Origin of the sequence: Paraburkholderia sp. 40 (assembly GCF_050434105.1) — a bacterium.
GTDB classification, from domain to species: domain Bacteria; phylum Pseudomonadota; class Gammaproteobacteria; order Burkholderiales; family Burkholderiaceae; genus Paraburkholderia; species Paraburkholderia tuberum.
The window spans coordinates 3662780-3892714 of sequence record NZ_JBNPVY010000004.1; the positions used below are offsets into that span (position 1 = coordinate 3662780).

At 63.3% G+C, this 229935-nt stretch carries 198 protein-coding genes, 1 tRNA gene and 11 pseudogenes (2 of these 210 only partly in view); 99 read left to right on the forward strand and 111 right to left on the reverse strand.

Features of this window, described 5'->3' with window-relative positions; genetic code table 11:
* A pseudogene (locus tag OKW28_RS38925) lies at positions 1-8 on the forward strand (2-isopropylmalate synthase); its annotated part reaches 979 nt to the left of the window's first position; the annotation flags it as partial.
* A gap of 197 nt (positions 9-205) precedes the next feature.
* On the opposite strand, the gene OKW28_RS38930 reads toward OKW28_RS38925, so the two are convergent.
* A complete protein-coding gene (locus tag OKW28_RS38930; RefSeq protein ID WP_429453327.1) occupies positions 206-589 on the reverse strand; it encodes a nuclear transport factor 2 family protein in 384 nt (127 codons plus the stop codon).
* Positions 590-630: 41 nt separating this feature from the next.
* On the reverse strand, positions 631-1212 hold the full coding sequence (locus OKW28_RS38935; RefSeq protein WP_429453328.1) for an acyloxyacyl hydrolase: 582 nt from the start codon (positions 1210-1212) through the stop codon (positions 631-633).
* A gap of 354 nt (positions 1213-1566) precedes the next feature.
* On the opposite strand from OKW28_RS38935, the gene rpoH reads away from it, so the two are divergent.
* From rpoH to cydX, 5 genes and pseudogenes are all read left to right on the forward strand, one after another.
* On the forward strand, positions 1567-2502 hold the full coding sequence (rpoH, locus tag OKW28_RS38940) for an RNA polymerase sigma factor RpoH (protein WP_429453330.1): 936 nt from the start codon (positions 1567-1569) through the stop codon (positions 2500-2502).
* 408 nt (positions 2503-2910) lie between these two features.
* The gene (cydP, locus tag OKW28_RS38945) at positions 2911-3171 is read left to right on the forward strand and encodes a cytochrome oxidase putative small subunit CydP (protein ID WP_018419327.1); all 261 of its coding nucleotides are present in this window, start codon (positions 2911-2913) and stop codon (positions 3169-3171) included.
* Positions 3161-4753 (forward strand): cytochrome ubiquinol oxidase subunit I, encoded by a 1593-nt coding sequence (locus OKW28_RS38950; RefSeq protein WP_429453332.1) that lies wholly within the window; start codon positions 3161-3163, stop codon positions 4751-4753. Before cydP ends, OKW28_RS38950 begins: the two co-directional genes overlap by 11 nt.
* Positions 4754-4787: 34 nt before the next feature.
* Positions 4788-5924, forward strand: a complete 1137-nt coding sequence (gene cydB, locus OKW28_RS38955) for a cytochrome d ubiquinol oxidase subunit II (RefSeq protein WP_429453334.1) — start codon at positions 4788-4790, stop codon at positions 5922-5924.
* Positions 5925-5965: 41 nt separating this feature from the next.
* Positions 5966-6076 (forward strand): annotated as a pseudogene (gene cydX / locus OKW28_RS38960) (cytochrome bd-I oxidase subunit CydX); the annotation flags it as partial.
* A 114-nt stretch (positions 6077-6190) separates the two neighbouring features.
* Here cydX and nagE read toward each other — a convergent pair.
* From nagE to OKW28_RS38985, 5 genes are all read right to left on the reverse strand, one after another.
* Positions 6191-8005, reverse strand: coding sequence for an N-acetylglucosamine-specific PTS transporter subunit IIBC (nagE, locus tag OKW28_RS38965; protein WP_429453335.1), 1815 nt, complete (start codon positions 8003-8005; stop codon positions 6191-6193).
* A gap of 132 nt (positions 8006-8137) precedes the next feature.
* A complete protein-coding gene (gene ptsP / locus OKW28_RS38970) occupies positions 8138-10744 on the reverse strand; it encodes a phosphoenolpyruvate--protein phosphotransferase (RefSeq protein WP_429453337.1) in 2607 nt (868 codons plus the stop codon).
* A gap of 11 nt (positions 10745-10755) precedes the next feature.
* Complete coding sequence (locus OKW28_RS38975) at positions 10756-11772, reverse strand: SIS domain-containing protein (protein ID WP_187612619.1); 1017 nt, start codon at positions 11770-11772, stop codon at positions 10756-10758.
* The gene (gene nagA / locus OKW28_RS38980; RefSeq protein ID WP_429453339.1) at positions 11756-12859 is read right to left on the reverse strand and encodes an N-acetylglucosamine-6-phosphate deacetylase; all 1104 of its coding nucleotides are present in this window, start codon (positions 12857-12859) and stop codon (positions 11756-11758) included. The genes OKW28_RS38975 and nagA overlap by 17 nt, the downstream gene beginning before the upstream one ends.
* Positions 12860-12933: 74 nt before the next feature.
* A complete protein-coding gene (locus OKW28_RS38985) occupies positions 12934-13668 on the reverse strand; it encodes a GntR family transcriptional regulator (RefSeq protein ID WP_429453341.1) in 735 nt (244 codons plus the stop codon).
* A 367-nt stretch (positions 13669-14035) separates the two neighbouring features.
* On the opposite strand from OKW28_RS38985, the gene OKW28_RS38990 reads away from it, so the two are divergent.
* Positions 14036-14962 (forward strand): bifunctional helix-turn-helix transcriptional regulator/GNAT family N-acetyltransferase, encoded by a 927-nt coding sequence (locus tag OKW28_RS38990; protein WP_429453343.1) that lies wholly within the window; start codon positions 14036-14038, stop codon positions 14960-14962.
* Positions 14963-15039: 77 nt separating this feature from the next.
* On the opposite strand, the gene OKW28_RS38995 is transcribed toward OKW28_RS38990, so the two are convergent.
* Entirely contained in the window at positions 15040-15852 is an 813-nt protein-coding gene (locus tag OKW28_RS38995; RefSeq protein WP_429453345.1) for a MetQ/NlpA family ABC transporter substrate-binding protein, read from the reverse strand.
* Between the two features lie 270 nt (positions 15853-16122).
* On the opposite strand from OKW28_RS38995, the gene OKW28_RS39000 reads away from it, so the two are divergent.
* Positions 16123-16413: a YciI family protein gene (locus OKW28_RS39000; protein ID WP_018419317.1), complete on the forward strand. Its 291-nt coding sequence runs from the start codon at positions 16123-16125 to the stop codon at positions 16411-16413.
* 75 nt (positions 16414-16488) lie between these two features.
* Here the strand turns inward: OKW28_RS39000 and OKW28_RS39005 are convergent, their stop codons facing one another.
* Genes OKW28_RS39005 through OKW28_RS39025 form a run of 5 tightly spaced genes read right to left on the reverse strand, consistent with a single transcriptional unit; the run spans position 16489 to position 20608 of the window.
* Entirely contained in the window at positions 16489-17118 is a 630-nt protein-coding gene (locus OKW28_RS39005; protein WP_184062526.1) for an SCO family protein, read from the reverse strand.
* A gap of 4 nt (positions 17119-17122) precedes the next feature.
* Positions 17123-18028, reverse strand: coding sequence for a heme o synthase (gene cyoE, locus OKW28_RS39010; RefSeq protein ID WP_429453347.1), 906 nt, complete (start codon positions 18026-18028; stop codon positions 17123-17125).
* Positions 18029-18033: 5 nt separating this feature from the next.
* Positions 18034-19143, reverse strand: coding sequence for a COX15/CtaA family protein (locus OKW28_RS39015; RefSeq protein ID WP_429453349.1), 1110 nt, complete (start codon positions 19141-19143; stop codon positions 18034-18036).
* A 22-nt stretch (positions 19144-19165) separates the two neighbouring features.
* A complete protein-coding gene (locus tag OKW28_RS39020; protein ID WP_429453351.1) occupies positions 19166-19840 on the reverse strand; it encodes an SCO family protein in 675 nt (224 codons plus the stop codon).
* A 51-nt stretch (positions 19841-19891) separates the two neighbouring features.
* On the reverse strand, positions 19892-20608 hold the full coding sequence (locus tag OKW28_RS39025; protein ID WP_429453353.1) for an SURF1 family protein: 717 nt from the start codon (positions 20606-20608) through the stop codon (positions 19892-19894).
* A gap of 111 nt (positions 20609-20719) precedes the next feature.
* Here OKW28_RS39025 and OKW28_RS39030 point away from each other — a divergent pair, with 111 nt between their 5' ends.
* Positions 20720-20929 (forward strand): twin transmembrane helix small protein, encoded by a 210-nt coding sequence (locus OKW28_RS39030; RefSeq protein WP_008921867.1) that lies wholly within the window; start codon positions 20720-20722, stop codon positions 20927-20929.
* Positions 20930-21089: 160 nt separating this feature from the next.
* On the opposite strand, the gene OKW28_RS39035 is transcribed toward OKW28_RS39030, so the two are convergent.
* The 8 genes from OKW28_RS39035 to OKW28_RS39070 form a co-directional block, all read right to left on the reverse strand.
* Positions 21090-21947 (reverse strand): cytochrome c oxidase subunit 3, encoded by an 858-nt coding sequence (locus OKW28_RS39035; RefSeq protein ID WP_184026608.1) that lies wholly within the window; start codon positions 21945-21947, stop codon positions 21090-21092.
* Between the two features lie 125 nt (positions 21948-22072).
* Positions 22073-22282, reverse strand: coding sequence for a DUF2970 domain-containing protein (locus OKW28_RS39040; RefSeq protein WP_018419310.1), 210 nt, complete (start codon positions 22280-22282; stop codon positions 22073-22075).
* Positions 22283-22332: 50 nt separating this feature from the next.
* Positions 22333-22971: a cytochrome c oxidase assembly protein gene (locus OKW28_RS39045; RefSeq protein WP_429453355.1), complete on the reverse strand. Its 639-nt coding sequence runs from the start codon at positions 22969-22971 to the stop codon at positions 22333-22335.
* 42 nt (positions 22972-23013) lie between these two features.
* On the reverse strand, positions 23014-23148 hold the full coding sequence (locus OKW28_RS39050; protein ID WP_018419308.1) for a cytochrome oxidase small assembly protein: 135 nt from the start codon (positions 23146-23148) through the stop codon (positions 23014-23016).
* Positions 23149-23257: 109 nt separating this feature from the next.
* Positions 23258-24871 (reverse strand): cytochrome c oxidase subunit I, encoded by a 1614-nt coding sequence (gene ctaD, locus OKW28_RS39055; protein WP_184002596.1) that lies wholly within the window; start codon positions 24869-24871, stop codon positions 23258-23260.
* 44 nt (positions 24872-24915) lie between these two features.
* The gene (coxB, locus tag OKW28_RS39060; RefSeq protein ID WP_429453357.1) at positions 24916-26568 is read right to left on the reverse strand and encodes a cytochrome c oxidase subunit II; all 1653 of its coding nucleotides are present in this window, start codon (positions 26566-26568) and stop codon (positions 24916-24918) included.
* Between the two features lie 64 nt (positions 26569-26632).
* Positions 26633-27109 (reverse strand): DUF2244 domain-containing protein, encoded by a 477-nt coding sequence (locus OKW28_RS39065; RefSeq protein WP_429453359.1) that lies wholly within the window; start codon positions 27107-27109, stop codon positions 26633-26635.
* A gap of 395 nt (positions 27110-27504) precedes the next feature.
* Complete coding sequence (locus tag OKW28_RS39070; RefSeq protein ID WP_429453361.1) at positions 27505-28470, reverse strand: methyltransferase domain-containing protein; 966 nt, start codon at positions 28468-28470, stop codon at positions 27505-27507.
* Between the two features lie 122 nt (positions 28471-28592).
* On the opposite strand from OKW28_RS39070, the gene OKW28_RS39075 reads away from it, so the two are divergent.
* Entirely contained in the window at positions 28593-29339 is a 747-nt protein-coding gene (locus OKW28_RS39075) for a phosphoribosyltransferase family protein (RefSeq protein WP_429453363.1), read from the forward strand.
* An 18-nt stretch (positions 29340-29357) separates the two neighbouring features.
* On the forward strand, positions 29358-29828 hold the full coding sequence (gene trmL, locus OKW28_RS39080) for a tRNA (uridine(34)/cytosine(34)/5-carboxymethylaminomethyluridine(34)-2'-O)-methyltransferase TrmL (RefSeq protein ID WP_090802877.1): 471 nt from the start codon (positions 29358-29360) through the stop codon (positions 29826-29828).
* On the opposite strand, the gene OKW28_RS39085 is transcribed toward trmL, so the two are convergent.
* The 5 genes from OKW28_RS39085 to OKW28_RS39105 form a co-directional block, all read right to left on the reverse strand.
* Positions 29801-30361 carry an O-acetyl-ADP-ribose deacetylase gene (locus OKW28_RS39085; RefSeq protein ID WP_429453365.1) on the reverse strand — a complete coding sequence of 187 codons (561 nt, stop codon included), beginning with the start codon at positions 30359-30361 and terminating at the stop codon, positions 29801-29803. The genes trmL and OKW28_RS39085 overlap by 28 nt on opposite strands.
* 97 nt (positions 30362-30458) lie before the next feature.
* The gene (locus tag OKW28_RS39090) at positions 30459-31457 is read right to left on the reverse strand and encodes an NAD(P)H-dependent glycerol-3-phosphate dehydrogenase (protein WP_429453367.1); all 999 of its coding nucleotides are present in this window, start codon (positions 31455-31457) and stop codon (positions 30459-30461) included.
* Positions 31458-31479: 22 nt separating this feature from the next.
* Positions 31480-31956 carry a protein-export chaperone SecB gene (gene secB, locus OKW28_RS39095; protein WP_429453369.1) on the reverse strand — a complete coding sequence of 159 codons (477 nt, stop codon included), beginning with the start codon at positions 31954-31956 and terminating at the stop codon, positions 31480-31482.
* A 147-nt stretch (positions 31957-32103) separates the two neighbouring features.
* A complete protein-coding gene (gene grxC / locus OKW28_RS39100; protein WP_090802871.1) occupies positions 32104-32364 on the reverse strand; it encodes a glutaredoxin 3 in 261 nt (86 codons plus the stop codon).
* Positions 32361-32786: a rhodanese-like domain-containing protein gene (locus tag OKW28_RS39105; protein WP_429454602.1), complete on the reverse strand. Its 426-nt coding sequence runs from the start codon at positions 32784-32786 to the stop codon at positions 32361-32363. Before OKW28_RS39105 ends, grxC begins: the two co-directional genes overlap by 4 nt.
* Positions 32787-32923: 137 nt before the next feature.
* Here OKW28_RS39105 and gpmA point away from each other — a divergent pair, with 137 nt between their 5' ends.
* The 3 genes from gpmA (at position 32924) to OKW28_RS39120 (ending at position 36605) form a co-directional block, all read left to right on the forward strand.
* Positions 32924-33670 carry a 2,3-diphosphoglycerate-dependent phosphoglycerate mutase gene (gene gpmA, locus OKW28_RS39110; RefSeq protein ID WP_429453370.1) on the forward strand — a complete coding sequence of 249 codons (747 nt, stop codon included), beginning with the start codon at positions 32924-32926 and terminating at the stop codon, positions 33668-33670.
* Positions 33671-34026: 356 nt separating this feature from the next.
* Complete coding sequence (locus OKW28_RS39115; RefSeq protein ID WP_429453372.1) at positions 34027-35604, forward strand: S41 family peptidase; 1578 nt, start codon at positions 34027-34029, stop codon at positions 35602-35604.
* A gap of 242 nt (positions 35605-35846) precedes the next feature.
* Positions 35847-36605: a HesA/MoeB/ThiF family protein gene (locus tag OKW28_RS39120; protein ID WP_429453374.1), complete on the forward strand. Its 759-nt coding sequence runs from the start codon at positions 35847-35849 to the stop codon at positions 36603-36605.
* 99 nt (positions 36606-36704) lie between these two features.
* Here OKW28_RS39120 and ptsP (OKW28_RS39125) read toward each other — a convergent pair whose 3' ends face one another.
* The 7 genes from ptsP (OKW28_RS39125) to OKW28_RS39155 form a co-directional block, all read right to left on the reverse strand.
* Positions 36705-38447 carry a phosphoenolpyruvate--protein phosphotransferase gene (gene ptsP, locus OKW28_RS39125; RefSeq protein WP_090805570.1) on the reverse strand — a complete coding sequence of 581 codons (1743 nt, stop codon included), beginning with the start codon at positions 38445-38447 and terminating at the stop codon, positions 36705-36707.
* A gap of 369 nt (positions 38448-38816) precedes the next feature.
* The gene (locus OKW28_RS39130) at positions 38817-39086 is read right to left on the reverse strand and encodes an HPr family phosphocarrier protein (protein ID WP_018419292.1); all 270 of its coding nucleotides are present in this window, start codon (positions 39084-39086) and stop codon (positions 38817-38819) included.
* Positions 39087-39210: 124 nt separating this feature from the next.
* Positions 39211-39738, reverse strand: coding sequence for a PTS sugar transporter subunit IIA (locus OKW28_RS39135; RefSeq protein ID WP_184026555.1), 528 nt, complete (start codon positions 39736-39738; stop codon positions 39211-39213).
* A gap of 246 nt (positions 39739-39984) precedes the next feature.
* Complete coding sequence (gene gshB, locus OKW28_RS39140; protein WP_429453376.1) at positions 39985-40941, reverse strand: glutathione synthase; 957 nt, start codon at positions 40939-40941, stop codon at positions 39985-39987.
* A gap of 104 nt (positions 40942-41045) precedes the next feature.
* Entirely contained in the window at positions 41046-42335 is a 1290-nt protein-coding gene (gshA, locus tag OKW28_RS39145) for a glutamate--cysteine ligase (protein WP_018434736.1), read from the reverse strand.
* Positions 42336-42587: 252 nt separating this feature from the next.
* On the reverse strand, positions 42588-44090 hold the full coding sequence (locus OKW28_RS39150; protein WP_429453378.1) for an ammonium transporter: 1503 nt from the start codon (positions 44088-44090) through the stop codon (positions 42588-42590).
* A 46-nt stretch (positions 44091-44136) separates the two neighbouring features.
* A complete protein-coding gene (locus tag OKW28_RS39155) occupies positions 44137-44475 on the reverse strand; it encodes a P-II family nitrogen regulator (protein ID WP_013088261.1) in 339 nt (112 codons plus the stop codon).
* A 386-nt stretch (positions 44476-44861) separates the two neighbouring features.
* Between OKW28_RS39155 and OKW28_RS39160 the strand changes: the two genes are divergently transcribed.
* A complete protein-coding gene (locus OKW28_RS39160; protein WP_026228952.1) occupies positions 44862-45116 on the forward strand; it encodes an accessory factor UbiK family protein in 255 nt (84 codons plus the stop codon).
* 120 nt (positions 45117-45236) lie between these two features.
* A complete protein-coding gene (locus OKW28_RS39165; protein WP_429453380.1) occupies positions 45237-46847 on the forward strand; it encodes a YifB family Mg chelatase-like AAA ATPase in 1611 nt (536 codons plus the stop codon).
* A gap of 332 nt (positions 46848-47179) precedes the next feature.
* Here the strand turns inward: OKW28_RS39165 and OKW28_RS39170 are convergent, their stop codons facing one another.
* Positions 47180-47863: a hypothetical protein gene (locus OKW28_RS39170; RefSeq protein WP_429454604.1), complete on the reverse strand. Its 684-nt coding sequence runs from the start codon at positions 47861-47863 to the stop codon at positions 47180-47182.
* Positions 47864-48046: 183 nt separating this feature from the next.
* Here OKW28_RS39170 and OKW28_RS39175 point away from each other — a divergent pair, with 183 nt between their 5' ends.
* Complete coding sequence (locus OKW28_RS39175; RefSeq protein WP_184026536.1) at positions 48047-48583, forward strand: TlpA disulfide reductase family protein; 537 nt, start codon at positions 48047-48049, stop codon at positions 48581-48583.
* 53 nt (positions 48584-48636) lie between these two features.
* On the opposite strand, the pseudogene OKW28_RS39180 reads toward OKW28_RS39175, so the two are convergent.
* The 7 genes and pseudogenes from OKW28_RS39180 to OKW28_RS39210 all read right to left on the reverse strand — a co-directional run bounded on the left by OKW28_RS39180 (position 48637) and on the right by OKW28_RS39210 (position 56848).
* Positions 48637-49987, reverse strand: a pseudogene (locus OKW28_RS39180) (sigma-54-dependent transcriptional regulator).
* Between the two features lie 31 nt (positions 49988-50018).
* Positions 50019-52085 carry a sensor histidine kinase gene (locus OKW28_RS39185; protein ID WP_429453382.1) on the reverse strand — a complete coding sequence of 689 codons (2067 nt, stop codon included), beginning with the start codon at positions 52083-52085 and terminating at the stop codon, positions 50019-50021.
* A 49-nt stretch (positions 52086-52134) separates the two neighbouring features.
* Complete coding sequence (locus OKW28_RS39190) at positions 52135-53415, reverse strand: dicarboxylate/amino acid:cation symporter (RefSeq protein ID WP_429453384.1); 1281 nt, start codon at positions 53413-53415, stop codon at positions 52135-52137.
* A gap of 376 nt (positions 53416-53791) precedes the next feature.
* Positions 53792-54544, reverse strand: a complete 753-nt coding sequence (ugpQ, locus tag OKW28_RS39195) for a glycerophosphodiester phosphodiesterase (protein WP_429453385.1) — start codon at positions 54542-54544, stop codon at positions 53792-53794.
* Positions 54545-54655: 111 nt separating this feature from the next.
* A complete protein-coding gene (lipA, locus tag OKW28_RS39200; protein ID WP_429453387.1) occupies positions 54656-55663 on the reverse strand; it encodes a lipoyl synthase in 1008 nt (335 codons plus the stop codon).
* 13 nt (positions 55664-55676) lie between these two features.
* Positions 55677-56402: a lipoyl(octanoyl) transferase LipB gene (gene lipB / locus OKW28_RS39205; RefSeq protein WP_429453389.1), complete on the reverse strand. Its 726-nt coding sequence runs from the start codon at positions 56400-56402 to the stop codon at positions 55677-55679.
* Positions 56403-56521: 119 nt separating this feature from the next.
* Positions 56522-56848 (reverse strand): DUF2917 domain-containing protein, encoded by a 327-nt coding sequence (locus tag OKW28_RS39210; protein ID WP_184002639.1) that lies wholly within the window; start codon positions 56846-56848, stop codon positions 56522-56524.
* 98 nt (positions 56849-56946) lie between these two features.
* On the opposite strand from OKW28_RS39210, the gene OKW28_RS39215 reads away from it, so the two are divergent.
* Positions 56947-57930 carry a transcriptional regulator GcvA gene (locus OKW28_RS39215; protein WP_429453391.1) on the forward strand — a complete coding sequence of 328 codons (984 nt, stop codon included), beginning with the start codon at positions 56947-56949 and terminating at the stop codon, positions 57928-57930.
* 19 nt (positions 57931-57949) lie between these two features.
* Here OKW28_RS39215 and OKW28_RS39220 read toward each other — a convergent pair whose 3' ends face one another.
* The 10 genes from OKW28_RS39220 to OKW28_RS39265 all read right to left on the reverse strand — a co-directional run bounded on the left by OKW28_RS39220 (position 57950) and on the right by OKW28_RS39265 (position 66683).
* Entirely contained in the window at positions 57950-58219 is a 270-nt protein-coding gene (locus tag OKW28_RS39220) for a DUF493 family protein (RefSeq protein ID WP_018419275.1), read from the reverse strand.
* Complete coding sequence (locus tag OKW28_RS39225) at positions 58191-59150, reverse strand: D-amino acid aminotransferase (RefSeq protein ID WP_429453393.1); 960 nt, start codon at positions 59148-59150, stop codon at positions 58191-58193. Before OKW28_RS39225 ends, OKW28_RS39220 begins: the two co-directional genes overlap by 29 nt.
* A gap of 13 nt (positions 59151-59163) precedes the next feature.
* Complete coding sequence (locus OKW28_RS39230) at positions 59164-60393, reverse strand: D-alanyl-D-alanine carboxypeptidase family protein (protein WP_429453395.1); 1230 nt, start codon at positions 60391-60393, stop codon at positions 59164-59166.
* A gap of 321 nt (positions 60394-60714) precedes the next feature.
* A complete protein-coding gene (locus tag OKW28_RS39235) occupies positions 60715-61359 on the reverse strand; it encodes an alpha/beta hydrolase (protein WP_090802833.1) in 645 nt (214 codons plus the stop codon).
* 26 nt (positions 61360-61385) lie between these two features.
* Positions 61386-61709 carry a (2Fe-2S) ferredoxin domain-containing protein gene (locus OKW28_RS39240; RefSeq protein ID WP_018419271.1) on the reverse strand — a complete coding sequence of 108 codons (324 nt, stop codon included), beginning with the start codon at positions 61707-61709 and terminating at the stop codon, positions 61386-61388.
* Between the two features lie 104 nt (positions 61710-61813).
* The gene (locus OKW28_RS39245; protein WP_429453396.1) at positions 61814-62971 is read right to left on the reverse strand and encodes a VanZ family protein; all 1158 of its coding nucleotides are present in this window, start codon (positions 62969-62971) and stop codon (positions 61814-61816) included.
* 31 nt (positions 62972-63002) lie between these two features.
* Positions 63003-63629: an ABC-type transport auxiliary lipoprotein family protein gene (locus OKW28_RS39250; protein ID WP_429453398.1), complete on the reverse strand. Its 627-nt coding sequence runs from the start codon at positions 63627-63629 to the stop codon at positions 63003-63005.
* Between the two features lie 30 nt (positions 63630-63659).
* Positions 63660-64628, reverse strand: coding sequence for an MlaD family protein (locus OKW28_RS39255; RefSeq protein WP_429453400.1), 969 nt, complete (start codon positions 64626-64628; stop codon positions 63660-63662).
* Positions 64629-64674: 46 nt separating this feature from the next.
* Positions 64675-65553: an ABC transporter ATP-binding protein gene (locus OKW28_RS39260; RefSeq protein WP_018419267.1), complete on the reverse strand. Its 879-nt coding sequence runs from the start codon at positions 65551-65553 to the stop codon at positions 64675-64677.
* Positions 65550-66683, reverse strand: a complete 1134-nt coding sequence (locus tag OKW28_RS39265; protein ID WP_429453401.1) for an MlaE family ABC transporter permease — start codon at positions 66681-66683, stop codon at positions 65550-65552. The genes OKW28_RS39260 and OKW28_RS39265 overlap by 4 nt, the downstream gene beginning before the upstream one ends.
* Positions 66684-66829: 146 nt before the next feature.
* Between OKW28_RS39265 and OKW28_RS39270 the strand changes: the two genes are divergently transcribed.
* The 3 genes from OKW28_RS39270 (at position 66830) to OKW28_RS39280 (ending at position 68997) form a co-directional block, all read left to right on the forward strand.
* The gene (locus OKW28_RS39270) at positions 66830-67768 is read left to right on the forward strand and encodes a biotin--[acetyl-CoA-carboxylase] ligase (protein ID WP_429453403.1); all 939 of its coding nucleotides are present in this window, start codon (positions 66830-66832) and stop codon (positions 67766-67768) included.
* A complete protein-coding gene (locus OKW28_RS39275) occupies positions 67765-68604 on the forward strand; it encodes a type III pantothenate kinase (protein ID WP_429453405.1) in 840 nt (279 codons plus the stop codon). The genes OKW28_RS39270 and OKW28_RS39275 overlap by 4 nt, the downstream gene beginning before the upstream one ends.
* A gap of 153 nt (positions 68605-68757) precedes the next feature.
* Complete coding sequence (locus OKW28_RS39280) at positions 68758-68997, forward strand: hypothetical protein (protein WP_090802818.1); 240 nt, start codon at positions 68758-68760, stop codon at positions 68995-68997.
* Between the two features lie 67 nt (positions 68998-69064).
* On the opposite strand, the gene rfaE2 is transcribed toward OKW28_RS39280, so the two are convergent.
* The 6 genes from rfaE2 to OKW28_RS39310 all read right to left on the reverse strand — a co-directional run bounded on the left by rfaE2 (position 69065) and on the right by OKW28_RS39310 (position 75281).
* Positions 69065-69547: a D-glycero-beta-D-manno-heptose 1-phosphate adenylyltransferase gene (gene rfaE2, locus OKW28_RS39285; RefSeq protein ID WP_429453407.1), complete on the reverse strand. Its 483-nt coding sequence runs from the start codon at positions 69545-69547 to the stop codon at positions 69065-69067.
* A gap of 161 nt (positions 69548-69708) precedes the next feature.
* The gene (locus OKW28_RS39290) at positions 69709-70587 is read right to left on the reverse strand and encodes a ferritin-like domain-containing protein (RefSeq protein ID WP_184026492.1); all 879 of its coding nucleotides are present in this window, start codon (positions 70585-70587) and stop codon (positions 69709-69711) included.
* Between the two features lie 538 nt (positions 70588-71125).
* Positions 71126-71917: a PhaM family polyhydroxyalkanoate granule multifunctional regulatory protein gene (locus OKW28_RS39295; protein ID WP_429453410.1), complete on the reverse strand. Its 792-nt coding sequence runs from the start codon at positions 71915-71917 to the stop codon at positions 71126-71128.
* 82 nt (positions 71918-71999) lie between these two features.
* On the reverse strand, positions 72000-72857 hold the full coding sequence (locus tag OKW28_RS39300; RefSeq protein WP_090802811.1) for an enoyl-CoA hydratase/isomerase family protein: 858 nt from the start codon (positions 72855-72857) through the stop codon (positions 72000-72002).
* A gap of 54 nt (positions 72858-72911) precedes the next feature.
* On the reverse strand, positions 72912-74165 hold the full coding sequence (locus OKW28_RS39305) for an ABC transporter substrate-binding protein (protein WP_429453411.1): 1254 nt from the start codon (positions 74163-74165) through the stop codon (positions 72912-72914).
* Positions 74166-74297: 132 nt separating this feature from the next.
* Positions 74298-75281, reverse strand: a complete 984-nt coding sequence (locus tag OKW28_RS39310) for a fumarylacetoacetate hydrolase family protein (RefSeq protein WP_429453413.1) — start codon at positions 75279-75281, stop codon at positions 74298-74300.
* Between the two features lie 147 nt (positions 75282-75428).
* On the opposite strand from OKW28_RS39310, the gene OKW28_RS39315 reads away from it, so the two are divergent.
* From OKW28_RS39315 to OKW28_RS39345, 7 genes and pseudogenes are all read left to right on the forward strand, one after another.
* On the forward strand, positions 75429-76355 hold the full coding sequence (locus tag OKW28_RS39315; protein WP_429453415.1) for an IclR family transcriptional regulator: 927 nt from the start codon (positions 75429-75431) through the stop codon (positions 76353-76355).
* Positions 76356-76396: 41 nt separating this feature from the next.
* Positions 76397-77716: a DUF3108 domain-containing protein gene (locus OKW28_RS39320; RefSeq protein ID WP_429453417.1), complete on the forward strand. Its 1320-nt coding sequence runs from the start codon at positions 76397-76399 to the stop codon at positions 77714-77716.
* Between the two features lie 150 nt (positions 77717-77866).
* Complete coding sequence (locus OKW28_RS39325; RefSeq protein ID WP_184026471.1) at positions 77867-78655, forward strand: alpha/beta fold hydrolase; 789 nt, start codon at positions 77867-77869, stop codon at positions 78653-78655.
* Between the two features lie 118 nt (positions 78656-78773).
* The gene (locus tag OKW28_RS39330; protein WP_062125693.1) at positions 78774-79031 is read left to right on the forward strand and encodes a BTH_I0359 family protein; all 258 of its coding nucleotides are present in this window, start codon (positions 78774-78776) and stop codon (positions 79029-79031) included.
* A gap of 293 nt (positions 79032-79324) precedes the next feature.
* Positions 79325-80395 carry a homocysteine S-methyltransferase family protein gene (locus OKW28_RS39335; protein ID WP_429453419.1) on the forward strand — a complete coding sequence of 357 codons (1071 nt, stop codon included), beginning with the start codon at positions 79325-79327 and terminating at the stop codon, positions 80393-80395.
* Positions 80396-80454: 59 nt separating this feature from the next.
* Positions 80455-83184, forward strand: a pseudogene (gene metH, locus OKW28_RS39340) (methionine synthase); the annotation flags it as partial.
* 194 nt (positions 83185-83378) lie between these two features.
* Entirely contained in the window at positions 83379-83576 is a 198-nt protein-coding gene (locus OKW28_RS39345) for an acid-shock protein (protein WP_429453422.1), read from the forward strand.
* 131 nt (positions 83577-83707) lie between these two features.
* On the opposite strand, the gene OKW28_RS39350 is transcribed toward OKW28_RS39345, so the two are convergent.
* Complete coding sequence (locus tag OKW28_RS39350) at positions 83708-84034, reverse strand: DUF1840 domain-containing protein (protein ID WP_018419249.1); 327 nt, start codon at positions 84032-84034, stop codon at positions 83708-83710.
* A gap of 458 nt (positions 84035-84492) precedes the next feature.
* On the opposite strand from OKW28_RS39350, the gene argS reads away from it, so the two are divergent.
* The 8 genes and pseudogenes from argS (at position 84493) to OKW28_RS39390 (ending at position 92867) form a co-directional block, all read left to right on the forward strand.
* Positions 84493-86283 carry an arginine--tRNA ligase gene (gene argS, locus OKW28_RS39355; RefSeq protein ID WP_429453424.1) on the forward strand — a complete coding sequence of 597 codons (1791 nt, stop codon included), beginning with the start codon at positions 84493-84495 and terminating at the stop codon, positions 86281-86283.
* A 79-nt stretch (positions 86284-86362) separates the two neighbouring features.
* Positions 86363-87167 (forward strand): annotated as a pseudogene (locus OKW28_RS39360) (SPOR domain-containing protein).
* Positions 87168-87343: 176 nt separating this feature from the next.
* Positions 87344-87982: a thiol:disulfide interchange protein DsbA/DsbL gene (locus OKW28_RS39365; protein ID WP_429453425.1), complete on the forward strand. Its 639-nt coding sequence runs from the start codon at positions 87344-87346 to the stop codon at positions 87980-87982.
* A 15-nt stretch (positions 87983-87997) separates the two neighbouring features.
* The gene (locus OKW28_RS39370; RefSeq protein WP_429453427.1) at positions 87998-88771 is read left to right on the forward strand and encodes an SDR family oxidoreductase; all 774 of its coding nucleotides are present in this window, start codon (positions 87998-88000) and stop codon (positions 88769-88771) included.
* 3 nt (positions 88772-88774) lie between these two features.
* Positions 88775-89593 (forward strand): helical backbone metal receptor, encoded by an 819-nt coding sequence (locus tag OKW28_RS39375; protein WP_429453429.1) that lies wholly within the window; start codon positions 88775-88777, stop codon positions 89591-89593.
* Positions 89594-89879: 286 nt separating this feature from the next.
* Positions 89880-91466, forward strand: a complete 1587-nt coding sequence (locus OKW28_RS39380) for an ABC transporter substrate-binding protein (RefSeq protein ID WP_429453431.1) — start codon at positions 89880-89882, stop codon at positions 91464-91466.
* Between the two features lie 229 nt (positions 91467-91695).
* Complete coding sequence (locus OKW28_RS39385; protein ID WP_429454606.1) at positions 91696-92436, forward strand: LysM peptidoglycan-binding domain-containing protein; 741 nt, start codon at positions 91696-91698, stop codon at positions 92434-92436.
* Complete coding sequence (locus OKW28_RS39390) at positions 92424-92867, forward strand: lysozyme inhibitor LprI family protein (protein ID WP_429453433.1); 444 nt, start codon at positions 92424-92426, stop codon at positions 92865-92867. Before OKW28_RS39385 ends, OKW28_RS39390 begins: the two co-directional genes overlap by 13 nt.
* Before the next feature lie 100 nt (positions 92868-92967).
* On the opposite strand, the gene OKW28_RS39395 is transcribed toward OKW28_RS39390, so the two are convergent.
* Positions 92968-94041 carry an MBL fold metallo-hydrolase gene (locus tag OKW28_RS39395; RefSeq protein ID WP_429453435.1) on the reverse strand — a complete coding sequence of 358 codons (1074 nt, stop codon included), beginning with the start codon at positions 94039-94041 and terminating at the stop codon, positions 92968-92970.
* A gap of 159 nt (positions 94042-94200) precedes the next feature.
* Between OKW28_RS39395 and OKW28_RS39400 the strand changes: the two genes are divergently transcribed.
* From OKW28_RS39400 to bioB, 11 genes are all read left to right on the forward strand, one after another.
* Positions 94201-94605, forward strand: coding sequence for a MerR family transcriptional regulator (locus tag OKW28_RS39400; RefSeq protein WP_429453437.1), 405 nt, complete (start codon positions 94201-94203; stop codon positions 94603-94605).
* A gap of 39 nt (positions 94606-94644) precedes the next feature.
* A complete protein-coding gene (gene aceK, locus OKW28_RS39405) occupies positions 94645-96462 on the forward strand; it encodes a bifunctional isocitrate dehydrogenase kinase/phosphatase (protein WP_429453439.1) in 1818 nt (605 codons plus the stop codon).
* Positions 96463-96534: 72 nt separating this feature from the next.
* Complete coding sequence (locus OKW28_RS39410) at positions 96535-97743, forward strand: acetyl-CoA C-acetyltransferase (protein WP_429453440.1); 1209 nt, start codon at positions 96535-96537, stop codon at positions 97741-97743.
* Positions 97744-97771: 28 nt separating this feature from the next.
* A complete protein-coding gene (locus OKW28_RS39415) occupies positions 97772-98449 on the forward strand; it encodes an SDR family oxidoreductase (protein ID WP_187628338.1) in 678 nt (225 codons plus the stop codon).
* A gap of 33 nt (positions 98450-98482) precedes the next feature.
* Positions 98483-99613, forward strand: coding sequence for an acyl-CoA dehydrogenase family protein (locus tag OKW28_RS39420; RefSeq protein ID WP_429453443.1), 1131 nt, complete (start codon positions 98483-98485; stop codon positions 99611-99613).
* A 7-nt stretch (positions 99614-99620) separates the two neighbouring features.
* Positions 99621-100076, forward strand: coding sequence for a YchJ family protein (locus OKW28_RS39425; RefSeq protein WP_429453445.1), 456 nt, complete (start codon positions 99621-99623; stop codon positions 100074-100076).
* Between the two features lie 617 nt (positions 100077-100693).
* Positions 100694-102001 carry a dienelactone hydrolase family protein gene (locus tag OKW28_RS39430; RefSeq protein WP_429453447.1) on the forward strand — a complete coding sequence of 436 codons (1308 nt, stop codon included), beginning with the start codon at positions 100694-100696 and terminating at the stop codon, positions 101999-102001.
* A 341-nt stretch (positions 102002-102342) separates the two neighbouring features.
* Positions 102343-103704, forward strand: coding sequence for an adenosylmethionine--8-amino-7-oxononanoate transaminase (bioA, locus tag OKW28_RS39435; protein ID WP_429453448.1), 1362 nt, complete (start codon positions 102343-102345; stop codon positions 103702-103704).
* A complete protein-coding gene (gene bioF / locus OKW28_RS39440) occupies positions 103704-104888 on the forward strand; it encodes an 8-amino-7-oxononanoate synthase (protein ID WP_429453450.1) in 1185 nt (394 codons plus the stop codon). The genes bioA and bioF overlap by 1 nt, the downstream gene beginning before the upstream one ends.
* Positions 104885-105625, forward strand: a complete 741-nt coding sequence (gene bioD, locus OKW28_RS39445) for a dethiobiotin synthase (RefSeq protein ID WP_429453452.1) — start codon at positions 104885-104887, stop codon at positions 105623-105625. The genes bioF and bioD overlap by 4 nt, the downstream gene beginning before the upstream one ends.
* Before the next feature lie 52 nt (positions 105626-105677).
* A complete protein-coding gene (bioB, locus tag OKW28_RS39450; RefSeq protein ID WP_429453454.1) occupies positions 105678-106778 on the forward strand; it encodes a biotin synthase BioB in 1101 nt (366 codons plus the stop codon).
* Between the two features lie 107 nt (positions 106779-106885).
* Here the strand turns inward: bioB and OKW28_RS39455 are convergent.
* Positions 106886-107158 (reverse strand): annotated as a pseudogene (locus OKW28_RS39455) (sulfate ABC transporter substrate-binding protein); the annotation flags it as partial.
* 3 nt (positions 107159-107161) lie between these two features.
* Positions 107162-107764: an RBBP9/YdeN family alpha/beta hydrolase gene (locus OKW28_RS39460; RefSeq protein ID WP_429453456.1), complete on the reverse strand. Its 603-nt coding sequence runs from the start codon at positions 107762-107764 to the stop codon at positions 107162-107164.
* A 315-nt stretch (positions 107765-108079) separates the two neighbouring features.
* Here OKW28_RS39460 and OKW28_RS39465 point away from each other — a divergent pair, with 315 nt between their 5' ends.
* The 6 genes from OKW28_RS39465 to OKW28_RS39490 all read left to right on the forward strand — a co-directional run bounded on the left by OKW28_RS39465 (position 108080) and on the right by OKW28_RS39490 (position 112255).
* Complete coding sequence (locus OKW28_RS39465; RefSeq protein WP_429335652.1) at positions 108080-109021, forward strand: 2-hydroxyacid dehydrogenase; 942 nt, start codon at positions 108080-108082, stop codon at positions 109019-109021.
* A gap of 116 nt (positions 109022-109137) precedes the next feature.
* Positions 109138-110064: a hydroxymethylglutaryl-CoA lyase gene (locus OKW28_RS39470; RefSeq protein WP_429453458.1), complete on the forward strand. Its 927-nt coding sequence runs from the start codon at positions 109138-109140 to the stop codon at positions 110062-110064.
* A 34-nt stretch (positions 110065-110098) separates the two neighbouring features.
* A complete protein-coding gene (locus tag OKW28_RS39475; protein WP_429453460.1) occupies positions 110099-110620 on the forward strand; it encodes a YbaK/EbsC family protein in 522 nt (173 codons plus the stop codon).
* 5 nt (positions 110621-110625) lie between these two features.
* Complete coding sequence (locus OKW28_RS39480; RefSeq protein ID WP_090802758.1) at positions 110626-110871, forward strand: DUF1289 domain-containing protein; 246 nt, start codon at positions 110626-110628, stop codon at positions 110869-110871.
* Positions 110868-111341 carry a MaoC family dehydratase gene (locus tag OKW28_RS39485; RefSeq protein WP_429453462.1) on the forward strand — a complete coding sequence of 158 codons (474 nt, stop codon included), beginning with the start codon at positions 110868-110870 and terminating at the stop codon, positions 111339-111341. The genes OKW28_RS39480 and OKW28_RS39485 overlap by 4 nt, the downstream gene beginning before the upstream one ends.
* A complete protein-coding gene (locus OKW28_RS39490) occupies positions 111338-112255 on the forward strand; it encodes an MBL fold metallo-hydrolase (RefSeq protein WP_429453464.1) in 918 nt (305 codons plus the stop codon). Before OKW28_RS39485 ends, OKW28_RS39490 begins: the two co-directional genes overlap by 4 nt.
* A gap of 298 nt (positions 112256-112553) precedes the next feature.
* Here the strand turns inward: OKW28_RS39490 and OKW28_RS39495 are convergent, their stop codons facing one another.
* Entirely contained in the window at positions 112554-113492 is a 939-nt protein-coding gene (locus OKW28_RS39495; RefSeq protein ID WP_429453466.1) for a DMT family transporter, read from the reverse strand.
* Positions 113493-113604: 112 nt separating this feature from the next.
* Between OKW28_RS39495 and OKW28_RS39500 the strand changes: the two genes are divergently transcribed.
* On the forward strand, positions 113605-114075 hold the full coding sequence (locus tag OKW28_RS39500) for an Lrp/AsnC family transcriptional regulator (RefSeq protein ID WP_429453468.1): 471 nt from the start codon (positions 113605-113607) through the stop codon (positions 114073-114075).
* A gap of 49 nt (positions 114076-114124) precedes the next feature.
* On the opposite strand, the gene OKW28_RS39505 is transcribed toward OKW28_RS39500, so the two are convergent.
* Positions 114125-115015 carry an alpha/beta fold hydrolase gene (locus OKW28_RS39505; protein ID WP_429453470.1) on the reverse strand — a complete coding sequence of 297 codons (891 nt, stop codon included), beginning with the start codon at positions 115013-115015 and terminating at the stop codon, positions 114125-114127.
* Between the two features lie 362 nt (positions 115016-115377).
* Between OKW28_RS39505 and OKW28_RS39510 the strand changes: the two genes are divergently transcribed.
* Entirely contained in the window at positions 115378-116337 is a 960-nt protein-coding gene (locus OKW28_RS39510) for an NAD(P)H-dependent flavin oxidoreductase (protein WP_429453472.1), read from the forward strand.
* A gap of 38 nt (positions 116338-116375) precedes the next feature.
* Here the strand turns inward: OKW28_RS39510 and icmF are convergent, their stop codons facing one another.
* The 5 genes from icmF to OKW28_RS39535 form a co-directional block, all read right to left on the reverse strand.
* Positions 116376-119753, reverse strand: a complete 3378-nt coding sequence (gene icmF, locus OKW28_RS39515; protein ID WP_429453474.1) for a fused isobutyryl-CoA mutase/GTPase IcmF — start codon at positions 119751-119753, stop codon at positions 116376-116378.
* Between the two features lie 118 nt (positions 119754-119871).
* Positions 119872-120804 carry a LysR family transcriptional regulator gene (locus OKW28_RS39520; protein WP_184026292.1) on the reverse strand — a complete coding sequence of 311 codons (933 nt, stop codon included), beginning with the start codon at positions 120802-120804 and terminating at the stop codon, positions 119872-119874.
* 177 nt (positions 120805-120981) lie between these two features.
* The gene (gene ltrA / locus OKW28_RS39525; RefSeq protein ID WP_429453476.1) at positions 120982-122349 is read right to left on the reverse strand and encodes a group II intron reverse transcriptase/maturase; all 1368 of its coding nucleotides are present in this window, start codon (positions 122347-122349) and stop codon (positions 120982-120984) included.
* A 459-nt stretch (positions 122350-122808) separates the two neighbouring features.
* A complete protein-coding gene (locus OKW28_RS39530) occupies positions 122809-123894 on the reverse strand; it encodes a porin (protein WP_429453478.1) in 1086 nt (361 codons plus the stop codon).
* A 494-nt stretch (positions 123895-124388) separates the two neighbouring features.
* Complete coding sequence (locus OKW28_RS39535; protein WP_429453480.1) at positions 124389-124925, reverse strand: hypothetical protein; 537 nt, start codon at positions 124923-124925, stop codon at positions 124389-124391.
* A 553-nt stretch (positions 124926-125478) separates the two neighbouring features.
* On the opposite strand from OKW28_RS39535, the gene OKW28_RS39540 reads away from it, so the two are divergent.
* From OKW28_RS39540 to OKW28_RS39575, 8 genes are all read left to right on the forward strand, one after another.
* The gene (locus OKW28_RS39540) at positions 125479-126504 is read left to right on the forward strand and encodes a bile acid:sodium symporter family protein (RefSeq protein WP_429453482.1); all 1026 of its coding nucleotides are present in this window, start codon (positions 125479-125481) and stop codon (positions 126502-126504) included.
* Positions 126505-126874: 370 nt separating this feature from the next.
* Positions 126875-127861 carry a LacI family DNA-binding transcriptional regulator gene (locus OKW28_RS39545; protein WP_429453484.1) on the forward strand — a complete coding sequence of 329 codons (987 nt, stop codon included), beginning with the start codon at positions 126875-126877 and terminating at the stop codon, positions 127859-127861.
* Positions 127858-129159, forward strand: a complete 1302-nt coding sequence (locus OKW28_RS39550; RefSeq protein WP_429453486.1) for an AGE family epimerase/isomerase — start codon at positions 127858-127860, stop codon at positions 129157-129159. Before OKW28_RS39545 ends, OKW28_RS39550 begins: the two co-directional genes overlap by 4 nt.
* Positions 129156-130064, forward strand: coding sequence for a carbohydrate kinase family protein (locus OKW28_RS39555; RefSeq protein WP_429453488.1), 909 nt, complete (start codon positions 129156-129158; stop codon positions 130062-130064). Before OKW28_RS39550 ends, OKW28_RS39555 begins: the two co-directional genes overlap by 4 nt.
* A 154-nt stretch (positions 130065-130218) precedes the next feature.
* Positions 130219-130449, forward strand: a complete 231-nt coding sequence (locus tag OKW28_RS39560; protein WP_018419210.1) for a hypothetical protein — start codon at positions 130219-130221, stop codon at positions 130447-130449.
* A 76-nt stretch (positions 130450-130525) separates the two neighbouring features.
* Positions 130526-130771, forward strand: coding sequence for a hypothetical protein (locus OKW28_RS39565; RefSeq protein WP_090802738.1), 246 nt, complete (start codon positions 130526-130528; stop codon positions 130769-130771).
* Positions 130772-131006: 235 nt separating this feature from the next.
* The gene (locus OKW28_RS39570; protein WP_429453490.1) at positions 131007-131984 is read left to right on the forward strand and encodes an ion channel; all 978 of its coding nucleotides are present in this window, start codon (positions 131007-131009) and stop codon (positions 131982-131984) included.
* 243 nt (positions 131985-132227) lie between these two features.
* Positions 132228-135815 carry an indolepyruvate ferredoxin oxidoreductase family protein gene (locus tag OKW28_RS39575; RefSeq protein WP_429453492.1) on the forward strand — a complete coding sequence of 1196 codons (3588 nt, stop codon included), beginning with the start codon at positions 132228-132230 and terminating at the stop codon, positions 135813-135815.
* A 17-nt stretch (positions 135816-135832) separates the two neighbouring features.
* Here OKW28_RS39575 and OKW28_RS39580 read toward each other — a convergent pair whose 3' ends face one another.
* Positions 135833-136549: a copper homeostasis protein CutC gene (locus OKW28_RS39580; protein ID WP_429453494.1), complete on the reverse strand. Its 717-nt coding sequence runs from the start codon at positions 136547-136549 to the stop codon at positions 135833-135835.
* Between the two features lie 35 nt (positions 136550-136584).
* Complete coding sequence (locus OKW28_RS39585; protein WP_429453496.1) at positions 136585-137871, reverse strand: EAL domain-containing protein; 1287 nt, start codon at positions 137869-137871, stop codon at positions 136585-136587.
* Positions 137872-138184: 313 nt separating this feature from the next.
* On the opposite strand from OKW28_RS39585, the gene OKW28_RS39590 reads away from it, so the two are divergent.
* Positions 138185-139840: a Na+/H+ antiporter gene (locus OKW28_RS39590; protein ID WP_429453498.1), complete on the forward strand. Its 1656-nt coding sequence runs from the start codon at positions 138185-138187 to the stop codon at positions 139838-139840.
* Positions 139841-139902: 62 nt separating this feature from the next.
* On the opposite strand, the pseudogene OKW28_RS39595 reads toward OKW28_RS39590, so the two are convergent.
* Positions 139903-141212: pseudogene (locus OKW28_RS39595) on the reverse strand (solute carrier family 23 protein).
* Between the two features lie 149 nt (positions 141213-141361).
* Positions 141362-142894 (reverse strand): sensor domain-containing diguanylate cyclase, encoded by a 1533-nt coding sequence (locus OKW28_RS39600; RefSeq protein ID WP_429453500.1) that lies wholly within the window; start codon positions 142892-142894, stop codon positions 141362-141364.
* A 333-nt stretch (positions 142895-143227) separates the two neighbouring features.
* Here OKW28_RS39600 and antA point away from each other — a divergent pair, with 333 nt between their 5' ends.
* Genes antA through antC form a run of 3 tightly spaced genes read left to right on the forward strand, consistent with a single transcriptional unit; the run spans position 143228 to position 146148 of the window.
* Positions 143228-144619 (forward strand): anthranilate 1,2-dioxygenase large subunit, encoded by a 1392-nt coding sequence (gene antA, locus OKW28_RS39605; protein ID WP_429453502.1) that lies wholly within the window; start codon positions 143228-143230, stop codon positions 144617-144619.
* Positions 144616-145104: an anthranilate 1,2-dioxygenase small subunit gene (gene antB, locus OKW28_RS39610; RefSeq protein WP_090802720.1), complete on the forward strand. Its 489-nt coding sequence runs from the start codon at positions 144616-144618 to the stop codon at positions 145102-145104. The genes antA and antB overlap by 4 nt, the downstream gene beginning before the upstream one ends.
* A gap of 15 nt (positions 145105-145119) precedes the next feature.
* Complete coding sequence (gene antC / locus OKW28_RS39615) at positions 145120-146148, forward strand: anthranilate 1,2-dioxygenase electron transfer component AntC (protein WP_429453504.1); 1029 nt, start codon at positions 145120-145122, stop codon at positions 146146-146148.
* A gap of 6 nt (positions 146149-146154) precedes the next feature.
* Here antC and OKW28_RS39620 read toward each other — a convergent pair whose 3' ends face one another.
* A complete protein-coding gene (locus OKW28_RS39620) occupies positions 146155-147150 on the reverse strand; it encodes an AraC family transcriptional regulator (protein WP_429453506.1) in 996 nt (331 codons plus the stop codon).
* Between the two features lie 114 nt (positions 147151-147264).
* On the opposite strand from OKW28_RS39620, the pseudogene OKW28_RS39625 reads away from it, so the two are divergent.
* A pseudogene (locus OKW28_RS39625) lies at positions 147265-147613 on the forward strand (methyl-accepting chemotaxis protein); the annotation flags it as partial.
* Between the two features lie 665 nt (positions 147614-148278).
* On the opposite strand, the gene OKW28_RS39630 reads toward OKW28_RS39625, so the two are convergent.
* Complete coding sequence (locus OKW28_RS39630; protein ID WP_429453508.1) at positions 148279-148818, reverse strand: hypothetical protein; 540 nt, start codon at positions 148816-148818, stop codon at positions 148279-148281.
* A 283-nt stretch (positions 148819-149101) separates the two neighbouring features.
* Here OKW28_RS39630 and OKW28_RS39635 point away from each other — a divergent pair, with 283 nt between their 5' ends.
* The 3 genes from OKW28_RS39635 to OKW28_RS39645 are packed head-to-tail and all read left to right on the forward strand — an operon-like array spanning position 149102 to position 151758.
* The gene (locus tag OKW28_RS39635) at positions 149102-150046 is read left to right on the forward strand and encodes an abortive infection family protein (protein WP_429453510.1); all 945 of its coding nucleotides are present in this window, start codon (positions 149102-149104) and stop codon (positions 150044-150046) included.
* A 3-nt stretch (positions 150047-150049) separates the two neighbouring features.
* Entirely contained in the window at positions 150050-150997 is a 948-nt protein-coding gene (locus OKW28_RS39640) for a hypothetical protein (RefSeq protein WP_429453512.1), read from the forward strand.
* An 8-nt stretch (positions 150998-151005) separates the two neighbouring features.
* Positions 151006-151758: a DUF7662 domain-containing protein gene (locus tag OKW28_RS39645; protein WP_429453514.1), complete on the forward strand. Its 753-nt coding sequence runs from the start codon at positions 151006-151008 to the stop codon at positions 151756-151758.
* Between the two features lie 143 nt (positions 151759-151901).
* On the opposite strand, the gene OKW28_RS39650 is transcribed toward OKW28_RS39645, so the two are convergent.
* From OKW28_RS39650 to OKW28_RS39730, 17 genes are all read right to left on the reverse strand, one after another.
* Complete coding sequence (locus OKW28_RS39650; RefSeq protein ID WP_429453516.1) at positions 151902-152267, reverse strand: 6-carboxytetrahydropterin synthase; 366 nt, start codon at positions 152265-152267, stop codon at positions 151902-151904.
* Between the two features lie 54 nt (positions 152268-152321).
* Complete coding sequence (gene queC / locus OKW28_RS39655; RefSeq protein ID WP_429454608.1) at positions 152322-153044, reverse strand: 7-cyano-7-deazaguanine synthase QueC; 723 nt, start codon at positions 153042-153044, stop codon at positions 152322-152324.
* Positions 153037-154113: a DGQHR domain-containing protein DpdB gene (gene dbpB / locus OKW28_RS39660; RefSeq protein ID WP_429453518.1), complete on the reverse strand. Its 1077-nt coding sequence runs from the start codon at positions 154111-154113 to the stop codon at positions 153037-153039. Before dbpB (OKW28_RS39660) ends, queC begins: the two co-directional genes overlap by 8 nt.
* Positions 154110-155405 carry a tRNA-guanine transglycosylase DpdA gene (gene dpdA / locus OKW28_RS39665; RefSeq protein WP_429453520.1) on the reverse strand — a complete coding sequence of 432 codons (1296 nt, stop codon included), beginning with the start codon at positions 155403-155405 and terminating at the stop codon, positions 154110-154112. The genes dbpB (OKW28_RS39660) and dpdA overlap by 4 nt, the downstream gene beginning before the upstream one ends.
* Positions 155402-156523 (reverse strand): DGQHR domain-containing protein DpdB, encoded by a 1122-nt coding sequence (gene dbpB / locus OKW28_RS39670; protein WP_429453522.1) that lies wholly within the window; start codon positions 156521-156523, stop codon positions 155402-155404. The genes dpdA and dbpB (OKW28_RS39670) overlap by 4 nt, the downstream gene beginning before the upstream one ends.
* Positions 156524-156693: 170 nt before the next feature.
* Positions 156694-157479, reverse strand: a complete 786-nt coding sequence (locus OKW28_RS39675; protein WP_429453524.1) for a hypothetical protein — start codon at positions 157477-157479, stop codon at positions 156694-156696.
* A gap of 653 nt (positions 157480-158132) precedes the next feature.
* The gene (dpdD, locus tag OKW28_RS39680; protein WP_429453526.1) at positions 158133-160415 is read right to left on the reverse strand and encodes a protein DpdD; all 2283 of its coding nucleotides are present in this window, start codon (positions 160413-160415) and stop codon (positions 158133-158135) included.
* An 8-nt stretch (positions 160416-160423) separates the two neighbouring features.
* Entirely contained in the window at positions 160424-160951 is a 528-nt protein-coding gene (dpdK, locus tag OKW28_RS39685) for a phospholipase D-like domain-containing protein DpdK (RefSeq protein ID WP_429453528.1), read from the reverse strand.
* Positions 160951-165465 carry a protein DpdJ gene (gene dpdJ, locus OKW28_RS39690; protein ID WP_429453530.1) on the reverse strand — a complete coding sequence of 1505 codons (4515 nt, stop codon included), beginning with the start codon at positions 165463-165465 and terminating at the stop codon, positions 160951-160953. The genes dpdK and dpdJ overlap by 1 nt, the downstream gene beginning before the upstream one ends.
* Positions 165466-165468: 3 nt before the next feature.
* Positions 165469-166191 (reverse strand): hypothetical protein, encoded by a 723-nt coding sequence (locus OKW28_RS39695; protein WP_429453532.1) that lies wholly within the window; start codon positions 166189-166191, stop codon positions 165469-165471.
* Positions 166188-169355, reverse strand: coding sequence for a protein DpdH (dpdH, locus tag OKW28_RS39700; RefSeq protein ID WP_429453534.1), 3168 nt, complete (start codon positions 169353-169355; stop codon positions 166188-166190). Before dpdH ends, OKW28_RS39695 begins: the two co-directional genes overlap by 4 nt.
* Positions 169352-170239, reverse strand: a complete 888-nt coding sequence (gene dpdG / locus OKW28_RS39705; RefSeq protein ID WP_429453536.1) for a protein DpdG — start codon at positions 170237-170239, stop codon at positions 169352-169354. Before dpdG ends, dpdH begins: the two co-directional genes overlap by 4 nt.
* A gap of 93 nt (positions 170240-170332) precedes the next feature.
* Positions 170333-172906: a protein DpdF gene (dpdF, locus tag OKW28_RS39710; RefSeq protein WP_429453538.1), complete on the reverse strand. Its 2574-nt coding sequence runs from the start codon at positions 172904-172906 to the stop codon at positions 170333-170335.
* Positions 172903-176217 carry a protein DpdE gene (gene dpdE / locus OKW28_RS39715; RefSeq protein ID WP_429453540.1) on the reverse strand — a complete coding sequence of 1105 codons (3315 nt, stop codon included), beginning with the start codon at positions 176215-176217 and terminating at the stop codon, positions 172903-172905. The genes dpdF and dpdE overlap by 4 nt, the downstream gene beginning before the upstream one ends.
* A gap of 690 nt (positions 176218-176907) precedes the next feature.
* Positions 176908-177699, reverse strand: coding sequence for a hypothetical protein (locus OKW28_RS39720; protein WP_429453542.1), 792 nt, complete (start codon positions 177697-177699; stop codon positions 176908-176910).
* Positions 177700-179514 (reverse strand): hypothetical protein, encoded by a 1815-nt coding sequence (locus tag OKW28_RS39725; RefSeq protein ID WP_429453544.1) that lies wholly within the window; start codon positions 179512-179514, stop codon positions 177700-177702.
* A gap of 1500 nt (positions 179515-181014) precedes the next feature.
* Entirely contained in the window at positions 181015-182118 is a 1104-nt protein-coding gene (locus OKW28_RS39730; protein WP_429453545.1) for an IS5 family transposase, read from the reverse strand.
* 1031 nt (positions 182119-183149) lie between these two features.
* Between OKW28_RS39730 and OKW28_RS39735 the strand changes: the two genes are divergently transcribed.
* Positions 183150-183608, forward strand: coding sequence for a hypothetical protein (locus tag OKW28_RS39735; RefSeq protein ID WP_429453547.1), 459 nt, complete (start codon positions 183150-183152; stop codon positions 183606-183608).
* Between the two features lie 219 nt (positions 183609-183827).
* Here the strand turns inward: OKW28_RS39735 and OKW28_RS39740 are convergent, their stop codons facing one another.
* The 6 genes from OKW28_RS39740 to OKW28_RS39765 all read right to left on the reverse strand — a co-directional run bounded on the left by OKW28_RS39740 (position 183828) and on the right by OKW28_RS39765 (position 187695).
* Positions 183828-185042 carry a tyrosine-type recombinase/integrase gene (locus OKW28_RS39740; RefSeq protein WP_429453548.1) on the reverse strand — a complete coding sequence of 405 codons (1215 nt, stop codon included), beginning with the start codon at positions 185040-185042 and terminating at the stop codon, positions 183828-183830.
* A 191-nt stretch (positions 185043-185233) separates the two neighbouring features.
* Positions 185234-185309: transfer RNA gene (locus OKW28_RS39745), tRNA-Ala, on the reverse strand.
* Positions 185310-185371: 62 nt separating this feature from the next.
* Positions 185372-185725 (reverse strand): c-type cytochrome, encoded by a 354-nt coding sequence (locus tag OKW28_RS39750; RefSeq protein ID WP_429453550.1) that lies wholly within the window; start codon positions 185723-185725, stop codon positions 185372-185374.
* Positions 185725-186516 (reverse strand): BON domain-containing protein, encoded by a 792-nt coding sequence (locus OKW28_RS39755; protein WP_429453552.1) that lies wholly within the window; start codon positions 186514-186516, stop codon positions 185725-185727. The genes OKW28_RS39750 and OKW28_RS39755 overlap by 1 nt, the downstream gene beginning before the upstream one ends.
* A 26-nt stretch (positions 186517-186542) precedes the next feature.
* The gene (locus tag OKW28_RS39760) at positions 186543-187130 is read right to left on the reverse strand and encodes a phosphoheptose isomerase (protein WP_062125567.1); all 588 of its coding nucleotides are present in this window, start codon (positions 187128-187130) and stop codon (positions 186543-186545) included.
* A 142-nt stretch (positions 187131-187272) separates the two neighbouring features.
* Entirely contained in the window at positions 187273-187695 is a 423-nt protein-coding gene (locus OKW28_RS39765) for a YraN family protein (protein ID WP_429453554.1), read from the reverse strand.
* Between the two features lie 88 nt (positions 187696-187783).
* On the opposite strand from OKW28_RS39765, the gene rsmI reads away from it, so the two are divergent.
* On the forward strand, positions 187784-188668 hold the full coding sequence (gene rsmI, locus OKW28_RS39770; RefSeq protein WP_429453556.1) for a 16S rRNA (cytidine(1402)-2'-O)-methyltransferase: 885 nt from the start codon (positions 187784-187786) through the stop codon (positions 188666-188668).
* A gap of 120 nt (positions 188669-188788) precedes the next feature.
* Here the strand turns inward: rsmI and OKW28_RS39775 are convergent, their stop codons facing one another.
* A complete protein-coding gene (locus tag OKW28_RS39775) occupies positions 188789-189394 on the reverse strand; it encodes a septal ring lytic transglycosylase RlpA family protein (RefSeq protein WP_429453558.1) in 606 nt (201 codons plus the stop codon).
* Between the two features lie 648 nt (positions 189395-190042).
* Between OKW28_RS39775 and OKW28_RS39780 the strand changes: the two genes are divergently transcribed.
* The 3 genes from OKW28_RS39780 (at position 190043) to OKW28_RS39790 (ending at position 191865) form a co-directional block, all read left to right on the forward strand.
* A complete protein-coding gene (locus OKW28_RS39780; RefSeq protein ID WP_429453560.1) occupies positions 190043-190687 on the forward strand; it encodes an MBL fold metallo-hydrolase in 645 nt (214 codons plus the stop codon).
* On the forward strand, positions 190684-191316 hold the full coding sequence (locus OKW28_RS39785; protein WP_429453562.1) for an exonuclease: 633 nt from the start codon (positions 190684-190686) through the stop codon (positions 191314-191316). Before OKW28_RS39780 ends, OKW28_RS39785 begins: the two co-directional genes overlap by 4 nt.
* A gap of 90 nt (positions 191317-191406) precedes the next feature.
* Positions 191407-191865 carry an Lrp/AsnC family transcriptional regulator gene (locus OKW28_RS39790; protein WP_012431468.1) on the forward strand — a complete coding sequence of 153 codons (459 nt, stop codon included), beginning with the start codon at positions 191407-191409 and terminating at the stop codon, positions 191863-191865.
* A 63-nt stretch (positions 191866-191928) separates the two neighbouring features.
* On the opposite strand, the gene OKW28_RS39795 is transcribed toward OKW28_RS39790, so the two are convergent.
* On the reverse strand, positions 191929-193122 hold the full coding sequence (locus OKW28_RS39795; RefSeq protein WP_429453564.1) for a cation diffusion facilitator family transporter: 1194 nt from the start codon (positions 193120-193122) through the stop codon (positions 191929-191931).
* Between OKW28_RS39795 and OKW28_RS39800 the strand changes: the two genes are divergently transcribed.
* A complete protein-coding gene (locus OKW28_RS39800) occupies positions 193111-193314 on the forward strand; it encodes a hypothetical protein (RefSeq protein ID WP_429453565.1) in 204 nt (67 codons plus the stop codon). The genes OKW28_RS39795 and OKW28_RS39800 overlap by 12 nt on opposite strands.
* Positions 193315-193498: 184 nt before the next feature.
* Here the strand turns inward: OKW28_RS39800 and OKW28_RS39805 are convergent, their stop codons facing one another.
* Together OKW28_RS39805 and OKW28_RS39810 are read right to left on the reverse strand one after the other, a co-directional pair.
* The gene (locus OKW28_RS39805; protein ID WP_429453567.1) at positions 193499-193801 is read right to left on the reverse strand and encodes an H-NS family nucleoid-associated regulatory protein; all 303 of its coding nucleotides are present in this window, start codon (positions 193799-193801) and stop codon (positions 193499-193501) included.
* A 389-nt stretch (positions 193802-194190) separates the two neighbouring features.
* Positions 194191-194853, reverse strand: a complete 663-nt coding sequence (locus OKW28_RS39810; protein ID WP_429453569.1) for a HugZ family protein — start codon at positions 194851-194853, stop codon at positions 194191-194193.
* Positions 194854-195104: 251 nt separating this feature from the next.
* On the opposite strand from OKW28_RS39810, the gene OKW28_RS39815 reads away from it, so the two are divergent.
* The gene (locus OKW28_RS39815; protein ID WP_429453571.1) at positions 195105-196319 is read left to right on the forward strand and encodes an MFS transporter; all 1215 of its coding nucleotides are present in this window, start codon (positions 195105-195107) and stop codon (positions 196317-196319) included.
* A gap of 106 nt (positions 196320-196425) precedes the next feature.
* On the opposite strand, the gene OKW28_RS39820 is transcribed toward OKW28_RS39815, so the two are convergent.
* Both OKW28_RS39820 and OKW28_RS39825 read right to left on the reverse strand, forming a co-directional pair.
* Positions 196426-197571 carry a branched-chain amino acid ABC transporter substrate-binding protein gene (locus OKW28_RS39820; RefSeq protein ID WP_429453573.1) on the reverse strand — a complete coding sequence of 382 codons (1146 nt, stop codon included), beginning with the start codon at positions 197569-197571 and terminating at the stop codon, positions 196426-196428.
* A 450-nt stretch (positions 197572-198021) separates the two neighbouring features.
* Complete coding sequence (locus OKW28_RS39825; protein ID WP_429453575.1) at positions 198022-199125, reverse strand: NAD(P)H-dependent flavin oxidoreductase; 1104 nt, start codon at positions 199123-199125, stop codon at positions 198022-198024.
* A 321-nt stretch (positions 199126-199446) separates the two neighbouring features.
* Here OKW28_RS39825 and OKW28_RS39830 point away from each other — a divergent pair, with 321 nt between their 5' ends.
* Positions 199447-200145, forward strand: coding sequence for a dienelactone hydrolase family protein (locus OKW28_RS39830; protein WP_429453577.1), 699 nt, complete (start codon positions 199447-199449; stop codon positions 200143-200145).
* A 242-nt stretch (positions 200146-200387) separates the two neighbouring features.
* Positions 200388-201944: an amidase gene (locus tag OKW28_RS39835; RefSeq protein WP_429453579.1), complete on the forward strand. Its 1557-nt coding sequence runs from the start codon at positions 200388-200390 to the stop codon at positions 201942-201944.
* Positions 201945-202112: 168 nt separating this feature from the next.
* Here OKW28_RS39835 and OKW28_RS39840 read toward each other — a convergent pair whose 3' ends face one another.
* The 3 genes from OKW28_RS39840 to OKW28_RS39850 form a co-directional block, all read right to left on the reverse strand.
* Entirely contained in the window at positions 202113-202424 is a 312-nt protein-coding gene (locus OKW28_RS39840) for a high-potential iron-sulfur protein (protein ID WP_429453581.1), read from the reverse strand.
* A gap of 132 nt (positions 202425-202556) precedes the next feature.
* Positions 202557-203663 carry an NAD(P)/FAD-dependent oxidoreductase gene (locus OKW28_RS39845; RefSeq protein WP_429453583.1) on the reverse strand — a complete coding sequence of 369 codons (1107 nt, stop codon included), beginning with the start codon at positions 203661-203663 and terminating at the stop codon, positions 202557-202559.
* A gap of 355 nt (positions 203664-204018) precedes the next feature.
* Positions 204019-204996 carry an AAA family ATPase gene (locus OKW28_RS39850; protein WP_184060843.1) on the reverse strand — a complete coding sequence of 326 codons (978 nt, stop codon included), beginning with the start codon at positions 204994-204996 and terminating at the stop codon, positions 204019-204021.
* 270 nt (positions 204997-205266) lie between these two features.
* On the opposite strand from OKW28_RS39850, the gene OKW28_RS39855 reads away from it, so the two are divergent.
* Positions 205267-205827, forward strand: a complete 561-nt coding sequence (locus tag OKW28_RS39855; RefSeq protein WP_429453584.1) for a hypothetical protein — start codon at positions 205267-205269, stop codon at positions 205825-205827.
* Positions 205828-205881: 54 nt separating this feature from the next.
* Positions 205882-206679, forward strand: coding sequence for an endonuclease/exonuclease/phosphatase family protein (locus OKW28_RS39860; RefSeq protein ID WP_184060845.1), 798 nt, complete (start codon positions 205882-205884; stop codon positions 206677-206679).
* 46 nt (positions 206680-206725) lie between these two features.
* Here the strand turns inward: OKW28_RS39860 and OKW28_RS39865 are convergent, their stop codons facing one another.
* Positions 206726-207730, reverse strand: a complete 1005-nt coding sequence (locus tag OKW28_RS39865) for an aldose 1-epimerase (protein WP_429453585.1) — start codon at positions 207728-207730, stop codon at positions 206726-206728.
* Between the two features lie 339 nt (positions 207731-208069).
* On the opposite strand from OKW28_RS39865, the gene OKW28_RS39870 reads away from it, so the two are divergent.
* From OKW28_RS39870 to OKW28_RS39885, 4 genes and pseudogenes are all read left to right on the forward strand, one after another.
* Positions 208070-209122, forward strand: coding sequence for a LacI family DNA-binding transcriptional regulator (locus tag OKW28_RS39870; protein ID WP_429453586.1), 1053 nt, complete (start codon positions 208070-208072; stop codon positions 209120-209122).
* 176 nt (positions 209123-209298) lie between these two features.
* On the forward strand, positions 209299-210318 hold the full coding sequence (locus OKW28_RS39875; RefSeq protein WP_429453589.1) for an ABC transporter substrate-binding protein: 1020 nt from the start codon (positions 209299-209301) through the stop codon (positions 210316-210318).
* A 327-nt stretch (positions 210319-210645) separates the two neighbouring features.
* Complete coding sequence (locus tag OKW28_RS39880; RefSeq protein ID WP_429454609.1) at positions 210646-211446, forward strand: ATP-binding cassette domain-containing protein; 801 nt, start codon at positions 210646-210648, stop codon at positions 211444-211446.
* Positions 211388-211720 (forward strand): annotated as a pseudogene (locus OKW28_RS39885) (ABC transporter permease subunit); the annotation flags it as partial. The gene OKW28_RS39880 and the pseudogene OKW28_RS39885, both read left to right, overlap by 59 nt.
* Before the next feature lie 187 nt (positions 211721-211907).
* Here OKW28_RS39885 and OKW28_RS39890 read toward each other — a convergent pair.
* Positions 211908-213062: a hypothetical protein gene (locus OKW28_RS39890; protein WP_429454611.1), complete on the reverse strand. Its 1155-nt coding sequence runs from the start codon at positions 213060-213062 to the stop codon at positions 211908-211910.
* Between the two features lie 587 nt (positions 213063-213649).
* Between OKW28_RS39890 and OKW28_RS39895 the strand changes: the two genes are divergently transcribed.
* The 12 genes and pseudogenes from OKW28_RS39895 to OKW28_RS39950 all read left to right on the forward strand — a co-directional run bounded on the left by OKW28_RS39895 (position 213650) and on the right by OKW28_RS39950 (position 227048).
* Positions 213650-214420, forward strand: a complete 771-nt coding sequence (locus OKW28_RS39895; protein ID WP_018419136.1) for a ferredoxin--NADP reductase — start codon at positions 213650-213652, stop codon at positions 214418-214420.
* 404 nt (positions 214421-214824) lie between these two features.
* Positions 214825-215712, forward strand: a complete 888-nt coding sequence (locus OKW28_RS39900) for a sensor histidine kinase (RefSeq protein ID WP_429453591.1) — start codon at positions 214825-214827, stop codon at positions 215710-215712.
* 10 nt (positions 215713-215722) lie between these two features.
* Positions 215723-216379 (forward strand): response regulator transcription factor RqpR, encoded by a 657-nt coding sequence (rqpR, locus tag OKW28_RS39905; protein WP_429453593.1) that lies wholly within the window; start codon positions 215723-215725, stop codon positions 216377-216379.
* Positions 216380-216553: 174 nt separating this feature from the next.
* Complete coding sequence (locus OKW28_RS39910) at positions 216554-217945, forward strand: amino acid permease (RefSeq protein WP_429453595.1); 1392 nt, start codon at positions 216554-216556, stop codon at positions 217943-217945.
* 473 nt (positions 217946-218418) lie between these two features.
* A complete protein-coding gene (locus tag OKW28_RS39915; protein ID WP_018419132.1) occupies positions 218419-218940 on the forward strand; it encodes a (2Fe-2S)-binding protein in 522 nt (173 codons plus the stop codon).
* Between the two features lie 10 nt (positions 218941-218950).
* A pseudogene (locus OKW28_RS39920) lies at positions 218951-221333 on the forward strand (xanthine dehydrogenase family protein molybdopterin-binding subunit).
* A 28-nt stretch (positions 221334-221361) separates the two neighbouring features.
* The gene (locus tag OKW28_RS39925; protein ID WP_429453597.1) at positions 221362-222159 is read left to right on the forward strand and encodes an FAD binding domain-containing protein; all 798 of its coding nucleotides are present in this window, start codon (positions 221362-221364) and stop codon (positions 222157-222159) included.
* Between the two features lie 168 nt (positions 222160-222327).
* The gene (locus OKW28_RS39930) at positions 222328-223209 is read left to right on the forward strand and encodes an AAA family ATPase (protein ID WP_429453599.1); all 882 of its coding nucleotides are present in this window, start codon (positions 222328-222330) and stop codon (positions 223207-223209) included.
* Positions 223210-223219: 10 nt separating this feature from the next.
* Positions 223220-224486, forward strand: a pseudogene (locus OKW28_RS39935) (vWA domain-containing protein).
* On the forward strand, positions 224477-225085 hold the full coding sequence (locus OKW28_RS39940) for a CoxG family protein (protein WP_429453601.1): 609 nt from the start codon (positions 224477-224479) through the stop codon (positions 225083-225085). Before OKW28_RS39935 ends, OKW28_RS39940 begins: the two are co-directional and overlap by 10 nt.
* Positions 225058-226080, forward strand: coding sequence for an XdhC family protein (locus tag OKW28_RS39945; RefSeq protein ID WP_429453603.1), 1023 nt, complete (start codon positions 225058-225060; stop codon positions 226078-226080). Before OKW28_RS39940 ends, OKW28_RS39945 begins: the two co-directional genes overlap by 28 nt.
* On the forward strand, positions 226068-227048 hold the full coding sequence (locus OKW28_RS39950) for a hypothetical protein (RefSeq protein ID WP_429453605.1): 981 nt from the start codon (positions 226068-226070) through the stop codon (positions 227046-227048). Before OKW28_RS39945 ends, OKW28_RS39950 begins: the two co-directional genes overlap by 13 nt.
* An 11-nt stretch (positions 227049-227059) precedes the next feature.
* Here the strand turns inward: OKW28_RS39950 and OKW28_RS39955 are convergent, their stop codons facing one another.
* From OKW28_RS39955 to OKW28_RS39965, 3 genes are all read right to left on the reverse strand, one after another.
* On the reverse strand, positions 227060-228106 hold the full coding sequence (locus OKW28_RS39955; protein ID WP_429453607.1) for a serine/threonine protein kinase: 1047 nt from the start codon (positions 228104-228106) through the stop codon (positions 227060-227062).
* Positions 228107-228315: 209 nt separating this feature from the next.
* The gene (locus OKW28_RS39960; RefSeq protein ID WP_187628392.1) at positions 228316-228528 is read right to left on the reverse strand and encodes a hypothetical protein; all 213 of its coding nucleotides are present in this window, start codon (positions 228526-228528) and stop codon (positions 228316-228318) included.
* Positions 228529-228762: 234 nt separating this feature from the next.
* Positions 228763-228927 (reverse strand): hypothetical protein, encoded by a 165-nt coding sequence (locus OKW28_RS39965; RefSeq protein ID WP_429453609.1) that lies wholly within the window; start codon positions 228925-228927, stop codon positions 228763-228765.
* A 20-nt stretch (positions 228928-228947) separates the two neighbouring features.
* Here OKW28_RS39965 and OKW28_RS39970 point away from each other — a divergent pair, with 20 nt between their 5' ends.
* A protein-coding gene (locus OKW28_RS39970) for an efflux RND transporter permease subunit (RefSeq protein WP_429453611.1) crosses the window boundary here: on the forward strand, positions 228948-229935 show its 5' portion. It continues 2195 nt past the right edge of the window; the window shows 988 of its 3183 coding nt (coding positions 1-988); the start codon lies at positions 228948-228950; its stop codon lies beyond the right edge, outside the window.

Consider the following 229935-nt stretch of genomic DNA (forward strand, 5'->3'; position numbering starts at 1 on the left):
GAGAGGTAGCGATGCGCGGCACGCGCGAGGCGCGCGACGCGGATGCCGATGTAGACGAGCACGGCGCAAACAGCCGCGACAAAGCTGGCGAATGCGCGACCGCGTGAATTCGCGTTGGGCCTCGAGCCTGCTGCAGCGGAGTGCACACCCGCATTCCGCTGCCGCTGGAGACGCGCTCACGAGGCGCGCCCGCCCGATGAGAATCTCACTCGAGCGCGCAACGGGTCGCCTGCCACGCGATCAGTCGCCACTGCCCGTCTTCGTGCGTGTGAATCGCGGTATAGGCAATCGGAAACAGGAGCGCGCCGTTGTTCGCCTCAATCTCGATCAGCGCGCGGCCCGTGACGACGTAGGTCTCGCGCCCGGCCGGCAAGACATCCTGCGACTGCACCTCGATTTGCCGATAACGACGGCGCCCCGCGGTGATCCCGTCGATGAACTGCCGCTTCGTCTCGCGCTTGCCATTCGTATGGACGTAGCTCACGTTGTCCGCGAGCAGCGTGTCGAGCGACTGCCCATCGCCATCGACCATCGCGCGAAAACGCTCTCGCTCGAGCCCGCGGATCGCTTCGATCATCTTTGCCGCCATTGCAGAGCCCCTCGAACACCGCGAGCCGCAGGCGGCCACGGTCAGAAGTGATATTGCAAATATAGCTGGCTGAAATTTATACCAGGATTCGGCTCTTTGATACCGCCATTGGAGACATGCTGGAAGCGGTAGCCGGCGACATACTGCTCACGAGCGCCGAACTGCAACCCGACGCCCGCCATCTCGGCGAACTGGAACGAGGTGCCCAACGTGAAGTCGGAAGAAATGCGCGGGCTGGTCAGCAGCCGGACGCCGGCACCCACCTCGATGAATGGCCGCACCGAACCCGACGACCTGATGAAGCGGATCACCGGCGTCACGCCGAACTCGCCGATGTTGTCGTGAACGTTTCCTTCATTGGTGTGCCACCACGCGACATGCGCCTCGCCGAGCAGCGCGAAATGCCAGTCGCCGATCTGCCACCAGGTCAGGTTCGGATCCCAAACCACGCCGAAATCGAGCGTCCTGACGTGATGGTCGCCGACGCCGGCGGCCACCTGCACGCCGAACTGCTCAGCTTGGGACGCGCCCGCCGCACCCAACAGCAGAACGAGCAAAACGGCAAACGTGCCTTTTAGAGTAAGTAGAGTAAGCCCACGCACCACAAGATTCTGCCTGTTCATCCGTCCCCCATACTGCCGAGTATTAAGCGAGCGCCCCCTTTATTCCAGGCACGAATTCAGGAGCAAGTATTTCCCAGAGAATGCCCATGGCCAGCAATTATTCTCTTTAAAACGGGACGATGTCAGTCAAACATGAGCGTGCAACTACTCCGGGCGGTACTTTGTACAGGTCTAACGCGCAAGGCAAATAGAGTGTATGATGGCTATCAGAAGTCAAAACTCAATAGGATTTTCGGGAACTCGGATACCCCTGCGACCTCTAAGTATTAGCACTCGGCAGATCTGAGTGCTAACATCCATCGCTGGAGTCGTTTACTGAGTACGCTATTGTCTGATTCCAAAGGAGCTTCACACGTGAGCCATGCAATGACCCTTCCGAGTACTTTGAGCCCGTCGTCGGCTAAGGCCGCTCCGGCAGGTGCACTGGCGCTCTCGCATTCCTCGCTGCTGTCCGGTCACCTGGGCAACATCGACGCCTACATTCAGGCGGTCAACCGGATTCCGATGCTGACGCCGGCGGAGGAACGCCAGTTCGCCACCGAATTGCGCGAACACGACAATCTGGGGGCTGCGCGCCGCCTGGTGCTGTCGCACTTGCGACTCGTCGTGTCCATCGCGCGTAACTACCTCGGTTACGGGTTGCCGCACGCCGACCTGATCCAGGAAGGCAACATCGGCCTGATGAAAGCGGTCAAGCGCTTCGATCCCGAACAAAACGTGCGCCTCGTGTCATACGCGATGCACTGGATCAAGGCCGAGATCCACGAGTACATCCTGCGCAACTGGCGTATGGTGAAGGTCGCCACCACCAAGGCGCAGCGTAAGCTGTTCTTCAACCTGCGCAGCCACAAACAGGGGCTTGGCGCGTTCACGCCGGACGAGATCGACGGTCTCGCGAAGGAGCTGAACGTGAAGCGCGAAGAGGTCGCGGAGATGGAGACGCGTCTGTCGGGCGGCGATATCGCGCTCGAAGGTCAGGTCGAAGACGGCGAGGAGTCGTACGCGCCAATCGCCTATCTGGCCGACTCGCATAGTGAGCCGACTGCCGTGCTGGCTTCGCGTCAGCGCGACCGGCTGCAAAGCGACGGCATCGCAAGCGCGCTCGACGCGCTCGATCCGCGCAGCCGCCGCATCATCGAAGCGCGCTGGCTGAAGGTGGCCGACGATGGCTCGGGCGGCTCCACGTTGCACGAGCTGGCCGACGAGTTCGGTGTGTCGGCCGAACGTATCCGCCAGATCGAAGCCAGCGCGATGAAGAAAATGCGCGGCGCGCTGACCGAATACGCGTAAAGCGTCGAAGCCATGCGCGCGTCAATTGTGTCCCGCCCATGACATAGGTAAAAACGACACGCGTTAATCGGTCGCGCCATTTAGCGACCATCGCGCTCAAGCCCCGCCCTCGCAAGACGGCGGGGCTTTTTCATTCTTTTCGCCCTTTCTTGCGTCCCCGCGGCCGCGCTTCGCGTCGGCCTACCCGCAAGCCGGCCTGTCGAGGCCGGTAAGCCTTTCTTGACGTATCGCAAGTCCGGTAGCAATACTGCACAGACGCGGCAAGTTTCGCGACGTGTTGCCGCATGGCTAAACCTGAGCGCGCGAGGTTCACCTCCTACAATCGGCATGCATTCGCCAGACTGCCTGACGGCCAGGGCGGTCTGGATCCAGCCGGACTCACCGGCGTGAAGTCGTCTTCGACCGATCATGACCATAGCCCTCAATCGCAGCAGCACTGTCCGGTCGCGCTTGCGCGGCCGGTTCACCAGGTGGGTGCGCGGTCCAACGCTGGCGCGCGATATCGCCATCATCCTCGCCATCAAGTTCGTCCTACTGATGGCGCTCAAGTACACATTCTTCAATCATCCACAGGCGCAGCACATGATGCTGCCGCCTGAGCAGGTCGCGCAGGCGCTGCTGTCGGTGCCCGCCCCGCATCCGTCTCGAGGTGATCAACATGCCCGTTAGCGAAGTCGTAGAACTGTCGCGGTTCCAGTTCGCCATCACGGCGCTTTATCACTTTCTGTTCGTGCCGCTCACGCTCGGTCTCGCCTGGTTGCTCGTCATCATGGAATCGGTCTACGTGATGACCGGCAAGCAGATCTACAAGGACATGACGCAGTTCTGGGGCAAGCTGTTCGGCATCAACTTTGCAATGGGCGTCGCGACCGGCCTCACGCTCGAGTTTCAGTTCGGCACCAACTGGGCTTATTACTCGCATTACGTCGGCGACATTTTCGGCGTGCCGCTCGCCGTCGAAGGGCTGATGGCGTTCTTCCTCGAATCGACGTTCGTCGGTCTGTTCTTTTTCGGCTGGAACAGATTGTCAAAAATCCAGCATCTGATCGTCACGTTCTGTGTCGCGCTCGGTTCGAACCTGTCGGCGCTGTGGATTCTGATTGCCAACGGCTGGATGAACAATCCGGTCGGCGCGAAGTTCAACTATCAGACGATGCGCATGGAGCTCGACAGCATCGGCTCGGTGATCTTCAACCCGGTTGCACAGGTCAAGTTCGTGCACACGGTATCAGCTGGATACGTGACCGCGGCGATGTTCGTACTCGGCGTGTCGTCGTGGTATCTGTTGAAGCGCCGCGACACCGAGTTCGCGCTGCGCTCGTTCGCGATCGCCGCCGGCTTCGGCCTCGCGTCGGCGCTGTGCGTGATCGTGCTGGGCGACGAATCCGGCTATCGCACCGGTGAAGTCCAGCAGATCAAGCTCGCCGCGATCGAATCCGAATGGGAGACCGCGCCCGCGCCAGCACCGTTCACGATATTTGGCATCCCCAATCAGAAAGAGCAACGCACCGACTATGCGATCCGTGTGCCGTACGCGCTCGGCATTATCGCGACCCGCTCGCTCGACGAACCCGTGGTCGGCCTGCGCGACCTGATCGCCGAAAACGAAGGTCGCATCAAGGACGGCATGCTCGCCTATTCGGCGTTGCAGCGGTTAAAGGGCGGCGACTCCAGCGACGAGGCGCATGCGGATTTCGACAAGTACAAGGACGATCTCGGCTACGCCCTGCTGCTCAAGCGGTTCACGCCGAACGTCATCGACGCGACGCCAGACCAGATCGCCGCGGCGGCAAGAAGCACGGTTCCGCCGGTGTTGCCACTGTTCTTCTCGTTCCGCACGATGGTCGGCCTTGGCCTGCTGTTCCTCGCCACCTTCGTGCTCGCCTTCTGGTTCTGCGCGCAGCGCACGTTGCTGCTCGAAAAGCGCCGCTGGTTTCTGCGCTGGGCGGTCATCGCGATTCCGCTGCCGTGGCTCGCCGCCGAGCTCGGCTGGATCGTCGCGGAAATGGGCCGCCAGCCGTGGAGCATCGCGGGCATTCTGCCGACCAACCTGGCCGCGTCGACGCTGACGCCGCGCGATCTGTATCTGAGCATCGGCGGCTTCGTGCTGTTCTACACGGGGCTGTTCGTCATCGAGATCATGCTGATGTTCAAGTACGCGCGGCTCGGCCCTTCGTCGCTGCATACGGGCCGCTATCACCACGAGATCGGACAGCCGGTGACGCAGCCACTGTCGAACACGACCGCATGACGCACCGCTGCACCGCCCCGGAGGAGAAACTCATATGGACTACGCAGTTCTCAGACTGATCTGGTGGGTATTGATAGGTGTACTGCTGATCGCCTTCGCGCTCACCGACGGCTTCGACATGGGCGCGGCGATCCTGCTGCCGTTCATCGCCAACACCGACTCCGAGCGCCGCATCGTCGTGAACACGGTCGGCGCGACGTGGGAAGGCAATCAGGTCTGGTTCGTGACCGCAGCCGCCGCGATGTTCGCCGCGTGGCCGCTCGCCTACGCGGCATCCTTCTCGGGATTCTACTTCGCGATGCTGCTCGTGCTGTTCGCGCTGTTCTTCCGCCCGGTCGGCTTCGACTATCGCGGCAAGCGCGAGGATCCGCGCTGGCGCAACGCGTGGGACTGGGGCCTCTTTATCGGCGGCTTCGTGCCGGCGCTGGTGTTCGGTGTCGCGTTCGGCAATCTGCTGCAAGGCGTACCGTTCTCGTTCGATACCGATCTGCGCGTCACCTATCACGGCAGCTTCTTCGGCCTGCTCAATCCGTTTGCTCTGCTGACGGGACTCGTCAGCGTGTCGATGCTGGCCGCGCACGGCGCCGCGTTCGTCAAGTGGAAGACCGATGGCGTGGTTCACGAGCGCGCATCGAAGGCGCTGCGGCTCGCGGCGCTGTGCACGGTGGTGCTGTTTCTCGTCTCGGGTGCGTTCGTCGCGACGATGATCGGCGGCTATCAGATCGTCGATGCGCCGCCGCTCGACGCCGTCTCCAATCCGTTGATGAAGACCGTGATCGGCGCGCCGGGTTTGTGGCTGAACAACTACGCGCTCTACCCGTGGATGGCGATTGCGCCGCTCGCGGGTCTCGTCGGCGGGGTGCTCGCGGTGCTGCTCGCGCGTTCGCGCTTCGAGGCGACGGCGTTTCTGTCGACGTCGTTGATGATCGTCGGCTTGATCTTGACCGCGGGCTTTTCGATGTTCCCGTTCATCATGCCTTCGTCGCTCGACGGCCGCAGCAGCCTGACCATGTGGGATTCCACATCGAGCCGCATGACGCTCGAGATCATGCTGTTCGCCGTCATCGTGTTCCTGCCGATCATCCTGCTCTATACGGGCTGGGTGTATCGCGTGATGCGCGGCAAGGTGACCGCCGCGGCGATCAAGGAAAACCACCATTCGATGTATTGACCGGCACGACGCTTCAACAGAAAACAGGAGTGGTGATGTGATATTTCAGCTGGATTCTCGGCGTTGGCGTCGCGCTGGCGTTTGGTGTCATCAATGTGATGTGGCTCGAATCGCGCGAGGTGGCGCGCTCGGCAAAGCGGGGGACTCGCTAGGCGCCACGCTCTGGTCGTAAACGCGAAAGCGGCACCTTGTCCCAAGGTGCCGCTTTTTTATTGGCGTGCTGCGATCGCCGTGCAACTCAACAGCGCTCGACAGCCATCAACCGATCATGCCGGCACCGGCGCCGCGCCCGCGCCGCCGCCTTGCGACGACAGGCGCTCGGCCAGCTTCTGCGCATAGCGCTGCGCGGCCTCGCCGACGACGATATGGAACGTGTCGGTCGACACCCACGCGGTATCGAGCGTCGCGAGGCGCTGACGATCGACCGCCGACGGATCGCGCACGACCACGCGCAGACGCGTCGCCGCGACCGCATCGAGCGACACTACGTTGCCCGCGCCGCCGAGCACGGCGAGCCAGCGCAGCGGATCGGGATCGAGCGGACCGCCTTGCGCGTCATCGGCGTGCCCAGCGTTTCGCGCGACCGGCGCGGCAGCGGTAGCCGCCGCGGCAGCAGCCGGCGCCGACACAGCAGCACCCGTCACCTTCACCGCGTCGCCCCGACCCTGCGCGATCGCCGTACGCATCTCATCGGCGATGATGTCCGCCTCCGGTCCGATGATCACCTGCACGTTGTTCGTGCCGCGCTTGAGCACACCGCGCGCACCGATCGACTTCAGTTCGCTTTCGGAGACCTTGTCCGTATCGACGACAGACAGACGCAGACGCGTCGTGCACGCATCCACGACCGACAGATTCGCCGCGCCACCGAGCGCCGCGATATAGCGCTGCGCACGCGGCACGGCCGCACCAGCCGCCGGCGCGACGAATCCACCCGCCGCGAACGACTCGACCTGCTCGTCGGCAGCAGCGGGCTCACGGCTCGGCGTCGCCATGTTGAACTTACGGATGAAGAAGCGGAACAGACCGTAGTACACGACCGAGTACACGATGCCGAGCGGAATCGCCCACCAGCCCTTCGTCGACAGACCGAAGTTCAGCACGTAGTCGATGAAGCCCGCCGAGAACGTGAAGCCGAGGTGAATCCCGAGCGCCGAGCAGATCGCGAGCGACAGACCTGTCAGCAGCGCGTGGATTGCATACAGCACCGGCGCGAGGAACATGAAGCTGAACTCGATCGGCTCGGTCACACCGGTCAGGAACGACGTGAGCGCCATCGAGAACAGCAGGCCGAACACCATCGCGCGACGCTCTTTCGGCGCCTCGTGATACATCGCCAGACATGCGGCCGGCAGGCCGAACATCATCACCGGGAAGAAGCCGGTCATGAAGGTGCCCGCGGTCGGATCGCCAGCGAAGAAGCGATGCAGGTCGCCCGTGACGGGCGCACCGCCCGCCGGCGTGAAGGTACCGAACACGAACCACGTCAGCGAGTTGAGGATGTGATGCAAGCCCGTGACGAGCAGCAGCCGGTTCAGCACGCCGAACACGAAGGCGCCGAGCGCGCCGGCCGTCGTGAGCCAGTGGCCGGCCACGTCGATCGCGTTCTGCACCGGCTCCCACACATGCCCGAATACGATGCCTAGTACCACGCAGACCACCCCTGTCACGATCGGCACGAAGCGTTTGCCGCCGAAGAACGCCAGGTAGTCGGGCAGCTTGATGTCCTTGTAGCGGTTGTACAGCAGCCCCGCGACGATCCCCGCGATGATCCCCGACAGCACGCCCATGTTGAGCTTGTCGTTAATGTCCTTCATCACCGCGATCTGCACCAGATAGCCGATCGCGCCAGCCAGACCCGCGACGCCGTTGTTGTCTTTCGCGAAGCCGACCGCCACGCCGATCGCGAACAGGAGCGGCAGGTTGTCGAAGATCGCGCCGCCCGCATCGGCGATCATCTTGATGTTGAACACGTCGGGCTGGCCGAGCCGCAGCAACAGGCCGGCCACCGGTAGCACCGCGATCGGCAGCATCAGCGCGCGTCCCAGGCGCTGAATCTTCAGCAACGGATTTCCATCCATCGGTATCTCCAATTTTGTCTCGTAGGGGTACGTCTTGGTTGAGTGGTGCAGCTATACGGAGAATCGCGCCGCGCGTGAAGGCAGACGTGCTGCCGGGCGCACGGCGTGCGGGTTCTCAAATTCGTTAGTGTTTCAATCGAGGGGCCACGTGGCGCGGCTTGCGGCTCTGACCGCCTGCGCCGAGTCGAGCGCTTGCGCTTCGCGGGCGCGCTGGCGACACAGCTGATAGTCGAGCCTGCGCACGCGTGCCTTGATGCCTGGCACGGAGACCGGATCGACCGACAGCTCGGTCACACCGAGGCCCACCAGCAGCGGCATCGCGAGCGGGTCGCCGGCGAGCGCGCCGCACACGCCGACCCATTTGCCGTGCTTCGCGGCACCTTCGACGGTCGCCGCGATCAGGCGCAGCACCGCCGGATGCAGGCCGTCCGCCTGCGCCGCGAGATCGGGCTGGCAGCGGTCCATCGCGAGCGTGTATTGGGTCAGGTCGTTGGTGCCGATCGACAGGAAATCGGCGTGCTGCGCGAGCTGATCGGCGAGCAATGCAGCCGACGGCACTTCGATCATCACGCCAACTTCGACCGGCTCCGATCTACCCGCTTCGCGTGCAAGCTCGTCGATACGCTTGCGGATGCGGATCAGTTCGCCCGCATCGGTGACCATCGGCAGCAGGATGCGTACGGCGCCGACCGGACGCACCGCGAGCAGGCCACGCAGCTGGTCGTCGAGCAGATCGGGGCGCACCTGCGCGAGGCGCACGCCGCGCAGGCCGAGCGCGGGGTTCGGCTCGGGCGGCAGCGTCAGATAATCGACTTCCTTGTCCGCGCCGACGTCGAGCGTGCGGATGATCGCGGCGCGGCCGCGTAACGCATCGACGATCGCCTGATAGCTGTGGCGATGCTCGTCCGCGCTCGGCGCGACCGGGCGGTGGATGAACAGCAGCTCGGTGCGCAGCAGGCCGACCGCGTCCGCGCCGTTGTCGACCGCGGCGTTCGCGTCGTCGAGTGTGGCGATGTTGGCGGCCACTTCGATCGCGCGACCATCGGAGGTCGCCGCTGCCTGCTGCGAGGTGCGGCGATTCGCTTCGCGCACGTCGGCGAGGCGGCTGCGTTCGCGTCGCGCGCGTTCGACGTCGAGTTCGGTCGGCGCGAATTCGAGCCGGCCGGTGCTCGCGTTCACCACCACCTGAGTGCCCTCGGGTATCGCATGCAACGCGTCGCCGACCGCGACCAGCGCCGGAATGCCCGCCTGACGCGCGAGAATCGCCGCGTGCGAGGTCGCGCCGCCGCGTGCCATCACGAGCGCGGTCACGCGCGTGCGATCGAGCGACGACAGATCCGACGGCGTGAATTCGTCGGCCGCGAGCACCGCCTCGTCCGGCAGCGTGCGAGCCGCGCTGCTCGTGTAGCCGAGCGCGCGCTGCACGCGCTTTTCGATGTCGCGCAGATCGGCGGCCCGCTCGGCGAGCAGTGCGTCCTCCACATTACTCAGAATGCCTGCTTGCGCGCGGATCGCTTCACGCCACGCAAAACCGGCGCTCTTGCCGAGGCTGATCAGATCGCGCGCGGCGTCGAGCAGTGTCGGATCTTCGAGCAGCACGCGATGCACCGCGAAAATCCCCGCCTCGCCGACCGAGCCGCGTTGCGACGCATCGCGCACGATCATGTCGAGATCGGCGTCGACAGTCGCGATCGCCTTGTCGAGCAGACGGCTTTCCGCCGCCGACGTGCCGCTCGCCTGCTCCGGCGGCTCGAGATCCGCGTCGTCCCAGCGCACCAGCTTGCCGAGCGCGATGCCCGGCGCGGCGCACACGCCCGCGAGCGTGTTCAGCGCGGGCGGCTCGCCCGCGGCGGGCGCCGCAACGACTGCCGCCGGTGCGGCCGCTGGCCGCGCCGCTTTCTGTTCGCGCTTCGGTTCGACCTCGCCGTGCGCTTCGCGCGTCAGTTCGTCAGCGATTGCATCGACCGCCGCCTGCGCGTGCGGACCGACGCCGAGCAACTCGACGCTTGCGCCTTCGCCGGCACCGAGTCCCAGCAGACCCACCACGCTTTCGATCGGCGCCTTGCGCCCGTCGTAGCGCACCTCGACCCGTGCGTCGAAGCCGCGCGCCGCTTCGCGCGCCCGCGCCGCGGGCCGCGCATGCAGGCCGCCCGCATGCGTCAGCGTGATCTGCCGGCGCGCTTCGTCCATCACATGCGCGGCGCTCGCCTCGCGCACCGCGTCGTGGCTGACGCCCTCGCGCGCCCGCAGCACCAGCAGCGTCGTTTCGCCGGCCTTGACATGCCCGTTCGGCGCCCGCTCGATGATCTCGAACGCATCCGAATTCGCAATCGCGATCACCGAGACGAGGCTCGGCGCATTCAGCACGATCTGATCCTGATCGAACTCGATCAGCACGTCGCCGGCGTGCACGTGCGCGCCCTGCCCGACCATCGGCGCAAAACCCTTGCCGTTCAGCCCGACGGTGTCGATACCGATATGCAGCAGAATCTGCGCGCCCTCGGCGCTCTCGAGCGTTACCGCGTGGCCGGTGCGCGCGAGATGCGTGACGACACCGTCGCATGGCGCGACGAGCCGACCCTCGAGCGGATCGACGCCGATGCCGTCGCCGAACATGCCGCCCGAAAACACCGGGTCCGGCACCTTCGCGAGCGGCACGACCGGGCCGGTCAGCGGTGCAAGCAAAACAATGTGATTCTCGGAATGGCTCATCAGTTTGGATTTCTCGACACGTCGCATCGCCATTCTCGTCAGTGAGTTTCGGTGACTTTGTTGAGATGGCGAGGCGCGTCGGGATTGCGCCCGCGCGCGGCGGCAAGATCCGCGGCCATCACGTAAAAGGACAGGATGGCGGCGATCGGATCGAGCGCCGCGTGTGCGGTGGCGACGAGCGGCAGCGAGGCTTGCGTGACGTCATCGGGCGCCGCGAGCAGCACGCGCGCGCCGCGCGCGCTCATGTCGTGCGCGAGTTGCAGCAGACCCGCCTGCTCCGGGCCACGCGGCGCGAACACGAGCAGCGGATAGTCGCGGTCGATCAGCTCCATCGGACCATGACGCACTTCCGCGCTCGAAAACGCTTCGGCCTGGATGCCGGAAGTTTCCTTCAGCTTCAGCGCGGCTTCCTGCGCGATCGCGAGGCCAAGACCGCGGCCAATCACGATCATCCGTTCGATACCGCGCAACTCGTTCACGGCCATCGACCAGTCGAGCCGGCCCGCGCGTTCCAGCGCGTCGGGCAGCGTATTCAGTCCATCGAGCAACTCGGCGTCGTTCTGCCAATGCGCAACCAGCTGCGCGGAGATCGACAGCATGGCGATATAGCTCTTGGTCGCCGCGACGCTCAGCTCGGGACCGGCTACGAGCGGCAGATGCCATTCGCACGCGTCGGCGAGCGGCGAGCTCGGTGCGTTCACTGCGGCGACCGTCAATGCGCCGGCCGCGCGCAACGCGTTCATCGTGCCGACGAGGTCGGGGCTCTTGCCCGATTGCGAAAATGCGAGCGCAAGCTGGTCGCGCACCTGCAGCGGCGCCTGCTGCAGCGTCGCGACCGACATCGGCAGCGACGCAACCGGCACGCCGAGGCGGCTCATCGTCAGGGATGCAAAGTAGCTGGCGGCATGGTCCGAGCTGCCGCGCGCGACGGTCAGCGCGACATGGCGCGGCTGTTGCGCGAGCTTCGCGGCGAGCGCCGCGACGCGCGAGGTGTCCTTGAGCTGCTCGGCTACCGTTGCGGCGGACGCGAGCGCTTCCTTAAGCATATTCGACAATGGCTTCTCCTTCGACATAGGTCGCGCTCAGCGCCAGCTCGCGGTCGAATACGACCACGTCGGCCCACGCGCCGCGCACGATGCGGCCGCGGTCCTCGATGCCGAGATAGTCGGCGGCGTAGCGTGACAAACGGTGGGATACATCGGCGATCGGCAGGCCGATCGAGACGAGATTGCGCAGGGCCTGATCCATCGTCAGCGTGCTGCCCGCGAGCGTGCCGTCGGCCAGACGTACGCCGCCGAGGCACTTGGTTACGTGCTGGCTGCCGAGGCGGTATTCGCCGTCGGGCATGCCGGTAGCCGACGTGCTGTCCGTCACCACATACAGGCGCGGAATCGCGCGCAGCGCGGTGCGGATCGCCCCCGGATGCACGTGCAGCAGGTCGGGAATAATTTCGGCGTATTCGGCGTGCGCAAGCGCGGCGCCGACGAGGCCAGGGTTGCGGTGATGCAGCGGCGACATCGCGTTGAACAGATGCGTGAAGCCGCACGCGCCGTGCTTGAGCGCGGCGACCGCGTCGTCGTAGGTGCCGAGCGAATGGCCGAGCTGCACGCGTACGCCGCGCGCCGCCATCTCGGAGATGATCTCCATGTGGCCGGCGATCTCGGGCGCCAGCGTAACGACGCGGATCGGCGCGATCGACAGATACCTGAGCACCTCGTCCAACACCGCCGATACCGCCGCGTCGGGCTGCGCGCCGAGCTTGCCGGGGTTGATGTACGGTCCTTCCAGATGCACGCCGAGCACGCGCGCGCAACCCGGCGTGCGCACCCGCGTGACGTTGCCGAGCCCGGCGACGACGTTCATCAGCTCGTCGCGCGGCGCGGTCATGGTCGTTGCGAGCAGGCTCGTGGTGCCGTAGCGCGCATGCGTGCGGGTGATCGTTTCGATCGCGTCGCCAGCTTCCATCACGTCGGCGCCGCCGCCGCCATGCACGTGCAGATCGATGAAGCCGGGCAGGATGTACGGTGCGTCGTTCGTCGACGGATCGACGCGCTCGCCGGACAGGGTCGTGATGCGGCCGTTTTCGTATTCGAGCGTGCCGTGGATCCACCCTTCGGTGGTGAGTATGTTTCCGGTCAGCATGAGTCTCTCTGGTGCGTGATACGTATGCGGCAAATGGCATCCGCCGGACTTGCGGCCTGCGAGGGCCGCGCAGCTCAGCTGCGCAATTCAGCGACGAAGTCGTAGTAGTCGTCGCGGCAATAGGTGTCGGTCAGCTCGATCGCGCGTTGATCCGCGCTGTAGCCGATCCGGGTGATGACCAGCAGCGCGGTGCGCGGTTCGATGTCCATCAGCGCGGAGATTTCGCTCGACGCGTTGACCGCGCGGAAGTGCTGCAACGCGCGCACGACCGCCGCGCCGCGCTGCTCGAGATAGCTGTACAGCGAGTCGCCGATCACGAGCGGATCAGGCACGATCGCGACCGGCAGCGCCGAATGTTCTACCGCCATCACGATGCCGTCCGCGCGCCGCAGCCGCCGCAGGCTCGTGACGGCCGCGCCGGGCGACAAGCCGAGGTGCAGCAGTTCGTCGCGATTGGCGGCGCGCACGTCGCGTTCGAGCCAGACCGAATCGGGCCGGAAACCGCGCTGCTGCATCTTTTTCGTGAAGCCGGTGAGACGCGACAGCGGATCTTCGACGCGCGGCGTGATGAAGCTGCCCGCGCCGCGCGAGCGCCGGATCAGCCCCTGCTCGACCAATAGCTCGATCGCCTTGCGCGCGGTGATGCGCGACACGCCGATCGCGTCGGACAGCGTGCGCTCGGAGGGCAGCGCCTCGCCGGCCGACCAGACGCCGCAATGGATCGCCGTCGCCAGGTTGCGCGCGAGCTGCAGGTAGAGCGGCGTGACGTTGCGCACGTCAGGCATCAATGCGGACCAGCGAGTTTCCATGGGGCTCCAAGGACGCCGTGAGCAGTACGGCCCGGAAAATTGAGAGCCCATTATATAACCAACATAATACCAGTCAACGGACTGGTTCCATGCCGACCCGGATCCCCGGAAAACCTTGCTGCGTGGGGATCACAGCGGGATTCAAAGGCTCCGTCGGAGGAAATTGCAGACCAGGACTTTCCCGCATCGCACGTATTTGACGATACCAGCGAGTCGTTATCGGCTTCTAGTGGTATCAAAACCGCCCAAACGATCAATACCTGTTTAATACCAGTTGGCGTCTCGCTGCAATGGAGCGGCTTTGTAAATAAGGGTCGTGCCGATATAGTGCGCTGTACCGACCATAAAAAGTCCCCGGGAGCCGCCCTTGACAGATTCCGAGGCGCTGCGGCGCGCTCAGGCCGTCCGCCATTTCAATCGCTTCTATACCCAATGCATCGGCGCCCTGCACGAGCATCTGGCTCGAAGCGAGTTCTCGCTGACGGAAGTGCGCGTGTTGCACGAGCTATCGCGCGCCCGCGCGCAGACCGCGTCGGTGCTCGGGCGCGCGCTCGGGCTCGATAGCGGCTATCTGAGCCGCCTGCTGACCAGTTTCGAGCGACGCGAGCTGATCACGCGCCGTCCATCCGACACCGACGCGCGCCAGTCGCTGATCGCGCTCACCGAGCACGGCCACGCGATCTACGCGCCGCTCGACGCCGCCGCCATCCACGAAGCACTCGGCATGCTCGACAGACTCAGCGCGCTATCGCAGGAGCAGTTGATCGCCGCGATGAAGCTGATCGAGCGCCTGCTCGGCGACAAGCCGAACCACGAGCTCGTGGTGCTGCGTCAGCCGCGCGCCGGCGAATGTGGCTGGCTCGTGCATCGTCAGGCGCAGTGGTTCGCCGCGCAGTACGGCTGGGATCACACGTTCGAGGGCTTGCTCGCGCGCGTCGTCGCCGAGTACGCGCAGCGCAACGATCCGCTGCGCGAGAAGTGCTGGATCGCCGAACAGGAGGGTCTGGTGGTCGGCTCGGTTTGCCTCGTCGGGGTCTCGACGACGGTCGCGGGCGTGCGCCTGCTGTGGGTCGAACCGGACGTGCGGAGGCTCGGCATCGGCACGCAGTTGCTCAGCGAATGCGTGCGCTTCGCGCGGCGCGCGGGCTACACGAAGCTCACGCTGACCACCGCGAGCGCATTGGCGGAGCCACGGCGGCTTTGCGAGCGCGCTGGGTTCGAGTTGGCCGGCAGCGCGGCGCAGCGCCGCTTCGGCCAGGATCTGACGATCGAAAGATGGGAGCTGGAGCTATAAAAAAAGCACGCGCCTGTACGGCGCGTGCTTTTCCTGATGCCATGCGGCTGCGCTTGCGATCGCGCTGAACGCGTCGCTTAGAACGACGGCACCATCGAACCCTTGAACTGCGTCTTGATGAACTGGCGCACGTCTTCCGACTGATACGCCGCGACCAGCTTCTTCACCCATGACTGATCCTTGTCCTTCGCGCGCACGGCGATCAGGTTCGCGTACGGGCTGTGGATGTCTTCGAGCGCGATCGCGTCCTTGGTCGGCTGCAGGCCAGCGGCCAGCGCGAAGTTCGTATTGATGACGGCGGCGTCGACGTCGGCGAGCGAACGCGGCAGTTGCGCGGCGTCGAGCTCGACGAACTTGATCTTCTTCGGATTGTCGACGACATCGAGCGGCGTCGCGTTGTTGCCGCCCGTGGCCGCGCCGTCCTTCAGCTTGATCAGCCCTTGCGCCTGCAGCAACAGCAGTGCGCGATTTTCGTTCGACGGATCGTTCGGCACCGCGACCTTCGCGCCCTGCGGCAGGTCCTTCAACGACTTCAGCTTCTTCGAGTACGCGCCGAGCGGCGAGATGTACGTGAGGCCCGCGTTGACGAGCTTGTAGCCGCGCTGCTTGATCTGGCTATCGAGGTACGGCTGGTGCTGGAAGCTGTTGGCGTCGAGGTCGCCCGCGTCGAGCGCGGCGTTCGGCTGAATGTAGTCGTTGAACTCGACGACCTTCACGTTCAGGCCTTCGCGCTTCGCGACCTTGGTGACGACTTCCCAGATCTGCGCGTCCGGGCCGCCGATCGTGCCGACCTTGATGACCTTGTCGTCGGCGTGTGCGCCGAAGCTGGTCAGGATCGCCGCACCGGCGACGACTGCGGTGAGGGCTTTGAGGATATTTCTGCGCTGCATGTAATTCTCGCTGTTGCGGTTCGACGTTTGAGTCGATGGCTCCGATCGATGTCGGAGTCGGATGAAATGGGCGGCGCTCCGGTTCGTGCTGGCGCGCCGTCGGCCAAGCCCAAAATTGTTTCATATGGGCGGCAAGTTGGGAAATACCCTTACCGCATATGGTTATGCGGAGCGCAAGCGCAATGGCTAGCGCAACGCAAAACCCGCGGCTGACCGACAATCCAGAGCCGTAGCCGCGCACGGCCTACTCACCCGCCTCTGAGAACGACCATGTACGTGATCAACCTGATCTACACCGCCCCCCTCGATCGTATCGACGACGCGCTCGACGCGCATCGCGCGTTTCTCGCGGAGCAGTTCGACGCGGGCATCTTCGTCGCGGCCGGGCCGAAAGTGCCGCGCGACGGCGGCATCATCCTCGCGGTTCGTATTGAGCGCGACAGGCTGGATCGCATTCTCGCGAGCGATCCGTTCGCACTGCAACAGCTCGCGCGTTACGAGGTGACGGAGTTCAAGACGACGCGTCTCGCGCCGGGGCTGAATTTGCCGATTCCGGTCTGAGTGCGAGTTGCGAAGAGGGGATGGATGCGGGGAGGCGTGAGCGGCGCCGCTTTAAAAAACCGCCTGCGATGCGCGTCAATCAAGCAGCAGCTTGATGTCATGCACCCATGGTGTCGCGCCTTGGCCATCGCGCGCGAACAGACGCAGCTTGCCGTCCGTGTCGAACACATAGCTCGCGGCCGTGTGGTCCATCGTGTAGCTGTCGGGCGTCTTGCCCGGGACCTTCGCGTAGTACACGCGGAAGTCTTTCGCGACCTTCGCGAGCTGTTCTTCGCTGGCGGGACGCAAGCCCACGAAGCTCGGATTGAACGCCGGCACGTATTGCGCGAGCAACTGCGGCGTATCGCGCTCGGGGTCGACGGTGACGAACAGCACCTGCACGCGCTTCGCGTCCTCAGGACCGAGTTGCTGCAACGCCTGTGACAGCTCGGCCATCGTAGTCGGGCAGACGTCCGGGCAATGCGTATAGCCGAAGAACAGCACGACGACCTTGCCTTTGTAGTCGGCAAGCGTGCGGATCTTGCCGGACGTGTCGGGCAACGAGAAATCGCTGGCGAATTGCGTATTGCCGGTGATGTCGAGATTCGTAAAAGCCGGCGGCTGCTTGCCGCAACCCGTCATCAGCAGTGTGCCGCCCAGCGTCGCGCCGAGCGCGCAAGCCATCACAGCGGCGCGCGCAATGCGCGCAAAGCGATTGTTGAGCATGGTGTTACGCGCCTATCACGACGCGCGCGTAGTGGTCGATCAGCAGCGCGGCGAACAGCAGCGACAGATAGACGATCGAATAACGGAAGGTTTTGCGCGCGAGCTCGTCCGAATACTCCCGGAAGATCTTCCACGCATAAGCGAGAAACACGGCGCCGAGCAGCACCGCCGACGCGAGATACACGACGCCGCTCATGCCGGAGATGAACGGCATCAGCGTGACCGCGAACAGGATGACCGTGTAGAGAAGGATATGCAGGCGCGTGTACTTTTCGCCGTGCGTGTTCGGCAGCATCGGCAGGCCGGCGTTTTCGTAGTCCTTGCGGCGATACAGCGCGAGCGCCCAGAAATGCGGCGGGGTCCACACGAAGATGATCAGCACGAGGATCCACGCGTCGCCGGGCACGTGGCCCGTTACCGCGGCCCAGCCGAGCGCGGGCGGCATCGCGCCCGACGCGCCGCCGATCACGATGTTCTGCGGCGTGGCTGGCTTCAGCAGCAGCGTATAGATGACCGCATAACCGACGAACGTGGCGAGCGTGAGCCACATGGTCAGCGGATTGGCGAACATGTACAGCGTCCACATGCCGAGGCCGCCGAGCACGGCCGAGAACAGCAGGATCTGCGGGGTGGTGATTTCGCCGCGCGCGGACGGACGCCACGACGTGCGGCGCATTTTGGCGTCGATCTGCTGCTCGACGAGGCAGTTGATCGCGAACGCGGCGCCGGCCAGCAGCCAGATGCCGACCGTGCCGCCGATCAGTACGGTCCATGGCACCATGCCCGGCGTCGACAGGAACATGCCGATGACCGCGCAGAACACCGCAAGCTGCGTAACACGCGGCTTGGTCAGTGCGAGATATTGGGAGACCCGGCTGCCGGGCGTTTGGGAGAGTGTTGTGCTGTCCATGTGAGTCACGCTGGCGCGGCTTCGCGCGCAGGGAGCGCGGCGCGGCCGGGACGGCTATAAGCGATCCGAAAGTTTAACATAACGAGCAGCAGCAGCAGGATCGCGGCCCCGCCGTTATGGGCGACCGCAATCGGTAACGGCCATTGCAGCACGATGTTCGACAAGCCCGTGACGAACTGGATCAGCACCACCAGCAGCACGCCGTTGGCGGGTCGCCGCAGTGACTCGAAGCGGCGCATCTTCAACGCGAACCACACCAGATAGGCGATCACAGCGAACGCGAACGTGCGATGCGTCCAGTGAATCGCGACCAGCGCATCCTGCGTGATCACGTCGCCGTCGCCGGTCATGCCGAGCGCGCGCCACAGGTGGAAGCCGTGCGCGAAGTTCATCGGCGGAATCCATTGGCCGTTGCAGGTCGGGAAGTCGGTGCACGCGAGCACCGCGTAGTTCGTGCTGACCCAGCCACCGAGCGCGATTTGCAGCACCAGTAGCGCGAGACCCGCGAGCGCGGCCACGCGCCGGCGCGCGGCCTCGGGCTCGTAGGCCGGCAGCGGCGTCAAGCGCGCCGCAAGCCAGCCGAGCGTGCCGAGCAGCGCCAGGCCGAGCAGCAGATGCGTGGTTACGATGATCGGCTGCAGCCTCATGGTCACGGTCCACGCGCCGAACACGCCCTGCACGACGATCAGCAGCAGCAGCGAGGTCGGCCACCACGGTGACACATGCAGCGGACGACGCTTGATACGCGCCGTCCAGGCAATGATCGTCTGCGCGATGATCAGCACGCCGATCGCCATCGCGAAGTAGCGATGGATCATTTCGATCCACGCCTTCGTCATGCTGACGGGGCCGCTCGGCATCGCCTGATAGGCCGCGGAGATCGCCGCGTGCGCGATGAACGGCGACGACGTGCCGTAGCAGCCGGGCCAATCCGGGCAGCCGAGGCCCGAATCGGTGAGGCGCGTAAAGCCGCCGAACATCACGAGATCGAGCGTCAGGAAGGTGGTGAGCCAGACCAGTTTGCGGAATTTGTTGTCGTCGGCCTTGACCCACACATAGGACAACGGCAGCAACGCGATACACAACCCGATCAGGCCCAGTTGCAATACGAACATCTCATTTACCCAGGTTGGGACGTCAGCCGATGGTCGACCATTTGAGCAGCTTGGTCAGGTCGCCTTTGATCTTGCTCGGGTTCGCGTCTTTCGGAAAACGCATCATCAGATTGCCGCTCGGATCGACCAGGTAGATGTGGTCGGTGATCCGCGTGGCGGTGTCGGCGGGCAGCCACGCGGCGACCTGCGCCGGATCGGCGATCAGCATGTCGGTGTTGGGGTAGGCGGTTTGTATCACGTCCGCGACCTTGTCTGCATCGGTGCGCAGCCACACTTCCATGACGCGCTCGCGTTCCGGGCCCTGAGCTGCGCGGATTTGCCGCATGAAGTAGAGCTTGGTCACGCAGGCTTGGTCGCACGCGCTGTTGTCCACCGAGATCATGAGCCAGCGGCCATGCAGCGAGGCGAGCTTCAGCGGTTTGCCGTCCGCGCCGGTGACCATGAGCGAGTCCGGGATCGGCCGTTGCGGCTCGATCAGCGCGCCGTAGTTCGTGCTGCCGCCGGTCGGCTTCACGACGTAGTACATGAAGTACGAGATCGCGATCGGCGCCGCGCAGATCACCGCGAGCAGCAGCAGCACCCAGCGGCCGCGCCGCCACGAGCCCGGGCCGTTCGGTTGGCCGGGCATCGCTTTGGCCGCGGCGGGTTTGCCGCTGGATTTGCCAGCTTCCGGCGAACGGGGAGTTTGAGTCGACACTACAGAACCTCTTTCAATGTTTGGACGGCGGCGAGCCGTGCCTTGCGTTCCTCACGCGCCCGGCGCGTGCTCTTTTTTGCCCGCGCGGCGCGCCGCATACAGACCGAAGGCGAGCGCGGCGGCGGCCATGCCCCACCACTGCAGCATGTAGCCGTAGTTGCGCTCGACGCCGGTGGTCGGCGCGGGCCAGTCGCGCACCAGGCCATCGCCGGCATCGCCGGTCTGCTGGATCACGAACGATTGCAGCGGCAGCCCGGTCTCCGCGGCGTACGAGCCGACATCGAGATTCTGCCGGATCAGGCGATGCGCGGCCGATCCGCCCTCGCCGAGCTCGAACGCGCGCGACGCGTCGGCACGCGCAATCCCTTCGATCTCGACCTCGCCCGACGGCGTCGTGTACGGCGCGATGGTCTCGCGATTGCTCAGGTTGCGCGGCAGCCAGCCGCGATTGATGAGCACGTAGCCGCCGTCGGCGAGTTTAAAAGGCATCACGACGTAAAAGCCCGGCTGATCGTTATACGGACGATTATCGAGGTACACGACCTTGTCCGTGACGAAACTGCCGCGCGCTTTCACGCGATGAAACTCGACGTTCTTCAGCGCGAGCGGCGCCGCGCCGACCGGCAACGCAGGCGCGTTCTCGAACTGCGTGATGTGCGCCTCGAGCGCTTCCTTCTGATGCGCGCGATCGCGCTGCCAGAAACCGAGCCGCATCGTCACGACGACGACCAGCAGGATCAGCAGCGCGGGAATCAGGCGAAACTTCATTGCAGGCGCTCCGGCATCGCGCTCAGGGCCGCGGGGAACCTGCGGCAGACGCCCGCTCGCGGTGCGATAATGAATGTCTTGCCACTGCGCTTTCCGGTTTCAGTTGGTTCCATGCACATTATCGTTCCCATCGCCTTTGCTCTCATCATCGCCAGCATGGTGTCGGCGCTGTATTTCATGATGCACGACAAAGGCAAGACCAAGCGGATGGTCTGGTCACTCGCCACGCGGGTGGGCCTGTCGATCTCGCTGTTCCTGTTCATCCTGTTCGCACACTGGATGGGCTGGATTCAGTCGACCGGGATTCCGTACGGGCGCTGACGCTCGCGGATAGGTCGCCGCCGCATCCCCGTCAGCGGCAAATTTTCCTCGCCGCCAAACAAAACGCCGCCCTGAGAGGTCGAGGGCGGCGCTGCATTCAGCCTTGCATACTGCTCGTGCGCGCCGCCTGAACGGCGTTGCGCGCACGGATCTGGCCGCATTACAGCCAGTACACGACGACGTACAGACCGAGCCACACGACGTCGACGAAGTGCCAGTACCAGGCCGCGCCTTCGAACGCGAAGTGATGTTCCGGCGTGAAGTGGCCGCGGATCAGGCGCACCAGCACGACGGCGAGCATCGTGCCGCCGAGGAACACGTGAAAGCCGTGGAAGCCGGTCAGCAGGAAGAACGTCGAACCGTAGATGCCCGAAGCCAGCGTGAGGTTCAGCTCGTTGTATGCATGGAAGTATTCGAAGCCCTGCAGGAACAGAAAGCTCACGCCCAGCACGAGGGTCGCCGCGAGCCACGCAATCGCCTTCTTGCGATGGTTGTCGCGCAGCGCGTGGTGCGACACCGTCAGCGTCGCACCCGACGACAGCAGCAGCGCCGTGTTGATGGTCGGCACCGGCCACGGCTGCATCGACTTGTAGGTGCCCACGAGTTCGGCCGGGCCGTTGTTCGGCCACACCGCCGTGAAATCCGGCCAGATCAGTTTGTAGTCGAGGCTGCCGAGTTGATGCAGCGCGATTTCGCGGGCATAGAACAGCGCGCCGAAGAATGCACCGAAGAACATCACTTCGGAGAATATGAACCAGCTCATGCTCCAGCGGTACGACCGGTCGACGTTCTTGCCGTACATGCCGCCTTCCGACTCGGCGATCGCGTCGCCGAACCAATGCCACAGCGTAAAGAGCAGCCACAGCAGACCGATGAGCACGCCAAGCGGCGCCCAGGTATGGTCGTTGATCCAGGCCGCAAGCGATCCGAGCATGACCAGCAACCCCGTAGCGGCGCTGATCGGATGCCGCGACGGATGCGGTACGAAATAGTACGGGCTCTCGTTTTGACCGCTCATTCTTGATTCTCCACTTCAGTCCAGTTGTTCCGGAATCTCCGGCTGTATCTTCGGCGGCGCGTCGATACCGCACCGCTTCTCTCTAATTCGTGGGCTCTTCTCTGCTGCTGTGCCCTGCTACTGCCTCAACCGACCACGAGGCGCACGACCAGAATCAGCACCCCGATCAGAACCGCCGCGCCGATCAGCGCCGCCACGATCACATGCAGCGGGTTCAGTTGCGTCGCGTCCGCCTCGAGATCGCGGCGCTTGCGCACGCCGAAAAACGACCAGAACACCGCGCGCATCGATTGACCGAAACTGCTCTTGCGCGGACTGCCGCCGTTATCGTTCATGTCGCTTCGTCTTCCTTCGTTCGTCCGCGGCTCGCGCCGTCAAATCTGCTTCAGGCCGGCTTCGCGGGAGTGGCTGCCGCGCTGGTCACTGCATCGTTCACTGCATTCGCCTTCGGCGCCGCATCATCCGCGCTAGCTGCCGCCGGCGTGTTCAACTCGAAAAACGTGTACGACAGCGTGATCGTCTTCACGTCCTTCGGCAACTTCGGGTCGACGACGAACACCACCGGCATCCGCTTCGTCTCGTTCGCGTTCAACGTCTGCTGCGTGAAGCAGAAACACTCGATCTTCCTGAAGTACTCGGTCGCCTGCTTCGGCGCGTAGCTCGGAATGGCCTGCGCACGGATCGTGCGCGACTGCTCGTTGCTGACGTCGTACATGACCGTCGTTACTTCGCCCGGATGCACGTCGAGACTGCGCTGCTCCGGCTTGAAACCCAACAGGCCCCGCGCGTTCGCATCGAATTCGATCGAAATCGTGCGGCTCATGTCGACCTGCGTATTCTTCGCCTCGCGCGCTGAAACGTCGCGCTGCACGAGGTTGTTCACGCCGGTGATCTGGCAGATCGCACGATACATCGGTACCAGCGCGAAACCGAAACCGAACATCATCAAAGCGACGACGAACAGCTTGATCAGCATCGAACGGTTGAAAGAGCGGTCGGCCTCGGCCGACGGTTGCGTCGACATCTGAATCCTCAACAAACCTGCATACGGACTGCAAATGCGGCGTTAGCTGAACCAGCACTGCTTCAGAATGGCGCTCGCGAAAAACACCGCGGCGATCGCGAACATCACCAACCCTATCCGCCTGTTGCCCGCGCGAATCTGCTCCGGCGTACGTCTTTCCTGTGGATTGCGCGTCATGCTCGACTTTCTGAGTACGGTTCTTGACTGGCGAGGCCGCCGCGCGAAGCGCCCGAGTCCGGTGGCGGCATGTCGCGCCGCCGGAACCCGACACCTCGCCGGGATAGGCTTACTCGACGGTCGGCGGATGCTCGAACGTGTGGAACGGAGCCGGGCTCGGCACGGTCCACTCGAGGCCCGTTGCGCCGTCCCACGGCTTGTCGCCCGCTTCTACGTGCTCGCCACCACCACGGTAGGCGGGCAGCGCCACCGCGAACAGAAAGTACACCTGTGACAGACCAAAGCCGAACGCGCCGATCGAGATCACCTGGTTCCAGTCGGTGAACTGCGCCGGGTAGTCGGCATAACGACGCGGCATGCCCGCGAGACCGACGAAGTGCATCGGCAAGAACGCGAGGTTGAAGAAGAACATCGACGCCCAGAAGTGGATCTTGCCGCGCGTTTCGTTGTACATCCAGCCGGTCCACTTCGGCGACCAGTAGTACCAGCCGGCGAACAGCGCGAACAGCGACCCCGCCACCAGCACGTAGTGGAAGTGCGCGACCACGAAATAAGTGCCGTGATACTGGATGTCGAGCGGCGCCATGGCGAGCATCAGACCCGACAGGCCACCGAACGTGAACACGATCAGGAAGCCCACCGCGAACAGCATCGGCGTTTCGAAGGACAGCGAACCGCGCCACATCGTCGCAACCCAGTTGAACACCTTCACGCCGGTCGGCACCGCGATCAGCATCGTCGCGTACATGAAGAACAACTGCCCCGTGACCGGCATGCCGGTCACGAACATGTGGTGCGCCCACACCATGAACGACAGGATCGCGATCGATGCCGTTGCGTACACCATCGAGCTATAGCCGAACAGCGGCTTGCGCGAGAACGCCGGGATCACCTGCGAGACGATCCCGAACGCCGGCAAGATCATGATGTACACCTCGGGGTGCCCGAAGAACCAGAAGATGTGCTGGTACATGACCGGGTCGCCGCCGCCTGCCGCATTGAAGAACGACGTGCCGAAGTGACGGTCGAACAGCACCATCGTGATCGCGCCCGCCAGAACTGGCATCACGGCGATCAGCAGGTACGCGGTGATCAGCCAGGTCCAGACGAACATCGGCATCTTCATCAGCGTGAGGCCGGGTGCACGCATGTTCAGGATCGTCACGACGATGTTGATACCGCCCATGATCGACGACGCACCCATCAGGTGGATCGCGAAAATCGCGAAGTCCATGCCCGGGCCCATCTGCGTGGAAAGCGGCGCGTACAGCGTCCAGCCCGCGGCGGTCGCGCCGCCCGGTGCGAAGAACGAGCCGACCAGCAGCACAGCGGCGACCGGCAGCAGCCAGAAGCTGAAGTTGTTCATCCGCGCGAAAGCCATGTCCGATGCGCCGATCTGCAGCGGCACCATCCAGTTCGCGAAGCCGACGAACGCCGGCATGATCGCGCCGAACACCATGATCAGCCCGTGCATGGTGGTCAACTGGTTGAAGAACTCGGGACGCATGATTTGCAGACCCGGCTCGAACAGTTCGGCACGGATCATCAGCGCCATCACGCCCCCGGACAGGAACATGGTGAACGAGAAGATCAGGTACAGCGTACCGATGTCCTTATGGTTGGTTGCGAACAGCCAACGGCGCCAGCCGTGCGGCGTTTCGTGGGCATGGTCGCCGTGCACGTGCTCGTGGCCCGCGACTACATCGTGTCCGATGCTAGACATGACAATCTCCTAAAGCGAATTCTGCGGTGCTGACCATGAACACGTCAGGCTGCCGGGCTGATCTGAACGCGCCGGGCTTCCTTCGCGTCGGTGCCGCCGGTGATCGTTTCCGGCTTCTTCAAAATAATATGATCGTCGGCAATGCCGGCTGCTTTCAGCGCGTCGCGAACGGCTTCGGCACGACTCTTCGCGAGCTTCGCGTTGACGTCGGCGGAGCCGGTTGCGTCGGTGAAGCCCGACAGCGTGAATTTCGCGTCCGGATGCGCCTTCGCGTAGGCCGCGGCCGCGTCGACCGCCGCTTTCGCGTCGGCCGGCAGCGTGCTCTTGCCGGTCTCGAAGTAGATGCTCGCCGGCAGCGCGGCCTCTGCGTTGTTCGAAGCAGCCGCGCCAGCCTCGTTGCCCGATGCGGCCGGTGCGGACGCCGCTTCTGCGCCCGACGCTGCTTCCGCGCCCGATGCCGCAACGGCGCCGCTCGCGGCAGCACCGGCGCTGGCCAGATGATCGCCGCCTTCCGGCAGCTTGCCGTTGCGCGCGTCGGCGACCTGCTTCGGCTGCAGGATGTCGCCCGTGTGGTTGCCCCACGAGTTACGTTCGTACGTGATCACCGAGGCGATTTCGACGTCGTTCAGCGTCGGCGCCCACGAAGGCATCGCGTTCTTGCCCTTCAACACGAGGCTCACGTGCTGCCCGATCGGACCGTTGGCGATCTGGCTGCCATCGAGCGCCGGGAATGCGCCCGCGCCCTTGCCGGTCGGCTGGTGGCAGACCGCGCAGTTCGACGTGTAGACCTTGCCGCCGCGTTCCATCAGCTCGGCCATCGTGTAGGTCTTGTTCGGATCGTCCTGGCCGGCGGCCATTTTCTTCTTCTGCTCGTCGACCCACTTCGCGTAGTCGTCGGCAGACAGCACCTCGACGACGACCGGCATGAACGCGTGTTCCTTGCCGCACAGTTCGGTACAGAAGCCGCGGAACGTGCCGGTGCGGTTGGCCTTGAACCACGTGTCGCGCACGAAGCCGGGAATCGCGTCCTGCTTGACGCCGAAGGCCGGCACGTACCAGGAGTGGACCACGTCGTTCGCGGTGGTGATGATGCGGATTTTCTTGTCGACCGGCACCACGAGCGGGTTGTCGACTTCCTGCAGATACAGCGTGGAGATCGGCTCGCGGCCCTCGGTTTGCGCGCGCGGCGTGGCGAGCGTGGACAGGAAGCCGATGCCCTCGCCCGGACCCTTCACGTAGTCGTAGCCCCACTTCCATTGGTAGCCGGTGACCTTGATCGTGAGGTCGGCGTTCGAAGTGTCCTTCATCGCGACGACGGCCTTGGTGGCGGGCAGCGCCATCAGCACGACGATGATGAACGGCACGATCGTCCAGATGATTTCGACGGTGGTGCTTTCGTGGAAATTGGCTGCGTTGTGGCCTTTCGATTTGCGGTGCGCGAAGATTGAATAGAACATTACGCCGAACACACCGATGAAGATCACGGTGCAAAGTCCCAGCATGAACATGTGGAGGCTGAACAGTTCCTCAGCGATTCTCGTTGCAGGCGGCTGGAGATTGATCGCGTTGACGGCGGGGCCGCCCGGAGCATCGCCCACTGCCAGGGCGGCACCGGCGAAAAGCAGTCCGCTCGTCGCCAGCACGCTCATGAGCGCTCGCTTGATTGTTTTCATAGCTTCCTTACCCAAATTTTCCATTCAAACCCCTCGACCCCGCTGGCAGCGTGTCGCGCCCCCTTGAACGCCGCGCGTCCGGCACCATCTAACAACGTGCCAGCCACATACGCAGTTCGCCTGCGAACTGCGCGCGCCGATTCTGCGCGAGATGTTGCCCGATCATGATCGTCTGCCCGCGCGAGACCAGCTTGATCTGATCGCGCTGAGTTGCGCCCGGCTCTATCCGCACCCAGCGCGGATTGAATTCGAACTGCGTAATCTGCTCGGCGCTGACCTGCTCGATCACGAGCCGGTTCGGAAACAACCGGATGCGCTCGTAATCGACAGCATGACGCGCATATATTGCAAAGGCGATACCTACGGCCAGCAATTCGATTCCGGTGAACGGCAACACCAGCCAGGCGCCGACCAGAACCAGCATGAATGCAATTGCCAACGAGAACAACGCAAGCGACACGTACAGACAGACGAACTGCCGCGGCGATATCGAACAGTTGCGCTTCATGGTCCAGTCCCTGAGGACAGGTTCTGAATCCGCCAGCAGATGATCTGATGCGCCCATCGCTGCCTCCTGCGAATCGTCGCGTCCGGCCTGCCTTCTTTTACTTCCGGATGCATCTCGCGGTCGCCGTTCGTGCCACTGTTTCCAGCATCACTCGCGACCGCGCCAACCCCTACCGCATCACTTCATTTTGCAGCCCCGCGTCTCGGGCTTGCCACCCCAAATGTGGGAACCTCGGGTGACAAACTGACGCATTATAGGCGCGATCCATAGCATCGACAAGCAAGCCCCGATCGGCCCACAAGCCAGGCGCGACAAGCCTTCGCGCCATTTTGCCCGGCATTTTGCGGCTCTTTTGGAGGGCAAATCCCAGGCATAACGGATGTCCTCTTTACCGCTTTTGCAACACGTCAACCGCACCGTCGGCAAGCAGTTGATGACAGCGCCGCAATCTGCTATCCACGCTTGCCCGGACCTCGTCCGATGTCCTCGAGCCGCACGATGCCATATCCTTCCGCCGTGGTGCGCGGCACGGCTTTCCATGCATGTCCGTAGATCACCTCGAAGGTCAGCGCGATCGTGCCGTCGGCGCGCCGACGCGCTTCGAGCGCGGCGAGCAGGGCTTTGTGCAACCGACGCGCGAGCACGCCGTCATGCGCATCGCGCTCGAACGGGTACGCGCCCCAGCGACGCACGTCCGCGAGCAGCGACTCGGGCGACTTGTAGGTGATCGTCAGCGTCTCCTGGTCCATCACCGGAATCTCGAAGCCCGCCTCGACGAGCATGTCGCCGAGATCGTGCATGTCGACGAAGTCGATCACATGCTTGCGAGACGCGACGCCGCGCGCGGCCTCGATCTCGGCGTAGGCACCGCGCAACTCCTTCAGCGTATCGGGGCCGAGCGTGCTGAACATTAGCAGGCCGTTGACCTTCAGCACGCGCTGCCATTCGGGAAAGACCAGATCGGGCCGCGAGTGCCAGTGCAGCGCGAGGTTAGACCAGATGAATTCGAATGCGCCGGACGTGAACGGCAGCGCGGAGAAATCGGTTTGCGCGAAGCGCGGGCCACGCGCGCCGAGCGCCTTGCCGAGTGAGGCGGGAAGAAAGCGCCGCCAACTGGTGTCGCCGGCATCGTGACGCAGCGCGCGGCGGAGCATGCCGTGCGACAGATCAGCGCCGAACACCGGCGCCTCGGGAAAGCGTTCGCGCAATGCGGGGAGGTCTTCGCCCGCGCCGCAACCGGCGTCGAGCACGCTCGAGGGCGCCACCTTGATGTAATCGAGACGCTCGCGCATGCGCTGCGCAATCTCGCGCGGCAGGAACGCAACCTCGTCGAAGGTAGCGGCACGACGGTCGAAAATACGCCTGAGGCGCCGTGAATCGTAGGCCGGACGGCCAGATTGAGCGGATGTTGGGGACATGTGTGTCGTGCTGGCGTGAGCTCGAAGTATACTCGTTCGTTCCCCTCCATTCAGCGAGAACGGCTTTCTACCGGCGCTCAGTCGTGCGATTTCAGTCATTTTCTTCGTCGTGTCGAAATCAGGTGGCGCGTTTTGCGCGCGGTCTGCATTCGGCATGGCCGCGGGCCTTGAACGCCGCGCTGCCGAACCTGTGCGCGTTGTGCGGCAATTTGTCGCATAAGACGTTGTGCGACGGTTGCGACGCGGCCTACTGGAACGAGAGCCGGCTGCGCTGCACCGTTTGCGCGGTGCCGTTGCCGGCGTCACGCTGGGTCGCTCAGGCGCGGTATCGCTGCGCGGATTGCGTGGCCGAGCCGCCGCCGTTCGACGCGAGCTTCGCGCTCGCCGACTATCGCGCGCCGCTCGATACGCTCGCGGTCGGCCTGAAGTTCCGCGCCCGGCTGATGCTCGCGCGAGACTTCGCGCAACGCCTCGCGCGGCTCGCGGAAGCCAATTGGCACGACGCGGCCGAGCGGCCCGACGTGATCGCGCCAGTGCCGCTCGCCGGTCGCCGTCTGGTCGAGCGCGGCTACAACCAGGCCTGGCAGATCGCGCGGCCGCTCGCCCGGGCGCTCGGCGTGCGCGGCGACGCCACGCTGCTCGAACGAACGCTCGACACCGCGCCGCAATCGCGCCTCGATCTCGATTCGCGCCGGCAGAACGTCGGCCGCGCGTTTCGCGTCGCGCGCCCAGTGCGCGGCCTGCACGTCGGCATCGTCGACGATGTGATGACGAGCGGCGCGACGCTCGAAGCGCTCGCGCATACGCTGAAGGCCGCCGGCGCGCGGCGGGTTACGAACTTCGTCGCGCTGCGCACTCCGAAAAACTAGCTTTTACGTGGTCTTCTTATGTTCAACGTCGTTCTCGTAGAACCCGAAATTCCGCCCAACACCGGCAACGTGATTCGCCTGTGCGCGAACACCGGCGCCCGGCTGCACCTGATCGAGCCGCTCGGCTTCCCTCTCGACGACACCAAGATGCGGCGCGCCGGCCTCGACTATCACGAGTACGCGGAAATGAACGTGCATGCCGATTGGGACGCGTTCATCGCGAAAGAAACGCCCGACGCGTCGCGAATGTTCGCATTCACGACGCGCGGTTCGGGGCGCTTTCACGACCACGCGTTTCAACCGGGCGACTGGTTCGTGTTCGGCGCCGAAACGCGCGGCCTGCCCGGCACGGTGCTCGAGCGCTTTGCAAACGAACAGCGCGTGCGTCTGCCGATGCGTCCCGGCAATCGCAGTCTGAATCTGTCGAATACGGTGGCGATCGTGGTGTTCGAAGCGTGGCGTCAGGCCGGCTTCGAAGGCGGCGCCTGACGGTGTTCGAGCTCGGCCTCGTAGCGTGCGAACATCGCGTCGTCGAAGCACGCGAACGTCACGTGCTTCATGTGTGGCGTGCGCGGCAACGTGTCGAGTACGGTCGCGACCGCGATGCTGACCGCATCGTCGGCGGGGAAACGGTAGATACCGCAGCTGATCGCTGGAAACGCGATGCTCGTGCACTGAGTTTCGCGCGCGACTTCAAGTGAGCGCTGATAGCACGATGCGAGCAGGTCGGCTTCGCCATGCGCGCCGCCACGCCACACTGGACCGACCGCATGAATCACATGCTTCGCGGGCAGACGATAGCCGGCGGTGATTTTGGCGTCGCCGGTCGCGCAGCCGCCGAGCGTTTCGCATTCGCGCAGCAACTCCTTGCCGGCCGCGCGATGAATCGCGCCATCCACACCGCCGCCACCGAGCAGCGAAGTATTCGCGGCATTGACGATCGCATCGACGGCGAGCGTCGTGATATCGACCACGCGCGCTTCGAGCGTGCACGTGCCTCGACTGAGATTGAAGGTTGGCATGGGAACCTCGCTGACCCGAGTCTCGTTAACGAAGTGGACAACCGGGCGAGACAGCCGTTCAACGCGAATTTCCGCTAACCGGCTGAGAGAAAACGCTTTATTCCGCCTTCGAATCGCGCCGCAGTAGCGCGCTAACCGCATCGCGCGGCGCCACGCCGTCGAACAGCACCGCGCAGACCGCCTGCGTGATCGGCATTTCGATTGCATGAGCACGTGCGATCGAGAGTACCGCCCGCGCGCAGCGCACGCCTTCGGCCACGTGACCGAGACCGCCGAGGATGTCGTCGAGCGTGCGGCCCGTGGCGAGTTGCAGGCCCACGGTGCGGTTGCGCGACAGATCGCCGGTAGCAGTCAGAATCAGATCACCGAGGCCGGTCAACCCGGTAAAGGTTTCCGCGCGCCCACCGAGCGTCACGCCAAGGCGCGACATTTCGGCGAGGCCGCGGGTGATCAGCGCCGCGCGTGCATTGAGACCGAGGCCGAGGCCATCGGCGATGCCCGTGGCGATGGCGAGCACGTTTTTCACCGCGCCGCCCACTTCGACGCCGACGACGTCGTCGCCGGTATAGATGCGCATCGCGCCGTGATGGAACGCCGCGACCGTGCGTTCGCGGCACGCTGCCGACGGGCTCGCGATCGTCAACGCAACCGGCAGCCCCTGCCCGACTTCGCGCGCGAAGCTCGGTCCGGACAACACGCCGTTGCTCGCATGCTCGGGCAATTCCGCCGCGACCGCCTGATGCGGCAACAACTGCGAATCCGCTTCGAACCCCTTGCACAGCCACACGATATGCGCGGGCACCTTGCCCGCATCGCGCATCGCGCGCAACAGGCCGCGCAGGCCAGCCACGGGCGTCGCGACCACGCACAGCGCATCGTCGTCGAGCGCGTGATCGAGCGCCACTCCGAGATCCGCTTCGTAGCGAAGCGCGGGCGGCAATGTGACGCCCGCCAGATAGCGGGCGTTTTCATGCGAAGTGGAAAGCTCGGCGATGAGCGCGGACTCGCGCGCCCACAACACCGTGTGGTGCCTTAAGGCCAGATGGCCGGCGAGGGCGGTGCCCCAGGCGCCAGCGCCGAGAACGGCGACTTTCATAGCCGGCACTGCGCGCGGCGCCTTAATGCGTGACGCCTTTTTGCGCCGCGCCGTCCTGCTGGGCCGCGCCCATCTGAGCGAGACGCTGCTCGTACAGCGCCTGGAAGTTGATCTCGGCGAGGTGGATCGGCGGGAAGCCGGCGCGGGTGATCGCATCGGCGATGTTCGAGCGCAGGTACGGGAACAGGATGGTCGGGCAGGCAATGCCGACGAGCGGATCGATCTGCTCGGCAGGAATGTTGCGAATGTCAAAAATGCCGGCCTGTTTCGCTTCGATCAGGAACGCGACCTTGTCCGACACCTTGGCCGTGACTGTGCCCGTCACGAGAATTTCGAACACGGATTCGGCGAGGCGCTCGGCCTTCACGTCGACTTCGACTTCGACCGACGGCATTTCCTGCTCGAGGAAGATACCCGGCGAATTCGGCTGCTCGAGCGACATGTCCTTCAGATAGATGCGCTGGATGTTGAAGAACGGCTGGTTATTCTCGTCGGACATGATGGTGATTCCTGATAGGTGTGCGTGGCGGCGGCCGATGCACGCATGGGCCGCCAGATTATTGCGCCGGCTCGCCGGCTCCACGAGGAGCGCGTGCGCCGGCTTATCGAGCGGTCCGCCCGCTCGCGCGGCGCGAAACGCGCGAACTCAGGCTGCTTCGAGCAGCGGCGTCAGACCGCCCGCGCGATCGAGCGCGGAAAGGTCATCATAGCCGCCCACATGCGTCTCGCCGATGAACACCTGCGGCACCGTGCGACGACCGGTCCGGGTCATCATCTCCTCACGACGGCCCGGGTCCTTGTCGATCAGTACTTTCTCAACGTGCTCGACGCCGCGCGACTTTAAAAGACGTTCGGCCATCTGGCAATACGGGCACACCTGGGTGCTGTACATGATCACTTTGTTCACTTGGCTGCTCCTTGTTTCACAACCGGCATACCGGCTTTCTGCCAGGCGTCGACGCCGCCCTCGAGAACATGGACTTCCGCGTATCCCGCTTCCTGCACGATACGCGCGGCCTTGTTCGACTGCTGGCCGGTCTGGCACACCAGCAGCACCGGGTTGCTCTTGTTCTTCGCGAGTTGCGTGACTTTCGCCTGCAACTCTGCGAATTCGAAATGCCGTGCCGAGGGCAGGTGCCCCTTGGCGTAATCGGCGGACGGCCGCAGATCGATGACCGCCGCGTTGCGCCGGTTGATCAGTTGGGTGGCTTCAGCGGCCGACAGGCCGCCACGTCCACGCCGACTGATGGTCGGCCACAGCAGCAACCCACCAGAGATAAGGACGACTGCGATCAGGACAAGGTTTGTGTATTCGGTGAAAAACTTCACGGAAGATCCGCCGGAAAGAGAGAAATCGAAAAGGTCAACCCGAGCATTATAAAATAACCGTTCGACGCGATGGCGATGCGCCGCCCGAGGCGCCGCACGGCGCGAGACCGCTTCCTCACTACCGACCGGCAACTCTCATGTACAAACTCGTTCTCATCCGCCACGGCGAATCGACTTGGAACAAGGAAAACCGCTTCACCGGCTGGGTCGACGTCGACCTCACCGAGCAGGGCAACCTCGAGGCGCAGCAGGCGGGCGTGCTGCTCAAGGAATCCGGCTATACGTTCGACATCGCCTACACGTCGGTGCTCAAGCGCGCGATCCGCACGCTGTGGCATGTGCAGGACCGGATGGATCTGATGTACCTGCCCGTCGTGCATTCGTGGCGCCTGAACGAACGCCACTACGGCGCGCTGTCGGGTCTGAACAAGGCCGAAACCGCCGCGAAGTTCGGCGACGAGCAGGTGCTGGTCTGGCGCCGCAGCTACGACACGCCGCCGCCCGCGCTCGAGCCCACCGACGAACGCGCGCCGTACACCGATCCGCGCTACGCCAAGGTGCCGCGCGAGCAACTGCCGCTGACCGAGTGCCTGAAAGACACGGTCGCGCGCGTGTTGCCGCTGTGGAACGAGTCGATTGCGCCGGCCATCAAGTCGGGGCGCAGCATCCTGATCTCCGCGCACGGCAACTCGATCCGCGCGCTGGTCAAGTACCTCGACAACATCTCGGACAGCGACATCGTCGGCCTCAACATCCCGAACGGCGTGCCGCTCGTCTATGAACTCGACGACAACCTGAAGCCGATCAAGCACTACTATCTCGGCGACCAGGACGCGATCGCCAAGGCGCAAGCCGCGGTCGCGAGCCAGGGCAAGGCGGGCTGATCCGGCATTTCCGGGCGCGGCCCCACGCCACGAAAACGCGCGGGGCCGCACGCAGACAACCGGGCCGGCAAGAAATTCTGTATTGCGCCCGGCGGTCAGATTCAGAGGCCCGCTGCAGGGTTCACCGTAGCGGCGTCCGCATCCGCTGGCCTTGCGCGGCATCTGTCAGTTTCGACCCGCCGAGTGCCATGTCATAGGGCTCGCCATCCGCGGGCCGGATCGCAAGAAACCAGGGCCTTCCCGTACTGTCGAAGCACGATTGCCTGCACCGCGCCCTGAGCAGGCGGGTGTGCAGTTATACTTGTCCGTCCAATCTTTATCGACGCTGCCACGCGCTTCCGACCGCAACAGACTCTATGCGAAAGAACCTGAAAAATATCGGCCTGATTGCCGCGGGCCTTGCTACCGGTGTCTTTGCCACACTGCAATACTCCGCCTCGGCCCAGCAACCCGCTAGCGCCGCGGTCGCCCCGCTGCCGCTAGACCAGCTCAGGCTTTTCGCCGAAGTGTTCGGGCAGATCAAGCACGAATACGTCGAACCGGTCGACGACAAGAAGCTCCTCACCGCCGCGATCAAGGGCATGGTGTCGAGCCTCGACCCGCACTCGTCGTACCTCGACAAGACCGACTACGAAGAGCTGCAGGAGCAGACCAAGGGCCGCTTCGCGGGCCTCGGCATCGAAATTTCGTCGGAAGACGGCCTGATCAAGGTGATTTCGCCAATCGAAGACACGCCCGCGTTCCGCGCCGGCATCCGTCCGGGCGACCTGATCACGCGCATCAACGACAAGCCCGTGCGCGGCATGACGCTCGACCAGGCGGTCAAGCAGATGCGCGGCGACCCGGGCACCAAGGTCACACTGACCATCTTCCGCAAGACCGACGACCGCACGTTCCCGCTCACCGTCACGCGCGCGATCATCAAGGTGCAGTCGGTGAAGGGCAAGATCGTCGCGCCGGGCTTCGCGTACGTGCGCATCACGAGCTTCCAGGAACGCACCACGCCCGACCTCGCGGCCAAGCTGCAGGATCTCGCGCGCCAGGAGCCGAACCTGAAGGGCCTCATCCTCGACCTGCGCAACAACGGCGGCGGTCTGCTGCAAAGCGCGGTCGGCGTGGCGGGCGCGTTCCTGCCGCCGAATTCGGTGGTGGTGTCGACCAACGGTCAGATTCCGGATTCGAAGCAGATCTATCGCGACACCTACGATAACTACCGTCTGCAATCGTTCGACAGCGATCCGCTCAAGGACGTCCCGGCCATCTTCAAGACCGTGCCGATGGTCGTACTGACCAACGCGTACTCGGCGTCGGCGTCGGAAATCGTCGCGGGCGCGCTGCAGGATCAGCACCGCGCGCTGATTCTCGGCAAGACCACGTTCGGCAAGGGGTCGGTACAAACCGTGCGCCCCATGACGGCCGACACCGCACTGCGCCTCACCACCGCGTATTACTACACGCCGAGCGGCCGTTCGATCCAGAACAAGGGCATCCGCCCCGACCTTCCTGTCGACCAATACGCGGACGGCGATCCGGACGACGCGCTCGTGACCCGCGAAGTCGACTACTCGAATCACCTCGCGAACACGCAGGACCCGAACGAGAAGAAGGAAGCGGAGCAGCGCGAGCAGGAGCGCATGGAGCAACTGCGTCAGCTCGAAGAGCAGAACGACAAGAAGACGCCGGAACAGCGCCAGAAGGAGCGCGAACGCAAGCCGGTCGAGTTCGGTTCGGCTGACGACTTCATGCTGCAACAGGCAGTCGGCAAACTCGAAGGCAAGCCGGTTCAGGAATCGAAGTCGTTGATGGAACGCCGTCTCGCGCAGAACAAGCCGGGCACGTCGGCCTCCGCGCCGGTCGCGGTGAAGCCGACGCAACCGGTGCCGGGCGCATCGGGACCGGCGCCGGCTTCGGCACCGGCTCCCGCTGGCAAGTAAGCTGGCCGCTGGCCAACAGGCAGCGAACCCCGCGCGTGTCTTCGCAGCACGATAGTCTGCGAAGACACGCCGCAACAGTTTCAGCAAAAGCCGCCGCCTAACCGGTGACGCATCACGGCAAGCCGCAACCGCCACCCTCCCCGCGCGATTAAAATAACAGCCACGAATGCGCGCCGCGGCCCCTCGGCCTGCCTCTCCTTGCGCGACACAGCGACATAGCGACACACCCCACGCGCCCCGCCATGAATGACGATCAACTCCTTCGCTACTCCCGCCACATCCTCGTCGATGAAATCGGCATCGAGGCGCAGCAGCGTTTTATCGACGCCCACGCGATCATCGTCGGCGCGGGCGGGCTCGGTTCGCCAGCCGCGCTGTATCTCGCGGCGGCGGGCGTCGGCCGTCTGACGCTCGTCGATGCCGATACCGTCGACCTGACTAATCTACAACGACAGATCCTGCACGTGAGCGCGTCGGTTGGACGTAGGAAGGTCGAGTCCGGGCGCGACATGCTCGCGCGGATCAATCCCGAGGTCGTCGTTAACGCGGTGGCCGAGCGCGTCGACGATGCGTGGCTCGACCGCGAGGTGCCGCACGCGAGTGTCGTGCTCGATTGCACCGACAACTTCGCGACGCGTCACGCGATCAACCGCGCGTGCGTCAAGCATCGCGTGCCGCTCGTGTCGGGCGCGGCGCTGCGCTTCGACGGCCAGATCAGCACTTTCGATTTCCGCGATGAAGCGTCGCCGTGCTACGCGTGCGTGTTTCCCGAAGACCAGCCGTTCGAAGAAGTCGCATGCTCGACGATGGGCGTGTTCGCGCCGACGGTCGGCATCATCGGTTCGATGCAGGCTGCCGAAGCGCTGAAGGTGATCGGCGCAATCGGCATGCCGCTCGTGGGCCGCCTGACGATGCTCGATTCGCTGCGGATGGAATGGAACACGATGCGCATCGGACGTCAGCTGGATTGTCCGGTGTGCGGCCACGCGCACGGGTCTTGAGGCGGTTCTGCACTGCCCGTTCGCGTGACGCCGAAATAGCGGAACGCCGCACATGTGCGGCGTTTTTCGTTCAACGAGGCACGACGATGCGCGTCAGATTCAAACCAGCGCGACCCGCTTGAGCGCCGCTTGCACCTCCTCCGGCTCGAACGAAGCCAGCACGTCGGCAACGGGCTTTTCGAGCGTCTTCAGATGCGAGCGCAGCACCTCCTGCTTGACCTCGAGGAGTTGGCTCGGATGCATCGAAAACTCGGTCAGACCCATGCCGAGCAGCAGACGCGTCAACGCCGGATCGCCCGCCATCTCACCGCACACCGACACGGGCACGCCCGCGCGTTTCGCCTCGCGCAGCGTGAACGCGATCAGATGCAGCACGGCCGGATGCAGCGGGTCGTACAGATGCGCGACCGCGTTGTCCGCGCGATCGATCGCGAGCGTGTACTGAATCAGATCGTTAGTGCCGATCGACAGGAAATCGAGCCGCTTCAGAAACAACGGCAACGCGATCGCGGCGGCCGGGATCTCGATCATCGCGCCCACCTGCACGTTCGGATCGTAAGCGATACCCGCGTCGTCGAGTTGACGCTTCGCTTCGCGGATCAGATCGAGCGTCTGGTCGATTTCCTGCGCGTGCGCGAGCATCGGGATCAGGATCTTCACCCTGCCGAACGCCGACGCGCGCAGGATCGCGCGCAACTGCGTGAGGAACATCTGCGGCTCGGACAGACTCCAGCGAATCGCGCGCAAACCGAGCGCCGGATTCGCGGCAGTCTCGTAGCCGTCGCCGCCCATCGAATCGAGCGGCTTGTCGGCGCCGACGTCGATCGTGCGGATCGTGACCGGCAAGCCGTTCATCAGTTCGACCGCGCGACGATACGCGCTGAACTGCGCCTCCTCTTCGGGCATCCGGTGCTTGTGATTCATGAACAGAAACTCGGTGCGGAACAGACCCACGCCGGTCGCGCCCGATTCGACCGCCGCGCGCGCGTCGTCCGGCAACTCGATGTTCGCGCACAGTTCGATGCGCGTGCCGCACAGCGTTTGCGTGGGCGAGAACTTGAGCCGTTGCAGCTTGCGCTGCTCGAGCTCCTTCTCGCTTTGCCGGTACGAGTATTCCTCGAGCACGATCGGCGCGGGATCGACGATCACGATGCCGTGGTCGCCATCGACGATGATCAGATCGTCCTGGCGGATCAGCGCGCTCGCATGCTGCACGCCGACCGCGGCCGGAATGCCGAGGCTGCGCGCGACGATCGCGGTATGCGACGTGCGCCCGCCGAGATCGGTGACGAAGCCCTGGAACGTCTGTGTCTTGAACTGCATCATGTCGGCCGGCGCGATGTCGTGCGCGACCACGATCATCTCGTCGCACGCGCCATGCACGTTGCCGACGATGCCCGGCGCGCCCGCGAGCGCCTTCAGCACGCGCTCGACGACCTGCTCGATATCGGCCTTGCGCTCGCGCAGGTATTCGTCTTCAATAGTGTCGAAATGGCGCGACAGTCTTTCGAGCTGTTCGGTCAGCGCCCATTCCACGTTGTAGCGGCGCGTGCGGATCAGGTCGATGGTTTCCTGAACGAGCATGACGTCGTTCAGGATCATCGTGTGAACGTCGATGAACGCGCCCATTTCGCTCGGGGCATCCGCGGCGAGATCGGCGCGCAATACGTTGAGTTCTTCATGCACGCGTTGCTGAGCCGCGCGAAAACGCCCCACCTCCCCTTCGATCTGGGGCGGTTCGATCAGATAGTGGTCTACGTCGAGTGCTGCCGGGGCGATCAGATAGGCCCGCCCGATGGCGATACCGCGTGACACGGGAATTCCATGCAGCGTGAATGACACGCGCACCTCCTCTAGTTGTGTAATGCCGCGGCAAACCGCTGCAATGCTCTCAGACTGTACTGGGCATTATAAATTCCGCGCCTTTTTGAAGTGTGTCGGCGGTGTGTGCAGCGCAGCACGGATTATCGCGATGAGGTGCCCTCGTACCCGGCGAAGCTTCGCTTTATACGCGTCGCACAAATCATATGGTTTAAACATTGAAAACGCATGTCGTCTTACGCACTCTTCCCGATGGCTTTCGCGCCGCTTCTAGATCCCTTTAATGTCGATTAACAGCGCGCCTCTTCTGATATTCAGATGTCGGCGGCGAAAAAAACCGCGGACTAAGCCGCGGCATTTTCGGGTTTGTCGAACGCAGAGCGCGCGACTTTATTGACCTTCGCCAAATTTATCGGCGATCAGTTTCAAGAGCGCGTCCATCGCGTCCTGTTCGTCGGTGCCTTCCGTTTCGATCAGCACGGTACTGCCGATGCCCGCGGCCAGCATCATCACGCCCATGATGCTCTTCGCGTTGATACGACGGCCATTGCGGCTCATCCAGATTTCCGCCTGGTAGTTGCCTGCGAGTTGCGTCAACTTGGCCGACGCGCGCGCGTGCAGCCCCAGCTTGTTCACAATTGTCGTTTCCTGTTGCAGCATGTGATGGTCCGAAGCGCGGGTGAATGAAATGGTGAAAAGTGTTACTGCAAAGCGGCTTCAATGCGATCGGCACCGATGCGAAACCGGTTGAATCCGTCGAAGCTTGCCTGGTAACCAGCCCGGCTTACAGGCCGGGCGCGTCCGTCTTTTGCGTCAGATCGGCATCGGCCGGCAAAGCGGGAACACAGTCGGCGGCCGCCGCGTCAGGCGGCAGCGCCGGCAGGCACTCGGCAGCGCACACTGGCGGCGTGACCGGTGTCGGCATCGCCGGTCCGATCGCGTGCACGCCCTTGGTCGCGCCGGCGAGCGCCTTGTCGACGAGCGTGTCGAGCGGCGTCGCGCGATAGCAGACCGCGCGCACCAGCATCGGCAGATTGACGCCGCACAGTACACGCACGTCCGGCACGGTGGCGAGCCGGCCCGCGATGTTGGCCGGCGTCGCGCCGAACATGTCGGTCAGCACAAGCGCGCCGTTCTCTTCCTTCAACCGCACGACTTCCGAATTCGCGAACGCGACGACCTGCGCAGGATCGCAATCCGGCGACACGTCGATCACGCCGATACGCGCCGGCAAACCGCCATAGATGTGGGAAATGCAATCGCGCAACGCGGTGGCGAATGGAGCGTGCGCAATGATCAGAATGCCTGCCATATCAGCCTTACTGCAAAAGAACGGCCCCAAACCGTGGACCGGGACTCGAGCCCGGTTCGCCATCGCCGCGGACCGGCCGTGGGTCGCGAGGGCGGGAATGCATCGCCGGGCGAGCGGGCATTGTAGCAGCCTCATTTTCGCGCCAATCCCGACGCCACGCCTGATGCGGATTTACTACACAGATTGGGGGTGCAGCCGGGCAATCAAGGCCACTGCGTCGGCGCGCCACGCGAGCGCCACCACGCGTCAGCCGACCCCGCGCTCCAGCGCGTCGACGAACATCGCGGCGACGTCGAAGCCGGTCTGGTCCATGATCTCGCGGAAACACGTCGGGCTCGTGACGTTGACTTCGGTGAGCCAGTCGCCGATCGCATCGAGTCCGACCAGCAGCAGGCCGCGCGCCGCCAGCACCGGCGCGAGCGTATCGGCGATCTTGCGATCCTGCTCGCTGAGCGGCCGCGCGACGCCCAGTCCGCCGGCCGCCAGATTGCCGCGCACCTCATTACCCTGAGGAATGCGAGCGAGCGAGTAAGGCACCACTTCGCCGCCGATCAGCAGGATGCGCTTGTCACCTTCCTTGATCTCGGGGATGAATTTCTGCGCCATCACCGAGCGCGCGCCGTCGTGGCTCAGCATTTCGACGATCGAGCCGAGGTTCATGCCGTCCGCCTTCACGCGGAATACGCCCATGCCGCCCATGCCGTCGAGCGGCTTCAGGATCACGTCGCCGTGCTGTTCGTGGAACGCGCGCAGACGCGCCGGGTCGCGAGTGACCAGCGTCGGCGCGACGAACTGCGCGAACTCGCCGATTGCGAGCTTCTCCGAATGATCGCGGATCGCCTGCGGTTTGTTGAAGATGCGCGCGCCGCCACGCTCGGCCAGTTCGAGAAGCCACGTCGACGTCACGTATTCCATGTCGAACGGCGGGTCCTTGCGCATCACGACCGCGCCGAAGCTCGCGAGCGCGCGCGGCGTGGCGGCATCGGCGGCGAACCAGACATCACGATGCAGATCCGTGGTATCGCCGACGATCGCAATGCGCTGCACGTTCGCCTCGACATCGCCGCCCGTCCACGCCAGATGCTTCGGCTCGCAGGTGTACACCGTGTGACCGCGCCGCGCCGCTTCGGCCATCATCGCGTAGGTCGTGTCTTTGTAGATCTTGAAATGGCTGAGCGGATCGGCGATGAAAAGAATGTCCATGAAAGTCCCGGTGCGCCCTGAGGGGCGTGACATTGTTCGTCAATATAGTCTTTGAAGACGGCGATGGCGGCACGCATGCCGCCATCCTGCCCGCGCGCGGTGGCCTAGACCTGGATCGCTTCAGGATCGGTCTTTTCGAGTTCGACCGATGCGGCCAGCAACCCGAGCCGCGCCACGACGCCATACATATAGAAGCGGTTCGGCGGTGCCGCGCCGGGCTTCGCGTGCGCATCGGGCAGCGCCGTGTGTTCGAAGCCGAGCGGCACGAAGTGCATGCCCGGCGCGTTCAGGTTCTGGTCGCGCTCGCGGCTGCCGTGCACGCGATAGAAGCCGCCCACCACATAGCGGTCGATCATGTAGACGACCGGCTCGGCGACTTCCTCGCCGATGCGCTCGAACGTGTAGACGCCTTCCTGCACGATCACGTCGTGCACTTCGAGGCCGTCTTTGGTCGCGGCCATGCGCGTGCGTTCGCGCTTCGTCAGCGCGGCGACTTCCGACGCGTCGTGCACGGTCATCACGCCCATGCCGTAGGTGCCCGCATCGGACTTGATCACGACATACGGTTTTTCGGAGATGCCGTACTCGCGATACTTGCGCGCGATCTTCTTCAGCACGCCGTCGATCGCATCGGCAAGGGCTTCCTCGCCTGTGCGCTGCTGGAAGTCGACGCCCTCGACGTGCGCGAAATACGGATTGATCATCCACGGATCGATCTCGACCATCTTCGCGAACTTCTTCGCGACGTCGTCATAGCACGAGAAATGCGTCGACTTGCGACGCACCGCCCAGCCCGCATGCAGCGGCGGCAGCAGGTACTGCTCGTGCAGGTTTTCGAGCACGGGCGGAATACCGCCGGACAGATCGTTGTTCAGCAGGATCGAGCACGGGTCGAAGTTCTTCAGACCAAGGCGCCGCTGCGAGCGCTCGAGCGGTTCGAGCACCAGCTTCTGGCCGTCCGACAGCGCAATCGTGACCGGGCCGTTGATGGTTTCGTCGAGCGTGCCGAAGCGTACGTTCAGACCCGCCTGGCGCATGATCGACGCAAGCCGGGCGACGTTTTCGAGGTAGAACGCGTTGCGGGTGTGACGCTCGGGAATGACGAGCAGATTCTTCGCGTCCGGGCAGATCTTTTCGATCGAGGCCATCGCGGCCTGCACCGCGAGCGGCAGCACTTCCTGCGGCAGATTGTTGAACGCGCCGGGAAACAGATTGGTGTCGACCGGCGCGAGCTTGAAGCCCGCGTTACGCAGATCGACGGAACAGTAGAACGGTGGCGTGTGCTCCTGCCATTCGAGCCGGAACCAGCGTTCGATAGCGGGCGTGGCGTCGAGGATCTTCCGCTCGAGGTCGAGCAGCGGGCCGTTTAACGCCGTAACTAGGTGCGGAACCATTGATCACTCGCAGACTGGAGAAAAAAGATTGTAGAGCAAATGCTTTGTCCATTTGGGGACGGTTTCTCCATTCGCAAGCAGACTCGAATGCATTCTCCCTATCTCGATGATAGGCGCGGAAAATCGCCGTTCGCAACCCGATCAGCAAGAAAAAAGCCCGCCATGAAGGCGGGCGAAATTGCTGCGCTTGCTTAACCATTTTTTCTTACTGACGGGCCCGCGAGCGCGGGCGGAACCGGGACAGGTTCTCCGTTATTCGACTTTCTCGCCGTGCAGGCTCACGTCGAGGCCTTCGCGCTCCTGCTCTTCGGTCACCCGGAGGCCTATCACCATGTCGATGATCTTCAGCAGCACGAAGCTCACCACGCCGCTGTAGATCAGCGTCGTCAGCACGCCCTTCGCCTGCAGGATCACGCTGCCGTCCGAGCCGCCGATGTCCTTGACCGCGAACACGCCGGTCAGCAGCGCACCGATGATCCCGCCGATGCAGTGCACGCCGAACGCGTCGAGCGAATCGTCGTACCCGAACTTGTGCTTGAGCCACGTGGCCGCCCAGAAGCAGACCACACCCGCGACGATACCGATCACGAGCGCGCCGACCGTGCCGACGAAGCCCGACGCCGGCGTAATCGCCACCAGACCCGCGACCGCGCCCGACACGATACCGAGCACCGACGGCTTACCCTTGGCTGCCCATTCGGCGAACATCCACGCAAGCGCCGCCGCGGCGGTCGCCACCTGCGTCGCGAACATCGCGAAGCCGGCACGGCCGTCCGCTGCCACGGCCGAACCCGCGTTGAAGCCGAACCAGCCGACCCACAGCATCGCGCCACCGATCAGCGTGAGCGTCAGGTTGTGCGGCGCCATCGCTTCCTTGCCATAGCCGACGCGCTTGCCGAGCACCAGACAGCAGACCAGACCCGCGATACCGGCGTTGATGTGCACCACCGTGCCGCCCGCGAAGTCGAGGATGCCCGCGCTAGCCAGCCAGCCGCTCGGCTCCCACACCATGTGCGCGATCGGCGAGTAGACGATGATCGACCACAGCGTCATGAACACCAGCATCGCCGAGAACTTCATGCGGTCCGCGAACGCACCGGTGATCAGCGCCGGCGTGATGATCGCGAAGGTCATCTGATAGACGAAGTAGACCGTCTCGGGAATCGTCGGCGCGAGATGGCTGACGGTCAGCATCGTGGCCTTGTCGCCCTTGATGTAGTTCATGCCCGTCATGAACACGCGCGAGAAGCCGCCGATGAACGAGCCGCCCGGCGTGAACGCGAGGCTGTAGCCGACCACGGTCCAGACGATCGTCACGACACAGGTGATCGCGAAGCTTTGCATCAGCGTCGCGAGCACGTTCTTCTTGCGGACCATGCCGCCGTAGAACAGCGCGAGACCCGGGATCGTCATGAACAGCACGAGCGCGGTGGAGGTCAGCATCCACGCGGTGTCGCCGGAGTTGATCTTCGATGAATCGACCGAGAACGGTGCGGTTGGGGCGGCCGGTGCGGCGGCGGCCGATGCATCGGCGGCGGCCGGTGCGCTTGCGGCCGGCGCGGCGGACGCATCGGCGGCGGGAGCCGAGGCCGCCGGGGCAGCGGCTGCGGCGGAGGCGTCCGGTGCGGGCGCGCTCGCCGTCGTATCGGGAGCGGAGGCGGCTGCGGGAGCGGACGCATCGTCCGCGAGGGCGGTGCCGACACCGCCCGCGAGCAGCGAGCCGGCCATCAGCAGGGACATCATTAGTTTGCGCATCTTGGTTTTCCTCTTATCGCTATCCGTGTCGCTATGTTCTGGTCTTTTACAGTGCGTCCGCGCCGGTCTCGCCGGTGCGGATCCGAACCACCTGCTCGATCGGCGTGACGAAGATCTTGCCGTCGCCGATCTTGCCGGTACGCGCGGCGCGCTCGAGCGCCTCGATCGCCTGATCGACGATGTCGTCCGATACCGCCGCTTCGATCTTCACCTTCGGCAGAAAGTCGACGACGTATTCGGCGCCCCGATACAGCTCGGTGTGGCCCTTCTGCCGTCCGAAGCCTTTGACTTCGGTCACCGTGATGCCCGACACGCCGATCGCCGACAGGGCTTCGCGCGCTTCATCCAGCTTGAACGGCTTGATGATTGCGGTAATGAGTTTCATGAAATCCTCCTCGTTGTTGCTGATCCGTTGTGCCCCGTGGCGTACCCGTGACGGCGGTCTCCTGCGCTACCGGAAAGTACCCTGGCAGTGCGCGCGCGGGGCAGTAACAGCAACTCCTATGCCATGTTGTGTCGGAGCGCGCCTCGCGCGCGTGGCGCAGCGCGCCCGAGCGGCCTTGTCCGAACGGCCAGCGGCGCGGCGGGCGGTGGCGCGGCGGGGGGATCGTTGCTAGAGTGTTCGAACGTTCTGAACGCGAGGGCGCGCACCAAACACGCTCACGCGGCCGCGGCAACCAATACGTCGCGCGCACCAGGATCGCCCGTTCGCCGTAACGGGGCACGGGCGCAATGAAACATGCACATTTTTTGTGCGCCAAGGGGAACACGATGAAACAACCGAACGACGTTTTTAACGACTTCCAGGCTCGCGTCAGCGATCTGTTCAAGAATTCGCCGGCCAAGGATGTCGAACGCAACGTCAAGGCAATGCTGTCGCAGGGCTTCTCGAAGCTCGATCTGGTCACGCGCGAGGAATTCGATACGCAGACCCAGGTGCTCGTGCGTACGCGCGCGCGCCTCGAAGAACTCGAGCGCCGCGTCGCCGAGCTCGAGCAGAAATTGCCGCTCACGCAGACGCCGTAAGCGCTGCTCGCAGCCTTCGCGCTGCGCAGTGCCGCACATCACAGGCAAGCGGGCCGTGACGTCATCAGCGTTTTAGGGGATTTGCGCGCGATGTGAGCGCGCTGTCCGACGGGAGAGAATATGTCGCTTGCCGTGGTGCGCAGCCGCGCGCCGGCCACTGGCCGTGCGCCCGAAGTGACCGTCGAGGTTCACCTCGCCAATGGACTGCCGTCCTTTTCGATCGTGGGCCTGCCCGACCTGGAAGTGCGTGAGAGCCGCGAACGCGTGCGCGCGGCGCTGCAGAACTGCGGTTTCGATTTTCCAGTCCGCCGCATCACCGTCAACCTCGCGCCCGCCGATCTACCGAAAGAATCCGGTCGTTTCGATCTGCCAATCGCGCTCGGCATCCTCGCCGCAAGCGGACAGATTCCCGCCGAATCGCTGCTCCATCGCGAGTTTGCCGGCGAGCTGTCGCTGACCGGCGCGCTGCGACCGATGCGCGGCGCGTTCGCGATGGCCTGCGGCACCGCGCGCGGCGCTCTGGCGAACGCCGGCGATGCCGACGCCTCATCTGAAGCGCGTTCCGCGTTGCCCGCCCTCCTCGATCAACTAGCCGCACCGGCCTTCCGTACCCCACAGCTTTACCTGCCGGCCGCGAGCGCGGCGGAAGCGGCGCTCGTGCCCGGCGTCGACGTGTTCGGCGCCGCCGATCTGCCGTCGCTATGCGCGCATCTCGCAGGCTCGCCGGACGCGCGTCTTAGTCCGGTCGTCGCGCCCGAGCACAACGAGCACGCCACCGCCCCGGCGCCGGACATGGCCGACGTGATTGGCCAGCGCGCCGCTCGGCGCGCCCTCGAAGTCGCGGCGGCCGGCGGCCATCACGTGCTGCTGATCGGACCGCCCGGCGCCGGCAAGTCGATGCTCGCGGCACGCCTGCCCAGCTTGCTGCCGCCCATGACCGACGACGAAGCGCTCGCCTCCGCCGCGCTACTGTCCGCGAGCCGCATCGGCTTCAAGCCGTCGCAGTGGCGTCAGCGGCCGTTTCGCGCGCCGCACCATTCGTCGAGCGCGGCAGCGCTGGTCGGCGGACGCAATCCGCCGCAGCCTGGCGAGATCACGCTCGCGCATCTGGGCGTGCTCTTTCTGGACGAGCTTCCCGAATTCGATCGCGTGGTGCTCGAAACGCTGCGTGAGCCGCTCGAAGCTGGCCGCATCACGATCTCGCGCGCCGCCTGGCAAGCGGATTTCCCCGCCGCCTGCCAACTGATCGCCGCAATGAACCCGTGCCCGTGCGGCTGGCGCGGCGATCCGGGCGGGCGCTGCCGCTGTACGCCTGAAGTTGCGGCGCGCTATTTGCGTAAATTGTCGGGACCGCTGCTCGACCGCATCGACATCCAGCTCGAAATTCCAGCACTGACCGCCACCGAACTCGCGGCACGCGCCGCCACCACCGGCGAAGCAAGCGTCGCGATCGCACAGCGCGTGAGCGCTGCGCGCGAGCGGCAACTGGCCCGGCAAGGCAAGACCAACCGCGAGCTGGACGGACGCGAAGTCGACGATGTATGCCGCCCGGACGCAGCGGGCGAGGCGCTGCTGCGCGAAGCCGGCGAGCGCTTTGGCTGGTCGGCGCGGGCGTACTACCGGGTGTTGAAGGTCGCGCGCACCGTCGCGGACCTGGCTGGCGCGGCGATGCCGAGCGCCGCGCATGTCGCCGAGGCAATCCAATACCGCCGCGCTTTTGGCTCGTTATGAGGAGAAAAAACGACTGTCAAGACTTGACTTATTCACACACGCGCGATCCTGTTAGATTTTGATACAACTCAAAAGCGCGCGGACGAGCATCTCGCTAAGCCATTGATTTAAATGTATTTTTTTAAATGCCCTACGCCTGTGGATTTTGCCGGAAGGCCCGCCTGATGGGCTTTTGCGGCCATTGATGCCGACTTCTCAACAGAGTTATCCACAGGCTGTGCGCGTAACCCAAAAATCTCAACGTAAACCGGCAATTAGCGTACAAACCTGCGAAGGAACTTTCACTGCGTTCGGCACTCTGAGGTGCGCCCGATTGGCCAAAAATACCGCATTTAGTACAGCTGGAACGACGAAAAAAACTGGTCGACCTGGTCTTGCGGCAGCGGTTGATCGGCGATGATCGCCGCCTGGTACACGTGCCGGCCGCGCGCGACGAGCCGCGCATACACCGTGCGCGTCTCGTGTTTGGCGCCCGCCGCGCCGCTCACCGTCATTTCCAGCCCCGGTATCTTGCCGCCCGCCGCCAGTGGGATTTGCGCTGAGTGAGCATCGGGCGTCGCGCCGACATTGCGCGCCAGTCCCGCGCGCAGGAAATCGAGTGCGGCACGCTGGGTCGCGTCGCTGTCGTCGGGCAGTATCACGGTGCCAACCGCAAAGACCGCATTGCCCGCTTCGGCGGTCTGCATTGCCATCTGCATCGGTGTGCCGCCGATCTGCACCGCACGCTGATCGTTGCCCGGCTTGGCTGGGAAGTCGACCGTGTAGCCCTTGTCGTTGTTCATCACGGTGCGCCAGTCGAAGGTCGGTGAGCAGGCGCTGAGCGCAACGCCGAGCGCCAACGCGGCCGACGCCGCGCCGATCACGTTTCGAGCGTGACAGGATCGCGTGAATGCGCGGAGAAATAGGCCCGCCGGTTGGAAGACGCCCGCACGGCGGGCGGACAATCGGCTGACCAACGGAAAACGGCAAGAAACGCGGGCAACTAAAGAGCAGACGCGAAGAACGGTTCGGAGCATGGGGCGAAAGATCGGGCTTCTCGGAGCGTAAAGCGCCATTATCCGCTGATCGACTGCCGGGCCGACGCGCGGAGCGCAGCCGAACCCATTGGAGTTACAATGGAAAAGCGTTTCAGTACCGGCCCGCGGGCCACCACACCGCCCCATTGTTCCGCGCCGCGCGCGACTCACGAGGTTCCGTCCATGAGTTCCAATTCACCGACCGCCGTCCGGCGCACGAACCCGCTTCGCTATCTGATTGCGGTGGCCGTGGCCATTGCGCTCGCCGTCGCCGGTTACTTCGCGTTTGCCGGCCAGCAGCGCGTACCCGATGCGACCTTCACGCTGCTATCGGGACAGAAGCTCACGACCGCGGACCTCAAAGGCAAGGTTTATCTGGTCAACTTCTGGGCAACGAGTTGCGACACCTGCATGAAGGAAATGCCGCAGATGGTCGAGACCTATAACCGCTTCAAGGGCCAGGGCCTCGAATTCGTCGCGGTGGCAATGAACTACGACGCGCCGATGTACGTGACCAATTACACGCAGACGCGTCAGCTGCCGTTCAAGGTCGCGATGGACGACGGCTCGGCCGCCAAGCGGTTCGGCAACGTGCAGCTCACGCCGACCACCTTCGTCGTCGATAAAGACGGCAAGATCCTGAAGCGCTATGTCGGCGAGCCGCAGTTCGCGGAACTCGACCAGTTGCTCGCGAAAGCGCTGAAGGCTGGCGCGGCTTAAGCCGGCACAACCCCACGCGCCGGCCCAACCTCCCGCCGCCGGCGTCCGCCTCCTCACCGCTCCCCTTCCCCTTTGGCCGCAAGGCCATATCGCTTGATCTTCTCGTAGAGCGTCGCCTTGCCGAGCTGCAGCCGGTCCGCCGCGACCGCGACCACAACCCCCCGCCTCCTCCAACGCCTCGGCGATCATCGCGCGCTCGAACTGCTCGACACGTTCCTTCAGCGGATGGGTAGCCCCGCCGTCTTCGCCGAACGACAGCACCGGTTCGTCGGCGATGCCGAGCACGAAGCGGTCGGCGGCATTACGCAGCTCGCGCACGTTGCCCGGCCAGTCTCGCTGCATCAGACTCGCACGTTGGCGATCGGTGAGCATCGGCGCCGGCCGCTGATAACGGACGGCAGCATCGAGCAGGAAATGCTCGAACAGCGGCACGATGTCCTCGCGACGCTCGCTCAAAGGCGGCAGCGCGATCGTCACCACGTTGAGCCGGTACAGCAGATCGCGACGGAACGAGCCATCCGCGACGTGCTCGGCCATGTCGCCTTTTGCAGCCGCGACCACGCGGCAATTGACGCGAATCGGCTGATTCGAGCCGAGCCGTTCCAGCACGCCGTCCTGCAGCACGCGCAGCAGCTTGACCTGCAGCGCGAGCGGCATGCTCTCGATCTCGTCGAGAAACAGCGTGCCGCCCGACGCATGTTCGAGCTTGCCGATCCGCCGTTTGGCCGCGCCGGTGAACGCGCCCGGCTCGTAGCCGAACATCTCCGATTCGAACATCGGCTCGGGCAGCGCGCCGCAGTTCACCGCGATAAACGGCTTGTCACGCCGCGGCGACAGCTCGTGCAGGCTGCGCGCGATCAGCTCCTTGCCCGCGCCGGTATCACCGTTGATCAGGACGGACGCATCGGTCGGCGCGACGTTGGCGATCAGCCGCCGCACCTGCTCGATCGCCGGACTGCGGCCGATGATGCGCGGGGCGACCGCGTTCTGCCCGGCCAGCTCACGGCGCAGCGCGAGGTTTTCGAGCACGAGCTTGCGGCGCTCCAGCGCGCGCCGCACGGTTTCGATCAGCCGCTCGGACGCGAACGGCTTTTCGATGAAGTCGTAGGCACCGTCGCGCATCGCCTGCACGGCCATCGAGATATCGCCGTGGCCGGTGACCAGAATCACCGGCACGTCGGGCGCGCGCTCGTGGCACTGCGCGAGCAGGTCGAGACCGCTCGCGCCGGGGAGCCGGATATCGCTGACGATCACGCCGGAGAAGTCCGCGCTGATCAGCTTCGCCGCGGCCTCGACCGACGCATGGCCGACCACGTCGAAGCCCGCCAGTTGCAGGCTCTGCACGCTCGCGCGGCGCACCAGTTCATCGTCTTCGATATACAGCACTTGCAGGCCGTCTTGCATTGCGTGTTCCGGGTGATGCTTCGGGGTGAAATCAGGAGCCCGCGGTCAGCGGATCGTGCGAGGGGCTGGTCTGCACGCGCGCGCGACGCAGCGTCAACACGAATGATGCGCCACCGTGCGGCGCGTTGCGCGCGACGAGCGAGCCGCCGCAATCGCGCGCGATCGACGATGAAATCGCGAGGCCAAGGCCGAGCCCCTGGCCCATTTCCTTCGTCGTGAAAAACGGTTCGAACAGGTGCGGCAACACGTCGTCGGGAATGCCGGGGCCGTTGTCGCCGACCGCGATCGACAGGTTCGCGACGCCGGCCGCCACCTCGACCGTGATACGCGGCGGGTTGATGCCGGCGGTTGCGTCGAGCGCGTTGCCGAGCAGGTTGATCAGCACCTGTTCGAGCCGCAGATCGTCGCAATTCGCGACCAGCTCCGGATGATCGTCGGCGAGATTCAGCGGCGTGCGCGCGCTGCCTGCGGCAGCGGCGGCGTCGGTGTCGGTGTCGGCCGCGGTATCGATCAGCACGAACTCGAGTTCGACGCCCTGCAGGCGCTTTTGCAGCAACGCGACGACGTTGCGCAGGGCCCGCACGATCGACGCGCGCGCGCTGCGCGGCCGCGCGCGGCCGACGAACAGCTTCAGCTGGTTCGTGATCTTGCCCATGCGCTCGGTGAGCGCCGCGATCGCTTCGAGATTCTCGCGCGCCGATGCCTGATCGCCGCGTTCGAGCAACACGCGCGTGTTATCGGAAAAACTGCGCAGCGCGGCGAGCGGCTGGTTCAGCTCATGCGTGATGCCGGCCGCCATCTGACCGAGCGCGGCCAGCTTGCTCGCCTGGATCAGTTCGTCTTGCGCGGCGCGCAGTTCCTGCTCGGCGCGTGTACGTTCGGCGACTTCCTTGTGCAACTGCTCGTTCGCCTCGGACAGATCGGCGGTGCGCTCGGCGACGCGCTGGTTCAGCTCGGCATAGGCCTTCTGCAGCAGCGTGCGGCTGCGCATCATTTCGCGCACGCGCGCGCGCCGCATGCGCCAGTAGAACGCGAGCAGCACCAGCGACACATAGCCGAAGCCGGTGACGATGGTCGCCTTGCGCGCGTCGGCATCGACCGGATCGACTGGCGACATCGTGATCAGATGCCAGTCCGGCTCGCCCATGGCGTGACGTGACGCGAGGAAGCGCGGCGCGGAGCGCCCGCCGCCGATGCGCAGGATCTGCGCATTGCCTTCGAGCATGCGCTCGACCGTCACCGGTAGCGGCTCGATCGGCTGCCGCGCGTACTGGCGAGCCTGGTAGATCGAATCGGCGATCTGGCCGGGCAGCGGCCGAATCGTGTGGTATTTCCATGCCGGCACCGACGACAGGAAGATCACGCCATGATCGTCGGTGACGACGAGCGGCTCGGACGCGTCCACGCCCTGAAACCATTCGAGATCGAGCTTGACGACTGCCACACCGACGATCTTGCCGTCGCGCCGCACCGGCTGCGAGATGTAGTAGCCGGGCGCCTGCGAAATCGTGCCGATGCCGAAGAAGCGGCCGACGCCGCCTTTCATTGCATCGACGAAATACGGCCGGAACTGATAGCCCGCGCCGACGAAGCTGCCCGGCCCGCGCCAGTTGCTGGCGGCGATGCAGTAGCCGTCGAGCGAAATGATGTAGGTGACCGTCGCGCGCGCGTGGCGGTTCAGGTCTTCGAGATAGAGATTCGCGCGCTCGACGTTGGCGGGATTCGGGTCGATCAGCACGTCCTGCACGATCGGATGCTCGGCGAGCAGATACGGCAGCGATTCGTAGCGTTCGAGCGTGCTCTTGAGCGCGCTCGCGGTGCGCTCGGCGCGCACGGCGGCGTTGCGCCGCAGCGTGTCGACACCGCTTTTCCACGCAAGGCTGTAGGTGAGCCAGCATGCCGCCGCGAGCCCGGCTGCGAGCGCGAAGAGAATCAGCAGGCGGCGGGTCACGTTGGCAAAGTCCGATCGATGTGCATCGGACATTGTGGCATAGGGCGGCAAGGCATCGCCGCCAGACGCGTCGCGGGCTGGGCCGCGACTTTTGCCGGCGGTTTCGCCGGCAGACGCCTCGGAAGATCGCGCGGACGCCGGTTTCATGCTCAAGCGTCCGCGCTCGCTGGTCACGACAGGGTTGGCGAGGCGCGACTCAAACGCCGGCCGGCTCTTTGACCGCCACCTCGCCGCGCAGCACCTTGTTCAGCTTGCTGCGATCGAGCTCCTTTTCCCAGGCCGACACGACGACCGTCGCGACACCGTTGCCGACGATGTTCGTCAGCGCGCGGCACTCGCTCATGAAGCGGTCGATGCCAAGGATCAGCACCATGCCCGACAGCGGAATCGTCGGCACCACGGCCAGCGTCGCCGCGAGCGTGATGAAGCCCGCGCCGGTCACGCCGCTCGCGCCCTTCGAGGTCAGCATCGTCACCGCGAGCAGCGTCAGCTGCTGGCCCCACGTGAGGTCGGTGTTGGTCGCCTGAGCGATGAACAGCACCGCCATCGTCATGTAGATGTTGGTGCCGTCGAGGTTGAACGAGTAGCCGGTCGGCACCACGAGGCCCACCACCGAGCGCGAGCAGCCGAGCTTTTCGAGTTTCAGCATCAACTGCGGCAGCGCGGCTTCGGACGAGCTCGTGCCGAGCACGATCAGCATCTCTTCCTTGATGTATGCGACGAAACGCAGGATGTTGAAGCCCACCGCCCGCGCGATCGCGCCGAGCACGACCACCACGAACACGATCGAGGTCAGATAGAACGTGCCGACCAGCTTGAGCATCGGCAGCAGCGAGCCGATGCCGTACTTGCCGATCGTGAAGGCCATCGCGCCGAACGCGCCGATCGGCGCGAGCTTCGTGATGATGCGCACCATGCCGAACAGGATGTGCGAGAGCCCTTCGATGAAGTTGGTCACCGGCTTGCCCTTCTCACCGGCCGTCGCGAGCACGGCGCCGAACAGCAGCGCGATCAACAGGATCTGCAGGATCTCACCCTGCGCGAACGCCGACGACAGCGTGTCCGGAATGATGTGCATGAAGAAGTCGACCGTCGACTGGCCGTGCGCCTTCGCGGCATACGACGCAACCGCGCGGCCGTCGAGCGAGGCCGGATCGACGTTGAAGCCGGCGCCGGGTCGCAGCAGGTGCGTGGCGGCGAGGCCGAGCACCAGCGCGAAGGTCGAGACGATTTCGAAGTACAACAGCGCCTTGCCGCCAACGCGTCCAACCTTCTTCATGTCCTCCATGCCGGCGATGCCCGTCACGACCGTGCAGAAGATGATCGGCCCGATCACCATCTTGATCAGCTTGATGAAACCATCGCCGAGCGGCTTCATGTCGATGGCGAGGTTCGGGTAGAAATGCCCGAGTACGATGCCGATGATGATCGCCACGATCACCTGGACGTACAGCACTTTATGGATAGGTTTCTTCACGATGGTTCCTGCGAGGGATATGAGCTGATGACCCGCCGCGACGCGCGACACGCGAACGAAACGTCGTCGCGCGGGCGCACGTTGGCGGACCGCTGCAAAGACGACGAATTCAGAAATACCGGGAAGGGAAATCGGACATTTTGTCTCCTTGCTTTTTTGTCGGGCCGTGGCGGCCACGCGCTTTCTTTTGCAAGGTCGATGCCAGTTTGATTTCAGACTGGAAGCCTTGATTTTTATGGGTTTTCCGGCACAGCTCGGCGCGCGCCGTCCGGGTTTCCGGAAATCCGGACGAGCGCTGTCGGGGAATCCGGAATTCGGTGCGCGCGCGTTTGCGGGTAAACCCGCAGGGGTTTGTACGGAGCTTGCGAGCGCAACGTCACGTCAACAGATCGATCCGGTCCGTGCAGATCATGTCGACGCCCCATTCTTCGAGCAACCGCGCGCGCGCCGGATCGTTCACCGTGTAGGCGAGCACGCGCAGCCCGGCCGCGCGGATCTGCGCGACCAGCGGTTCGCTCAGATAGCGGTGGCTCGCGTGCAGCGAGACGCAGTCGAGTTCGCGCACGATGCGCAGCCAGTCCGCCGGCACCCGCTCGAACAGCATGCCGCGCGGCAGCGACGGCGCGGCATCGCGCGCGGCGGCGAGCGCGTCGAACGAAAACGACGACACCAGCGGCGGCGTCTGCCCTTGCCAAAGCTCGAGCGCGCCTTGGGCGACCAGTGCGCCGGTGATGACTTCGCGGCCCGGACACGGCTTGATCTCGATGTTCGCCGCGATGCCGTCGCGCGCGCAACGCTCGGCTGCGTCAGCCAGCGTCGGCAGCCGCGTGCCGGCGAACTCCGCGCCGCGCCACGCGCCGGCATCCAGAGCGGCGAGTTGCTGCCATGTGTGCGTGGCCGCCGGCCCGTGGCCGTTGGTCGTGCGATCGAGCGTGTCGTCATGCAGCAGGAACAACGCGTTGTCGGCGGACAGCTTCGCGTCGAATTCGACCATGCGATAGCCGTAGCGCACGCAGGCGTCGAAACCGGCCAAGGTGTTTTCCGGCGCGAGCGTACCGCCGCAGCGGTGCGCGATCAGCCGCGGATAAGGCCATTGTGCGGAGGTCCCGCGATCCATCGGGGTTGCCACGTGTCGTTTCCTTGCTGATAGAAGAGCGGTCTATGAAAAAAGCCCGCACATCGGCGGGCTTTTCGTTTCTGCGGGCGTGAAGCGAGGCAACAGCGGCGAGGCGCCAGCGCGTCAGACCACGCCGGCTCCATGCGCCTGCACGTCGGCGTGATAGCTCGAACGAACCATCGCGCCCACTGCGGCGTGCGTGAAGCCCATCTTGTACGCCTCTTCCTCGTACATCTTGAAGGTGTCCGGATTCACGTAAGCGCGGACCGGCAGATGGTGCTCCGACGGCTGCAGGTACTGGCCGATCGTCAGCATGTCGACGTCGTGCTCGCGCAGATCGCGCATCACTTGCAGGATTTCCTCTTCGGTTTCGCCGAGGCCGACCATCAGGCCGGACTTGGTCGCGACGTGCGGATGCAGCGCCTTGAAGTCCTTCAGCAGCTTCAGCGAATGCGCGTAATCCGACCCCGGGCGCGCTTCCTTGTACAGACGCGGCACCGTTTCGAGGTTGTGGTTCATCACGTCGGGCGGCGCCGCGTTCAGGATGCCGAGCGCGCGGTCGAGGCGGCCACGAAAGTCCGGCGTCAGGATTTCGATACGCGTTTGCGGCGACAGCTCGCGCGTCTGACGGATACATTCGACGAAGTGCGCCGCGCCACCGTCGCGCAGATCATCACGGTCGACGCTGGTGATCACCACGTACTTCAACTTCAGCGCAGCGATGGTGCGCGCGAGGTTGGCCGGTTCGTCGGCGTCGAGCGGATCGGGACGGCCGTGGCCGACGTCGCAGAACGGGCAGCGGCGCGTGCACTTGTCGCCCATGATCATGAAGGTCGCGGTGCCCTTGCCGAAACATTCGCCGATGTTCGGGCAGCTCGCCTCTTCACACACCGTGTGAAGATTGTGCTCGCGCAGGATCTGCTTGATCTCGTAGAAGCGCGAATTGCCGGTGGCCGCCTTGACGCGGATCCAGTCCGGTTTCTTCAGCTTTTCGATCGGGACGACCTTGATCGGGATGCGCGCGGTCTTGGCTTGCGCTTTCTGCTTCGCGGTAGCGTCGTAGGCGGCGGGGGCCGGCACGCCTTCGGGCGCGGGGGTGGCTGCTGCGGAATTCGCGGTTACGTCAGTCATTCGTTCGATCCAGTCAGGCGGTGAGCGCACCGGTCTGCGGTTGGGCGACGGCCGCGGGATTGCCGTCGAGGTTTGCGGTGAGACTTGCTGCGAGGGTACGGGCCACGTCGTCCCAGCCGGCGGCGACGCCGAGCGTTGCCATGTCGACTGTTTCGAGCCCCGCGTAGCCGCATGGATTGATCGCGAGAAACGGCCGCAGGTCCATGTTCACGTTCAGACTCACGCCGTGATAGCTGCAGCCGTTGCGGATTTTCAGGCCAAGCGCCGCGATCTTGGCGCCGGCATGGAGCCCGGCGTCGGGCCCGGGTGCCACGTAGATGCCGGGGGCGCCCGCCTTGCGTTCTCCGGCGAGATTATACGCCGCGAGGGTGTCGATCACGGCCTGCTCGATCCGGGTGACCAGCTCGCGCACCATCAGCTTGCGCCGACGCAGGTCGAGCAGCAGATATGCGACCACCTGGCCGGGCGCGTGATACGTGATCTGCCCGCCGCGGTCGACCTTGACGAGCGGAATGTTGCTGTCTGCCGCGAGCAGGTGCGCCGGATCGCCGGCCTGGCCGAGCGTGAAGACGGGCGGATGTTCGACGAGCCAGATTTCGTCGGCGGTGTCAGCGGTGCGGGCGTCGGTGAAGGCGCGCATCGCGTCGAAACTGGCTTCGTAGAGTTCGCGGCCGAGCCAGCGCAGCATGGGCGGCTCGATGGCAGGTAGAGGAGACGGCGAGACCGGGACGGCACACATGATTCCGGGAGTTTACCGAAATCTCGGAAACCGCGCCCGAGGCCACCGGGAACCTGCACAGCCGGGGCCGGTACGCTGCCGGCTCCGTCGTCATGCACGGCTTTTGCGCCGCGCCACCGTCAAACGGTGCGCCAGCCGCCGCGCACACGCATCATCCAGCGCTCGCCGATGCGAGCGAGCCAGTTCAGCGCGCGCTCGTCGCAGCGCGTCGGCACCGAGAACGTAACCTTCGCGAACGTGGCGCCCTCGGCGCTGAGCCAGAGCCGCTCGCCGCGCCGCAGATGCAGCGTCTGCCCGGGCTGCAGCCAGTAGTCCTTCGTGTCGTCGCTGCGCGTGACCCACACCGCGCCGCCATGCACGCGCAACTTCGTGCTGCGCGCGACCTTCAGCGGCAGCGTGTCGCCAGTGCGGATTTCATATGCAATGCTAGAGGAGATTTCTCGCATGAGGCCCTCGCCAAAAATCGTTTCATGACTAGAATCCTAGGTGCAGCAAGGACTTGGGCAAAACGATCAATTTTCACGTCTATGTGAGAAATATTGCAATGGACCTGCGTCAACTCCCCGCCCTGAACGCGATCAAGGCGTTCGAAGCCGCCGCCCGCCACGAGAGCTTTTCGCGCGCCGCCGACGAGTTGTTCGTCACGCACGGCGCGGTCAGCCACCAGATCCGCGCGCTCGAGGCCGAGCTCGGCGTGTCGCTGTTCGCGCGCGACGGCAAGCGCGTGCGCCTCACCGAAACCGGCCGCCGCTACGCCACCCAGGTGCGCGCCGCGTTGATGGAGCTCGCCGACGCGACTCGCGCGATCCGTGCCGGCGACCGCGAGCGGCGCCTCGTGATATCGATGCTGTCGTCGTTCGCGGCCCGCTGGGTGACGCCGCGCATCGGCAGCTTTATCGAGGCAAATCCGCAGTGGGATCTCGAGTTGCTGACCACCAATGCGCTGACGGACTTCGCGCGCGACGACGTCGACGTCGCGATCCGTTTCGGCTTCGGCAAATATCCGGGGCTGCACGCCGAACTGCTGCTCGACGAGATTTTCTTCCCCGCCTGCTCGCCCAACTTCAACGGCGGCAAGCTGCCGCAAACCCCGGCCGATCTCGCCAAAGTCCCGCTGCTGCGCTCCGACGACGAGCTATGGCGCCCATGGTTCGACGCCGCCGGCCTCGCCGACTGGCCGGAGCCGAAGCGCGGCGTGCTGTATCAGGATTCGTCGAATCTGTTGCAGGCGGCCGTCGACGGCCAGGGGGTCGCGCTGACGCGCCGCTCGCTCGCGATGCACGAGATCGCGGCGGGCCGGCTCGTGCGGCTCTTTGATGTGGATGGACCGAGCCCGTGGCAATACTATTTGGTCTGCCTGCCGCAGATGCTGGGGACCGCGCGGGTCAAGGCGTTTCGCGACTGGGTGTTCGACGAGGTGGCGCGCTTCAGACTGCTGTTCGATCTCGCCTGCGAGGCGGGTCCCGCGGCGCGCGCGCGCCTGGCGGCGCAGGGTGTGACGGCGGACGCGTTGCGCGTCGCGCCGTAAGGTGAAAAACCGCGCGGTGTTACAGCACGACCTTGACCATCGGATGGCCGGTCAGCGCGCGATAGATGTCGTCGAGATGCGCGCGGCTCGTCGCCCGCACGTGGACGGTCAGCCCCGTGTAGGTGCCGCTGCTCGACGGCCGCGTCTCGACGCGCGACGCATCGACCTCGGTATCGAACACGCGCACCACTTCGACGATCGTCGCGGCAAACTCGGGGTGCGATTTGCCCATGATCTTGATCGGGAAATCGCAGGGGAATTCAAACAGTGAGTCGTTCTCGGGATTCATTCTCTACTCCTTCTTCCGCCGCGGCGGCTTCAGCCGCCTTGGCTCGCTGATACGCCGCATACAGCTCCGCAAACACCACGCCCGGGCGGCCCGCGCCGACCGGCGCGCCATCGAGCCGCGTGACCGGCAGCACTTCCCTGGTCGCCGAGCTGACGATGATTTCATCGGCCGCGCGCACTTCAGCTTCGGTGATGTCGCGCGCTTCGAAGCGGATACCGCATTCGGCCGTCAGCTCCTCGATGAGCCCATAGCGGATCCCTTCGAGAATCCTGTTGCTGCGCGGCGGCGCGGCCAGCACGCCATCCTTCACGATCCACACGTTCGACGACGACCCTTCGGTCAGCAAACCATCGCGGAACTGCAGCGTCTCGAAGGCGTCGTTTTCGGCCGCGTATTGCGCCATCAGCACGTTGCCGAGCAGCGACACCGACTTGATGTCGCAATTGAGCCAGCGACGATCCTCGGCGCTCACGCACGGGACACCGCTTGCGCGCTGCGCGGCGGCGGGCAGGTTCAGCGCGGTGACCATCACGAACACGGTCGGCTTCACGCCGGCCGGAAATGCGTGAGCGCGCTTCGCGACGCCACGCGTGACCTGGATGTATGCGATCGCGTCCTGATCGGCACGCAAGCCGCCGTCCGTTTCGTTGGCCTCGGCCACGCGTCCGATCAGTTCGCGCCAGCCAGCGTCGTCGAGCGGATTGGCGATGCCGATCTTGCCGACCGAGCGCGCGAGACGCGCCAGATGCTGCTTCAGACGAAACGCGGTGCGCCGTCCGCTCGCGTGCGCGTACAACGGCGCCACTTCGTAAATGCCGTCGCCGAAAATGAAGCCGCGGTCGAGCACCGGCACGCGCGCTTCGGACAACGGCACCAGTTCGCCGTTCAGATGAACGATCGGGTCCGGCGAAACCCCGGAGACGACGGTCATTGCGACGTAGCCCTTACTTTTTCTTGTTGAACATCAGCATCAGCGAATCCCACACGCGGCCCACCACACCGGTTTGCTGCACCGGCTGCAGCGCGACCACCGGGAATTGCGCGAGCACCTTGCCGTCGGCGACGAGCTTGGCGGTGCCGATCTGCTGGCCGTTTGCGATCGGCGCGACGAGCGGATCGTTGAGTTCGATCTGCGGCTTCGCCTTGTCGGCGGCGCCCTTCGGCAGCGTGATGTACTGGTCGCTTTTCACGCCAACCTGCACGCTGTCCTGCGAACCCTTGTAGACGCGCGGCGTGGCCACGACCTGGTTCGCCTTGTACAGACGCGTCGTGTCGTAGGCGGTGTAGCCGTAGTTCAGCATCTTCAGGCTGTCCTGCACGCGGTCGTGCTCCTTGGTCTCGCCCATCATCACCGAGACGAGACGGCGCGACGCGTCGGTCGTGCCCGGCAGCGGACGCTTCGCGCTCGCAATCAGGCAGTAGCCGGCCCCTTGCGTGTGACCGGTCTTCAGACCGTCGACGGTCGGGTCGATCCACAGCAGACGGTTGCGGTTCGGCTGCTTGATCTTGTTGTACGTGAATTCCTTGACCGAGAAGATGTTGTAGTACTCGGGATAGTCGCGAATCAGGCGGGCCGACAGGATCGCGAGATCGCCCGCGGTCGTGTAGTGCTGCGGGTCGGGCATGCCGTTCACGTCGGCGAAATGCGTGTGCGTCATGCCGAGCTTTTGCGCCTCCTTGTTCATCATGTCGACGAACTGCGCCTCGCTGCCTCCCACCAGTTCGGCGAGCGCAATTGCCGCGTCGTTGCCCGACTGCACGATCATGCCGTACACGAGGTCGTGCACGGTCACCGGCTTGAGCGCCTCGATGAACATGCGCGATTCGTCGTTGCGCACGCGCCGCACGGCTTCGCTCGGCTCGATGCTCTGATCCATCGTGATCTTCTTCGTGTCGAGCGCCTCGAACACGAGATACGCGGTCATCAGCTTGGTCAACGACGCCGGCTCGACGCGCTCGTCGGCATTGGCGGACGCGAGCACCTGGTTGCTGGTCGCGTCGACGAGCACCCACGAGCGCGCGTTGACGCCCGGCGGCGGCACCTGCGCGAACGCGGTGCTGGCGACGAGCGTGGCCGGCAGCACGAGGCCGACGGCGATGGCGCGATTGAGCGAAGCGGGAACGAAAGAGGCGAGTGACGGGAATGACGTGCGGCCAGAGGAGGAGAAACGCATAGGGTCGATTCGTGCAGAAAAATACGTTGCGCGACAGCGCGCGGAGTTGGGGGAGCCGGTCGGCGGGGCATCTGGCCGTAAAACGGCGGGCGCCCGTTGGACTGATGGCGACGCAATCGGTTCGCGAGCGCAGCGCTGCGCACCCGGCCGCGCCCTCCCGCGAAATGATTCCGCGGCGCGCGATTCTGCCGGCTGGGCGGCGCTGTGCCCAAAAAAAGAGCGCCCATTATACGCGCGCTACCTGGTCAGCTTCGCGCGCGTGTCGTCGATTTGCACACGTTTGCGCGCACCTGTCCCCCGCAAAATTCGCGTCGCGCGTTTTCAGCGCCAGGCGTCGACGATGATCCGCTTCAGGATGTGAAGCTTGCGATGCAAAAAGTGCTCGGCGCCCGGAATCACGACGACCGGCAGTTCCTGCGGCCGCGCCCAGTCGAACACGGACTGGACGGGAACGGTCTCGTCGACTTCGCCGTGGATCACGAGTGTGCTTTCGGGCACGGGTGCGACGTCCCAGCGGCTCGCCGCGGTACCGACGAACACGATGCGCTCGATTTCCCGGCCTTCATCGCGCAGCTTCGCCGCGACGTGCGACAGCACCACGGTGCCGAACGAAAAGCCCGCCAATACGAGCGGCAGATCGCCGTAGTCCGGATCGGCGCGCATGTGCTCGAGCACCGCGCGCAGATCGTCGCGCTCGCCGACGCCCGCGTCGTGCTCGCCCTGGGTCTGGCCGACGCCGCGGAAATTCGACCGGTAAGTGACGTAGTTCAGCTGCACGAGCGTGCGCGCGAGGGTCTGCGCGACCTTGTTGTCCATCGTGCCGCCAAACAGCGGATGCGGATGCGCGACGAGCGCGATGCCGCGTGGCGCGGCGCCTTTTTCGCGCACGCCGTCGGGCAGGTCCAGCGCGACCTCGATCTTGCCGACCGGGCCGTCGATCAGATACTTCTTCGTGTTGACGTTCATCGGGATGGATCGTTTTGTGGTTCGCGTTATTGATCGATCTTCAGACGCTCGACGATCTTGCCGTTCGCAAGATGCGATTCGACGATCTCATCGATGTCGCTCTCGTCGACGTAGGTGTACCAGACCGCCTCGGGATACACGACGAGCGTCGGGCCCAGTTCGCAGCGATCGAGGCAGCCGGCCTTGTTGATGCGCACCTGGCCGGGCCCGGCGAGGCCGAGTTGCTTCACGCGTTTTTTCGCGTATTCCTGCATCGCCTGTGCGTTGCAGTTCGCGCAGCTCGGACGCTCGGCGCCGGGGTCGCGTTGATTCAGACAGAAGAAAACGTGGTGCTTGTAGAAGGAATCCATGATGTTCGGGAGGCGAGCCTGAAAGGAAGTGCAATGACGGTGCGGACGATTATAGCGACCGGGCTGTGCAGGCGTCGGGACCTGGCGGCCGGCGCGCAAGCACGTCACGCCCGCCTCGCGCGCCGCTTGAGCCACGCCCGCTCGACCGCGAACGCGAGCCACACCAGCGCCGCATAGGGCCATATCCATGCGAGCCAGCGCGCGAGCCCGTTGAAATGCAGATAGCGTCCCTGCCGCCAGTCGGCGAGCACGGCGTCGAAATACGGGTTCACCGGCAGCAGATTGACGAACACGAGTGCGACGACCAGCGCGACCCCGGCGAGCGTCGCACGCAACCGCCGCCGCAGCGGCAGCGCGACGAGCGCCGCGATGGTGCCGCACACGAGTCCGATTAGCGCGCCGGGCGTCGCCCAGTCGAACGCGAGGCCCGATTGCGATTGCAGGAACGTCGCGCCGGCCTTCACGCACAAGGTCGCGACGATGAACACGAACAGCAGGCGCACGCGTGGCGCATGGCGGCGCGCCGGCAGCGATGCAAGCGCGAGCGCCGCGAACAGGTTTAGCGCCGTGATCAGCGCTTCCCATGTGTCGTCGTCCAGCCACGCGGCCGCCGCCGCCGGCCATGCGCCGACATGCCACGCGGACGGCGTCCACGCGAGCAGCGCGTCCTGGGTGGCCGGATCGACGCTCAGCCACAGCGCGCGCGGCCAGTTGCCGAGACCGAACAGACGCGGCGACGGATACATCGTCGCAAACGGCCACGCGGCGACGAGGCAGGCGAGCGTCGCATGGCCGCGCTCGAACCACAGCAACCGCAAACGCCTGAGCAGGCCGCGGTCGAGCAGCGCGCCGGTCAACGGCGACATCATCGCCGCGCCGACGAGCGCGCCCAGCGTGTTGGCGGCGAGGTCGAGATTGGAGGCGACGCGTGTTGGCAGATAGGTCTGCACGGCTTCCATCGTGCCTGACAGCAGACCGCCCAGCACGAACGCGAGTGCGACGGCCAGCGTGCCGCGCCAACGCGGATATACCGCGAGCACCACCAGCGCGCCGAACGGCATATAGCCGAGCACGTTGGTGACGACGTCGAACGCCGTCAGGTACTGCGGCATCGGATCGAACAGATAGGCGACCGGCGCGATGCCGAGCGAGCGCCAGCCCGAGAACGGATACCACGACCCGTAGACGATCAGCGCCGTGTAAAGCAGCAGCGCCTGACGGGCCAGCGTCGACGGGCGGCGCAGCCAGGGGCGTTCGCTCATGCAGCGCTCCGTTGCGTGCGCTGCCCGCCCGTCATTGCGCGGCGACCAGCGCCTGCGAGCCGAGCCACGTGGTGATCTGCGCGACGAGGTCGTCGCTGGCCGCGGCGAGCGCCCGCGCGCCGCCGGCCGCATCCGCCGAATGCGCGGGCGCGTGCGCGACGAAGGTCTGCTGGCCGATCACCTTGCCGCCCTGCATCAGCGTCGCGCGCGCGGTGATCGCGCCGTGGCTGTCCGTCTGGCTGTCGAACACCTGCTCGAACTCGGTCAGATCGACCCGCAGCACCGGCGCGGTCACGCCGTCCGCGCCCGTCAGCACGGTGCCGCGCTCGCTCAGCGCGTTGCGCAGGCGCTGCGTCAGCAGTTGCGACGGCATCATCGTCCAGTGGCTGCTGGCGTAGGCGGCTGTCTGCTGCGCGTCGGCGTAGCTCAGCCGATAAGTCAGCCGGTCGGATTCGAGCACGGACGGCGCGCTGACCTCCAGCACCTTGACGGCCGGCAGCCGGCTCGCCGCGGCGGCCTGCGGCGGCGGCCCGAAGTCGTAGCGGATGTCCGACACCACCGCGGACGTGCCCGCGCAGCCCGCCGCCAGCACGCCGAACGCGAGCAACGCCGCGAGCGCGGCGCGCGAGGACAACAGTCGGAGAATCGAGCGTGACATGGGCATCTTCCTCTGTTCTAGCCTGCGGATTTAGTGAGCTGCGGGCGCAGTGGCGGCGGGCCACGCGAAGCCGGCCTCGCCCGGACCCGGCGCCGGGCGCGGCGCGCCAAACAGCACGCTGCGCGGATTGGTGCTGAAGGTGTCGGCGGCGCGGTCGATCGATTGCGCCGCCGCGCGCACGTCCTCGGTCAGCGAATTGACGCGCGGCAGCGTCTGGAAGCCGACCTGCGCGGACAGGTCCTGCAGCGACGTGTTCATCTGCGTGAGCGCATCGCCCGCCTGCTGCGCGGCCGTGCCGACCTTGTTCAGATTGCGCTCGAGGGGCCCGTCCGGACGGTTCAGGTTCGTGATCATCTGGTTGGTCGACGCGAGCGTGCGGTTCAGCTGGTCGACCGTGCCGGGCAGCTTGCTGGCGACCGGCGCCATCTCACGAGTCAGCGTCGCGACGCCCGACGCCGCCTGCGCGATGCTCGCCGCGGTGTCGTGCAGCTGCGCGACCATTTCCGGCGACAGCATGTTGTTCACGTTGTCGGTGACTTTTTCGAGCTTGCGCAGCAGCACGTCGCCGCGTTGCTGCAACTGGTCGAACAGACCCGGGCGCATCGGCAATTGTGCGACCTTTTGGGCTGACGACGGCAGCGGGGTCGGATCGCGCCCGGTATCGTCGAGCTGGATGAACGCGATGCCGGTCACGCCCTGCAAGCCGAGGCTGCCGAACGTCGAATGCGTGATCGGCGCGTGCTCGTCGACCATGATGCGGATCAGGATCTGCCCCGGATGTGTCGGATCGAACTTGATCGACTGCACACGGCCGACGTCGAGCCCGCGAAAGCGCACCGCCGCGTCCGCAAAGAGGCCATTCACGTTGGTGCGCGCGATCAGGTCGTACGGCACCCGCACGGTGCGGTCGACGTTGAACAGATACGCCGCCAGCGCGATCGCCGCCGTCAGCACGACCGTGAAGAGCCCGGCCCAGAACGCATGCGCTTTGTTTTCCATTGTCAGTCTTCCTGGTTCATAGCGGCCCGGTTCATGGCGGCCGGCCTCATAGCGGCAACTCGGACGACGCCGGCTCGAGCGCCGCCTGCGGCAGCTTCGCGCGGCGCTCGGGCGGCAGCGCCTGCAGCGCGCGGCGCCCGCGCAGGCCGAGGAAATATTCGTGGATGAACGGATGGTCGACGCCCGCGGCCTCCTCGACCGGCGCGTTGACGAGCACTTTGCGATCGGCAAGCACGGCCACACGTGTCGACAGTGCGACCATCGTATCGAGATCGTGCGTGATCATCACGACCGTCAGACCGAGCGCGCGATGCAGCCCTGAGATCAGCTCGACGAATTCGTCGGACGCCTCCGGGTCGAGGCCGGCGGTCGGTTCGTCGAGGAACAGCAGTTCGGGTTCGAGCGCGATCGCGCGCGCGATGCCAACCCGCTTGATCATGCCGCCCGACAGCGCCGATGGCATCTTCGACGCGTGCTTGCACGGCAGCCCGACCATTTCGAGCTTCAGCATCACGATGTCGCGCAACAGGTCTTCGGGCACCTTGCCGAGCTCGCGCACCGGTTGCGCGACGTTGTCGAACACGGACAGCGACGAGAACAGCGCGCCGCGCTGGAACAGCATGCCGGAGCGGCTGCGCATCAGCAGCGCGGTGTCGGGCGAGATCGTTGCGAGGTCTTCGCCGAACAGCTTGATCGTGCCCCTCGACGGGCGCTCGAGGCCGAGAATCTGCCGCACCAGCGTGGTTTTGCCCGAGCCCGAGCCGCCGACGATCGACACGATCTCGCCGCGCCGCACGTCGAGGCTCAGATGCTGATGCACGATGTTGCGGCCGTAGCGCTTGGTGATGTCGATCACCTCGATCACCGGCTCGGCGATCGACGGTACGGGTTGGCCGCGTACGGCTTCGGTGAGTGGCGCGATCATCCTAGCCCCTCGTTTTGAAAGAGGATCGCGAACACCGCGTCCGCGAGAATCACGATGGTGATCGACGTGACCACCGAGGTCGTCGTGCCTTCGCCGAGACTCTGCGAATTGGCTTTGATACGGAAGCCGAAATGACAGCCGGCGAGCGCGATCAGCATGCCGAATACCGCGCCCTTGCCAAGCCCGATCCACAGGTTCGCGATCGGCACGACGTTCGGCAGCTGGCGCGCGAAGAAGCTCATGTCGATGCCGAGCACGAGCTTCGCGGCGAGCGCGCCGCCCGTCAACGAGACCACGTTGGTCCACATCACGAGCAGCGGCATCGCGACGGCCAGTGCGATCACGCGCGGCAGGATCAGCCGCAGGCCGTGCGGGATGCCCATTACGCGCATCGCGTCGAGCTCCTCGGTCACGCGCATCACGCCGATCTGCGCGGTGATCGCCGAGCCCGAGCGGCCCGCCACCAGAATCGCCGACAGCACCGGGCCGAGTTCGCGAATCACCGCGAGGCCGAGAATATTGACGATGAACTGGTTCGCGCCAAAGATGCGCAATTGCTGTGCCGACAGATAGCTCAACACGATGCCGATCAGGAACGCGACCAGCGCGGTGATCGGCAGCGCGCGGGCGCCGGCGTTGTAGATGTTCGCGGAGATTTCGGTCCACGGCGTGAGTTTCGGCTTGCGCACGATCGCGAGCAGATCGAGCACGAAGCGCCCGAGCATCGCGACGCCGCCCTGCATGTGCTCGACGAACGAGAAGAGCCCGAGGCCGAGACGCGTAAAGGGATCGAGGCGCGTGACCGGCTCGGCGCTCTCGCGCACCGTGTCGAGCAGCGCGATGCGCTCGAAGATGTCGCGCTGCGTGTCCGTGAGCGCGGTGCCCGGCGGCATCTTGCGGCCCCACACGCGCCACAGCGCCTGGCCGCCGACGTGGTCCATCCTGTCGACGCGCGACAGGTCCCACTCGCCGATGCCCTGCGCGCCGGTCAGCGAACGCAGCTGCGGAATCACGTGCCCGGTGTCGCGATCGCGCGCGAGCGCGAGCGCCGTCCACTGGCCCGAGAGACGGACGATCTTGCCTTGGCTGCCGGCCGCGACTTCAAGGCCGGGCGGAGTGTCGTTGTTCAAGGATCGCGTGAATCTGGTTATCGGATTAGCGGCCATTGTAACGAAGGCTCGGCCGCCGGTCCGCACTGATGCACATCGACCGGCGTCGCCGTTCACCGCTGCGCATTCGAGTCTCGGGCGGGTTCACTGTGGCTACAATATGGGACATGAATGCCTCCAAGACTCCCGCCTCCCCGTCCGCAGCGACAAGCGCGGTACCAGCCTCGTCGTCGGCTTCGACCGACTGGCGCATCGATCGCGAACGCGCAGTCAAGCTGTTCGGCGCGCATGCGCATGACTGGCCAATCGAAATCGTCGAAGAAACCGGCTCGACCAACGCCGACTTGATGACCCACGTGAAAGCCCTGCCGCGCCGCGCGAACGCGCTGCCGCGGCCGATCGTGCGCGTCGCGTATCTGCAGACCGCTGGGCGCGGCCGCCGTGGGCGGCCGTGGTACGCGGAGCCCGGCAACGCGCTGCTGTTTTCGGTCGCGTGCGTCTTGCCGCGACCGCTCGAAGGGCTCGGGGGCTTGAGTCTCGCGGTGGGCGTCGCGCTCGTCGACGGGCTGCGCTCGCTGCCGGTCGCCGGTCCCGGACAGATCGCGCTGAAGTGGCCGAACGACGTGCTGCTCGAAGGCGACAAGCTCGCCGGCATCCTGATCGAAACCGCGTGGAGCACCGACGACGCGAGCGCGGTCGTGATCGGCATCGGCACCAACGTGAAAGGCGCCGACGAACTCGCGGCGAAGGTGGGCGCGCTGAACGCCGAGGTACCGCCGCAGGCGCTCGGCACCGTGCCGACCGCATTGCAACGCGCGCTGCCGAACGCGAATCTGACCGATACGCTGGCAGCCGAATTGAACGCGCTCGAACCGATGCTGCAGCGCTTCGGCGCCGAAGGCTTCGCGCCGTTCCAGCCGCGCTGGAACGCGGTGCATGCTTACGCGGGCCGCGACGTCGTGCTGCTCGAACAAGGCCAGGAACTCGCGCGCGGCGTGGCGGCGGGCGTTGACGAGCGTGGCCAGTTGCTGCTCGATACGGCTGAGGGCCGCCAGAGCATCGCGACCGGCGACGTGTCGCTGCGCCTCGCCCACGGTGTCGCATGAGGCAGCGCGCGCCATATCTGCTGATCGACGCGGGCAATAGCCGGATCAAGTGGGCGCTGGTGCAGCCCGATGGGACGCAGTTGGCGAGCGGCGCGCTCGCGCATGACGACCTTGCCGGGCCACGCGCGCGGTCGGGTGCGCAACCCGGTTGGACTGACTGGCCGGCGCCATGCGGCGCGTGGCTCTCCAACGTCGCGGGCGCGGAGGTCGCGACGCACATCGCGGCGCTGGTCGACGCGCACTGGCCGCGACTGCCGCTCGCGACGATCCGCGCAAGTGCTCGTCGATGCGGCGTGACCAATTGCTACACGACACCGGACTCGCTCGGCAGCGACCGCTGGGCCGGCATGATCGGCGCGCACGCGACCTTTCCCGGCGAGCATCTGCTGCTCGCGACCTTCGGCACCGCGACGACGCTCGAGGCCTTGCGCGCCGATGGCGCGTTCATCGGCGGATTGATTGCGCCGGGCTGGACGCTGATGATGCGCTCGCTCGGTGAGCACACCGCGCAACTGCCGACGCTCGACACCGCGCGCGCGAGCGGTCTGCTCGACGCCGCCGATACCACCGGCGCGGGCCGTCGCGGGCCGTTCTTCGCAACGGATACGCCGCGCTCGCTGTCGGCGGGCTGCACGCTGGCGCAGGCCGGATTGATCGAGCGGATGTGGCGGGACCTGCAGGATGAGTGGCAGGTGCCGGTGCGTCTCGTGGTCAGCGGCGGCGCCGCCGACGAAGTGGCGAGCGCCCTGAAAGTGCCGCATACTCGCCACGATTCGCTGGTGCTGTCAGGGCTTGCGCTGATCGCAGCCGAGGATACCGCGCGGCAAAGCGGCTGATTGCCTGCCGTGGCTAGCGTTCGATTCGCGACCGGGTGGCGCGTGATGTAGAACGTGCGCCTGCGTTGCGCGCAATTCGCCGCCCATTTTCCGAACCCGAGTCTTTCCCGCACGCCCCAGGCTCAACTTCTTTCTGAATTGGAAACACCCACAATGCTTCGCTGGCCGATCGCCATTCTGATTGTTGTCAACGTGCTGGCTTTCGTCGCGCTGCTTGGCGCCTTCGGCCCCACACCCACCGCCAGCGGACGCGAGCCGAATCATCTGAACCGCCAGATTCATCCGGACTGGCTGAAGGTGCGGCCGGTCAGCGCCGCCGATGCGGCCGACCAGGCGGTGGTCGGCGGACCCGCGCCGCAGGCGCCGATTTCGACATCGGAGTTGCCGCAGTAGTCAGGTGAGCGACGCGGTCGGTTAGAAGTTCAGCAGTGCGCCGCGCGTTTTGCGGTAACGGGCGGCATCAACCCTGCGTCCGCACCTTCTTCAACAGCGCGGTCGTCGAGCGCTCGTGCTCGAACGCAATCGCGAGCGCCTTGCCGCCCCAACCGCGCACGAGCGCCGATTCGGGCAGCGCGTCCATGTCGTAGTCGCCGCCCTTCACGAGCACGTCCGGGCGCAGCGCGGAAATCAGCTCGACCGGCGTCTTCTCGCCGAAGCCCACCACGTAATCGACGCTTTCCAGCGCCGCTAGCAAGGCCATGCGGTCGGCCTCGTTGTTGATCGGCCGGTCGTCGCCTTTGCCAAGCATCCGCACCGACGCGTCGCTATTGACACCAACGATCAGGCACGCGCCCAACGCCTTTGCGTCGGCCAGATAAGTCACGTGACCACGATGCAGGATATCGAACACGCCGTTCGTAAACACGACGGGCGCGCGCAGCGAAGGACGAAGCTTCACCAGGGCATCGCGCGTCAGAATCTTGCGTTCAAAGATGGCGGTCATCGCACGGTCACAGAGTTGGGGAATCTGGGAGTTGGGGAGTTACGGGAACAGGAATGCCAGGTGCCGTCACGATACACGCTGGACGGTTCGAAGCAAAACGGTCCGGCAAGCTGACGCTTGCCGGACCGCCGTTTGATACGGTGCTGAAACCGCCTGAGTCGTTACGCCGGCTGCTGCTGCGCCGGGTTTTGTTCAGCGGCTTGCAGACGCGCGACCACTTCCTTGCGATAACGGTTCAGTTCCTGCGCGGTGTTGAACGTGCGTTCGAACAGCAGCGACAGGTTGTGCAGAATGCGTTCGATGACTTTCTTTTCCCAGCCGTCGTCGAAACGGATCTGCTCGTCGAGCCAGCGCTCGAGCCATTCCGGATCCGGCAGACGCGACTGGATCGTGTCGCGCGGGAACAGCGCCTGGTTCACGTGCAGGTTGGTGGGGTGCAGCGGCTTTTCGGTGCGACGCGCCGACGCCATCAGCACGCCTATCTTCGCAAACGCGGCACGCGCGATGTCGCCGGTTTGCGCCATCGCCTTCTTCATGTAGCGCAGATACGCACCGCCGTGGCGCGCTTCGTCGCGCGAGATAGTTTCGTAGATGTGCTTGATGACTGGCTCGGTATGCCATTCGGCGGCGCGGCGATACCAGTGATTCAGGCGGATTTCGCCGCAGAAGTGCAACATCAGCGTTTCGAGCGGCGGTGCGGGATCGAACTCGAAGCGCACTGCGTGCAGTTCCTCTTCGGTCGGGACCAGTTCCGGCTTGAAGCGGCGCAGGTATTCCATCAACACCAGCGAGTGCTTCTGCTCCTCGAAGAACCACACGCTCATGAATGCGGAGAAATCGCTGTCGTGATGATTGTCACGCAGAAACATTTCCGTGGCGGGCAACGCCGACCATTCGGTGATCGCGTTCATCTTGATCGTCGCGGCTTGCTCGTCGGTCAACAGCGATGCATCGAATTTGTCCCAGGGAATGTCCTTCTCCATGTCCCATCGAACGGATTCGAGCGATTTATAAAGTTCCGGATAAAGCATGGTGTTCATAGTCCCACCCCTGTTCTGCACATACTGTGTGTGTCTGTTGCTGCTACGTGTAGCCGTTTTTACCTACGACGAACGGACGTGCCGTTTATCGGCCAAGCATTCAATTTTACGCGTTAATCAGCCGCCCAGAAGCATCGGGCAGCAAAGAAGTCCGGGCTTGGTATTGCCGCCTGAAGCGTGAATCAGGCGCCGTGGCCAACCGTGGGGGAGGGATACCCTTTGCCTGAGGTCGAGCCAGTCTGGGTCGACAACCGCACCGTCCAGCCCTGCACCGGTAGCGCCGGCGGCGAATGACGCGAGGGCGGCGGGATTGGTTGTTTTCGGCGCACGCCCCAAAGCCAGATCAAGCTTACACAATGATAGCACGCGCCTCCCACCAAACCCGTGACAGAAGCGGCGCGAGCGCACTGTGGTATTGACTTCTCTCAATAAAGTCGGCGATTCGCGCGGGCGGAAACCGCCGGCGCTGGAATAGGAAAAAACGCAGCCGATCAGTCGCCTTCATCATCGGCCACTGATTCCCGGCGCGCCTTCCGGCTCACGTCGACTTTTTCGGCGTTGCCGCGCCCGTTCCGGCCGCGCGTTTGGCCGGCGGCGCGGCGCGCTTCGCCGCCGGCCGTTTGACGGCGGGCTTCGCGTTTTGCGCGGCGGCGCCCGACGCATCGGCGCCCGACGCATCCGCGGCCTTCGACGGTTCCGGCTTGCCCTGCGTGCCCCCGCCCGCCGCGGCGACCGCGACGGACGGCTGCGTCATTGCGAACTGCGCGATCTGGTTGAATTGCGATTGCAGCAGATTCCACCACGCGGACGCATCGAAGCCGGGCGCCGCGGGCGCTTCCTCTTCGTCGCTGTCGGCCTGCGTGGCGCTTTCGGGCGTGGGCTCGGCCGGCTTCGTCCAACTCCGCGCCGGGGCGGGGCTCGAGGCGGTGTTCGGCGCGTCACTCGCGGCGGCACCCGACGCAGCAGCCGCCGCCTGCGACATCGACGATTGCGCGAACGCGCCGAACGCGCGCAGCGTCGCGAGCGTCGCACGTTGCACTTCGAGCGCCTGGATCGCCGACTGCAGCATGCTCAGATTCAGCTTCAGCCATTGCTCGACCGCGCGCATGTCGGTGATGCGCTTGTCGAGCTCCTCGACGCTCGTGAGCGGCGCCATCATGTCGGACATCATCGACAGCGACGGACTCGTGCCCCCACCCGGCTGCGCGCCCGTCATGGCGGCGCCGAACGGCGACAGCCGAATCATGCTCCACATGCGATCGAGCATTTCAGCGGGCGGAAAACCGGGGAAGCCGGGAAATGGCGGCGCGGAGCCAGTGGTGTCGGTCATGGTTGTCGCCTCGGTGCTGGATGATAGGTGGAGCGCGCGATGCCGCGCGCGTCGATTCGATCATACCGTGTGGGGTATGACATCACGATCGTTGGTCGTTACGTGGACCGCCCGCGCCAAAATCGGGCGCGCGCCGCTCGCGCAACGAGCTCAGGCCCTCGCGCACGTCGGGCCCCGCGAAGCCCATGAATTCCAGCGCGAGCGACGTATCGAACGCCGGCCCCGCCGTGCGCAGCCAGTTGTTCAACGCGTACTTGGTCCAGCGGATGGCGGTTTGCGAACCGTCGGCCAGCTTGCGCGCGACTTCGAACGCCTTCGGCAGCAGATCGCTTTCGTCGACGGCCAGCGACACGAGCCCGATGCGCTCCGCCTCCTCGCCGCTCACCGGCTCGCACAGCAGCAGGTAGTACTTCGCCTTCGCCATGCCGCACAAGAGCGGCCAGACGATCGCCGCATGATCGCCCGCGGCGACGCCGAGGCGCGTGTGTCCGTCGATGATGCGGGCCGTCTTCGCCGCGATCGAGATATCGGCGAGCAGCCCCGCGACGAGCCCCGCGCCGACCGCGGGCCCGTGCATCGCCGACACGATCGGCTTGCCGCAGTTGATCACGTTGTAGACGAGATCGCGCGCTTCGCGCCACACACGCGTGCGCACCTCGAAATCGTTCGCCATGTCCTCGACGAGTTGCAGATCGCCGCCGGCCGAAAAGCCTTTGCCCTCGCCGCGAATGATCGCGACGCGCGTATCGGGATCGCGATCGATGTCGCGCCAGATTTCCGCGAGCTCGTAATGCATGCGTGCGTTCGCGGTCGCGAGGCCGCTTTTATTCGCGCCCTCGCCGCTCATCACGACTTCGAGCACGCCGTGCGGATGACGCTGCAAACGCAGCGACTGGTAGTGCGCGTAGTACGCGTCGTTCGGTTGCGATGGCTGAGGCATGGTGAGCAGTCTGGAGGAGATTCGTTCAGTCGCGCGCGGAACGCCGCGCCCCGTTCAATGCGGCTGATAAAGCCACTTGCCATTGGTGATTTCGACCATCACGCGGGCGCGCTGATCGAGCCCGAGATGATCGGCCGCGCTCATGTTGACGACGCCATTGGTGTCCGCGAGACCGCGTGTTCCTTCGAGCGCGTCGCGCAGCGCGCGGCGAAACGGCGGCGTGCCGGGCGCGCCGGCTTTCAGCGCGAGCGGAATCGCATGCTCGAGCAACGCGCCCGCGTCCGACGTGTACGAACCGAATGCCGACACGCTGCCCGCGCCGTGCCGCGCCTCGAAGCGCTCGATGTAATCGAGCGCGAGACGCCTGGCCGGATGATCGGCCGGCAATTGCGTGGCGACCAACACCGGGCTCGCGGGCAGGAAGGTGCCGTCGCAATCGGCGCCGCACACGCGCAGGAAGTCGTTATTGCCGACGCCGTGGTTGTGATAGATGACGCCCTTGTAGCCGCGCTCGCGCAGCGTTTTCGGCGGCAGCGCGGCAGGCGTGCCGGCCGCGCCGACCACTACCGCGTCCGGGTGGGTCGCGAGAATCTTCAGCACCTGGCCGGTCACGCTCGGATCGGTGCGATTGAAACGCTCGCTCGCGACCACGTCGATGTGATGCAGCTGCGCGAACTTCGCGACCTCGGCGTAGAACGTCTCGCCGAGCGCGTCGGCCTGGCCGATGAACGCGATCGTCTTCACACCGTGTCCGCTCGCATGCTCGGCGATCGCCGAGGCCATCATCGCGTCGGTCTGCGGCGTCTTGAAGACCCAGCGACGTTTCGCGTCGACCGGTTCGATGATTTTCGCGGACGACGCGAGCGAGATCATCGGCGTTTCGCCATCGGCGACCACGTCGATCATCGCGAGCGAATTCGGCGTGATCGACGAGCCGATGATCGCGTCGACGTGATTCTCGCTGATGAGCTTCCTGGTGTCCTGCACGGCGTGGGTCGTGTCCGATGCATCGTCGAGCACGATGTACTCGACGTTCTGCCCGCCGATCCGTTTGGGTAGCAGCGCGACCGTGTCGCGCGCGGGAATGCCGAGCGACGCGGCCGGCCCGGTCAGCGACAGCACGAGACCGATCTTCACCTGCGCGAACGATGTCAGCGGCAACGCGCAGGCAAGCGCGGCCCACAGCGTCGCGGCGCGCCGCGCGAAGCGCCGACCACGTTGAGGCAAGCCACGCGCGCTCGTGCGCGCTTCAACGGGCGACGCGCAAGCGCGCCGACGTTCAGCTGCGGAGAAGTCCAATCGCGGCATGCTGTCTCCTCACGTCGGGGTTTTCGTTGTGATGTTTGCCGCAGTGTAGCCGCGCGCGCAAGTGGCGGCATCGGGCGAAACCCTTTCGCGCGTGCCGCCCGCGTCACAGCATTGCCGCGTGAGCGCCGCGCTTCATTCGAGCGGCGCGATGCTCTGCTCGATCGCACCGAAAATCGACTTGCCCGCATCGTCGAACATTTCGATCTTCACGGTGTCGCCGTATTTCATGAACTCCGTTTGCGGCGCGCCGTGCTCGATCGTTTCGAGGCAGCGCTTCTCGGCGATACAGCAGTAGCCGCGTTTCGCGTCCTTGTTCGACACCGTGCCCGAACCGACGATGGCACCAGCACGCAGATTGCGCGTTTTCGCGGCATGCGCGATCAACTGACCGAAGTGAAACACCATATCGGTGCCTGCGTCGGGCTGGCCGACCTTCCTGCCGTTCCAGTGGACGATCATCGGCCGATGCACGCGGCCTTCGCGCCAGTGTTCGCCGAGCTCGTCGGGCGTCACGGCGACCGGCGCGAATGAGGTGGCCGGCTTGCTCTGGAAAAAGCCGAAGCCCTTCGCGAGTTCGGCGGGGATCAGGTTGCGTAGCGACACGTCGTTGACGAGCATGACCAGCCGCACGCCGCGCAGGGCCTGCTCGGGCGTCGCGCCCATCCGCACATCGCCGGTGACGACCGCGACTTCGGCCTCGAAGTCGATGCCGTACTCTTCCGATGCGCACGCCACGTCGTCGCGCGGGCCGATGAAGTCGTCGCTACCGCCCTGGTACATCAGCGGGTCGGTCCAGAATTCGGGCGGCATTTCCGCGCCGCGCGCACGCCGCACGAGCTCGACGTGGTTCACGTACGACGAGCCGTCGGCCCACTGGAACGCGCGCGGCAGCGGCGCCATGCACTCTTTGGCGTCGAATGAAAAGCTGTTGCGCGCACGGCCCTGGTTCAGCGCATCGTAAAGGTCGTGCAGTTGCGGCGCGTAGAAGGCCCAGTCGTCGAGCACGCGCTGCAGCGTGGGCGCGATCGCGTCGGCGATGGCCGCCGTGTGCAGGTCGCGGGACACGACGATCAGTTGACCGTCGCGCGTGCCGTCCTTAAGCGAGGCAAGTTTCATAGAGCTGTGAACCGTGTATTAGTGACGATGGAAGGAATGTATTCTACGATGGTGAATCGGCGCGGCCCAATATCTGCGTGTTCGTCGTCGTGTCACCGTAGCCGTCTCCATTACGATCACCGAACGCGCTGCCCGCGCCTTTTGCACATGTCCGCCAACGCCCGCTCCGGCACGATCCGCACCCGCACCGACCCCGCGTCCGCCGACGATCTGCTCGATCCCGCCCATGCAACCGACGCAACCGGCGCCGATGACGAACCCGGCGAACCCGGCGAAGAAAAACTGCGCTCGGGCATCCAGTCGATCGAGGTCGGTTTCAGGCTGCTCGACGTGCTGACCCACGAGCCGCGCGCGATGATGCTGCGCGATCTCGCGCAGCGCGCGGGCATGAGTCCGGCGAAGGCGCATCGCTATCTGGTCAGTTTTCTGCGTCTCGGCGTGGTCGCGCAGGACCCGCTGTCGGGCCGCTACGAACTCGGCGGCTTCGCTTTGCAGCTGGGGCTCGCGCGGCTTGCTCGCGTCGACGGTGTGAAGCTCGCGCGCATCGCGCTCGCCGAACTGCGCGACCGGCTCGACCTGACCGTCGGCATCGCGGTGTGGGGCAATCAGGGACCCACGATGGTGCACTGGATGGAGTCGAGCTATCCGGCCAAGGCGTCGCTGAAGCTCGGCGACGTGATGCCCTTGCTCAGTTCGGCGACCGGTCTGCTGTTCGCCGCCTACCTGCCGTCCGGCAAGACCGCCGCGATGCTCGAGCGCGAGCTGGCCGACTCGCGGCGCTCGTCGTATAGCGGCGCGCCACGCACCCGCGAAGAGGTCGACAAGGTGCTCGCCGAGGTGCGCGAGCACGAGGCTGCGCGCGTCGAAGGCATGCTGCTGCCGACGATCCACGCGTTTTCGTTGCCGGTGTTCGATTCGACTGGCGAACTCGCGCTCGGTCTGGTCGCGCTCGGCCATGAAGGCGCGTTCGATATCCGCTGGGGCGGCGAGATCGATACCGCGCTGCGCGAATGCGCGCGCAAGCTGTCGTACGAACTCGGCTATAGCGCGACGCCGCGTGGCGACAACGGTTGATACGCACCGATCCTTTCACGCTCTCACCGATTCAAGCGCCGATGGATTTTGCTTCCGCCAACCGCCGTCATGATCGCCTGCCCGCTTTTGGTAGCGGGCCGGGACGCGGCGCGCGCGCGTGGCGCTGGATCGCCGTCCTCGCGGCCGTCGCGGTTGTGCACTGGATCGCGGCGCAATGGTTCGAGCGCAATCGCGTGGATCTGAATCCGGTGAATCACGAGCATGTGCCGGTGCAGGTCGTGCTGCTGACGCCCGAAAGGGTCGAGCGTCAACCCGCGCCACAGCCCGCCATGCCGGCACCGCATCCGCCCGCGCCAGCACGCAAGCCCGCGGCGAGGCCGCCGCGCGAGCAGCATGTGATGACCGCGTTGCAACCGGCCAAACCGAACGAGCCCGCAGCCACGCCGGCATCGGAGGTGGCGGCTAGCGCGCCACCCGCCACCGCGAACGCAAATCCATCGGCCCATGCGAATGCCAGTGGCGCCGTCGCGAGCGCCCCTGCCGCGGCCAGCGCGCCGCAAGCGTCGCAGGGCGTGAAGTTTTCGGTACCGCCGTCGGCCGAACTCGACTACGACACGTTCTACAACGGCGTGCGCAACGCGCCCGGCACGATCCATTGGGCGAGCGACGGGCAGGGCTACGAAATGGTCGTATCAGTGCCGCTGCCGTTCGTCGGTCCATTCGTGTTTTCGAGCCACGGCGGCATCGATGCCTTTGGCCTCGCGCCGGCGCAGTACAGCGAAAAGCGTGGCCGTCGCGCCGAAGACATCGCGATCTTCAATCGCAACGACAAGAAGGTTGGCTTTACGCGCACGCCCGCCTCGTTGCCGTTGCCCGACGGCGCGCAGGATCGCTTCAGTGTCGTGATGCAGCTCGCGAGCCTCGTGCGCGGCGATCCTGACGCCTATAAGCCTGGCGTGACGCGACAGTTTTTCGTCGTCGATACCGATAGCGGGGAGAATTGGCCGATCGAGACGATCGGTGACGAAACGATCCGCGCCGCCCAAGGCTACCTGGAGACGCGTCACTTCAAACGTCTGCCGCGGCACGATGGCGACCAGCGCCGCGTCGATGTGTGGCTCGCCCCGTCCCTTGGCTGGCTGCCGGCGCGCATCCTGCAGACGGAGCCGAACGGTACCCAGTTCGAACTGGTGTGGCGCGGCAAGCTCAATGTCGATGGCACGTCGCCGGATGACCGCGGCAATGGTGGCGCGCCGGCCACGCCTGCTGCACCCGCAGCCCCCGCTGCCACGGGCCCTGCAACGCCGGCGCCAGCTCCGGCCGACGCATCGGCAGTAACACCCGAGGCCGCCCCAGCTGCACCGGTCGATTCGACCGCTCCGACCATCATCAAACCGTGACACTTTTCGTGACACAGTGTCACGAGCAGATTTGCTCGAGATCGGCGAAACTTCCTTTGCAACGCTGACTCGCACGTCAATGGAGCCCCGTTCGTGCGAACGAGGCGACCCACCGCGCTTTTTCACTGCGTTTCCTTCAAAGGAGTCCGCATGCAAGTGAACATCAACGGTATCGACACACGCTACGTGCTGAGCAACGAAGGCGGCGGCCCGTGGCTCACGTTCATCCATCAGTTGGGCGGCGATCTTTCCATCTGGGATCAGATGGCAGGCTATTTCCGCGACGATTACACGGTGCTGCGCTACGACGTGCGCGGCCACGGCCACAGCGCGGTTGCGCGCGAGCCGTTCGCCATGCGCGATCTGGCCGACGATCTCGCCAAACTGCTCGATGCCCTCGGCGCGCGGACGACGCACCTGGTCGGCCTGTCGCTCGGCGGCATGATTGCGCAGCAGTTCGCGCTCGACCATCCATCGCGCATCGACACGCTGACGATTGCCGACAGCACCGGCGGCACTCCGCCCGAGAACCGTGAGTTGTGGAATCAGCGTGCCCACACCGCGCGCAGCGACGGCATGGAGGCGCTGTTACCGTCGACGATCGCACGTTGGCTCACGCCCGACTTTCAGGCCGGCCATCCCGAAGCGGTCGAGCCGATCCGTGAGACATTTGCGCGCACCTCGCCGGAAGGTTTTGCGATGGCCTGCGAGGCACTGCGCGATTTCGACCTTCGCGGCCAGCACGGCGCAATCCGCTCACCGACGCTGACGGTGGCCGGACGTCACGACACTGGCACGCCCCCTGCTGCTACGCAGGCAATAGCGGAGGCGATCGAGGGCGCCCGCTTCGAGTTGCTGGACGCCGCGCATCTCGCGCCAATCGAGCAATCACACCGTTTTGCCGCCTTGCTTGAATCGTTTCTGGAGCGGCGAGTCTAACCGTCAGGTCCGGAGTTTTTACTTGCGTCGTCCGGACCCACCCCTTGAATTCCATCCCACATGCTCCACCTACGGTGCAGAAAAGGGCAGGAGCCCAACGGAAATAAGGAGTGTCGCCATGCAAATGATCTATAACAGCCCTAACTACTGTGTCGTCGAGTTTCCTCCGCAGGAAGGTCTGCTTGCCATGAAGTCGGGCGGCTACGAGATTGTCGACAAGAACATGCAGCGCGAAATCTACATCGATGGGGCAATGGCGGCGCGTTTTCGCGAGCATGTGCAAAAGCTGATCGAAGGCGAGCCGACGCTCGACGAGGTTGATGAATTCCTCGGTCAATTCGACAGTCTGATGCATCAACCGGTGGTCCTGCATTGACCGGAGGTGTTCAGCTGGCGCTCTGGCGACATCGATCGACCGCACCGCGCGGCTTTGGCGGCGGGTTCCATCAAGCGGTCGGCGGCAGCGAAACGGCCCGGCAGGCTTTGGCTTGCCGGGCCGTTTTTTATTGCGTCGTTGGTTAGCGCGTTTCTGAATTCCCGGCGCGGCGCGTTCGTATCGGTCGATTTTGCCGGCCGCGCCTCGCACTCTCCTCCGCGCCGGGCGCATCCGCCCGGCAGCGGCTACAATGACAGGCTTTCCGCCAACGCCGGCGCAAGCCCTCGTCCGCCATGACCCAGCCTGCTCAATCCATCACGCCAGTCCGTTCGGAGCCCGCCTACACCCGCGGCGCAGCGCTGCCCGCGCTGCTGAACTCGCGCATCCTGATTCTGGACGGCGCGATGGGCACGATGATCCAGCGCTACAAGCTCGACGAAGCCGGCTATCGCGGCGAGCGCTTCAAGGACTACGCGCGCGACATCAAGGGCAACAACGAACTGCTGTCGATCACCCAGCCGCAGATCATTGCCGAGATTCACGAGCAGTATCTCGCGGCGGGCGCGGACATCATCGAGACCAACACGTTCGGCGCAACCACGGTCGCACAGGCCGACTACGGCATGGAATCGCTCGCCGTCGAGATGAACATCGAATCGGCGAAGCTCGCGCGCGCCGCGTGCGACAAATACGCAACGCCGGACAAGCCGCGCTTCGTCGCTGGCGCGATCGGCCCGACGCCGAAAACCGCCAGCATTTCGCCGGACGTCAACGATCCGGGCGCGCGCAACGTGACCTTCGACGAACTGCGCGCCGCGTACTACGAGCAGGCGAAAGCGCTGCTCGACGGCGGCGCGGACCTGTTCCTCGTCGAAACGATCTTCGACACGCTGAATGCGAAGGCCGCACTGTTCGCGCTCGACGAGCTGTTCGAAAACACCGGCGAGCGTCTGCCGATCATGATCTCGGGCACCGTCACCGATGCGTCGGGCCGCATTCTGTCGGGCCAGACCGTCGAGGCCTTCTGGAACTCGCTGCGTCACGCGAGGCCGCTCACGTTCGGCCTGAACTGCGCGCTCGGCGCGGCGCTGATGCGTCCTTACATCGCCGAGCTCGCGAAGCTGTGCGACACCTACGTGTCGTGCTATCCGAACGCCGGCCTGCCGAACCCGATGAGCGACACCGGCTTCGACGAATTACCCGCGGATACCTCTGGCCTGCTGAAGGAATTCGCCGAAGCGGGGCTCGTGAACATCGCGGGCGGCTGCTGCGGCACGACGCCCGAGCACATCGCGGCGATCGCGAAGGCGCTCGCCGAGCTGAAGCCGCGCAAGTGGCCGAGCCAGTATCGCGACGCGGCCTGAGCCCGCCTGAAACACTTCGCCCCGACGCCCTGCACGTCCCTTAACGCACGCACCCGACTCGCACACACGCCATGACCGATCACACCATGCGCCTTGCCGGCCTCGAGCCGTTCAACGTCACGTCCGGGACGCTGTTCATCAACGTTGGCGAACGCACCAATGTGACCGGCTCGAAAGCGTTCGCGCGAATGATCCTGAACAATCAGTTCGACGAAGCATTGGCCGTCGCGCGCCACCAGGTCGAGAACGGCGCGCAGGTAATCGACATCAACATGGACGAGGCGATGCTCGATTCGAAAGCGGCAATGGTCCGCTTCATGAATCTGATCGCGTCGGAGCCGGACATCGCGCGCGTGCCGATCATGATCGACTCGTCGAAATGGGACGTGATCGAGGCGGGTCTCAAGTGCGTGCAGGGCAAGGCGATCGTCAACTCGATCTCGCTGAAGGAAGGCAAGGAAGCGTTCGTTCATCATGCGAAGCTGATTCGCCGCTATGGCGCGGCTGCGGTCGTGATGGCGTTCGACGAACAGGGCCAGGCCGATACGTTCCAGCGCAAGACCGGGATTTGCAAGCGTTCGTACGACGTGCTCGTCAACGAAGTCGGCTTTCCGCCCGAGGACATCATCTTCGATCCGAACATCTTTGCGATCGCGACCGGCATCGAGGAACACAACAACTATGCGGTCGACTTCATCGAGGCGACCCGCTGGATCAAGCAGAACCTGCCGTACGCGAAGGTGAGCGGCGGCGTGTCGAACGTGTCGTTCTCGTTCCGCGGCAACGATCCGGTGCGCGAGGCGATTCACACCGTGTTCCTCTATCACGCGATCCAGGCGGGGATGGACATGGGCATCGTCAACGCGGGCCAACTCGGCGTGTATGCCGAACTCGATCCCGAACTGCGCGAGCTCGTCGAAGACGTCGTGCTGAATCGCCGTCAAGACGGCACCGACCGCCTGCTCGAAATCGCCGACAAGTTCAAAAGCGGCGCCGCGAAGAAGGAAGAGAACCTCGAGTGGCGCAAGCAGCCGGTCGAGAAGCGTCTCGCGCATGCGCTCGTGAGCGGCATCACCACGTTCATCGTCGAAGACACCGAGGAAGTGCGCGCGAAGATCGCCGCTGCAGGCGGCCGTCCGATCAACGTGATCGAAGGTCCGCTGATGGACGGCATGAACATCGTCGGCGACCTGTTCGGCCAGGGCAAGATGTTCCTGCCGCAGGTCGTGAAGTCGGCGCGCGTAATGAAGCAGGCGGTCGCGCATCTGATCCCGTTCATCGAGGAAGAAAAGCGCCAGCTCGCGGCGGCCGGCGGCGACGTGCGCGCCAAGGGCAAGATCGTCATCGCGACCGTGAAGGGCGACGTGCACGACATCGGCAAGAACATCGTGTCGGTCGTGCTCCAGTGCAACAACTTCGAAGTGGTCAACATGGGCGTGATGGTCCCGTGCAGCGAGATCCTCGCGAAGGCGAAGGTCGAGGGCGCGGACATCATCGGGCTGTCGGGCCTGATTACGCCGAGTCTCGAAGAAATGGCCTACGTCGCATCGGAAATGCAGCGCGACGACTACTTCCGCGTCAAGAAGATTCCGCTCTTGATCGGCGGCGCGACGACCTCGCGTGTGCACACGGCGGTGAAGATCTCTCCGCACTACGACGGGCCGGTGGTCTACGTCCCGGACGCGTCGCGCTCGGTATCGGTCGCCTCGAGCCTGCTGTCCGACGAGGGCGCCGCGAAGTACATCGACGAACTGAACGCCGACTACAACCGCATCCGCGATCAGCATGCGAACAAAAAAGCACAGCCGATGGTCACGCTCGCGCAAGCGCGCGCCAATAAGACGAAGATCGACTGGGCAGGCTATCAGCCGGTCAAGCCGAAGTTCATCGGCCGGCGCGTGTTCAAGAACTTCGATCTGAACGAGCTCGCGAACTATATCGACTGGGGTCCGTTCTTCCAGACGTGGGATCTCGCCGGCCCATATCCGGCGATTCTCAATGACGAGATCGTCGGCGAATCGGCGCGGCGCGTGTTCTCCGACGGCAAGTCGATGCTCGCGCGCCTGATTCAGGGCCGCTGGCTGCAGGCCAACGGCGTGATCACGCTGTTGCCGGCCAACACGGTGAATGACGACGACATCGAAATCTACACGGACGAATCGCGCACCGAAGTCGCGCTGACGTGGCGCAATCTGCGTCAACAGAGCGTGCGGCCGGTGGTCGACGGGGTGATGCGACCGAACCGCTCGCTGGCCGACTTCATCGCGCCGAAGGACTCGGACGTCGCCGACTACATCGGCATGTTCGCGGTGACGGCGGGTCTTGGCGTCGACGTGAAGGAGAGGCAGTTCGAGAAGGATCTCGACGACTACAGCGCGATCATGCTGAAGGCGCTCGCGGACCGGCTCGCCGAAGCATTCGCCGAAGCGTTGCACGCGCGCGTGCGGCGCGACCTGTGGGGCTACGCGAACAGCGAAAACCTCTCCAGCGACGAACTGATCGCCGAAAAATACCGCGGCATCCGCCCGGCGCCAGGCTATCCGGCCTGCCCCGACCACCTCGTCAAGCGCGACATGTTCGACGTGCTGCGGGCGAACGAAATCAACATGAGCGTGACCGAATCGCTGGCGATGCTGCCGGCGGCGAGCGTGTCGGGCTTCTACCTCGCGCATCCGGACAGCACCTATTTCTCGGTCGGCAAGATCGGCGCGGACCAGCTCGACGACTACGCGCAGCGGATGTCGCTCACGAAAGCGGACGCCGCGCGCGCGTTGGCGCCGTTGCTTTGAGCGTGAAGCGATACATGGCCGGGCCGGGCCGTGCGGCCCGAGCCGCGCGTGCGCGACTATATCGAGTCCGAAAGACTGAATATTTGGCGCCACGGCAATTTCGGCTTTGTAGACTGAGTCGGCTTTCATCCCGTCAGGCGCGAGCACAACGCGCCGGCTCACCGAAATTGCAACCGTCAACGGAGAAAAATCGTATGAAGAAGCTGACACTGTTATTGACCGCTGTTTCGCTGGCCGCGGGCGCTTCCGTGGCGCTCGCACAACCCGCCGCGCCTGGCGGATCGAGCGCGGTCAGCTCCTACTCGCCCCCCACGGAGACGCATGTCAAAAAGGCGAAGAAGCAAAAGATGAAGAAAGGCGCGGCAGCGTCGGCGGCCCCCGCGAGCCAGTGAGCGGCGAGACGGACAAGCCCTCTGAATGACAAAGAGCCCGCGTCAAGCGGGCTCCTTTCTTTGAGTGCGCCCCAAAAGCGCTTATGAAGGCCTTCTGAGACCGGGCCGCGGCGCTCGGGACCCAGCAGAAATCAAAGCCCCCAGACGATATCCGCGTTTTCCTTCTGCGCCGCGCGCAGCATGTCGAGGAACGGATACGCGCGCTGCGCGAGACCGGGCGGAATCTCGTGACGATCGCGGCCGTCTTCGCCCTCGTGGAAATGGCCCTCGTGCTCGGCGCGCTCCTGCTTGTCGGAGGTGATCGCCGCTTCGAGCTTCTCGATGGCCGGGCCCAGTTCGTCGTGAGTAATGACGCCCCGCTGCCCAAGGCGTTTGCCGACAATGCCGACCAGATACTGCGCCAGATTCTCCAGCATCATCACGTCCGGGCAGGCGTGGCACTTGAAAGTAATCAGCATGACCGTTCCCTTTTTCGTTATGTCGGGTTAACGCATGAGCGTCCCAAGGGCGGCAACAGCGCGCGCCTGACGTGGCGCCGGCAAGGCGCGGCGGCCCCAGCCCCTCGTGGGCAACTCATTGAACATATTAGCACCTGCTAAAATCCGTCTGAACGGAAAAGCGCGCCGCCCAGCGCCACGTATGGCAAGGCTCGACGAGCATCGCGCACGTGTGCAAGCGGGGGCGTCGAACCATCGGCCGCAATCCGCATGCCGCGCGAGCCTGCGTGCCGGCGGGCCGCCGAGCGGAGTCCACCGCGTTGCGCTGCTTGCGTCTCGTCGCATCGCCTTGGGGGACAGTCTGCCGGCGGCGCAGCCATCGGCGCCGCAAAGCGCTGCCGCGTTCTACGCTTGCGACACCGGCCTCGGCCGGCGCCTCTTCCGCCTTACCGGATTGCCTCACTGGACTCGCAACAAGCATGCTGCCCGCACATAAACACACACTCGAAACACTGCTCGCCGAGACGGTGAAGCAGATCGCGACTGCCACCCAAGGCGCGACGGAAGCCGCCTTCGTCTCGCCCGCCATTGCGCTGGAGCGCCCGAAAGTCGCCGCGCACGGCGACGTCGCGTGCAACGTCGCGATGCAGCTCGCCAAGCCGCTGCGCGCCAATCCGCGCCAGCTCGCGCAACAGATCGTCGATGCGCTGCTCGTCAATCCGCAGGCCAAAGGCCTGATCGACACTGCCGAAGTGGCGGGCCCTGGCTTCATCAACCTGCGGCTCACGGCCGCAGCCAAGCAAGGCGTGATCGCCGCCGTGTTCGCCGAGAAGGACGCGTACGGCCGCTCAAGGCGCGACGCCGGCAAGCACGTGCTGATCGAGTTCGTGTCGGCCAACCCCACCGGCCCGCTGCACGTCGGCCACGGCCGCCAGGCCGCGCTCGGCGACGCGCTCGCGAACGTGCTCGCGTCGCAGGGCTGGGACGTGCACCGCGAGTTCTACTACAACGACGCCGGCGTGCAGATCCACACGCTCGCCCTGTCGACCCAGGCACGCGCACGCGGCCTCGCCCCCGGCGACGAAGGCTGGCCCGCGTCGGCCTATAACGGCGAGTACATCGCCGACATCGCGAAAGACTATCTGAACGGCATCACGGTCGAGGCGAGCGACGGCGAGCCCGTCACCGGCGCACGCGACGTCGAGGACCTCGAGGCGATCCGCCGCTTCGCGGTCACGTATCTGCGTCGCGAGCAGGACATGGACCTGCAGGCGTTCGGCGTGAAGTTCGACCAGTACTACCTGGAATCGTCGCTGTACACGGAAGGCCGCGTCGAGAAAACGGTCGACGCGCTGATCGCCGCTGGCAAGACCTACGAGCAGGAAGGTGCGCTGTGGCTGCGCACCACCGACGACGGCGACGACAAAGACCGCGTGATGCGCAAGACCGACGGCACCTACACGTACTTCGTGCCGGACGTCGCCTATCACGTCGCGAAGTGGGAGCGCGGCTTCACCAAGGTCATCAACGTGCAGGGCTCGGATCACCACGGCACGATCGCGCGTGTGCGCGCAGGTCTGCAGGGTCTCGGCATCGGCATTCCGAAGGGCTACCCCGACTACATCCTGCACAAGATGGTCACGGTCATGCGCAACGGCGAAGAAGTCAAGATCTCGAAGCGCGCGGGCAGCTACGTGACGGTGCGCGATCTGATCGAATGGTCGGGCGGCGCGACGCCGGGCTCGGAAGCGGCCGTCGATCTGATCGACGAGGAAACCATTCGCCGCGGCCGCGACGCGGTACGCTTTTTCCTGATCTCGCGCAAGGCGGACACCGAGTTCGTGTTCGACATCGACCTCGCGCTGAAGCAGAACGACGAGAATCCGGTGCACTACGTGCAGTATGCGCACGCGCGCATCTGCTCGGTGATCGCCGAGTGCAATGCGCGCTACGGCCTCGACGAGAACGCGCTCGCAAACGTGGATCTCGCGCCGCTGACAAGCGAGCGCTCGATGGCGCTGCTCAACAAGCTCGCCGAATTCCCGGACATGCTGCAGCACGCCGCCGACGAACTCGCGCCGCACGCGGTCGCCTTCTACCTGCGCGAACTCGCCGGCGAATTTCACTCGTTCTACAATGACCGTGCCGAGCGCGTGCTGGTCGACGATGCGGCCGAACGCAACGCTCGCGTCGCGCTGCTCGCGGCCACGCGCCAGGTGCTGGCCAACGGTCTCGCGACGATCGGCGTCTCCGCTCCCGTCAAGATGTAACTCCTCCAGCGTAATATGCGCGCGGCCGTCGTTATAATCGGCGGCCGTTCCTGGATTCTTTTTGCAGGTGATTCGTACGATGGCAAAACCACGCCGCACAACAAAGCAATCGAAGCAAACCGGGGGCACTTTTCTCGGCATCGTGCTGGGCCTGATCGTCGGCCTGGCGATCGCGGTAGTGGTGGCGCTGTATATCACCCGTGCACCTACGCCGTTCGTGTCGAAGGTCGCGCCGCCAGCGGCGACCGACAACGGTGCGAGCCAGGCGCAATACGATCCGAACCGTCCGCTGCAAGGCAAGACGCCGGGCCAGCCGGTGCCGCAGGCCGCGCAACCGGCTCCGCCGAACACCGCGCCGGGCCAGACCAACGCCCAGACCCAGTCGGGCATGCTCGAAGAACCGCAGATCGTCGAAGTGCCGCCGTCGGGCGGCAACGCGAATAACAACGGCACGGCCCGTCGCGCCAAATCCCGCGCAGGAGAACGGTACCGGCGGCATCGTCGCACCGGCGCCGGCGAAGAAACCGCAGACGTCGAGCGCGCCCGCCGCCACCGCGGCAGGCTCCGCGCCTAAGAGCACGAGCGCGACCACGGCGGCCAACGCCAAGCCGGGCTCGGCCGCCGCTCAGGCGCCGGGCGATGCGAACACCGGCTACTTCCTGCAGGTCGGCGCGTACAAGACCGCCGCCGATGCCGAACAGCAGCGCGCGCGCCTCGCGTTCCAGGGCTTCGAATCAAAGGTCACGCAGCGCGATGCCGGCGGCGTCACGTACTACCGCGTGCGCATCGGGCCGTTCTCGAAGTTCGAGGACATGAATTCGAGCCGTCAGCGTCTGTCGGACGCGGGTGTCGATACCGCGGTGATCCGCTTCGCCAAACAATAAATAAACGGTAATGCCGGCTCGCACGGCGCGTCGAACTATCGGCGCGGCGCGCGGGTCACAAGCACGATGGCCGCTTCGACCTGTATTGTGGCGGGCGGCCACACCGAATCCGACCAGCGGCGACGGGCCCTTAGCATGGCGTCGCCGCGCTACCGCCTTATCTGGGTCTACACAACATGAAAAAGCTGCTGAGCATCCTGTTTCTCTCGCTAGGCCTGATCGCGGCCAGCGCGCATGCGTCGCCGACCGCGCCGGTTGCCGGCAAAGACTACACCGTGCTGGCCTCGCCGCAACCGACCGACGTGCCGGCCGGCAAGATCGAAGTCACCGAATTCTTCTGGTACGGCTGCCCGCATTGCAATGAATTCGAGCCGTTCCTCGAAGCGTGGATCAAGAAGCAGGGCCCGGACGTCGTGTTCCGCCGCGTGCCGGTCGCCTTCCGCGACGACTTCATCCCGCACTCGAAGATGTACCACGCGCTCGATGCGCTCGGCGTCGCGAACGAACTGACGCCGAAGGTGTTCAACGAAATCCATGTCAACAAGAACTACCTGCTGACGCCGGAAGACCAGACCAAATTCCTCGCGAAGCTCGGCGTCGATCCGAAGAAGTACATGGAAGCGTACAACTCGTTCTCGACGCAAAGCGCGCTGCAGAAGGACAAGAAGCTGCTCGACGGCTACAAGATCGACGGCGTGCCGACGCTCGCCGTGCAGGGCAAGTATGAAACCGGCCCGGCCGCGACCGGCACCCTGCCGGGCACGGTCCAGGTGCTCGACTACCTCGTCTCGCAAGTCCGCGCCAAGAAGATGTAATCACGAGGCGCCGGTATGACCTCTCCGCTGAAGGTTTTCATTACCGGCGCTTCGAGCGGCATCGGCCTCGCGCTCGCCGGCGAATACGCACGGAGCGGCGCGATTCTCGGTCTCGTCGCCCGCCGCGGCGACTCGCTCGCCGCGTTCCAGCGGTCCCATCCCCAGAACACCGTCTTGATCTACGCGCTCGACGTGCGCGACGCGGAAGCGCTCGCCGATGCGGCCGCGCGCTTCATCGCCGCGCACGGCCTGCCGGACATCGTGATCGCCAACGCCGGCATCAGCCGCGGCGCGCTGACGGGTCACGCCGATCTGCGCACGTTCCGCAAGGTGATGGACATCAATTACTTCGGCATGGTCGCGACGTTCGAGCCATTTGCCGCCGCGATGGCCGCATCGAAGCGCGGCACGCTGGTCGGCATTGCGAGCGTCGCGGGCGTGCGCGGCTTGCCCGGGTCGGGCGCGTACAGCGCGTCGAAATCGGCGGCCCTGAAGTATCTCGAGGCGTTGCGCGTCGAGATGCGGCCGTTCGGCGTCGGGGTCGTCACGATCGCGCCCGGCTATATCCGCACGCCAATGACCGAGCACAATCCGTACAACATGCCGTTCCTGATGGACGCCGACCGTTTCGCGGCGAAGGTCGCGCGGGCGGTTGAACGGCAGACGTCGTTCGCGGTGTTTCCGTGGCAGATGCGTGTGGCCGCGATGCTGCTGCATGTGCTGCCGCGCTGGCTCTACGACCGCGTGTTCGAACGCGCGCCGCGCAAGCCGCGCGCCGCCACCGAGTAAGCCATGCAGTCCCGTGCGGTCGATGCAGCCGGCGTCGCGCACGAATCCGCGGGCACCGACGCGCGCATCGTGTCGCTGGTGCCGAGCCTCACCGAAACGCTGTTCGCGCTCGGCCTCGAGCGGCAGATCGTCGGGCGCACCGGCTTTTGCGTGTATCCGCGCGACAAGGTCCGGGCGGTGCCGAAGGTCGGCGGCACGAAGGCCGTCAAACTGGACGCGATCCGCGCGCTGCGCCCCACCCATCTGATCGTCAATGTCGACGAGAACGAACGCGACACCGTCGAGCAACTGCGCGCGTTCGTGCCGCACATCGTCGTCACCCATCCGCAGACGCCGCACGACAACCTCGCGCTGTTCGGGCTGCTCGGCGCGATCTTCGGGCGTAAAGAAGAAGCGCGGCGCTTGAGCAACTCGCTCCAAGCGCGTCTGCGCGAAGCCGGCGCTCACGCCTTCGCCGCGCAGAACGTGCTGTACCTGATCTGGCGCGAACCGTGGATGAGCGTCGCACGCGACACCTACATCGCCGCGATGCTGCGCCTCGTGAACTGGCATACGCTGCCCGACGTGCGCGGCGGCAGCGCGGGCGCCGCGCGTTACCCCACGCTCGACTTCGACGACGCGCCGTGGCTCGCGCAGGTCGACCGCGTGCTGCTGTCGAGCGAGCCGTACCGGTTCACGGCCGCGCATCGCGATGCGCTCGCGCGCGATCCGCGTCTCACCGGCAAGCGCATCGATCTGATCGATGGGGAAATGACGTCGTGGTACGGCGTGCGCGCAATAAGTGGCATCGGCTACCTGCTGCGTCAGGCCGCCGCAGCCTGAGGCGGCAGCATGGCCGCGCGCCGCCCCCATATGGATATGTCGATTAAATTGTTGTCGCCAAAATGGCCCTTCGATAAGCTTTCGCGAAGGCGCGCCGCCGGCCAGGCCTCGAAGGCCGGCCCCCAGGCCTCAGGCCGGGATCGCCCGCGGACCTGTACGACGGCGCCGGGAACGTATCACAATCGTGGCGACGCGCGCGCCGGGACCGCTGACCTGCCCGCTCACGCATCGCCGCCATAAACACAACCAGACGCACTGCCTGACTGCGCTCGTTACCGGAGATCCTATGCGCTTCAAACTGCTCGCAGCCGCCATCCTGTTCACTGCGCCCGCGCTCTTGCTCGCCAAACCGTTGACGGTCTGTACCGAATCGAGCCCCGACGGCTTCGACGTCGTGCAGTTCAATTCGCTCGTCACGACGAATGCATCGGCCGACGTGATCTTCAACTCGCTGGTGTCGTTCGACGAAGCCGCGAAGAAGGTCGTGCCCGCGCTCGCCGACAAGTGGGAAGTGAGCCCCGACGGCCTGACGTACACATTCCACCTGCGCCCCAACGTGCAGTTCCAAACCACCGACTACTTCAAGCCCACCCGCGCGCTGAATGCCGACGACGTGATCTTCACGTTCGACCGCATGCTCAACGACAGCAATCCGTGGCACAAGGTGGCGGGCGCGAGCGGCTTCCCGCACGCACAGTCGATGGGACTGCCGAAGCTGATCAAGTCGATTACCAAGGTCGACGACAACACGGTCAAGTTCGAACTGAACGAGCCGAACGCGACGTTCTTGTCGATCCTGACGATGGGCTTCGCCTCGATCTATTCCGCCGAGTACGCGGACCAGTTGCTGAAGGCCGGCCAGCAGGTCGACCTGAACGCGAAGCCGATCGGCACCGGGCCGTTCGTGCTGAAGAGCTATACGAAAGACGCGGTGATCCGCTACGACGTGAACCCGACCTACTGGGGACCGAAGCCGAAGATCGAGCGCCTGATCTACGCGATCACGCCGGACGCGACCGTGCGCGCGCAGAAGGTGAAGGCTGGCGAATGCCAGATCGCGCTGTCACCGAAGCCGCAGGATCTCGCCGACGCGAAGAACGACAAGTCGCTCGCGATCGTGCAGACGCCCGCGTTCATGACGGCCTTCGTCGCGCTGAACACGCAGCAGAAGCCACTTGAAAACCAGAAGGTGCGCGCCGCGCTGAACATGGCGTTCGACCGCACGACATATCTGAAGACCGTGTTCGACAACACCGCGACGCCGGCCGTGAACCCGTTTCCGCCGAATACGTGGAGCTACAACCACTCGATCAAGGGCTGGCCGTACGACCCGGCGAAGGCGAAGAAGCTGCTCGCCGACGCGGGCTATCCGAACGGTTTTGAAACGACGATCTGGGTGCGTCCGAATGGCAGCGTACTGAATCCGAATCCGAAGGCCGGTGCCGAACTGCTGCAGGCCGACTTCGCGAAGATCGGCGTGAAAGCGGAAGTCAAGGTGATTGAATGGGGCGAACTGATCAAGCAGGCGAAGCAAGGACAGCATGACTCGCTGTTCATGGGATGGGCCGGCGACAACGGCGATCCGGACAATTATCTGTCGCCGCTCTTCAGTTGCAACGCGGTGAAGTCGGGCATCAACTTCGCGCGGTTCTGCGATCAGGACCTCGACAAGCTGATCGCCGACGGCAGAGCGACGTCCGATATCGCCAGGCGCACAAAAGCGTATGAAGCCGCGCAGCAGATCATCCACGACGAAGCGCTGTGGATTCCGCTCGGCTATCCGACCGCTGCCGCGATCACGCGCACGAACGTGAGCGGGTATCACGTGAGTCCGTTTGGACGGCAGAATTTCGGGGCGGTGGTGGTGCAGTGATTTTGCACTGCGGTTAGCGCAGGCGGCCCTGCAAGAAAGCCCGGTTTTTGAACCGGGCTTTTTTATTCAACGCGCGAATTGGCTGGTTGCATCTGACACTGCGTAACCTTTTTTCGACGTGATCTCGGGCCTTCGCCCGCCAGACCGATTCCTAATGCAATTTTCCTCAGGCAAGAAGCTGATAATTGCTTGCAAAGTAGCCGCCCACACTTTGACAGAAGGAATGGTTATGGCAATGCAAGCTCCAACGAGGACAGGTTTTGAACGGTGGCAGGATGGCGTTAGCAAGGCTGTAAGCGATGCCAAATGGAATTCCTGGGACTGCGAGATCCAGATGGCAGTCCATGAGTACAACCGCCAACTTCGCGGCACTTCCGGGTACGTGCCCTTGGACTGGCAGCTTATCAAGGCGATGTTGTGGGTCGAAACAGGTGCCCACGATCCTCAGTGGAACGCCAAGCCGATGCAGATTGGGGTTGCAGGCGATCCTGGATTAGCATCGCTGCTTTCGGGCAAAGAAGGCGGCGATCTGATTCTGCTACCAGGCTGGAAAGGACAGCTGACAATTGCCTCAGTCAGAACGATACCGGCGTATAACATCCGTGCCGGGGTTGGCTACCTGCTCATGCGCATGGCAATTTTCGAGTACCGGAGCGTACTTGGCGCTGACCCCAAAGTTTATGAGATCGCTGTCAAGCCGGGCGATAGCTTGGACAGGATGGCAAGGGCTCAAGGCACCACGATCGAGATGTTGAGAAAGCTAAACCCGACGTCCACTGCTCTTCGCCCTGGACAAGTGTTGAAGTACCGAAAAGCTTCAGTTCAAAATGTGATTGCAAGCTGGCACCCCATCTCCACGACATTGATAGCACGGCGCTATAACGGAGGTCGTGACTCAAAATACGCCAGAAAACTTGACTACGCGTTGTCATTGGTGCGTAACGGGAAGGCAGCCCTATGCGCACAATAAACCTGATCTGTTTCGGTTTGACCACCTACCTGCCAACAATGGTCCTTGCGGCCTCAACTGCTCCCGTTGCAAGCGAACGGGCTCTGCGCGAGGAATGCAGCGCGTTCTCGCAAGCGGGAATGCGGGACTGTCTGGCAGAGAAAGCAGAGGCCAGTCAGAAGGCCCTCAAACGAGCCGAGGAGAAGATGGCTGGCACCCTCTCCAAATGGGATGAAGACAACAAGTACGTCAACCAGGCCAGGGCAAAACTCGTCGCATCAAACAGGAAATTCGCGGAGTACCGCAAGGCTCAATGCGAATTCGCAGCTTCACTAAGTGGTGGTGGGGCGGGCAATTCGCACGAATTGGGCCGTTTGGCTTGCATTTCCGAACTCAACAACCGGCGAGCCCAGCAACTCCGCGACGCTGCCTCTGACTTGCCGTTGAAGTAGTTCGCACGAAAGGACGCCTGGCATCGTTGCGCCGCTCAGTGCCTCCGCGTAGCGCGGACCTATTCGTCGTCGCTTCTATGCCCGCAGCCAACGGCCGAGATCACACCGCCGCAAACCGAATCACTCCATCCGCATCCTGCGTCCGCTTCAAATCCCCCGCTCGCCACAGCAGATGCAAATGCGCGAGCGCCTCACCCATCGCGAATGTCATCTGATGGATATCGAGCTGGCGCTTGAACATCAACGGCACGATATCGGCGGCGCTGCGCGGCTTTTCCGCACATGCTTCGCGCACTTCGGCGAGCCGCGCGTCGTGATGCTCGCGCAATTGACGAATGCGCGTGCGCGCCCCGCGAAACGGCTTGCCATGCGACGGCAGCACGAGCGTGTCCTCAGGCATCGTCTCGTAGCGGCCGAGCGACTCCAGATACAGTTCGAGCGGAGAACCCTCAGGCTCGATATCGAACACCGACACGTTGGTCGAAATGCGCGGCAGCACCATATCGCCGGAAATCAGCGTGCCGGTTTCCGCGCAGTGCAGCGCACAGTGTTCCGGCGAGTGGCCGAAGCCCGTCACCACGCGCCACGTCCTGCCGCCGATCCTGACATCCTCGGCTTCGCGCAAACGGCGGTATTGCCCCGGAATCGCCGGCACGAGGCTCGAGTAGTAGCTATTGCGATTGCGCAGTTTTTCGAGCGATTCGGCGTCCGTCAGACCGTGCCGCGCGAAGTGCCGCGCCGCGGCCTCGCCACCCGCGTTCGAGCCGTCGCCGGTTGCCATCACGCGCGCCTGCATGTATTCGCCGAGCGTCATCCACAGCCGCGCGTCCCAACGCTTTTTATCACCGCCGCCGCACACCCAGTGCGCGAGGCCGATGTGATCCGGATGGCAATGCGTGACGATCACGCGCAGCACCGGCAGGCCGTCGAGCACCCATTCGAACACGCTCTCCCAATTCGCCTTGATCGTGTCCGACGTGATGCCGCAATCGACCACGGTCCAGCCTTGCTGGCCGTCGATCTCATCGCGCAGCAGCCACAGGTTGATATGGTCGAGCGCGAATGGCAGCGGCATGCGCAGCCAAAGCACGCCGGGCGCGACTTCCATCGTGCGGCCCGCGTCGGGCATCGTGTCGTTGAAGGGGTATTCGAGCTGGTGTTCGAGTGCATTCATAGGGACTGTCTTCCTCCGACGACCCTCCGGCATGGCGAGGTGTGCGATGCCGGTCGGCCTGGTTGTGGTTGCTTTCCGCTCAGGTTGACGATAACGTAAACGTCGATTCTATCGTCCAATCCGGTTTTGTGCCCGGCCACACGGCCACGAGATGTCCCGATGAATACGCAATACACGATCACCGAGCTCGCGCGCGAATTCGACGTCACGCCACGCGCGATCCGTTTCTACGAAGATCAGGGTTTACTCTCGCCGCGCCGCGAGGGTTCGAGCGGCTTGCGGCGCGTCTATTCGGGCCGCGACCGCACGCGTCTGAAGCTCACGCTGCGCGGCAAGCGGCTTGGCTTTACGCTATCGGAGATTCGCGACCTGCTGGACGCCTACGAATCGCCGACCGACACCGTGCCGCAACTGCACGCGTTTCTCGCCACGGTCGCGCGTCATCGTGAGGTGCTCGAACGTCAGCGCGAAGATCTCGACGCGACGCTCGAAGATCTCTCGCAGTACGAAGCGCAGGCGCGCGCGCTGCTCGACGGCGCCAGGCATGACGCGAAGCCTGCCTGAATTGGCCTGACTCTGACCGGCGTTTGCGGAGCGCGCGTGATGAATCACTTCCCCAAGCTGTTATCGTCGCAAATCGGTTTCGACGTCGCACAGACGATGCTCGAAGGGTTCGACCGTCACTACCGGATCTTTCGCGAAGCCGCGATCCACGCGAAGACGCTGTTCGAAACCGGCGACTGGCATGGCATACAAAAACTCGCGCGCGACCGCATCGCCTCGTACGACGATCGCGTGCAGGAATGCGTGCAGCTGCTCGAAGACGAGTACGACGCGGAGAACATCGACAGCGAAGTGTGGCAGCAGATCAAGCTGCACTATATCGGCCTTCTGACCACGCACCGTCAGCCCGAATGCGCGGAAACGTTTTTTAATTCGGTATCCTGCAAGATCCTGCACCGCTCGTATTTCAACAACGATTTCATTTTCGTGCGCCCAGCGATCTCGACCGAATACATCGAGAACGACGAACCGGCCGCGAAGCCGACCTATCGCGCGTATTACCCCGGTACAGATGGACTTGCCGCGACGCTGGAGCGAATCGTCACGAACTTCCAGCTCGATCCGCTGTTCGAGGATCTGACGCGCGACGTCGCCTGCGTGATGCAGTCGATTCACGAAGCGTTCGGCGTATTCGACGAAGCGCCGAACTTCCAGATTCACGTACTGTCGTCGCTGTTTTATCGCAACAAGGCCGCGTATATCGTCGGGCGCATCATCAACGGTGACGCGCTGCTGCCGTTCGCGGTGCCGCTGCGTCATGTGAAACCGGGCGTGCTCGCGCTCGACACGGTGCTGCTCAAGCGCGAGCAATTGCTGATCATCTTCAGCTTCTCGCGCTCGTATTTTCTGGTCGACATGGAAGTGCCGTCCGCGTATGTCGAGTTTCTGCGCACGGTCATGCCGGGCAAACCGAAGGCGGAAATCTATACGTCGGTGGGTCTGCAGAAACAGGGCAAGAATCTGTTCTATCGCGACCTGCTGCATCACCTGTCGCATTCGAGCGACCATTTCATCGTCGCGCCCGGCATCAAGGGGCTCGTGATGCTGGTGTTCACGTTGCCGTCGTTTCCGTACGTGTTCAAGCTGATCAGGGACAACTTTCCGCCGCCGAAGGAAACCACGCGCGCGCAGATCCAGCAGAAGTATCAGCTCGTCAAACGCCACGACCGCCTGGGCCGCATGGCCGACACGCTCGAATATTCGAGCGTCGCGCTGCCGCTTGCGCGGCTCGACGAAACGCTGTTGCGCGAACTCGAGAAGGAAGTGCCGTCGCTGATCGAGTACGACGGCGAGAACCTCGTGATTCGCCATATGTACATCGAGCGACGCATGGTGCCGCTCAATCTGTTCCTGCAGAACGGCAACGACGACGACGTCGAGCGCGGTATCAAGGAATACGGCAACGCGGTGAAGGAACTGATCCAGGCGAACATCTTCCCCGGCGACTTGCTGTACAAGAACTTCGGTGTCACGCGACATGGCCGCGTCGTGTTCTACGACTACGACGAGATCGAATACCTGACCGACTGCAACGTGCGCGCGGTGCCACCGCCGCGCAACGAGGAAGACGAAATGTCGGCCGAGCCGTGGTACGCGGTCGGTCCGCACGATATTTTTCCGCAGACGTACGGCACGTTCCTGCTCGGCGATCCGCGCGTGCGCCGCTCGTTCATGCGGCATCACGCGGATTTCTTCGAACCCGAACTGTGGCAACGACACAAGGATTCCCTGTTGAAGGGCGAGCTGCCCGATTTTTTCCCGTACGACCAGACCGTGCGCTTTTGCGTGCGTTATCCGGAGCGGTTCGCCCAAGCGCCCGATGCGCAGGCGGACGAGCCAAATGTGCGCGTGGCTTGATGAATCCCACGAGGATTCGCATCAGGCAACGCGCGGCGGTAGCCATCCAAGCTATGACCAAGGAGCTCAAACATGAATGACGCAAACCACAGTGGTATCCACGCCGATCCGATCGTGATCGTCAGCGCGGCGCGTACGCCGATGGCCGGCTTTCAGGGCGACTTCGCGTCGCTGACCGCGCCACAGCTCGGCGCGGTCGCGATCAAAGCGGCCGTGGAGCGCGCGGGTCTGAAGCCCGAGCAGATCGACGAAGCGGTGATGGGCTGCGTGCTGCCCGCCGGCCTCGGCCAGGCGCCCGCGCGCCAGGCCGCGCTCGGCGCGGGTCTACCGCTCGCCACCGGCTGCACGACGGTCAACAAGATGTGCGGCTCCGGCATGCGCGCGGCGATGTTCGCGCACGACATGCTGGCCGCGGGCTCGCTCGACGTGATCGTCGCGGGCGGCATGGAGAGCATGACGAACGCGCCGTATCTGCTGCCGAAAGCGCGCGGCGGCATGCGCATGGGCCACGGCCAGGTGCTCGACCACATGTTCTACGACGGCCTCGAAGACGCCTACGACAAAGGCCGTCTGATGGGCGCGTTCGCCGAGGAATGCGCGGCGTCGTTCGACTTCACGCGCGAGGCGCAGGATGCGTTCGCGGTCGAGTCGTTGAACCGCGCGAAGCGCGCGAACGAGGACGGCTCGTTCGACTGGGAAATCGCGCCGGTTACGGTGGCGGGCCGCAAGGGTGACGTCACGATCGCGCGCGACGAGCAGCCGTTCAAGGCCAACCTCGACAAGATCCCCACGCTGAAGCCCGCGTTCAGCAAGACCGGCACCGTGACGGCGGCGAACTCGTCGTCGATCTCGGACGGCGCGGCCGCGCTCGTGATGATGCGCGAGTCGACCGCGAAACGGCTCGGCGTGGCGCCGCTCGCGCGCGTCGTCGGTCATTCGACGTTCGCGCAGGCGCCCGCGAAGTTCACCACCGCGCCGGTCGGCGCGATCCGCAAGCTGCTCGGGAAGAACGGTTGGCGCGCCGGCGACGTCGATCTGTACGAAATCAACGAAGCGTTCGCGGTCGTCACGATGGCCGCGATGAAAGAGCACGATTTACCGCACAACAAGGTCAACGTGAACGGCGGCGCGTGCGCGTTAGGCCATCCGATCGGCGCCTCGGGCGCGCGCATTCTCGTCACGCTGATCGGCGCGCTGAAGAATCGCGGTCTGAAGCGCGGTGTCGCGACGCTGTGTATCGGCGGCGGCGAGGCGACGGCGATGGGTGTCGAACTGATCTGACGCAGCCACAAAATCTTCGAGGAATACGATGAAAACAGTGTTGATCGTCGGTGCATCGCGTGGCATCGGCCAGGAATTCGTCCGGCAGTACAGAAACAGCGGCTGGCGCGTGCTCGCGACCGCGCGCGACGGCGCCGCGCTCGATGCGCTCAACGAACTCGGCGCCGAAACCTTCGCGCTCGACGTCACCGCGCCCGAAGACATCGCGGCGCTCGGCTGGAAGCTCGACGGCGAACGGCTCGATGCCGCGATCCTGGTGTCGGGCGTGTACGGTCCACGCACCGAAGGCATCGAAACGATCACCGCCGAGGACTTCGATCACGTAATGCACACGAACGTGCGCGGCCCGATGCAGCTGCTGCCAATCCTGCTGCCGCTCGTCGAGGAAACGGACGGCGTGCTCGCGGTGATTTCGAGTCGCATGGGCAGCATCGCCGATGCAAGCGGCACGACCGGCTGGCTGTATCGCGCGAGCAAGGCGGCGCTGAACGCCGTGCTGAAGCTCGCGTCGCTCGACGCGCAACGCGCGACCTGCGTGTCGCTGCATCCCGGCTGGGTGCGCACCGACATGGGCGGCGCGCAGGCCGCGCTCGATCCCGCGCGCAGCGTGGCCGGCATGCGCGAGGTGCTGGCGCAGGCGGCGGCATCGCGCGACGCGTTCCACGGCCGCTTCTTTCAGCACGACGGCACGCAGCTCGACTGGTAGACAACTACGTTGCATGGGACCGGAGACACGCTCATGGTGCTTGATCAGGATCACCTGATGGTGCGCGACGCGCTGCGCACCTTCGTGCGCGAAGCGATCACGCCGTACGCGGCGCAATGGGACCGCGAGCGCACCTTTCCGCACGACGTGCACCGGCAGCTCGCCGAGCTCGGTGCTTATGGCGTGCTGGTGCCCGAAACGTATGGCGGCGCCGGCATGGACGCGCTCGCGCTCGCGTTGATCCTCGAAGAAATCGCGGCCGGCGACGGCGGCACGTCGACCGCGATCTCGGTGAACAACTGCCCGGTGTGCAGCATCCTGCTCACCTATGGCAACGACGCGCAGAAGCGCGACTGGCTCACGCCGCTCGCGCGCGGCGAGATGCTCGGCGCGTTCTGCCTGACCGAGCCGCAAGCGGGCTCGGATGCGTCGGCGCTGCGCACCACCGCGACACGCGACGGCGACGCGTACGTGCTGAATGGCGTCAAACAGTTCATCACGAGCGGCAAGAACGGCGACGTCGCGATCGTGATGGCCGTCACCGACAAGGCCGCTGGCAAGCGCGGCATCAGCGCGTTCATCGTGCCCACCGGCACGCCGGGCTACGTGGTCGCGCGGGTCGAAGACAAGCTCGGCCAGCATTCGTCGGATACCGCGCAAATCGTATTCGAGGCGTGCCGCGTGCCGGCCGCGAACCTGATCGGCGCGGAAGGCGAAGGCTACCGGATCGCGTTGTCGGGTCTCGAAGGCGGGCGCATCGGTATCGCCGCGCAAAGCGTCGGCATGGCACGCGCCGCGTTCGAGGCGGCGCTGACTTACGCAAAAGAACGCGAGAGCTTCGGCGCGCCGCTGTTCTCGCACCAGGCGGTGCAGTTTCGCCTTGCCGACATGGCGACCCAACTCGAAGCCGCGCGTCAATTGATCTGGCACGCGGCGTCGCTGAAGGACGCGGGCCAGCCGTGTCTGACCGAAGCCGCGATGGCAAAACTGTTCGCCTCCGAAGCGGCCGAGCGCATCTGCTCGGCCGCCTTGCAGACGCACGGCGGCTACGGTTATCTGAGCGACTTCCCGGTCGAGCGGATTTACCGCGACGTGCGCGTGTGCCAGATCTACGAGGGCACGAGCGACATCCAGAAGATCCTGATCGCTCGCGCGCTCAACTGAAATTTCAATGAACAAGCCATTGTTGTCACTGCAAAGACCTGTCGACTGTCCGTGCGGCGGCGCCGCGCCCGACGCACGCGGGGGCACCGCGACCAAAGCCCCGCGTTTCGCGCAATGCTGCGGCCGCTATATCGACGGCGGCGAAGCGCCGCCGCGCGCGCTCGAACTAATGCGCTCGCGCTATAGCGCGTACGTGCTCGGTGCAACCGACTACCTGCGCGCGACGTGGGACCCCAGCACCTGCCCCGCCGATCTCGACGTCGATCCCACCGTGCCCGACGCTCCCCGTTGGCTCGGACTGCAGATCAAAGGCTTCGCCGAAAGCGATGCCGATCGCGCGACCGTCGAATTCATCGCCCGCTACAAAGTGGGGGGACGTGCTTATCGGTTGCATGAATCGAGTCGATTCGTGCGCGGCGATGATGGCCGCTGGCGTTATGTCGACGGCGACGTCAATGAGTAAATGAAGAGCACGCGACGATTAAGTAATCGCTGCATTCAGCGCCGAAGCTTTCTCGTGCCTTTCACTCGCTCTCGACAAACTTTATAAAGGCCTTTGCATAGGCCTTTTTTCGTTCCTTTCACGCGGGTTTCTTCGTTGGCCTCGCACCACAGCACTGACACGACCTTTACTCGCCGCTTCCCGCCACATGTCCCCCGCCCTTGCCCGGCGAGGCTTTGAAGCCTCGTTCGCACATGCAGCAATTTTTTAGTCACGGGTTCTCCTTGATTGCACAAAACAAAATTGTCGTGCCAGGATGAGTCCGTAGTTTCATGACGTCACATTGCGAGAGAGGGTCATACCGGCTCCGCAACATGCAAAGGAAGGCTGACCGGCCGCTGATCGAACGCGAGCCGCGCGGACTCCGACAGCATCAAGTGACGTTCATCCTCGGCGCGTGGGTCGCGTCGGCCGTTGGGTTCATCCCGTGCGATCTCGATTTGCGTGCGTGCGCTTCCCGCAACGTTCGCGAGTGAGTCTGTTTGTGTCGAAATCGCGAACGAAAGCTGAATGTCAGCCGCGTTTTGCGCAACCGGACAGCACGGAGTTCTGTACACGTCTTTAAAGCAGGTGCGTCAATGGTGTTGAGCAAGGTTCTGACGAAGTGTGCGGCGATCTGCGCCGCGGCCACGTGTGCTGTCACGATCGCGCACGCCGATCCGCTCGCCTACTCGTCCCTTTCCGCACACAACGCGACGCCGTCGAGCGACACCCAGGGACCGCTGTCGCGCGCCCGCGTGCCGCGCCTCGCGCTGGACGACGACATCTACCTGCCCACCGCTCACCTGAACGAAAAGATCATCCGCGTGCCGGTCGACGCCACCGGCACGGTCACGCTTGAAACCACGATCTACAAGCCGGACGGCCCCGGCCCGTTCCCGATGATCGTCTTCAACCACGGCAAGATTCCGGGCGACCCGCGCACGCAGGAACGCAGCGACCCGCTGCCGTTCGCGCGCGAATTCGTGCGCCGCGGTTACGTCGTCGTCGCGCCGAACCGCCAGGGCTTCGGTCACTCGGACGGCGTGTACGAGCAGGACGGTTGCGACGTCGAGCGCAACGGCCTTGGCCAGGCCGGCGACGTCGCAGCGACGATCGATTACATGTCGAAGCAACCTTATGTCGACGCGACGCACATCGCGGTGGCCGGCACCTCGCATGGCGGTCTTGCGACGATCGCATACGGCACCGAAGCTGCGCCCGGCGTGCGCGCGCTGATCAATTTCTCTGGCGGCCTGCGCCAGGACGCCTGCGAAGACTGGCAAGGCAATCTGACGCGCGCATTCGGCGCGTACGGCGAGAAGACTGCGGTGCCGTCGCTGTGGCTCTATGGCGATAACGATTCGGTGTGGAACGCGCCGCTCGTCGCGGGCATGTACGCCGCGTACGGCGCACACGGCGCCAGCGTGAAGATGGTCGACTTCGGCCACTACAAGAACGACGCGCATCGGCTGGTCGGCGACCGCGACGGCGTGCACGTATGGTGGCCGGCCGTCGAAGCGTTCCTCGCGCGCGCCGGTATGCCGACTGCCGTGCAGTATCACGTCGCCGATCCGGCCGCGCCGAAGGCAACCGGATTCGCCGCGCTCGACGCGATCGACTCGGTGCCGTACCTCGACAACGAGGGCCGCAATGGCTATCGCAACTTCCTGCATCAGTATCCGAGCCGCGCGTTCGCGGTCTCGGACTCGGGCGCGTGGTCGTGGGCCGAGGGCGGCGACGATCCGATGTCGGTGGCGGTGACGAATTGCCAGAAGCAGAGCTCCGATCCGTGCCGGTTGTATGCGGTCGATAACGCGGTCGTGTGGGGCAATCAGAACTCGCAGACGGCGGATGCAAGCGATGCCGATGCCAATGGCCGGAAAGCGATTGCGAGCCGGGAGTGAAGTACGAATAGAGGCGTGAATCGCGCCTGATTCTGATGTGCCGCAAGCCCGCCGTATCGGCGGGCTTTTTCTTTTGCGCTCCGTTCCCCCGCAAAAAAACACCTCGTCACCCCAAATTCTGGCCAGTAACAGCCCATTACTTTGACGTCGCTATCTCCGTCGATTGGCGAGCTTCCCTCACGAAATCGAACGAGCTGCATCGAACGATGCCAAACCTCGACGCTACCGCGAAAAACGAGCATTTCGCGGTTGATGCGCGCGACCAAATAAACCGCTAATCTCGACCCCGCACACTCGCCGAGGCTTGCGTGCGTGGCAAAAAAGCACCCTGGAGTACCTCTTTGGAAAAGTCAGCAGTCCCCCCGGTCGCCCCTGAAGATTGGGTCGCCCGCAGCCTGCGCGCGGTGTGGCATCCGTGCACGCAGATGAAGCACCACGAAAGTCTGCCGCTGATCCCCGTCGCGCGCGGTCAAGGCGCGTGGCTGTACGATCGCGCCGGCCATCGCTATCTCGACGCGATCAGTTCCTGGTGGGTCAATCTGTTCGGTCACGCGAACCCGCGCATCAACGCGGCGCTGAAAGATCAGCTCGATACGCTCGAACACGCGATGCTCGCCGGCTGCACGCACGAGCCCGCCGTCGAACTCGCTGAACGTCTGCACGCGTTGACCGGCAACACGCTCGGCCACGCGTTCTTCGCGTCGGATGGCGCGTCGGCGGTCGAGATCGCGCTGAAGATGAGCTTTCACAGCTGGCGCAACCGGGGCTACGCCGACAAGCAGGAATTCGTCTGCATTGCCAACAGCTATCACGGCGAGACGATCGGCGCGCTCGGCGTGACCGACGTCGCGCTGTTCAAGGACGCGTACGATCCGCTGATTCGTCACGCCCACGTCGTCGCCTCGCCCGATGCGCGGCTCGCGCAAGCGGGCGAAACCGCCGCCGACGTCGGGCGCCGCGCGCTCGACCATGTGCGCGCGCTGTTCGAGGCGCGCGCGAACCGCATCGCCGCACTGATCGTCGAGCCGCTCGTGCAATGCGCGGCCGGCATGGCGATGCACGACGCGTCGTACGTCGCCGGATTGCGCGCGTTGTGCGACCGGTACGGCGTGCATCTGATCGCCGACGAAATCGCAGTCGGCTGCGGCCGCACCGGCACGTTCTTCGCGTGCGAACAGGCGGGCGTGTGGCCGGACTTCCTGTGTCTGTCGAAAGGCATCAGCGGCGGCTATCTGCCGCTGTCGATCGTGCTGTCGCGCGACGAGATCTTCGCGGCCTTCTATCACGACGACACCGCGCGCGGCTTCCTGCACTCGCACTCGTACACCGGCAATCCGCTCGCGTGCCGTGCCGCGCTCGCGACGCTCGATCTGTTCACGAGCGACGACGTGCTCGCCGCCAACGCACGCAAAACGGCGACCCTCGCGGCCGCGCTCGCGCCGCTCGTCGAGCACGCGCACGTGCGCAATCTGCGTCAGCGCGGCACGATCTTCGCGTTCGACGCAATGATCGACGATCCTCAGCAAGCCAAAACGTTCTCGCGCCGCTTCTTCGAAAACGCGCTGCAACGCGAGCTGTTGTTGCGCCCGATCGGCACCACCGTGTACCTGATGCCGCCGTACATCCTCGACGACGAAGAACTCGCGCTGCTCGCCACGCGCACCCGCGACACCTTCGACGCAACGCTCGCGGAGACCCGCTGATGCATCTGCTCGACACACTCGCCGAAGGCCTGAAGGAAATCGACGCGCGCGGCCTGCGCCGACGCCGGCGCACCGCCGACACACCATGCGCCGCGCACATGACGGTCGACGGCCGTGAAATCATCGGCTTCGCGAGCAACGACTATCTGGGCCTTGCCGCGCATCCGCAATTGATCGACGCGATCGCCGAAGGCGCGCGCCTGTATGGCGCGGGCAGCGGCGGCTCGCATCTGCTCGGCGGTCATTCGCGTGCGCATGCGCAACTCGAAGACGATCTCGCCGAATTTGCCGGCGGCTTTCTCGACGATGCCCGCGCGTTGTATTTCAGCACCGGCTATATGGCGAATCTCGCGACGCTGACCGCGCTCGCGGGCCGCGGCACGACGCTGTTCTCCGATGCGCTCAATCACGCTTCGCTGATCGACGGCGCGCGGCTGTCGCGCGCGGATGTCCAGATCTATCCGCACTGCGACATGGATGCATTGAGCGCGATGCTCGAAGCGTCGGAGGCGGACGTCAAGGTGATCGTGTCCGACACGGTGTTCAGCATGGACGGCGACATCGCGCCGCTGCCTCGTTTGCTCGAACTCGCCGAGCGGCACGGCGCATGGCTGATCGTCGACGATGCGCACGGCTTCGGCGTACTGGGTCCGCAAGGCCGTGGCGCGATCGCGCAGGCCGCGCTGCGCTCGCCGCATCTGATTTCGATTGGCACGCTCGGCAAGGCGGCGGGTGTCTCCGGCGCGTTCGTCGTCGCGCATGCGACCGTGATCGAATGGCTCGTGCAGCGCGCGCGTCCGTATATCTTCACGACCGCGTCGGTGCCGGCGGCCGCGCATGCGGTGTCGGCGAGTCTGCGCATCATCGGCGGCGAGGAAGGCGATGCGCGCCGCGCGCATCTCCAGCAACTGATCGATCGCACGCGCGCGTTGCTGAAGGCGACGCCGTGGCTGCCCGTCGATTCACATACGGCCGTGCAACCGCTGATCATCGGCGCGAACGATGCGACGCTCGACATCGCCGCGTCGCTCGATCGCGCGGGGCTGTGGGTGCCCGCGATCCGTCCGCCGACCGTGCCGACCGGCACGTCGCGCCTGCGCATCTCGCTGTCGGCCGCGCACTCCCATGCGGATCTCGACCGGCTCGAGGCTGGCCTGCAACAAGTCGGAGCGCGCGCGGCATGAGCAACATGATTAACGATGACGGCGCGCTGTCGCTGTTCGTCACCGGCACCGATACGGAAATCGGCAAGACCTTCGTGTCGTCGGCGCTATTGCGCGGCTTCGTGCGCGAAGGCCTGCAGGCAGCAGCGATGAAGCCGATCGCGGCGGGCGCGTTCGAAGTGAACGGCGTGCTGCACAACGAGGACGCGGATCAGCTCGATGCCGCGTCGGGCGTGCTGCTGCCGCCCGCCATGCGCACGCCGTATCTGCTGAGGGAACCGGCCGCGCCGCACATCGCGGCGGCGCTGGAAAACGTCTCGTTCGATCTCGAGCACATCGTCGCGTGCCATCGCGAGGCGTTGAAGCTCGCCGAGGTGGTCGTTGTCGAAGGTGTCGGCGGATTTCGCGTGCCGTTGACCGCGACGCGGGACACCGCCGATCTCGCCGTCGCGCTGAAGCTGCCGGTGGTGCTGGTGGTCGGCATGCGGCTCGGCTGCATCAGCCACGCGCTGCTGACTGCCGAAGCGATCGCCGCGCGCGGTCTGACGCTCGCGGGCTGGGTCGCGAATCGCATCGACCCGGACATGACCTTTCCCGACGAAAACATCGCGTCGATTCGCGTGCATTTCGCGCAAGCGTACGACGCGCCGTTGCTCGGCGTCGTGCCGCATATCAGTCCGCCGTCGCCGGAGCTTGCAGCGCAACAGCTCGACATTCGACGGCTTCTGCAAACGCTGCGCCAATTGCGCGCGGCATAGCGCTGCCCCGCAGCGCCGAACCCAAATTCATCCGTTTACGAGGATCGATCACATGACACAACTGAACATCGCAGCAGGCACCGCCGAAGCGAGCGCCGCCAACGGCAATCCGACCGCAGCCGCTACTGAGGCGAAGCCGCTCGCGCGTTGGCGCGTCGCCGATATCGTCGCGTTGTACGAACTGCCGTTCAACGACCTGCTGTTTCGCGCGCAGCAAACGCATCGCGAGCATTTCGACGCCAATGCGGTGCAACTGTCGACGCTGCTGTCGATCAAGACCGGCGGCTGCGAAGAGGATTGCGCATACTGTCCGCAATCGGTGCATCACGACACGGGTCTCGCCGCCGACAAGCTGATGCCGGTCGACGAAGTGCTCGCCGCCGCGCAGGTCGCAAAGCAGAACGGCGCCACGCGCTTCTGCATGGGCGCCGCGTGGCGCAATCCGAAGGACCGCCACCTGGAGCCGATCAAGGACATGATCCGCGGCGTGAAGGCGATGGGCCTCGAAACCTGCGTGACGCTCGGCATGCTCGAAACGCACCAGGCACAGGCGCTGCGCGATGCGGGCCTCGACTACTACAACCACAATCTCGATACGTCACCGGAGTTCTACGGCCAGATCATTTCGACGCGCACGTACCAGGATCGCCTCGACACGCTCGAACGCGTGCGCGACGCGGGCATCAACGTGTGCTGCGGCGGCATCGTCGGTATGGGCGAATCGCGCCGCGAACGCGCGGGGCTGATCGCGCAGCTCGCGAACATGGAGCCGTATCCGGAATCGGTGCCGATCAACAATCTGGTGCAGGTGCAAGGCACGCCGCTGACCGGGACCGAAGCGATCGATCCGTTCGAATTCGTGCGCACGATCGCGATTGCGCGCGTCACGATGCCGCGCGCGATGGTACGTCTATCGGCCGGACGCGAGCAGATGGATGAGGCGTTGCAGGCAATGTGCTTCCTCGCGGGCGCGAATTCGATTTTCTACGGCGATCAGTTGCTGACCACGAGCAACCCGCAGGCGGAAGCGGATCGCAAGCTGCTCGCGCGCCTGGGGATTCGCGCTGAGGCTGCGCAGCAGATGCCGGTCGAGCACAGTGGGGGCGAGCATGGGTGTGCGCATGGGCATGGGGATCACAGCGTGGCGAATTGAGTCGCGCAACTGTTTCATCGATATGTCGCATGCGCCAGGCGTGTGCGAATAGAAAAGGCTGCCTCGTTTTGCGAGGCAGCCTTTTCATTTGACGCAAAACCCGGCGCTTACTTCCGATCAACAATAACCTGATCGAACGTCCCCCCATCGGAGATGTGCGTGTCCTGCGTCTTCTCCCAGCTCCCGAACATCTCCTCCACCGTGAACGTCTTGATCGGCTTGAACTCGGCCGCGCGCTTCGCGAGGACGCCCTTGTCGCGCGGACGCAGATGATGCTGAGCGACGATCTCCTGCGCGGCCGGCGACCACAGATAGTCGAGATTCGCCTGCGCTTGCTTGCGCGTGCCACGCTTGTCGACGACCTTATCGACGATCGACACCGCTCACACGAGCGCATGCGGCGCGGTTTCGATCGCCTCTTCGCGAAAGCGCAGCGGCGCCGAGCAATGCACGAGCGTATCGACGAAATACTTCGCGCGCGGCCACGGACCGAAGCCCGCCGCCGTGTTGATATGCCCCGCGTCGCCGAGATTGACGAACGCGCTGCCGAGACGCTGCGCAAGATCGCGCGCGTCGGCGAGCGCCATCCACGGATCGGTTTCGCTGCCGATCAAAATCGACGGCACGCCCAGACGTCGCGCGTCGAACGGTCCCGCGAATTCGAACTTCCGCGGACTCGCGGGCGCGACGAACAGCACGCCGACCACCTCGCTGGCGAGCGCGCCCTGCTGCAACGCATGCGCGGTCGCGAGGCAGCCAAAGCTATGCGCGGCCAGCACGAATGGACCGCGTTCGCGCGCGAGCAGGTCGCACAACGACTTCGCCCATAGCGCGAGATCGGGCGCGTCCCAGTTGGCCTGCTCGACGCGCAACGAGCGCGCGAACTGCCGCTCCAGCCATGTTTGCCAATGCGCGCCGTCGCTGCCGTGCAAGCCGGGAACGGTGACGAGCCGTGGCGGCCAGCTCGATCGGGTGCATGAAAGCATGTGCGTGCCTCGCTGCGCAAGGAATCCAGGCAATCATTGTCCCGCCCGGTCGCGCATCGATGAACCAAGTTTTTGTGCTTTCGTTATCGGGCAAACGAAGAAATGCGCGGGTACGCGCGAACTCGACGCCCACCACGGCATGCATTTCGAAGCGCACGTGCGTGCGCAAACGCGCGCGATTTGCGTCGAAAAAGTAGAATGAAGCCTATTCATACCGGGAGGAGACCCGATCCCGCACGCGTCGTCCGATTGCCGTCGCGCGCTCTGGGTCCGTCCCGCTCATGCCCACAGCGACGCCGACGCATTCCGGACCGCATGAAAATACTCTTCTACGCACCGCACACCGAAGCCGCCGCGTGGCTGCACGACTTTGCGCGCGCTCTGCCCGCCGCCGAGCTGCGCGAATGGAAGCCCGGCGACACCGGCCCAGCCGATTTCGCGGTGGTCTGGCGTCCGCCGCGCGAGATGCTGGCCGGACGCAATACGCTGCGCGCGATCTTCAATCTCGGCGCTGGCGTCGATGCGATTCTCGCGCTCGAACGCGCGCATCCGGGCACGTTGCCGCCCGAGGTGCCGTTGATTCGCCTCGAAGATACCGGCATGGGCGCGCAGATGGCCGAGTACGTGACGCATGCGGTGCTGCGCTATCTGCGCCGCTTCGACGAATATCAGGTGCTGCAAGGCGAGCGCCGCTGGAAAGTGCTCGAGCCGCATCCGCGCGCAACGTTCACGGTGGCTGTGCTCGGGCTCGGCGTGCTCGGCACGCAGGTCGCGCAAACGCTCGCTTCGTTCGGCCTGCCGGTGCGCGGCTTTACTCGCGGCGAGAAGCAGATCGATGGCATCGCGACGTTCGCCGGCGACGCGCAATTCGATAGCTTCCTCGACGGCGCGAAGGTGCTCGTCAATCTGCTGCCGCATACACCCGACACGGAAAGCGTGCTGAATGCGCGAGTCTTCGCGAAGCTCGCGCGCGGCGCATATCTGATCAACGTCGCGCGCGGCGCGCATCTCGTCGAAGCGGATCTGCTCGCTGCGCTCGCGAGCGGCCAGCTCGCCGCCGCGACGCTCGACGTGTTCCGCGAGGAACCGCTGCCCGCCGATCATCCTTTCTGGCGCGAGCCGCGCATCACGATCACGCCGCACACGTCGGCGCTGACATTGCGCGAGGACAGCGTCGCGCAGGTCGCGGACAAGATCGGCGCGATGATGCGCGGCGAGCAGGTGAGCGGCGCAGTGCAACTGGAACGCGGCTACTGAGTGAAACCCGCGCCCGCACGCGTCGCAGGCGTGCGGGCTGAATTGAATTGCAGCAACGCGGCAGCACCCATCCCGGATGGGACAGCGATAAAGCCGCATCGGATCGGAGACACATCATGGCCTTACCGAAGCAAGTGAAAATCGTCGAAGTGGGTCCGCGCGACGGGCTGCAGAACGAGAAGGAATTCGTGCCGACCGCGACCAAGATCGAGCTGATCAACCGTCTGTCGGCGGCGGGCTTCCGCAACGTCGAAGCAGCGTCGTTCGTGTCGCCGAAATGGGTGCCGCAGATGGCCGACGGCGCAGACCTGATGGCCGGCATCGAGCGCCACGACGGCACGATTTACTCGGTGCTGACGCCGAACCTGCGCGGTTTCGAAGGCGCGCTCGCCGCGCGCGCCGACGAGATCGTCATCTTCGGCGCGGCGAGCGAGGCGTTCTCGCAGAAGAACATCAACTGCAGCATCGCGGAGAGCATCGAGCGATTCGCGCCAGTCGCCGCGGCGGCGAAACAACATAAGCTGCGGATTCGCGGCAGCGTGTCGTGCGCGCTCGGCTGTCCGTACCAGGGCGAAGTGCCGGTCGCGTCGGTCGTCGACGTCGTCAAGCGCTTCGGGGCGCTCGGCTGCGACGAGATCGATATCGCCGACACGATCGGCGTCGGCACGCCGAAACGCACCCGCGAAGTGTTCGAGGCCGTAACCGAAGTGTTTCCGCGCGAGCATCTGTCGGGACACTTTCACGACACCTATGGCCAGGCGCTCGCGAACATCTACGCGGCGCTGCTCGAAGGCGTCGAGATTTTTCATGCGTCGGTCGCGGGGCTCGGCGGTTGCCCGTATGCGAAGGGCGCGACCGGCAACGTCGCGACCGAAGACGTGCTGTATCTGATGAACGGCCTCGGCATCGAGACCGGTATCGACCTCGCCCAGGTGGTCGAAATCGGCGACTTCATTTCGAACGCGATCGGCCGGCCCAACGTTTCGCGCGCCGGCAAAGCGCTGCTCGCGAAGGCGCGCAGCGAAGCGAATACCTGCGTATAAACGCTCTATCCATTTTCAATCAGGATCCCCAACGATGAACGACCTCGCGTCCTTCGACTCCGACGATCTCGCCGCGCTGCCCGACTCGGCACGCCGCGTCGCGCTGCTGCTGCGCGAACGCGGTCATGCGGGGCGAATCGTGATGCTGCCGGAAACCGGCAAGACTTCCGCCGAAGCGGCCGCCGGACTCGGCTGCTCGGTCGCGCAGATCGCGAAGTCAATCCTGTTCCGGCGCCGCGAAGACGACACGCCGGTGCTCGTGATCGCGAGCGGCGCGAATCGTGTCGACGAAAGGAAAGTGGCCGCGCACGTCGGCGAGATCGGCCGCGCGGACGCGAAGTTCGTGCGCGAAAAAACCGGCTATGCGATCGGTGGCGTGTGCCCGGTCGGTCACGCGACCGAGCCGGTCACGTTGATCGATGCGGATTTGCTCGAGCTGGAGAGCCTGTGGGCGGCCGCCGGTCATCCGCACGCGGTGTTCAATCTGACCGCGCAGGAGCTGATCTCGCTCACAGGCGCACCGGTCGTCGATGTCGCGTTGCGCGAGCCGGCCTGAACACGATGGCGAGCGGCAACGATTACGACGACAGGGACGACGGCGGTTGCGTGCCATCGCCGTGCATCAGCGTGTGCAGGATGGATGCATCGACCGGCTGGTGCGAAGGATGCCTGCGCACGATCGACGAAATCGCCGGCTGGTCGACGCTCGACAACGACGCGAAGCGCGCGGTGTGGGACGCGATCGAAGTGCGCCACGCGACGTTAATGGCGCTGCGCACGACATCGACGACGAAGGAGAAGCAATGAACGCCGCGCCGCGCATCGTGACGCCCGGTGAGACGTTCAGTTCGACGCTCGAGTTGTCGGCGGATTCGATCAAATCGTTCGCGACGCTCGTCGTCGATCTGAACCCGTTGCATCACGATGAAGCGTATGCCGCGCAAAGCCGCTTTGGAGGCTTGATCGCGTCGGGCACGCAACCCACCGCGTATTTCATGGCGCTGCTCGCCACGCATTTCTCTACTTACGCGCAACCGCTCGGCCTCGAATTCGATATCAAGCTGAAGAAGGCAGTGCGGGCGCACGACACGCTGACGATCACGTGGCGTGTGCACGACGCTCACTGGAAGCCGAGCCTGAACGGCGATCTGACCTATCTCGAAGGTTCGGTGGTCAATCAGCGCGGCGAGCTGATGTTGACGGGTACCTCGACGATCCTCGTGATGCCGAAGCCCCCCGCAGTCGCAAACGCGCACGCGAACACGGCCACGCCATGATCGCGCTGCCCGCATCGATCCGGGTTTTCGAGCGCGGCTGGCTGTCGTCGAACAACGTGCTGCTCGTCGACGACACATGGGCCGCGCTGGTCGATACCGGCTATGCGACGCACGCATCGCAAACGGTCGCGCTGGTACGCAATGCGTTGCGCACGCGGCCGCTCGATCTGATCGTCAACACGCACCTGCATTCGGATCATTGCGGCGGCAACGCACTGTTGCAGGCTACGTGGCCGTGCCGCACCCTGATTCCGTCATCCGAAGCCGATGCCGTGCGCGGCTGGGACGAAACGCGCCTCAGCTTTCGCGCGACTGGTCAAACCTGCGAGCGCTTCGGCTTCACCGGCACGCTGGAACCCGGCGCACGTTTGCGGCTGGGCGCACTCGACTGGCAGGTGCTCGGCGCGCCCGGCCATGATCCGCATTCGCTGATGCTCTATTGCGCGGACGAACGCTTGCTGATCAGCGCGGATGCGCTGTGGGAAAACGGCTTCGGCGTGATCTTTCCCGAACTCGAAGGCGAAAGCGGCTTCGCCGAACAGCAAGCCGTGCTCGACCTGATCGCAACGCTCGACGTGCGCGTCGTCATCCCAGGCCACGGCGCGCCGTTCACGCAGGTCGAACCGGCGCTCGAACGCGCGATGTCGCGCGTCGCCTGGTTACGCGCCGATCCCGCGCGCAACGCAAGGAACGCGCTTAAGGTGCTGATCGTATTCAAGCTGCTCGAAGTCCGCGAGATGAGTGTGGACACGCTTTTGCGCATGCTCGACGACGCGGCCGTGATGCGCGCCGCCGCCTCGATGCTGAAGCCGCGCGGCGAATGGCCCGCGTTGCTGAAGGGAATGATCGGGGAACTCGCGGCGAACGATGGACCGCTCGAAGTGGACGGCACACGCATTCTCGCGCGGCATTGAACTGTGATGTGACCGGTTCGACCGGCGCGGCGGAAAAGCGCACCGGAACGCAAACCGTGCTACCAAAAAGAAAACCGCTCGACGACGCGAGCGGCGGAACATCTGTTGGACGTGATCAGCGTCGCTATCAATGATACGCGTGTGGGTTTTTGCATCGCATCGGTGATTTCCCTACAGAAATTTGACGCCACGTTTTACGAATGCATACACGATCTGTCATCAAACGGCGTTAGGCGCTTGAATGCTTGCGCGTTATTCCGGAATCCGTAGCAATGTCCGATTGAATGTCGAATCGGGATCACGTGGACGATAAACGCTTCTTCTGCGGTACGATCCGCCACCCGAGATTGACGCCCGCCGCCGCCAGCAGAATCAGCGCGGCGCCGAGCACCTGAATCCATGCGAGCGTCTGTCCGAACGCGAGCCGGTCGACGATGATCGCGACCACCGGATAGATGAACGACAACGCGCCCGTCATCGACGTCGGCAGCTTCTGGATCGCGCCATACAGCAGCACGTACATGAGCCCGGTATGGACGACGCCGAGCACGACCAGTTCGAGCCACTGCGCGCCGTTTGCCGGCAACGCGTCGAAGCGTACGAACGGCGCGAGCAACAGCACGCCGAGCGATACCTGAATCAGCGCGAGCAGATGCGGCGGCGTGCCCTTCAGCCGCTTCGTGATGATCGACGACACCGCGTACATCGCCGCCGCGCCGACCGCATAGGCGACGCCGACCAGATACTGCCCCGGCACCGCGAGCACGGCCGGCTCGACCTTCACGACGAACACGAGCCCGACGAACGCGACCACGAGCCACGCGATCGTCGATGCGCTGATGCGCTCGCGAAACACCAGCGCGCCGAGCCCGACCAACATGAACGGCTGCGTGTTGTAGACGGCCGTCGCCATTGAGATCGACGCGCGTGAATACGCGGCGAACAGCAATACCCAGTTCACGACGATCGCCGCGCCGCCGAGCAACGCGAGGCCGAGCATCTTCCACGAAAACAGCTCGCGGCGGAACAGGCCGAGTACGGCACACACGAGCGCGAGCGTCGCGCTGCCGAAAATGCAGCGGAAAAACACCACGTTGAAGGGGCTTTGCTGCGACGACACGACAAGCCAGCCGATCGTGCCCGACATCAGCATCGCGATGCTCATCTCCGCCGCGCCACGGCGGATGTCGCTGGGCGAACTGCTCGAGGTCGTGACGGAAGCCTTGTTTGAAGCCATGATTCGATCCCGGATGGTGACTGCATAACTGGCAGTGTAATTAATCCACCCGCGCGAATACATGGCTAAACTTAAGCGTTACCGCATTTTCACCTCATAAGCGAAGGCCATCATGATCAAACGCCTTGCATCGATCACGCCGGTCGCACTCGACGACACCGACCGCGCACTACTCGCCGCGCTCGCGCAGGACGCGCGCCAGCCGGTCAGCGAACTCGCGCGCGTCGTCGGCTTATCGGCGCCCAGCACGGCCGAACGCGTGCGGCGGCTCGAAGCGCAGGGCGTGATCGAGCGCTTCACCGTGCAGATCGATCCGCGCGCGCTCGGCTTCACGCTGCAGGCGGTAGTGCGCGTGAAGCCGCTGCCCGGGCAGCTGCACCTGGTGGAGGAAGTGATCCGGCGCATTCCGGAGTTCGTCGAATGCGACAAGGTGACCGGCGACGACTGTTTCATCTGCCGCCTGTACTTGCATTCGATCGAGCAGCTCGACGAGATCCTGTCGAAAGTGACCGAGCGCGCGGAGACCAGCACGGCGATCGTCAAGTCGACGCCGGTCGCGCGACGGCTGCCGCCGCTCGGCTAACGAAGGTCCAGCGCTGGTCAAACGAAGGTCGCGCGAAGCAGCCCGGCGCTTATTGTTCGACCGCCTCGAAAAACGACAGCATCTCGGCGACCAGTTCGTCCGGCGCTTCCTCGGGCAGATAGTGCCCGCACGATAGCGCGCGGCCGCTCACGTCGCGCGCGACATGCCACCATTCATCGAGCGCATCGAAGCATTTTTCGATCACGCCCTTGTCGCCCCACAGCACCCGCAGCGGACAGCCGATCTTGTTGCCGCGCTCGATATCGGCGCGATCATGTTCGAGGTCGATGCTCGCCGACGCGCGATAGTCCTCGCACATCGCGTGCACCGCACCCGGTTGCGCGAGCGCCGCCCGATACTCGTTGAGCGCGGCGGGATCGAACGGTGCGAGACCCGCGTGACGTCCGCCCATCACCGCGTCGACATAGGCGGCCGGATTTGCGCCGATCAACGTTTCGGGCAGCGGCTCGGGCTGGATCAGGAAGAACCAGTGGAAGTAGTGCGTTGCGAACGCGCGGTCGGTGGCTTCGTACATCGCGAGTGTCGGCGCGATATCGAGCAGCATCAAACGCTCGATCGCGTCGGCGTGATCGAGCGCCATCCGGTGCGCGACGCGCGCGCCGCGATCGTGCGCACAGACGAGGAAGCGCTCGAAGCCGAAGTGGTGCATCACCGCGACCTGGTCAGCGGCCATCACGCGTTTCGAATACGGTGCGTGCGCGGCATCGCTCGGCGGTTTGCCCGACGCGCCATAGCCGCGCAGATCGGTCGCGATCACCGTGAAGTGCCGCGCGAGCGGCGCGGCGCAGCGTTCCCAGATCAGATGCGATTGCGGATGGCCGTGCAGCAGAAGCAGAGGCGGCCCGGCGCCGCCCTTCACTCCGAAAATGTCGACATCGCCCACGGCGACGCGAAAAGACGTGAAATTTTCGAAGGCCATGACGTCTCGTTGATCGTTTGCGGTCCGTGCATTGTAGAAGGCCAACAGGTCCGTGCGAGGTGGGATATCCCACGCAGACATGGAACCTGAATACTCCTTCGAACCGTTCCAAACGGGCCTACCGCGCGCGGGTCGCCGACTTCGCCTATAATCGAACGACCGTTCTTAAAAATTTGCCGCCATTTGCCACCACTTCGGCATGCCGGTTTCGTTCGATTGCCACACGCATTCGCCGGCCGCAAGCCGTGTGCCGCTAAACTCATCTATTCGCCGGGCGCACGTCGCACCGGCAAGTTGAATATTCATGGGACTCGAGTAAGCGCTAAAGCGCTAACTCGGGTCGACATCTGGAGACTCGCACCATGGCATTGCCCGCCGTTCTGCAAAACCTCGCGCTGCCCGTCGTCGCTTCGCCGATGTTCATCGTCAGCTATCCCGAACTCGTGCTGGCGCAGTGCAAGGCCGGTATCGTCGGCTCGTTCCCTGCCCTCAACGCGCGCCCGGCCGAACTGCTCGACGAATGGCTGACGCAGATCCAGGCGCAACTCGCCGGGCACAAGGCCGCGAACCCGGATGCGGTGATCGGCCCGATCGCGGTCAATCAGATCGTTCATCAGTCGAATGCGCGGCTCGAGCACGACGTGCGCGTCTGCGTCGAGCACAAGGTGCCGATCTTCATCACCAGCCTGCGCGCGCCGGCACGCGAGATCGTCGATGCGGTGCATAGCTACGGCGGCATCGTGCTGCACGACGTGATCAATCTGCGTCATGCGCAGAAAGCGCTGGAAGCCGGCGTCGACGGGCTGATTCTGGTCGCATCGGGCGCGGGCGGCCACGCGGGCACCACCTCGCCGTTCGCGCTGGTCGGCGAGGTGCGGCGCATTTTCGACGGCCCGATCGTGCTGTCGGGCTCGATCGCCAACGGCGGCTCGATTCTCGCCGCGCAGGCGATGGGCGCGGACCTCGCGTACATGGGCACACGCTTCATCGCCACCAAAGAAGCGCACGCGGTCGACAGCTACAAGCAGGCGATCATCAACGCGAAGGCGTCGGACATCATCTACACGAATCTGTTCACCGGCGTGCACGGCAACTACATCCGCGAGAGCATTGCGAACGCGGGGCTCGATCCCGACGCGCTGCCCGAATCGGACAAGACCAAGATGAACTTCGGCGGCGACAAGGCGAAAGCGTGGAAGGACATCTGGGGCGCGGGCCAGGGCGTCGGCCTGATGGACGACGTGCCGGACGTCGCCGAACTCGTGCGGCGTCTGAAGAACGAATACGACGACGCGAAGGCGCGGCTCGGCATCGCGCACTGAGGTGAAGAACGGAGCGGGCCGGGGCGCCCGCTCGCGGCCTACATATTCCGCCGATACTGCCCGCCCACCTCGAACAGCGCGTGGGTGATCTGTCCCAGCGAACACACGCGCACCACGTCCATCAGCACCGCGAACACGTTGCCGTCGTCGATCACCGCTCGCTTCAGGCGTTCGAGCGCCTCGGGCGCGGCCTCGCGGTGGTGCGTCTGGAACTCGCGCAACCGCCGCAGCTGACTCTGCTTTTCCGCGTCGGTGGAACGCGCCAGCACCAGTGGCCGCGGCGCTTCATGCGGATGCGCGCTCAGGAACGTATTGACGCCGACGATCGGATACGAACCGTCATGCTTGCGATGCTCGTACAGCATCGACTCGTCCTGAATCCGTCCGCGCTGATAGCCGGTTTCCATCGCGCCGAGCACGCCGCCGCGCTCTGTCAGCCGCTCGAATTCGGCTAGCACCGCTTCCTCGACCAGATCGGTCAATTCGTCGATCACGAAGCTGCCCTGATTCGGATTCTGGTTCTTCGCGAGCCCCCATTCGCGATTGATGATCAGCTGGATCGCAACTGCGCGGCGCACCGATTCCTCGGTCGGCGTCGTGATCGCTTCGTCGAACGCATTGGTGTGCAGCGAGTTGCAGTTGTCGTAGATCGCGATCAGCGCCTGCAGCGTCGTGCGGATGTCGTTGAAATCGATCTCCTGCGCGTGCAGGCTGCGGCCCGACGTCTGCACGTGATACTTGAGCTTCTGACTGCGCTCGTTCGCGCCATAGCGCTCGCGCATCGCGACCGCCCAGATGCGTCGCGCGACGCGGCCGAGCACCGTGTACTCCGGGTCCATGCCGTTCGAGAAGAAGAACGACAGATTCGGCGCGAAGTCGTCGATCGACATACCGCGCGCGAGATACGCCTCGACGTAGGTGAAGCCGTTCGCGAGCGTGTACGCGAGCTGCGAGATGGGGTTCGCGCCGGCCTCGGCGATGTGATAGCCGGAAATCGACACCGAATAGAAATTGCGCACGCCGTGTTCGACGAAATACGCCTGAATGTCACCCATCACCTTCAGGCTGAATTCGGTCGAGAAGATGCAGGTGTTCTGCCCCTGGTCTTCTTTCAGGATGTCGGCCTGCACGGTGCCGCGCACGTTTTCGAGCGCGGTGCGGCGCGTTGCGGCGAGTTCGGCTTCGGTCAACGGGCGGCCTTGCTGTTGCTCGCCCAGCGCGATCTGCTGGTCGATCGCGACGTTGAAGAACATCGCGAGGATCGTCGGCGCGGGGCCGTTGATCGTCATCGAGACCGACGTATCCGGCGAGCACAGATCGAAGCCGTCATACAGCGTCTTCATGTCGTCGAGCGTCGCGACCGACACACCCGAATTGCCGACCTTGCCGTAGATGTCCGGGCGCTCGTGCGGCTCCTCACCGTAAAGCGTCACCGAGTCGAACGCGGTGGATAGCCGTTTGGCCGGCATGCCTTCCGACAGCAGCCTGAAGCGACGATTCGTGCGCTGCGGATCGCCCTCGCCCGCGAACATGCGCGTCGGGTCCTCGTTCTCGCGACGAAACGGAAACACGCCAGCGGTGAATGGGAAATAGCCGGGCAGATTGTCGAGCATCAGCCAGCGCAGGATCTCGCCGTGATCGACGAATTTCGGCAGCGACACTTTGCGGATTTCGGAGCCGGACAGCGTCGTGACCGTCAGCGCGGTGCGGATTTCGCGCTCGCGGATGCGCACCACATGTTCGTCGCCTGCATAGGCGGCCACCGTTTGCGGCCACGCGTCGAGCAGCTTGCGTTCGCGCTCGCCGAGCGCGGCGCCGCGTTGGTCGATCAGCGCATCGAGCGACGAGGCGTCGCTGCCCGCCTCGCCGAGCATGCGGCGCGTCTCGACGATCTGCCAGCGTTCCCGCGCGATTTGCGCCTGCGCGTCGGCCCGCGCTCGATAGCCGCGTACCGTCTGCGCGATGTCGGCCAGATAGCGCACGCGCGCGGGCGGCACGATCGCATGCAGGTTGCTCGAAAAGCGCACGCCTTCGGCCGCGCCGAGCCGTGCGCCGCCCTCGCGCAGGCCATGCGTGCGCAGTGCATTAGCGATGCGCCGGTACAGCGCGGTCACGCCGTCGTCGTTGAAGCGCGACGCGATCGTGCCGAACACCGGCATCGCGTCGGGCGATATCGCGAAGTCCCCGCGGTTGCGCTGCACCTGCTTCGCGACGTCGCGCAGCGCATCCTGCGCACCCTTGCGATCGAACTTGTTGATCGCGACGAAGCTCGCGAAGTCGAGCATGTCGATCTTCTCGAGCTGGCTCGCGGCGCCGAACTCCGGCGTCATCACGTACAGCGATTCGTCGACGAACGGCACGATCGCCGCATCACCCTGACCGATCCCCGACGTCTCGACGACGATCAGATCGAAGCCCGCCACCTTGCACAGCATCAGCGCGGCGGGTAGCGAATCGGAGAGTTCGGTCGATGCCTCGCGTGTCGCCATCGAGCGCATATAGATGCGGGCGCCGCCGCCCCAATCGCCGATCGCATTCATGCGGATGCGGTCGCCGAGCAGCGCGCCGCCGGATTTTCGGCGCGACGGATCGATCGCGAGCACGGCGATGTTCAGCGTGTCGCCGTAGTCGAACCGGAAGCGGCGGATCAGCTCGTCGGTCAGCGACGACTTGCCCGCGCCGCCGGTGCCGGTGATGCCGAGCACCGGGATGCGTGGCGCTTGCGCGAGCGTCGCTAGCTGGTCGCGCGCGGCGGCGTCGACGCTGTTCGTTTCGAACGCGCTGATCAGTTGCGCGAGGCGGCGGAAGATCGGTGCGGCGTGATCGGCGGGGTGCGAGCCAGCAGCAGTGCCAGCGTGCGGAGCATGGGCCTCACCGCAACGTGGCAACGGCCGCCCGGCCAGCTCGGCGAGCCATTCGCGCACCGGCGTCGGCCGCGCCGCGTCGGCCGCGCGCGCCCCTTCGCAGCGCGCGATCATGTCGTCGATCATGCCTTGCAGACCTAGCCGCTGACCGTCGTGCGGCGAGTAGATTTTTTCGACGCCGTCGCGTTCGAGCACGGCAATTTCCTCGGGGACGATCACGCCCCCGCCGCCGCCGAACACCTTGATGCGCTCGCCGCCGCTTGCACGCAGCAAATCCACCAGGTAGCGGAAGTATTCGTTGTGGCCGCCCTGATAGCTCGACACGGCGACGCCGTCGGCGTCCTCGTTGAGCGCGGCGGTCGCGACTTCAGCGACGGAGCGGTTGTGGCCGAGGTGGATCACCTCGACGCCGCTTGCCTGCAGGATGCGTCGCATGATGTTGATCGACGCGTCGTGGCCGTCGAACAATGCGGCGGCGGTGACGAAGCGCAGGCGCCGGCCCGCGGGAAGCTCGTGGCTGCCGGCACGCTGCGGCGTGGACAGATCGGTCATGTCTCCCCCAGATCATTTAACTGATGGGTGTTCACAATCAGTATATAGAAACGGGGTAACACGGCGCCGGGGCGCGGGGCGGGCGATTGGCGACGTATGCTCGGTGCTTCGCGAAACGCTACCGCACCGCCAACGCCTTGATTTCGTCGAGCGACGGCCACAGCGATTCGTTTGCGAATCGCGCCGCCAGAAAATCGACGAATGAGCGCACCTTGGCCGATAGATGCCGTCGGCTCGTGTAGACGACGTGGATCGGCAGCTCCCGCGGCGGCACCTGGTCGACGAGCAGCGGCACGAGCCGCCCTTCGGCAAGATCGCTGCCGATCACCTCGGTGCCGAGCATCGCGATGCCCGCGCCATGCAGCACGACCACGCGCTGGGCCTCGAGCTGATTGACGATCAGGTTGCCCGACAGGCGCACACGCGAGCCCGCGTCGCCGGTCGCGACTTCGAGCGCCGATACGCCCGCGTACTGTAGATAGTTGTGGCGCGCGAGATCGGCGACGCTCTTCGGCGTGCCATGCTTGCGCAGATAGGCGGGCGATGCGCACAGCACCAGATGCGCGGTCGCGATCTGCCGCGCGATCAGCGACGACGACTTGAGCCCGCCCGGCGACGCGCGGATCGCGACGTCGAAGCCCTCGTCGATCAGCTCGACGACGCGGTCGGACAGTGTCATATCGACGGTGACCTGCGGATACTGCGCGGCGTAGTCCGCGACCGCGGCCATCACGTGATTCAGGCCGAACGCCGACAGCGACGACACCCGCAGCCGCCCGTGCGGCACGACGCTTGCCGCGCCGACCGCCTGGCCGGCTTCGTCGAGCTCGGTGAGCGCCTGACTCAGCCGCTCGTAGTACTCGCGGCCTGCCTCGGTCGGCGCGACGCGACGCGTGGTGCGGTTCAGGAGCCGCGCGCCGAGCTGCTGCTCCAGATGCATCACGTGCTTGCTCGCCATCGCCGCCGACATCTCCATCTTCTCCGCCGCGCCGACGAAACTGCCGGCTTCGACCACGTGGCGAAACACTTTCATGCTGACGAGGGTGTCCATCTCAGTCGCTCGCTTCAGGAATCAATCGACGTCATTTTGCCGGGTTTATCAAAGGGACGGCAGCAAACGCTCGTATTCGGCGGCGCCCGAAAATCGGCATAGGGGGCAGCCTGAGGCTGCGCCCCTGCCACACCACCCGGCATGCGGGTCCGCACCGGGCGGTTCGGGAAGTTGAGGTTAGGAGAGTCGGGGCACACCCAGCTGATCGAAGTAAGTGATGGTCAGCACGCTGTTGAGGAGCTTGCCGCTGTTGCACCACCAGCGGCGACTGTTCGCCGCCACCTGTTGTGCCACAGAGCATGACGCGCCCAGCGCGCGCAGTTCCCGGTAGATGGTTGAGCCACGGCGCCAATGCTTAAGCTGGATGGCGCGTAGTCGGTGGCGCAGCCACTCATCCAGCTCACGCCAGACTCTGGGGGTTTGCGCCAACCGGAAGTATGCCCTCCAGCCCTGCACATAAGTCCGCAACCGTGCCACCACGTCCTTCATGCTGCGCCCGCCAGATCGGCGGGTCAGTTCACGAATGCGGTGCCTGAACGCCAGCAGCGGTTTGGCCGCCACCTTGCGCTTGACCACACCGCCTGGAGCCACCCATAAGCTGTAACCCAGGAACTTGCGACCGAACACACTCGCGACCGCACTTTTGGTCTCGTTGACCTTCAGGCGCAATCGCCCATACAGACGTCGCAGCAGCACCATTACCCGTTCGCCCGCGCGGCGGCTACGAACATACACGTTCGCATCGTCGGCGTAGCGCGCAAAGCAGTGGCCCCGCCGCTCCAGTTCCTTGTCCACCTCATCCAGCAACACGTTGGCCAGCAGCGGCGATAGCGGCCCGCCTTGCGGCGTGCCCTGGGCTCGCTGCTGAACCACTCCATCATCCATGATGCCGCTGTTCAGATACGCCCTGATCAGCCGGATTACACCAGCGTCTCCAATGCGTTTCTGTAGGCGGTCGATCAGGATGTCGTGGTTGACCCGGTCGAAGAACTTCTCCAGGTCAACGTCCACCACGATTCGCCGGCCTGACTGCACGTACGACTGCGCGGCAAGCACCGCATCGTGTGCACGCCGTCCGGGCCGGAAGCCGTAGCTATGCTCGCTGAAGGTGGGATCCAGAACCGGCTGCAGCACCTGCAGCAGAGCCTGCTGGATCAACCGGTCCGTTACCGTCGGGATACCAGGCTCGCGCTCGCCTCCGTCCGGCTTCGGAATCGTCACCCGCCGTACCGGGCTGGGCCGGTACGTCCCCTTCAGCAGTTGTTCACGAATCGCTGGCCACGCCGTCACCAGATGGCGCGCAGTCTGGTCAACGCCCAGACCATCCACCCCAGCGGCTCCTTTGTTGGCCCGCACCCGTTTGAACGCCCGCTTCAGGTTCTCTCTCGTCAACGCCGCTTCCAGCAACGCTGACCCTGTGCTCCCGGGTTCATGCCGCGGGCAGCCGGCTTCGTCGCTCACAGGTACATGCGCAGCTTCACCACGCGCTGCTCCCGCTCGCCCCGTTTGCACGGGCATCTGACGCATTGCCTGCCGCATCGGCATATCCCTGAACACTCCTTCCCGTTCGGTCCTTCGTCACCAGCTTCAGCCTTGCCGACCTGTCCTGTGACTACTACGACCTCGGCTGACTTCCCGCTCCGGTTCGACACCGTTGCCCTTTCAGGCATGAGGCGAGATCTCCCCAGGTAAGAACGCACTCCTTCACCGCACAACCGCCGGATTTACGGCACCAATCCTTGACCACAAGAGCTTCGCAGATTCGTGCCCGCTCGCCCTGATCGGTGCCGCCTCATATCCGGTTCTTGTCCATCGGCTCACGGCTTTGCTCCACGCTTCCTCCCCACGCTCGGTCACCCTTACGCAGTTGCGCTTCACTTCATTCGCTGTGGTCAGCTTATGGGAGGACTTGCACCTCCAGGAGTGCGCCCATGCTGGCGCGCACACGACAAAGCCCGCGTTCCGGGCGGAACGCGGGCTTTGCGGTGACACCGTGGGCCGAGATCAGAACTTCGCGCGCAACCCCGCGCCATATGTATTGCCGCTCGACTGACCGGTGATGTGGTCATACAGGTACGCGGCATAGACATCAGTGCGCTTGGACAGCGGATAGTCGTAGCCGACCGCCGCCGTCTGGCGCGTCTGGTTCGAACCGCCGCCGTTACGCGAATACGCATACGACGCCATCACCGTGCCCGGCCCGAACGGCACCGTGACGCCGCCCTGTCCCGTGTTGACGTGCCAGCTCGTGACCTGCTGGTCGTTGTACGTGTACATGTACTGGCCGTACAGCTTGACGAACTTCAGGTCGTACGACACGCCCGCCTGCGCGACGCTCTGGCTGCGCAGACCCGGCACGCCCGACGTTTCGAAGCTGCCGAGGTCGCCCGGCACGTTGTTGAAGTTCACGTACTGGTACACCGCGGTCGCCGCGAACGGCCCGTGGAAGTACAGCACCTGGCCGCTCCACTTCTTAGCGCCGTTCTGGGTCGTGTTGCCGAGCGCGTACATCGCCGTCGCCGACAGACCGCTGAAGTTCGGCGTCGAGTACGACACCGCGTTGTTCCAACCGGAGTCGCCGGTCACGCCCTGGTCGGTCGTGTAGGTCGGGAAGGTGCCGAGGCCGAGGTACGTGTGATAGACCATCGGCGAGAACACGTACGAATCGACGAACGGGTTGAACAGGATCGTCGACACGAACAGCGGCGTGGTCAGACGGCCGGCGGTCACCGTGCCGTACGGCGATTCGATGCCGACGTACGCATTGCGCGAGAACGTCGTGTCGCCGGTGAAGCGGCCGTACTCGCCGGTTTGCGCGCGGAAGAAGCCTTCGATAGTGAAGATCGCCGTGTAGCCGTTGCCGAGATCCTCGGTCCCCTTGAAGCCCCAGTACGACGTCGACATGCCGCCGCCCGACACGACCACCGCGGTCTGGCCGCCCGGAAACTTCTGCGAGCCGACCCATTCGTCGACCTGGCCGTAGAGCTGCACGCTCGATTGCGCGAACGCCGACGACGCGCCCGCCAGCGCGGCGACGCATGCGGTGGCCTTGAGAGTAGTCTTCAGCGCGCTGCTGAGGCTTGTGTTCATGGATTCTCCAATTTTTGTCAAAAGGGTGTGGCTGTGCGAAAGGGGGCGCTCGCGCGAAACGTTGTTGTTATCCGTTCGATCGTCGAGTCAATCTGGGCGGGTCCCATCTTTGCGGACCATTTTTATAAACAAAAATATCGCTGCTTATTGCGGGTATATCGGTCTGATTAGTTTGGTCGGTTATCGGCTTGATACGACGCTTCAGAGCGGACTGGCGCCGCCCCGTGGACGCAATGCGGCATGCGGCGAACGGCGCGCCACAGCGTGCGTGAACGCCTTAAATGACGGGCCGATGACGCGACGCGGCAGAATGCCAAGATTTGACCCTGACCGGTACTTCGATGCCGGGTGTTTTCAAAAAAGTGTGGCGTCGAAACGTCAGATTTGGGGCTACAGCGCGGAGGAAGCCGCGCGAGGGATCGCGGGAAGGATCTGGAAGACGGGTTTCGGGACTGCGGTTGGGGCGGTGCGGTGGTTTGCGAAATCGCGCTCAGCTAATTCCGGTACGGTGAACCGCCCGACTGACGCGGATCGTCGGCTGGGCGTTGCATCGGGCGCGCTGCGCCACGCTCTTCGTTGTAGCGGGCGACGTCGGCGCGGATCGAGCCGTTGCGTATCGGCATGTTGGACGGGGGATGCGGCACCGGACGCGACTCCGCGCTGACCGGCGTGATCGCGCCCGCATAGCCGGACGGATCGCCGACACGACGCATGCCGGACTTGTAGCCGCCGAAGCCATAACCGAAATTGGCGTCCGCGATATTCGGGTTGCCGCGCTGCGCGCGTGCATCACGAGCAGCCATCACATTGCGCGAGCCGCGCGGAGCAGGTGCGCCGCCCGCACCGGCATAACGGCCCTCGCCACGCATCTCCATGCGCGGCACGCGCCCGGCAGCGTCGCGCGAATAAGCGCCGCCCGCGGCGGCACCGCCGCCATGCGGCCCACCCGGCCCCTTCGCATAGGCGAACGAGCACAGCACGGCGATGACCGCGCCCCACGCCCAGTGCCTCGTTCTCGACAACCCGTCCACCTGTGACTCTCACGCCCGAAGACTTGCCTGAAATCCACCGTTCGAGCTGCGATGGACCTGTTGCGGGAGGAGAAAAGCGCCGCGTTCCTGTCGCGGCGCAGGGCATCCCTGCGGCCTTTGAACGAGTAATTTATGGTCGGGGGCAGAGGGTGTCGAGCCAAAAAGTGTTAGGTCTCGTCGGTGGATGTAACACCCTGTTACTGCGACGTTTTTCCGCGCCGTAGCCCTCGTGCGGACGCGCCTCGGCGGCTTGCCGGCCGGCGTTTTCGCCTGGCCCGCGGGCACCGTTTGTTGCAAATCAACGCCGCTTGCAACGTCAATGGTTAAACGGTTTGTCGCGAGAAAGCACCTCGTGAATACTGAAACCTGGCGCGTCGCACGAGTGGGCTCGGCCTGATTGGGGAGTCAATGCGCAAACTTCATTAATCGATTCGGCAAATGAATTTGCGTTTTCAATCAGCTTTCGACAACAATAGCCGTTTTCCATTGGCATGGACCACACCTGACAGACCCGTCCCATGCTTACACTGCGTCATTGAATCGAGATTGCGATATGGCCCGCCCGAAATTCCTGCCCGATAACTTCACCCTGTGCCTCGTCGGCACCGTGATCCTCGCCAGCTTCCTGCCCGTTCATGGACAGGCCGCCGTGGGGTTCAACTGGGTGACGAACATCGCGGTCGGCCTGCTGTTCTTCCTGCACGGCGCCAAGCTGTCACGCGAGGCGATCATTGCGGGCGCGACGCACTGGCGCCTTCACCTCGTGGTGCTGCTGAGCACGTTCGCGCTGTTTCCGCTGCTCGGCCTCGCGCTTAAACCGGTCCTTTCGCCGCTGGTCACGCCGTCGCTCTACGCCGGCGTCCTCTTCCTCTGCACGCTGCCGTCGACGGTCCAGTCGTCGATCGCGTTCACGTCCATTGCCAAGGGCAACGTGCCGGCCGCGGTATGCAGCGCGTCCGCCTCGAGCCTGCTCGGCATCTTCGTCACTCCAGCACTCGTCAGCGTCGTCGTGACGAATCAGGCCGCGAGCGGCGGTGCGTCGCCGTGGCATACGATCGGCAACATAGTGCTGCAACTGCTCGTGCCGTTCGTTGCCGGCCAACTGCTGCGCCCGCTGATCGGCAAGTGGATCGAGAAGAATCGCGGCGTGCTGAAGTTCGTCGACCAGGGCTCGATCCTGCTCGTCGTCTACGGCGCGTTCAGCGAGGCCGTCACCGAAGGCCTGTGGCACACGATTCCGCTGTCGGCGCTCGGCGGCCTCGTCGTGGTAAGCGCCGTGCTGCTCGCGCTCGCGCTGGCCGTGACGATCTTCGCGAGCAAGCGGCTCGGCTTCAACCGCGCGGACCAGATCACGATCATCTTCTGCGGCTCGAAGAAAAGCCTCGCCGCCGGCGTGCCGATGGCCAAGGTGATCTTCGCGTCGCATGCGGTCGGCGCCGTGGTGCTGCCGCTGATGCTGTTCCACCAGATTCAGCTGATGGTCTGCGCCGCGCTCGCGCAACGCTGGGGCGCCCGCGACCTCAGCGGCGAGAGCAATGCCGCGGCGCGGCGAACCGCCGCCGCCGTCGCGCGCCGTTGAAAACACACGCAATGCAAACAGGACATTCATAAGCGCCCTCCCTGAGCGTCGTTTTGATCGTGTGAAGCAAGCCGCCTTCGGGCGGCTTTTCTTTTGGCTCTTCACTGGCCTTTGTCGTTATTTCACGCGCAAACGCTCTCGCTGTCGCCTCGGCCGGATGGCATAGGACGATTCTCGGACCGTCTCGAAAACAGCGGCCCGCCGGTTGTTTAGTCTGTTTTACTAAACACATTAATTTCCGACAACTCCATACGATACGGGTATTTACCTGTGTCATGCTGGCGTTTTGCGGGCGGCTTTAGCTGCGTTTTACTATACAATCGCCCGACCTGAACCCGTGCTGCCTCGCCTCGCGCGGCAGCTTCATTCGATGGCCACAACCATCCGCGACGTCGCCCGCGCGGCCAGCGTTTCGATCGGCACCGTGTCGCGCGCGCTCAAGAATCAGCCGGGCCTTTCCGAGGCCACGCGCGAACGCGTCGTCGAAGCGGCGCGCCAGCTCGGCTACGACTCGGCGCAGCTGCGTCCGCGCATCCGCCGGCTAACTTTCCTGCTGCATCGTCAGCACAACAACTTCGCCGCGAGCCCGTTCTTCTCGCACGTGCTGCACGGTGTCGAAGACGCGTGCCGCGAGCGCGGTATCGTGCCGTCAGTGCTGACTGCCGGGCCGACCGAGGACGTGATTCACCAGATGCGCCTGCACGCGCCCGACGCCGTCGCGATCGCCGGCTTCGTCGAGCCCGAAACGCTCGCCACGCTGGTCGCGATGCAACGCCCGCTGGTGCTGATCGATCTATGGTCGCCGGGCTTGCGCTCGGTCAATCTCGACAACGCCGGCGGCGCCACGCTCGCAATGCGCCATCTGTTCGCGCAGCAGCGCAAGCGCGTCGCATTCATCGGCGGCTCGCTCGCGCACTTCAGCATCGCCGAGCGCGCGCTCGGCTACCGGCGCGCGTTCTTCGAAGCGGGGCTGCTGTTCGATCCGTCGCTCGAAGTGAACATCGACTCCGGGCTCGATCCCGACACCGGCGCCGCGCGCGCGATGCAGCGCCTGCTCGACACGCCGGGCCCGCGCCCCGACGCCGTATTCGCGTTCAACGACGCCGCCGCGCTTGCCGCGCTGCGCGTGTGTCTCGCGCGCGGCTTCAGCGTGCCCGACGACATCGCGATCATCGGTTTCGACGACATCCCCGCCGCCGCCCACGCTACCCCGCCGCTATCGACGATCGCGGTCGACAAGGAAGCGCTCGGCCGACGCGGCGTCGAACTGCTGCTCGAAGACTCGCCCGCCGAACTCGAAGTCCGCTTGCCCGTTCAACTCGTTGCCCGTGCCAGTACTTTGGTGAAAACGCCATGACGCTAACCGATCCGCTTCAACTTTCCACCGACGCGGCGAAGGCGCCGCCGGTCGCCAGCTTCCGCAAGCGCGAGTTTCTGCTCACGCACATCGAGGGCACGCTGCGCTTCTACGCGCCGAACGTGCTCGACCCGAGCGGCGGCTTCTACCACTTCTTGCGCGACGACGGTTCGATCTACAACCGCACCACGCGCCACCTGGTCAGCAGTTGCCGCTACGTGTTCAACTACGCGATGGCGTACCGGCAGTTCGGCGACCCGAAGCACCTCGAATACACGCGCCACGGCCTGCGCTTTCTGCGCGACGCGCACTGGGACTCGCAGCACGAGGGCTACGACTGGGAAATCGAATGGCGCGACGGCAAACAGCGCACGCTCGACGCGACGCGCCACTGCTACGGCCTCGCGTTCGTGCTGCTCGCGTACTCGCACGCGGCGATGGCCGGCATCGAGGAAGCGAAGCCGATGATCGGCGCGACCTTCGAGCTGATGGAGCACCGCTTCTGGGACGCCGCCGCCGGACTCTATGCCGACGACGCGTCGGCCGACTGGCGTGTCAGCACGTATCGCGGGCAGAACGCGAACATGCATACCACCGAGGCGCTGCTCGCCGCGCACGAAGCGACCGGTCATCTGGTGTATCTCGATCGCGCCGAGCGCGTGGCGTCGAATATCACGCTGCGCCAGGCGAAGCTGTCGCAAGGACTCGTGTGGGAGCACTTTCACGCGGACTGGTCGGTCGACTGGCACTACAACGAAGAGGACAGCTCGAACATTTTCCGTCCGTGGGGCTTCCAGCCCGGTCATCAGACCGAATGGGCGAAGCTGCTGCTGATTCTCGAACGCTTCCGTCCGCTGCCGTGGCTGCTGCCGCGCGCGATCGAACTGTTCGACGCCGCGATGACGCACGCGTGGGACGAAGACCACGGCGGCCTCTACTATGGCTTTGGCCCCGATGGCACCGTGTGCGATCACGACAAGTACTTCTGGGTGCAGGCCGAAACGTTCGCGACCGCCGCGCTGCTCGGCAAGCGCACCGGCAACGAACGCTTCTGGGACTGGTACGACGAGATCTGGCGCTATAGCTGGACGCACTTCGTGGACCACAAGTACGGCGCGTGGTATCGCATCCTCACCTGCGACAACCGCAAGTACAGCGACGAAAAGAGCCCGGCCGGCAAGACCGACTATCACACGATGGGCGCGTGCTACGAAGTGCTCGCCCATGCGCTCGGCGAAAACGCTGCGGCTGAATCAGCCGCTCCCGCCGCAGCGGCTTCCGCGGAGAAAGCACAATGAGCGCGACGACCAACCTCCCCGTTTTCATATCCGCCGGCGACATCCTGACCGATCTCGTGCGCACCGGCGCATCGCACTGGCTGTCGCGTCCGGGCGGCGCGGGCTGGAACGCCGCGCGCTGCGTCGCGCGGCTCGGCCTGCCGACCGCGTGCGCGGGCTCGCTCGGCGTCGATAACTTTTCCGACGAGCTGTGGGACGCGAGCGTCGCGGCCGGCCTCGACATGCGCTTCCTGCAGCGCGTCGAGCGTCCGCCGCTGCTCGCGATCGTGCATCAGACGCATCCGCCCGCGTACTTCTTCATGGGCGAGAACGGCGCCGACCTCGCGTTCGATCCGGCGAAGCTGCCCGCCGGTTGGATGAACGCGGTGAAGTGGGCGCACTTCGGCTGCATCAGCCTCGTGCGTCAGCCGCTCGGCGACACACTGGCGCAACTCGCCGCCGAGTTGCGTTCGCACGGCGTGAAGATCAGCTTCGATCCGAACTATCGCAACCTGATGGAGCACGGCTACGAGCCGACGCTGCGTAAGATGGCCGCGCTCGCGCATCTGATCAAGGTATCGGACGAAGACCTGCGCATGATCTTCAAGACCAGCGACGAAGCCGCCGCGCTCGCGCAATTGCGCGCGATGAATCCCGCCGCCACCGTGCTCGTCACGCGCGGCCCCGAAGCGGCGATGCTGCTCGACGGCGCCGCGGTGATCGAGGCGAAGCCGCCGCGCGTCGAAGTGGTCGATACGGTCGGCGCGGGCGATGCGTCGATCGGCGGTCTGCTGTTCAGCCTGATGAGCGCGCCGCAACGCGGGTGGCCCGAGCATCTCGCGTTCGCGCTCGCGGCCGGCGCGGCGGCTTGCGGCCACGCCGGCGCGCATGCGCCGACGCTCGACGAGGTGGTCGCGCTGCTATAAAACGCGGCGCTGTAATTCTGCTGCCCTGGGGCGCGCGTAGCGTAACGGATGTCGAGCACGTCGCGCGGTCCGAAGTCTCCTCAGGGCGGGAACCGATCCCGCCACGCCGTGCTAGGATGAAAACATCGAAACCTTTGCGAAAAGGAGCGAGGCCATGGAGGACGTCACCTACACCAAAGGGCTCTACACGGCCACCGCGTCGATAAGAGAAGTCGCACATGACGCCTGGCAAGGTGTCGTCACCCTCGCGCGCGACGAAGGCGAACCCAGCGCCGATCAGGAAACCACGCTCTACGAAGTCGACTCGACGTCGTCGACGCCGGGAGAAGCGCTCGAAGAAGCCAAAGCGCTCGCACATCGTATCCTCGGGGAAATCGAACTGTAGGCCGAACCAGGGGCTGCGCGTCGCGCGTCCTCGCGCATCGGCGCGCCGCTGCCGGATCGACCGGCTGGAGGCGATCATGGCTGAACAGCTGTTCCAATACGGCGTGTATTCGATTCACGTTCGTCCGCTCGAACTCAGTGGCGCGCGCTGGGACGCGGAATACGAAATCCGTCATCGCGAGAAGGCCGTCAAGGCGTGGACCACGGTCGGCGGCGACGCGGGTTATGCCGAGCAGGCCGAAGCGGTGGAAAGTGCGCATCGGCAGGCGGTCGACGATATCGAGCATGGCGCGGGAATTCCGAAGCCGCGCGTGTTTCCGTGACGGCGGGTGGGTGGGTGTGGCGCGCGGCTGCGCCCGACCCGCTCGCCGCGCGTGATGCGACCTGACCCAGCCTGAAATCCGGGACGCGCCCGGAAGCATTTCAACGACGGCATCGCGCAACCTCGCACCCTGGCGATACATCGCGCCGCGCCGCCTTCGCACCGCGCGGAAACTCGCGCAGCGCGCACAACGCGCCATGCTACGCTGTACACGTCTTCATTCCCACGAGCGCGTGATGGCAAGCGAACCGTCAGACCGTTTTTCCACGCTCGGCGACACCGACACCGAGGCGAGCGCGCCGAGGCGCCGCGCGCGCGGCAGTCGCGAAATGCGTCTCGACGATCGCGTGGTGATCGCGCACGGCATGCCGACGCCGCTGTGGCAAGACCTGTATCACCGCGCGCTCGGCGTGCGCTGGCCGGGGTTCTTCGTGTCGCTCGCGCTGCTGTTCCTGCTGCTCAACACCGTGTTCGCCATGCTCTACATGCTCGGCGACGCTCCGATCGCGAATCAGTTTCCGAAGGGCTTCGGCGGCGCGTTCTTCTTTAGCGTCGAAACCCTCGCGACGGTCGGCTACGGCGACATGCATCCGCAAACCGTCTATGCGCACTGGATCGCGACGCTCGAAATCTTCATCGGCATGTCGAGCATCGCGTTGGCGACCGGACTGATCTTCGCGCGCTTTTCGCGGCCGCACGCGAAGATCATGTTCGCGCGCTACGCGGTGATCCGGCCGATCGACGGCCGCATGACGTTGATGGTGCGCTCGGCCAACGCGCGTCAGAACGTGATCGCCGAGGCTCGCGCGCGGCTGCGCATCATGCGTCTGGAGACCTCGATCGAAGGCTTTACGCTGCGCAAGCTCTATGACCTCGCGCTGGTGCGCGACCAGCACCCGGTCTTCAAGCTCGGCTGGACGCTGATGCACATCATCGACGAAGCGAGTCCGCTGTTCGGCGAAAACGCCGAATCGTTGAAAGGCCGCGACGTGTCGCTGCTGCTCACGCTCGAAGGCATCGACGAATCGACGTCGCAAACCATGCAGGCGCGCCACATGTGGACCTGCGATCAGATCGTCTGGCAGCACCGGTTCGTCGACATCATGAGTGAGCGCGACGGCGTGAGCCACATCGACTACGCGCACTTCGACGAAATCGTGCCGCTCGATGCGGCACCGCTCCAACCGGACATCGCGGCGAACACGGCGCAATAGCAATAGCCATCGTCCCATTCGCCGCCTCACGATACCCCAGGGCATACCCGAAGCGCGCCGCCGCGTGGCAAATCCGGCTCAAAAGCGGGCCGAAACGCGCGACTCGTCGCGCCCATTCGCGCACGCCCGATTAAAGAAGAAATAATTCACTCTCACGAGCGCTAAAAAATAGAGTCTCTTTCGCTGCGCGGCATCCGTGACCCCACCGCCCGCGCGCGAAGCCAGAACATTGGAGACTCCCCCATGACCGCTCGCCTGCCCATCGACGGCACGCCCGCACTCGCCGACTACAAGCTTTCCGACAATCTCACCGCGACGCGCGGACGGATCTTTCTGACCGGCACTCAGGCGCTCGTGCGCCTCGCGCTGATGCAGCGCGTGCTCGACAAGACCCGCAACCTGAACACCGCAGGTTTCATCAGCGGCTATCGCGGCTCGCCGCTCGGCATGGTCGATCAGCAGTTGTGGAAGGCGAAAAAACTGCTTGCCGCGAGCGACATCCGCTTTCTGCCCGCGATCAACGAAGAACTCGGCGGCACCGCCGTGCTCGGCACGCAGCGCGTCGAAGCCGATCCCGAGCGCACCGTCGATGGCGTATTCGCGATGTGGTACGGCAAAGGCCCGGGCGTCGACCGCGCGGGCGATGCCTTGAAGCACGGCAACGCGTACGGCTCGTCGCCGCACGGCGGCGTGCTGGTGGTCGCGGGCGACGATCACGGCTGCGTGTCGTCGTCGATGCCGCATCAGAGCGACTTCGCGCTGATCGGCTGGCATATGCCGGTCGTGAATCCGTCGAACATCGCGGACATGCTCGAATTCGGCCTGTACGGCTGGGCGTTGTCGCGCTTCTCCGGTGCGTGGGTCGGCTACAAGGCCATTTCGGAGACCGTCGAATCGGGCTCGACCGTCGATCTCGACGCGCTGCAAACCGAATGGACACCGCCACCGGAATTCGAAGCACCAGCCGGCGGTCTGCACAACCGCTGGCCCGATCTGCCGAGCCTGACGATCGAAGCGCGTCTGCACGCGAAGCTCGACGCGGTGCGCCAGTTTGCGCGCATGAACGGCATCGACAAATGGATCGCGTCGAGCCCGCACGCCAATGTCGGCATCGTCACCTGCGGCAAGGCGCATCTCGATCTGATGGAAGCACTGCGCCGGCTCGATCTGACGGTCGCCGATCTCGACGCGGCCGGCGTGCGCATCTACAAGGTCGGGCTGTCGTTTCCGCTGGAGATGACGCGCATCGACGCGTTCGTGTCGGGTCTGTCCGAATTGCTCGTGATCGAAGAGAAAGGCCCGGTCATCGAGCAACAGATCAAGGACTATCTGTACAACCGCACACAAGGCACACGACCGGTCGTGATCGGCAAGCACGCCGAAGATGGCACGTTGCTGCTGTCGTCGCTCGGCGAATTGCGGCCGTCGCGCATTCTCCCGGTGTTCGCGAACTGGCTCGCGAAGCACAAGCCGGCGCTCGATCGCCGTGAACGCGTCGTCGATCTGGTCGCGCCGCAGATCCTGTCGAACGCGGCGGACAGCGTGAAGCGCACGCCATACTTCTGCTCCGGCTGCCCGCACAACACGTCGACGAAAGTGCCGGACGGCTCGATCGCGCAGGCGGGCATCGGCTGTCATTTCATGGCGTCGTGGATGGAGCGCGACACGACCGGGCTGATTCAGATGGGCGGCGAAGGCGTCGACTGGGCCGCGCATTCGATGTTCACGAAAACCCGCCACGTATTCCAGAATCTCGGCGACGGCACCTACTTTCACTCCGGCATTCTCGCGATCCGCCAGGCGGTCGCCGCGAACGCGACGATCACCTACAAGATCCTCTATAACGACGCGGTCGCGATGACGGGCGGCCAGCCAGTCGACGGCAGCATCTCGGTGCCGCAGATCGCGCGACAGGTCGAAGCCGAAGGCGTGTCGCGCTTCGTCGTGGTCAGCGACGAGCCGGAGAAATACGACGGCCATCACGGCCAGTTTCCGCAGGGCACGACGTTTCACCATCGCAGCGAGATGGACGCGGTGCAGCGCCAGTTGCGCGACACCGACGGCGTGACCGTGCTGATCTACGACCAGACCTGCGCGGCCGAAAAACGCCGGCGCCGCAAGAAGGGCGAGTTCCCCGACCCGAACAAACGGCTCTTCATCAACGAGGAAGTCTGCGAAGGCTGCGGCGATTGCGGCGTGCAGTCGAACTGTTTGTCGGTGGAACCGGTGGAAACCGCGCTCGGTCGCAAGCGCCGCATCGATCAGTCGTCGTGCAACAAGGACTACTCGTGCGTGAACGGCTTTTGCCCGAGCTTCGTCACCGTCGAAGGCGGTACGCTGAAAAAAGCCGCGGGCGACGCGTTCGATCCGCAGGCGCTCGCCACGCACGTCAACGCGTTGCCGATTCCCGCGACGCAACTCGATGCCGCGCCGTACGACATCCTCATCACGGGTGTCGGCGGCACCGGCGTCGTGACGGTCGGCGCCTTGATCAGCATGGCCGCGCACCTCGAAGGCAAGAGCGCGTCGGTGCTCGACTTCATGGGCTTCGCGCAGAAGGGCGGCGCGGTGCTGTCGTTCGTGCGCTTTGCCGCCCGCGACGAATGGCTGAACCAGGTCCGCATCGACACGCAGCAGGCCGACGTGCTGCTCGCCTGTGACATGGTGGTCGGCGCGAGTGCCGACGCACTGCAGACGGTGCGACATGGCCGCACGCGCATCGTCGTCAACACGCATGCGATTCCGAACGCGAGCTTCGTGCAGAACCCGGATGCGACGCTGCATGCCGACGCGCTGATCGACAAGATGCGTCACGCGGCCGGGGAAGAGCGTATGTCGACGTGCGACGCGCAAGCGCTCGCAACGCGTTTTCTCGGCGATACGATCGGCGCGAACATTCTGATGCTCGGTTTCGCGTGGCAGCTCGGTCTCGTGCCGGTGTCGTTCGCCGCGATGATGCGCGCGATCGAACTGAACAACGTCGCCGTGCAGATGAACCAGCTCGGGTTCTCGATCGGGCGCATGGCCGCGGCTGATCCCGCCGCGCTCGAATTGCTGTGGCAGTCGCGTCATGCACCGAAGCCGAGCGTGCGGGTCGATACGCTCGACGAGCTGATCGCCCATCGCGAAGCACGGCTGCTCGCGTATGGCGGCGCGGCTTATGTGAAGCGGTATCGCTCGCTCGTCGATGCGGCACGGCGCGCGGAAGCCGCCGTCGATGCGGCGAGCGAGCGCGTGACGCGCGCGGTCGCGAGCACGTTCTACCGGCTGCTCGCGGTGAAGGATGAATACGAAGTTGCGCGTCTGCATACGGATGCCGCGTTCCGCGATGCACTCGAAGCGCAGTTCGAGGGCGTCGCCGGCAAGGACTTCACGATCCGCTTCAACCTCGCGCCGCCGACGCTCACGCGCGCGCAGCCCGGCGCCGTGCCGACGAAGAAAACCTATGGTCAGTGGATGTGGCCCGTGCTCGGCCTGCTCGCGAAATGGCGCGGTCTGCGCGGCTCGGCGCTCGATCCGTTCGGCCGCACGCTCGAGCGCAAGATGGAGCGCGAGCTCGCGAGCGATTACGAAGCCACGCTGCAACGTGCGCTAGCGAAACTCGACGCGAGCCATTTCGACGACGTCGCGAAACTCGCTGAACTGCATGCGCGCGTGCGCGGGTATGGGCACGTGAAGCTGGCGAATCTGGCGGGGGTCAAGCGTGGTGAGCGTGACCTCGCCGCGCGCCTCGGCATCGATGCGGCGACGGGTGTCGCGGTGAAGAAGTCGCTCGAGGAGATGAAGGGCGCCGGGCAGTTGCGCGGCATTCCGGTGGTGGTCGCGAAGTAAGTGGTTCGTTGCGCTGCTCACCGTTGCGTCGCGTCGAGCAGCGCCCTCACCTGCATCACCTTCGCCGGATCGACTGGCGCGAGTCCGTTGCCGTTCACGCGCACGCCGGAGCCGAAATGCACGGCCTCGACGTGCGTTTTGCTCACGAACTCCGCGATCGCATCGACCGTCAAGCCGGCACCGGCGAGCACCGTGCAATGCGAGCCGGCAGCCTGCCGCAGCAGTTCGCCGATCGTCGCTTGCGCCCGCAGCACCGACGGCTGTCCGCCCGACGTCAGCACATTCGTCACCGCCTCGAAACTGAGCAATACGTCGAGCGCTTCGCGCAGATCGCGCGCCTCGTCGAACGCGCGATGGAACGTGATCGCGAGTCCATCGGCAGCTTCGCACGCGCGCGCGAGACCTTCGCGGTCGATCGCCCGCTTGGCATCGAGCATACCGATCACGATGCCGTTCGCGCCGGCCGCCTTGACGGCCCGGATGTCGCGCAGCATCACCGTGTAGTCGTCGGCGTCGTAGACGAACGCGCGGCTATGCGGCCGCACGATCACGTTCACGGGTACGCCGGCTGCCCGGACGCCGACCGCTGAAACCACCGCCTCGATCAACCCCACACTCGGCGTCAATCCGCCCTCGCCCATCGCGGTCACGAGTTCGAGACGGTCGGCACCGGCCTGCGCGGCAGCGCGCGCATCGGCGACGGTCGTGGCAATCACTTCGAGCAGCACGGACATGAGCGCAACCTGGTGTCGTTGAAAACGACATCATGTCAGATGCGCGCGTCGCGTTCGTCTTCGACCCAGTCGATATCGCCGCACAGCACGCAGGTCTCGCTGCCGACGCGCGTTGCCACCGACAGCGTCACGCACGGCAACGCCTCGTTGATCGACAGATACGGCCGCGTCACGTGCACCCGCTCCGGCGCATTGATCGCGACGCTGAAGTACGGACGACGCAGCCAGTTCGCGCCCTGCGCGTCGGCGAGCGGCAGAAAGCGCGTTTCGTGCGCCGCGCGATCGGCGCGCAGCACGACGTTGCGGCCGGCCTGGCGCCCCTTCGCGTCGAGCAGAAAACAGCGCGCCACGTGATCGAGCGCGAGGAAATTCCAGCACACCTCGTCGAGCGGCTCACCGGCGGCGAGACGCTCCGCGGCGCGCTCGAACGCGCGCAGATACGGCGCGAGCCGAATCGCGCTGCGCCGCTCGCGTGCCTCGGCCTGCTCACGATAACGCTCGGTGACTTCGCCGATGCAAACCGCCGCGTGGATCGGATCGGCAACACCCGGATTCGGCCGGCCAAAGAAAAAGCCCTGCACGAAGTCGGCATTGCAGGCGAGCGCCATCTGCGCTTCGTGCTCGGTTTCGATGCCCTCGATCAGCACGAGCTTGCCCGCTTCATGCAGCATCGCCACGAGCCCCGGCAGGATCGTCGCCATGTCGGCGCGATGCGCGGCATGCGACAGCATGACGCGGTCGAGCTTCACGATGTCGGGATTCAGTTGCCAGATCCGCTCGATGTTCGAATGGCCGGCGCCGAAATCATCGAGCGCGATCAGGAAGCCGCGCTCGCGAAACTCGCGCACCGCGTCGGCGAGTCGATCGAGATCTGCGGCGCTCTGCTCGAGCACTTCGAGCACGACGCGCCGCGGCGACAGATCGAGCCGCCGCAGATTGGCGAGCAAAGCGGCCGCGAGATACGGGTCGGTCAGCACGCCCGGGTGCACGTTCAGAAACAACCATTCGCGCTCGGCGCCGAGCACCTTGAAGTTCTCCAGATGCAGCGTCTGCGCCAGCCGGTCGATCTGCAGCGCGTCGCCGAGGCGCGCGGCCTCGCCGAACACATCGAGCGGCGACACCGCGCGATCGAGCGCGTCGTGCGCGCGCAGCAAGCCCTCATAGCCGACCGCGCGCAGGTGCGACAGACTGAAAATCGGCTGGAACACGCTGGTAAGCGTCAGTTCGCCGTGCTGCACCGAATAGCGTTGAAGGCCCGAGCTCACCTCGACCTCGAAGCCGTGCGGCATGCTCGCCGCCCTGTCCTGTTGCGCAATCGTCATGCAATCCTCTCACGCGAGAGCCGGCCGGTCCGAACGCGACCGGCAACGAGCTCTCAAAATGTGCGTCATCGTTACCGGTTAAGCAAGGTCCATGCGCACGCTGGCGCACACTGCGCTATAACTCGCTCGAAAGATTGCACCGGCGACAGCGCTCGTGCGCCGCCCATGGGCGTCGAACGCACCATTGCGGTGCACCGATTCGCAGGCCGCGTCGCGGCGAAGCTCGCGGCAACTGCGCGCGCCGGCGGGCTACACTCGACCCTGCGCATCGCGCCCTCTCCCGGGACAACCCCTTCATCCCCCGAAACACACGATGGAAATTGTCTTTACCGTCCTGATCCTGCTACTCGCCGTCGCCGCGTCCGGCATGCTGACCCGCGCGCTGCCGTTCAAGCTGCCGCTGCCGCTCGTGCAGATCGCGATCGGCGCGATGCTCGCGTGGCCGCGCCTCGAATTGCACGTCGCGTTCGATCCGGAAATCTTCATGCTGCTGTTCATTCCGCCGCTGCTGTTCGCGGACGGCTGGCGCATCCCGAAGCGCGAGTTCTTCATGGCGCGCCGCGCGATCCTGATGCTCGCGCTAGGCCTCGTGTTCATGACGGTGCTGGTGGTCGGTCACTTCGTGCACGTGCTGGTGCCGCAGATCTCGCTGCCGGTCGCATTCGCGCTCGCCGCCGTGTTGTCGCCGACCGACGCGGTCGCGCTGTCCGGCATCGCCGGTAAGGGCAAGATTCCGGTGCAGCTGATGCATATCCTCGAAGGCGAGGCGCTGATGAACGACGCGTCAGGCCTCGTCGCGCTGAAGTTCGCGATCGCCGCCGCGCTGACAGGCGCGTTCTCGCTGCGTGAAGCGTCGGTGAGCTTCGTGATCATCGCGGTGGGCGGCCTCGCGGTCGGCGCGGCGGTGAGCGCGGTGTTCAGCTTCGTGTCCGCGCGCTTCCTGAATGTCACCGAAGAAGGCGATCCCGCGCCGGGCGTCGTGATGACCCTGCTGATCCCGTTCGCCGCCTATCTGACCGCCGAGCGCTTCGAGCTGTCAGGCATTCTCGCCGCGGTCTCCGCCGGCATGACGATGAACTTCGCGAGCATCACGGAAAAATGGCAGGTCGCCTCGCGCGTGCGGGCCTCGAACACGTGGACGATGATCGAGTTCGTATTCAACGGCATGGTGTTCATCATGCTCGGCCTGCAGTTTCCGCACATCCTCGGCCGCGCGCTGTTCGACGCGCACGAAACCAACGACGCGCAGGTCGCGCTGCTGATCGGCTATATCGTTGCGGTGGCGCTCGCGCTGTACGCGATGCGCTTCGCGTGGGTGTGGCTGCTGCGCTGGTTCGCGAGTCGCGGCGCGACGAAGCACGGCGTCGCGAACGCAGTGCCCGGGTTGCGCATGGCGTCGGTGACGACGGTGGCCGGCGTGCGCGGCGCGATGACGCTCGCGGGCGTGCTGTCGCTGCCGGAGGTGCTGCCGAACGGCACGCCGCTGCCGGGACGCGATCTCGCGATCTTCATCGCGTCGGGGGTGATCCTGCTGTCGCTGCTGGTGGCGGTGGCCGCGTTGCCGCTGCTGCTGCGCGGCTGGCGGCGCGGCAAGGACCCGCATGCCGCCGAGGAAGCACTCGCGCGTACGCTCGCCGCGCAGTCGGCGATTCGCGCGGTCGATCATCTGCACGACACGGAATGCGCGGACCTCGAGGAATCGGCTCAGGCGTATGCAACCGATGTAACCGCGCGGGTGATGGACCTGTACCGCCGCCGCCTCGCGACGCTCGACGACGAACGGGCGCCACGCGAACTCGCGCGCCGTGCCGATGCCCTCGAATTCCGCATGAAGCTCGCGGCGATGCGCGCCGAGCGCAAGACGCTGCTCGACCTGCGCGACACCCAGCGCATCAACGACGAGACGCTGAACAAGCTGATGCGCGAGGTGGATCTGTCGGAGACGGCGCTGACCGCGCGCAAAAGGTAGGCGTTGGCTGCCGCATCGGCATCGACACCGGCGCTTTAAATGCCAGTGCCGATAAAAGACGCTCAGGCCACCGGCCCTTGCGTCGGCTTTCTTCTCAGCAGCGCGTACAGGATGATCGCGCCGAACGTCGCGGTGCCGATGCCGCCGAGCCCGAAGCTGCCGAGCTTCAGCGAGAAGTCGCCGGCGCCGAGCACGAGCGTGACGGCCGCGACGATCAGATTGCGGTTATCGGAGAAGTCGACCTTGTTGACGACCCAGATGCGCGCGCCCGTCACCGCGATCAGCCCGAATACGACGATCGACACACCGCCCAGCACCGGTCCCGGAATCGTCTGGATCACCGCGCCGAACTTCGGCGAGAAGCCGAGCACGAGGGCGATCAACGCGGCGATCACGAACACCAGCGTCGAATAGATCTTTGTGACCGCCATCACGCCGATGTTCTCCGCGTACGTGGTCACGCCGGTACCGCCCGCGAAGCCGGACACGATCGTCGCGAGCGCATCGCCGAGAAACGCGCGGCCGATATAGCGGTCGAGGTTCTGGCCCGTCATCGCGCTGACGGCCTTGATGTGGCCGAGGTTTTCGGCGACGAGGATCACCGCGATCGGCGCGAGCAGCGTCATCGCGTGCGGGTCGAACACCGGTGACATGAAGTGCGGCATGCCGAACCACGCGGCGTTCGCGACGATCGAGAAATCGATCGGCTTGCCCATGCCGAGGCCGTTCGTGACGATCGCGTAAATGACGTAGGCGAGCAGCAAGCCGACCAGGATCAGCAGACGCTGGAGCATGCCGCGCGTGAACACCGCGACCGCGCCGACGCACAGCACCGTGACGAGCGCCATCCACGATTCGAAATTGCTGCCGCTCACGCCATGCACGGCGATCGGCGCGAGGTTCAGAGACCGATCACGCAGACGATCGCGCCGGTCACGACCGGCGGCATCAGCGTTTCGATCCAGCCCGTGCCGACCGCCGCCACGATCAGGCCGATCACCCCGTACGCGACGCCGCACGCGATGATGCCGCCCAACGCCACCGCAATATTCGGGTTCGCGCCGTGTCCGCCGTAGCCGGTCACCGCGATCACGAGGCCGATGAACGCAAAGCTCGAACCGAGATAGCTCGGCACGCGCCCGCCGACGAGCACGAAGAACAGCAGCGTGCCGATCCCCGACATGAAGATGGCCAGGTTCGGATCGAAGCCCATCAGCAGCGGCGCAAGCACGGTCGAGCCGAACATCGCGACGACGTGCTGGACGCCCATCGCGAACATCTGCGGCCACCCGAGCCGTTCGTCGATGCCGACGATGCCGCCTTCGGCGCCGGCAGGCTGGCGGCGCCAGCGGGGGAAATAGGATGCGGCCATCGCGGGGATTCTCCTCAGGGTCGGCGTGGTGTGTGCCGATCACGCGCTGCGGCGTGGGTCCGGCAAAAGTTACGCGCGAGTTTACGGAGAGCAATAAGGGCTGGCAAGCGGGCCGACAAGTGGCTCGGGAAACGAGCCCTGGAAGCGCGTCAATTCGCGCGGCGCGGGTCGGTGTCCGGCGTCACCGCGGCGCCGTCCCGCGAGGAGTGGTCCGTCGGCGCGCCGTACAGCATCACCCGATTGCGGCCGGCATCCTTCGCGCGATACAGCGCTTCGTCGGCGGCGTCGACGAGCGCGCGGCTCGTCGCGAGCGCCGCGCCCTGCGTCGTCGCAGCGCCTGCGCTCACCGTCAGCACGTGATGCGTGCTGGCCACATGGCGGCATTGCAGCGCCTGCACCGCCGCGCGGATCTGCTCGGCGATCCGCTGCGCGCCCGTCGCGTCGGTGTCCGGCAGCAGCACCGCGAACTCCTCGCCGCCGAAGCGCGCGGCCGTATCGCCCGGACGTCGCGCGTTCTGCGCGATACAGCGCGCGACGCCGATCAGCGCTTCGTCGCCGGCCGAATGGCCGTAAAGGTCGTTGAAGCCCTTGAAGTTGTCGACATCGATCAGTAGCAGCGACAGCGGCCGGCCGGTGCGCTGCGCGCGTCGCCATTCGTCGTTCACGTGCTCCTCGAAGGCGCGGCGGTTGTTCAGGCCGGTCAGCCCGTCCGTGCGCGCCAGTTCGCGCAACTCTTCCTCGGCCGCGCGGCGCAGACGCAACTGGCGTGAGAACAGGATCGCGAGCGCGATGATCGTCACGTCGAGCGCGCCGATCAGCGTGCCGATGATCCATGCGCGCCGCTGCCACTCGACGTAGATGTCGCGCGTCGAGAGCGCGACGTCGAGGATCAGCGGAAAGCCGTCGATATGGCGGAACGCATACCAGCGCTCGACGCGATCGATCGCCGCCGTGCCGAAGAAGTCGCCGCTCGGCCGCTTGATGAAGCGCGAGAAGTTGGCCGTGCCGGTCAGGTTGATGCCGATCGTTTTCGAATCGTACGGACGGCGCATCAACATCGTGCCGTCGCTGAGCATCAATGCCATCGAGCCGCTGGGCCCGAGCTTCATGCCGTCGAACAGCCGATGGAAATACGTGAGGCGCAGCGTGCCGACCACCACGCCGCCGAAGCTGCCGTCCGGCCTCGAGATGCGCCGGCTCAGCGCGATGCGCAGGTCATCGTCGGTGCCGCTCGGGCTGAACGGATGGCTGATGTACAGGCCGACGTCGGGTGAAGCGCGCTGCGCCTTGAAGTAATCGCGGTCCGCATGGTTACTTGCGCGCGGCGGCCACGCGCGTGAATCGAAGCGCACGTTGCCGTTCTCGTCGAGCACGAATACCGAGCCCATGTCCTTTGCGCTGATCGAGCCGTCGAACAGCACCATCTGGCGGATCTCCGGCGGCAGATCGAGCACGCCCGGCTGCTTCAGTCCGTCGATCGCCGCGCGCAGCGACAGGTCGTAGATCTCGAGATTGCGCGACACGTCGCGCTGGACCAGCAGGGATATGTTGGCGATGGAGTCCTGCGCGCGCCGCAACGCATCTTCGCGCATCTGTGCGAGCAGCGACACGGCGATCGCGAGGATCGCGCCAGCCAGCAAGACACTGATCGCAATCACGTTGTTCGGTCGGCGCGTCACCATGCGTTTTTGGTTCTGACATGCGCTGAACGTCGCGCGTGAAGAAGCGGCCGCGTCTCGGCAATCACCGTCAAAACCGCGACCTACGAAAACGTAAGCGTAGCAGACATGGCGTGCAGGCAAACGTTTGCGTAGCCAAGTTTTTGCCCGCATGCGCCAGAACGGCACGCCAGAAGTTCCGTCCGGCGGGGGTTGCGCCCGATCGCCAGATTATCCAGGCGCCGTCCAATTATTCGGATAGCAAATGCGAATTGGCTGGATAGTTGGCCTCGCCACTTGGGTATTCAATCGAGCCTGTCACGTTCAAACGATTGGACACAAGGAGAGAAACACATCATGAGCGAGAAGCGCAGCGCCTCGGAATGGCGCGAATTCGTCAGCGGCTGTCTGGACTTTCGCCCCGCGGAAGGCGTGTACCGGATTGCCCGCGAAATGTTCACGGAGCCCGAGTTGTTCTCGCTCGAGATGGAGCACATCTTCGAGAAGGCCTGGATCTATGCGTGCCACGAAAGCGAGATCCCCAACAAGAACGATTTCCTGACGATGCGCGCGGGCCGTCAGCCGCTGATCATCTCGCGCGACGGCGCCGGCAACCTGAACGCGATGATCAACGCGTGCCAGCACCGCGGCGCGACGCTCACGCGTATGACCAAGGGCAACCAGTCGACCTTCACGTGCCCGTTCCATGCATGGTGCTACAAGAACGACGGCCGGCTCGTGAAGGTGAAGGCGCCGGGCGAATACTGCGACGACTTCGACAAATCGGTGCGCGGCCTGAAGAAAGCGCGCATCGCGAGCTACAAGGGCTTCGTGTTCGTGAGCCTCGACGTCGACGGCATCGACACGCTCGAAGACTATCTCGGCGACGCGCGCATCTTCTTCGACATGATGGTCGCGCAGTCGCCGACCGGCGAGCTCGAAGTGCTGCCAGGCAAGTCGACCTACACGTTCGACGGCAACTGGAAGCTGCAGAACGAGAACGGTCTCGACGGCTATCACGTGAGCACCGTGCACTACAACTACGTGGCGACAGTGCAGCACCGCATCGAGTCGAATGCGAAGAAAGGGGATTACCCCGGCGGCACGCTCGACTACAGCAAGCTCGGCGCCGGCGACAGCGAAACCGACGACGGCTGGTTCGCGTTCAGGAATGGCCACAGCGTGCTGTTCAGCGACATGCCGAATCCGCAAGTGCGTCCCGGCTACGAGAGCGTGATGCCGCGGCTCGTCGAAGCCTATGGCCAGGACAAGGCCGAATGGATGATGCACCGGCTGCGCAATCTGAATGTCTACCCGAGCCTGTTCTTCATGGACCAGATCAGTTCGCAGCTGCGCATCGTGCGGCCGGTCGCGTGGAACAAGACCGAGGTCATCAGCCAGTGCATCGGCGTGAAGGGCGAGTCGGCGAAGGATCGCGAGAACCGCATCCGTCAGTTCGAAGACTTCTTCAACGTGTCCGGCATGGGCACGCCCGACGATCTCGTCGAGTTCCGCGAGCAGCAGCGCGGCTTCCAGGCGCGCCTCGAACGCTGGAGCGACATCTCGCGCGGGCATCACAAGTGGGCCAGCGGCGCGACCGCGAACACCACGCTGCTCGGCATCGAGCCGAATCTGACCGGCACCGAGCTGACCCACGAAGGGCTTTACGTGAACCAGCACGGCACCTGGCGCGACACGATCCTCAAGGGTCTCGACAAATCCATCGAATCGCAGGGAGAGCAGGCATGAGCCAACTCCAACACTCCGTCGAGCAGTTTCTGTATCTGAAGGCCGATCTGTGCGACAAACAGCAATGGGACGAATATGTCGACCTGTTCGATCCGCAGAGCGTGTTCCATGTGCCGCAGTGGGATTCGGAGCACGTGTACACGACCGATCCGAAGCAGGGCATGTCGCTGATTTACTACTCGGATCGCGCCGGTCTCGAAGACCGCGTGTTCCGGCTGCGCACCGGCAAGTCGGCCGCGTCGACACCGCTGCCGCGCACGATGCATCAGATCAGCAACGTGCGCCTGAGCGAGCGGGAAGATTCGAGCGTCGAAGCGAACGTGAACTGGTCGACGCTGTACACGCGTCACGGCTCGACCGACTACTTCTACGGCCGCGCGGTGTACGACCTGCAAGCGTCGGGCGATAGCTGGAAGATCAAGCGCAAGCACGTGCTGCTGCTGAACGACCACATCAACGCGGTGCTGGATTTCTACCATCTGTGAGCCGGGAGCACGACGATGAAACATAAGGTCGCGTTGAGCTTTGCCGATGGCAAAACCGCGTTCTTCGATGTGAGCCCGAACGAGCTGCTGCTCGACGCGGCGCTGAAGAACGGCGTGAACATTCCGCTCGACTGCCGCGAAGGCGTGTGCGGCACCTGCCAGGGGCGCTGTGAATCGGGCGACTACACGCTCGATTACGTCGACGAGGAAACGCTCAGCGAAGAGGACCTCGCGCAGCGCAAGATCCTCTCGTGCCAGACGCGCGTGAAGTCGGATGCGTCGTTCTATTTCGACTTCGACTCGACGCTGTGCGAAGGCGCCGGCACGACCACCGTGTCCGCGAGCGTGGTCGGCGTCGAGCTGGTGTCGGCGACGACCGCGATTCTGCGAGTCGATGCGAGCGCGCATGAGCGTCAGCTCGATTTTCTGCCGGGCCAGTATGCGCGCGTGAAGGTGCCCGGCACCGAAGAATGGCGTTCGTACTCGTTCGCGAATCATCCGAACGCGCGCAACGAGTTGCAATTCCTGATCCGTCTGCTGCCCGACGGCATGATGAGCAACTATCTGCGCGAACGTTGCAAGGCCGGTGATACGGTCGAGTTCGAGGCGCCGCTCGGCGCGTTCTATCTGCGCCAGGTCGAGCGTCCGCTCGTGATGGTGGCGGGCGGCACAGGACTCTCCGCCTTCCTCAGCATGCTCGACGACATCTCGGCGAAACGCAATGTCGCGCATCCGGTGCATCTGTACTACGGCGTCACGAATGCAGCCGATCTGTGCGAGACCGGGCGCATCAACGGCTACAAGGCGAGCATCGAAGGATTCGCGGTCGAGACGGTGGTGATGAATCCGGCGCCGGGATGGTCGGGCAAGACCGGGCTGATTCCCGAGCATTTCGACCGCTCGTTTCTCGAATCGAATGGCTTCGACATGTACGTGTGCGGACCGCCGCCGATGGTCGAAGCGATCAAGACCTGGCTCACCGAACAGGGAATTCAGGATTACCGGCTGTTTTACGAGAAGTTCGGCGAAAGCAAAGCGCGATAGGACGTTCTAACGCCGCGCCGCGCGCTTCAGCGTCTCGGATGGCGATTCGCCGAACAACGCCTTGTACTCGGTCGAGAAACGGCCGAGATGTGACATCCCCCAGCCCAGCGCCACCGACGAAATATTGCGCACCGAGCGGTCGTCGAGAATATCGCGCCGCGCCGATTCGAGCCGGTAGCGTTTCAGATACGCGATCGGCGCACAGCCAAAATATTGACGGAAGCCGTCGAACAGCTTGAAGCGCGACACACCCGACGCGCGTTCGATGTCTTCGAGCGTGATCGGCTCGCGCGCGTTGTCGTGAATGAACTGACGCGCGCGGGTCAGATAATGCGGTGGCGTCGGTGCGGTCGCGTTGGCCAGCTGTTCCGAATAGTTATGCGGCTGCGACAGCAGCAGCCCCTTCAGCAACGTCAGTTCGAATTCGCTGGACATGAAAAGCTGCCCCAGCGACGGTCCCGAGCGCTCCAACTCGCCGGCCAGGAACTTGACCATGCGCCACCACGATGCCTGATCGCCGGCGGCCGCATCCATGTCGGGCTGGAACACGAGCGGCGCTTCGACGGGGCGTTGCAGCATCGTCTGCAGCACCTGCTGAAGCGCGGAGCGCGGAATCGCGACGTGCAGCTTGCGGCAATTGCCGGTGATCGCGAGATCCTGCGATTCCTGCGGACTGACGATCAGACCGCAATCCTGATCTGACAACCACCTCTTGCCGTGTACTGCGAGCTCCTGTTGACCGACCATCGGCAGGCTCACGCTGTAGCAGTTCAGCGGACTGCTCTCGCTCACCTCGACCGTCACGTCGGTGCCGTATTCGACGTAGCCTATCGTCGTCGCCATCGAACGAAGTACGGTGCCGGACTGGTGAAACCGCAAGCGCTCCGGGTGACTGACCTGGAGCCCGTGGGGGCCGCAGATGGATGCCATCCAGTTGCGGGCGCCATCGAGGTCGCTCAATGCGGCGCGGAGATCGCGGTTGTTGGGGTCCGGAGTTGGCATACGTGGAGACGAGCTATTGAGGAAAAGAGACCGAAATTCAAACGAAAGGCGATGCATTCATCACGCATGTTAAATACGCGCAAAACCGTGCAAGCTTCTAATTTTTCGGTTATTGCGTTGTCCGTTGCGCAGAAGGGCAGCGCGGTGGCCGGCCATAGGTCGTCAACACGACGCGGCACATCATCGACAGCTCGACGAAGATCGCGGACATCACGGCGATCGTCGAGGCGTTGCGTTTCAGACCAACATTCTCGCGCTGAACGCGGCCGTCGAAACGGCGCGCGCCCGCGAGCGGGGACGCAACTTCGCGGTGGTCGCGAGCGAGGTGCGCAGCCTCGCGCAACGCTCGTCGAGCGCGGTCAAGGAGATCAAGGACCCGATCGCGACGTCGGTCGAGCGGATCCGCGACGGCTCGGCGCTCGCTGGCGAAGCGGGGAGGACGATGAACGAGGTCATGCACGCCCGTCACTTGCGCGACCGACTTCATCGCAGAGGGGTGGGATAAGTTCTAACCGGAGCTTTTTCGCCTGCGCGTCGCGCCTGCTGCTCCCGAAGGCACGGCACGCGGTCGACTCGTTCATCGAGGGGCAATGACGATGCGCGTTTGTCGATGCAAAAAAACAAAAATCGGCGGGAGGCCGGTTTTTGTTTTGAAGAATTTGGTGGGAGGAGGAGGATCGAACAATCTCGCCGATGGCCGCCACACGGGCGTGAGGCTCGCCAGCAATTTTCAAATATGCCCCCAGCGAAGGGCTTTGCGCGAGATCATTAGGACACGCCATCGAACTCCCGACCACTTCCGGTTCGTGCCCGGTGAATCTCCGCATCTGCTCTCTCGGACGATACTTCAGACTAGCTCGTGACCAAACATATCGCAAACGCTTTTTCGAGCAGATGAAATAGCGGTAGCCTGGTACGGATCGGTCTGACACCACCCGGATTTGCGCGTGAGGCTGTTGGTGAACAAGGTTGAATCGAAGGAATCTGAAGTAACTTTCGAAACTTTGCTTTTTGGTTGAGCAATCAGACCAAAATCTCCGTGCTGTGGTGCGATGGAATGACTGACGGGAGGGCGCATTCCGTCCCGCAAGTCATTCAAATAGGCTGGGCTGGGCAGCACGGCGCCCGTCAGAAAGCGCTTGTCAGCTCCACGGCGGTGAGCTTCGTGCGCAACGGCGTACTTTCGACCAGAGCAGATAGAACCTTCTCCAGGCCTTCATCGCGAATCGCCCCGGTGTATGCACGCTTACCGACCGACGCCCGAGCCACAACGCAGGTCGCATCCAGCAGCATGCTGTCGCTTACATACTTGACCCAGTCAACGATCAGGTCACGATGGTCAACACCGAAACACTGGTTAAAAAAGCGCTCGCCTCCCATTTTCCAGATGGGCCGCGAGCCCACGGCGATGCCCGCGTCGAGTATTACCGTTGGCGCGACGACAGGACCGACGCTGGGCTCACAGTACCGATCTACCGCTGGCCTCGATTTGAAGGCGATCTGGAACGCTGATTGGAAACGGTTCGTGGCGCCGACCCGCGGCACTGTTCGATCGAATGGCAACCTTACGGAAATAATGCTTGCCGATAGGGCCGGTTTGGGTCTGACCAGGCGGCTTAACATGAAAATGTTGAAAGACGGGGGGTTTCTCCATACGATCACGGTCATCGCCGACAAAGCCGACAACCATGATGACTGAAAGCGACAGGAGAACCGCCGATTCCAGCCGGAAGCAGCCCCGCGAACTGATAGACCAGCTTTGCGCATCCCTGGCAGGCGCAATCTCGGATTTCAAGGCTATGATGTCCCGGGCGTCTGCAGCCGGATCGGGCTCGCTGATGGGACGGAAGAAGAGGCGTATTCGAGCAAATATAAATACGCATTTAGAAGGCTGGTTGGACTGTCCTGGACGGACGTCTTCGACGCGGCACGGAAGCTCCTTGAATCGACCATGAACTTCGACCTTTCTGAAGCCGTCGCGAAAGTTGAGGAAACCGACATCGAAACGATCACCGAGATTACGCGGCGCAGAATCATTTCTTTGTTCCACAACAGGCGGATTTGCACGGAGATCGAGGAGATCGATTTTCTCCGTCGTCTCTGGCCCATTGACAAAATGCCAACCGTCTACGATCGAGGCTGGGCTTCGCGGTCGTTCGAGGATGAAATCCGGCAGCACACGATGGCGAATGACGACTGGGCCAATAAAGAGTTGCTTGAATTTGCCGGTGCGCTCACCTGTTCGCAGGCGCAGTTTTTCAGATTCCTCGCGCTTGTGACGGATCCGCTCGTGCAAACTGCCGACAATCAAGCCGAGTTGGTCAAAAAAATCGACGAACACCTGGCTCACGACGGCTACAAGCTGACACAGGTCCGGGTTCGCTCTGGCTGTCCCTACTATGAAGTTCGGCCCTCGCCGAAGGGCGCTCCGGGCGATCAAAACACGTCATACGTCCTCGAAGCCTTCGAGCCCAATGAAATCCATGGGCGGTGGCATGCCATCATGGAGAGCCGGAGCACCGATCCCGGCCGCACGATCACGCTTGCCCGAACTCTGCTGGAAGACGTGTGTAAGTGGATCATCGTCGAAGCCGGAGATGCTTACGACGAAAAAGCGGATCTTCCTGTCCTGTATAAGCAGCTTGCAAAAATCCTCAAACTCGCCCCCGATGACTACACCGAAGAAGTGTTTAAGCAGATCCTCGGCAGTTGCCAGTCGATCGTGTCCGGTCTCAGTTCAATCCGTAACAAGCTCGGTGACGCACATAGTATCGGACCGAGGCGGGCTCGGCCGGCGGCTCGACACGCCGAGCTCGCAGCCAACCTTTCAGGAGCAATGGCAACTTTTCTTGTCTCAACCTGGGAAACGCGGAAAAACGAGACGAAAGCGGCCTGAAGCATGAACAAAACAACGAAGCATGAATGCGCAGTAATCCATCCAACCAGGGCCTCGTTCGTCAAGCTGGGGGTTGGCGGAAGCTGGGAAAAAGAGAGCATCGAAAAGGGCATTCTTCGCTTCGGATACAGTGAGACCCCATTCGATGCTGCGACATCGGGGAAATGGGATGTCGTGCGTGAAGTCTGGCGGGGACTGCGCACCGATGCCGGCGCTGCGACCCGGGATGTTGCTCAAATCCGGAATTACTTCGAAGCGGGAGACGACGTTCTCTGGATCACGTTTTATGCAGGCCTGATGTGGTGGTGTTTCCTGAAGCCCGAGGTGATGGAACACCCGGACGGTGACGGCACCTACAGGACCACGGTCGACGGTTGGCATTCCCATGACATCCGGGGCGGAAAGCTGACCAAGGAGAGGTTGTCGGGCGCTCTTTTGAAAGTTGAGGCGTTTCGCGGAACGATCTGCAATGTCATTGCCTTCGACTATCTAAAACGGAAAATCAACGGTGAGCTGCTGCCTCAAGTCGAGGCGGCGCTGCATGCGGAAAACGAAATGATCGCGAAGATCGTTCCGTTGATGAACCTTTTGACCCCGCAGGATTTCGAGCTCCTGGTCGACCTAGTGTTTTCGAATAGCGGCTGGCGCCGGGTCGGCCAACTCGGGAAAACACAGAAAACCGTCGATATTGAGCTGATGTTGCCGACGACGAAGGAACGGGCCTTCGTCCAGATCAAGTCTTCCGCCGACCGCCACAGCCTTGCCGCCTACCGAAAGAAATTCGAGGAGTACGGCACCTTCGACAGGATGTTTTTTGTATGGCATTCCGGCAGCCTTGCTGAAACTGCGACCGAAGACAATTCCGGGATCGTCTGCATTGGCCCCGCCACGATGGCGAGAATGGTGTTTGATGCCGGGCTGACGTCGTGGTTGCGGGAAAAGGTGTCCTGAGAAACAGCGTGGGCAAATACTCCCCCCTTACAGGGCATCTCGAAGGCCTCGAACAGGACACCTGGAAGGCCCGTTTTAAGGATGTTGAGTCAATCCTTGGCTTCAAGCTGCCGCCCAGTGCGCGGAAGTTTCGCGAATGGTGGGGCAACGATACGCACAATGGCCAGCCTTGGCGAGCTGCCGGCTGGCGAACCGAGGATGTCGACGTCATCAAAGAGACGGTCACGTTCTCAAGGGGCGAAACCGTCACCGTCAAGCGGCCGCTCAAAGAATTTCCGGTCGCCGCTGTATTGGATAGTTATGAATGGGACCTGCCGACCAGAATGGAATGCAAGGTCACAATGGAATGGCAGCCGCTCGGAAAACTGACGATGGATGAGAGCGGGCGTCTGTCGTTTCCTCAAGTGCATGCCGTTCCTGCGATTTACCGTTTCCGGATTCGAACCGCTGAGGGGATCGAGCGAAACTATGTTGGTGAGGCGGTCGACGTGAAGCGGCGATTTGGGAACTACAGGAATCCCGGCTCCACGCAACAAACCAGTATGCGGATCAACGCCACTCTGAAAGAGGCGTTGGCTGCCGGCGCGGAGATATCGGTCTCAGCCGTTTTCGAAGATCGAGCCTGGATTGAGCGGAACAGTAAGAGTGCGCCCGTCAATTTTCTATCAAAGGCCGTCCGCTGCGTATTTGAGAATACGGCGATCGTGGACGGTGCCGGATCTGAGATTGAAAGTCTGAACCGCGCCGGTTCCCACGATTAGGTTCTGTACCTTTCGCGCGTGACCAGGCAGGTCGCCGTTCTTCTTGGCTTAATACGTTGCAAGCACTACAGTGACGGCCCTGCTGTCCTTACTATGGCTGACGGTCGGTCGCGCGTGTCAACGGCTTCACCCGAAACACTCCATCACGTCGACGTGAAATCGCACGCATCACCACTTGCAGGTCGCTCGACTCGAACCCTACTTACATTTGGCAAAGACGCAGCAATCTCTCGAAAAATGAAAGCACAGAGGCTTTCTAGTGTTGCCGCCCCGAGGCCGGGGATGTCGTCGAGAAACCGATGATCGAGAAGTTCGCGGATGCGTTCGATTTCCGAGCGAAGGAACCCAAGGTCGACGATCATTTTTGACGTGGGGTCGGGCACACCACGTACAAATATTTGCGCGTGGTATGTGTGTCCATGAATTCGTCGACTACCCTCCGCATCGATCTCCCGATGTAGTGTGTGTGCAGCCTCAAAATAAAATTTCTGACTAAGTTCGTAGCTCATCAGATATCCCGCAGAAGACCGGTTTTTCGCTTCTCAGCGTAGGCTACGGTCATGCTAGGCCGCCTTCGAAGCGAAGACGAAGTAGCCCTTCTGCCGCAACTCGCATGCAGGACATGCACCGCACCCGTAGCCCCAATCGTGCGATGTCGAGTGGTCGCCCACATAGCACGTGTGCGTTTCGCTCCTGATCAGATCAACCAGTGCTCTTCCGCCAAGTTCGGACGCCATTTGCCACGTTTGAGCCTTGTCGATCCACATCAATGGCGTCTCGATGACTAGTGGTTGATCCATGCCAAGCGCAATGGCTACCTGGAGCGCCTTAAGCGTGCTGTCCCTGCAGTCGGGGTAGCCTGAATAGTCGGTCTCACACATGCCTCCGACCAGCACCTGTAGACCCCTTCGATAGGCTATGGCCGCTGCCAGCGTGAAGAACAGCAGATTCCTCCCCGGCACGAACGTGTTCGGCAATCCATTTTTCTGCATCTCAATAGATTTGCCGGCAGTGAGCGCAGTGTCACTGATCTGCCCAAGGACAGAAAGATCAAGCATGTGATCATCGCCGAGTTTGCGCGCCCATGCAGGAAACTGTTCTCTCAAGTTTGCCAGCACCGTCTTCCGGCATTCGAGCTCGACGGCGTGCCGCTGCCCATAGTCGAACCCGATAGTTTCGACGTGCTGGTAGCGATCGAGTGCCCATGCGAGACAAGTTGTCGAATCCTGTCCGCCCGAGAAAAGAACCAATGCGTGAGTTTTCACCGATGTACCTCGATTACGAATTCGCAACTTGACGCGGCTTCCGCAGCGCACGCTTCATCGAGCGAACGAGATAGTTGGTCAACAGGTCGATGTCGCTCGGCGTATTTTGAATTCCATTCCACGGCCGCTCGTCATACGGCGCGAGGCGCCACTGACCGCTCGTCCATGCGGTGTATTCCTTCAGCAGCTTGAGACCGCCCTCAAATTCTGCCCGCGTCGTTGCGCCCTCGCTGGAATAGAGAAATTCCATAACAAATCCCATAGCCACGATGCCAGCACCGTGGCGCAAGCGGGAGGTTTTCGGGCTCATACCAATCCATTCACTTCCAAAGACAGCGACTACGGCTTGGAAGAAAGCATTAACAAATTCATACGCTCGATCCTCAAAGTCACCATCCTTGATGAACTCACGAATGGCGCCGTCGGAGGCCGAGTTCATCACGAGTTTCTGCATGGCCGTATCGCTCAATACCCCTTTCGGGTTCGTATGTTGACGGATTTCGCCGTATAGGGCAGAACCGCGAGTGAAGTTCAGGCGATCGACAATACGTGCAGCAAATTTGCGTGCTGTAAAGCGTTCCGGCAAGCCCTCAACGTTTGGAAGCAGTTCGTAAATAAGCGTCTTGGGAAGAGGACGGGTGTTATTGATCAACACGAACTGCTGGCGCAATTCGTTGTAGTCCTTGCAGATGAGCGCGGAGACGAACACCTGGAAACCGGGCTTCGAAATTCCTGACAGTGCGCTCAATCGCTGCTGGCCATCAACAACGAAACCGGGCTTACCCCCAGCAACCTTGATCTCGATGTCCGCGACACCGTCACCCTTGTCCTTAACCTTGACGCCACCGATGAAGGCAACAATGAGAGCATTCGGTAGAAGCGCGTCGTCGCGGCGCAGATAGTCTCGAATCTCTTTAATATGTGAGGCAATCTGGTGGCGTTGGAAACCGCGCAACTGGCCGTTTTCTTCTCGGCCGACCCGCTCGATTTCAGCGAAATTCCAGATCTGTTCTGGGGTAGCCGCAAACGTGAAGACATCGTGCTCAGCGGCCTGTGATGCACGAATTGCCTTGAATCGGTAGACGCTCACCGCTGATTCTCCAAGGTACGTTGTACGTGTTTGTGATAGACGCCAAGATTATGAAATCCACGGCGCTTGTTCCTGTTGCTTGACCGGAAGATGATGACTTCGACGCCTGCCTTGCGGCAGATTGAGCAGCGGCAGCGCTTCCACGGTGCTTCGTCGAGCGTGCGCTCTACTAGCGTGCGCATCTTCTTAAGTTCCTTTTCGTGCTGTTCAATCGGGAGGTCATCACCGAGAGTAAAAAACCGCTGGTATTCCATGACGGCGTCGAGGGCTTCGGTTGCCTTCCCGCTCCCGCTATCGAACTTGCGTAGCGCGCCCAGTGCCTTCTGCTCCCGTTTCTGCAGGTCCTCAGCCCTAAAAATTCCGCGTTTAATACCCTGCATCAAGCGTGGATTCTCGATCGCCTGCGGGATGCGGATGGCCGCGTAATAGTCCAGCCCCCCTTTGGGCGACTCCATGTAGTAATTCGCCTTGGCATCCTTGAATGCCCGGATGAGCGGAGACGTGGAATCGAAGCTGGTAATGCCGAAATTCGTGAACTGATGGATGGTGTCGGCTTTGGCAAACCCGAGCAGATGTATGTTCGTTTCCGGCTTGATGGCATTACGCAACGCTTCAAGAACCTGTTTGATGACATCAACCTTCAACGGAACGAGACCGCCGATTGCGAGATAGCGATAACCCATCTTTTCGAGACGGACGGCTGCATCAGCCATGCTCGCAGGCGACCAGCCTTGGACGGCTCCTAGCGGCTCAAACGGAAAACCTTCTGCATCCGTCAGGCGCAGAAATTCCTCGGCATTTGCTAGCGTGATGTCAAAGCGTTCCCTAACTCCGGACGCCATTGCGCTGGCCGGCGGGTTGTCCGTCAGGCAGTCGAAGATGATGTGGTCAGGCGATACACCGTGGGTGAAACCCGCATCCGTGTAGAACTCGACGACCTCCAGTGGCGGATAGGCTGGAGTTTTGCTGTTCGCATAAGCAAATGCGCCACAGTCACCGAGGACCATCGCATCCTTAAACTTTGGGCCACCATATCGCAAAAACTTACGGACACCGTCTCGCAGCATTCGCTGTTCTTCGGCCGTCGTATATCGCACCTTGGAATTGGCAACACCGGCAGCCTGTCGGACAGCACTCATGGATACGAGCAGTCCGTCATACGGCGATGGCGTCATGAGTTCGTGCGCATACATATCATCCCAGTAGCGACGCCGACCGGGAGCATTTACATCGTTTATGAAGTCGTACCCCGGATCAACATAGTCCTGGGTATCGGAATAGAGAAATTTCATTGTTTCATGGTGCTGGTATAAGCTCGGACCAGTGCGTCCTGCAGCTTTCTGATATCGCGATGGGTGTTCTGGATCTCGTTCCAGGCTAGGCCCAGCGATTCCCAGGTGCCCTTGGTCCAGCGACAGGCATGCGCCATTTTTTCAAGCTCCTTGCGTACCGTCTTGTAGTCCTCACCAAGTCCTGACAGACGCGCGTAGATCCGGTCCATGAGCACGCCCATTGCTTCGATGCCTGCTGAGTGCATCAAGCGACTGTGTCGCGGATCCGCGCCCCACGCCTCCGGAAATACGTCACGCACTGCGGACCAGTAAGTTATGAGGACGTGGTACATGCCCTCAACATCTACCCCATCCCGACCACTTGACTTGTAGGGGGCGAGTGCACCCAGTGGGTTGTTCATGCTGTTCCGGATCATCGAGATGACGGCCGTATCGGTGATCACGCTGGTACTGCTGCCTTTCTCCGAAATCCGCTTAATCAGCTTGTGAAAGGGAGATTCGGGATCGCGATTGAGCAAATTGCAGATCTCCGACGGGACCTTGCGCACACTTAATTCGCGCGGCAGCAAAATACTGCGGGTCTCCGGCAGCAGTTCATTGATTAACCGGGTTGGAAGCGGCTTGGCCTTATTGACGAGAATGAATTGCTCGCGCTGGATTTCCAGACTGTCGGAAACAAATCCGACGACGGGCACGGGAATGCTCTTGCTTCCTGTCTGCGCTAAGGCAAGTGATCGCTGCTGCCCGTCGACAATCCAGGCAACCCGTTGACCCTCGTCGTAAACTGGAATCGTCAGGGTACCCGCTTGCGCAATTCCTTGGTCGCCGGTTGGCTTCGTGCCACGAGCTGCAGCGAAATGAACTGCGGGTGACATGGCTAGGATGATCGCGTTCGGAAATAAAACATTCCCTTGATTCAAGTAGTCGACAATACCTTTCACATGTGAGCGAATTTCCGGACGCTGAAAGCCCTTGAGTTCGTCCGACTCATCTCGTTCCACGCGCGAGATGTCCGCGACCTTGATGATGTCTGAGCCCTGAATGAAAAAAGCATAGACATCCAGTTCTGCGCCCTGTGTAGTGCGCAGCGCGCGTACCACGATCTCTTTGCTCGCCATGGTGCGACTAGCCCTTTTTCGCCAGATCTTGTTGGAGATGGCACCACAGATTGCGGAACCGCGACTGTTCGCAGGCAACTAGTGCCTCGTCACGCAGAAACCTGAGCAATCGCGCTGATGTGCCATCAAACCGATCCCAGTTTTTACGCAAAAGAGCCAGAATCTCGCTGTCAGTTTTGCGTTCCCTGACCGGAATAACCGGCTTCTTTAGTGCGAGCATGGGCTTCCGAAACAGAGGCCCTTGCGTCATCAATAGAGAGCCGATGTCCACTCAGCACATCAATGAAATGGCGCAGCGCACGCTGTGGAAAATCGGTACGCGTGCCTGCATAAGACGACCCTTCCAGCCGTTCGTCGTAAGGCAGTGCGACATGGCGGGCATGCTCGGGCACAAGCGCTCGTCCGTGATCGGACGTGATGATCCGGACCCTGTTAAGTTGCTGCGGCGTCAGGGACGCTAGGTCATCCGCAATCAGCGCGATGTAACTTCCCGGAAGTGCGAAGAGCGCGAGGGTATCCGCGTTGTTTTCGAGCAACGCGCGTACGGAGCGTTGCTGACCAAACTCTGTTGTTAGCGCCTTCCACCAGTCATTCGGTCCCTTGCCCAGTTTGGCGAGCAGTGGTTTCAGTGAGTTGGCGCCGTCCGCGACAGTCAGGTCATATGACGGAATGGGGTCCGCGCCACCAACGACACCAAGTCCCGCGGAGATGATATGCAGGGTACCACCCAGCGTCGCGGTGACCTGCCGCGCCTCAGAAAACCCGCGGCCCACGTAGATGTCCTGCGCCTGCCTTGACGGGCGCACTTTCCTGATCGCCTTACCCCATCGCGCGGCCACCGATGACAACGAACCACCCATGTCGGCAGAGGCGAGAGTGACGGCGTCTTCACCGACACGCTTCCTGTTCGTGCAGTTGGTAACGACGATCACTTTGCAAGTCATAACTGCGGGCATGATTGCAATTTGTCCTCAGAAAACTGCACGTCAAATAAGTCGATAGTTTCGCACTTGTCGTGACAAAGTTCCAGTGATGGTCCAAATTAACTCCGATTCAAGCCGGCCTGTAGCTCGGGCGCAACGGTGCCTCGACGTGTTTGTGGGGCCCGGGCCTGCCAGTTAGAGAGGCGCCATGCGACTCGATGATCAGTTTTTCGAGAGACGACGGCGTATTGGACCCGAGACCGGTCTTGCGACAGGGCACACGGGCCTTGCCCATAGAGAAAATTGGCATGGCGACTGCCGCGCAATAGTCAGCACCTATCACGGGTGGACGCGCGAGGATCAAGCGTTCTCGCTTCGACTGTAATTTTCTTCAAGGGGGAACAGATCGCAGACAAAAGCAGAAGATTATTGTTCGCCCGTCAATCGGGGCAACATATAAAACTGCAAGTTCCGAGGGAAAAACGGCGAGTCCGGCGCCATCCATCTCTCCTGTGCACTTTCATTTTTCGAAAGATCAGACACTCTTTTTCAGAAGTCACACGAGTACGCGTCGAACGCACAACTGGCGGCGATGCATGCGACCTCGACGCACAGGGTAGAAGGGTAGAAGCACGCCCGCCCCGCGAAAAAAGGCAAAAACAAAAAATGGGGAGCCTTCGGATCGGCTAGACCGCCACTTCGCTCAAGACCTTCAGGATGCTCGCAGAACCCTTCCCTTCGGGTAACAGCAGGTTTGGCTTGGCGCCACGCGCATCCTTGATCGCAAAATAAGCCTGATGTTTACTACTACGCCACGCGAATACGAAAACATCGCTGTTTGCTGCCAAATGTTTCAGGCGAGTAGTGGCGACATGATCGGAGTTCAACTCAACACGACATAGTGGAACAAGCGACTTCAGGATCTGTACGGCACGCTGCCCGGCTGATTCGGTCAGCGTGTAAATGGCCACCGACTTGTTCGCCAGATGTACGAGATTGCTCTCATCACGCCCGCTTTCCTCATCTTGCCGAGCCAGTAATTCACTGATTGCGGGAAACTGGTCGAAATCCTGTGCCAAGAGTTCCAGTCCTCGCCACTGATCGACTCTTAGACGATGACGGTATTGGGTAGCGATCTGTTGCAGAGCGAAGAACAACCGTAGTGGCGCTTCCTTGTCAGGGCGTGGGAACTGGGCAAACAACTCCACAATGTCGAGCACCCAATCCACATAGCGTGGGGATCCAACTCGTGCAAGTAACTCCTGCAGATCATTGATCAAATCCCGGTAGTCGGAAGCTGGGATACCCGACTCGAGCAGCTTTCCCGTTATTCGCTGTACAGAATCGAGTTCTTCCTGTCCGTCATTGCCTTCCAGCAAAATGAGCGTAAGCAGCGTCTTGTAAAGACGCTGAACCTCCGGCACACCAGTCGCCTCATCAAAGAAGTCCAGGATGGCCGATATCGACCTGACGTAGGTACGCAAGTCCACGTCAACATAGTCTTCGACCTCCGCCGTGAAGGCCGAGACAGTCTCAGGATCCGAACTGTAGTCGGAAAGCCGCCACTCTTCCGCTTTCTGCATCGCCAGACGAGATGCCTCCGGGCCTGGCAACCCGGCCTTCACGGCACGTGCCCACCCTTTCCAGTCTGCAATTGTCCCCTCGTCAACGGCAGACTGCGCAGTGTCCAATGATTTGTAAAGCTTCGCGATCTTCTTCTTATAGTGGGGCCCTAAAGCGCCCTGCATCTCAGCGGGATAGCAGCCCAACACATCGAGCGCTTCACGCGCTACCTCGAGGGTCGCTATTTCGACGGCACACTCTAGGATGCGCTGCAGCACGTCCTGACTGACCGGCGCACGCATGTAAAAGGCCATTGCACGTTCGTATTCAGCATCCTCGAACGCGGCGTTACCTTCACAAAGGCTGTTGGACGTTTTGACGCCCGCTCGCAGATCGGGAAACCACTGCGGCAATGATGGTTCGTCAGAACGCTCCAGTTCGGCCCGCAAAGCTGTGAGCAACTCCTGATCGGGCCTTTCCCGCGAAAGTTCGTTCAGGGCAAACGCCTTCAGTACCGCCGGGCGCGTGATGTTCTTTCTCGCCCTAAACAGCCACGCGAATCGCGGCCGGATTTTCTCATTAAACGTTGCTGTCGCTGCGGCCAGGTCGGCGTCATTCTCGTGCACCACTAGGAAGTGGACGTATAGCGCTTCGACCGCCTCGGCCAAAGTCTGCCGGGGAAGATTGAGATCGCGAAGCGCAAGCACTCTGGTCTCCCCAGCGACCATGGATGACCAGCGCCCCAGTCCTGCAAGCAGATGAATTTCGAGAAACCGTTCGTTCTGCGCATTGAGGCGACCGGTGCCTTTCAATTCCTCCAATAGTCGATACGCTTCCCGCTCGTTTCTCGCTGCGATCGCTCGCTCAAAACGTAGCTTGAGTGAACCAAACGTTTGAGGCATGGGACGATACCGCTCCGGCCGCCTTTCCACTGAGTTCCGATAAACAGCCAGCATCGACCAGACCGGTTCGTTTTCATGGCCGCCGCGGCCTTCAAATCTGTACACCCACTTGAACCGGCCAAGAGCAATCTGCGTCAGCGCATCAAAAGGGTCGACGATCCGTGCCGACGGCGTGAAATTGGTGTACGCGAGGCCAATGTGCGCGATCAACTCCTCGCACATTTCGTTGGCCAGCAGATGACTGTCAGCACACGCGAGCCACTCAGTTGTCCCTTCGTGGTCGAAAGACACGGGCAAAATCAGAGGACGGACACTTGGGGCCTTCGCCCAAAATCTCAGCCACGCGCGAGTCTCTGACCGGGCGATCCGAACACCGTCAACATTCCTATCAAGCGCCGCCTGACCGAAGCCGGCGAGTTGTGCAATATAAGCTCTGAGCCAGTTACTGTCGCTGGACGGCAACTCTTCCAGATCCATCGGCGTAAAGTTTTGAAGGTCTACCACGTTCGGTCCTAGCCGTTTCTGTACCTGTCGAAATTGAGTCTCGCTTCGGCAATCTGCTGCAGCTCGACATCAAACGAAATCACCTCGTCATTCAATTCGAACCCCCCGTAGGTGAAATTCATGGAGCCCGAGAGCAACGCCCGGTCGGTCAACAGCCCCTTTGTATGCAAGGCATCCGCCCCGTCGTTAATCCACAGTTTCGAATCGACACCTGAATTCCTCGCTTTCTCACGCATCGTCGAAAGAAAGCGCTTGTTATGATCGAGGCTGCGTGTCGCGATACTGACAGGCTGACCGCGCCGCATAAGCGACAGCAGCATTTCCGATATGGTTATCTCGCGGCTTCCCCAGTCAGGCTCGACGAGGTTGAATGCGCCCGATCGGTTGTCCAATATAGGTACATCGCTGATCCACGGACTGACAAGCCACGTGGCCCTTCCCGGGTTGAGAAGTTCACCGAGAAAGACGAACTGAAACAATTCGCGCACCTCATGCTGGCTGGTTGTCGCAGACTTGAAGATTCTTCGCGATTGCATCAAATCACCTCTACTTCAGGAAGCCGGATATCGGCCTCACTCACCGAAATGCTCTGCCGAATTGCGACTAGCGCCGGATAGACATGAAGGCTCCCTGCATCGACCGGGTTTAGCATGAGAGCGTGAAATGCAGTCTGCAACCGTTCCTCCTGCCCCCTGGGACAGGTCAATGTAGCAAATCCGCGCTCGGCGAGAACTGACTGGCAGTGCTGCACCCATTCAGGTTGTGTGACATCTATTCGGACGTCCCACTCGGGAATCGAGTCGGCTACGAGCAAACGTTCAGTTTTCGGCAGACTGCAAAACGGGTTATAAATCGATAGGCGCTGCTGTCTAACCAAGCTTCCACGGGGCCAGAGAAGGCCGTAGATCATTCCCATCTTCCAGCCGCTAGACATGCCGGCCTCGCCGAACATGTCCTGAAGTTCGTCCGGCAGGTCATTCCTGGTAGCAAACGCTGCCATGAGTCGCGCGTCGATTTCGATCCCCAAGCGGTGCTCGGATACCTGCCAGTCAGCCAGCAAGTCGCGCAGGAATGCGTCTGAGGCTCGAGAGCTCCCGGGTCTCAGGATTCGCGCGTTAAGTGACGCCAGAAAGGCATGGCTCGGCAGGAGCTGATGCCTGACAAGCAAGGATCTCAACCGGTCAAACGCGGCACGACTGCTCTCGAGTCCAACTGCGCAACGACACTCCGCCGCCGCCTCCGTTAATTCAGAGCCAGCAGATTCGATCGCGAGCAGACTGACTACGAGACCAAGCTGTTGGTCCACCAGTTCGAACTCTCCAGCCTGCAACGCAGATTCAACGAGCGCATAGAATCGCGCCGGATCCTCGCCGTAACGCGCCAGCAAATTCTCGATGAGCCCGCCTCCTCCCACCATCGTCTCAGTCACCCAGATAACAGCACTCCGCAAGGACGCGTCAGCGGGCTCTGACACCACGTCAACCAGGAGAGAGTCCGCGTCAACTTCCGGACACAGAGACTGGATGGCATCCTGTACCGCAGCGCCCAGGGTCGTCAGGTAGCGCACCTTAAGCCAAGGTTGCCATGTTTTGTCGATCGGCTGCCAGAGCACCATCGAGAGGGCTTTCAATTCATCTAACACGCCCGGATCGCACAGGAAAGCGACCAGATCATGTCTGAGTCGCTCTGGCCCCCGAGAATCTCCGTGGGATGCCTCCTCTTCGTCAACCTGCGTCGACTGGAACACGGTCTCCAGCACCTCTACCAACCCCATTTCCGCGCGCCCTTCGCTTAACAAGACGCTCGCCTCCTGAAGTGAGCAATTCGCCGCCAACGCGTTGCAGACGAGTGCGCCAAGATAGACGCGTGCAAGCCAGTCTCTCGAAAACGGACTCTCGACATTCGCCAGCATTTCGCCAGACCATGCCAGATCAAAGTAGCGCGAAGTCCGTAAGGCGCGCCATTTTTCTGACGAGTGCCCATTCGTGTCGTAGTGGAGCGCTTCCGGAACGTTGATGTCCAATTTTAAGCCGTCGACGCTTAGCGTAAAGCCGATCGCAATATCAGCACCGTCCAGCGTGAACGCGAAGATTCGCTCCTTTGTTCTGCCATCGGTGAACCGCAAGTTCGCCCGCGAACGGCGTGCAAATCTCCGAACTTCGATGGGGGACTGTTCACGATGTGTATGAAACACCGCTGACCTAACAATTCCTGCAAGTCGAGACGAACGCGGCACGGGAAATACAGACGGAAGCTCTCCCGGAACAAGCTGCGTCTGCCATTCCATGAACGCATTCGACGTCGTGCCAAGATCTTTCGGAGGTGCGGAGAGATTCAGGCGCATCACCCGAAATACCGGTGTACTCTTCATCTGTCCGTCATCGAGATACTGAAAATTGCCGAGCAGATAGCCTTGCATGCAGGATCGGATATCGAAGCGGTGATCCAACTCAGTCGACAGAAGTTCCGGCCCGCACCAATGGTTTTCGTTGCCATATCGGTAGCCAAATCTCTTCGAAACCCGCCCTGGGGCGAATTCGCGCATTGCTTGCACAACAGGCATCATTTCAGGGTCTTCCTGACCGCTTGGCAAGTGAATCGCTACTTCGGGCAAGTTAAGATCGGCAAACAGAGACTCAGGAATGAATTCCGGAAGTGGGCCTGAACCTGCTGACGGGTCTTCCGCCGGTTTGCCCATCCTTGCCCACTGCGACTGGAGACGGCGAAGCGCCGTGGGCAGTACTGCCGTCATCAAAGGACGAGGAAAATCCCACAACAACGCGTCGACGGAGTCGCGATTCAACTTCATCGCATCAGACAGATGTCGAGCCAACGCTTCCTGTTCCCCATCATTCTCAAGGATTGCCGTTATTAAACGGGCAATCCGTGTTTGGAGATCAATATCAGTCTGACGTTTGCCAGGGCTGTCCAATAGTGCCCACACGTGATAGTGCAAACGGGACTGTTCCAACTGCACGCCAAGATAGTCTACTAGCGCGAAGACCGCCTGCATCTTTTGGACGTATCGGTTGGCGAGCGGAAGAACCCGCCTTGGCAATTCCGGATCAAACAACTGCTCGTAAGCTTGATATGCGAGTCTGTCACGGCCATAGTCCGAAAGGACAACCACCGTCCATGGCCGCGTGCTACGCAGTCGCCCTGCCCGTCCTCGTCGTTGCAAAAATGCCGCGACTTCGCGAGGTGCCTTGTGCTGGATGACAACGCCGACCGCTGGATCGTTGTATCCAACCTCAAGCGATGCAGTCGCGACGATGATATCCGCTTCGCTGTCCACGCCAGCGTCTTGCGAACTCGTTCGGTCAACCTGCAATGAGACAGAGAGATCATGGCCAATCGACTCGCTTATTCTCCAGTCCTGCCCGCTCTCAAATTGAGAAATCGAGAAGTTGGAACGGCGAAGATGCGCAAGTGGTCCATTTGGATGGCGGATCCGATCGAGTTCGCGACGAGAATTCTGCGTTCTCCCCTCCGCATCCAACATACTGAAGAACAACCGGTTATTGGCGTCAAGGTCATCTGTGAAAACAAACGACTTGCTGCCATACGCGCCGTGGCTAACCGGGTGTCCTCGCCGGTCCTGAGTCCTCGCCATGAGCATGGTTGTCTGAATGGTCGCCGATAGAAGCGCGGTTCTCGAGACTGGATCGCCACGCAACGCCAGTGTGTACTCAGCGCCCTCCTTTTTCATGTCGCCGGCGGACGGCGAAACTTCAGATACTTGCTCCGGTTTAAGTCCCGTCAGTTGACAGAAAAACTCTGGCGCTTCGCGCAACGTTGCCGAAAGGCCGACGAAATGAATCCCCGTGCGAAATGCGCCGCGCCATCGACGCATGAGATATGCAACCTGCGCGCCATGGAAACCGGCGTAGGTGTGAACTTCGTCCATTAACATCAACTCTGGCGGTCGATGCACCCTCGGACCCAGTCCAAATAAATGGCGAGTGCGCGAGTCCGACATACGGCGGTTCAGCATCTCCGTCGTCGTAAAGAGAATATCCGGGGGCTGCTCTGCAAGACGACGGCGCGTAAGAATCAATTCATCCTCGGCCACGCAATGAGCACAGGTGTCGCAATATAACTTTTCGATCTCTCGCGCGCGATCCGCTTCGCGCCAGATCATCGCGCCCGCACATCCCGAAAGCGGGCACGAAAAGTATGGGCACACGGCATCCGCTCCGACCATACGCCATCGTTTTGGAAGGTACCTCGCGGATGTCGGTGTATCGCCAAACAACGCCCCCAGTACCAACTTCCGACCTGTGGCAGCAAGAATCGGGTCAAGACGTCGCGCCTGAGAATAGACTTCGCTAAACTGATCTTTAAGCAGTTCGTTTCGTGGATACAGAGCGATCGCCTTTACCCATCGCTTCGAGGATCGGTCTTGGAGCAATTGCGTGATATGGGACAAAGCCGGCAGATAGAACGCCATGGTTTTTCCACTTCCGGTGCCCGCGCAGACAATGGTTCCGGCAACGGACCCCGACCGCAGAGATTTCAGGATGCGGGAAGTGGCGTCTACCTGAAATTGCGCAAGCTTGATCTGACCGGCGTCTATTTGGAGCAGTACGCGCATCGCCGAAACGGCAAAAGGCGGTACATCGCGGATCTCCTGTAGAAGTTCACCTAGGGTCACCTTGCGGTCCGGGTATTCGCGCCTTCTCCACCGAAACCGGTAGTCGGCAACAAGTGTGGGAGCATTCGCCCACCCACCGTCGACCCCATGTTTCGGAAACCACTGTCTAAGTTTGCTGGCGAGTCTAATCGTTTCGGCCATGCGTGACCGGTAACGAGGCTCACTGTCATCGACGCATACGATGAGCACCCGTTGGACCAAATCTTCGATCACGGCATCGGCATCAAAATACGCGTCAAGTCCGCCACTCGTCGCGTCGACAAGAAGTGGATCCACCAATTCCACCATTTCATCGTGAGTGATGGCCGCGTCGACGATGCCCCATGACAGAAGAGGCAATTCGCGTTGCTCCAAGGCGTCCAGACAGGCGATCAACAGATTCGTAACGTTATCCATACGTTAATTAACGCGTGTCCTGATCGAGTACAGTCCATCCTCCTGCCGAGTCTTCAGCCAATTCATGACCTCTTCAGTGAGCAGGGACAGCGGCGCCCCTGCGGTACTATTCGCTCCATGCAGGAAAAGCCTCACAGCCTCTGGAACATCGAAATCAATTTTCCCGTATGCAGCAGTCAACGACTGAGAAAGTGACTCGACCTCGCCGATAGCAGAGAGGTCATCTGGCAGGCTTTGACTGCAGTGCTGCAGTCGAGCATAAATCACCTCGTAGTCGCGAATACGTTGTCTGTTCTCCCGTGTGTCGGCAGTACGACTCTTAACAGTCCCCGGTGGGTCACTGGTAATCTTTTGCACGACGTACGCTTTCCATCCGGACTTCGCAGAGGTCTCCAGCGCTTTGTTAAGCGTGCGCAACTTCTCCAGCAACGTGGACCATTCCTTACCGGACTTCAAAGTCTGGGAACCCGGTTTTCTCTCCATTTTCTTCCGTACGCTTCCCGCCAACTTGGCGACCTCGCCCACTAAACTCTCGGGAATGTCGACCGGAACACTTCCTGTCCGGAGTCGGCAAACGCTCTCCCGACCAAAATTCAGCGGTTCGGTCAGCGCACGGAGATCACGTTTTTGCTCGTGGAGTTCTCGGACTTCCTCTCCGTTGTCTCTCACCGTCTCTAGATATTCCAATCCCTCTTTGAGCGCGCGCGTTTGTTCAAGCAAGGTCACGACCCGACTCCTTGTCGCACAACTTCTGCATCGACTACATTCAGCATCGCCATGTTCGATGCGATTGCGTCCAACTCCTCTAATAAATCATCAATAACAGGCTTCTTGTCTAGTCCCGTGAGTGCGTTACGCCTCGCCTCGACAAGGCCATTCATGTTGGAGACAAATCGGGATATGGTAGACATCACCACTGCCGTGTCCTGCAGTTCCTTGGGGTCCACACGTCCGAGGACTACCATACGGGCCGCTTCCGTCTGCGCTTTTTCCGCGTCCATATACAGGCTCCGAATCTCCGCGAGCGGACACGCATTGAACTGTTTTAGGATCTCTCCAATGCTGCTCTGGTCGACGTTCTCTGGCCAAACACCGATTCTCTTCGCGTCGGAATAAATAGCTCGGAGTTCCCCATACAACTCCGCCTTGTTTGTGTCCTCGCCAAGCAGCTCGGTCATGTCAGTGCCCCATTTGCAAAGTTCGGTGTAAAACTGAACGGAAAGTGGTCCAAGACTTGAGGCAAGTTGCCTGACGTGTGAAACAAGCTCCTTGTCCAATCCTTTTCCCCGATCGAGGTCTGTCGTCTGCAATCCGACCGCGTATAAATCCCGGTCTCCCATCAGCTCCCAGATTCGAGTCACGTCGAGCGCCAGCGGCGTTCTTCCAGTCTCACCCTGAAAATACATCGCCCGACGAAAAAACTGTTCCATGAGGCCTGCTCGGTGCGTGAAGCACTCCTTGCGCAGTAATGCCCAGCCCGTTGCCACCAGCGTTGTTGGCACATCTACTGCTGACGTCAGTATCTGTGCGAGGAGCGATTCGATGCTTTCTGTTCCTGTCGAATCCTTCTTCACCATAGCCAGACCAAGAGCGTGCGACTGCATTGCCAGAGCCGGCAGCAGCGTTGTAAGAGCGGAGTCAGCAATTGCTCGCGCTTGCGACAGATAGTCGGAAGCAAGCCTCTGGCCTAACTGGAATGCATATACAGAGTCCTCATCCGCTTCCGGGTAGTTCCACTGGTAGCCCTGATGGCTCCACCGAACAATAGCGAGCAGGCTCTTGAACAGAAACCCATCCGGATCCTCGCTAGTTTCCGCAATCTTGACCACGACCGGGTATTCCTGATTTCCACGGGCGCTCGGAATCTGGAAAGCTTTTGGCGACAGATTCTTAACTTCGGAACCGGATAACGAACTCAGAGTCCAGTTCGTCAAGGCGTCCACCAATTTGACGCAGGCCGTGCGGATAATCAACGCGCTTGGCTGATCAAGTTCCACTCCACCTCGCCACGCCTGGAGCCTTCGTTTCCAATCCGTTATCTTGGGATCCTCCTGCGCGATGACAGGGTCCTTGCCTTGCAGAGGTTCGTCTTTGCCTTCAGGCTTTTTATTGTCATCGTCTCGCTGCTGGTCGCGATCGTCAGCCTTACTCAAAATCGCCTCGAGTGGCTTGAGGTTGAATGCTTCCAGCACTGACGGCTTTAGCACGTGCAACTCGTCGTCGCTAGCCGGATTGCCACCCCAGATTGCGAGAAGATTTCTATACTGGTCCCTCTGCGAGTGAGTTAAGGTGCGCTGCCTTGCTACATACTCGGCGACCGCGGCACTTGAAGTTACCACGGTGACCGCTGCAGGGAAGGTACCGTTTTCAAACGCGGCGCGCTGGTCAAGAAGCAATGGCCTCAGTATGTAATTGATGACCGCCCGTGGGTTAAAGGACAGTCGCCCACCGACTTTGAGATAACGGTCGCAAAATGCCGCTACAGCTTCCTTGTTGAAAGGAAACAACGCATAGCCCCGCGAGCTATAGCCAAAGCCCGAAACGATCGACATCTGCTCACCTTCGTCCCTGAATGCAGTCAGCCAACTAGTCGGATCGACACTTTCATCTTCAACGGTATTAAACATACGCTGGAGATGCTCAACTCCGTGACGGCTCGCGTTCAGGTAGTTGCCCACGAGATCAACGGCTCGCGACACAACGACCTCATCACGCTCATCCGTTGGTCGAATGGCCCACTCATACTTCGCCCGCGTGCGAATCGTTTCCCACTTATCAAGATACCCTTCCGTGACTGCGATAGCCGTGCGCATGACGCACAGTTCCTGCTTGCCGTCCCGTATGGCTTCCTGGATGCAGATATTGAATAGCACCTCCTGAATGCCGGTAAGCGCCGCGAAGTCTTCTACCAAAAGAATCAGTTCTTTTCCGTCCTTGAGGAGTTGCTTACGGATGTCCAGGATAACGTCCTGAAGAGAATACCCGCCCTTTGCGCTCAAATTGAAACTGTTGCCGACAGCCGTGTCTACGGCTTCGTTCAATATCTTTATGGCGCGTGTACGCCCCTCCACATTAGCGCTGTCTATTGTGGTCAAATAATAGTTTTTAACCTTTGCCGAAGCTTGGCTGATTTCGCCGATTGTCGTATCCAGATCGCCGGGTTCGAACTGCGGCAAAGAATCATCCACCGTACCATCCGCCGTCCTCGCTCCCGTCGCACGCCGGACGAGTCGAATTAGTGGAGCATGATCCGAAGTCTCCTCCTCCTTCCCCAGCAAACGGTCGGTAAAAACAGCGTCCCCGAGCAACCCAGGAAGGTTCTTAAGGTGATGCAGATCCGTTAGCTGTTTTTGGCTATCAACACTATCCTGCGAATACTGCAAGCGCAGTTGCCGGAACCTCTCTTCGAGTACGTTCTGCAATTCGGCGCGCAAGCGGTTCGCTGCCGCACGAGGCTGAAAATCCGGAATCGCCTGGTTAAAGGCTTTATATATTTCCGGAGACCGTTGTGGATCGAGCACCTCCACAATCTGCTTTACCACGCTACGCAGGCTCGCACTCTTCGGCACACGAATGATGTGAGCGCACTTCGCCTCAGGACGACGTTTAAGTTGCGCGTGAAGCCAACGAATCAAATGTGACTTGCCGTATCCCGAAGGACCGCTCAACGGCAGGATAAGTGTTCCCGTTGGCAGGTCGTCAGTCAGAAAGTAAGTAAGTAGATCCTGTTCGGTAGCCGCCTCTTCAAATCGCTCTTGGGCTGCCTTCTTCGTGAGATCCATCGTTTGATGGACAGCAAGCAACAGGCACTCGTCTGCGGATTCCGCCTCGGGCTTGATGCAGTCGTTAATTGCGGTACTCGAGGGCCACCAATTTGCGAGTGCCATCATTCTTCTCCGTGATATGCGACGTGCGTAAATCGCTCCCAAGGCCTGCCGGCAAATCCCGTAAAACTGTACCCCTGCTTTGCATCGGCCCGAATCTCGAAACCAACCTGATCATCAATCTCAAGTCGCTTGAGCGCGCGAGACAGTGACATCGACAGCGCATCCGCTGCACGCGATGCCAGTTCAGAACTTTTGATTTCCGATTCCACCAGCTGACGGTAACTACCAAAGTCGAGCACCGGCAATACCGTTGCGAGCGCCTCGATGAAATCTGCAGCCGTCAGCGTCCTCGATCCCTTGAATATACCGGACAATGAATCGCGAACCGCGACCGTAGGGTCCACAATCAGTGGGCTGTCGCCGCTGGCAAAGCCCATAAATACCGACCAGTGCTTGAATCCATTCCAGCGCGTGTCATTTTGGAGCACTCTTCTCGACTCATTTCCGATCTGAATACTCTCCAGAACCTGTATCTGCTCAGCGGAAGAAGGAAGCCTATAAATATCCTGTGCAAGGATCCAAGCGGCTGCCCGGCTGAAATCTGCGCTCAAGTTCGATTCCGCATCCCAGAAGTTTTTGTTGTTTGTCTCATTGAGCGCTACCTCGCGCACAACCGATGGCATCTGCCGAATCGCCTGATGGAGATCCAAGTTAGACAACCAACTGTAGCCCGACGCAATACGGATCTTGCCTTCAGTCTCAACAAACAGGCCAAGTTGAGTCCATCTCGTTACGGCATAGCGGAAACGTTTAGGGTCAACCGCGGGTTCCGGTGCACATATGCTGATCAACCTCTCTTTCGTCATCGGGCCACGCGCAACGAGTGCCTTTAGCGCAATCAAGACCTGTCCCGGCATCCCATCGCTTTCCATATTCAATATTGCCATTTCGATGACTCTCTCTTTCCTAGACCATTACCCGAACGTCTCACTACTTCAGACGTCGGCGGTTCAAATCTTCCCACGCGGAACGGCGTCTGCCTATGTTGTCAATTTTTTAACGAATTGATCAAGATCCATGCGGTTTGGCCATACATCAGCCATTCTTCTGCCAGGCACAAACGGATCGATAAAGCTCTCTGGTACGAACAGGAGATGCAATGGTTTGTGGGCAGCGAGTATCTCGAGAGGTACCTCTACCGCCGGGGATGTCACAATCGAAACTGCAGGAAACCGCTGGTTCACAACATGTGCCTCTCCCGCTTGCATATCATTCTCAATGACGAACTTCCATCGAGATTTCCGCGCAAGCTCACTATAGCCCTTGACGCCTCTCCAGAACTCTCTGTTGGTCAGATTGATCTCGGCGACGTCAAAATGCGAAACGACTGCCGTCAGTGCCTTGACCACCTGTGCGGCGATCGGTGGTAACAGGAGATCGGGCATGACCACAAGGAACCGCTCCGCTGAGCGTCCGCTAAAATACTTGGTCCACTTTCCTGTATCGAAGTTGCGCGTCACGGCGAGAGTTACCGTTGGCATGAGCGTCTGCAGTCTTCTCTGACCGGCTCTACGACACACCGGACAACCGGCACATCCCCCTCCGACCGGGATACGCCACCGACCGTTGTCAACCTCATATAACCGTGTCAGCGCGTCTGAGATCTCAACTTCACCGTTGAGTACTGAAAGCAAAAGCTTGAAATTTCGCCCAGTACTTTGCTCGCCCCGAAGTCTCGCCGTCTGGATCTCGTTCGCCCAGACACTCTTTTCTCGATGGCGTGGATTGAGAATGCGAATCGTCGTCCTGTTGAAATATTGAATCGCCGCCTCTTCCTGACGGACTTCGTAGGTGTGGTCTGTATCTCCAGGCAGCCGCGTGGGCATTTCGGGAAAATCGGAATCGAGTTCAATAACCCCGGCTCGGGCCATCAATATCAAGGTTCGGACGTTCCAGGCCTTGTTATAGTCGCTCTGCCGCATGCCATGTGATGGAACAACCGAGATATCGACGGACCATCGATCCTCGGCACGAGCTTCATGGGATCTGAGCATAGCCTCCCAGCGAGCCTGCCCAAGCTCATCACCGATGACTCGAGTTCGCCCAAGGCTTCGACCCATTTCGATATCTGCGCCGTCGTAGACCGCGAGTGACACGCACGGGCGCCCATCACGTCCGCCGCGACCGACTTCCTGATAGAAGCGATCGAGCGTCTCCGGAACGCAAGCATGGATCACGCACCGTACGTCACTCTTGTCGATCCCTACGCCAAAGGCGGACGTGGCAACGATCGCATCCAGTCTGTTAGTGCTCCAGCCATCAATGATCGATTTTCTGTCGGCTGGAGAGGTTTCACCGTGGAAATGCGCAACGCGCGTCAAACCGAGCGAATGACGCAGCAGGTGCGCTATTCCCTCGGCGTCTGCGCGTTCGCTCACGTAGACAATAAACGGTCGGGGTGCATGTCGGACCGCTTCGAGAAGTCTCGCTAACTTCTCTTCACGTGAGTGAGCACGATGAAACCAATACTCTGGCTCCTGTCGGAGGTATGCTGCTGAAATCACTTGAACCTGTGACATGGGACCAAAGAGAGCAGCTAACGTCTCCAGCGTTTCCCCTGCAAGCGTCGCGCTCAATAACAACGTGTTGAAGGGCTCACATGTGTCCGGTACAACTCGACGCAGTCCGCTTCGCAAACCCGCAAGCATCTGGAATGAAGGACGGAATTCATCCCCCCATTGTGCGACGAGATGGGCCTCATCGACGACAAGTCGACGAACAAATCCGGAGCGGGCGGCGTCATATAGCGCGAAGACGAGGCTGCCACAGACAGACTCGGGAGAGGCAAAGAGAATTGGCTGACGACCTCTGCGGATTCGTTCCTTGAACTGCTGCTTTTGCTCGAGCGAAAGGTCGGCGTGCCACGCGAAAAGTTCTCCTTTTCCCGGATGATTTGACAGGCGTTCCTGCATTTGTCTTTCTTGGTCGATTGCCAACGCCACCGTCGGGACGACCACGACTGTCATGTTTCCCTCGCGCCTGTCTAGAAGAACATCAATCTGCGCAACCAAGCTCTTACCGTTTCCAGTCGGCAGATTGACGATCAAGGTACTTCCAGGCGGTGCAAAAAAAGACGCGCGCACGGCTTCGCGTTGTCCGCTTGACTTGTAGTGGCGCAAGCCCGTCACCAAGCCCACATATGGATCGGAGTCACACTCCTGCGTGACAGCCAGACTATCCATAGAGAACGCACGGTCGAAAACGCCTGACGTAGAGGCTTCTAGCCATTCAGGGTGCCAGCGCTCGGCAGAAAGGACTAACCCGTCCGGCGCCTGCATCGCGAATACGCCGCACTCGGCCCACTCCCCGATTGACGGCCACGCCGGATGGTGAGGCACCTTGATCCGACTCAGGCTGTTTGATTGCGATTGTTGCAGCAGGGTCTGGCGAATCAGCGGTATCAGGTCATTCTTCGCGAGAACACCGTGCAACGACCGCGCAAGGATCTGGCTGATCCGCTCGTACGTGCCCTGTGATTTAAACTCGGAGAAAGGGAATTCCGTCGGCCACTGCATGAGTGCTTTCTGCAACTCAGAAAAGCCGAACTCTCTCATGCTGCTTCTCGCGCAAGGTCATCGAGCGACCTATTCGAAACAAATACTGCCTGTACGGCATCTACCCGGACCACAGGCATAGCAACGCCTGCGCACAACGCATTGTCCAGTTGCGCTTCAAACTGCGCGGCTTTGCGAGCCACATCCAACTCTTCCGTCTCCATAAACTCCAGTCGCGCCTGCCTCTGGACGTCGTGAAGTCGATATCGTGTCTGACTAACATTGGCCGCATCCCGAACTCTATTCCGAAATTCATCATGCTCGCGCATGACGTCTTCGGCGGCACTACGCGAGTGTGTTACGTGTACCGGCCAGTCCGTGATCGCTGGAATTGCCCGGTTTCGGACTACGTCCCATCGCTCGGCGTTCAGATTAAAGTCCTGACCCAACCCCACACGCGGCTCCTTAAGATATGGAGCACTCAAACGATCGAGGACTGCTTGGTCAGTGACTTCGTTGTACTCGGAGTCGAGCCACACTGTTACGACTGTTGGCGCGAACTCCGCGTCAGCGCGTCGCCGTAATGCAAAATAACTGCCTTCGCCGTATCCCTCATCCTTTGACAAGGCGAAGGCTTCCGTTATGTCCGCCTCGATGACAAAGTCGAACCGCATGAAGACATCCGCGACATCGATGCTCCTCCAGTCGGGCAAGAATCGCCACATGGCCGATGACCGTCCACGTTCATCAAGCAGTGAAAACTGTTCGAGGCCACGCCAGAAGGCGGATCCATATCTCAGGACATGCGCGTTCCGCGCAAGTGCCGTAGGTCGTCTGAATGCATAGGCAAATGTGCGGGGCGTTTGTTGCCTTGCACCCGGTTGCTCTGTATCGATCGCCTCAATGAAGCCCGGGTATTCAAGAAACCGCGTCAGCGGAAGCAGAGTGCCCGTTGATTTCTCATCAGCGGTGTACTGATAGCGAACTACCTGCTCCAAGTCGGACGACCCAGACTTGATCTGCTGAAATTTCAGAGTTCTGACCGCCCATCCATCGACGTCCTCCCGGATATGCTTCCAGTCGGCGTCCGCCTCCTCCAAAAGGTCAAAGTCTCCGGAATCCCCCTGCTCGATGGAATCGAGCGCATCCATTTTGTCGAGGCGATCAATCTCATACTGTATCGCCTTTTCTTCAACTAGGCCTTTTTCCAGATCGCGAAGTGCATCAGGACCGTCCAGCAATAGCCTGGCTCTCACAGCCTCCATTCGCTCATCGATTAGATATTGCAAACTGGCTACCGAACGATCGAACACCTCAAATCCACTGTTCACGCAATTGAACCATGCAGTGTCCCACTGGCTTTCTTCGCAATATCCAACATACGAAAGAACGGCGCTTCCTGAACCAAAGCGATCCACACGACCTATGCGTTGCTCTATTTGATTTGGCGACAGCGGCAGGTCGGCATGGATGACGATCTTATTGCCTCCCTGCAGATTCAGGCCATCCTCTGCAGCCCTATCGCAGACGAGAATAGAGCATCCAGGATCAGTGACGAACCGTCTCCATTCGGTTTCGGTTGTCTCGTCAAAGTCATCCCAGTCGGTCGCGTCGGCATCCCGCGAACGTGTCCGATGACGTACAACCTGAGCCCTCATATGTTTGGCCAACTCAACATACAGTTGGTCTGCATGCGACACGGATGATGTGAACACGACTACCTTTTGACCTCGTTGGCCTGCAAGGTTCGAAGCCAGCCGACAAAGCTCCGAAGTTCCCACGTGCTCAACTGTCTGCCCAATAGCAGCCAGCAGTCTTCTCAAACATCCGTCTTCGCCAAGGAAAGAGGCGACCGCGCATTGCGACGCTTCGCTCGAGCTTCCCTCGATCTCACGCAAACGGACCGATACAAGTTCGCGCAGAACCATCGTGTCGGAAAGGAACGCGTCAATAAATCTCACGAAGATAGATTGGAAGGCCGCAGCACTTTCGTCACCATGCGAGCCCTCTGTTATCGCGCCGATCCGCCAGTCCTCTAAGCTTCTCTCGATTTCTACCCGCGTAACCGAAGCGTATCTTAAGGCCTTGACCCCGCTTCGGTTCGGCGTAAGGAAGGAAAGTGAAGAGCGACGATTGCGCAGGACTCGTCTGCTCAATCGGTATGTCTCGCTAACGTGCGCTCTGAGAACGCGAAGCGCATCGTCAAGGTCAGGATCGTCTTCGTCAGGCAGCCTGTCGACGATTGTCTGCAACTCATCGCAAAGTCTTACTAGCAGACTGTCCCGTGGAAATAGTCCTCTTAGTTGTTTGATCGAATCCGCCAACAGAAACACATTATCCGGAACCAGTGTCGCAACAAGTTCCGCGAGTTTCACCCGGTGCTGAACCTTTTCGCGGAAGGTCGCTTCGTCTTCGAGGCGGTACAGGCTTGCATCGAGAAGATGGAGCATTGCAAGGAAAGTGCGCTCGTTGCCAAGTGCGGGCGTTGCCGAGAGCAGAAGGAGTCGCCTCACGCGCGCAGCAGCGAACGCAACTTCTCCGAACAGACTTCTCTTGCGTGAGTCGGTCGATCCATAGCCAGTCGTCACCTGATGCGCTTCGTCGACAACCAACATGCCAGCCTTGGGCAAAACGGCGGCCATCGCCTTGAAGTTATCGAATCCAATAACGAAAAGAGAATCGTCGAGAAAATCGGACAGATGAAATGTCCTGCGCAGTTCGTCCCGCCATTGCTGAACAAGCGAAGGCGGAACCACGATCGCAGCACAATGATCCGTCGGATAATCGAGTACGTATTGTCTGAGGATAATCCCCGCTTCGATGGTTTTGCCCAGTCCCACCTCATCCGCTAGCAGGTAGCGCTGACGCGGGTCCGACAGGACACGGCGAACAACCTCGAACTGGTGCGGCAACAATTCAATCCGCGACGACGCGTAGGCGGACAAGCCCTTGAAGCCCCCGCGCAAATCCATCGTCCGACGCATGAACGGTCCCCGCCCTGATGCATAACTTGGGGTCTCCGTGATGAAGTTTGCCAAGTATGTACTCGGGTCGCGGATGGGTCGGTCCCACCTCACGAAAACGTCCTCGAGGTCTCGAACTTTTGACAGTCCATTCGGAAGTTTCAACTGCAGGGTATGTCCGTCTGCCTCGACGATCCGCGCAATTCGCCAACACTTCCTCGTTTGGTCAAAAAAATAGACCCGCGCTTGCCTGTGCAAGCGCGCCCGGACGACAGTTGCGGACGGGACGGTCCTAACGACTCTTTCTGCGTATGGGTCGTCAAAGTACTCAATCACCGACTCAACGTGGCCCTGCTGCAGCAACTTCGCGATTCCGTCCCCCGGGAACAGCGTGCATCTGACGAACATATTGGCCTTCTTGTGGTAACGGATTCACCGCGCGATCCCTACGGTCACCACAGACCCGCATCTCACTGGGACACACGATGTCCAGAGGAGCTATTAGTTCCACATCGAGGAGCAAAGACGCTCATTATTGAACCCCACCCCTCTCGACGTGCACGGGAAGGTCGACCAACAACGCATTATTTTTCTATACGACCCGATTAATCTTACCAAATCCCCACAGAGAGGCAAGCGACGGTCGGGGTGACCGTTCTGAGGGGTGCGGGGAGCAGCGATGGGAGCTTAGTGCAGCTTAAAGATTGACGAGCATGTTTGCCACCGTACGCTTGTCGTCCAAGAGTTCTCCACAATTTACCTAACCGGGTAGGCGCTTTGCGCCGGCTAACGTAAGTGTCATTGTTGATCAACCAGATCGACATATCGCTCGAGCAGTTGACGCGGGGTAGCGAGCGGTACCGGCCCCAAGCAGGTTTTGCGCGAAATGGTATTTAGTGAATAAGGACAATTAAGGCACCGTTTGTTACAACGAGTTTCGATGACGCGGCATCTTGGATCTTGCGCGTCGAAAGCGAGTGGAAGCGAACGCTTCGCCACAGCATCTAACCGAGACAACAAGCCGCCCCTGATTTGGAACGATGTCGCCCCCTGGAATGAAATCCGTCTGAGCAACTCAGGCCGTGAGTCGCCACGGCTTCAAATCCACTGATTAGTTATCGCAGCTTTCCGAAACGACATCAACTCAGGGCATCCATCTTCGGCGGTCTGGTAGGTAAGCACATCAAGCATGCCTCTAAAATGAACAGGCAACGATTGAAGATGATGCTCCTTTACGTTTTCAACTATTAATATTGGCCAGACGTAATTCAGATTCATGCTTCTGAATTGCGAAGAATGCAATAATCGCCAAGCCGATTGATAGTAGCGCAAAATTTGACCTATTGCTCTATCGTCACAAACACCTCTTTTAATCTCTGCCAAACATAGAGTCTGCGTTTTCTCATCACAGAAGAACAAATCAACTTGTACTCCAACCGCAATAAGTTTTTCAGCAATAGCCTTTTCGCCGGCCGGGATATCGCCCAGTCCGACGCCAAACTCTTTGGAGGCCCACCTTGGAGACGTCAGCATAGGGCGCCCAAGTGAGACCTGTCGCACTACGTCCTCCCAAAACGCAAATAGGTAAGCGTGCAAAATCCCTTCGTCACCCTCGCCGCCGTGACGAAGGCAAAGACCGAAAAAACGCCGGAGCAGCAGTCGCGCATCCGGCTTCGTGGCGAACAGGAGTCGGATCTCGTGGATGTTGCAGACAATCATTTTCACGATTTCTCGAGCTACCGTTTTGTCCTTGGCGTTGAGGGAAGTGTCATAAAGGCTGGGCACTCTGTCCCTGCTAATGACCGCCTCATCAAAACTGAGTAGTTTTCTGCTTAGCACGCACCGGTTTTCCGCGAGAGCACTAACTAAAACGGAAAATGGAATGAGCATTCAAACCTCCGGTTGCATTGGCAATAGCCTCCGGACACGTAATGACGATCCATCAATGTCTACGATATCAAGATCCAACTGCAAGTCGACTGTTCCCGGTTTCAAATCGGAGTACATAGGGAGCGTAACTTCAAACTTTGCGCTGTATTTCTTGAACCCGCCGGGATAGATCGCATGATCGAAGCCCTCTATAACTGAAAGTTGCACAGGCATGAGTCGCGCCTTTCCGACCTTGTCGGCATTTTTCCATTGCGCACCTGTTGGCAACAGCGCTTCAATGCGAAGTCTTATGTTATCTTCGCTCAGGTCTAGATTTGCGCCGACGGGAAAATCGATTTCTACGTCGAAATAGGTTTCACTTACCCGGCGAAGAATTCCGGTGAAGCCAACTCGCTCCTCCGGGGCGTCAATCGTATGCCCCTGATATCTTAATCGCACATCCGCATCAAAATTCAAAGACAGTGCCGACGTGAGATGCCGCTCGATTTCTCGTATAACCTGATCTTGAACTTGTATATTCATGGTGCCATCGGCCTTCTTAATTGCGATCGGGGCAGCACCGTTCTGCGATTCAAACAAAGATAGATTCGTCTTTTGAAAATATTGACCACCATTCTGCGCGATCAGATCCGTCTGCAACAACTGAACAACGCGTTGCCACCCCGATACGAACTGAATTCTTTTTGCTATTCGTGACAATGCCTTCACAACCGCATTGCTGTGTATTTTTTCTTCATTCTGAATATCTTGATTTAATGCGTTTGCCTTGTCACGAGCAATACTGAGCGCGGCGTTTATTTTAGATTCATCGGTTTCCTCCGCCATTTTATCTATCGCCGGCGCAATGGTGGTCTCGTATAAATTCTGAAAGGGAGTGACTTCAATTGTCTCACCCCTACGATCGATTTTTACCCGAATATAATCTCGAAGGGCGTAGAAGAAATCGCAATAATATTGTGCGAGTTCGTCCCGTAGGTGTTCACTCTTACGCGCAGCTTCAATCGTCGCCTTCCCAAACATATTTTGCACCGATGCCGTGAAGACAGACATCGTCATCAAGGTGTGCCGCGAATTCTCATTGGAGTTCACCTCGATATTTTGGTCGAAAAGCTTCTTGTCGCTCTGATCTTTTGCCAAGATCGTACTCTTAAGCAAGCCGAGGGCAGAACCCGTATCGGTTTGCTGCGCCTTAGAAGCAGTTATCTTTTTCTGCTTTGCGTTCAACTCTCGAAACAGAGCATTTTCTTGAACGGCATCGAGATTGAATAAATCGATTGAAAATTCAAATGTATCTGAAAAATCCGGATATTTATCTTTATCACGCCGCCAGGCGGCCACTGCCTCTGCGATTCCGAAATGTCGATGAGCGGAGTCTGTCAGCCAAATCGTATCGCTGGTTATGCGAAGCTTGTAGAGAGGTGGAATATGTGGATTATCAGGATCTGTTTCGACTATTTTCTTTAATTCCGCCCCGTTGCCAGGCCGGACGTTCCACACGAGCGTCCCAAGGTACATCTGCGCGGCCTCTTTGGATACGCCGAGCAAGACGTCGCGAATCTCAGCCACTTTGGATTCGTCTTGAAAGGCGAAGCCGTCGTCGCTTATCCCGCGCTGAGCTTTCTTGTCCAACTTTATCAAGGAGAGCGGATCAACTTGATACGGATTTTTTTTCCCGATTTTTTTGTATCGAATATATTGGAAAATTTGGGCCGCCGTCACCACAATTACGTGCTTTGGGGAGATTCGCGCGTTTCCTGCACCGACAAGCTGTTTGTTGACTTGGCCAAGAAGCTTAACTTCAATGCTGCCGCTCATGTTTTCCTCGCTTGATATGTGGTCTTAATGTTAGAGGTGAAGGTGTTCAATCGGCTCCGCTGCTCCGGATAAGCCAATGCTCTATTACGAGTAAGTAGATGAAGGTGGCGCAGAGACTCTAGTTTGACTGTATGTGCAGAAGGTATCGAACAACATGGCAAACCCGAACTGTTCTCTTTTAGGCGTAGTTCGTCTGTTGCACGACCAATGTGTCGGCCTCAAAAAGGAGCACAACCACAAGGATGCCGTGCCATTTATATCCCCACAAAATTCTCGACAACTGCATCTGTCTCGCTAGTTGTGAAACTGCAATAAGCGACGGGTCCGGTGGGCATGCGGCACCAAGCGGTGCTGAGCAGTGTCTTAGTCTTGTCCAGGTTCGCGCTGAGGGGCTCCGGTGCTTACCAAAGTCTCTGGCCCGGCATGAGTCTAGCAGCAAACATCATAAGCTCAAGATGCCGCGAACGGGGTGGCCTCTAGTGCCCCATTTTTTCAGTATTTAGTCAGTACCTTTTCACTATTTTGGCAAAGTTTTCACTTTCTGTGGCACCCGACAAGTCAAACGTAAATATTCCCCGCCCACAGCGTATCGGCTCGATTAGCGCGCGCCGGACTCAACCTCATCGCCCATGAGTGTCGTAAAAATCCCATCACACACTCGCATGCTCGATCTGCACACGCGTCGGTCGCCGAACATTCGGATTCGTCGTTGTGTCCTACACGCTGCAGGAATTCTCTACCCCTTGATATCGCTGCTGCGAGACGTTGCGGCCCGCAACAGCAATCAAAGACAGTATGGCGCTCTTTTAGTCTCTTGCAACCATCGTCCGCTCACAGCGGTTTATGGCAGCGTCCGTTCTGAACAACGCCTTGCGCGTAGGTACACGTGTTGACCAACGGAATTCTGTAACCTATTCTGCAATGCTTTGATTTCTTGCTTATCGAGCAGCCTAGGCCCGAGCCCCCGAAGTTACTTCAATATAGATTTGAGTCTAACAGACAGGGGACCTCCGTGGCCAGTACGAGCCTGTGGCGCATGCTCGCGGCAGCCTTAAGGGGGAGGGCAAAGAACCCTCGACAGTCAACTCCGAAACGTCTGGGTCAAACGTTTGAGACGCAATTCCATTTCGAAATCGGGCCGCGGTGTGCCTCGCGTCGCACTCGCCGCATCGCAATGATGTTGAGTCTAAATGCGCTGGATAAACTTGGCTGTACGCTCTTGAGTCGCTGACGGCGAACGAAGTGCGTCTTCATTCAATCCGCAATCCATATGCGGGCGGGAGGCAGTCATGCCGGCCATCCAAGCAAAGGGATACACACTCATCGGGCGCAGCTTTCAGAACGTCTAGCAGGCTGCGGAAATACACCCCAGCAGAAGCAACGTCCATCTCGCTGAGCGGTTGCCGCCGCAGATTTTCTGCATGGCGAAATTTCAACGCCAACTCAATGCCTTTTTCGACGGCGTGAGGCGCATTTTTCGCCCGATTACCGCGATTTCCGCTACTGCGGACGGACCTGCCCCAAAGAGCGCATGCGCACGAGGTTGTAGGCGGCCATGTTCAACACGAACATCTGGTCGACTTTTTCCAACCCGCGCACCATCACCTGGCGCATGCGCCCCACGGTCTTCGCCCATCCGAAGCCTTGTTCGATCAGCTTGCGCTTTTGCTGCGATATCGCATAGCCCACGCTGTGTGCGATGGCATCGGGCACTGCTGAACGACGACCCGAGGTGTTCTGTGCCACGTGCGGCGTGACCTTCATCTGCTGGCAGGCTTCGATGAATTCCTGTGCGTCGTAACCCTTGTCCGCGCCCAGCGTGATTTGCGCAGCCGCGTCCTTCGCTGCTTGCCCCGCATCGTTGATCATGACCTTGGCCGCGTCACGTTCAGCATGTCCGTCAGCACGACTGACGCGGGCGTTGACCACCAGCCCATGGCGGTTGTCGGTCAGCGTGTGGCCCATGAAACGCAGTTCGCTGGCCGTCTTGCCCTTGCGATAAAGCCGTGCGTCGGGATCGGTCGTCGACTCGTGTGTCTCGTTGCTCCGCTTGCTACCCTTGAAGTCGCCCTCGCCGCGACCACCGTCGTTATCCCTGTCGTCACCGTCTTTGCGCACAAAGCTCTTGTGTCCCGCCCACGCCTGGATCAGCGTGCCGTCCACGCTGAAGTGCTCGCCCGACAACCAGTTCTTCTTCTGCGCGATAGACAGCACTTCGTTGAAGAATTCGACCACCGCATCGTGACGGATCAGACGCTCGCGGTTCTTGGTGAACACCGTCGGCACCCACACCGAATCGTCCATCGACAGGCCGATAAACCATCGAAAAAGCAGGTTATATTGCGTTTGCTCCATGAGCTGGCGTTCGGACCGGATGCTGTAAAGCACCTGCAGCAGCATGGCCCGCAGCAGTTTCTCCGGCGCGATGCTCGGGCGGCCGCCCTTGATGTCAGCCTCATACATTCCGGCAAACAACCGGTCCATCTTCGCCAGCGCCTCATTCGCCATGATGCGAATCGAGCGCAGCGGATGCGAGCCCGGAACGAAATCGTCCAGCTTGTGCACGGAAAACAGACTTTCGGTGAACGTGTCGGCGCCGCGCATGATCTCCTTGGGGGGGCGGGTGAGCTTCTCACATCAACGCTTTTACTATCCGTCGCGATGACTTCCGCGTGAGGTATTTCCGCAACCTGCTAGGCCGATTCATTTTCCCGTTGAAACGATGTTCGATGACGCAATACTATTTGGATTTCACGCTTCGCAAGTGATTATTTAACGAGCACAAGGGCACGCAAGTGTAGCCACCAATACGCAAGACAACTCGACAAATGGACGGCGCCCAAAGCCGGCGCAAGCCTATCCTGCCATCACTCGTTTCAATCTCGGTTTTTTGTCTCCCGGCTAAGCACTTTCAGCGAGGTCGGCCGGGAATTTCCGTAAGGTGACCAGATGCGTCCGCGGGATACACCCCATGAATCCGCTGTTCTTCCTTTGTTTGACCGCACACCGTATCTCATGGCGCGGGATGTCGATCGATCGAGCCTGCATACTGCGCAGGCCGATTTCTGCGTAGTGATCCGGTCCACTGCCGCGACCTGAATGTCGGATGTCTGCGAGGGCTGCAACTGGAGTCGGCAATCGCACGCGGATTTTCAAACGTCTTCATACTAGACCTGAACCCTACCCAACTGGCGCAAATCCGGGTCACCAAGAGCGTCGCCAATATGCGCGTTGTATCTACCCCCACTTGTAAACGCAAGGCGGATAGAGACAAGAAACTGCGTCCCATGCGTCGCGTAATCCGATCGCACCCAACAATAACCCATTCCGCGCACGAATTCGAATCGGTAATCATGGGCAAACATCTTCAGCGGTAGCGAACGTGACATGCACGCTCGACGGGTGAGCGATGCCGCCAAACTTCACGCGCATCGCTGCGGCATGGCACTGCCTTGACAGATGTCGTTGCGCCTCCGCCACGAACAGAAAAAAGTACGTCGTTCCGTAGCGTCCTACTACCGCCCAAGGCGATCCGCCATCGTCCACATCGCGCACAAATGCGGCGTTGACGCGCCAACAAGCCGCATGCACGATCAGTTCGACATACTGCTCACCAGCGCAAACGGAAGGTGATCATGCCCGCACCGAAGACTTACACGAAAGCCCAATGGGACGAGTTCGCACGACTGCTCGACGCGCTACCGGAAAAACCGCCCTCCGAGCGACGCATTACGGTACGCGACGCGATGCCGGACGTGCGCGCCCACATTGATGCGGCCCGCGCCAAAGGGTATTCGGTCGAACAACTAATCGATCAGGCAAAACAGGCGGGCATCAACGTGACCGCCAGTGCGCTTCGATACGCGCTGCAGGAGACGAAGAAAAGACGAACCAACGCTCGTCGAACGGATGGCACTTCCAATGCGCCCGGCACCACAACGACTTCTCTCAACCGCCCGGCAAAGGGTCCAGTCCGGCAGCAAACCGGTCCAGCATCTCACGGAAAGACGGAGCGCGGAAACAATGCACCCGGCTCCATGGTCGTTCAAGATGCGTTCAGCTTCCAGATCAGACCGGATACGGAAAATCTATGAACGTGAAGGCGATACAAACGGATAGGTACGCAGGACGTAACCACAACGAATCTAAACGTGATTTCAACCGTGCAAGATCGCGTGGGAAAACGTGCAGTAACACCACGGCTGGTTGTCAGCAAAATTTCAACATTCCCGCGAAAGCAAGTCCTCTCCATCACAAGTGACGAGCGACTCTCCACGCATCGGCAACAAACGCGGTGCGCCAGGACTTCCGCCTCAAACACACCGCGGCCGGATCGGCCCCACCTCCGCCCCCGCTTTCAGCCGATCCAGGTAATCGGCCCACGCCTGCATCATGACGACCCGATCGTCGATGAACCGCGTGCGGTTGTAGGCGCTGCCGAGCGAGTCAGGCACACGGTGCGCCAGTTGGTGCTCAATGACTTCGGCGGGAAATCGCAGCCGCTCATGCAGGATCGTTCGAGCCATCGCCCGGAATCCGTGGCCGGTGATCTCGGTTTTCGTGTCGAAGCCGAGCCGCTGCAGCGCGGCATTGATCGCCGCGCCGCTCATGGGTTTTCTACGATCACGGCCTGGAAAGACACAACGCCATTTGCCGGTTTGCGCCTGCAACTCCTTCAGGATCTCGACAGCCTGGTCAGCCAGCGGGACCAGATGCTCGGTCTTCGTCTTCGAAACGGTAAAGGACCATGCGCGCCGTTCCAGATCAATCTGCGCCCACTCGGCCTGCCTCAACTCACCGGGTCGCACGAACAGCAACGGCGCAAGTTGCAGCGCTGCGCGCACGACCAGCGTCCCGGAAAAGCCATCGAAGGCGCGCAGCATTTCACCGACCTTCTGTGGATCCGTAATCGAGGCGAAGTGGGTATGCCGGTTCGGCCGCAGCGCGCCGCGCAAATCGGCGCTCACGTCACGCATCGCGCGCCCGGTCACCACGGCATAGCGAAAGATCTGACCGCAGTTCTGCTGAAGCCGGTGTGCGGTGTCGTGAGCCCCGCGCTTCTCGGCACGGCGCAGCACTTCAAGGACTTCAGGCGGACTGATGTCGGCAATGGGACGAGAGCCAAGCCAGGGAAACAGGTCCTTCTTCAGTCGCCCCATGATCTTCTCGGAGTGGCTCGGTGCCCAGCCGGGCGCCTGCTGCTCAAACCACTCGAGCGCGACGGCCTCGAAGGTAGTGGCGGCGTTGAGCCGCGCGAGGCGTTTCTTGTCCTTCTTGGCCTGACCGGGATCAATGCCATCGGCGAGCATCGCACGCGCCTCGTCGCGCTTTCTGCGGGCGTGGGCAAGCGTGACATCGGGATAGACGCCCAACGCCAGCTTCCGCTCGCGGTCATTGAACCGGTATTTGAGGCGCCAGTATTTGCCGCCAGACGGAGAAATCTCGAGATACATTCCGCGCCCGTCAGAGACCCGGTAGGTCTTCTCGCGAGCTGCAGCCCGGCGAACTTCCAGATCGGTAAGAGGCATGGGACACCCTCCAACAACGTGGGGGCCTATATTTTCGACGGGCTCAAAAACGACCCTGATGCCCCCAAAGCTGCGCTGAAAGGCCCCCGGCTGTCAACGGAAACCACAATCCCAAAATGGAAACAAAAACCCCGCGAGCCTTACGGGACGCGGGGTTTGCGGAATTCTCCGGAACTGCCCGGAACACGTGATGGTGGAGAGGAGGAGGATCGAACTCCCGACCTTCGCATTGCGAACGCGACGCTCTCCCAGCTGAGCTACCCCCCCAACAAAAATAATTCTAGCACAGCCATTTTCCCTTTTGCCAAGCCTCCAGCCCCGGGAAAACCTCATCTGGACGGCGCGCCCGCGAGCACCCAGTCGACCACCGCGCGGATGTCCGCATCGTTCATCGATTGATGGGCCGGCATCGGAATCATGCCCCATACGCCGGAGCCGCCATCCTTCACCTTGCGCGCGAGTTTGGCCGGCGCCTGCCCGTCGCCCTTGTACTTCGCGGCGATTTGCTGGAACGACGGACCAACCAGCTTGCGATCGACGGCGTGACAGCCCATGCATGCATTCGCGGCGGCGACCTGCTGGCCGCGCGGCGCCTCGGCCGCGCGAGCAACCGACGTCATCGTGCCCGCCACCGCGCCCACCACCAACGCGAACACGGCACCCGCACGCGTCACACCGCGCATCAAGGCACCGCCTTCGGATTACCCGGCCGCACCGACGTCGACGAGTTGACCGGCGCAGGCGCCTGCTGATCGAGCGGCCGCGCGCTCACCGACGAATCGGGAATCGCGCCGACCGTCGGCTCGCTGACCTCGGGCTGCGAGGCGGCCACCGGCGCCGTCGCACCTGCGGCCGCAGCAGCTTCGGCTTCCTGCGGCTGGATGTACTGGAACACCTTGACCACCTGCACGACGCCCGGCACGCGGCTCGTGACGTCGGCGCCGATATTGCCCTCATTCATCGTGACGAGGCCCATCAGATAGACGTTGCCGCGCTCGGCCACGACCTTGAAGTTGTTCGCCGAAATGTTCTTCTCGGCGATCAGAGCGGTCTTCACGCGCGTTTCGAGGTAGGTGTCGTTGGTGCGCGACGAGAACGAGCTCGCCGGCACGATCGCCAGTTCATTGACGATCGTATTCACGTTGTTCATGTTCCGCACGATGCTCTCGGCACGCTGCTTCGACGCCTCGCCCGCGACCTCGCCGGTCAGCAGCACGCGGCGGTTGAACACCGTGACGTTGACGTGCGCGGAGTCCGGCAGATTCTGGCTGATCTGCGACAGCGCCTTCACCTGAATCTCGCGATCCTCGGTCTGCGCGCCGAGCGTGCGGCGGTCGGTCGCCATCAGCGCGCCGCCGCCCGCCGCCGCCCCGACAGCGAGAAAGCAGCCTTGCAGCGTGGCCGACAGGCCCGCCGCGACCCCGACCACGAGCACGGTTCTCACCAGTGTCTTCTTGATGCGGAAAACGCTCATCAACTAGCTCTCCTTCGAAATCAGTCTCAGTCTTCGCCGAGCAACATGGCATCGATGCCGTCGCACAGGCAATGGATGGTCAGCAGGTGCACTTCCTGGATGCGCGCCGTGCGGTCGGACGGCACGCATACGTGGATGTCGGTGTCGCTCAGCACCTCCTGTGCGCGTCCGCCGCCCTTGCCGGTCAGCGCAACGACGATCATTTCGCGCTCATGCGCGGCTTCGATCGCGGCGAGCACGTTCGCGGAATTGCCGGATGTGGTGATCGCGAGCAACACGTCGCCGGGCTGACCGAGCGCCCAGACCTGTTTCGCGTAGATCTGTTCGAACGAATAGTCGTTGGCGATCGCGGTGAGCACGGAGGTGTCGGTGCTGAGCGCAATGGCCGGCAGACCTGGCCGCTCGCGCTCGAAGCGGCCAATCAGCTCGGCCGCGAAATGCTGCGCGTCGGCGGCCGAACCGCCGTTGCCGCACGCGAGGATGCGATTGCCGTTGGCGAGCGCGGCGAACATCGTGTCGATCGCGGCGGCGATCGGCATCGACAGGGTTTCGAGGGCTTCGAGTTTGACTGCCGCGCTGTCGCGAAAGTGTTGTTGGATGCGTTCGACTGACATCGAGTCTCTATCTTCTACCGCGAATGGACCGCACTGCGCGGCCGTGTTGTGAAGTCATACTGCCAGGCTGTGGCCGCCGATGAGTTCGCGCGGCATGCGAGCGCAAGTTTATCGCACTCACGCGCGTTCTCTGCGCTGTCGGTCAGACTTCGTCGGCGCGAAACGCATCGCGCAACCACACGAGCCTGCCGCTCTCGAACGCGACGACGTCGAAACGGCACGCGGGTTCGTCGCGCGGGCCGCGGTTCGTCGTGGCGCGCGTCGCGAGATAGTGCCGCGCCGCTCGCACGATGCGCTGTCTCTTCTGCCAACCGATGCTCGCAGCCGCACCGCCATAATGCCGCTGCGCACGCGCGCGAACTTCGACGAACACCAGCGCGCCGTCACGATCACTCATCACGAGATCGATCTCGCCGCCCCGACATGCGACGTTGCGCGCCACGAAGCGCAGACGCTGGCGCTGCAAAAATTCTCGCGCGCGTGCTTCGAAAGCCGCGCCGACGGATTTGGACTGGTGAGCGCAGGAAAAGTTGTGGGCGGTTTTTGGACCGGCGTTTATGGGCATCTTTTGCGCAGTGTTCGGCGGGGCCTGCTCGCGCAAGCCCACATGGCACAATGTCGGCCTCGTTCCGTCTGTTTGTGTCTTCCGTGTCATGACTCCTCTCTCCGAACTCGCGCAAGGGCAGCAGTACCCCGCCGCCGTGCTGTATGTGGTGGCCACGCCGATCGGCAACATCGCCGACATCACGCTGCGCGCGCTGCACGTGCTCGGACTCGCGGACCGCATCGCCGCCGAGGACACCCGCAACACCGGTCAGCTGCTCGCGCGCTACGGCATCTCGAAGCCGCTCGTCGCCGTGCATCAGCACAACGAGCGCACCGCCGCGCAGCGCGTGATCGAGTATCTGCAGGCCGGCGAGCGCGTGGCCTACGTGTCCGACGCGGGCACGCCGGGCATCTCGGACCCCGGCGCCAAGCTCGTCGATGCCGTGCGCGAGGCCGGCTTCGTGGTGGTCCCGCTGCCCGGCGCGAGTGCGCTCGCCACCGCGCTCAGCGCAACCGGCGACTGGGTCGCGACGTTCTCGTTCCTCGGCTTCCTCCCGCCGAAGCCGAAGGCGCGCGCCGCCGCCTTGCAGGCGCTCGCGCAACATCCTCACGCGATGGTGTTCTACGAAGCGCCGCACCGGATCGTCGAGACGGTGCAGGCGCTCGCCGATGCGTTCGGCGGCACACGCCGTCTGCTGATCGCGCGGGAACTGACGAAGTTACACGAAGCCCTGCACCAGGGCACCCTGGCCGAAGGGCCAACGTGGCTCGCTGCCGACGCGAACCGGCAGCGTGGCGAATTCGTGCTGGTGGTCGAAGGCGCGGCGCCCGAAGCGGCCGGCGAGCACGATCACGACGCGCTGCTCCGCATCCTGCTGGAAGAATTGACGGTGAGCAGCGCGGCGAAGGTCGCGGCGGTGCTCACGGGCGCATCGCGCAACGTGTTGTACGCGCGCGCGCTGGCGCTGAAGGAAGACAAGCCCGACGCCTGAGAGCGAAGCCGGGCGGGTAAACGGCGGACGGCAAACGAAACGGGCCGCATGTCGCGGCCCTTCGATTTTCTACAGACGGTTGGTTCAGCCGACGCGGCATCATCGCCACGTAACGTCACATCACTTGTTCGAGTCCGAATTCGACGCGAGCGTCTCGTTCAGCTCGGCGCGCGCTTCCTGTTGCGTGAGCCCTTCGATCTTGACCCGCGCGGTGCCGGTGTGGCGCATGTCGAGCATGGCGGCGGCCGCCATCGACAGGTCGATCACGCGGCCGCGGGCGTACGGGCCGCGGTCGTTGATCCGTACGATCACCGAGCGCGAATTGGCCGGATTGGTCACGCGCACGTACGAGCCGAGCGGCAGCGTGCGATGCGCGGCCGTCAGGGCATGCATGTCGTAACGCTCGCCATTGGCGGTGCGGCGGCCGTGGAAGAAGCGTCCGTACCACGACGCGCGTCCGATCTGATGGAAGTCCGCGACGTCTACGCCGTCGTCGGTGAGCGGCTGCGCGTCAGCCAGCGGCGACGCGGGCGCGCTCGACGCGCTCGGGCTCGAGGCCGGCGCGCTACCGAACGATTGCGGTCCGAAAGAGCTCAGGTGCGTGTTCTTTGTACTTTGTGGCGTGTCGTTCGCGGACGTATCGCGTGCGCCCGGAGGCGTGGCACAGCCGGCCAGTACAAAAAAGGTAAAAAGAGTCCCTAGACCACGGGTTAGCCCAGTTTTCATAAGACGTGCAATCACATTGTCGAGCCGCGTCACCCGCAAACTGCTGGGTATGTTGCTTGCGGCTCCGGCGGCAGGGACGACAACGCGCCGCGCGAAAAAGCGCAGTACGTCAAAGCCCGGATACGGCTCACTCAGCCGCTACCGCACGGTTAATTTTCACGTCTGGCGCAACCTGTCCCGGCAGCCTGACCAGACCCCACATGCCGCCAACTGAACGTGGCAATGACACGTTCTTGCGCGCGCAACTCAGCGCGCAGGAACGGCGGCGTAGGCCCCACCCAGCGTCACGGAGATTAATTCCGTAGCAGGCGCGCGGCGCCTGGCTGGGCAAGACGTGTGCATCGAACGCATCGATACTGGATGGCCGTCGGCATTCCGACAGCCCTTACTTGAACGGCGAGCGGCATTCCCTTTTTGTGGGAACGCATCGCCTTGTGGCAGCACAATTCCTAGTGCATGGAGTCCATTATACCCAAAACTTTTTTCTGGGATGGCGGGCTGCTCAAAAACTTGATCAATCTTCACATTTATCGCAAAAATGGACATACGAAAGACCGAGACGGGCCGGGAGCCGGCCCCGTCGCATGCGCGGCAGAGGCTGTCGCGAGGCCCGGTACAATCAACGTTTTTCCAGCGCGTCGTCCAGCCATGAAAGTCACCCTGATCCCCGTCACGCCGTTCCAGCAGAACTGCTCGCTGCTCGTTTGCGAGGCCGCCGGGCGCGCGGCCGTCGTCGATCCGGGCGGCGACCTCGACACGATCCAGCGCGAGATCGCGCGGCAGAACGTGACCGTCGAAAAGGTCTTGCTGACCCATGGCCACATCGATCACTGCGCTGGCGCGAAGACGCTCGCCACCCACTACGGCGTGCCGATCGAAGGTCCGCATCCCGACGAACGCTTCTGGCTCGACAAGCTGCCGGACCAGAGCACGCGCTTCGGCTTCCCGGCCGCCGACGCCTTCGAGCCGGACCGCTGGCTACAAGACGGCGACACCGTGCAATTCGGCGACGAAACCCTCGAGGTCTACCACTGCCCCGGCCACACGCCGGGCCACGTGGTCTTCTTCAGCCGCGCGCACCGGCTTGCACTAGTTGGCGACGTGCTGTTCGCCGGCTCGATCGGCCGCACGGATTTCCCACGTGGCAATCATGCGGACCTGATCCGCTCGATCCGCGACAAACTCTGGCCGCTCGGCGACGACGTCACGTTCGTGCCCGGCCACGGCCCGACCTCGACGTTCGGCGCCGAGCGCCGCACGAATCCCTACGTCGCAGACGGAGTGGGCGCATGAGCAGCGAAATCTATGTGAGTACCGACGTCGAAGCGGACGGCCCGATCCCCGGCCCGCATTCGATGCTGAGCTTCGCATCCGCCGCATACACCGAAGACAAGCAGCTGATCGCGACGTTCTCGGCGAATCTCGAACTGCTCGAAGGTGCAGCGCCGCATCCGGTTCAGGAAGCGTGGTGGAAGACGCAGCCGGAAGCATGGACGGCCTGCCGCCAGGACTTGCAGAAACCCGAGGCCGCCCTGACCGCCTATGTCGAATGGGTCGAGGCGCTGCCGGGCAAGCCGGTGTTCGTCGCGATGCCGGCCGGCTTCGACTTCACCTATATGTTCTGGTACATGATGCGCTTCGTCGGCCGCTGCCCGTTTTCGTGGTCGGCGCTTGACATCAAGACGCTCGCGTTCGCGATGACCGGCCTGCCGTACCGCAAGAACATCAAGCCGCGCTTTCCGAAGCACTGGTTCGACGAGCATCCGCACACGCACGTCGCGCTCGACGACGCGATCGAGCAGGGTGCCCTCTTTTGCAACATGCTGAAGGACTTGCGCGCGCGTCAGCCCGAGCTGCCGGGGGACGGCAAGGATGATGGGGACGGCTCAGGGCAAAACGCCGCTCCCGACCCGGTAAATTAGGCAATCTCGCTCGCGAGAGCCGTTTTACATTGCGTTTCGTTTTCGCGCCCTCTACCATGCGTTGATACGGCGACGCTAACGGAGGCGCAGTTGACACTCGATACGTTCTCACAGAAGATCCTGCGCCTTCTGCAGCTCGACGCACGTCGTTCCGTGCAGGAAATCTCCGACCAGGTCGGGCTGTCGAGCACGCCGTGCTGGCGGCGCATCAAGGACATGGAACAGTCGGGCGTGATCCAGCGCTACACGGCGCTGCTCGATCGCGAAAAGCTCGGCTTGCACGTGTGCGCGCTCGCGCATATCCATCTGACGCGCCATACCGAAGGCGGCGTCGAGCAGTTCGAGCGGGAAATCGCCACCTGCCCCGAAGTGACCGAGTGCTACAGCACGACCGGTGAATCCGATTACATCCTCAAGATCGTCGCGCCGGACATCAAGGCGTACGACAGCTTCCTGCACGAACGCATTTTCAAGATTCCGGCCGTCGCGCAGGTGCGTACGAGCGTCGTGCTGCGCGAAATCAAGTTCGATACGCAGTTGCCGTTGTGACGGATGCCGCCGCCGCGGGCGGCATGAAGGTTCGCGGCATCGGATGTCCGAAACTCGTCGGACTCAGGCGGCGTTGTGAGGCTCCGTGGCGGTTGACCGACCGCTGGGGGCGACGCCAGTCTTGAGTTCCGCCGCCGAACCGCCCTGCGCGGCCGAGATATCCCGTTGCAGCAGCACGTCTAGCTTGCGCGCGCCGAGACGACGCTTGAGCGCCTCCAGATCGACGCGCCCAAGCGACTGCGCCTCGCTTTCCAGCAGAGGCGCGGCCTCGGGGCCGTCTGCAGCGCGCCCTTGAACGGACGCTGCCGCCGGTAACACCACCGCCACGTCGAGCCCGGTGCTCAGGTAGTGCAGATTTATCGCAGCGGCCTGCAAGCCCCCGGCCGCCAGCGCCGCGTCGACCTCGGCGCTCACGCGCTCCCTCGGTGGCAGATCGACCGGTGGATGCGCGAGCGCATCGTTTTCCGGATCGACGTGGATCAGCGCGTCGAGCACGCGCTTGTCGGTCAGCACGCGCAGACGCGCCGACTCCGCGATGTAATGCCCTTCCGATACCGAAATCATCGGATCGACCAGAATGTGCGCGTCGACGAGCGCGAAATCGCCCATCTTGCGCGTACGCATTTCGTGCACGTCACGCACGCCGGGGGTGGACATCAGCAATGCGCGCATGTCGGCCGCGGCGGTTTCGTCGAGCGCGCGGTCCGACAGATCCTGCAGCGCGTCCCAACCGAAGATCCAGCCCATGCGCGCGACCATGAAACCGACGATGGCCGCTGCGATCGGGTCGAGCAACCGCAAGCCGGCGAGACTGCCGATCACGCCGATTCCCACCACCAGCGACGACGCCGCGTCCGAGCGCGCGTGCCATGCGTTCGCGATCAGCATCGCGGAACGCACGCGCTTCGCCTCGCGCAGCATGTAGCGAAACAGCGCTTCCTTGCAGACCAGCACGAGCGCCGCGACCGCGAGCGCGCTCATGTGCACGGCGGGAATATTTTGCAGGTCGGCGAGCCGCGTACCGGCGCGCCACAACATGCCGACGCCGACCGAGATCAGCAGCGCGCCGAGAAATAACGACGCCACCGTCTCATAACGGCTATGCCCGTAATTGTGATCCGCGTCGGGCTTGGCCCCGCTGTGCCGATTGGCAATCAGCACGACAAAATCGGAAATAAGATCGGCAAGGGAATGGACACCGTCGGCAACTAGCGCCTGCGAGTGCGCGATCGTGCCGATGGCGATTTGCAGCGTCATCAACACGCTATTGAGCGCAATACTCGCAAAAGTACTTTTGCGCGCAACGCGTTGTTTCTCGGTGGTTTGGGCGATCGTGGCGGACTGCATGCTGAAAAGGCGGAAAGGACAATTATTGTTATTGTACCCGCCACGAATCGCGCGCGCAGGGAAAAGCAGAAAAAAACCTTTTTAAATCAATCGCTTATCTAAACGAAAAGCATTCGCGTTCCAGCTGCCTGAAGCGCATGCGACAAAGAACTCGGCGCCGCAAATGACGAAAGCCGCGCCCTGAACGGTGCGCGGCTTTTTCAGATTCTGCAGCAGGCTATAAACGCGGTGGATTGCCGCTATTCGTACTACGTGCGGCCAACCCTCACTGCCCGCCTGATCGTGATTACTTCTGGATCAGAAACTTTTCGCGATCAAGACCCGCAATCCAGCGCGGCGGCTTGCCGCGACCGGACCACGTGCTGCCGCTTTCCGGATCGCGATATTTAGGCGCGACGCCTGCGCGCGGCCGGCTCCCTTTAGCGCCTTTCGGTGCGCGGCCGCCGCCGAGTTCGCTCAGTGAAATGCCGTAATCCGCCATCTTCTGCTTGATTTCATTCAAGACTTCCGCGTATTCGCGCGACTTCGCTTCTTCAATCTGCTTTTCGAGCTTCTCGCGCTGTGCGAGCAGTTCCTTGTAAGAAGACATAGGTTCCCTTGTGGTATGGATAAATGACCGCCGGTCTTTTGCCGACTCGCCTTTGAAGGTTTCATGCCTCGGAATTTGACGGCGAGATTAACACAAAATAGAAAGGCTGGATAAGTAACCGGACAAAATTAATTTAAATTCGTTTCAAAAAGTTTCCTGCGCTGCTTTTGGGTCGGACTACAAATCCTGATTTCGCATGTCGCTGAAAAAGTCCACTGATCTGCATATTTACACCATTTAACTATCAGGAAATGAGACTTGAGCCGGCTATTGCACATCGAACATTTCACGGCATGAAAGCTTTGACTTGGATAAGCCGCGCACTATTGAGACAAAGACCCGTTCGTCGCGACTGGCGCATGCGCGTTTTCCCGATAAACGATAAATACTTAATCCGCATGCCGCTCGATGCAGACTTCGAGCGCGGCGCGCAATGTCCCGGTATCGGACCGGGCGCCATCGAATGCGAAACGGTGGCGCACGCCGTTGCGTTTCAGATCGGCGCCATAACGGTCGACACCCAGCAATTCGACGCCGCCCGCGCCACTCAGCCGGTGACCGAATTCCGCGATCAGCGCGTCCTCCTCGCTGACTGCAAGCGGCGGCAGCGGGTCGAGTTCGGCGCCATCGAGCCAGCCCATCGCGCCAAAGCCGCCGATGTAGCGCAGCCGCTGGACCTCCATGATCCAGAACGTGAAATCGCCCAGCATCAGGTAGCGCTCCGCGTCCGGGTGATAGCGCAGGTAGCGCCGCGCCAGTTCCGGGCTCGAGCCGACCAGCTCGAAGCGGCCGAGCAGCGTGACGCGCTGGCCGCCCAGCACGTCGCCGTCGGGTGCGTCGACGGCCAGAAAACCGGCGCGCGGATCGGTGTGCAGGTTGTGCGTGTGCTCCGCGAGCCGGCTCACGAGGATCGTCGGACGATGCCGCGCGTCCGGCGCGAACGGCAGCACCGACGGATACGGAAAGCCCTCGGGCTGGCGAGCGTGCGTGGCGAGCGTGCCGACCGTGGCCGTGTGCAGCAGATGCAGCGGAGCGTGAGCCGGAATGTTCAACTGAGCGTTCCTCGGTGAATTAGGAATGAACGGAAAGCGGTGAGCGGCAGAAAAGCCGCCGCGCACGGCAATGCAAAAACCAACTGCGGCGTGCCATGGCATGACAGCCGGCAATACCGCCAGGTTGCATCCTCCAGCCTATCAATCGTATGCGCCCGATCCCACGGCTCCAAGCATTCGCCACCACGCTTCGATAGAATCGAAGATCCGCTTTCAATGCGCTTTCTCGCGCACTTCGCCTCGAGACCTCCGTGCCCGATCACCAAGCCTCCGAATTCGCCGTCCTGCCCGCCGCGCATCGCAATCTGTCCGTCACCGCACGGCAACGCGCACGCATTGCCACGATGGCGGTATTTTTCATCGCCGGCATGATGTACGCCTCGTGGGGCGTGCACGTGCCAACGGTGCGCGACCGCTTCCATCTGAATCCGGCGATGCTGTCGTTCGCGTTGTTCGCGGTGGCGGGCGGATCGATCGGCGCGATGGTGACCAATGCGTCGTGGATCGCGCGGGTCGGCACGCGCCGCGCCTGCCTGACCGGCGGCCTCGCGATGGCCGCCTGCGCCGCGCTGATCCTCGTCGTGCCGGCGTACTGGATCCTGCTCGTCGTGCTGGCCGTCTTCGGCGCGGGCATGGCCACGCTCGACGTCGCGATGAACGCCGAAGCGAGCGCCGTCGAAAAGGCGCTCGGCAAGCCGATCATGTCGTCGCTACATGGGATGTTCAGCCTTGGCGGCATGTTCGGCGCGGCGGTGGGCGGGGCGCTGCTGTCGCGCGGCATGGCGCCGGCTCTGCATCTCGCGCTCGCCGCGGCGGCCAGCGCGCTCGTGCTGGTGCTCGCGTGCCCGTCGGTGCTGCCGCACGTGCCGCACGCCGAGCATCCCGATGCCGCGACGCCGCGCGCGAGCCGCTGGCGCTCGCCGGCGTTGTGGGCGCTCGGCACGATGGCACTGGTCGCGCTGATCGCCGAAGGCGCGATGTACGACTGGGCCACGGTCTATATGCGCGATGTCGTGCTCTCGACGCCCGCGCTCGCCAGCGCCGCCTACGCGGCGTTTTCCGGCGGCATGGCGGCAGCGCGTTTTGCCGGCGACGCGGTGCGCGCCCGCTTCGGCGCGCCGCAACTCGTGATGATCAGTGCGGCGCTCGCCTGCGCCGGGATGGTCGACGCGCTGCTGCTGCCGAATCCGGTGGCCGCGCTCGCCGGCTTTGCGCTGATCGGCCTGGGCCTCGCGAACATGATGCCGGTGCTGTTCGCGGCGGCCGCGAGCGTGAAGGGCATCCACGCGGCCGAGGGGCTCGCGCACGTCGCGGGTCTGGCCTATTTCGGGTTGCTGCTCGGACCGGTGATCATCGGTGCGGTCGCGCAGGTGACCAATCTGACGATCGGGCTGTCGGTCGTCGCTGTGTGCGCCGCGATGATCGCGCTCGTCGGGCCGAAGGTGCTGCGGCGTTTGAAGATCTGACGCAAACGCAACGCCAAAAAGAAGAGGCACGCAAGCCTGACGGCCCACGTGCCTCTTTGGCGGTAAATCGAAGTGCGGCCCGACGCCGCCTTCGACCACCCCGAATTTACATCTTCACGACGTCGAGCAGCGTCTTCTTGCCTTGCTTGTAGTTGTACAGCGAGATCACGCCGTGCTGCAGGTCGCCCTTCGAGTCGAACGTCGTTTCGCCGATCACGCCCTTGTAGTCGGTCGTCGGCATCGCTGCCAGGATCTTCGCCGGATCGGTCGAGTTAGCGCGCTTCATCGCGTCGACGACGATGTACACCGCGTCATACGTGAACGGCGCGTAAATCTGGATCGGCTGGCCGAAGCGCTTCTCGTACTTCGTTTCGAACGCCTTGCCGCCCGCCATCTTTTCGAGCGCCATGCCGGCTTCCGAGCAGACGATGTTGTCGGTTGCGTCGCCGGCCAGGTCCGACAGCTTGTCGGTACACACGCCGTCACCTGCCAGCACCTTCGCGCGCAGGCCGAGCTGCTTCGCCTGCTTGGCGAACGGGCCGCCGGTCGCGTCCATGCCGCCGTACATGATCGCGTCGGGATTTTCACCCTTGATCTTCGTCAGAATCGCGCGGAAGTCGACGGCCTTGTCGTTCGTCGCGTCGTGCGACACGACGTTCATACCGAGCGACTTCGCCGTCTTCTCGAATTCGTTCGCGAGACCCTGGCCGTAAGCGGTCGAGTCGTCGACGATCGCGACGCTCTTCACCTTCATGCCCTTCGCCGCGTAGTTCGCGAGTGCCGGGCCTTGCTGCGCGTCGGTCGCGACGACGCGGTAGGTCGTCTTGAAGCCTTGCTGCGTGTAGGCCGGGTTCGTTGCCGACGGCGAGATCTGCACGATGCCCGCATCGCTATAGATCTTCGATGCCGGGATCGAGGTGCCCGAGTTCAGGTGGCCGACCACGGCGACGACCTTGTCGTCGACGAGCTTCTGCGCAACCTGCGTGGCCGTGCGGGGGTCGGCCGCGTCGTCCTGCGCGTCGAGTTGCAGCGTGACCTTCTGGCCGCCGATCGTCAGACCCTTCGCGTTGATTTCCTCGACGGCGAGGCGCGCGCCGTTCTCGTTGTCCTTACCCAGGTGAGCGATACCGCCAGTCAACGGCGCGACGTGACCGATCTTCACGACCGTGTCGGCCGCGGCCGATGTTGCCAACGTCGCGAACAGCACCGCCGCAGCGCTGATCGGCAACAGCTTTTGAATCTTGATGTTCATGTAAGTCTCCAGTTTCGGTCAAAACAACGTAATCGCCCTGTGCCCCGCTTCCCTACACGTGTCGCTCAGTCCCGTGGACGACCACGCCGGTTGCATCGTTCATGCACTTGGCCAGTACGTTTACCGGACTGTTTGTGACAGTTGGCAAACCGTACTTGCGCGCAAGTGTAGGCCATCAAATTAATTTGGGGGAATTTTTTGAGAAAGTGGGAACAACACTAATAGCGCAGTTCCCGGGCGAACCGCTCGTGGCTTGGGCGAGCGGGCCGGAAAGCCCCAGCCCATGCGGGTTTCCGCTAATTGGGAAGTTTCTCCGCGGGCGCGGATTTAGCCATTTTCCGGCTTCTGTCACATATGATTCGAAGGGTTTTTCATCTCAAAAATGTGGCGTGCCGCACAGGATTGTCAGCGCGGTAAAAAACTTAAATCAGCCTTAAATCGGCCATGCAATCAACGCAAGAACGCGGCGATTCGCACGGAGGCCGCCTGCCATTCCTGCTCGAGCTGCGCCATCAGTTCGATCGCGCCGATTGCTTCGGCGCGCGTGTGGCCAAGCGGCGCACCCTGCCCCGCCCACAACGACAGGTAGTCGCCGTTCTGCGCACGTGCCGCGTTTTGCCGCAGCTCCTGCGTCAACGCGTTTTGCACCGGATACGGCGCGATGCTGTCCGCCGATTCGCGCAATCGTTGTATCAACGGATTGCGGATGCCGCGCGCGTGGCGGCCCGTGATCGCGCGCGTCACCGTGGTCGAGGTATCTGCCATGCCGCGCACGCGGGTTTTCCATACCTCGGGGATCGCGCTCTCGCGGGTGGTCAGAAACGCGGTGCCCATCACCGCGGCTTGCGCGCCGAGCGCGAGTGCCGCGACGATGCCGCGACCGTCCATGATGCCGCCGGCCGCGAGCACCGGCAGCCCGGTCGCGTCGACCAGTTGCGGCACGAGCGCCATCGTGCCGACCAGCGCATCTTCGAATGCGCCGATGAACGTGCCGCGATGCGCGCCCGCCTCCGCGCCTTGCGCGGCGACGGCATCGGCGCCCGCATCGCGCCACGCGATGCCTTCGGCCACATGCGTCGCAGTCCCAACTACATAGCTGCCGCTCGCGTGCAAACGCTCGACGTCGTCCGCCGCTAGCAGTCCGAACGTAAAGCCGGCGACCGGCACCCGCAATTCGATCAGCGTTTCCAGTTGCGCGCGAAAGTCAGGCGCATAGCGTGCGAGCGGCTGTCCCGGCGGCAAGCCGAGATCGGCGCGCAGCGGATCGATTGCGTCGAGCGCGCGGCGCACGGTGGCTTCATCGGGCGAGACCGGATCGAGCACGAACAGATTCACGCCGAACGGGCGATCGGTCAGCGCGCGAATCGCCGCGACCTCGCTCGCGATCTTCTCGGGCGCGAGCGCCGCCCCCGCGAGAAAACCAAGTCCGCCCGCATTGGATACCGCCGCGACGAGCGCCGGCGTCGTCGCGCCACCGGCCATCGGCGCCTGCACGACGGGTACCCGCATCTGGAAGTGCTCGGCGAACGGCGTCACGAAACTGTCTTCATTCATGTTCGTTTCCTTCCGGCGCAAAGCCGTCGATGTGCTAATTCATGCGCTCGCCAACATGTTCGCGAGATGCGCTGACACGCGCGAGCCATCACGCGCTGACTTTACCGACACGCGCCATCGCGGAGAAATGAATTATCGAGATCGTTTCAATCGCCTGACGAGAATCGAAGCACTTCGCATCACCCGTGAGGCCCCTTCCCGCCTCCCTGCAAGGCGATTCTTTTGATGGCAAACTAAGCGCCCGTTGCAGGGCCTCGTGGCCTTGAGCGTTTCGTACACACCGACCTCGCGCGGCGGTCGCGCGAGTCAATGGAGAACAGTATGAGCACGACTTCCCGATGGATCGACATCCCCGCCGGCAACGACAGTTTCGGCGGCTACCTCGCGCTGCCGAAGGGCGGCAAGGGACCGGCCGTCATCATCATTCAGGAAATCTTCGGCGTGAACGGCCATATCCGCTCGGTCGCGGATCAGTACGCGCAGGACGGCTATGTCGCGCTCGCCCCGGACGTGTTCTGGCGCGTGCAGCCGCGCGTCGAATTGACGTATGACGGCAAGGATCGCGAAAAGGGCATCGAGCTGATGCAGAAAACCAAGGTCGACGACGCGGTCGCCGACCTCGGCGCCGCCGCGGCCGCCTTGCGCGCGCTGCCGGAAGTGACCGGCAAGATCGCGGCGATCGGCTACTGCTTCGGCGGCCGTCTCGCCTATCTGACCGCGGCGGCCGGTTCGGTCGACGCCGCTGTCGCCTACTACGGCGGCGGCATCCATAACCATCTCGACAAAGCCGCGAACATCAAGGTGCCGATGCAGTTCCACTACGGCGAGCTCGACGCGCATATTCTGCCGTCGGACATCGGCCAGATTCAGGAGCGCTTCGCGGGTCGCGCCAACGTGCAATTCAACATCTACCCGAACGCCGATCACGGTTTCAACTGCTCGGAGCGTGCGTCGTACAACCAGCACGCGTCGGCATTGGCGCATGGCCGCACGCTGACGTTCCTCGGCGAGCGGATGTAATCCGCGGTTCCGGCATTCAGTCGGCCCCGCCGCGTTGCGCATGTGATCGCAAGCTCGCGCATTTGAAGTGCGCACTCGAATTCACATGAGTCACGTCGGCGCTCAACTCGGGTACTCTGTGCAAGACGGCGTGTCGGCCGACACGCCGTCTTTTCACATGTGCGACGCCCGAGCGGGGCAACGCGATGCCGAGCGAAACGCCCCAGTCGCGCGTGCATGGCCGGCCACGAATTCGACGCAGCATGCCAACCGACCGCGAGGGCTCAACCGACGTGCAATCAGACTATCTCGCCCATGACGCCATCGGCCTCGCCGAACTCGTGCGCACGCGCCAGGTCAGCGCGCGCGAATTGATCGACGTCGCGATCTCGCGCACCGAGGCCGTCAATCCCGCGATCAACGCGGTCGTTCTGAAGGACTACGATGCGGCCCGCCAACGTGCGTCGCGCGAAGACGCGAATCGCGCGAATACCGTCGACGGCGCGAACGGAACGGACAACTCCGCCGCCCACGCCGCGCTCGCCGGCGTGCCGTTCCTGATCAAGGATCTCGGCGCGCCCGTTGCGGGACTGCCCATGGCAATGGGCAGCCGACACTACCGGCACTTCATTCCGACTCAGGATGCGCCGGTCGTCGCGCTCGCGAAAGCGGCGGGTTTGAATATCTTCGCGAAGACCAGCACGTCCGAGCTGGGCCAGATGCCTTATACGGAGCCCGAACTATTTGGCGCGTGCCGCAATCCGTGGAATATCGATCACACGCCGGGCGGTTCGAGCGGCGGCGCGGCGGCGGCGGTCGCTGCCGGCATCGTACCGCTCGCGCATGCGTCGGACGGCGGCGGCTCGATCCGGATTCCGGCGTCGTGCTGCGGACTGTTCGGCCTGAAACCCTCGCGCGGTCGCGTGCCGCGCGCGGCGCAGGCCGGCGCCGGCGAACTCGGCATCGATCACGCCGTGTCGCGCAGCGTGCGCGACAGCGCGTTGCTGCTCGATCTGCTGGCCGGCAACGCCGAGCGGCCGAGCGGCGCGCCCGGCACCTTTCTCGGCGCGACGCGCGAGCCGTGCAAACCGCTGACGATCGCCTACGTGACCGAGCCGATGCTCGCGCCGTCGTTATCGGCCGATGCGCGCGCCGCGCTCGACGACGCCGCGCAACTCGCGAGCTCACTCGGCCATCGTCTGGAGCCGGTGTCGCTCGGCGTCGATTTCGCGGCAGTCCGTCATGCGTTCCTGACGCTGTGGTCGGTGACCGCCGAGGACCTCGTGCTGAACGCGGAGCGCATCACCGGCCACAAGCCAACGCGCGGCGAGTTCGAAATTTCGACATGGGCGATGGCGCACGTCGGCCGCAAGCTCGGCGAGCAGGGCTTGCCGGCCGCGCTCGACGAACAGCGCCGCATCACTGCGCGTCTGACCGACCTGCTGAACCGCTACGACGTGCTGTTGTGCGCGACGCTCGCGTCCGCGCCGATCAAGATCGGCGAGATGCGACCAAGCTCGGTCGAGCGCATGCAGATGCGCGCGGTCACCACGATACCGCTAGAACGATTGATGAAGAAACTGCTGTTCGAAGCGTCGAACAAGGCGTTCGCGTGGGCCGGATGCACGGAGCTGTTCAACCTGAGCGGCCAGCCGGCGATGTCGGTGCCTTTGTACTGGAATGCGCGCGGGCTGCCGATCGGCGTGCAGTTCGCGGCGCGTAGCGGCGGCGAGGCGACTCTGTTCAGACTCGCCGCGCAACTCGAGGCGGCACGGCCGTGGTTCGACAAGCGGCCGCCATTGATGAATGCGCGCCGCTAAAAGTCCAGCGGCCCGCTGCAATGAAGCTTTGAAAAACCGGCCCGGCTTGCGCCGCGCAGCCTGCGCCACGCGCGGCGCGAAGCACCACGACGCGCACAATCACGGGATGCGCCGCGGTACTGCGGCGCATCCCGTGCGCGCTTGCAAGCACCTCATGCGCAGGCTTGATCAGGCCTTCTTGTTATAGGCGCTGCACCATCCCGTGGCCGCGACCTGCTTGCCCGCGAACATCGTGCAGGGGCCGTAGGCATCGCCCGCCTTGCCCTGGAAGAAGCTGCAGTTGCTGCATTGCTCGCCAGGCGTGTATTTGGCGAATTTCGCCTTGTCGACCTTGCTCGCGTCCGCCTTGTAGCCAAGCGCCTGCGCGGTCGGATCGGTTTCGGAGACTTTCGGCGCGTCGGCGAACGCCTGGCGCGACAGCGCGAGCGTCGATGCCACACCGATGCTGGTGATCAAAAACGTGCGACGGGAAGATCTCATGGGGACTCACTCCATTTATATTGGAATCAACGCCGTTCTGATGACAGCGTTCCCCAAGCATAGCAACGTAGCCGTCGCCCGTGATATTCCAAATGCTAAAAATAAGCGGATCGGTACGGGGCAAACACGGCCTCAAGGCCGCCCGCTCAGCTCGCAGACCCGCTGCGCAATCGCAAGCGATGCGGTCAACCCCGGCGACTCGATGCCGAACAGATTGACGAGCCCGCGCACGCCATGCGCGGCCGCCCCCTGGATCACGAAGTCCGCGGCGGGCTCGCCCGGGCCGGACAACTTCGGACGAATACCGGCATATGCCGGCTGCAACGCGCCATCGGGCAAGGCCGGCCAGTACGCGCGAATCGCCGCATAAAACGACTCCGCGCGACGCGGATCGACGTCGTAATTGATCGCATCGACCCATTCGACGTCGGGACCGAAGCGCGCCTGGCCGCCCAGGTCGAGCGTCAGATGCACGCCGAGGCCGGCTTCGTTCGGCATCGGATAGATCAGGCGGCTGAACGGCGCGCGCCCCGAGATGCTGAAGTAATTGCCGCGCGCGAAGTAGAGCGGCGGCACGTGGCGCACGTCGAGTCCGCGAATCTTGCGCGCGAGTGCGTTCGCATGCAGACCCGCGCTGTTGATCACGCAGGCAGTGCTGATCGTGGTGGGCGCCGCACCGCCGACCGCGATGGTGAAACGGCCGTTGTGAGCCTCGATCGCCTCGACCGGCGCATGGAACGCGTACACGGCGCCGTCGCGCTCGGCATCGCCTTGCAGCGCGAGCATGTACTGATGACTATCGACGATCCCCGTCTGCGGCGAAAACACCGCCTCCACGCATTCGAGCGCCGGTTCGAGCGCCTGTGCCTGATCGCCGGTGATGCGCATCAGGTCGAGCACGCCGTTGTCGCGCCCTTTGGCCATGATGCTTTCGAGCTGCGGAATCTGGTTGCGCGACGTGGCGACGAGCAGCTTGCCGCAGCGCGAATGCGGCACGTTGCGCTCGGCGCAATAGTCATACAGCATTTCGCGGCCGCGCACGCACAGCGTGGCCTTCAGCGATCCGCGCGGATAGTAGATGCCCGCGTGAATCACTTCGCTGTTGCGTGAACTCGTGCCCACGCCGATGGCGTCGGCGGCCTCCAGCACGATCACCTCGCGCCCGCGCGCCGCCAGCGCGCGCGCCGTCGCGAGGCCGATCACGCCGGCGCCGATCACTACACATTCGATCTGATCCATATCCGTTGACGCGGCGCATGGGGCCGCGCGCTGCCTCGTTCAGCCGATGGAAGGAAGACAAGTACGGCACCTCGCCGCCGCGTTCCGTTTGTTGTCGAACGCATCTGTCCGCTGGTCTGCTTATGTCTTTTTATCACCGCCACGGAAAATTGTACGACTCGGTACAGACAGAAGTGACAAACGTTCGTGCGCGCCGACCAGGCGATGGCGGCGCAAGCTGGCTCGATTCCGCGCTCCCACATCGAAAATAGCAATAATTGCCGCGGCATTCACCATGCAGGCTGTATGAATTTGCCGAGACGGCTCCCCAAATTCCAGAGAAGCGGGGTTTGGGTGAAAAAAACGACCGAAAACCTCAAAAACCGATCGGTTTTCGCCGGTTTCCGTAATCTAGGCGGATATCGGCGGGCTCGATCTGGTCGCGTCCCGCGATGCGCGCCGCGCCGAAGCCGTTCAGGATCGCGCGGCGCATCTCGCGCGGCGAGGCCCGCTTGAGCGCATCGAGCGTCGCTTCGCCAAGCGTCCCCGGAAAGCGCAGGCCCCAGTTGTGCGCACCGCGGATCTCGTCGTAGATCGACTGCGCAATGCGTCGCGCGCCGGCGTGGTCCGGCGGCGAGATCTCGTAGACGTTCATGCGGTTCAGGATCGGCTCGGGGATCGCGCGTTCGTCGTTGGCGGTCGCGATCCAGATCACGTTGCCCGCGTTGATCGGTATCTCGGCGAACTCGTCGATGAAGCTCTGGGCGGTGTCGTGTTCGAGTAGCGCATACAGCGCGCCGAGCGGATCGTATTGCGAATCGCCGCTCGCCTTGTCGATTTCGTCGACGGCGATCACCGGGTTCGCGTAGCTGCCGTTCACGAGTGCATCGAACACCTTGCCCGGCTTCGCGTTCTTCCATTGCGACGACGCGCCCGACAGAATCCAGCCCGCCGTCAGCGAACTCATCGCGACGTATTGGTACGCGGTGCCGAGCAGGCGCGCGAGCTGCTTCGCGAAATGCGTCTTGCCGATGCCGGGCTCGCCGAGCAACAGGATCGGCATCAGTTCGAGCCGGTCCTCGGTTTCGAGGCACAGCGCGACCTGCTTGCGGATGTCGTCGAGCGGTGCGGAAAAATTGGGCAGCGCGCCGATCAGATCGTCGATCGACGGCATCCGGTTCGGCTTCACGCAGAATCGCAGATTGCCGGTTTTCAGCATCTTTTCGTAGGTCGCGCGCAGCGCCTCGTTCGCGCCCTCGCCGAGACCGTTCAGCGCGCTTTCGACCTCGTCGAGGTCATACACCCGGCTGAACGAGGCCACGGCGATTTCCTGTTTGACCATTGCTGTCGTCATCGCTCACCCCGTCTGGCTGATTCTGCAGCGGCGGCGCCTTGTGAGCGCCGGTTCGAGTCCAGTGTAGCGAGGACACAAACGCGTGCAAGCCAGCAGTCATGTGGCTCTGCTGCTAACGATCGCTGGCATCCCATCCTTATCTGGAATGGAGTGTTGCTGAACCGGCCCTCGTCGACCGTGTCAGAAATCGTTGCGGCCATCGGGGGTAAGATGGCTCTCTAATTGCTACGAGGCACCCACGCAAGCGACGCGTGAGCGGAGATCCTTTTTATGTGGAAAACCAGTATCCTGGCCATGCTGCTTGGCGCTTCGTTGCTCGCCCACGCGCAACAACGGCCAGCGCAGCAGGTCGTGCAATGGCAGCTGCAGGTGGTGAAAGATGGCCAGCAGATCGATTCGTTCGAAGGCACTACGACCGTCGGCCAGGCTCGCACGGATACGCATCACCAGGTCGTGCAACACGAGGTCGGCTGCAAGGATCAGCCCGCCGGCAGCATCGATCTGTCACGCACGATCACGGTGTCGACGCTGCGCGTCGATCCCGAGGGCGTGATGTTTTCGATCGACACGCAGGAAACGCTCGAGGACGACAATGCGCGGCGCACCGACATCGGCTGCAAGCTGCCGCCGCAGCCGCGCCAGGTGAGCGCGAGCCACCCGGGTCTCGTGGTGCCGCCGGATCAATGGGCGAGCTGGACGATCGTCGATCACAATCCGAACCTCGTGTACCGCGTGCATGCGAACGTCGTGAGCAACGGTGCGAACGGCAACGGCACGAACGGCGGCATGAGCGGCAATGGCGCCGCGACCGGCAGCAGCAATCCGAACTGACAGGAACCGCGCGCCTTACCGACGCGCTCAAACAGAACACGTGGATAACGCGGCATGCGAAACCCAGAAGAACTGATCCGCGAGAGCCTCGCGCCGAACGATTTCGTCGCGGTGAGCTGGAACCTGCACAAGGGCCGCACACCGCTCGGTTTTCAGGCCTGGCAGGCGATGCAGCGCTGGGTTCAATCGACCCACGCGGACGCATACTTCCTGCAGGAAGCGATGGCGCGGCGTATGCCGTCGCCGGTATTGGCGAGCAGTTTCGGCACGCCGATGGGCGATCCACTGACCGACGTATGGCACTGTCAGGCAACCGAAATCGCGCGCGCGCTCGAACTCGAAGTCGCGCTCGGCCCGAACGTGTTCAAGCCGTCATGGCGGCACGGCAATGCGATCCTGTCGCCGCATCCGCTCGATCTCGGCGGCCGCTGGGACATCTCCGCGCACCGCTTCGAAAAGCGCGGCCTGCTGGTCGCGCGTGCGACGTTCGGCGGACGACTCGTCACGTTGCTCTGTGCGCATCTCGCGCTGACGCGTCCGGCGCGGTTGCGGCAGATGGACTGGATCGCGCACTGGATCGCGAAGGAAGCCCCCGACGGTCCGCTCGTGCTGGCCGGCGATTTCAACGATTGGCGCAACGACTCGGTGCCGCTCTTTCGCGAGCATGGCTTGCAGGAAGTCGCGACGCTGCTCGGCGAACCCGCGCGCACGTTCCCGGCGTTCTCGCCGGCGCTGTCGCTCGACAAGATGTTCGTGCGCGACATGCAGCCGGTCGAATGGATCCAGCCGACGCAGGAGACCGCGTGGCTGTCGGATCATTTGCCGTATATGGCGAAGTTGCGGCTGGAGTGAGCGCTTCTGTTGGTTGAGCTTTCGCCAACGGAACGCGCGTCCCCCCTCACTCGCGATGCGGCGTCCAGCTCAACGCCGCTTCGATCTCCTCCCCCGGCTGCAATACGCAGCCACCGACGTGTTCTTGTGTACCAACCGCGTTGAAGCAATCGGTCGTATTCGTGACCGGTTCCACGCATAGTTGCGGATCGTTGGCCGGCGCGAACACGACCAGGTGATCGAACGGCGCGTCGGCACGCATCGTCAGATTGCGGCGCTCGTCGGGCCACGCGATCGTCGCCACGCGCGACCAGTTTGAAAAGTTGTTGTCGAGATCGAAAGCATCGGGCGACATGCCCGCGCGCAATGCGTCGACGGCCGGATGCGGGCCGAGATGCGTCGGCAGTACGTCGGTGTCCGCGTGCCACATGGCCTGAACGTCGGCATGGATGCACGTCGACGCGGTGCGCGGATAGTACGGATGATGGCCCATGCCGAACGGCATCGGCCGGCCGGCGAGATTCCGCGCGGACATCGTGACGTGGAGCGCGCCACCGCGCAACTCGATACGCTGCCGCGCGCGATAGCGAAACGGCCAGTCGCCAGTCACGCTCGCATCCGGTTCGTGCTCGAAGTGCAAGTCCACCGCGCTTTCGCTGCGCGCGCCGACGCGCCACGGATGCCGCCACGCGTTGCCATGCAGCGCGTGGGCGAAACGCGGGTCGTTGCCGGCGAGATCGATCGTCGCGCCGTCGAACGCGAAGCGCGCATCGCGAATCCGGTTGCAGTATGGGAACAGCGGAAAGCTCGCCATGCGTAGCGGATCGCGCGCTTCGAACGCTTCCGGCAGCGCCGGCCGCAGCCAGTGCAACGGACCTTCCGGCGTGACTTCGTAGAACGCCGCGAGCGCGCCGCCAACGTCCGGCGCGAGCACCGCTCGCAACGCACCGGCCGACAACGTGACGAGGCGCGCGGCGATCGCGGGATCGTCGAGCCATGAGCGTTGAGTCGCCGAACGAGTCACGGCATGTGCCTCGCGCGGCCGGGCAGGATTCAGGGAAACATCGCGCATGGTCAGACGAGGCGAAACCGCGAGCGGAAAGCGGCATCAACGTGCATTCATATCTCCTTTGACTGCCGCGCACCCCGCGGCCGGCGGACTACCTCGGTCCGCCCCGAGCGAGAATCGCACGACACCGCACCATTGGTCAATATTATTAGTAATAAATTCGTTAAAAAAGGGCCGGCGACGGATCGTAAGCTCCGCTCCCAGATGGCGGGTTAGCGCGCGTTGCCGCGCGCATATTATTAGTGGTACCGTCAGCTGCATGATGCCGCTGGCATTCCCCCGCTTCAGCGCCGCCTCGGCGCGGCCCGCACAATGAAAAAATCGACTCAACGCCGTCCCACCATGACCGACATCGCCAAGCTCACCGGCGTGTCGCAATCCACCGTTTCGCTCGTGCTCAACAACGCGGCCGGCGCGAAATTCTCCGATGCAACCCGCAACAGGGTGCTGAAGGCCGCGCACGACCTCGGCTACCGGCTGTCGTTGCGCGCGCCCGTAGCGGCATCGAGCGACGAGCGCAACCTGATCGTCTATCTGGCTGACGAAATCTCGACGAGCCCGCACCCGGTCGTCAACATCGACGGCGCGCGCGACGCCGCATACGCGAGCGGCAAGATGCTCGCGGTCTACTCGACGCACGGCAACGCCGACATCGAAAAACAGGTACTCGACACGGTCCTCACCAATCCGCACGTGTTCGGTGTGATCTACGCGACCGTCTACACGCGCAAGGTCGCGCCGCCGACCGCGCTGTCGCAGGTGCCGACCGTGCTGCTGAACTGCTATACCGGCGACAGCACGTTCTCGTCCGTGGTGCCGGCCGAAGTCGCGGGCGGCCATCTGGCGACCGAGTACCTGCTGCTGGCCGGCCACCGGCGCATCGGCTACATCAACGGCGAGCCGTGGCAGGACGCCGCGAAAGACCGCCTGAAGGGCTACCGCACCGCGCTCGCGACCGCCGATCTGCCTTTCGCGGCCGAACTCGTGCGCGACGGCGACTGGAGCTCGGGCCTCGGCTTCGAACTGACGCTGTCGCTGATGCGCGAGGCCAATCCGCCCACCGCGATCTTCTGCGCCAACGACCTGACCGCGATCGGCGCGATCGAGGCGCTCAAGCAGCTCGGCCTGCGCGTGCCCGAGGACGTGTCGGTGCTCGGCTACGACGACCAGGAAATCGCGCGCCACACGCATCCGCCGCTGTCGACGGTGGTGCTGCCCAACTACGAACTCGGCCGCTGGGCCGTCGAAACGTTGCTGCAGGAAGAGCACAACCGCGCAGCCGGCGCGCCGGTGCGCCATCGCACGGTCAAGCTCGACGGACCGCTGGTGGAACGCACCTCGGTCAGGGTAATTACCGAGGCAAAACCGGCGACAGTTAATATTATTAGTGATTGACCGATAATAACTGTGAGTGAAATAATCGGCACGTCGGGTCGGAAAGACAGCGCGCCGGTGGGCCATAGCCAATCGCGCGCTCGCCGGCGAACCAACGTCGGCCCCCCCGGCTGGACAGAGGCAATCCCGAGCAGCACGAAAAACAAATAAACCGTCACCGGTTACTGGAGGAAGACATGGCGTCGCTCAATACGCAGTCGCGCATGCACGCGCGCAAGCAGCAGATTCGTCCGCTGGCAGCTTCGTTGCTGGCTCTGGCAATCGGTGTCGGCGCGGCGGACGCGCACGCGGACGACGCATTGCCGAAGTTGCCGACCAAGACCCCGCTGAAGGTCGGCTTCGCGCAGACCGAAAGCAACAACCCGTGGCATCTCGCGGAAACCCGGAGCTTCAAGGACATCGCCGCGAAATGCGGCTGGCAGATCGTGATGACCGACGCCAACGGCTCCAACTCCAAACAGGTCTCCGACATTCAAAGCATGATCGCCCAGCACGTCGATCTGCTGGTGTTCCCGCCGCGTGAAGAGAAGCCGCTCGCGCCGGTCGTGCTGCAGGCGAAGAAGGCCGGCATTCCCGTGATCCTCGTCGACCGCGACGTCGACCAATCGGTGGCGAAGGCTGGCCGCGACTACATCACGTTCATCGGCTCGGACTTCATCGATCAGGGTCACCGCGCCGCCGACTGGCTCGTCAAGGCGACGGGCGGCAAGGCGAAGATCATCGAGCTCGAAGGCACGACGGGTGCGTCGGCCGCGAACGATCGCAAGAAGGGTTTCGACGAAGTCATCGCGAAGAACCCCGGCATGACGATCATCGCGTCGCAAAGCGGCGACTTTGCGCGCGACACCGGCCGCAAGGTGATGGAAACACTGTTGCAGGCGCATCCCGACGTGACCGCCGTGTACGCGCACAACGACGAAATGGCGCTCGGCGCGATTGCCGCGATCAAGGCGGCCGGCAAGCAGCCGGGCAAGGACATTCAGATCGTCACGATCGACGGCACCAAGGGCGGCATGGACGCGATCGCGGCCGGCGAACTCGGCGCGAGCGTGCAGTCGAGCCCGTTCTTCGGCCCGCTCGCCTGCGACGTCGCGCAGCGCTATGCGAAGGGTGAAAAGATCCCGACCTGGATCAAGGTGTCCGACCGCTTCTACGACAAGGAAAACGTGCAGCAGAACATGCAGTACGGCTACTGATCGCAATTATCGGGAAGCGCCCCGGGCGCATCATTTTCCCGGGGACTCCCTTCGGCGTTGTAGCAGCAAGTCACCCGCCTTCCATGAATGTCTCCTCGTCGGGCGGGTGGTGGGCAGGCTTCGAAGCGACGCGCCCGTGACCGACGGACCGTCGCTTCGCTTTTATGCGGGCGTAGCATGGGCCGGGCGCGCTGGCGCGACGGACCCCGCGTCGCCAGCAACAGCGCAGTCGGCAATCTCGACAGCATCCGCATCAGGAGAACGCCCGTGACGGAATCTGGCAAAGAGACGCCACACTCCCCCCTTACCCGTTCGCCGCTGCTCGAGATGCAGGACATTGGCATCAGCTTCGGCGGCGTGCCCGCGTTGCGCGGCGCGAATCTGAGCGTCGCCGCGGGCGAAGTGCACGCGCTGATCGGCCAGAACGGCGCCGGCAAATCGACGCTGATCAAGATCCTGACCGGCGCCTATCGGCGCGGCTCGGGCAGCGTGCGCTTCGAAGGCCGCGAGGTCGATTTCCGCACGCCCAAGCAGGCGCGCGAAGCGGGCATCAGCACGATCTACCAGGAGATCAACCTGGTGCCGTTCCGCTCGGTAGCGGAAAACATCTTTCTCGGCCGCGAGCCGCGCCGCTTCGGTCTGATCGACTGGCGCACGGTGCAGCAGCGCGCAGCCGCGTTGCTCGATTCGTTCGGTTTGCAGATCGACGTGAAAAAGCCGGTCGGTCGTTACTCGACCGCGATCCAGCAAATGGTGGCGCTTGCGCGCGCGGTGTCGTCGGACGCGAAGATGGTGATCATGGACGAATCGACGTCGTCGCTCGACGAGCGCGAAGTCGAACTGCTGTTCACCGTCGTGCGCAAGCTGCGCGACGACGGCCGCGCGGTGATTTTCGTCTCGCACCGGCTCGACGAGCTGTACGCGCTGTGCGATCGCGTGACCGTGATGCGCGACGGCCAGACGGTCGTGCAAAGCACGATGGCCGAGATGGACAAGCTGCAGCTCGTCACGACGATGCTCGGCCGCTCGCTCGCCGCCGTCGTGCAAGACGACACGGCCGCGCGCGAAGCTGCTCGCCGGCATGGCGGGCGTGATTCTCGCCGCGCAGTTCGGCGCTGGGCAGCCTAACGAAGGCGTCGGTTGGGAGCTGTTCGCGATTTCGGCGGTCGTGCTTGGCGGCACGCTGCTGACCGGCGGCGAGGGTTCCGTCGCGATGACGATTGCCGGCGTGCTGCTGCTCGGGCTCGTGTTCAATCTGCTGAACTTCGAGAACGGGCTCGGGTTCATCAGTCTGTCCGCGTACTGGCAATCGGTGATTCGCGGCGTGTTCCTGCTACTCGTGATCGTGCTGCAGGCGCGCGTGTTGAAACAGCGCGGAAAAAGGCGGGTGCCGGCGGTGTGAACAAGCGGCACCCGCGAATTGGCGTCATCAATTCCATCGGACAGAATTTCCTTACTTGACCGAGGCTTGCCGCTACAATCTCCGCCCCCGACCCATCTCTGTGTACCGATAGACTCGCCGCGAAACCGTGTGACCGTGACGCGTCCCCGACGCGTCACGACGTCCCCGATCGTCGTCCCCGGTTTCCTTATTGACTGTCGGTGCGCAACGTCCAGACGGTCGCCGTATTCGTGGCGTCGTCCACCGCGGTGAACTGCAAGTGGCGCTTGCTACCGAGGCCGAATGCGAGGCCGAACGCGGAGCCCGGCGCAGGGTCGACCGACATTTGAGCGACGAATTGTCCGTCGACGGTGAACTCGACGATTTCGCTGGGATGTTTCGGGTCGGGGTTGACCGCGTCGCCGTTTGCGGTCACGAGATGCCCGTTGGGTGCGAGCGCCAGCGCAAGCGGACCGTGCAGGTGCTTGTTGTCCTGATAGATCATCCGGCCGATGCCGCCATCGTGTTTCGCGCCCGCAGCGCCGTAAATGGCGAACACCGCGTTGTCACCGGTCGAGGCGACGTAAAGCACGTCATGCGATGGGTCGTAAGCCAAGCCTGTCGGGCCGATCACGAGTGCCGCCGGGTCGGTGCGGTGCATGTAGCCTGACGCGATGATGGTCGAGCTTGGCAGCATCTGAACGCCATCCTCGCCGATGGCAAGATCGATCCGCGCGACCTTTCCGTTCAACACGTCCGAGACGAAGACCCGGACGAATCGCCCCCCGTCGATCACGGTGAGATCCCAGGGGCCATCCAGCAGGTTGGGATCTTTCAGCTCCTTGACGAGCCCGCCCTGAGGATTGATGACGAGCAGCGAGCCCGGCGCGACGACGTTCTTGCCATCCGTGGTTGGCACATTGCCCACCAGCACGAAGCCGCTTCTCAGCACGGCGAGCGCCGTCGTGAGACCGAGATTGCTTCCCTGGAAGAACGTCACCGGATCGCTGTTGGACACGAGCTTGACGATCGTCGTACCGGTCCCCTGCAGATTCGACTTCGCATTGAAATTCGACACCACCACATCGCCGGGTTTGAGCGTGCTCCAGGACGGCACGCCGGCCGGCACGAACGCCATGCCGTACGGATTGACATCGCCGTTGGCCGGAACGGTCGATGAGATCACCGACTGCGGCGGCAAAATCGCCTCCTGCGCCTCGGCCCCGACCGTCCCCAACGCTAAAACCAGCAGACCGGCTCGACACAGCGCGCGACGCACGCGGCGCGATGCGCGTGCCCGTATAACCAACCCGTCGAAGCCAGTGTATGAACCGGATGCAGATATCGCACGAGAAGCTTCCATTTGACACCTCCTACTCGCATGGGCGGCCGCAGCCGCCAGGACGAGTCGCGCAGCCACCGCACTGCCTGGCTTCGCGCGACTCGCGTCCTGCGTAAACGAGGCAACGTCGGGCGTATTCCCCAAAAAGTCGCGGCGCGCAAACGATAGTAGAAAGCGAGGCGATCTCGATGGCGCCGGCAGGGTTCCGCCCCATTTGCCAGTTTTATCAGCAGGGTCAATCCGCAGCGCACGCCGCCTTTCGGTATCATCTTGAAAATGTTGCCCTTGCGGCGCGTCGCTTTCGCGCCTGCCGGGCAACCAATGGCAGCCGCCCTTCGCGGCGTTCGCGGAATCGCCGTACCCCGCTGAAGCACGGCCGCACTCACGCCAACGTACTTCGCGGCGCCAGCAAGCCGGTGCCGCCGCTTCCCGGTTTGGCAACCCGCTTTACCACGCTCGACCGCCGCGCCGCGGCCCCGCCCCGGCGGGCACGGTAAAATGACGGATTGCGCGGGAGTCCCGACCACGGGTCAGCGCAGCATCGCCCCTTGCCATGCCGGCCGGCTCAGACGACTGGCCGCCTTTGTTTTCGCACTATCCAAGAAGCCATGAGCAACCTGAATTCACAAACCGTCCTGAGCGTCCATCACTGGACCGATACGCTTTTCAGCTTCACCTGCACGCGCGATCCGTCGTTCCGTTTCGAAAACGGCCAGTTCACGATGGTCGGCCTGCAGGTCGAGGGCAAGCCGCTGCTGCGCGCATACAGCCTCGCCAGTGCGAACTACGAAGAACATCTCGAATTCCTCAGCATCAAGGTGCAGGACGGCCCGCTCACATCGCGTCTGCAGCACCTGAAGGTCGGCGACGAAGTGCTGATCGGCAAGAAGCCGGTCGGCACGCTGGTGGCCGACAACCTGCTGCCGGGCAAGACGCTGTGGCTGTTGTCCACCGGCACGGGCCTCGCGCCGTTCATGTCGATCATCAAGGATCCGGACATTTACGACCGCTACGAGCGCGTGGTCCTCACGCATACCTGCCGTTTCGTCGACGAACTCGCGTACAAGGAATACATCACCGAGCACCTGCCGGCGCATGAACACCTCGGCGAGTTCGTACAGGAAAAGCTGCTGTACTACCCGACCGTCACGCGCGAAGCGTTCCAGAACCGCGGCCGCATCACCGAGCTGATCGAAACCGAAAAGCTGTTCGCCGACCTCGGCGTGCCGGGTTTCTCGCTCGAGGACGACCGCGTCATGCTGTGCGGAAGCCCGCACATGCTGCGCGACACGCGCAAGCTGCTCGAAGACGCGGGCTTCAAGGAAGGCAGCAACAACGAGCCGGGCCATTACGTGGTCGAAAAGGCCTTCGTCGGCTAAGCCGGCCGGCATTCTTCTTCGCGGCCCGCGCGCCGCGAATTCCAAAAAAGGAGCCTCCGGGCTCCTTTTTTGTTGCTCCGTTACAAATTGGAGCCCGTTGCCTCACCTTCGCTGTCAGAATTCCTCTGACAGCACGAGTCCGCGGCAAACATCATGTAATCTCTGAAGACTCTGCGCTAAGCCTTGGCGCGACTGCTTTTTTAATCTTTTTGAGATATCATCGCGCCGCGCGATCAGACGAATTCATGCACCGATCGTCGTCCGCCCGAGTTGTTACTGAATGTAAATTTCGTTACGTTGGGCCATCGTGTTTCGTCCGACGCGAAACCTCGTGATTCGCAGGCTTTGATTCCGTCTGCGCGTGCCCGCTTCGCCGTCCACTCCGCTTCCTGAGGGGGAAATTCATGGATACGTCGACTGCCGTCCCGTTCAACGCTGCGCTGGCTTCGTCCGCGCAGCGTGATGGCTTCGACATGCCATCGCTCGCCGCGCGCGAGATCGAGCGGCTGCGCGCGCGGGTACGCGAGCTGTCGGCCGAATTGGTCGACGCGCAGGAAAGCGTGCGCCGTCACGTCGCGCGCGAGCTGCACGACGGCGTCGGCGCCGAGCTGACTGCGACGCGCTTCGCGCTCGCCGGCATCGAAACCTGGCTGCCCGCCGACGCGCCGCCGCAATGCGCGGCCGCGCTCGCGGTCGCGAATCGTTCGCTCGACGCCGTGCAGGCGGCAAATCGCGACGCCATCGCGCAACTGCACGCGCCGTCGTTCGAGACAGGCCTCGCCGGCGCGCTGGAGTGCTGGGCCCGCGACTTCTCCATGCGCACCGGCTTGCGCACCACCTTCACCTGCAGCGTCGACGCGCGGCTCGCGCGCCTGCCCGCCGATGCCGCGCTCGGCGTGTTCCGCGTCGCGCAGGAAGCGCTGAACAACGTCGCGAAACACGCGCGCGCGACCTGCGCCGACCTGCGCGTCGAAACCGGTGCGCGTCATCTGAGGCTCCTCGTCAGCGACGATGGCATCGGCCTGCCGCGCGGCGCGCGCGAACGCGGTGGCCAGAAAAAAACGGGCGGTCATTTCGGCCTCGCCGGCATGCAGGCGCGCTGCGCCGCATTCGACGGCACGCTGCGAATCAGCGCGAGGCGCACGAGCGTCGGTCGTGGCGAGGACAGCGGCACTGGCAGCAACGGCGCCATCACCCCGCGCGGCACCCTGATCCAGGCCCGCTTCGCGTGGCACGCGCTGCTCGCGGCCGCCCCAACGCCGCGCGCCGCCCGGCGCGCGCTGCAATCGTGAGCCCGGGACCATGAGCCTGCGCATCCTGATCGTCGAAGATCACGCGGTGGTCCGCCAGGGCGTTCGCCAGCTGCTGCTCGATCGCGGCGTCGCGAGCGAGGTCGCCGAGGCGCAAACCGGCTCCGAAGCGCTCGACCTGGTCGTCCACCAGAGCTTCGACGTCGTGCTGCTCGACATTTCGCTGCCCGACATGAATGGCGTCGAGGTGCTCAAGCGTCTGAAGCGCAAGGCGCCGCGCGTCGCGGTGCTGATGTTCTCGATGTACCGCGAGGACCAGTACGCGGTGCGCGCGCTCAAAGCCGGCGCGTCCGGCTATCTGTCGAAGACGGTCGATGCCGCGCAGATGATCGGCGCGATCCAGCAGGTCGCGGCGGGCCGCAAGTACGTGAGCCCCGAGATGGCCGAGGCGCTCGCCGACTACGTGTCGTTCGACGGCGAGCAGTTGCCGCACGAAAAGCTGTCCGATCGGGAGTACCAGACGCTGTGCATGCTCGCGTCAGGCAAACGTCTCACCGATATCGCGGCCGCGCTGTCGCTGTCGGTGAAGACGGTCAGCGTGTACCGCACGCGGCTGCTCGACAAGATGAAGCTGCGCAACAACGCCGAGCTGACCTTCTATGTAATGAGCAACCGCCTCGTCGATCTGAATCCCGCGATGGCGGGCTAGCCCAGCCGGCGCCGCAAGACCATCTCGAAATCACCTCCTGGCGGGAGTTTCCACCCATCGCCTTGGGCCCAGAAGGCGCCGCGCGAACCAGCCCGGCGGCACGCATCCGCTAGAATTGCGGGTTTTCCCGACATTCGGCGCGCAACACGCGTGCACCACTGGAGACCCACGCCAATGTCCCTGTTTCGCAAAAAGAGCGTCGAGCACATGCTTGCGGCGAGGGCTCAGACCGCCGGCCTGAAAAAGGCGCTGGGCGCGCTCGACCTGACTTTCCTCGGCGTCGGCGCCATCATCGGCACCGGCATCTTCGTGCTGACCGGCACGGGCGCCTTACAGGCCGGTCCCGCGCTGATGATCTCGTTCTTGATCGCGGCGATCGCCTGCGGCTTCGCCGCGCTCGCCTACGCTGAATTCGCATCGACGATTCCGGTCGCCGGTTCGATCTACACGTACTCGTATGCGACGCTCGGCGAGCTGGCCGCGTGGATCATCGGCTGGGACCTGATGCTCGAGTACGGGCTCGCGACCTCGGCGGTGTCGGTCGGCTGGTCCGGCTATCTGCAGTCGTTGCTGTCGGGCTTCGGCGTATCGCTGCCGATGGCGCTGACCGCAGCCCCCGGCGCCGTGCCCGGACACGAAACGCTGTTCAACCTGCCCGCCTTCCTCGTGATGATGGCGATCACCACGCTGCTGTCGCTCGGCGTGCGCGAATCCGCGCGAATCAACAACATCATGGTTGCGATCAAGGTCGTCGTCGTGCTGCTCGTGATCGGTGTCGGCGTGTTTCACGTCACGCCGGCCAACTGGCACCCGTTCATGCCTCGCGGCTGGAGCGGCGTGTTCGGCGCGGCCGCGGTGATGTTCTTCGCGTTCATCGGCTTCGACTCGGTGTCGTCGGCGGCCGAAGAAGTGAAGAATCCGAAGCGCGACCTTCCGATCGGCATCATCGCGTCGCTCGGCGTGTGCGCGGTGCTGTATGTGGCCGTGGCCGCGGTCGTCACCGGCATCGTGCCGTCCGGGAAGTTCATGGGCATTTCGCACCCGGTGTCGTACGCGCTGCAACTCGCGGGGCAGAACTGGGTCGCCGGCTTCATCGACCTCGGCGCCGTGCTCGGCATGCTGACCGTGATTCTCGTGATGGCCTACGGTCAGACGCGGGTGATCTTCGCGATGTCGCGCGACGGCCTGCTGCCCGCGAAACTGTCGAAAGTGCATCCGCGTTTCGCGACCCCGTTCTTCACGACGTGGCTCGTCGGCATCTTCTTCGGCCTGATCGGCGCGCTGGTGCCGCTCAATGTGTTGGCTGAGCTGATCAATATCGGCACGCTCGCGGCGTTCTCGATGGTGTCGATCGCGGTGCTCGTGCTGCGCAAGACACACCCAGAGCTGCCGCGCGCGTTCCGTTGCCCTGGCGTGCCGGTCGTGCCGGTGCTCGCGGTCGCATCGTGCCTGTTCCTGATGCTGAACCTGCAAGGCATCACGTGGGGCGCGTTCGTGATCTGGCTGCTGATCGGCATGGTCATCTATTTCGGCTACTCGCGCCGTCATTCGAAACTGGCAAGGTAAAGCGCCGTCTCGATGAAGCCACGCCAATGAGCTGAATGCACGCGAGCGTGGCCTCGCTTTCCGCTGATCTATCGATGCGCCCCGTCATGCTCCGCAGACGGGGCGCTTGTCTTTGCGGCGTCCCATTCCGTGGCCGCCGTCTTCTCGTCGTGCGCTCGCGCGCGCCGAACACACTTCCCCTCATAGCGCGCCTGCGCGATTTGTGCTTTACTTTTCGGCAGATTTGTAAAACCCGTAGTACCCTCACCCTCATCGGATCTGGCGAATCGAAGTCAGCACGCAGTCGAAGCAAAGCAGGGGCATAACAATCACAGGTCCGGTCTCACCCACAGCAACTATCTTGCATGGGATCGTGGTCTGCGCCGAGGCAGGGATCGATACGCCAACGCGCTCGCTCCGATCGACCGCGATAAACGCATGGGACCGCAGTAAGCGCTGAAGCGCTAACTGCGGTCGACAAAGGAGACAGCTTCATGGCGATCAGCATCAGTCTGACGGTCAATGGCGCGCCCGTGAGCGCCTCAGTCGACCCTGGCACCCTGCTTGTCCAGTTCCTGCGCGATCAACTCCGTCTTACCGGCACCCATGTCGGCTGCGACACGGCGCAATGCGGCGCCTGCACCGTGCATCTGAACGGCCGCGCAATCAAGTCCTGCAACATCCTCGCCGCGCAAGCCGATGGCGCCGAGGTCACGACCATCGAAGGGCTCGCGCACAACGGCGCGCTGCATCCGATGCAGGCCGCGTTCAAACACTGTCACGGTCTGCAATGCGGCTTCTGCACGCCGGGCATGGTGATGAACGCGGTGTCGCTGGTGCAGCGTCAACCCGATCTGACGGGCGACGAGGTGCGCGAGCAGCTCGACGGCAATCTGTGCCGCTGCACGGGCTATCACAACATCGTCAAGGCCGTGCTCGAAGGCGCCGCGGGTATGAAGTCCGCCGCATCGAGCGCATCTGCCGGCGCGAATGCCGCCGGCGCAACCGCTGCCTGAGGAGACGACGATGAACGCACCCGATACACAGAGCCTGATCGGCGCCGCCGTCGAACGCAAGGAAGACTATCGCTTCCTGACCGGCAAAGGCCAGTACACCGACGACATCGTGCTGCCGCAGCAAACCTACGCGGTGTTCCTGCGCTCACCGCACGCGCACGCGAAGATCAGAAGCATCGACACGAGCGCGGCCAAACAGTCGCCGGGCGTGATCGCGATCTTCACCGGCGCGGATCTCGCCGCCGACAACGTCGGCGGACTGCCGTGCGGCTGGCTGATCCATAGCACCGACGGCAAGCCGATGAACGAGCCGCCGCATCCGGTGATCGCGCATACGAAAGCACGGCACGTGGGAGATCAGGTCGCGCTCGTGATCGCTGAATCGATCAAGATGGCGAAAGATGCGGCCGAACTGATCGAAGTCGATTACGAAGAACTGCCGGCCGTCGTCGATACCGCGCATGCGGCCGACCCGGGTCAAGCGGCCGTGCACGACGAAGTGCCCGACAACGTCTGCTACAACTGGGGCCACGGCGACAAGGCCGCGACCGACGCCGCGTTCGCGAAAGCCGCGCACGTAACCACGCTCGATATCGTCAACAACCGCCTCGTGCCGAACGCGATCGAACCGCGCGCGGTCAACGCGAACTTTTCGGCGCAGGACGACAGCTACACGCTGTACGTCGCGAATCAGAACCCGCACGTCGAGCGGCTGCTGATGGCCGCGTTCGTGCTGTCGCTGCCGGAATCGAAGCTGCGCGTGATCGCGCCGGACGTCGGCGGCGGCTTCGGCTCGAAGATCTTTCTATACGCCGAAGACGTCGCGCTCACCTGGGCGTCGAAGAAGATCGGCAGGCCGGTCAAATGGACCGCCGAGCGCTCCGAGGCCTTCCTCTCCGACGCGCACGGCCGCGATCACGTGACGAAAGCCGAGCTTGCGATGGACGCCGACGGCAAGTTCCTCGCCATGCGCGTGCATACGATCGCCAACATGGGCGCGTATCTGTCGACGTTCGCGTCGAGCGTGCCGACGATCCTGTACGCGACGCTGCTCGCCGGGCAATACGCAACGCCCGCGATCTACGCCGAAGTGAAGGCGGTCTTCACCAACACCGTTCCCGTCGATGCGTATCGCGGCGCGGGCCGGCCGGAAGCGACGTTCGTCGTCGAGCGTCTGGTGGAAGCCGCGGCGCGCGAGATGAAACTCGACCCCGCGGAGATCCGCCGCCGCAATTTCATCACGCAATTCCCGTACGCGACGCCGGTCGGCCTCACCTACGACACCGGCGACTACAACGCGATCCTGTCGCGCGCGCTCACGCTCGCGGACGTCGAGGGCTTCGCCGCACGCCGGCAGGAATCCGAAAAGAACGGCAAGCGCCGCGGCCTCGGCTACTCGTGCTACATCGAGGCATGCGGTCTCGCGCCGTCGAACATCGCGGGCGCGCTCGGCGCGCGCGCGGGCCTGTTCGAAGTCGGCCAGATTCGCGTACATCCGACCGGTTCGGTGACCGTGTTCACGGGCTCGCACAGTCACGGCCAGGGGCATGAGACGACCTTCGCGCAGGTGGTCGCGGACCGCCTCGGCATTCCGCTCGAAAGCGTCGAGATCGTGCACGGCGACACCGGCCGCATCGCGTTCGGCATGGGCACGTATGGTTCGCGTTCGATCGCGGTCGGCGGCTCGGCCATCTCGAAGGCGCTCGACAAGATCGAAGCAAAGGCGAAGAAGATCGCCGCGCATCTGCTCGAAGCGTCGGCTGAAGACATCGAGTTCAAGAACGGTGTGTTCCGCGTCGCGGGCACCGACCGCACCAAGGCGTTCGCGGAGATCTCGCTCGCCGCGTACGTGCCGCACAACTATCCGCTCGACGTGCTCGAACCGGGGCTCGAAGAAAGCGCGTTCTACGATCCGACCAACTTCACGTATCCGTCGGGCGCGTATATCTGCGAGATCGAAGTCGATCCGGACACCGGCGTCTCCCGCATCCAGCAGTTCACCGCGGTCGACGATTTTGGCAACGTGATCAATCCGATGATCGTCGAAGGTCAGGTGCATGGCGGGCTCGGGCAAGGCATCGGTCAGGCGATGCTCGAGCGCTGCGTGTACGACAACGACAGCGGCCAGTTGCTGTCCGGCTCTTACATGGACTACGCGATGCCGCATGCGTCCGACCTGCCCGACTTCACGGTCGAAACGTCGAAGGGCACGCCGTGCACGCACAATCCGCTCGGCGTCAAAGGCTGCGGCGAAGCGGGCGCGATCGGCTCACCGCCGGCCGTGATCAACGCGATCATCGACGCGCTCCGCGCCGCTTGGCGTGACCAATCTGCAAATGCCGGCCACGCCGCATCGCGTCTGGTCCGCGATTCAAGCCGCGAAGCAAGCCTGACCCAACGATCCTGAGCGGAGCATTCGACATGTATTCATTCGAGTATCAACGCGCGACGGATCCGCAAGCGGCCGCCGCAGCCCTCACCGCCGACAGCGACGCGAAGTTCCTCGCCGGCGGCCAGAGCCTTCTGCCGACGATGCGCCTGCGTCTCGCGCAGCCATCGCAACTGATCGACGTGACGCGCATTCCCGCGCTCAGGACGATCACCGTCGATGCCAGCACGGTGACGATCGGCGCAGCCGTCTGTCACGCGGACGTCGCCGAACACGCGGACTTGCGGCGCGTGTTGCCCGCGCTCGCGGAGCTGGCCGCGAATATCGGCGATCGCCAGGTGCGCGCGCTCGGCACGATCGGCGGCTCGCTCGCGAACAACGACCCGGCCGCGTGCTACCCGGCGGCGGCGATGGGCCTCGATGCGACGATCGTCACGGACCGGCGGCGCATCGCTTCGGGCGATTTCTTCGTCGGCATGTACGAGACCTCGCTCGCGCCCGACGAGCTGATCGTCGCCGTCGAGTTTCCGGTGCCCGAGCGTGCCGCATACGAGAAATTCCGCAATCCGGCCTCGCACTTTGCGCTGGTCGGCGTGTTCGTCGCGAAGGTCGCGAGCGGCGTGCGCGTCGCGGTAACGGGGGCGGCGTCATCGGTGTTTCGCGTGGCCGAGCTCGAAAACGCGCTGTCGACGAACTTCACGCCCGAGGCGGCACGTGCAGTGAGCGTGTCGCCCGACGAGCTGAACGACGACATGCACGCGAGCGCCGCGTATCGCGCGCATCTGATTCCGGTGCTCGCCGCGCGCGCGGTCACAAAGGCAAGTGCCTAGCGATCCTCGCCAGGCGCCCCGGCTTGCCGCGCCTTCACCACGGCGCGCGCAAGCCGGCTTCGTTCACTTCGCGAGCCGGCGCGACAGTTCGACGCCGGGCTCGCGGCCATTGCGTTCTTCACTCGCGCCACGCTTTGCCATGGCCTGTCGCGCAGATTCAGGATCACCATGCAGCCGGCTTCGATCGACGACACCCTCGCCCAACTCGCCGCCCAACGCTATTTCGCGAGCCGCGAGCTCGCGACCGCACTGTATCTCGCGCTGCGCATGGAGCGGCCGTTGTTCGTGGAAGGCGAGCCGGGTGTCGGCAAAACCGAGCTCGCGAAAGCGGCGGCGGGCATGCTCGGCACCACGTTGCTGCGGCTGCAATGCTATGAAGGCCTCGACACCGCGAGCGCGCTTTACGAATGGGACTACCCGCGCCAGATCATGGCGCTGCGGCTTGCCGAAGCGAGCGGCGAGCGCCCCGACAACGACACGCTATATCGTGGCGAATTCCTGCTGAAGCGTCCGCTTCTGCAGGCGTTGATGCCCGACGAAAACCATCCCGGCGCGCGGCGCGTGCTGCTGATCGATGAAATCGACCGCGCCGACGAACCGTTCGAGGCATTCCTGCTCGAACTCCTGTCCGACTTCCAGGTATCCATTCCCGAATACGGCACCGTGCGCGCGACGCAGCCGCCGCTCGTCATCATGACGTCGAACCGCACGCGCGAAGTGCACGACGCGTTGAAGCGCCGCTGTCTGTATCAATGGATCGGCTATCCGGACCGCGATCGCGAACTGGAGATCGTCGCCGCGCGCGCGCCGCAAACGTCGGCGCAATTGCAGCGGCGCGCGGTCGACTTCGTGCATGGGCTACGCGGCATGGATCTGTTCAAGGCGCCCGGCATCGCCGAGACGATCGACTGGTGCCGCGCGCTCGAAGCGCTGTCGGTTACGGAGCTCGATCCGCAATCGGTGCAGAACACGCTCGGCGTGCTGCTCAAGTATCAGGACGATCTCGCGCGTGTGGATGCCGCGCAGATCGCGCAGTGTCTGTCCGGGTGAGGTCGTTGGCATGACGAACGGAACCGGCTCAGGCAGGCTCGACGACACGAACCAGCACACTGCGCCCACGCTCGCGCGCAACGTCGTTCATTTCGTGCGCGTGCTGCGCGGCGCCGGCTTGCCGATGTCGCCCGCACAAGCAGTCGACGCACTCGCCGCGTTGCAGTGGATCGACCTCGGCCGCCGCGACGACGTGCACGCCGCGCTTGCCGCGCTGCTCGTCACCGCGCCCGACGAACGCGAACTCTTCAATGCCGCGTTCGATCTGTTCTGGCGCGACCCCGATTGGGAAGGCAAGCTGCGCGCGCTGCTGCTGCCGAAAGTGCGCGACGGGCTGCCACCGCCTAAGCGCAACAACCGTCTCGCCGATGCGCTCGCGGTGCGCATGCCACCGTCGCCGCATCTGAATGCGCCGCAGGAAACCGAGCAGCACGAGTTGCATGCGCAGTTGACGTTCAGCGCGGAAGAGCGGCTGCGTCATCGCGATTTCGACACGCTGAACGCCGACGAATGGCGCACGCTGCGGCATCTGATTCGCGGGCCAGCGGCTGCCGCTCGCAACGGAGCCGACACGCCGCCTGAAGGCGGCGTCGCACGGCACGCATGCGGACCTGCGCGCGAGCGCGCGGCACGCGGTACGCGCGGGCGGCGACTGGACCGTGTGGAAGTATCGCGCGAGCGTCGAGCGCAAGCCGCCGCTCGTGCTGCTGCTGGACATTTCGGGCTCGATGAGCAACTACTCGCGCGCGGTGCTCTACTTTTGCCACGCGTTGTTGCAGTCGCGCGAACGTCTGCAGGTGTTTCTGTTCGGCACGCGGCTCACGAACGCGACGCGCGCATTGCGCGAACGCGATCCGGACGTCGCGATCGCGACGCTCAGCGATCAGGTGATCGACTGGTCGGGCGGCACGCGCATCGGCGCGGCGCTCGCCGAGTTCAACCGCCGCTGGGCGCGCCGTGTGCTCACAGGTCGTGCGACGGTGCTGCTCGTCACCGATGGTCTCGATCACGAAGCGCTCGACGTGCTCGATACCGAAATGGCGCGGCTCGCACGCTTCGCGCATCGCATCGTGTGGCTCAATCCGCTGCTGCGGTTCAGCGGCTTTACTCCGAAGGCGCGCGGCGTGCAGGCGATCCTGCCGTATGTCGACGCGCATCGTCCGGTTCATAATCTAGACAGTCTCGCAGCGTTCGGCCACGATCTCGCGCAACTGACGCGCGCGCCTCGCCACGCCGTCGCCGCGACGACATTCGCAGGAGCAACGTCATGGAATTGAGCGAAACTCATACGCTGCCGGTCGCGCAGCAGCAAACCTGGGACGCATTGAACGACACCGAGATTCTGCGCGCTTGCATCCCCGGCTGCGAAAGCATCGACCCGGACGGCGAAAACGCGTACCTGGTCACGCTGAGCGCGGCGGTCGGCCCGGTCAAGGCGCGCTTCAAGGGGCGCATGCAACTGACCGATATCGACGCGCCGAACACCTACACCATTGTGTTCGAAGGCCAGGGCGGCGCCGCGGGTTTTGCCAAGGGCAACGCGCACGTCTCGCTCGAAGCCGACGGCGATGCGGCGACGAAGCTCTCCTACACCGCCAATGCGCAGGTCGGCGGCAAGCTCGCGCAGATCGGCTCGCGGCTCGTCGACGGTGCGGCGCGCAAGATTGCGGGGGAGTTTTTCAAGCGCTTCGGCGCCCAGCTCTCGGGAGACAATAGCGCTGATGAAACAGCGGAAGGGGACGCCCCGGTGGACACCGAAGCCGAAGCCGCATCCGCCTCTGAGCAAACGGAATCGAACGAAGCCGCGGACGGCGAGTCCGGCGGCGAAGCAAAGAAAGGGAAGAAATCATGGACAGCGTGGATCTCGAAGTTCTGAAAACCAGCGCCCGCTGGCTGGCGGACGGACATCGCGCGCTCCTCGTGACGGTCGTGAAGACGTGGGGCTCGTCGCCGCGTCCGGAGGGCGCGATGCTCGCGGTGCGCGACGACGGTCTCGTGGTGGGCTCGGTGTCGGGCGGCTGCATCGAAGACGATCTGATCGATCGCGTGCGGCAACGGGGCATCGAGCAGACACATCCGGAGGCGGTGAAGTACGGCATCACGGCCGAGGAAGCGCATCGCTTCGGCCTGCCGTGCGGCGGCACGATCCAGCTCGTGCTCGAACCGTTGACGCGGCAAAGCGGCATCGCCGAGCTGTGTCACGCGGTCGAAAATGGCCGGCTCGTCGCGCGCGAACTCGACATGACGACGGGCGCGGTTCGGCTCGACGACGCGCAGGCGACCGACGGCGTGCATTTCGACGGTGAGCGTCTGTTGACGATCCACGGCCCGCGCTACCGGATGCTAGTGATCGGCGCCGGGCAGTTGTCTCGCTACCTGTGCCATATCGCGGTGGGGCTCGATTATCAGGTGACGGTCTGCGATCCGCGCGAGGAATACACCGAGGAATGGGACGTGCCGGGCACAAAGATCGTGCGCACGATGCCGGACGATACCGTGATCGACATGAAGCTCGACGAGCGCTGCGCGGTGATCGCGCTCACGCACGATCCGAAGCTCGACGATCTCGCGCTGATGGAAGCATTGAAGACGCCGGCGTTTTATGTCGGCGCGCTCGGCTCGCGCAGGAACAATCACGCGCGACGCGAGCGCCTGAAGGAGTTCGATCTGAACGAAGCCGAACTGGCCCGCTTGCATGGACCTGTCGGCATTTATATCGGCAGCAGGACGCCGCCCGAGATAGCGGTGTCGATTCTGGCGGAGGTGACGGCGGCGAAAAATGGCGTGTCGCTGCCGACGCTTTTGAAGGTCGAAGGCGCAAAGGCCGCGCGGGAGATTGCGGCGTCGGGTGGCGCCGCTTGCAGCGTGTAGCCCGTCGACATCGCGCAATTCCGCTCTACGGCGCGCTGCTCGACGCGCTCGGCGTGCGCAACGAGCCGGCGTTGATCAGCAGCGGCACGATCTACACGCTGCCGAGCGTCCCGGGCTACGGCGTCATCAATCATGCGATCACGTGGCTGCCCGATTTGCAGATGTACGCGGATTCGACCGCGTCGAACGTCGAATTCGGTTTTCTGCCTTCGTCCGACATGGACCGTCCTACCGTGCTGATCGGCGACGGCGTGCTCGCGCAAACGCCGGCCACCGCGCAGATGTCGCGCAGCACCGATCTCGCGATCAAGATCGAACCGGATGGCTCGGCGAGCTTCACGTATCGGCTGCAGGATGCCGGGCCGTACGCCGAGCAGGCCCGCGCGCGGCTGCGCACGCAAACGCCCGCGCAACGCGAGGAATCGATTCAGGCCGAGTTACGCGACGCGAATCTGCGCGGCACCGCGACGCTGACGACGAGCGACTTCAGCGCGGCCGACGGCCCTCTCACGCTGACGATGAAAGGCACGCTCGAGAGTCTCGTGGTGACCGGCATGACGGCCTCGATTCCGGCCTTGACGAGCCTCGGCGGCGGCGTCGAAGCCGACACGCGCTACTGGCTCGGCGAACGCACGCGCACGCAGCCGTTCGTGTGCCACAACCTCGCGATCCACGAACGCGCGCGCATCGAACTGCCGGCCAATTTTCGCGTGCTCGACATGCCGGAGGCGCAACGCACACAGGACCGCTTCGTCGATTTCTCGTCGCAGTACGCGTTCGACCCGCGCAGCAACGTGGTCACGATGACGCGTGACGGCGCCACCCATTTCGACAGCGACGTCTGCACGCCCGATGATTTCACGCGCATGCGTCCCGCGATCGAAGCGATTGGGCGGGACGTGCGCGCGGAGGTGATCGTCAGATCGACGTTGGTGGAGTCGTCGAATGTGGCGTCGCAGGCGCCTTGACCGTCAACACGTCAAACCGGCCACAACGGCCCTTCCTGCATCGCGCCGATCTGCTCGCGCATCTCGAGGATCCGATCTTCCCAGTAGCGCTGTGTGTTGAACCACGGAAACGCGGCCGGAAACGCCGGATCGTTCCAGCGGCGCGCGAGCCATGCCTGATAGTGAATCAGCCGCAACGTGCGCAGCGCTTCGATCAGATACAACTCACGCGGCTCGAATTCGCAGAAATCCTCGTAACCGGCGAGCAGATCGGCCAGCGCGCGCGACGCCTCCGCACGCTCGCCCGGCAGCAGCAGCCACAGATCCTGAATCGCGGGCCCCATGCGGCTGTCGTCGAAATCGACGAAATGCGGGCCCGCGTCGGTCCACAGCACGTTGCTCGGATGACAGTCGCCGTGCAGACGCAGCCTTCGAATCTCGCCAGCACGCTCGAACGCACGCGCGACGCCTTCGAGCGCGAGATTCACGACGGTTTCCCACGCGGTGCGCAGATCGTCGGGCACGAAACGGTGCGCGAGCAGGAAGTCGCGCGGCTCGTAGCCGAACGCGTCGATGTTTAGCGTGGGACGTTCTACGTAGTCCTGGGTCTGCCCGATCGCATGAATGCGTCCGATGAAACGCCCCAGCCATTCCAGCGTGTCGCGCCGGTCGAGATCCGGCGCGCGACCGCCGCGTCGCTCGAAGACCGAGAAGCGGAAGCCGTCGAAGCTGTGCAGCGTGCGGCCATCGAGCACGCGCGCGGGCACGGCTGGGATCTCGCGCGCGGCGAGTTCGGCGACGAACGCGTGCTCTTCGAGAATCCCCGCGTCGCTCCAGCGCTCGGGACGATAGAACTTCGCGACTACGGGCGGACCGTCTTCGACGCCGACCTGATACACGCGATTTTCGTAGCTGTTGAGCGGCAGCAGACGGCCGTCGGTACGCACGCCAGTCGTTGCGAGCACGCCGTCGATCGCGTCGAGCACGGTTTCCGGCGTGAGCCGCGCGAATGGCACGGCGCCATCGGCGCCGGCCTCGGGATAGGAATTGTCGGGAATGGTGTCGTTCATGCCCCGCATTGTGCGCCGCGCCGCGGGTAAAGACGAGGGCGACGACTCACAATGCGTGCGTGGCATCGCTAGAAATACGGGCTGATTTGGGACGCGCCGTGAATCGACGCGCGCATCGGCCCACGGCGATGCTGGCGAGCCGATCTCACCTTACAGCATCACTACAGCCCGCACGTGCGGGTCACACAACGGCAGTGAGCAACCGGTAAGCCTCTCGTTCAATGCGTCTGAACGCCGGCCGGACGTATCAGGTCGCCGGTATCGATCAGATCTTCCAGGAAAAAGGGTTCGGTATTGAGTTGCTGCGAGGCGCCGGGCTCGCCGGCGTACCACGCCACCATCGCCATGTCGCCAAGAATGCGCATGACGATTCCGCGCGCGCCTTGCGGCACGGCGATGTGTACCGATCGCACAATGGAACCGACTTCCATGATAATTCCCCGCTTCCCTTAGCCGGCTTTATGATTTCACGCCGGTCGAGGTGATGATAAAAACGCCGCTTCGCATTTGACGTTGCGTGCGCACTTAATCCGTCGCGCGCATGGCGCGTGAGAGCTTCGAGTCATTGTTCCCGCTTTGCGGGGCTTTGGGAAGGCGAATAGAAGGCTTTCACCAGTCGTTTCGCCCTATTCCCATTACGCTGCGCACGGCCGATGATCTCGGCGTCAGACGTCGTAATGCAGACCATCATAAACCCTGCGGGGGGAGACATCAAAAACGTGCACGGCCAGAACGATCTGCCAGATGCGGGCGCCGCGCAGCTTCGCACCTGCCTTCGCGCCGAGGTGCGCGCCTGCGTTTCCGATCCGCGCGGCGCGGTCGCCGCTCATTTCATCCGTCTGCGCTAGTCATGTGGATCGTTCGTCTCGCGCTACGGCGCCCCTATACGTTCGTCGTGCTGGCGCTGCTGTTGCTGATCGTCGGACCGTTGACCATTCTGCGCACGCCCACCGACATCTTTCCAAACATCGACATTCCGGTGCTCTCGGTCATCTGGTCGTATAACGGCCTGCCCGCCGACGAAATGGAGCGGCGCATTGCGCTGAACTACGAGCGCGGCTTGTCGGTGGCGGTCAACGATATCGAACACACGGAATCGACATCGCTGAACGGCATCACCGTCATCAAGATCTTTTTCCAGCCGGGCGCGAATATCGACGAAGCGCTCGCCGAGGTCACCGCGCTGTCGCAATCACAAGTGCGCTCGCTGCCGCCCGGCATCACGCCGCCGTTCATCCTGCGCTACAACGCGTCGACGGTGCCGATCTTGCGGCTCGCGTTGTCGTCCGCGTCGCTGACCGAGCAGGAACTCTACGACTTCGGCAATAACTTCCTGAAGACGCAACTCGCCACCGTGCCGGGCGCATCCGCGCCGCTGCCGTATGGCGGCAAGCAGCGGCAGATCATGGTCGACATCGATTCGCGCAAGCTGCAGGAGCGCAATCTGTCGCCGATCGACGTGGTCAACGCAGTCTCCGCGCAAAATCTGATCCTGCCCTCGGGTACCGCGAAAATCGGCTCGACCGAGTACTCGGTGGAAATGAACGGCAGCCCCGATTCCCTCGCGGGCCTGAACAACATTCCGATCCGCACCACGGCAAACGGCACCATCTATATCCGCGACGTCGCGCACGTGCGCGACGGCTACCAGCCACAGACCAACATCGTGCGCGTGAACGGCCAGCGCGCCGCACTGCTGACGATCAACAAAAGCGGCAACACGTCCACGCTCGATATCGTCGACCGCATCAAGACGATGATGCCGACGCTGCGCAATCTGGTGCCGCCGTCGCTGAATATCGATCCCGTCGCCGACCAATCGCTGTTCGTGCGTGCAT

Excerpts from the sequence above, each read along its gene's own strand:
- OKW28_RS38930 (WP_429453327.1), bottom strand. The coding sequence starts at position 589 with ATGGCGGCAAAGATGATCGAAGCGATCCGCGGGCTCGAGCGAGAGCGT.
- OKW28_RS38935 (WP_429453328.1), bottom strand. The coding sequence starts at position 1,212 with ATGAACAGGCAGAATCTTGTGGTGCGTGGGCTTACTCTACTTACTCTA.
- cydP (WP_018419327.1), top strand. The coding sequence starts at position 2,911 with ATGACCATAGCCCTCAATCGCAGCAGCACTGTCCGGTCGCGCTTGCGC.
- OKW28_RS38950 (WP_429453332.1), top strand. The coding sequence starts at position 3,161 with ATGCCCGTTAGCGAAGTCGTAGAACTGTCGCGGTTCCAGTTCGCCATC.
- cydB (WP_429453334.1), top strand. The coding sequence starts at position 4,788 with ATGGACTACGCAGTTCTCAGACTGATCTGGTGGGTATTGATAGGTGTA.
- nagE (WP_429453335.1), bottom strand. The coding sequence starts at position 8,005 with ATGGATGGAAATCCGTTGCTGAAGATTCAGCGCCTGGGACGCGCGCTG.
- ptsP (WP_429453337.1), bottom strand. The coding sequence starts at position 10,744 with ATGCGACGTGTCGAGAAATCCAAACTGATGAGCCATTCCGAGAATCAC.
- nagA (WP_429453339.1), bottom strand. The coding sequence starts at position 12,859 with ATGCTGACCGGAAACATACTCACCACCGAAGGGTGGATCCACGGCACG.
- OKW28_RS38985 (WP_429453341.1), bottom strand. The coding sequence starts at position 13,668 with ATGGAAACTCGCTGGTCCGCATTGATGCCTGACGTGCGCAACGTCACG.
- OKW28_RS38995 (WP_429453345.1), bottom strand. The coding sequence starts at position 15,852 with ATGCAGCGCAGAAATATCCTCAAAGCCCTCACCGCAGTCGTCGCCGGT.
- OKW28_RS39000 (WP_018419317.1), top strand. The coding sequence starts at position 16,123 with ATGTACGTGATCAACCTGATCTACACCGCCCCCCTCGATCGTATCGAC.
- OKW28_RS39005 (WP_184062526.1), bottom strand. The coding sequence starts at position 17,118 with ATGCTCAACAATCGCTTTGCGCGCATTGCGCGCGCCGCTGTGATGGCT.
- cyoE (WP_429453347.1), bottom strand. The coding sequence starts at position 18,028 with ATGGACAGCACAACACTCTCCCAAACGCCCGGCAGCCGGGTCTCCCAA.
- OKW28_RS39015 (WP_429453349.1), bottom strand. The coding sequence starts at position 19,143 with ATGTTCGTATTGCAACTGGGCCTGATCGGGTTGTGTATCGCGTTGCTG.
- OKW28_RS39025 (WP_429453353.1), bottom strand. The coding sequence starts at position 20,608 with ATGAAGTTTCGCCTGATTCCCGCGCTGCTGATCCTGCTGGTCGTCGTC.
- OKW28_RS39030 (WP_008921867.1), top strand. The coding sequence starts at position 20,720 with ATGCACATTATCGTTCCCATCGCCTTTGCTCTCATCATCGCCAGCATG.
- OKW28_RS39035 (WP_184026608.1), bottom strand. The coding sequence starts at position 21,947 with ATGAGCGGTCAAAACGAGAGCCCGTACTATTTCGTACCGCATCCGTCG.
- OKW28_RS39040 (WP_018419310.1), bottom strand. The coding sequence starts at position 22,282 with ATGAACGATAACGGCGGCAGTCCGCGCAAGAGCAGTTTCGGTCAATCG.
- OKW28_RS39045 (WP_429453355.1), bottom strand. The coding sequence starts at position 22,971 with ATGTCGACGCAACCGTCGGCCGAGGCCGACCGCTCTTTCAACCGTTCG.
- OKW28_RS39050 (WP_018419308.1), bottom strand. The coding sequence starts at position 23,148 with ATGACGCGCAATCCACAGGAAAGACGTACGCCGGAGCAGATTCGCGCG.
- ctaD (WP_184002596.1), bottom strand. The coding sequence starts at position 24,871 with ATGTCTAGCATCGGACACGATGTAGTCGCGGGCCACGAGCACGTGCAC.
- coxB (WP_429453357.1), bottom strand. The coding sequence starts at position 26,568 with ATGGAAAATTTGGGTAAGGAAGCTATGAAAACAATCAAGCGAGCGCTC.
- OKW28_RS39065 (WP_429453359.1), bottom strand. The coding sequence starts at position 27,109 with ATGGGCGCATCAGATCATCTGCTGGCGGATTCAGAACCTGTCCTCAGG.
- OKW28_RS39070 (WP_429453361.1), bottom strand. The coding sequence starts at position 28,470 with ATGTCCCCAACATCCGCTCAATCTGGCCGTCCGGCCTACGATTCACGG.
- trmL (WP_090802877.1), top strand. The coding sequence starts at position 29,358 with ATGTTCAACGTCGTTCTCGTAGAACCCGAAATTCCGCCCAACACCGGC.
- OKW28_RS39085 (WP_429453365.1), bottom strand. The coding sequence starts at position 30,361 with ATGCCAACCTTCAATCTCAGTCGAGGCACGTGCACGCTCGAAGCGCGC.
- OKW28_RS39090 (WP_429453367.1), bottom strand. The coding sequence starts at position 31,457 with ATGAAAGTCGCCGTTCTCGGCGCTGGCGCCTGGGGCACCGCCCTCGCC.
- secB (WP_429453369.1), bottom strand. The coding sequence starts at position 31,956 with ATGTCCGACGAGAATAACCAGCCGTTCTTCAACATCCAGCGCATCTAT.
- gpmA (WP_429453370.1), top strand. The coding sequence starts at position 32,924 with ATGTACAAACTCGTTCTCATCCGCCACGGCGAATCGACTTGGAACAAG.
- OKW28_RS39115 (WP_429453372.1), top strand. The coding sequence starts at position 34,027 with ATGCGAAAGAACCTGAAAAATATCGGCCTGATTGCCGCGGGCCTTGCT.
- OKW28_RS39120 (WP_429453374.1), top strand. The coding sequence starts at position 35,847 with ATGAATGACGATCAACTCCTTCGCTACTCCCGCCACATCCTCGTCGAT.
- OKW28_RS39130 (WP_018419292.1), bottom strand. The coding sequence starts at position 39,086 with ATGCTGCAACAGGAAACGACAATTGTGAACAAGCTGGGGCTGCACGCG.
- OKW28_RS39135 (WP_184026555.1), bottom strand. The coding sequence starts at position 39,738 with ATGGCAGGCATTCTGATCATTGCGCACGCTCCATTCGCCACCGCGTTG.
- gshB (WP_429453376.1), bottom strand. The coding sequence starts at position 40,941 with ATGGACATTCTTTTCATCGCCGATCCGCTCAGCCATTTCAAGATCTAC.
- gshA (WP_018434736.1), bottom strand. The coding sequence starts at position 42,335 with ATGGTTCCGCACCTAGTTACGGCGTTAAACGGCCCGCTGCTCGACCTC.
- OKW28_RS39150 (WP_429453378.1), bottom strand. The coding sequence starts at position 44,090 with ATGCGCAAACTAATGATGTCCCTGCTGATGGCCGGCTCGCTGCTCGCG.
- OKW28_RS39155 (WP_013088261.1), bottom strand. The coding sequence starts at position 44,475 with ATGAAACTCATTACCGCAATCATCAAGCCGTTCAAGCTGGATGAAGCG.
- OKW28_RS39160 (WP_026228952.1), top strand. The coding sequence starts at position 44,862 with ATGAAACAACCGAACGACGTTTTTAACGACTTCCAGGCTCGCGTCAGC.
- OKW28_RS39165 (WP_429453380.1), top strand. The coding sequence starts at position 45,237 with ATGTCGCTTGCCGTGGTGCGCAGCCGCGCGCCGGCCACTGGCCGTGCG.
- OKW28_RS39170 (WP_429454604.1), bottom strand. The coding sequence starts at position 47,863 with ATGCTCCGAACCGTTCTTCGCGTCTGCTCTTTAGTTGCCCGCGTTTCT.
- OKW28_RS39175 (WP_184026536.1), top strand. The coding sequence starts at position 48,047 with ATGAGTTCCAATTCACCGACCGCCGTCCGGCGCACGAACCCGCTTCGC.
- OKW28_RS39185 (WP_429453382.1), bottom strand. The coding sequence starts at position 52,085 with ATGAAACCGGCGTCCGCGCGATCTTCCGAGGCGTCTGCCGGCGAAACC.
- lipA (WP_429453387.1), bottom strand. The coding sequence starts at position 55,663 with ATGACTGACGTAACCGCGAATTCCGCAGCAGCCACCCCCGCGCCCGAA.
- lipB (WP_429453389.1), bottom strand. The coding sequence starts at position 56,402 with ATGTGTGCCGTCCCGGTCTCGCCGTCTCCTCTACCTGCCATCGAGCCG.
- OKW28_RS39210 (WP_184002639.1), bottom strand. The coding sequence starts at position 56,848 with ATGCGAGAAATCTCCTCTAGCATTGCATATGAAATCCGCACTGGCGAC.
- OKW28_RS39215 (WP_429453391.1), top strand. The coding sequence starts at position 56,947 with ATGGACCTGCGTCAACTCCCCGCCCTGAACGCGATCAAGGCGTTCGAA.
- OKW28_RS39220 (WP_018419275.1), bottom strand. The coding sequence starts at position 58,219 with ATGAATCCCGAGAACGACTCACTGTTTGAATTCCCCTGCGATTTCCCG.
- OKW28_RS39225 (WP_429453393.1), bottom strand. The coding sequence starts at position 59,150 with ATGACCGTCGTCTCCGGGGTTTCGCCGGACCCGATCGTTCATCTGAAC.
- OKW28_RS39230 (WP_429453395.1), bottom strand. The coding sequence starts at position 60,393 with ATGCGTTTCTCCTCCTCTGGCCGCACGTCATTCCCGTCACTCGCCTCT.
- OKW28_RS39235 (WP_090802833.1), bottom strand. The coding sequence starts at position 61,359 with ATGAACGTCAACACGAAGAAGTATCTGATCGACGGCCCGGTCGGCAAG.
- OKW28_RS39240 (WP_018419271.1), bottom strand. The coding sequence starts at position 61,709 with ATGGATTCCTTCTACAAGCACCACGTTTTCTTCTGTCTGAATCAACGC.
- OKW28_RS39245 (WP_429453396.1), bottom strand. The coding sequence starts at position 62,971 with ATGAGCGAACGCCCCTGGCTGCGCCGCCCGTCGACGCTGGCCCGTCAG.
- OKW28_RS39250 (WP_429453398.1), bottom strand. The coding sequence starts at position 63,629 with ATGTCACGCTCGATTCTCCGACTGTTGTCCTCGCGCGCCGCGCTCGCG.
- OKW28_RS39255 (WP_429453400.1), bottom strand. The coding sequence starts at position 64,628 with ATGGAAAACAAAGCGCATGCGTTCTGGGCCGGGCTCTTCACGGTCGTG.
- OKW28_RS39260 (WP_018419267.1), bottom strand. The coding sequence starts at position 65,553 with ATGATCGCGCCACTCACCGAAGCCGTACGCGGCCAACCCGTACCGTCG.
- OKW28_RS39270 (WP_429453403.1), top strand. The coding sequence starts at position 66,830 with ATGAATGCCTCCAAGACTCCCGCCTCCCCGTCCGCAGCGACAAGCGCG.
- OKW28_RS39275 (WP_429453405.1), top strand. The coding sequence starts at position 67,765 with ATGAGGCAGCGCGCGCCATATCTGCTGATCGACGCGGGCAATAGCCGG.
- OKW28_RS39280 (WP_090802818.1), top strand. The coding sequence starts at position 68,758 with ATGCTTCGCTGGCCGATCGCCATTCTGATTGTTGTCAACGTGCTGGCT.
- rfaE2 (WP_429453407.1), bottom strand. The coding sequence starts at position 69,547 with ATGACCGCCATCTTTGAACGCAAGATTCTGACGCGCGATGCCCTGGTG.
- OKW28_RS39290 (WP_184026492.1), bottom strand. The coding sequence starts at position 70,587 with ATGAACACCATGCTTTATCCGGAACTTTATAAATCGCTCGAATCCGTT.
- OKW28_RS39295 (WP_429453410.1), bottom strand. The coding sequence starts at position 71,917 with ATGACCGACACCACTGGCTCCGCGCCGCCATTTCCCGGCTTCCCCGGT.
- OKW28_RS39300 (WP_090802811.1), bottom strand. The coding sequence starts at position 72,857 with ATGCCTCAGCCATCGCAACCGAACGACGCGTACTACGCGCACTACCAG.
- OKW28_RS39305 (WP_429453411.1), bottom strand. The coding sequence starts at position 74,165 with ATGCCGCGATTGGACTTCTCCGCAGCTGAACGTCGGCGCGCTTGCGCG.
- OKW28_RS39310 (WP_429453413.1), bottom strand. The coding sequence starts at position 75,281 with ATGAAACTTGCCTCGCTTAAGGACGGCACGCGCGACGGTCAACTGATC.
- OKW28_RS39315 (WP_429453415.1), top strand. The coding sequence starts at position 75,429 with ATGTCCGCCAACGCCCGCTCCGGCACGATCCGCACCCGCACCGACCCC.
- OKW28_RS39320 (WP_429453417.1), top strand. The coding sequence starts at position 76,397 with ATGGATTTTGCTTCCGCCAACCGCCGTCATGATCGCCTGCCCGCTTTT.
- OKW28_RS39325 (WP_184026471.1), top strand. The coding sequence starts at position 77,867 with ATGCAAGTGAACATCAACGGTATCGACACACGCTACGTGCTGAGCAAC.
- OKW28_RS39330 (WP_062125693.1), top strand. The coding sequence starts at position 78,774 with ATGCAAATGATCTATAACAGCCCTAACTACTGTGTCGTCGAGTTTCCT.
- OKW28_RS39335 (WP_429453419.1), top strand. The coding sequence starts at position 79,325 with ATGACCCAGCCTGCTCAATCCATCACGCCAGTCCGTTCGGAGCCCGCC.
- OKW28_RS39345 (WP_429453422.1), top strand. The coding sequence starts at position 83,379 with ATGAAGAAGCTGACACTGTTATTGACCGCTGTTTCGCTGGCCGCGGGC.
- OKW28_RS39350 (WP_018419249.1), bottom strand. The coding sequence starts at position 84,034 with ATGCTGATTACTTTCAAGTGCCACGCCTGCCCGGACGTGATGATGCTG.
- argS (WP_429453424.1), top strand. The coding sequence starts at position 84,493 with ATGCTGCCCGCACATAAACACACACTCGAAACACTGCTCGCCGAGACG.
- OKW28_RS39365 (WP_429453425.1), top strand. The coding sequence starts at position 87,344 with ATGAAAAAGCTGCTGAGCATCCTGTTTCTCTCGCTAGGCCTGATCGCG.
- OKW28_RS39370 (WP_429453427.1), top strand. The coding sequence starts at position 87,998 with ATGACCTCTCCGCTGAAGGTTTTCATTACCGGCGCTTCGAGCGGCATC.
- OKW28_RS39375 (WP_429453429.1), top strand. The coding sequence starts at position 88,775 with ATGCAGTCCCGTGCGGTCGATGCAGCCGGCGTCGCGCACGAATCCGCG.
- OKW28_RS39380 (WP_429453431.1), top strand. The coding sequence starts at position 89,880 with ATGCGCTTCAAACTGCTCGCAGCCGCCATCCTGTTCACTGCGCCCGCG.
- OKW28_RS39385 (WP_429454606.1), top strand. The coding sequence starts at position 91,696 with ATGGCAATGCAAGCTCCAACGAGGACAGGTTTTGAACGGTGGCAGGAT.
- OKW28_RS39390 (WP_429453433.1), top strand. The coding sequence starts at position 92,424 with ATGCGCACAATAAACCTGATCTGTTTCGGTTTGACCACCTACCTGCCA.
- OKW28_RS39395 (WP_429453435.1), bottom strand. The coding sequence starts at position 94,041 with ATGAATGCACTCGAACACCAGCTCGAATACCCCTTCAACGACACGATG.
- OKW28_RS39400 (WP_429453437.1), top strand. The coding sequence starts at position 94,201 with ATGAATACGCAATACACGATCACCGAGCTCGCGCGCGAATTCGACGTC.
- aceK (WP_429453439.1), top strand. The coding sequence starts at position 94,645 with ATGAATCACTTCCCCAAGCTGTTATCGTCGCAAATCGGTTTCGACGTC.
- OKW28_RS39410 (WP_429453440.1), top strand. The coding sequence starts at position 96,535 with ATGAATGACGCAAACCACAGTGGTATCCACGCCGATCCGATCGTGATC.
- OKW28_RS39415 (WP_187628338.1), top strand. The coding sequence starts at position 97,772 with ATGAAAACAGTGTTGATCGTCGGTGCATCGCGTGGCATCGGCCAGGAA.
- OKW28_RS39420 (WP_429453443.1), top strand. The coding sequence starts at position 98,483 with ATGGTGCTTGATCAGGATCACCTGATGGTGCGCGACGCGCTGCGCACC.
- OKW28_RS39425 (WP_429453445.1), top strand. The coding sequence starts at position 99,621 with ATGAACAAGCCATTGTTGTCACTGCAAAGACCTGTCGACTGTCCGTGC.
- OKW28_RS39430 (WP_429453447.1), top strand. The coding sequence starts at position 100,694 with ATGGTGTTGAGCAAGGTTCTGACGAAGTGTGCGGCGATCTGCGCCGCG.
- bioF (WP_429453450.1), top strand. The coding sequence starts at position 103,704 with ATGCATCTGCTCGACACACTCGCCGAAGGCCTGAAGGAAATCGACGCG.
- bioD (WP_429453452.1), top strand. The coding sequence starts at position 104,885 with ATGAGCAACATGATTAACGATGACGGCGCGCTGTCGCTGTTCGTCACC.
- bioB (WP_429453454.1), top strand. The coding sequence starts at position 105,678 with ATGACACAACTGAACATCGCAGCAGGCACCGCCGAAGCGAGCGCCGCC.
- OKW28_RS39460 (WP_429453456.1), bottom strand. The coding sequence starts at position 107,764 with ATGCTTTCATGCACCCGATCGAGCTGGCCGCCACGGCTCGTCACCGTT.
- OKW28_RS39465 (WP_429335652.1), top strand. The coding sequence starts at position 108,080 with ATGAAAATACTCTTCTACGCACCGCACACCGAAGCCGCCGCGTGGCTG.
- OKW28_RS39470 (WP_429453458.1), top strand. The coding sequence starts at position 109,138 with ATGGCCTTACCGAAGCAAGTGAAAATCGTCGAAGTGGGTCCGCGCGAC.
- OKW28_RS39475 (WP_429453460.1), top strand. The coding sequence starts at position 110,099 with ATGAACGACCTCGCGTCCTTCGACTCCGACGATCTCGCCGCGCTGCCC.
- OKW28_RS39480 (WP_090802758.1), top strand. The coding sequence starts at position 110,626 with ATGGCGAGCGGCAACGATTACGACGACAGGGACGACGGCGGTTGCGTG.
- OKW28_RS39485 (WP_429453462.1), top strand. The coding sequence starts at position 110,868 with ATGAACGCCGCGCCGCGCATCGTGACGCCCGGTGAGACGTTCAGTTCG.
- OKW28_RS39490 (WP_429453464.1), top strand. The coding sequence starts at position 111,338 with ATGATCGCGCTGCCCGCATCGATCCGGGTTTTCGAGCGCGGCTGGCTG.
- OKW28_RS39495 (WP_429453466.1), bottom strand. The coding sequence starts at position 113,492 with ATGGCTTCAAACAAGGCTTCCGTCACGACCTCGAGCAGTTCGCCCAGC.
- OKW28_RS39500 (WP_429453468.1), top strand. The coding sequence starts at position 113,605 with ATGATCAAACGCCTTGCATCGATCACGCCGGTCGCACTCGACGACACC.
- OKW28_RS39505 (WP_429453470.1), bottom strand. The coding sequence starts at position 115,015 with ATGGCCTTCGAAAATTTCACGTCTTTTCGCGTCGCCGTGGGCGATGTC.
- OKW28_RS39510 (WP_429453472.1), top strand. The coding sequence starts at position 115,378 with ATGGCATTGCCCGCCGTTCTGCAAAACCTCGCGCTGCCCGTCGTCGCT.
- icmF (WP_429453474.1), bottom strand. The coding sequence starts at position 119,753 with ATGACCGATCTGTCCACGCCGCAGCGTGCCGGCAGCCACGAGCTTCCC.
- OKW28_RS39520 (WP_184026292.1), bottom strand. The coding sequence starts at position 120,804 with ATGGACACCCTCGTCAGCATGAAAGTGTTTCGCCACGTGGTCGAAGCC.
- ltrA (WP_429453476.1), bottom strand. The coding sequence starts at position 122,349 with ATGCCGATGCGGCAGGCAATGCGTCAGATGCCCGTGCAAACGGGGCGA.
- OKW28_RS39530 (WP_429453478.1), bottom strand. The coding sequence starts at position 123,894 with ATGAACACAAGCCTCAGCAGCGCGCTGAAGACTACTCTCAAGGCCACC.
- OKW28_RS39540 (WP_429453482.1), top strand. The coding sequence starts at position 125,479 with ATGGCCCGCCCGAAATTCCTGCCCGATAACTTCACCCTGTGCCTCGTC.
- OKW28_RS39545 (WP_429453484.1), top strand. The coding sequence starts at position 126,875 with ATGGCCACAACCATCCGCGACGTCGCCCGCGCGGCCAGCGTTTCGATC.
- OKW28_RS39550 (WP_429453486.1), top strand. The coding sequence starts at position 127,858 with ATGACGCTAACCGATCCGCTTCAACTTTCCACCGACGCGGCGAAGGCG.
- OKW28_RS39555 (WP_429453488.1), top strand. The coding sequence starts at position 129,156 with ATGAGCGCGACGACCAACCTCCCCGTTTTCATATCCGCCGGCGACATC.
- OKW28_RS39560 (WP_018419210.1), top strand. The coding sequence starts at position 130,219 with ATGGAGGACGTCACCTACACCAAAGGGCTCTACACGGCCACCGCGTCG.
- OKW28_RS39565 (WP_090802738.1), top strand. The coding sequence starts at position 130,526 with ATGGCTGAACAGCTGTTCCAATACGGCGTGTATTCGATTCACGTTCGT.
- OKW28_RS39570 (WP_429453490.1), top strand. The coding sequence starts at position 131,007 with ATGGCAAGCGAACCGTCAGACCGTTTTTCCACGCTCGGCGACACCGAC.
- OKW28_RS39575 (WP_429453492.1), top strand. The coding sequence starts at position 132,228 with ATGACCGCTCGCCTGCCCATCGACGGCACGCCCGCACTCGCCGACTAC.
- OKW28_RS39580 (WP_429453494.1), bottom strand. The coding sequence starts at position 136,549 with ATGTCCGTGCTGCTCGAAGTGATTGCCACGACCGTCGCCGATGCGCGC.
- OKW28_RS39585 (WP_429453496.1), bottom strand. The coding sequence starts at position 137,871 with ATGACGATTGCGCAACAGGACAGGGCGGCGAGCATGCCGCACGGCTTC.
- OKW28_RS39590 (WP_429453498.1), top strand. The coding sequence starts at position 138,185 with ATGGAAATTGTCTTTACCGTCCTGATCCTGCTACTCGCCGTCGCCGCG.
- OKW28_RS39600 (WP_429453500.1), bottom strand. The coding sequence starts at position 142,894 with ATGGTGACGCGCCGACCGAACAACGTGATTGCGATCAGTGTCTTGCTG.
- antA (WP_429453502.1), top strand. The coding sequence starts at position 143,228 with ATGAGCGAGAAGCGCAGCGCCTCGGAATGGCGCGAATTCGTCAGCGGC.
- antB (WP_090802720.1), top strand. The coding sequence starts at position 144,616 with ATGAGCCAACTCCAACACTCCGTCGAGCAGTTTCTGTATCTGAAGGCC.
- antC (WP_429453504.1), top strand. The coding sequence starts at position 145,120 with ATGAAACATAAGGTCGCGTTGAGCTTTGCCGATGGCAAAACCGCGTTC.
- OKW28_RS39620 (WP_429453506.1), bottom strand. The coding sequence starts at position 147,150 with ATGCCAACTCCGGACCCCAACAACCGCGATCTCCGCGCCGCATTGAGC.
- OKW28_RS39630 (WP_429453508.1), bottom strand. The coding sequence starts at position 148,818 with ATGACCGTGATCGTATGGAGAAACCCCCCGTCTTTCAACATTTTCATG.
- OKW28_RS39635 (WP_429453510.1), top strand. The coding sequence starts at position 149,102 with ATGAACTTCGACCTTTCTGAAGCCGTCGCGAAAGTTGAGGAAACCGAC.
- OKW28_RS39640 (WP_429453512.1), top strand. The coding sequence starts at position 150,050 with ATGAACAAAACAACGAAGCATGAATGCGCAGTAATCCATCCAACCAGG.
- OKW28_RS39650 (WP_429453516.1), bottom strand. The coding sequence starts at position 152,267 with ATGAGCTACGAACTTAGTCAGAAATTTTATTTTGAGGCTGCACACACA.
- dpdA (WP_429453520.1), bottom strand. The coding sequence starts at position 155,405 with ATGAAATTTCTCTATTCCGATACCCAGGACTATGTTGATCCGGGGTAC.
- dbpB (WP_429453522.1), bottom strand. The coding sequence starts at position 156,523 with ATGGCGAGCAAAGAGATCGTGGTACGCGCGCTGCGCACTACACAGGGC.
- OKW28_RS39675 (WP_429453524.1), bottom strand. The coding sequence starts at position 157,479 with ATGCCCGCAGTTATGACTTGCAAAGTGATCGTCGTTACCAACTGCACG.
- dpdK (WP_429453528.1), bottom strand. The coding sequence starts at position 160,951 with ATGCAATCGCGAAGAATCTTCAAGTCTGCGACAACCAGCCAGCATGAG.
- dpdJ (WP_429453530.1), bottom strand. The coding sequence starts at position 165,465 with ATGGATAACGTTACGAATCTGTTGATCGCCTGTCTGGACGCCTTGGAG.
- dpdH (WP_429453534.1), bottom strand. The coding sequence starts at position 169,355 with ATGATGGCACTCGCAAATTGGTGGCCCTCGAGTACCGCAATTAACGAC.
- dpdG (WP_429453536.1), bottom strand. The coding sequence starts at position 170,239 with ATGGCAATATTGAATATGGAAAGCGATGGGATGCCGGGACAGGTCTTG.
- dpdF (WP_429453538.1), bottom strand. The coding sequence starts at position 172,906 with ATGAGAGAGTTCGGCTTTTCTGAGTTGCAGAAAGCACTCATGCAGTGG.
- dpdE (WP_429453540.1), bottom strand. The coding sequence starts at position 176,217 with ATGTTCGTCAGATGCACGCTGTTCCCGGGGGACGGAATCGCGAAGTTG.
- OKW28_RS39720 (WP_429453542.1), bottom strand. The coding sequence starts at position 177,699 with ATGCTCATTCCATTTTCCGTTTTAGTTAGTGCTCTCGCGGAAAACCGG.
- OKW28_RS39725 (WP_429453544.1), bottom strand. The coding sequence starts at position 179,514 with ATGAGCGGCAGCATTGAAGTTAAGCTTCTTGGCCAAGTCAACAAACAG.
- OKW28_RS39730 (WP_429453545.1), bottom strand. The coding sequence starts at position 182,118 with ATGCGCGGCGCCGACACGTTCACCGAAAGTCTGTTTTCCGTGCACAAG.
- OKW28_RS39735 (WP_429453547.1), top strand. The coding sequence starts at position 183,150 with ATGCCCGCACCGAAGACTTACACGAAAGCCCAATGGGACGAGTTCGCA.
- OKW28_RS39740 (WP_429453548.1), bottom strand. The coding sequence starts at position 185,042 with ATGCCTCTTACCGATCTGGAAGTTCGCCGGGCTGCAGCTCGCGAGAAG.
- OKW28_RS39750 (WP_429453550.1), bottom strand. The coding sequence starts at position 185,725 with ATGCGCGGTGTGACGCGTGCGGGTGCCGTGTTCGCGTTGGTGGTGGGC.
- OKW28_RS39755 (WP_429453552.1), bottom strand. The coding sequence starts at position 186,516 with ATGAGCGTTTTCCGCATCAAGAAGACACTGGTGAGAACCGTGCTCGTG.
- OKW28_RS39760 (WP_062125567.1), bottom strand. The coding sequence starts at position 187,130 with ATGTCAGTCGAACGCATCCAACAACACTTTCGCGACAGCGCGGCAGTC.
- OKW28_RS39765 (WP_429453554.1), bottom strand. The coding sequence starts at position 187,695 with ATGCCCATAAACGCCGGTCCAAAAACCGCCCACAACTTTTCCTGCGCT.
- rsmI (WP_429453556.1), top strand. The coding sequence starts at position 187,784 with ATGACTCCTCTCTCCGAACTCGCGCAAGGGCAGCAGTACCCCGCCGCC.
- OKW28_RS39775 (WP_429453558.1), bottom strand. The coding sequence starts at position 189,394 with ATGAAAACTGGGCTAACCCGTGGTCTAGGGACTCTTTTTACCTTTTTT.
- OKW28_RS39780 (WP_429453560.1), top strand. The coding sequence starts at position 190,043 with ATGAAAGTCACCCTGATCCCCGTCACGCCGTTCCAGCAGAACTGCTCG.
- OKW28_RS39785 (WP_429453562.1), top strand. The coding sequence starts at position 190,684 with ATGAGCAGCGAAATCTATGTGAGTACCGACGTCGAAGCGGACGGCCCG.
- OKW28_RS39795 (WP_429453564.1), bottom strand. The coding sequence starts at position 193,122 with ATGACGCTGCAAATCGCCATCGGCACGATCGCGCACTCGCAGGCGCTA.
- OKW28_RS39805 (WP_429453567.1), bottom strand. The coding sequence starts at position 193,801 with ATGTCTTCTTACAAGGAACTGCTCGCACAGCGCGAGAAGCTCGAAAAG.
- OKW28_RS39820 (WP_429453573.1), bottom strand. The coding sequence starts at position 197,571 with ATGAACATCAAGATTCAAAAGCTGTTGCCGATCAGCGCTGCGGCGGTG.
- OKW28_RS39825 (WP_429453575.1), bottom strand. The coding sequence starts at position 199,125 with ATGAATGAAGACAGTTTCGTGACGCCGTTCGCCGAGCACTTCCAGATG.
- OKW28_RS39830 (WP_429453577.1), top strand. The coding sequence starts at position 199,447 with ATGAGCACGACTTCCCGATGGATCGACATCCCCGCCGGCAACGACAGT.
- OKW28_RS39835 (WP_429453579.1), top strand. The coding sequence starts at position 200,388 with ATGCCAACCGACCGCGAGGGCTCAACCGACGTGCAATCAGACTATCTC.
- OKW28_RS39840 (WP_429453581.1), bottom strand. The coding sequence starts at position 202,424 with ATGAGATCTTCCCGTCGCACGTTTTTGATCACCAGCATCGGTGTGGCA.
- OKW28_RS39845 (WP_429453583.1), bottom strand. The coding sequence starts at position 203,663 with ATGGATCAGATCGAATGTGTAGTGATCGGCGCCGGCGTGATCGGCCTC.
- OKW28_RS39850 (WP_184060843.1), bottom strand. The coding sequence starts at position 204,996 with ATGACGACAGCAATGGTCAAACAGGAAATCGCCGTGGCCTCGTTCAGC.
- OKW28_RS39855 (WP_429453584.1), top strand. The coding sequence starts at position 205,267 with ATGTGGAAAACCAGTATCCTGGCCATGCTGCTTGGCGCTTCGTTGCTC.
- OKW28_RS39860 (WP_184060845.1), top strand. The coding sequence starts at position 205,882 with ATGCGAAACCCAGAAGAACTGATCCGCGAGAGCCTCGCGCCGAACGAT.
- OKW28_RS39865 (WP_429453585.1), bottom strand. The coding sequence starts at position 207,730 with ATGCGCGATGTTTCCCTGAATCCTGCCCGGCCGCGCGAGGCACATGCC.
- OKW28_RS39870 (WP_429453586.1), top strand. The coding sequence starts at position 208,070 with ATGACCGACATCGCCAAGCTCACCGGCGTGTCGCAATCCACCGTTTCG.
- OKW28_RS39875 (WP_429453589.1), top strand. The coding sequence starts at position 209,299 with ATGGCGTCGCTCAATACGCAGTCGCGCATGCACGCGCGCAAGCAGCAG.
- OKW28_RS39880 (WP_429454609.1), top strand. The coding sequence starts at position 210,646 with ATGCAGGACATTGGCATCAGCTTCGGCGGCGTGCCCGCGTTGCGCGGC.
- OKW28_RS39890 (WP_429454611.1), bottom strand. The coding sequence starts at position 213,062 with ATGGAAGCTTCTCGTGCGATATCTGCATCCGGTTCATACACTGGCTTC.
- OKW28_RS39895 (WP_018419136.1), top strand. The coding sequence starts at position 213,650 with ATGAGCAACCTGAATTCACAAACCGTCCTGAGCGTCCATCACTGGACC.
- OKW28_RS39900 (WP_429453591.1), top strand. The coding sequence starts at position 214,825 with ATGGATACGTCGACTGCCGTCCCGTTCAACGCTGCGCTGGCTTCGTCC.
- rqpR (WP_429453593.1), top strand. The coding sequence starts at position 215,723 with ATGAGCCTGCGCATCCTGATCGTCGAAGATCACGCGGTGGTCCGCCAG.
- OKW28_RS39910 (WP_429453595.1), top strand. The coding sequence starts at position 216,554 with ATGTCCCTGTTTCGCAAAAAGAGCGTCGAGCACATGCTTGCGGCGAGG.
- OKW28_RS39915 (WP_018419132.1), top strand. The coding sequence starts at position 218,419 with ATGGCGATCAGCATCAGTCTGACGGTCAATGGCGCGCCCGTGAGCGCC.
- OKW28_RS39925 (WP_429453597.1), top strand. The coding sequence starts at position 221,362 with ATGTATTCATTCGAGTATCAACGCGCGACGGATCCGCAAGCGGCCGCC.
- OKW28_RS39930 (WP_429453599.1), top strand. The coding sequence starts at position 222,328 with ATGCAGCCGGCTTCGATCGACGACACCCTCGCCCAACTCGCCGCCCAA.
- OKW28_RS39940 (WP_429453601.1), top strand. The coding sequence starts at position 224,477 with ATGGAATTGAGCGAAACTCATACGCTGCCGGTCGCGCAGCAGCAAACC.
- OKW28_RS39945 (WP_429453603.1), top strand. The coding sequence starts at position 225,058 with ATGGACAGCGTGGATCTCGAAGTTCTGAAAACCAGCGCCCGCTGGCTG.
- OKW28_RS39955 (WP_429453607.1), bottom strand. The coding sequence starts at position 228,106 with ATGCGGGGCATGAACGACACCATTCCCGACAATTCCTATCCCGAGGCC.
- OKW28_RS39960 (WP_187628392.1), bottom strand. The coding sequence starts at position 228,528 with ATGGAAGTCGGTTCCATTGTGCGATCGGTACACATCGCCGTGCCGCAA.
- OKW28_RS39965 (WP_429453609.1), bottom strand. The coding sequence starts at position 228,927 with ATGAGCGGCGACCGCGCCGCGCGGATCGGAAACGCAGGCGCGCACCTC.